Source organism: Streptomyces sp. NPDC002643, assembly GCF_053592555.1.
Genome location: NZ_JBSFVY010000001.1, coordinates 386,631 through 587,042, shown reverse-complemented (window position 1 = coordinate 587,042; position 200,412 = coordinate 386,631). Strand labels below are relative to the sequence as shown.

Sequence of the window (200,412 nt, the reverse complement as noted above, 5' to 3'; positions counted from 1 at the left end):
ATCGTTCGACTTGCATGTGTTAAGCACGCCGCCAGCGTTCGTCCTGAGCCAGGATCAAACTCTCCGTGAATGCTTTTCACGGGAGCGGAACCACCGGAGGAATAATCCGGCAGTTCACAGCGTCCTCGCTGTGTTTATTTCAAAGGAACCTCATCCCCAACCGGAACAAGTCCGATCATGGGACGGGGTATCAACATTTTCTGGCGTTGATTTTTGGCACGCTGTTGAGTTCTCAAGGAACGGACGCTTCCTTCGTACTCACCCAGACTCTCGTCTCGGCTTTCCTCCGGGCGCTTCCCTTCGGTGTTTCCGACTCTATCAGTGATTTTCCGTCTCTCTGACCACCACTTCCGCAGGCATACGGAAGTAGACCCCGAGATAGGATCTGACAAGTTGGTTGCCGCTCAGGCGGGACACTCAGTTGCGTCGCTCCGTCCCGAGCAGGAGTACGACTGTACAGCGGGCTCGGGAGGGCGTGCAAATCGATTCGGCCTGGCTCGGCGTCCGCCAACCCGTACGTCTCATGCGGAACCGGCAGTTCATATGACATACGCTGCTGCACAGTGCGCCGCCTGGGACAGACAGTGACGGCCCGTATCAACCCCCACCTGAATCCCCACCGCCGGGAGGCTCCCATGACCACCGTGACGTCCCCTCTCGCAGGACGCGCCATCGGACTGGCCGCCGTGCCGGACCCCGTCTTCTCGGGAGCGATGGTGGGCCCGGGTACTGCGATCGATCCCGTGCGTGAGGCCTCGGAGGCCGTTGCTCCGGTGGACGGAGTCATCGTCTCCCTGCACGCGCACGCGTTCGTCGTGGTCGACGCGGAGGGTCACGGGGTACTGACGCATCTCGGTATCGACACCGTGCAGCTGAACGGCGAGGGGTTCGAGTTGCTCGTCAACAAGGGCGACACCGTGCAGCGCGGTCAGGCCGTGGTCCGCTGGAACCCCGTCGCCGTCGAGGCCGCGGGCAAGTCGCCGGTCTGCCCCGTCGTCGCTCTCGAAGCCACTGCGGACTCCCTCTCCGAACTCCGCCAGGATGGCGATGTAAAGGCGGGCGACGCGCTCTTCGGCTGGCAGTGACGTCACGGCTGTACCGCACGGCATTTTCCACAACCACCGCGGCGGTGGGACCCGCCGCACTATCGGAGACGGGTGAGATGGAGACAACGCTGCGAGGCGTCGGTGTGAGCCACGGTGTGGCGATCGGCGAGGTTCGGCACATGGGGACGGCGGTACTGGAGCCGCCGGCCAAGCAGATACCGGCGGAGGACGCGGAACGCGAGCAGGGACGGGCCCGCAAGGCCGTGGATGCCGTCGCGGCCGACCTGATGGCGCGCGGCAACCTGGCGGGGGGCGAGGCCCAGGCGGTGCTGGAGGCCCAAGCCCTGATGGCCCAGGACCCCGAGTTGATGGCGGATGTGGAGCGTCGTATCGCCGTGGGGAGCACGGCGGAGCGCGCGGTCTACGACGCCTTCGCCGCGTATCGCGCCCTGCTCGCGGGAGCCGGCGAGTACCTCGCGGGTCGTGTGGCGGACCTGGACGACGTGCGGAATCGTATCGTCGCCCGGCTGCTCGGGGTTCCGATGCCGGGTGTGCCGGACAGTGACGAGCCGTACGTCCTGATTGCTCGCGATCTCGCGCCGGCGGACACGGCGTTGCTCGACCCCACGCTGGTCCTCGGATTTGTGACCGAGGAGGGCGGGCCGACGAGTCACAGCGCGATCCTGGCTCGGGCGCTCGGAGTACCGGCCGTGGTGGCGCTGCCGGGGGCCGGGGAGCTGACCGAGGGCACGGTGATCGCCGTGGACGGCAGCACCGGTGAGATCTTCGTGAACCCCAGTGCGGAGAAGAAGGCGGAGTTGGAGGCGGCCGCGGCCGAGCGGAAGGCGGCGCTGGCCGCTTTGAGCGGGCCGGGGGCCACTTCCGACGGACACAAGGTGCCGCTGCTGGCCAATGTGGGCGGTCCTTCGGATGTGCCGGCGGCTGTGGAGGCCGGGGCCGAGGGTGTCGGTCTGTTCCGTACCGAGTTCCTCTTCCTGGACGACAGCAAGCAGGCGCCGTCCGAGGAGAAGCAGGTCGAGGCGTACCGCCAGGTGCTGGAGGCGTTCCCCGAGGGGCGGGTCGTCGTACGGGTGCTCGACGCCGGTGCCGACAAGCCGCTGGACTTCCTGACGCCGGCCGATGAGCCGAACCCGGCGCTCGGTGTGCGTGGGCTGCGGACGCTGCTAGATCACCCCGCGGTGCTGCGTACGCAGCTGACCGCCCTCGCGAAGGCGGCGGAGGGGTTGCCGGTCTATCTCGAGGTCATGGCGCCGATGGTCGCGGACCGTACGGATGCGAAGGCGTTCGCCGACGCGTGTCGTGAGGCGGGGCTGCAGGCCAAGTTCGGGGCCATGGTGGAGATCCCGTCGGCGGCGCTGCGGGCGCGGTCGATTCTGCAGGAGGTCGAGTTCCTGTCCTTGGGGACCAATGACCTCGCGCAGTACACGTTCGCGGCCGACCGGCAGGTGGGTGCGGTGTCGCGGCTGCAGGACCCGTGGCAGCCCGCGCTGCTCGACCTCGTGGCGCTGTCCGCCGAGGCGGCCAAGGCCGAGGGCAAGAGCTGTGGTGTGTGTGGTGAGGCGGCGTCGGACCCGCTGCTCGCCTGTGTGTTGACCGGGCTGGGGGTCACCTCCCTGTCCATGGGTGCGGCGTCTATTCCGTATGTGCGGGCGGCACTGGCCAAGTACACGTTGGCGCAGTGCGAGCGGGCGGCGGCTGCCGCTCGGGCGGCGGACACCGCCGAAGAGGCGCGGAGCGCGGCGCAGGCGGTGCTGTCGGGCGAGTAGTCGACGACGGTCGCTCGGCGGTGAGGGGCGCTCCACCTGAGGGTGGGGCGCCCCTCGCCCGTTCAGTGGGTGTGGCCGTCGGTGGTGTCTCCGTGGGGCTGGTCGTCGCCGAGGTCGGGTGGGGTGCAGTAGTCGACGCCGGATTCCGGGGAGACGAGGTCGCCTGATTCGACGTCGGTGCAGTAGGCGTCGAAGACTTCTCCGGCGGTCAGGGGTTCGAGTCCGTCGCCGCGCAGGCGCCAGCCGTAGACGCGGTCGGTCGTGTCGGGGGCGCTGGTGCGCATGACGAGTCCGCCGGGGCTTCGGGTGGCGATGCCGAGGGCCAGGACGGTGGTGAACTCCAGCGCCTCGGTCTCATCGAGGCGGGTTGTCCCGTCGGAGTCGCAGTCGGCGTGGAGGACGGCGACGAGTGACTGGGGTTTGGACGAGACGCTGCAGACCATGTGGCGTTCGCCGGGGGCCGCGGTGTCGAGGATGCGGGTGAGCAGTTCTGTGGCGCGGGTGAAGGACGTGCGGCCGATGTCCTCGCCGCAGCAGGCGCAGTCGCCGATCTGGGCTAGGAGTGTGGTGGCGTACTCCCAGGTGGCCTGGCGGACGGCTTCGTCGATCAGTTCGGGGACGAGGTCGGTGAAGGGCTGTCCTTCGTAGGGGACGACGGCGCCCGTGGCCGCCAGTTCGGCCGTGAAGCGGGTGCGGCTGGACTGGGCGTCCGGTTCCAGGCCTGTGTCGGCGCAGAACTCGGCGTATTCCTCGGGGTCGAAGAGGGCGACCGTGGTGTGGTTGCCCTGGGCGGCGAGTGTCCTGAGCAGGGCCTCCACCTGTTGGAGATAGGCCGTGTGGTCATCGAAGGTGAAGCTGCGGTAGCGCCGCATGGCGGTGAAGTCGTGTTCGTCGGCCAACAGGCCGATGGTGCCCGCGATTTCGCGGCGCAGCGCCTTGCGCATGTTCTGGTGGCTGGTGCGTGCCATGTTTCCCCCTGTGCGAGCAGTCGATCAATGCTCACTCACAGTAATGGGCAGCACTGACAACGCGGTCCGGCCGAGGGGCTCAGCCTCGTTTGCGGGCCAGTTCCTCGTAGAAGTGGAGGAGGTCGAGGTTGTCGATGGAGCCGGGGTTGACGGCCTTTTCCAGGGGGGTGCCTTGGAGGAGGCGTTTGACGGGGACCTCGATGCGTTTGCCGGTGAGGGTGTGGGGGACTCCGGGGACTTCGATGACCTCGTCGGGGACGTGGCGTGGGGAGAGTTGTTCGCGGATGGTCTGCTTGATGCGGGTCAGGAGGGTTTCGTCGAGGACCGCTCCGGGGGCGAGGTGGACGAAGAGGGGCATCCAGTAGCCGCCGTCGGGTTGTTCGATGCCGATGACCAGGGATTCCTTGATTTCCGGGAGGCGTTCGACGGCTTCGTAGATGTCGGCCGAACCCATGCGGACGCCTTGGCGGTTGAGGGTGGAGTCGGAGCGGCCGTGGATGACGACGGAGCCTCGGGAGGTGAGGGTGATCCAGTCGCCGTGGCGCCAGACGCCGGGGTAGGTGTCGAAGTAGCTGTCGTGGTAGCGGGTGCCGTCGGGGTCGTTCCAGAAGCGGATCGGCATGGAGGGCATGGGGTTGGTGACGACGAGTTCGCCGACCTCGTCGGTGAGGGGTTTGCCGCTGGGGTCCCAGGACTGGAGGTCGGTGCCGAGGCTCGGAGCCTGGAGTTCGCCGATGTGGACGGGGAGGGTGGGGACGGCTCCGGCGAAGCAGGAGCAGACGTCGGTGCCGCCACTGACGGAGGCGATCCAGAGGTCGGCTCCGGTTTCCGCGAACTCGTCGTGGAGCCAGCGGAAGCCGTCGGGCGGGAGGGGGGAGCCGGTGGTACCGACGCACTGGACGCGGGAGAGGTCGTAGTCGCGGGCGGGGTGGATACCGGCCTTGCGGCAGGCCATGACGTAGGCGGCGGAGGTGCCGTAGAGGGTGGCGCCGGTGCGTTCGGCGACGCGCCACTGGGCGCCGGTGTCGGGGTGGCCGGGGCTGCCGTCGTACAGGACGACGGTGGTGCCGGTGAGGAGGCCGGAGACGAGGAAGTTCCACATCATCCAGCCGGTGGAGGTGTACCAGAAGAAGCGGTCCTCGGGGCCAAGGTCGCAGTGCAGGCCGAGTTGTTTGAGGTGTTCGACGAGGATGCCGCCCTGGGACTGGACGATGGCCTTGGGCAGACCGGTGGTGCCGGAGGAGTAGAGCACCCACAGGGGGTGGTCGAACGGGACCTGTTCGAAAGTCGGTTGTACGTCGGCGGAGGTCAGGGCGGCCCAGTCCAGGGCACCTTCGGGAGCCTCGGTGCCGAGCAGGGGGATGTGGACGACGGCGCGCAGGGTGGGCAGTTCGCGGCGGAGTTCGGCGACGATGTCGCGGCGGTCGTGTTCCTTGCCGCCGTAGCGGTAGCCGTCGACGGTGAACAGGACGACGGGTTCGACCTGTTGGAAGCGGTCGAGGACGCTGCGGGCGCCGAAGTCGGGGGCGCAGGAGGTCCAGACGCCGCCGACGGCGGCGGTGGCGAGGAGGGCGACGACGGCTTCGGGGATGTTCGGGAGGTAACCGCTTACCCGGTCTCCTGGGCGTACGCCGAGGGTGCGCAGTTCGGCGGCGAGGGAGCCGACCTGGCGGCGTAGTTCGGTCCAGGTGACGGGGCGTGGTTCGTGGGTCTCGTCGACGTGGAGGAGGGCCGGTTCGTCGGGGCGGGCGTCGGCCGCGCGGAGGGCGTGTTCGGCGTAGTTGAGGGTGGCGCCGGGGAACCATTGGGCGCCGGGCATGGTGCGGTCGCCGAGCACGCGCGCGTAGGGGGTGGAAAAGCGTACGTCGAACCACTCGGTGACGGCCTGCCAGAAGGTTTCGAGTTCGTCGATGGACCAGCGGTGCAGGGCCGGGTATCCGCCCTCGGCGGGGGCGCCGTGGTGTTCCGCCGCCCAGGACTGGAACTGGGTGATCTTGGCCCGGGTGATGCGTTCGGGGTCGGGCTGCCAGAGCGGCGAGGGGTTCGCTGAGGTCATGGGGCGGCTCCCGGGCTGGACGCGTGGTGTGCGTCGGGCGCGCACGACCGAGGTGAGCGCGTGACGCGGGCTGACACGGACGATGCCATGTGATCGACTTCCGCACCAGGGTGCCGCCCGGTTGGTCGACCAGGTGAAGATGTGCTCTCACCTGGGGTGAACGGAAGTTGAACGGCTCACACGAATGGCCCGGTCGGTGGCAGGCTGAGCAGCATGAACGGTCGTGACCTGGTGCGTTCGGTGAAGGGGATCGGTTCTGCGGGGGCTGCTCTGGGGCTGCGCACCGTACGGGCCGCGTGGCGCAGGAGGCGTGCCGACGCCGCCGGGTTGCCGGTGCGGGGCGCGGAGCGCGCGCGGGTGCCCGGCACGGTGCTGGACGTGGAGGCGGGGCCGGGTGGTGGGACGGTCCGGTTCAGCCGGTCCGAGCTGCGGGTGACTGTCGATGTGAACGGGGCGGTCTTCTGGGGCTGGGACGGGGCCTCTCCGGAGCCGTCGTACGCGTTGGCGGGCCGGTGCCCGGAGCCCGATCCGCGGGCCGTTCTGGAGCCGGACAAGGACGGTGGCTGGCGGGTCGTGGCCGAGCGGGTGACGGTGGTCGTCTCGCGGCACGGGGCCATCGAGGTGCGTACGCCCGGTGGGGTGGCCCTGCGGCGTGATCTGCCGCCTCGGTGGTGGGAGCCGGTCGGCGGGGGCGAGGCGCGGTGGATGCAGCGTTCGGAGGTGGCGGCGGACGCGCGGTTCTTCGGACTCGGCGGGCGGGCGGCCGGGCCCCGGCTGCGTGAGGGAACGTATCGGCTGTGGAACACCGACCCCGGTCACGCGTTCGCACCGGGCGATGATCCGCTGTACGTCACGATGCCGGTGCAGATGGTGGTGGCCGACGCGGCGACGCATCTGGTGTTCCACGACACCACGTGGGACGGCTCGGTGACGTTGCGGGAGGGCGAGGAGGGCGCCGGGTCGGGGCACGACCGGCCCGGTACGTCCGAGTTGCGGGTGGACGGCGGTCCGTTGCGCTGCTGGGTGGTCGTGGGCACTCCCGCGCGCGTGCTGCACGCCTGGGCGGCGCTCACGGGGGCTCCGGCGCTGCCGCCGGCGTGGGCGCTGGGGCACCATCACGCGCGGTGGGGCTTCGGGAGCGAGGAGGAGGTGCGGCGGATCGTGGCGGGCTATCGGGAGCACGGGCTGCCGCTCGACGCGATCCATCTGGACATCGATCATTACGACGCCCATCAGGTGTTCACGGTCGACCCGGAGAACTTCCCGAAGCTGCCGGATCTCGCCGACGAGTTGCGGCGGGACGGGATCAGGTTGGTGTCGATCGTCGACGCGGCGGTGAAGGCGCGGCCGGGCAACGCGGTGTACGACAGCGGGACGGCCGAGGACGCGTTCGTGAGGGATGCCTCCGGGCGGGTTCTGGAGGGAGTCGTGTGGCCCGGGGAGTCCGTCTTTCCGGACTTCACGCGTGCGCGTACGCGTGCGTGGTGGGGTCGTTTGTACGAGGAGCGGCTGGCGCAGGGCTTCGCCGGGTTCTGGCACGACATGAACGAGCCGACGTCGTTCACGGCGTTCGGGGAGAACACGTTGCCCCGGTCGGCTCGGCACGACCTGGACGGCCGTGGTGGTGATCATCGCGAGGCGCACAATGTGTACGCGTTGTGCATGGCGAGGGCCGGGTACGAGGGGCTGCGTGAGTTGGCGCCCCATCAGCGGCCGTTCGTCTTCTCGCGCTCCGGGTGGGCCGGGATGCAGCGCTACGGGGGCACGTGGTCGGGGGATGTGGCGACCGGCTGGCCGGGGTTGCGGGCGTCGTTGTCCCTGGTGCTGGGGCTCGGGCTGTGCGGGGTGCCGTACTCGGGGCCCGATGTGGGCGGGTTCGACGGGAGTCCGTCGCCGGAGCTGTATCTGCGCTGGTTCCAGCTCGGGGCCTATCTGCCGCTGTTCCGGACGCACGCGAGTCTGCGGGCGGGGCGCAGGGAGCCATGGGAGTTCGGGGCGGAGGTCCTGGAGTACGCGCGCGTGGCGCTCGTCGAGCGGCGCCGGCTGTTGCCGTACTTCATGACGTTGGCCCATGTGGCGCGTCGTACGGGGGCTCCCTATGTGCGTCCGCTCTGGTGGGCGAGGCCTGAGGACAGGGCGTTGCGGGACTGCGAGGACGCGTTTCTGCTGGGTGACTGTCTGCTGGTGGCGCCCGTTCTTGACGCAAGTGCGGACCGGCGTGCGGTGCAGTTGCCCAGGGGGCTCTGGTACGACGTGGTGACGGGGAAGGCGTATGAGGGGCCTGGGCAGGTGCTGTTGGAGGCGCCCTTGTCGAGGATTCCCGTTCTCGCGCGCGCGGGTGCCGTAGTGCCGGTCCAGGGCGCCGACGACGGCCTGGAGTTGGAGGTGTGGGCACCCGCGCGCGGGCGGACGGGACGGGGGCTCGTGGTGGCGGACGCGGGCGACGGCTGGGACGAGCCGGAGATCGAGCGGTACACCGCGCGTTGGGAAGGGGCGCGTGTGGTGGTGAGGCGGGACGGGGACGAGGGTCCGGTCGAGCCCGCGTATCCCGTGCGGGTACGGGGGCTCGACCGGGGGTGAGTCGTGGTTCGGCTCAGACGTAGCGGCCGTCGAAGAACGCCTGGACGGCCAGGGTGTGCAGCGGGAAGGCGAGTTCGGTGGGCCTGCGCAGCAGGTGCCAGCCCTCCGTCTCGTCCGTCTCGGCGGGCGGCGGCAGGTTGGCGGCCGGGCGCTCGGGAAGCAGCCCGAACAGCAGCAGATGGCCGTCGGGCGAGCTCATGGCGTCGGCGAGGCGCACGTCGCGGTCGGCCGCGGTGATGCCTGTCTCCTCCTTGAGTTCACGGACGACGGCGTGCCGCCAGTCCTCCCGGTGGTCGATGAAGCCGCCGGGCAGGGCGGTGCCCCCGCGCGCGGGGGCGATGGTCCGTGTGATCACGACAAGGGCCGTGCCCTTGGTGTCGTACACGGGCTGGAGGGCCACCGCGACGGGGAGCGGATTGCGGTAGGCCACGGTGTGGCAGGCGTCGCAGGTGCGCGGCCAGCCGGAAACGCCCTCTCCGTAGGGCGCTCCGCAACTCGAACAGTGTGAGTCGAGTGCGGAGTTGGCGGTTCGGTGTTGATTTGCGGACACGCGGCGGACTGTATCCGATCATCTGCTGGTCGTCTCACGGGGGCGGCTCAATGCGCCATCGCTTCTGGCAGCGGATACGGGTGAGGGACGGCCGCAACCACCCCCGTGGGCCCCGGCCGTCCCTCCCGATACTCCGACGCCGGTGGAGGCCCGTTGGTTCTCCCGGGACCTGCCCAATTCGCGCTGCTCGTGCCAGACTCCTGACGCTCCATCAGATCCGCTCACCGGGGAGGGATTTTGTCGCGTAATCGCACACCCGTGGTCGCCGGTTGGTTCCGTGGGGAGGGCGCCGGCTTCCGGCTGCTGGGCACTCGCTGTTCGGCCTGCGCCTCGGTGTTCTTCCCGCGTGAGGACGTCCACTGCCGCAACCCCGGCTGTCCGGGCGGTGAACTGGTGGAGGTGCCCCTGTCACGACGAGGTCGGGTGTGGTCGTACACGGACAGCCGGTATCGGCCTCCGTCACCCTACGTGTCCGATCCGGAACTTTCGTGGGAGCCGTACGCGTTGATCGCTGTGGAACTGGCCGCGGAGCGCCTCGTGGTGCTGGGACAGGCCGTTCCCGGGGTCACCGTCGCCGATCTGACGGTGGGCATGGAGGTGGAGGTCGTCCCCGGTGTGCTGAGCGAGGACGCGGAGACGACCTGGACGACATGGCACTGGCGGCCGACGGGGGTGACGGCATGACGGGTGAGGTGGCGGTGCTCGGCGCGGGGATGCATCCGTGGGGCAAGTGGGGAAGGAGTTTCGTCGAGTACGGCACAGTGGCCGCGCGGAAGGCGCTGGAGGACGCGGGGGTCGACTGGCGGGAGGTCGACTCGGTCGTCGGGGCGGACACGGTGCGTGGCGGCTATCCCGGGTATGTGGCGGGGGCGACCTTCGCCAAGGCGCTCGGGTGGCAGGGGGCACGGGTGACGAGCGTGTACGCGGCCTGTGCGTCCGGGGCGCAGGCGATCGCGACCGCGCGGGCCCAGATCCTCGCCGGGCTCGCGGACGTCGTCCTCGTCGTGGGCGCGGACTCGGCGCCCAAGGGGTTCTTCCGGCCGGCGGGCGGTGATCGGCCGGACGATCCGGACTGGCTGCGGTTCCGGGTCCTCGGGGCGACCAATCCGACGTACTTCGGGCTGTACGCGCGTCGACGGATGGCGATGCACGGGGACACCCCGGAGGACTTCGCGCGGGTCAAGGTGAAGAACTCCGCGATGGGGGCGCTCAATCCGTACGCGCGCTACCGCAAGCGGGTCACCGCCGAGGAGGTCGCGGGTTCCGCCGTGGTCGCCGATCCACTGCGATTGTTGGACATCTGTGCGACGTCGGACGGCGGTGCGGCGCTCGTGCTGGCCGGCATGGAGTTCGCGCGACGGCACGGCGTGGCCGAGCCCGTGCGGATACGGGCGGTGTCCACGGTGACGCCCCGTTACCCCAACACGGTGCTGGATCTGCCGGACATCGCCACGGACTCGGCAGCCGCCGTGGAGCCGTTCGCCGAGTCGTTCCGGGCGTCGATCGCGAGGGCGGCCTACGAAGAGGCGGGCATCGGGCCCGAGGACCTCTCGCTGGCCGAGGTCTACGACCTGTCCACGGCACTGGAGTTGCAGTGGTACGAGGACCTGGGGCTGTGCGGCGAGGGTGAGGGCGCGAAGCTTCTCAGGGACGGCGCGACGGCGTTGGGCGGGCGCATACCCGTGAACGTCAGCGGGGGGCTGGCCTCCTTCGGGGAGGCGGTTCCGGCCCAGGCGATCGCCCAGGTGTGCGAGCTGGTTCGGCAGCTGCGGGGCGAGGCGGGTGACCGGCAGGTGGCGGGCGCGCGCGTGGGGATCACCGCGAACCAGGGGTTGTTCGGGCACGGGTCCGCGGTCATCGCGGTCCGATGAGGTGCGCTCGGGCGCCGGAGCGGCTCAACCATTGCTGTCGGTCTTATTGACGCCCCTCGGGTGCCGGTGAACACTTCCCGTGTCGGTCGGCATCGCCGTATTCGGGCGCCTTTGCGCAGTGCGCCGTTCGGGCCTCCCGTCCGTGTGACGGGCCATCCCCCATGGGCGAGTCGGCTGCGACGGCACGCTCGTCATGGACGCCGGGCGGGGCGCGGGACCTCCCTGCCTTCGGCTGAACCAGCCATGGGAACGCACCCTGCACGGAAGGGCCGGGGTCGATCGCCCCGGGTCGGGTCTAGGAGCCGCCATGAGCAACGGAGACATCTTCGTCGGTGAGGTCATCGGTACGGCCATCCTGATTCTCTTCGGCGCCGGTGTGTGCGCCGCCGTCACACTCCGGTTCTCGAAGTCGAGAGCGTCGGGCTGGATCGTCATCGCGTTCGGTTGGGGCTTCGCGGTCCTCGCGGGCGCCTACACGGCCGCTCCGCTGTCGGGCGGGCACCTCAACCCGGCGGTGACCGTCGGCATCGCGGTCGACACGGAGACGTGGGACAAGGTCTGGGTCTATCTGCTGGGCCAGTTGGTGGGCGCGATGCTCGGGGCGGTCCTCGCCTATCTGGTCTACCTCGCGCAGTTCCAGGCGAACGTCCGTCAGGAGGGCACCACCGAGGGCACGGTGGACAAGCCGACGCCGACCCTCGGGATCTTCTCCACGATCCCCGAGATCCGGAACCCGACGGCCAACCTGATCACCGAGATCATCGCGACGATCGCCCTGGTGCTGCCGATCCTCGCGTTCGGCCGGAACACCGGCATCGGCATCGGCCAGATCCCCGGCGAAGAAGCCGGAATCTATGGCTCCGGCATTTCGATCCTCCTGGTGTCGTTCCTGGTCGTCGGCATAGGCCTCTCCCTGGGCGGGCCCACCGGCTACGCGATCAACCCGGCACGCGACCTCGGCCCGCGCATCGCGCACACCTTCCTGCCGATCCCGAACAAGGGCACCTCCGACTGGGGTTACGCCTGGATTCCGGTGGTCGGCCCGCTGGTCGGCGGAGTTCTCGCGGGCCTCATCTACAACGCAGCCTTCTGACGCAACCGACGTCACACGTAAGGGGATGTCATGCCGGACAACGCCCAGAAGTACGTCGCCGCCATCGACCAGGGCACCACCTCCAGCCGCTGCATCGTCTTCGACCAGGGCGGTGCGATCGTCGCCGTCGACCAGCGCGAGCACCGTCAGATCTTCCCCAAGCCCGGCTGGGTGGAGCACGACGCCACCGAGATCTGGTCGAAGGTGCAGGCGGTGGTCGCCGGTGCGATCGCCAAAGCGGGCCTGCGCGCGGACCAGATCAGCGCGCTCGGCATCACCAACCAACGTGAAACGACGGTCCTGTGGGACCGCGCCACCGGCAAACCCGTGCACAACGCGATCGTCTGGCAGGACACCCGAACCTCCGCGCTCTGTACCGAACTCGGCGGCACGGACGGGCAGGATCGTTTCCGTGAGCAGACCGGGCTACCGCTGGCCAGCTACTTCTCCGGGCCGAAGGCCGCCTGGCTGCTCGACAACGTGCCGGGGCTCAGGGCCCGCGCCGAGCGCGGCGAGATCGCCTTCGGCACGATCGACTCCTGGCTGATCTGGAACCTCACCGGGGGCACGGACGGCGGACGGCATGTCACCGACGTCACCAATGCCGGGCGCACCATGCTGATGAACCTGGACACCCTCCAGTGGGACGCCTCGATCCTCTCCGCGATGGACGTCCCGGAGGCGGTCCTCCCGGAGATCAGGTCCTCCGCCGAGGTGTACGGCACCGCCGTGGGCCCTCTCGCGGGCGTCCCCGTCGCGTCGGCGCTCGGCGACCAGCAGGCGGCGGTGTTCGGGCAGGCCTGCTACGACGTGGGAGCCGCCAAGAACACCTACGGCACCGGCAGCTTCCTGCTGCTCAACACCGGGAACCGGCCCGTGCCGTCGAAGAGCGGGCTGCTGACGACCATGGGGTACAAGATCGGCGACGAGGCCCCGGTGTACTGCCTGGAGGGCTCGATCGCGATCACGGGCGCCCTGGTGCAGTGGTTCCGCGACCAGCTCGGGATCATCCGTACCGCCGACGAGATCGAGACCCTGGCCGCGAGTGTCGACGACAACGGCGGGGCGTACATCGTGCCCGCGTTCTCGGGTCTGTTCGCGCCCTACTGGCGCTCGGACGCGCGCGGTGTCATCACCGGGTTGACCCGGTACGTCACCAAGGCGCATCTCGCGCGGGCGGTGCTGGAGGCGACGAGTTGGCAGACGCGTGAGGTCGTGGACGCCATGTTCCAGGACTCCGGCGTGCACATCACAGCGCTCAAGGTCGACGGCGGTATGACCAGGAACGGCCTCCTGATGCAGCACCAGGCCGATGTCCTGGACGTTCCGGTGATCCGCCCCAAGGTGTCGGAGACGACCTGCCTGGGCGCCGCGTACGCCGCCGGACTCGCCACCGGGGTGTGGAACGACCTCGACGAACTGAAGTCGCACTGGCAGAAGGACGTCGAGTGGGCGCCGGCCATGGATGCCTCCGTCCGTGACCGCGAGTACCACAAGTGGCGCAAGGCCGTGGAGAAGAGCCTGGACTGGCACGAGGACGACCCGAGCTGAGATCGGGCTCCACGCGCGTGTGCGTCGTTCAGGCCGATCGGGCTCCACGCGCGCGTGTGGTCGTCCATATGAAGCGAGGCTCACGCGCGCGTGCTCTGAGGCTGCGGCTCGTACCCCGGTCGGCGGGGGTACGGGCCGCTTCTCAGGTGGTGACAGTCTGGCGGTTCTCCGTCGCGTAGGTCATCGCGTGGCGGACGACGGCGACGAGGACCTCCTTGACCGACTCCCGGCGGCGCGCGTCGCACAGGACGACGGGCACATCGGGATCGAGGTCGAGGGCCTGACGGACGGTCTCGGCCGGGTAGCGTGCGGCGCCCTCGAAGCAGTTGACCGCGATCACGAAGGGGATGGATCGGCGCTCGAAGTAGTCGACGGCGGCGAAGCAGTCCTCCAGACGCCGGGTGTCGGCGAGCACCACGGCGCCCAGGGCGCCGGTCGCCAACTCGTCCCAGAGGAACCAGAAACGGTCCTGGCCTGGCGTCCCGAAGAGGTACAGGACGAGGTCCTCGCGCAGGGTGATGCGCCCGAAGTCCATGGCGACGGTCGTGGTCGTCTTGGCCTCCACGCCGCTGGTGTCGTCGAACGGGCGGCCGGCCTCGGTGAGCACCTCCTCGGTGCGCAGCGGTTTGATCTCGCTGACCGCGCCGACGCAAGTCGTCTTGCCCACGCCGAAGCCGCCGGCCACGAGAATCTTGAGCGTGACGGGCTCGACCGGGGGTGTGCCGCGCTCAGTGCGCCCGAGGATCATCGGTCTCTTTCTCCTGCTGGATGGTTGTCGCGCGGTGGTGGCCCGTAGCCCCCGCCGCCCGGGGTTTCGATGACTAGTACGTCGCCGGGGCCGATGTCCACCGCATCGCTCCCGCCGAGTTCCACGACGGCGCCGTCCGCGCGCTCCACCCGGTTGACGCCCAGCGCTCCGGGTGCGCCGCCGGCCATCCCGTAGGGCGGGACCCTGCGGTGCTGCGACAGCGTGGAGACGGTCATCGGCTCGTGGAAGCGGATACGGCGTACGGCACCGTCGCCGCCGCGCCACCGTCCGTCGCCGCCGCTGCCCCTTCGGACGGCGAACTCCTCCAGTCGGACGGGCAGACGCCACTCCAGGACCTCGGGGTCGGTGAGCCGGGAGTTGGTCATGTGCGTCTGTACGACGGGTGCGCCCGGGAAGCCGTCACCGGCGCCCGAACCGGAGGCGATGGTCTCGTAGTACTGGTGGCGTTCGTTGCCGAAAGTGACGTTGTTCATGGTGCCGGAGCCCTCCGCCTGGACGCGCAGGGCGGCGTAGAGAGCGCCGGTGATGGCCTGTGAGGTCTCGACGTTGCCCGCGACGACGGCGGCCGGAGGTTCCGGGGACAGCATGGAGCCGGGCGGGACGACGATGTCGAGGGGGCGCAGACAGCCGTCGTTGAGCGGGATGTCGTCGGCGACGAGGGTGCGGAAGACGTACAGGACGGCCGCGTTGACCACGGCGTAGGGTGCGTTGAAGTTGCCGGCGAGCTGTGCGGAGGTGCCGGTGAAGTCGATGGTCGCGCAGCGGTTCTCACGGTCCACGCGCACCGCGACGCGGATGACGGCACCGGAGTCGGTCTCGTAGGTGTACTCGCCGTCGTCGAGGGCGTCGATCACGCGGCGCACGGCTTCCTCGGCGTTGTCCTGGACGTGGCTCATGTACGCCTGGACGACATCGAGCCCGAAGTCGTCGATCATACGGACGACTTCGTCGACGCCTTTGCGGTTGGCGGCGATCTGGGCGCGCAGGTCCGCGAGGTTGGTGCCGGGGTTGCGGGAGGGATGGGGTGCCTCGGTGAGGAGGCGGAGGGTCTCCTGTTCGCGGAAGCGGCCGTTCTCGGCGAGGAGCCAGTTGTCGAAGAGGATGCCCTCCTCGTCGATGGTGCGGCTGTTCGCCGGCATGGAGCCGGGCTGGATGCCGCCGATCTCGGCGTGATGGCCGCGCGAGGCTACGTGGAACAGGATGCGGTCACCCTGTGTGTCGAAGACCGGGGTGATGACCGTGATGTCGGGCAGGTGGGTGCCGCCGTGGTACGGGTCGTTGACGGCGTAGGTGTCGCCCGGCCGCATGGTGGTGCCGCGTCGGCGGATGACCTCCTTGACGCTGGTGCCCATGGAGCCCAGGTGCACGGGGATGTGCGGGGCGTTGGCGACCAGATTGCCGTCGGGGTCGAAGAGGGCGCAGGAGAAGTCGAGGCGTTCCTTGATGTTGACCGACTGGGCGGTGGACTCCAGTCGGGCGCCCATCTGTTCGGCGATGGACATGAAGAGGTTGTTGAAGACCTCCAGCAGAACCGGATCACTTTTCGTGCCGTGATCGGAACTCTCCGTGACGGCCGCGCGTTCCATGACCAGATGCCCGTCGTGGGTCGTCGCGGCCCGCCAGCCGTCGTCCACGACGGTCGTCGCGCCGGCCTCGGCGATGATCGCGGGGCCGGTGACGGATTCGCCGGGGGCCAGTTCCTCGCGGCGGTGCAGGGGGACGTCGTGCCAGGCACCGCCGGTGTGGAGGCTGACCGTCCGGGGGGTGGCGGTGCGGCCTTCGTACGGGGCGAGGGCGGAGAGATCGGGGGGTGTGGTGAGGCCGGTGGCTTCCACGGAGAGGGCTTCGACGACGATCGGTCGGTCGAGGGTGAAGGAGTACGTGGCGCGATGACGTTCTTCGAAGGAGCGCCGCATGGTGTCGGGCTCGGTCAGCTCGACGGTCAGGGCGGTGTCGGTGCCGTCGTAGCGCAGCTGGGCGCGGCGGGTGACGCGGATACGGTCCTGGGGGACGTCCTCGGCGAGGAGTTCGGCGCGGGCGGCGCTCTCCAGGTCGCCGGCGGTGTCCAGGACGCCGGGCATGGAGGTCGGCTCCAGTGGGGCCTCCACGGACTGCTCACGCATGGCGGTGGCGTCGGCGAGGCCGATGCCGAGCGCGGAGAGCAGCCCGGCCATGGGCGGGACGAGGACGGTACGGATGCCGAGCGAGTCGGCAACCATGCACGCGTGCTGACCGCCCGCTCCACCGAAGGTGGTGAGCGCGTAGCGGGTGACGTCGTGGCCCTTCTGGACGGAGATCCGTTTGACGGCGTTGGCGATGTTGGCCACCGCGATCTGGAGGTAGCCCTCGGCGACCTGCTCGGGGGTGCGGTCGTCGCCGGTGCGGTCGCGGATCTCGCGCGCCAGGTCGGCGAAGCGCTCGCGGACCAGGGCGTCGTCGAGCGGCCGGTCGCCGTCGGGCCCGAACACCTGGGGGAAGTGGGCGGGTTGGATACGGCCGAGCACGACGTTGGCGTCGGTGACGGTGAGCGGGCCGCCCGCCCGGTAGCAGGCGGGGCCCGGGTCCGCGCCCGCCGAGTCCGGCCCTACGCGGTAGCGGGAGCCGTCGAAGTGCAGCACGGAGCCACCACCTGCGGCGACGGTGTGGATGTCCAGCATGGGCGCCCGCAGGCGCACACCGGCGATCTGGGTGGTGAAGGCCCGTTCGTACTCGCCGGCGAAGTGCGAGACGTCGGTGGAGGTGCCGCCCATGTCGAAGCCGATGACCCGGTCGAAGCCGGCGAGTTGCGACATACGGGCCATGCCGACGATGCCACCGGCCGGCCCGGAGAGGATGGCGTCCTTGCCGCGGAACTGGCCGGCTTCGGTGAGCCCTCCGTTGGACTGCATGAACATCAGCCGTACGCCCCGCAGTTCGTCGGCGACATGCCGGACGTAGCGGCGGAGCACGGGCGACAGGTAGGCGTCGACGACGGCCGTGTCCCCGCGCGGGACGAGCTTCATGAGGGGGCTGACCTCGCTGGACAGCGAGATCTGGGGGAAGCCGATCCGGGCCGCCAGCTCACCGACGGCCTGTTCATGGGCGGGGTGGAGGTGGCTGTGCATACAGACGACGGCGACCGCGCGGATGCCGTCGTCGTACGCCGATCGGAGGTCGTCGGCGAGGGCGTCCAGGTCGGGGGCGCGCAGGACGGTGCCGTCGGCGCCGATGCGTTCGTCGACCTCGACGACCCGCTCGTGAAGCAGTTCGGGGAGCTGGATCTCGCGGGCGAAGATGTGCGGTCGGTTCTGGTAGGCGATCCGCAGGGCGTCGCGAAAGCCCCGGGTGATGACGAGGAGGGTGCGTTCGCCGGTGCGCTCCAGCAGGGCGTTGGTGGCGACGGTGGTGCCCATGCGGACGGCCTCGATGGGGGCGTCGGAGCCGTCGAGGAGCTCCCTGACTCCCGCGACGGCCGCGTCCGCGTACCGCGCGGGGTTGTCGGAGAGGAGTTTGTGGGTGAGCAGGCGGCCGTCCGGTCGGCGCGCGACGACATCGGTGAACGTACCGCCCCGGTCGACCCAGAACTGCCAGCCTGTCACGTATCCACTCCGCTTCCGCGCTGCTCAGAGCGCCCGGAGGCCGTTGATCACGTCGCGCAGAATACTCTCGTCCACCAGCTCGGCGGGCGGTACGGGACGTGTCACATGGACGAGTTCCTCGTCCACGAGGTCTCCGACGAGGACGCGGATCACGCCGACGGGCAGGTCCAGCTCGGCGCCCAGCTCGGCCACCGTCTGCGGGGTGTCACGGCAGAGCTCGACGATCCGGACGTGCTCCGGGGCGAGCGAGTGGTCCTCCTCCGGGTCGTCGACATGCGGTTCGGTGACGACGACGGCGATCAGATCCAGGCGGTGCTGGACCGCGTGGCTGGTGCGCCCCCGTGTCATCGCATACGGACGGACCACGGGTCCGGCGTCGTCGTCGAACCAGTGGCTGCTTCCCTGACCGTCTCGGCTCATGCCATCCCACTACCCGCCCTGGCGCGCATCGCTGCGCGGGGCGGAGCCCAGGTGGACGCCGACCCGCTTGACCAGCAGCGTCATCTCGTAGGCGACCTGCCCGATGTCGGCGCCCGAGTCGGCCAGGACGGCGAGGCAGCTGCCGTCACCGGCGGCCGTGACGAACAGGAAGGCCTCGTCGAGCTCAACGACGGTCTGGCGGACGTTGCCCGCCTCGAAGTGGTGGCCGACACCCTTGGCGAGGCTGTGGAATCCGGAGGAGACAGCGGCCAGGTGCTCGCTGTCCTCTCTGGTGAGGTCCTTGGAGACGCCCGTGGGCAGTCCGTCGCCGGAGAGCACGAGCGCCTTGCGGATGCTGGCGACGCGCTCCACCAGGTCGTCCAGGAGCCAGTTCAGCTCTCCGGACGTACCGTTCGCGGTGGGACCTGCGGCATTCGGTGCGGTCATCGACCGTCCCCCTTCGTTCCTCGTGGTGCTGAGACGTCCCGGGCATCGGTGCCCTCGGCGTTCTCCTCGCGGCCCCGCTGCCACCCCCGCTGGAGCGAGGCCATGCGGTTGCGTACCTCGTCGGCGTCGCGCTCGGCGGGGTCCGGTCCCTGTGCGGGGCGGGCCCTGTCTCGCTCGCCCCGCCGCTCGGGGCCGTTCTTCAACTGCGGTGCCAGGTTGGCCTGTCGGACTCGACGCGGCAGCGGGCTCTGTGCCGATTCTGCCTGGTCGGCCGTCGTGTCCGTACGCGGGGTGGTTGCCCCTGCGGCCAGTTGCGGGGTCGTCGGGGTCGTGTCGCTCGGCGCGGTCGTGCGACGGCGCTGCGGCAGTGCGGTGAGCGGCCGGGTGTCGGCGATCCCCGGCTCCCCGTGCTGCTCGGATTCGTCCTCCGGGCGCCTGGGCCTCGGGCCCGTCACCGGGCGGCCGTGCGAGCTGACCAGATGGGGTGTCCGGCGCTGCGGCAGCGGCACGGGACCGACCGTCGGGTCGGGGTCGGTGAGCTGGGCGGGCGCCGCCTCGCCACCGCGCGCCGGAGGCTGCTGCTGGTCGTCGGTGATTCCGGTAAGCGCGCGGCGGAACAGACCGCCCTCTTCGCCGTCCTCGTCCTCCAGGACGGCCGGGAAACCACCGAGCGGGTCCAGGTCGACGGGTGCTTCCAGCTCGACCGGGCCGTCGAGGATGCCGGCGGACAGCCCCGGAAGGCGTACCGGCACCTGGGAGAGGGCGGCCTTGCGCTCCTCCTCCAACTCGGCCTCGCGGCTGGGGTGGACGCGGTCGAGACGGAAGCCGATGCCGTTGGTGTCCGGGACGTCGTCGGTGAGCAGGGCGTCGGGGATGAAGACGACGGCCGTGGTGCCGCCGTACGGCGACGGTTGGAGGGAGACGCGGACCTTCTGCCGCTGGGCGAGACGGCTGACCACGAAGAGGCCGAGCCGGTCGGTGTCGGAGAGTTCGAAGTCGGGGGTCTCGGCGAGTTTGAGGTTGGCGTCGAGGAGCGCCTCGGCCGCCATACCGAGGCCGCGGTCGTGGATCTCCAGGGTGAAGCCGTTGGCGACGCGCTCGCCGAGGACCTGCACGGCGGTGTGCGGGGGCGAGAACACCGTGGCGTTCTCGAGGAGTTCGGCCACGAGGTGGGTGAGGTCGGCGACTGCGGGGCCGGTGACGGCGACGCGGGGCAGTCGGCGGACCTCGATGCGCTCGTAGTCCTCGACCTCGGCGACGGCGGCGCGGACCACGTCCATGAGCTGGATGGGTTTGCGCCACTGCCGGGACGGGGCGGCGCCGGAGAGGATGACCAGGCCCTCGGCGTGCCGGCGCATACGGGTGGTCAGGTGGTCCAGGCGGAACAGGTCGGCGAGTTCGTCGGTGTCGTCGGTCCGGCGCTCCATGGTGTCGAGGAGGGTGAGCTGCTTGTGGAGCAGGACCTGGCTGCGCCGGGCGAGGTTGACGAAGACCTCGGAGATGCCGCTGCGGAGTTCGGACTGTTTGACGGCGGCTTCGACGGCGGCCCGCTGCAGGGTGTTGAGGGCCTGGCTGACCTCGCCCATCTCGTTCTTGTCGTACTCCAGCCGCGGTACTTCGGTCTCGACGTCGACCTGTTCGCCGGCGGCGAGGCGGCGCATCACGCTGGGCAGCCGCACCCCGGCGGTGTCGTGGGCCTCCTGGCGGAGTCGGCGCAGGTCACGGATGAGGACCCGGCCGATGCGTACGGACATGAAGAGAGAGAGGAGGAGGGCGACGAGGCCGAGGACGCAGCCGATGACCGCCTTGAGGATGACATTGGTGGCCAGGGGCCGGACGCGGTCCTGGTAGCGGTCGCCGGCGTCGACGCTGAGTTCGCGGAGGTCGGAGAGCACGGGTTCCACGGCGGTGTCCCAGCTCTTGGCGCTGACACCGGCGGAGCGGCCGGGGGTGGAGGCGATGACGGCCTGTTCGACGGAGCGCAGGGGCGCGGTGTTGGCGTTCTTCCAGTAGCGGTCGAAGCGGTCGCGGTCGTCGGAGGGCAGCAGGGGCAGGCTGATCTCATACATCAGCGTGCGCTGGGCGACGAGGTCGGAGAAGTCGCGGATCTCGTCGCGGCTGATCCGGCCCTTGACGAGGACGGCGCTGAACAGGGCGTCCTCGCGGGAGAGGAGTTCACGGGCGCGGCCGAGGTTGATCAGCGCGCGGCCCTGCTTGTCCATCTCGACGTTGTCGAGGGCGGGGAGGTTGGCGAGGAGGGAGAAGCAGGGGTCGACCAGGCCGTTGTACTCGTTGAGGGCCCGGGGCACGTCGACGGTGCCCTGTTCGACGCTGGTGCGCAGGGCGGACAGTCCGTCGAGGGCCTCCTGGATCGCCGTGAGCCGCTGGGCGGTGGCTTCGCCCATCTCGTCCCGCAGTTCGGCGTCGTCGGCGTGGGCGCGGAACTCCTCGACGGCCTGGTCGGTGGCGTCGCGGCTGCGTCCGAGGGCGTCGAGCGCGTCGGGGGCGTCGCGGTCGGCCAGATAGACGAGGGTCTGACGGCGTTCCTGCTGGAGGACGCGGATGGTGTCCTCGGTGGGGAAGCCGACCTTCTCGACAATGTCCGCCACCCGGAACAGATCGCTCGCCTCACGGCCCGTCAGCACCGTGGCGAACGCCCAGACCGCGGTCAGGGACACCAGGGGCACAAGCAGCAGTGCCACGATCTTCCGGCGGATCGATTTCCCGCGAAAGCGCATGGCCTCCCCCAGCTTGACCCCCACCCGACCTGGGGGCACACATGTGCGTCAACAAACGGCGAGAGCCTACTACCGACACACAGGTATCTCGAAGGGCTGTCCGAACGCACATCCCGCCAGGGCTGAACCGGACATGGGGAGTTGTCCGCTCATTGGGGGAGATTGCCGCCCGCTGTCGGGAACTTGAACCGGTCGCGGCGCGTCTGGGAAGTCGGGGCGGTTGGCCGGATTTTTTCGTTCTTCGGGAATCTTCGGCGCACGTCGATCGTCTTTCTGTACGGGAATGGGGGGCGGAATGGGCCACAGACCCCGCATGACTCTCCCAGGTGGCGTAAATCGGAGGAAGTCGGGCACCAGTGGGGGGCCGGATCGCGTGATCCGGGTGCTCTTGGTCGACCGGCGGTGGGGAGTGACACGTTGATGGGCACGGCTGAGCGGCGCCTGGCGCCCGGGGAAGGTGCGGTGGCGCCGGAGTCGTCGGCGCCGGGCGCTCAGACACCGGAGGACGACCTCCCGGCGGGCGAGGGTGCCGCGGCGGAGGAGCGGCAGATCGCCATGAGGGACGGCGGGGCGGCCGAAGAGCGGGTGTATTACCGGCCGTTGTGGATCGAGGAGCCCGCGCGCAAGCGGCGACTGCCCGATCCGGTGCGGACGGCGGCGGTGCGCGCGGTCATCATCATCGCGGTGACGCTGGTCCAGGCCATGGTGGCGGTCCTGTGCACCCTGGCGGGTTCCTGGCTGGCGTTCCCCATGGTGCTGAGCAGTGTGGCAAGCACGGTCATGGCGACCTGGGGCGTGCTGGACGTCTGGGTCACCCGACAGGTGTGGAGCCAGCGCAATGGCGTGGTGTCGGTCCCCAGCAGCAGTGCGCGCGCCTTGCGGCGCGAGCGGCGCCGTGCCCGGCGTGAGGCTCGGGCGGCGGAGCGCGCCCAGGAGCGGATACGTCAGCGGGGTGGTGCCGGGCAGCTGTCGCACCCGTAGGGCCACCCCGCTGCCCTTCTGACCAGGCGTGTTGACCGTCACATTTGGCATGGAACGAGCCTCCCCGGTTAGGCGCTCAGCCGCCGGAGCGCCTCGCACGGCGCTGACCAGGAGGAACGAGAGACATGCCCGAACTTTTCATCGGCGGAGCGTGGCGGTCCGCACGCGGCGGGGGGACACGGGAGATCCGCTGCCCCGCCGACGGCAGCCTGGTCGCGATCGTCGACGAGGCGGACGGCGGGGACACGGAGGAGGCGATCGCGGCCGCCCGTCTGGCCTTCGACGAGGGCCCCTGGCCCACCACCCCTGCCGTCGACCGCGGTGAGCTGCTGCTCCGGGTCGCCGATCTCCTCGTACGCGACAAGGACGCGCTCGCCCGCGCCGAGTCCCTCGACACCGGTAAGCGGCTGGTGGAGAGCGAGTACGACATCGACGACATCGTGAACTGCTTCCGGTACTTCGGGCGTGCGGCCACCGAGGAGACGGGCCGGGTCGTCGACACCGGGTCGCGGACGGTCGACAGCCGGGTCGTGTACGAGCCGGTCGGGGTGTGCGCGCTGATCACCCCGTGGAACTATCCGCTGCTCCAGACGGCCTGGAAGGTCGCCCCGGCGCTGGCGGCGGGCAACACGTTCGTGCTGAAGCCGAGCGAGTTGACTCCGCACACCGCGGTCCATCTGATGCGGCTTCTGGAGGAGGCGGGGCTGCCGGCCGGTGTGGCCAACCTGGTGCTCGGCGCCGGGCCCGAGGCGGGCGCTCCACTCGCCGAGCACCCGGATGTGGACCTGCTCTCCTTCACCGGTGGCCTGCTGACGGGCCGTCGGCTGATGGCGGCCGCCGCGGGCACGGTGAAGAAGGTCGCGCTGGAACTCGGCGGCAAGAACCCGAACATCGTGTTCGCCGACGCCGACTTCGACACGGCCGTCGACATGGCGCTGACCGCGGTGTTCCTGCACTCGGGGCAGGTGTGTTCGGCGGGGGCACGGCTGCTGGTGGAGGACTCGCTGCACGACCGGTTCGTCGACGAGGTCGTACGGCGGGCGCGGGAGATCCGGCTCGGGGGGCCGTTCGACGAGCGGGCGCAGACGGGGCCGCTGATCTCGGCGGCCCATCGTACGAAGGTCGAGGAGTACGTCGCCAAGGGCATCGCGGAGGGCGCGGTACTGCGTTGCGGCGGCGAGCGGCCGTCCGGCGGGGTGTACGACAAGGGCTTCTACTATCTGCCGACCGTGCTGGACGAGTGCGCGAGCACGATGTCCGTGGTCCAGGACGAGTCGTTCGGGCCGGTGTTGACCGTGGAGCGGTTCCGCGGCGAGGACGAGGCCGTGCGACTGGCCAACGACACCGTCTACGGGCTCGCGGGCGCCGTATGGACGACGGACGAGGCCAGGGCGCAGCGGGTCGCGGCCCGGCTGCGGATCGGCACGGTGTGGATCAACGACTACCACCCGTATGTGCCGCAGGCCGAGTGGGGCGGCTTCAAGCAGTCCGGTTTCGGCCGCGAACTCGGTCCCGCGGGGCTCGCCGAGTACCGCGAGGCGAAGCACATCTGGCGCAACACCGCCCCGAAGCCTCAGGGTTGGTTCGCCTGACCCCCTCACCGCTTTCGGCACCCGCAGGAGCCACTCCCTCTCCCCCAAGGCCCCCAGGAGTCCGCTCATGACGACGATCGACCATCCGACCGGACCGCAGAACGCCAAGGACGGCACCGAGGACGACGCCGAACTCGCCGAGTTCGGCTACAAGCCCGAACTCAAGCGCACCCTCGGCAACTTCCACACCTTCGCGGCCGGGATCAGCTATATCTCCATCCTCACCGGCACCTTCCAGCTGTTCTACTTCGGCTACGGCAGCGGCGGCCCCGCGTACTGGTGGTCGTGGCCGATGGTGTTCGTCGGCCAGTTCATGGTGGCGCTCTGTTTCGCCGAACTGGCGGCCCGCTTCCCGGTGGCGGGCTCGGTCTACAACTGGTCGAAGAAGATAGGCAATCCGCATCTCGGCTGGCTCGCCGGCTGGATGATGCTGATCGCCTCCATCGTGTCGATCGCGGCGGTGGCGCTCGCCTACCAGTTGACGCTGCCGCAGATCTCCGATGTGTTCCAGGTGGTCGGTGACGGCACCGGCAAGTACGACGTGGCGACCAACGCGGTCATCCTGGCCGCGGTGTTGATCCTGTTCACCACGCTGGTGAATGCCTTCGGCGTGAAGCTGATGGCCACGATCAACACGGCGGGCGTGTTCATCGAGTTGATCGCCACGGTCGTCCTGATCGTGCTGTTCGCCGTGCACATCACCCGTGGCCCGCAGGTGGTCATGGAGACGAACGGCACCGGAGCGGGCTACGGCACCGGCTACCTGGGCGCGTTCCTCGTGGCCTCGCTGGCGTCCGCGTACGTCATGTACGGCTTCGACACGGCCGCGTCGCTCGGCGAGGAGTCGCTGGACCCGTCCCGCAACGCACCGCGCGCCATCATCCGCGCGATCGTCGCCTCCTTCGTCCTCGGTGGCCTGATCCTGCTGCTCGCGCTGATGAGCGTGTCCAGCCTGAAGGGCGAGCAACTGTCCACGGACGGTCTGCAGTACGTCGTCCTGGATGTGCTCGGGCCGACGGCCGGCAAGGCGATGCTGTGGTGTGTGCTGATCGCGGTCACGGTGTGCGCGCTGGCCGTGCACACGGCGGCGATCCGGCTGGCCTTCGCGATGGCCCGGGACAACAACCTGCCCGCGTCCTCGCTGCTGGCCAAGGTCAGCCCGCGCTTCCAGACGCCGGTCCTCCCCGCCGTGATCATCGGTGTTCTGGCCCTGGCGATCCTGGTCGTGAACATCCGTCAGCCGCAGATCTTCACCGTGGTCACCAGCATCGGCATCATCATGATCTACCTGGCCTATCTGGGCGTCACCGCGCCGATGCTGGTGGCGCGGCTGCGCGGCAGGTGGCAGCCCGCCGGGGACGGCAGGTTCTCCCTCGGCCGCTGGGGGCTCCTCGTCAACATCGTCGCCGTGGTGTGGGGGGCCGCCATGACCCTCAATCTGATCTGGCCGCGCGCCTCCGTCTACAACGCGAGCGCCCCTTTCCACTGGTACCTCAGGTGGGGCGCGGTCCTGTTCGTCGGGATCATCGCCGGCGGCGGCTTCGCCTACTACTGGTTCGTCCAGCGCCACCGCACGGGCGTCCTCGCCGAACACCGCCTGGAAACCGCCGACGCCCAGGCCGCACCGATGACACCGCCCGCACCACCCACACCGCCGACCCCGTCCACCACTCCTCCGACGGCCGGCTGAACACCCCGGCCTGAAGGGCCGCACCCCGCCCCCATCGGCTCCCACCCCCGACGCAGCGCGACAACACACGAAACACCCCGAGCAAGGAGATCGATTCGCCATGCCCGCAAACGACTTCGATGACGAGTTCGACTATGTCGTGGTCGGCGGCGGCACCGCCGGAAACGTGGTCGCGGCCCGTCTCTCCGAAGACCCGTCGATCACGGTGTGCGTACTGGAGGCCGGCCCCAGCGACGTCGGCGACGACGACGTGCTGAAGCTGGAACGCTGGATGGGCCTGCTGGAGTCCGGCTACGACTGGGACTACCCGGTCGAGCCCCAGACCAGCGGCAACAGCTTTATGCGGCACGCGAGGGCGAAGGTCCTCGGCGGCTGCTCCTCCCACAACTCCTGCATCGCCTTCTGGGCCCCGGCGGAGGACCTCGACGACTGGGCCGCCGCCGGCTGCACGGGCTGGTCGGCGGCCGACCTCTTCCCGCTCTACCGGCGCCTGGAGAACAACGACGCCCCCGGCGACCACCACGGCCGCACCGGCCCGGTCAAGCTGCGCACGCTGAAGGGCGAGGACCCGTGCGGCTCCGCCCTGCTGGAGGCCTGCGCCCAGGCGGGCATCCCCACGACCCCCTTCAACACCGGCAGCACCGTCGTCCGGGGCGCCAACTGGTTCCAGATCAACTCCGACGAGAACAACATCCGGCAGTCCTCCTCGGTCGCGTACCTCCACCCGATCATGGGCAAGCGACCCAACCTGCACATACGAACGGGCGTACGCGCCAAGAAGCTGGTCCTGGACGGGCGGCGCTGCGTCGGCGCCGAGTACCTCGACCCCGACCTCATCCACAGCCGAACGGTGCGCGCCCGGCGCGAGGTCATCGTGTCCTGCGGCGCCATCGACACCCCGAAGCTGCTGATGCTGTCCGGAATCGGCCCCGCCGAACACCTGCGCGAGATGGGTGTCGAGGTCGTCGTGGACGCGGCGGGCGTCGGCGAGAACCTCCAGGACCACCCCGAGGGCGTCATCATGTGGGAGGCCAAGCAACCGATGACGACCACATCCAGCCAGTGGTGGGAGGCCGGAATCTTCTACGACACCGAGCCCGGCCTCGACCGACCCGATCTGATGTTCCACTACGGGTCCGTCCCGTTCGACATGAACACGGCCCGGCACGGCTACCCCACCTCCGAGAACGCGTTCTGTCTGACGCCGAACGTCACACGGGCCAGGTCCCGGGGCACCGTACGACTCCGCACCCGGGACTATCGCGACAAGCCGAAGGTCGACCCGCGCTACTTCACCCACGAGCACGACGTACGCGTGATGACGTACGGGCTCCGGCTCGCCCGGCGCATCGCCTCGCAGCCGGCCCTCGCCGGGTGGGCCGGGGCCGAACTGGCGCCCGGGCCGGACGTCCGGTCGGACGACGAGTTGCTCGACTACGTCCAGAAGACGCACAACACCGTCTACCACCCGGCCTGCACGGTGAAGATGGGCGCCGACGACGATCCCTCGGCCCCGCTGGACGCGCGGCTGCGGGTCAAGGGGGTCAAGGGGCTGCGGGTAGCGGACGGGTCGGTGATGCCGGATCTGGTGACCGTGAATCCGTGTATTACGACGATGGTGATCGGGGAGAACTGTGCGGATCTCTTGAGGGGGGATGCCTAAGGGGGAGGGACTTCAGGAGGTGGGGCGACTGCGGGTTCATTGTGGCTGATCGCGCAGTTCCCCGCGCCCCTTAAGGGGCGAAGCCCGCTCAAGAGGCGCCCTTTGAAGTGCCGCCCGCCTACGAGGCACCGGAAGGCATCGGCCGCTTGAACATCCTCGTCGCCGTGATCTCGCTGTGGACCGCCTCGCCCGCCTGCGGTGGCTGTGGCAGGCCGGGGCGGAGGTGTTCCTCGACGCTGATGTACTTCAGGCCCGCCCTCAGGTCGGCGTCGTTGCGCAGACGGATGACCAGGGGGAACTCCGCCAGAGCTGTCGTGTCGAACAGGCCTGTCGTGTAGAGGAGCTGGACACCCAGGGCGTCCGAGACCGCCCTCTGCAACTCCAGCAGGTATGTCGCGTTGGCGCGGCCGATGGGGTTGTCGAGGAACAGGGTGCCGGCGTGGCGGTGTCTGTCGCGGCCCCGGTCGTTGCTGCGCAGCGCGGCCATCGTGCAGTACAGGGCGATGGCCGCGGTGAGGAGTTGGCCGCCGGAGAAGACGTCGCCCATCTGGCCGACGGGAACGCGCTCGGCGCGCAGTACGGCGTCGGGTTTGAGGATCTCGACGGCGACGCCCTTGGGCTGGAGGGCGGCGCTGACGCCGCGCAGCAGCAGGGACATACCGTCGCGGCGCAGATCGGAGTTCTTCTTGACGGCCGCGCGGGTCGCCTCGTCGACGACCTCGCCCAACCGTTCGGTGAGCGTGGCCTGATCGGGCTCCTCGAAGCGGATGCGCAGGAACTCCTGGCCTGACCACTCCCCCAGGCCCTCGGGCAGCCGGGACAGCCGCTGGGCGGATCGCAGCGTCGCGAGGGCGGACTCCACGAGGCCCCGCAGCCGGTCCACGATCGAGTCGCGATTGCGCTCCAGCTGCGCCAACTCATCGGTCAGGACCCGGAGTCGGGGCGCGAACGCCTCGGCCCACTTCTGGGCGTGCTCGGGCAGCGCGGACGCGGGCAGCTCCCGGATCTGCTGACGGGCGGGGGTGCGGACCTGCTCGTAGCGCGTGGAGTTGGCATGGCGTACGAGGACGTCGCTCGCCTCTCGTACGGCGCTCTCGGCGGTGGAGAGGTCGGCGGCGCAGCCGCGCAGCGAGCGGCGGGCCTCGGCGGCGGACTTGCGGGCCTCGTCCAGGCCGCCGGGGTAGGGCTCGGGCTCCTCCTGGTCGTCGTCCGGGGTGTGGTCGCGCAGGAGGTCGCGCAGCAGCGCGGCGGTCTCGTCGAAGCCGCCGGCCGCGTCCTCGGCGGCGCGGTGGGTGTCCAGCAACTCGGCGTGGGCCTCACGGGCCTGGGCCAACGCTTCCGTGCGGGAGGCGAGTTCGGCGGTGGCTGTGCGCAGCAGGGCCTGGGCGTGGTCGGCGTCGCGCGGCAGCAACTCCTCGGGCAGCCCGGTGTGCGCCTCGCCGTCCTCGGGGGCGTGTCGCTCGGCCTCGCCGCGCAACCGCCCGAGCTGCTCGCTCGCGGTGGACATCCGGGTCTCCAGCAGCTGAACCAGCTCCTCCGCCCGTGCGGCGGCGGCCTGCCGGGAGGGGCCGTCGGAGCCGTCCGGGGACTGCAACAGCTGCTCGGCGCGGTTGCGCACCTTGTTGCTGAGCCGGTCCAGTTCGGCGAGGGAGGCGCTCTCGTCGCTCTCGGCCCGCGCCTGCTCGGCCCTCAGATCGGCGCCGACACCGACCTTCTCGTACACCTGCGAGGCGGCTCGATAGGCCTCGCGCAGGGCGGCCAGCGGCTGCTTCGGGGTGTCGGAGTCGGCTTCCGGTACGTCGTCGGGGGCGCCCGCGATCTCCGCGCGCTCGGCGCGCAGCGCACGCGCCGTGCGGCGGGCGTCGTCGGCGGCGCGCTGGGTACCGCGACGGTCCTCGTCGGCGGCGCGCGCCCGCTCCAGGCAGGCCTGGGCGCGGACCTCGGACTCGGTGGCCTCGTCGGCGAGTTCGCGCAGCTTGACCTGCCAGCCGGCGCGTTCGCGGAGCCGGAAGGCGAGGCCGGCGAGGGCGTCGGCTGCGCGCCGGGCCTTCTGCGCGGCCTCCTGTCGCTCGTCCCGGACCTGCGCGGCCTCGGCCGCCGCCTCCTCGGTCTCGGCCCGTACGGTCCGTGCCTCGGCCAGCTCAGCCTCGGACTCCTCGGCGAAGGCCCGCGCTTCCTGGGCGGCCGCCGCCAGCTCGGTGAGCCGTCCGGCCGGGCACCCTGTGCGCCAGGAGGCGAGCCGTGCCGCGAGTTCCCGGTCCTTGCCGAGCCGGGCGGCGAGGGTCCGGATCTCCTCGTCCCGCTCGGTCGCCCGCGCACGCAAGGCCTGCCGCTCCTCGTCGGCGGCGTGCTCGTCGTGCATGGCCGGGTTCGGCGGTACGAGGAACACATCGGAGGAAGGGCCGTTCCCCGAGCCCACGGGTGGTGCCGGGGCCAGCAGAGCGGCGGCCGTACCGACGGCCACGGCGGACCGTGGCAGCAGCGCGGCGTCGCTCAGCGCCTCGCGGGCGCGGGCATGCGAGTCCGGGTCGGTGATGATCACACCGTCGACCAGCTCCGGTCGGGCAGCGAGCACGCGTGCGTGGTCGACGGGGTCCACGGCCTGGGCGAGGTACCGCCAGCCAGGGAGGGCGGGGATGCCGTGCTCGCCGAGGAACTCGACGGTCGCCAGCACATCCGGCCCCGGCGGCAGCAGCCCGCCGTCGCCGAGGGCGCCGAGGATGCGCGAGTCGTCGGCAGCGGCTGTACGCAGCTCGAAGAGGTGCCGCTCGGCCGACGACACCTTCTCGTCGAGCAGCTCCCGCAGTTCGTCCGCGAAGCGGTCCAACTCCTCGGCGGTGAGGGGGCCTTCGGGGACGTCCGAGGTGCTCGCACCACCGGTTGCCGGGGCGGTGCCGCCGGCCTCCTCATCGCCCCGGCGCGGCACTGGCACCCCGGCCCGCGGCCGACCGCCACCGGCCTTCGGCAGACTCAACAGCTCCGCCAGCCGCTCCTCCGCCGCCAGGGCCTCGGCCGTACGCCGCTCCCCGTCGTACAGGCGCTCGGCGGCGATCGCCGCGTCCGCCGCCCGCGCGGCCGTCAGCTCCGCACGGGACTCGGCGGTCGAGGCCTCCCGGGCGTGCTCGGAGGCACGACGAGAGGCATCCCGGGCGGTGTCCCAAGCGGCGACAGCGGTTTTCTCGGCGTCACTGGCGGCGAGCGCGGCGCGTGCGGGATCGGCGTCGGGCGCGCTGTCGTCGAGCCAACCGGCGCGTACGGCCTCGGCGGTCTCCTGCTCGACCTCGCTGAGCCGCTGCTTCAGATGCCCGATCTCGCTGCGGGCGCGCTGGGCCTCGGTGGCGGCGGCGGTGGAGTCACGGTAGGCGGCCTCGCCGACCTCCTGAAGGGCGGCCGACCGCTCCTCCCCCTCGTTCGCCAGCTCCTCGGCGCTCTCGGCGGCCGCGTGCAGGGCTCGTACGAGGTCGACGGCGGCCTTGGCGCGGGCGGCGAGGGCCGGGGCGGCGTCCCGCTCGGCCTCCTGGATCGCGGCGGCCACGCGGGCGACCCGGTCGGCGGCGGCACGGTGGCGGAGCACGGCCTCGGCGGCCTGCCAGGCGGAGTGCAGGGTGCGGGCGTCGGCCAGCTCGCGCTTCTGCGCGGCGGCCGACTTCTCGGCGGCGGCCAGCGCCAACGAGGCGTGGCGGTAGGCCAGTTCGGCCGCGATCAGGGCACTGCGCTCCCGGGCGCCCTCGGCGTGCGTGACGGCGTACGCGGCGGCGGTGACGCGCTGGGCGAGGTCGGTGCCCCGCATCCGCTCCCTCGTGGCTCGTGCGGACAGCCGCCGGGCCAGGGTGCGGGTCCGCCGCTCGGCACCGGCGTGGATGTCCCGCGCGCGCGACCGTCCCTCGGCGGCCTCGACGATCCGCCCGAGCAGATCCACGGACCCGGCGGTGAAGTCCCGCTCGGCGATCAACTCGGCCCGCCGGCCCAGCTTGTTGCCGAAGCCGCCGACCAGATCGGCGAGGCCGTCGGTGTCCCGTGTGTCCGTCACGGCCCGCAGCAGCAGATCGGTGAAGTCGGAGTCCTTCTTCACCGCGAAGAGACCGGCGGCCTCGCCCTCGTCGGCGTTCATCTCCCGCTGGTAGCGGAAGAGTTCGGGGTCGAGTCCGAGGTCGGTCAGATGTTCGTTCCAGCGGTCGTGGATCTCCTCCCAGTGCACTTCGAGATGCGGATACGCCTTCCCGGCCTCGGTGATGGCGTCCCGGAACCCCTTCATGGTCCGCCGCCGCCCGTGGGCTCCGGACGCGCCCTCGACCGGCGGGCGTACGGCGGTGGACTCGGCGACGGGGAGGTTGTCGAGGCTCAGCCCGGGGCCGGGCCGGAACGAGTACCAAGCCTCCGCGAACTTTCGTGGATCGTTGGAGACCTGCCGCCCCCGCCACTCGCTCGCCTTGCCGACGACGACGCACTCACCGGTGAGCGTGTGCTGCCACTCCAGGGCGACATGCCCGCAGTCGTCCGCGAGCAGGAACTTCCGCAGTACGCCCGAGCTGGCGCCGCCCAGGGTGTTGCGGTGGCCCGGCAGCATCACCGAGAAGATCAGCTTGAGCAGGACCGACTTGCCGCCGCCGTTCTCCAGGAAGAGCACACCGGCGGGCGCGGGGCGGCGCGGCGGGCCGACGGGCTCCTCCTCGAAGAACTCCGCCTGCTGCGGCGCGGGGTCGGGCACGGGCTCGCCGACACCGCGCAGGTCCAGCACGGTGTCGGCGTAACGCGCACCGGCAGGACCGATGGAGTAGAGGCGGACCCGGGACAGCTCGTACATGGCGGCGGACTTTCGCGGTTGTGACGGTGGTTCGTACGGGGCCGCCGTGAGGGCGGCCGGTGGGGCCGTTGTCGTCGGCACGGCCGGTGCGGCGGGTGACCCGGCCGGTCAGGACCGGAGTCGATCAAGACCGCACTCGATCGGGCCGGGGCCGGTCAGGAGTGGAAGGGCAGTCCGGCGTCGGCCACCAACTCCAGGTCGTCGTTGTCCTCGGCGGGCAGCAGCGTGGCGGTGCCGTCGGTGACCGGGACCACGCCCAGCTCCAGCAGCTCGGCCATCGCGGCGCTGCCCGCCATGTCCCGCACCTGGAGCTGATAGCGGGCGGTCGTCCGGTACGTACCGCCGTTGTCGTCTCCCGTGCGCTGCAGAAAGCCGGAATCGGTGAGGAACCCGACCGCCTTGCCCACGATGCCGGTGGTCGACCCGGCGAGCCGTCGCGCGTCCTTGGTGGCCCCGGTGGAACTGCGTCTCGCCCAGATCCGCCAGGCCGCCTCCAGCCCGGGCGCGTCGCTCTCCGGATCGGTGTTCTCCCCCTGCTCCTCGGCTCGCTCCTCAAGCCGTCGGCAGGCCTGCCGTACGAAGGCGTCGACCCCGTTCACCGAGACCCGGCCGATGTACCCGTCGTCGGCGAGGTCCTCGGGCCGGGGGAACGCCATGGCGGCCACGGCGAGATGGGCAAGCCCGTGCAGAAACCGGTCGACGGAGTCGGCGGAGGTCCGCCGCGCGTAGTCCCCCATGCGCACGGCGAATACCGAGTCCTCGGCGGCCGTCACCGCCATGCCCGCCCGAGGCGACACCTCCAGCACGACAAGCCCGAGCCCGGTGGCCACGGCATCGGCGAGCCGGGCGAACGGCGGGTCCTCCCGATACCGCCGCAGCAGATCGCCGTACTCCTGATCCCGGGCGGGCTGGAGCTTGGGCTGAAGCCCGAAGGCGACGAGCCGAGCGGCATCGGCGGCGTCGGCGGGGGTGACGGCGGCGTTCGCCGGTGCGGCGACAGCCTCCGGCTCACTCCACTCGACATGCTCACTCACGGCAGAAACTCCCCACCACATACGACCCGCAGGCCAACCACGACCAGCGGTTTCCCGGCTCTCCCAGCGGAGCGTTCACGCTGCCTCCGAACGATCCGCCGCCATCCCTACGGCGTCCAACAGAGCCGTCCCCACGATCAAGTCGGCCCCACCGAACTCGGGATCGTCCAGCTCCGTCCCGTCGTCCACGGCGAACAACAGCTTCTCCTCCCCTTGCCGGTAAGCCGTCCCCACCGCCGGACTGGCTGCGTGCACGGCCAAGAGCGCGACCAGATAAGGCAGTTCGGCATCGGCCAACCGAGCCTCCGCCAGCAGCCCCGACAGCCGCCGAGGCGCATCGGAAGGCAGGTCCAGCAACGCCATGGCGGCAGCCAGTTGCTCCTCACTGAACCGGCTGTCGTCCGGTGTGGCGATCAGATCCGGCTCAGGCATCTCGGCCCCCAGATGCTCCCGCTCCACCGGCGGCGTGAACAGCAGCTCCACGAGATCCCCGAGGCGCACGGAACCCGGCGTACGCATCCCGGCCCCACGGGCGAAGAACGCGTCGGTCACCTTCCGCGCCCGCTCGACCGGCAGCGGCAGCAGCGGCGCGATCAGATGCCCGTACAGGTCTATCCCCGACGTCGTCATCGGCGTGGCGAAGGCCTGCCGGTCCTGCTCGGCGCGGAACAGGGGCCCGGCCTCCAGCAGCCGGGACTGCAGCTGGGTGTGCCGGCGGATGCAGTCCTTGACGATGTCGACCAGCTCGGCGGCGCGCCGCTTCTGCTCGGGGTCCTCGGACTCGTCACGGGCCTTGCGGATGTTGGTGAGGATCGCGTTCTCGTGGCGATAGCGATCGGCGACGTGGTCGAGCGCCTCGGCGATCATGTCGGGCACACCGTGGAGCCAGTCGACCGCGCGGACGTTGCGCCGCGTCGCGTCCAGCGCCTTCCGTAGCGTCTCCGAGTACTGCACCGTGCGGTACCGGGCCTGCTCGGCGGCGAGCTGGGCGTCGGCGAGTCGCCCCCGGCTGATCAGCACCTCCAGCTTGACCTCGGCGGCGATCTGGGCGCTGGTGACATCGGTGTCGAGGGCACCCACCAGGACGTTGACGGCCTCGTCGGTCGTGCGGAGGTAGACGCCGCCCCCGTAACCGGGGACCTCCTCGATCAGCTTGAAGTCGTAGTCCCGGCGCACATACGTGCCGTCCGGCGCGAAGGTGCCGTACACCGCCCGGAAGCCGCGGTCGACGCTGCCGACGTTGATCAGGTTCTCCAGGACCCAGCGGGCGACGCGCTCGTGCTCCTCGACGGGCCGCTGCGGGGCCTGCGCGGCGATGCGGGGGATGAGCCGGGCGACGATCTGGTCGTGGTCGGCGCCCGTGTCGAAGTCCATGTTCAGTGTGACCAGGTCGATGGCGGCGAGGGCGACCTCGGCCATGCCGTACACCGAGTACTCACCGGCGAGGTTCGCCTTGCGCGCGTCCAGGTCGTGCAGCGGCGCGGTGCAGGCGAGCGCGCGCAGCCGCCGCGCCAGCCCCTCGTCGGCGGCCGGACCCAGCGCGGGGCGCGGCCCCGCGCTGAGCTGGGGCGGAACACTGTCCGTCGATGCAGGCGAAGTCACGGTGCACAGACTAGGTCCTGGGTCTGACAACGGCCCAAACGAACGGGCTGCGCCGGACCGCGGCCCTCGGCGGCCCCCCGTGGCCGACGTGCGTGAGCCGGGCAGGACCGCTTACGGGGCCACCGCTACGGCGCCTCGGCCACCCGGCGGCCGTACACCGCCACCAGCCCCTTCAGCGAGTCGTCGAGGTACTCCTCCAGCATCCGCTCGGCCTCGTCCCGCTGCCCGCTCTGCAGCGTCTGCAGAATCCGTAGATTTCGAGCCAGATACGGCTCGTACAGTTTGCGTGGATTGTCCACCACGTGGAAGGCCAGCCGGAGTTCGGCGAAGACGCTGCGCATCAGCTCGTCGGTGCGGGCGCTGCCCGCGAGGGCGACCAGTTCGCGATGGAAGTGGATGTTGGCGGTGGAGACGCCTTTCCAGTCGTTCTCACGGGCCAGCCGCTGCCCGTCCGCGACGGCTTCGTCGAGCCCGTCGAGGGCATACGGCGGGTCGCCGAGACCGCGTACGACGGCGCACTCGACGAGGCGGCGGGTGCGGTAGATGTCCTCGACGTCCTCGACGGTGAGCACCCGGACGAAGACGCCCCGGTTGAGTTCGTGGACGAGGAGCCGTTCATGGGTGAGCAGGCGGAACGCCTCGCGGAGGGTGTTGCGGGAGACACCGAGGGCGCCGCCGATGCTGTCCTCCGACAACCGTGTGCCGGGCGGGAAGAAACCCTCGGCGATCCGGCCACGGAGGATGTCCGAGACCCGCTCGGCGGTGCTGGTCCGGCCCAGCAGGGCCCGGTCGTCGGCGAGGTCGGTCAATTCGGCGGCCATGCCCGGAATTCAACCGCAGACACAAGAACGAAACAACATGGGTATTGAGGGATCGTTCAACAATCCTCTACCTTGCTCAGCAGGCGCCGACCGCTCGACCCGCCGGCGCCCGACGCTGCCCCACGGCACGGCTCAACTCCCGTACGGCACGGCTCAGTCCTCAAGCACCCTCCATCCCTCATTGCGAGGTGCCCATGAGCACGACCCCTCCCCCAGCGGCCCGGACCGCCACGGAAACCCACCCCACCACCGAACAGGCGCCCGACAGCGGCGCGTTCGGCTGGCTGCGCGCCCTCGGCCCGCGTGGCCGCCGCGCCTTCGCCGGCGCGTTCGGCGGCTATGCCCTCGACTCGTACGACTACTTCACATTGCCGCTGAGCATGGTCGCGCTGGCGGCCTACTTCGGCCTGGACAACGGCCAGACGGGGCTGTTCACCACGGTCACACTGGTCGTCTCGGCGATCGGCGGTGCCGTCGCGGGCGTCCTCGCGGACCGGATCGGCCGGGTCAAGGCACTGATGATCACCGTGGCGACGTACGCGGTCTTCACGGTGGCCTGCGGCTTCGCACCCAACTACGAGACCCTGCTGGTCTTCCGGGCGCTCCAGGGGCTCGGCTTCGGCGGTGAGTGGGCGGTCGGCGCGATCCTGGTCGCCGAGTACGCGAGCGCCAAACACCGAGGGCGTACGCTCGGCGCGATCCAGAGCTCCTGGGCGGTCGGCTGGGCGCTGGCCGCGATCGTCTACACGGTGGTGTTCTCCCTGGTGGACGATGATCTGGCCTGGCGGATCATGTTCTGGACCGGTGCCCTGCCCGCACTGCTCGTCGTCTGGGTGCGCCGCTCGGTACAGGACGCTCCGGAGGCGGCCGCCGCGCGCGAGGAGAGCGCCGAGAAGGGCTCCTTCGCGGTGATCTTCCGGCGCGGGACCGCCTCCGCTCCCGGCCTGCTGCGCACCACCTTCTTCGCGGTACTGCTCTCCACCGGTGTCCAGGGCGGCTACTACACGCTGGCGACCTGGGTGCCGACGTATCTGAAGACCGAGCGCGGCCTGTCCGTCGTCAACACGGGCGGCTACCTCACCTTCCTGATCTCCGGCGCCTTCATCGGCTATCTCACCGGCGGCTATCTCACCGACCGGCTGGGCCGCAGGCGGAACATCTGGCTCTTCGCCGTCCTGTCGGCGCTGTGCATCCTGGCGTACGCGAACATCCCGAGCGGCGCCAACACCCTTCTCCTGGTGCTGGGTTTCCCGCTCGGGTTCTGTATGTCGGCGATCTTCAGCGGCTTCGGCTCGTTCCTGAGCGAGCTGTACCCGGCGGCCGTGCGCGGCACCGGACAGGGCTTCACGTACAACACCGGGCGCGCGGTGGGCGCCGTCTTCCCGACGACGGTCGGCTTCCTGGCGGACAGCTGGGGCGTCGGCGGCGCGCTGGTCTTCGGCGCCCTCGGCTACGGCCTGGCGGCACTCGCCCTCCTCGGTCTGCCCGAGACCCGCGGAAAGGAGCTCCTGTGAACGGCCCGGCCCAGCACCGCACCGAGTTCACAAGGCGTCACTTCCATCGCTGCGCCTTCACCCCGATGGGCGAATGCGCACGGCACTCTGCGTCGCGAGGACACAGCTCCTTGCTACGGTCACCGTGTCTGGCGGCACCTCGCCTGACCTACCGCCGGACGGGCGGGAAGTGACGCCTGTGGAGGCCCGTGTAAGACCAGCTCCCGCAAGGGAGAGGGCAAGGGCCGACGAAGCAGGAACCCACGGTGGCACTGCCCAGCGGTGCGGACCAGAATCTCCAGCCCCAGGCTGGAGAGGGCGTCAACGGGTGTGGGAGCACGCCGAGCTGGTGGCCGAACCCACGAGTGTGGGTCGGCCCCTGGTTCGACGACCTGATGTCCACCCTCATCGGGTGCAGCTTCACCTCCGAGTGGGCGCTCACCCAGGTCGCCGTCCCCATGCGTCACACACGGCAGGGCCGAAACGTTTCCATGTACATCACCGAACGTCAGTGCCGGCCCGCCGGGCGGTTGCGCGGCCCCATGGTGGTGTCGATGCGCCCGGTGCCGCCCGAGCATCTGGAGACCGCGATCCGGGAGAGCGGGCTGCTCCCGGCGGTGCACGGCGGCCCGGTGCACTGCGGGGAGCCGGCGGGCCTCGGCATCGCGGATCTGTCCCGCCCCGACTTCGGCGACCCGGTGACCGCCGAGCCGGGCGACATCCCGGTGTTCTGGGCCTGCGGGGTCACACCGCAGGCCGCGGTGACGGCCTCGCGGCCGCCGTTCGCGATCACCCACGCACCGGGCCAGATGTTCCTGACGGACGCCCGCGACGAGCAGTACCGCGTGCCCTGAGCGAGCACCGACCCCGGCGAACCAGAACGGACAAGCGGACCAGGACAATGGACGACATGACCTCCATCGATCTCAACGCCGACCTCGGCGAGGGCTTCGGCCGCTGGCGGCTGACCGACGACGAACAACTGCTGTCCGTCGTCACCAGCGCCAATGTGGCCTGTGGCTTCCACGCCGGCGACGCGGCGACCATGCGACGCGTGTGCGAGCTGGCCGCCGAGCGCGGTGTACGGATCGGCGCCCAGGTCTCGTACCGCGATCTGGCGGGCTTCGGGCGACGCGCGATGGACATGCCGCCCGCCGAACTGGCGGCCGAGGTGGCCTACCAGATCGGCGCCCTGGAGGTCTTCGCGCGCGCGGCGGGCACGCGCGTGTCGTACGTGAAGCCGCACGGCGCGCTCTACAACCGTGTGGTGCACGACGAGGAGCAGGCGGGGGCCGTGGTCGACGGTGTGGTCCTCGCCGACGCCACCCTGCCGGTCCTCGGCCTGCCCGGCTCGCGCTTCCTGAAGGTGGCCGAGCAGGCGGGGCTCCTCGGGGTCACCGAGGCGTTCGCGGACCGCGCCTACACCGACGAGGGCACCCTCCTCCCGCGCGGCCGGGACGGTGCCGTGATCACGGACCCCGACACCGTGGTGGAACGGTCCGTGGAGCTGGCCCGCACCGGCACGGTCACCGCCCGCTCCGGCGAGCGCATCGCCATGCGCGCCCGCTCGCTGTGCCTGCACGGCGACACCCCGGGCGCGGTGGAGCTGGCCCGGCGGGTACGGGCGGAGCTGACGGCGTCGGGCGTACCCGTGGCGGCGTTCGCATGAGGGCACTGCCGGTCGGGGACCGCGCCCTGCTGATCGAGGTGGACTGCGCCGAGGAGGCCGAGGCCCTGCACGCCGAGCTGCTGCGCCGCCGTGCCACGGGTGAGCTGGCGGCCACCGAGATCGTCCCGGCGGCCCGCACGGTCCTCCTGGACGGCCTCGACGCCCCCTCCCGCCTCGCCGCCCGCCTGGCCACCTGGGAGGTGCCGCCTCTCTCCACGCGCGCGGAGGACGTCGTCGAGATCCCCGTACGGTACGACGGGCCCGATCTGTCGGACGTCGCCGCGCACTGGGGTGTCGACGAGGCCGAGGTGGCCCGTATCCACATGGCCGCCGAGTTCCGGGTGGCGTTCTGCGGCTTCGCGCCCGGCTTCGGCTATCTCACCGGGCTGCCCCGCGAGGTGCCGCGCCGGGCGACCCCGCGTACGGCCGTCCCGGCGGGCTCGGTGGCCCTGGCCGGCCCGTACACCGGTGTCTATCCGCGCTCCTCCCCCGGCGGCTGGCAGCTGATCGGTACGACGGACACGGTGCTGTGGGACCACGCGCGCGTGCCGGCCGCCCTGCTGGCACCGGGCACCCGTGTCCGCTTCACCTCGCCGGCGGCGCTGTGACGGACCGTGCCCTGGTGGTCGTACGCGCCGGCGCCCTGACCACCGTCCAGGACCTCGGCCGCCCCGGCCACGCCCATCTGGGCGTACCGCGCTCGGGTGCCCTGGACGCACCCGCCGCGGCCCTGGTGAACCGTCTGGTGGGCAACTCCGTCGAGGCCGCCGTCCTGGAGACCACCCTCAACGGCTGTTCCGTGCGCCCCCGTTCGGCGGTCACCGCGGCGGTCGGCGGCGCCCCCTGCGCGGTGACCGTGGACGGCCGCCCGGCGCCCTGGGGCGCTCCCGTACGGGTCCCCGGCGGAGCCCTCCTCGACATCGGGGCCGCGCGCGCGGGTGTACGGAGCTATCTCGCCGTCTCCGGCGGTGTGGCCGTCGAGCCTGTGCTGGGCAGCCGCTCCACCGATCTGCTGTCGGGCCTGGGTCCGCCACCGCTGACGGACGAGACCGTGCTCCCTCTGGGCAGGCCGACGGATGTCCACGCGCGCGTGGACGTCGTTCCGCATCCGGCACCGCCCTCGGAACTCGTTCTGCGGGTCACCCTGGGCCCGCGCGACGACTGGTTCACGGACGCGGCCCTGCGCACCCTGGTCACGCGCCACTACAGCGTCGCGGCGGCGAGCAACCGCATCGGGCTGCGCACGGAGGGACCGGCCCTGGAGCGCGCCGAACGGGGTGAACTCCCCAGTGAGGGGATGGTGCTGGGGGCCGTCCAGGTACCCCCGGACGGCCGTCCCGTCGTCTTTCTCGCCGACCACCCGACCACGGGGGGCTACCCGGTGATCGCGGTCGTCCACCCGGCGGACCTGGCCGGCGCGGCCCAGGCGACACCGGGAACACCGGTGCGATTCGTGGCCGTGAGCCGCCGCTGAGGCCGCCGGAAGCCTTCGTCGAACTGCGGAACGTCATGTGCGCGACGGGTGAAATCCCGTCCCCCGGTCCGGCTCAAGCCGTCTCGTGCCTCAAGCCGCCTCCGGTCGGTGTTCCGGTACGGACACGGACAGCGACGCGAGCGCCTGGGCCACCGCGTTGGAGGCGGACAGGTCCAGTCGGGCGCTCGTGCCACGGGCCTTGTGGCGTACCTCGGAGGCCGCGAGGGTGAGCAGTTGGGGCAGCAGGTCGGTGCAGCGCCGGGCGACCCAGGCCGTGCCCGCCGTGGCCAGCCACAGCAGGTCGGCGCCACGGGTGGGCGCGGCGAACTCGGGCTCGGGGGACGGGGCGGGCCCCGTCGCGATGCCCGCCTCGTCAAGGAGGGCGTGGAAGCGGACGGCGAGTTGCCGGTGGCCGCGCTCGCCGGGGTGCAGCCGGTCCGCGCTCCACATGGCGCGGTCCCTGAGCCAGGCGCCCTCGGCGGCGTGCAGATGGACCGCCCCGTGGCGCTCCGACAGGGCGTGGACCACGGTGTTGACGGCCCGCTGCCGCCGGGCGAGGGGCCTGGCGAGCGCCCCCGGCAGCCGGAGCATCGACCCGGGGTCGGGCAGACACGCGGTGAGCACCACCGTGTTCCGCTCGCGGAAGGACCGGTACACCTCGTCCAGGCGGGCGGCGACCGCGTGGATGTCGAAGGTGCAGCGCAGGGTGTCGTTGACGCCGATGACGACGGAGGCGACATCAGGCCGGAGGTCCAGCGCGGCGGGCAGTTGCCGTTCCAGCACCTCGCGCGTCTGGGAGCCGCTGACGGCGAGGTTGGTGAAGTCCACGGAGGGGGCGAGCCCATCGGCGAGGAGGGCCGCCCAGCCCCGCCAGACGTCCCCCACCGGGTCCCCCATGCCCTCGGTGAGCGAGTCGCCGAGGGCCACGAAACGCAGGGGTCTCATCCGACGCCCTCCCGGATCGAGCGCGCCGGGTGCTCCGGGCGTCCGACGGGCGCGTCGTGCGCGGCGAGGAAGGCGTTCACTGCGGTCCGCCAGCTGAAGCACTCGGCACGCGCGCGTGCCGCTTCCCTGCGCTCCAGCTCGGGGCGGTCCAGCAGCAGTTCGACGGCGTCCGCGAATGCCTCCCCGTTGTCCGCGGCCGTGGCCCCGGCCGAGCCGATGACCTCCGGCAGAGCGGACGAGGAACTGGCGACGACGGGCGTACCGCAGGCCATGGCCTCCAGCGCGGCGAGCCCGAACGTCTCGGCGGGCCCCGGTGCCAGGCACACATCGGCGGAGGCTTGCAGGGAGCCCAGCATGTCGCGGTCGGCCACATGCCCGAGGAAGGTCACCGGCAGCCCCTTGGCTCGCTGTTCGAGCCGGCCCTTCAGCGGCCCGTCCCCGGCGACGACCAGCACGGCCCGCCTGCCACGCCGCAACAGCGCCTCCAGGGCCTCGATCGCCGTACCGGGCCGCTTCTCCACGGACAGCCGGGAGCACATCACCAGCAACACGTCGTCCACGCGCGCGTGGACATCGCGCAGGGCCGGGTCCCGCAGCGCGGGATGCCGTCCCGCCAGGTCCACCCCGAGGGGAGCGCGTACGACGTTGCGGGCACCGATCCGGACGAACTCGCGCTCCGCGAACTCCGTGGTGCACACCACGCGCGCGTAGGTGTGGGCGGTGCGGACGTTGAGGGCGTCGGCGGTGCGGCGGGCCATGTTCTCGGACAGGCCCCAGGTGCGCAGCACGCCGTCGGCGGTCTCGTGGGAGACCATCACGGCGGGCACCCGGTGCCGCCGGGCCCAGGCGCCGGTCCAGCGCAGGGTGGTCCGGTCGGAGACCTCCAGCCGGTCCGGGCCCAGCGACTCCAGCAGGGCGGCGACCCGGCGCTTGTCGGTGAGGACGCGGTAGCCGCCGGTGCCGGGCAGCAGCGGGCCGGGCAGGGTGATGACCCGGCCCTGTTCGGTCTCACGGTCGGTGTGCCGCTCGCCGGGCACGATCAGCACGGGCTGGTGCCCGGCCTCCTTGAACCCCTTGCCCAGCTCGCGCAGTGCGGTGCGCAGCCCACCCGAGGCGGGCGCGACGAAGTTGGCGAGCCGTACGATCCGCAGGCCCGCCCGAGCACCCTCCACGGCACCCAGACCGGCACGAACACCGTCCACGGCACCCAGACCCGCCCGAGCACCGTCCACGGCACCCAGACCCGCCCGAGCACCGTCCACAGCGCCCAGACCCGCCCGGGCGCCATCCGCAGCGCCCACCGGTGTCCCGCAGATGTCGTCTCCGTGCGCGCTCACGCGGCCACCACCGTCCGCGCCGCCAGCACATCGGCGTAGTGCCCGATCAGCTGGTCACCCACGGCCGCCCAGGTGCGCCCCTCGACCATGACGCGCGCGGCTGCCCCGTAGGAGGCTCGCAGCGCCGGGTCGGCGACGAGCGACGACACGGCGTCGCGTACGGCCGCGGCGTCGCTCGGCGGCACCAGCAGGCCCGTACGGCCGTGGGCCACGAGGTCCAGCGGTCCTCCGGCGGCGGGCGCGACGACGGGCACACCGCTCGCCATGGCCTCCTGCACGGTCTGGCAGAAGGTCTCGAAGGGACCGGTGTGGGCGAAGACGTCGAACGAGGCGAAGATCCGGGCGAGGTCGTCGCCGGTGCGGCGGCCGAGGAAGACGGCGCCGGGCAGGCTCTCGCGCAGCCCGGGCTCGCTGGGCCCGTCGCCCACGACGACGACGCATACGCCGTCCAGGCCGCACACCCCGGACAGCAGTTCGACGTGCTTCTCGGGGGCGAGCCGGCCGACGTAGCCGACGATGACCTCGCCGTTCGGCGCCAGCTCGCGGCGGAGCGCCTCGTCGCGGAGGTCGGGCCGGAAGCGCCCGGTGTCGACGCCACGGGGCCAGAGGCTGACCCGGGGCACGCCGTGGGCCTCCAGATCGCGCAGGGCCGCGCTGGACGGGGCGAGGGTGCGGTCGGCGGCGGCGTGCACGGAGCGGATGCGCCGCCAGGCCGCCGCCTCACCGGCGTGCACATAGGTGCGGGCGTAGCCGGCGAGGTCGGTCTGGTAGATGGCGACGGCGGGTTTGCCGAGGCGCGCGGCGGCTGCCATGCCGCGCACCCCGAGGACGAACGGGCTGGCCAGATGGACGATGTCGGCCTGGTGTTCGACGATCGCCGCGGCGACTCTGCGACTGGGCAGGGCGACACGGACCTGGGGGTAGCCCGGGAGCGGAAGGGACGGGACGCGGACAACGGGGCACGGCGCCTGAAGATCGGCGCCGGCTCCGCTGCCGGCGGCGGTGGCCGGGGCCACGACGAGCGGGGAGTGGCCGCGCGCGACAAGGTGCCGCGCGGTCTGCAGCGCGCAGTGGGCCACGCCGTTCACATCGGGGGGAAAGGACTCGGTCACGATGACGACACGCATACCCGTGTTGTCCTCGCGCTGGACGTGGCCGCGTCAACGTCGATCTTTCCGCCCGGGAAACGTCCCATGAGCGTTGCGCTGCGCGCTTCTCCAGGTCAGGCCGCGTCCATACGCTCCTGACTTCCGAGTAACCCCACGTTCACATCGCGGGCATGTCAGGGCCGATCCTGCTGCGTACGGCGGTCTGGACCTCGGCCTCCTCGGCCGGGTCGGCGGCCAGTCGGCGGAGTTGGTCGACGACCCTGGCGTCGCCGGTCTCGGCGTGCCGGGCGGCGATCTCGCGGGTGGTCTCCTCACAGTCCCAGAGGCATTCGACGGCGAATCCGGCCGGGAAGGAAGGGTCGGTGGCGGCCAGCGCGCGGGCGGCGCGACCGCGTAGATGGGACGAGGCGGTCTCGCGGTAGATGTGGCGCAGTACGGGCGCCGCACAGGCGATGCCGAGCCGCCCGGTGCCGTCCACGAGGGTCCACAGGGTCTGTGCGTCGGGCCCGTCGCCGCGCACGGCCTCACGCAGCGCGCCCAGCACCAGGTCGCTGTCCTGTGCGCCGCCGCGACAGGCGAGCATACGCCCGGCGGCCACGCCCAGCGCGTCCGGCCGGTGCACCCAGCCGCGCGCCCGGTCGACGGCGGCCACACTGCGCATCCGTTCGAACGAGTCCACGGCGGCCTCCACGACCATGGCCGTGCCGTCGCTCATCGCGCCCTCGATCAGGTCGAGGGCGTCGGGATCGTTGCCGTCGGCGAGATAGCGCAACGCGGTGCAGCGGGCACCGTCGTCGCCGGACCGGGCGGCCTCGATGATCTCCGGCCGGTCCTCGGGGGCCGCGACGGCGGCGAGGCAGCGGGCGGCCGGCACATGGAGGACGGCTCCGCGCTCGACGCCCTGCTGAGCCCACTCGAACACGGCGCTGACGCTCCACCCCGGACGGGGCCCGCTCGGCCGCATCTGGCGTTGCCAGCGGTCGAAGGAGCCGGCCTCCTGTGCGGCGCGCACGCGTGTGGAGATCTCTTCGCGGGGGTCGTCGGCCCACAGCCGCCAGGGCCGGGGCTCGAAGGCGTCCCGGACGGTGGCGGCGAGTTCGGCCTCGCCCTCGGGATCGGTGGTGAAGCGGGCCAGGACGGGCTCGGCGAGGGCCCGTAGCCCCTCGTCGTCGTCCCTGAGGGCCAGCTCGTCCAGGGCCCAGGCCCAGCTGGTGCCCACGGCGGCGTACCCGCGCAGCAGTTCGAGCGCGTCCCGCCTGCCGTACGAGGCGAGGTGCCCGAGGACCGCGAGCGCGAGTCCGGTGCGGGACTCGCAGGTGTCGAGCACGTCCTCGGCGTCGAAGAGGTGCCGCTCGATCTCGTCGAGTTCGCCGTTCAGATCGAGGTAGAGCCGGGCGTAGTAGAGGGAGCGGTTCTCCACCTGCCAGTCGTGGCGGGGGTCGCTCAGCACACAGTGGTTGAGTGCCGCGAGCGCTTCGGCCCGCGGGGCGGTGAGCGCGTGCAACGTACCGTCGCCACGGCCCCGCTGGAGCAGGCCGAGCAGCGTACCGCTGGGCGCTATGACCGGTTCGAACATGGGAAACAGCCTCACATCAAGCGTCGACGCAACCGGGGTTCTTGCTTCACCTGGCCGCGTGACAACACGTCGGGGCGCCCGCCGTTTCCTGCTTGCTGTAGACCATCTTCCTCTGCCTCTCGTCGGTGGCCCATGCGGACCGCATCACGGCCCGCGCGGTGCGGCAACACCTGCCCAGCCATCGCGTCCGTGAATCACGACGTCATGATGACCCGGCGGTTCTTCCTGCCGCGACCGAAATTTCCGGCGGCCTTGTACCGCCTCCCCCGTTTTCGTTGTTCTGCCTGGTCAGGATGGGTTGATCAGTGTGCGCCGAACAGCTTCAGCAGTTCGGTCCTGCCGAACATCCGAGCCGTGTCGACCGCGCTCGGAGTGCCCTCGTAGGGGTCGGCGCCGCCCTCCAGAAGGACCTGGATGACACCCTCCTCCCCCTTGAAAACCGCCCCCGCGAGGGGAGTCTGGCCTCGGTCGTTGACGCGGCCGGCCTCCCCGCCCCGGGCAAGCAGCTCCCGTACCGCGTCGGCGTGACCGTGGTACGCGGCGAGCATCACGAGCGAGTCGCCGCGGTCATTGGTGAGGTTGGCCGGAACTCCCGCGTCCACATAGGACACGAGCGCCTCGGTCTCGCCCCGTCTGGCCAGATCGAAGATCTTGGTCGCCAGCTCCACGACCTCGGGGTCGGGGGCTTCGGTCATCACCGGGACCACCTCTCATACACCTACGGGTGACGGACTTCGCAGCATGCGCGTCTCACGAGCGTACGACGGCGAACGGTGCCGCCGTACGAGTGAATCGCCAGGGTACTGGCTCCTCGCGCACATGAGCGGTCACAGCCGAGGCAAAGATCACACCGACCACGCCGGGGCGCAACAGCCCAGCTCGGATGGCCCAGCAACTCCTCACCCACCCAGGTGAAATCAACAGAATTTCACCCATTCGCACCTTTTATCGTATGGATACATGCGGTGACCCTGGAAGAACTCATGGTGACTGTCCCCACCTACCAGGAGAGCCCAAATGATCCTGAACATCTCAGGCGTGGTCCTGCTCGGCGTGATCGTCTTCCTGTTCTTCCGCAAGGACGGCCTGAAGGCCTCGCACTGCGTCGTCGTCACGCTGTTCGGCTTCTACCTCGCCAGCACGGGCATCGCCCCGAGCATCACGGCGGGCGGCGAAAGCCTCGCGAGCCTCCTGGGCGGGATCAAGTTCTGATCCCGCCCGAGGCATTCCCATCCGTACGCACCTCCAGGAGACAGCCGTGGCCCGGGTCCCCCTCCCGCGCATTCTGAGCAGCGGCGGCGCGCGCATCATCAGCACCGGCAGCGCGCACCTCACCAGGGGCCGGGAGCTGGCCCGGACAGCGGCCGACGGCGCCACCGACGTCCTGCACCCGCTGATCACGATCACCCGCGGGCTGCGCAGGCTCGCGGCGGCGGGCCGCACCAGATGGGCCGAGACCCCCAAGGACCGACGGGGATCACTGCTCTTCCTGGCGGCCTCGGTGCTCCTGGTGGTCACCCTGGTGCCGTACGGACCGCTGCTCGCCGTCATCGCCCTGATGGCGGCGGCAGCCTGGGCGGGCCGGGACGGCGCCGCCACGGAGCCCGCAGGCCCGGACGAGTCCCAGAGCCGGCGCCTGCGGTCCCTCTACGAGGCGCTGGTCCCCTCCTTCTCGACCGCCGAGGACCCCGAGCCGCTCTACTCCCACGGCGGCGCCTGGGACAAGGCCTTCCCCACCTACGCCTTCGACGCCACCGGTCGCATCTCGCATCTGCTGATCCGCTACCCCGCCTACTTCACCGACGGCGAGCCCGAGTCCCGCGCGCGCGTCGAGCAACTGCTGCACGCCAAGGCGGGCCGCGGCCGGGAGTACCGCTTCAGCTGGGACGAGGAGGCCAACGAACTCACCGTCGCCGTCCTCCCCCCGCTCGCCACCGACATCGCAGCCCAGCGCTTCGTCACGGCACCGGGCGAGACGGTCCTCGGCTTCACCGACCCGACCCACGTCCAGCGCACCCTCCCCCTGTCATGCGGAGCGTCGGCATCCGCCGGTGCCCCGGGCGCCACGGGTTCCGGGGCGTCAGGAGCCTCGGGCACCTCACAGACCTCCGGAGAGGAGCGACGCGACGTCCCTCCCGTCATCTGGCGCACCGGCGTCCGCTCCACCGAACCCCACCTCCTGGCCGTGGGCGAACCGGGCAGCGGTACGACCACCCTGCTGCGCTCGATCGCCCTCCAGGCCCTCCAGCACGGCGACGTGGTCGTCGTCGAGGGCGGCGGCAGCGGTGAGTACGCGTGTCTGACCGGTCGCGACGGTGTCCTGGCCATCGAGTGCGGGCCGGCCGGGGCCCTGGCGGCACTGGAATGGGCCTCCCAGGAGACGGAACGCCGTCTGATCGCCACGAACGGCGCCCGTCAGGCGGGCCATCCCCCACCGGACGACGCCCAACGCCCCCTCTGGCTGCTGTTGGACCGCCCGAGCGCCCTGAGCCATCTGGCCTCGGCGGACAACCGCCCGGACCCGCAGTCCCTCCTCCAGATCCCCCTGCGCCACGGCCGAGCGGCCAACGTCACGGTGGTGGTGACCGAACACCTCGACCAGTTGGACACCCTCACGGACGCGGTACGGCAGCACACACGCGCGCGCGTGCTGCTCGGACCGGCCACCCCCGAGCAGCTGACGACCGTGCTGGGTGCCTCCCCGCCCACGACCCCCACCCCGGACGTCCCCCCGGGCCGCGGTTACGCCCGCCTCGGCACCGGCCCGATCCTCCGCCTCCAGATCCCGGCCACCCCGGACCCGTACGCCCCCGACACCGACGACCTCCACCGCGAGGCGGTCCTGTCACTGCTCCCACCGCACACGACCGCGACGGCCTCAACCTTGACCAAGACTGCGGTGACGGAACAACAGGGCGCCCAATAGCTCGGGGCTACCCGTCGCATCGGCGACCGCGGCCCGTCACTCGACTGATCGCGCAGTTCCCCGCGCCCCTTGAAGGGGGCGCAGCCCAGCCGTCGCAGCTGCGAGCGATCGCGCAGCTGCGACGGATGCCCACCCCGTCGTCAGAGCCGCGGGCAATCGTGCCGCTGGGGCGGCACCCATCCCAAAGAGAGCGGCACCCGGCACGCGCCGGTGAGCGAGACCCCGGCCCGGCCGACGGCGCCCCTGGGCGCCCGAAACCGACCACCCGCACCCCCTCACGCCACAAAGGTCCGCGGCTCCCCGCTCCCTGCGGCACCCCCGCTCCGCACCAACCGCGCAGCCGCCGCCAACCGCAACGCCGCCTCCTCGGCCACCGCGCCCCCCACCGTGAACGGCAACCGCACATACCCCTCGAACGCCCCGTCCACCCCGAACCGAGGCCCGGACGGCACCCTCACCCCCACCCGCTCCCCCATCTCCGCCAGCCGCGACCCGGACAGCCCGCCCGCCTTCACCCACAGCGTCAGCCCACCCCGAGGCTCCGAGAACTCCCAGTCCGGCAGCTCCCTGCGCACCGCCGCGACCAGCGCGCCCCGGTTCTCCCGCCCCTGCTCACGCCGGAGCTCCACGGCCTGCTCCCACCCCCCGGTGCTCATCAGCCAGTTCACGGCGAGCTGCTCCAGCACCGGCGTCCCCAGATCGGCGTACGCCCGCGCGGCGACCAGGCTCCGGATCACCTCGGGCGCGGCCCGTACCCACCCGATCCGCATCCCCGCCCAGAACGCCTTGCTGGCCGACCCGACGGTGATCACCGTGGACCCCGCCGGATCGAAGGCGCAGACGGGGCGGGGCATCTCCAGATCGGCGTCGAGACACAGCTCGGACATGGTCTCGTCCGCGATGAGCACGGTCCCGGCGGCGCGGGCCGCGTCGACGAGCCCCCGCCGCCGGTCCTCGTCGGCGAGCGCCCCGGTCGGGTTGTGGAAGTCGGCGACGACATACGCGAGCCTCGGCGCGGTGTCCCGCAGCACCTGCCGCCAGCGGTCCATGTCCCACCCGGCGAGCCCCTCCTCCATGGCGACCGGCACCAACCGCGCCCCCGCCTCCCGCATCAGCTGAAGGATGTTGGCGTACGAGGGCGACTCCACGGCGATCCGCTCGCCGCGTCCGGCGAAGAGATGACAGATGGCGTCCATGGCCCCCATCGCCCCGGTGGTGACCATGATCTGCTCGGGCATGGTCGGGATGCCGCGCGCGGTGTAGCGGTCGGCGAGCATGGAGCGCAGCGCGGGCAGCCCGGCCGGATAGTCACCGTGGGTGTGGGCGTAGGGCGGCAGTTCCTCAAGGGCACCCTGCACGGCCCGGGTGAGCCAGGGCTCGGGCGCGGGAAGCGCCGCACAGCCCAGGTCGATCATGGAGCCGAGCGCCTCCGGGGGAAGGGGCTCCAGGCCGCGCGCGGGAAGTGGATTGCCGGCCGGAACGGCCGTCCAACTGCCCGCTCCGCGCCGGGATTCGAGGAACCCCTCGGTGCGCAGTGCCTCGTAGGCCGCCGCGACGGTCGTACGGCTGACGGACAGGGCCAGGGCGAGTTCGCGCTCGGCGGGCAGTCGGGCGGCCACCGGAACCCGGCCTTCGAGGACGAGCACCCGGACGCCGTCGGCGAGCGCGCGATAGGCGGGCGGACGCTTGCTGCCGGGGCCGCTGGGGCGGTCCTGTTGGGAGTTGAGCATGCGGGCGAGCTGCGCGGCCCCCACCGCCGAAGTCCACTGAGACATTTTTCCAGTCCACCTTCCCCGAATTGGCCATGGATGGCGACGGTCCTCAAGCCACAGGGTGTCATGCGTCAGGCCACTACCACCACAGGGACCACCATCACAGGGGGCACATCTTGTCCGGACAACGGCATCTCGTACGGCGGCTGTCACAGCTCTACATCGGTCTGGTGCTGTACGGCGTGAGCATGGCGCTGCTCGTGCGCGCGGACCTCGGCCTGGAGCCCTGGAACGTTCTGCATCAGGGCATCGCCGAGCGGACGGGCCTGTCGATGGGCGTCGTGGTGACCCTTCTCGGTGCCGTGATCCTTCTCTCCTGGATTCCGCTGCGACAGCGGCCCGGCCTCGGCACGATCTCCAACGTCCTGGTGATCGGCGTCGCGATGGACGCGTCCCTGGCGGTCGTCCCCGAGGCCCACGGCCTCGCGGTCCGCGCCCCGCTGATGGTCCTGGGGATCGTTCTGAACGGGGCGGCCACCGGTCTCTACATCGCGGCCCGCTTCGGCCCCGGACCGCGCGACGGGCTGATGACCGCGCTGAACCGGGTCACCGGGCTGTCGGTCCGTCTCGTGCGCACGGCCATCGAGCTGACGGTGGTGGCGACGGGCTTCGCCCTCGGCGGCACGGTGGGCGTCGGCACCCTTCTCTACGCGCTCTCCATCGGCCCGCTCGCCCAGCTGTTCCTGCGGCTGTTCGCCGTCCCCTCGGCATCCGGCGGCAGCACGGTCGTTGCCACCGGGCAACCGAAGGGGGCCATACTGCACCGGTGACCGCGCCCAAACGCCACCCGTACCTCGACCACCCGGGCCCGATCGCCTTCGCCCACCGGGGCGGGGCGGCGGACGGCCTGGAGAACACCATGGCCCAGTTCCGGCGCGCGGTGGAGGCGGGCTACCAGTACATCGAGACCGACGTGCACGCCACGCTCGACGGCAAGCTCGTCGCCTTCCACGACGCGACCCTGGACCGGATGACCGACGGGGCGGGCCGCATAGCGGATTTGCCGTGGAAGGACATACGGCACGCGCGCGTGGCGGGCGTCGAACCCGTCCCCCTCTTCGAGGAGTTGCTGGAAACCTTCCCCGACGTCCGCTGGAACGTCGACATCAAGGCCGAGCCCGCGCTCCACCCCCTCCTCAACCTGATCGCCCGCACCAACTCCTGGGACCGCGTCTGCGTCGGCTCGTTCTCCGAGTCCCGGGTCGCCCGCGCCCAGCGTCTGGCCGGTCCGCGCCTGGCCACCTCGTACGGCACGAGCGGTGTGCTGGGGCTGCGGCTGCGCTCCTGGGGGCTCCCGGCGTCGGTACGCCGCTCGGCGATCGCGGCACAGGTGCCCGAGTCGCAGTCGGGGGTGCCGGTGGTGGACCACAGGTTCGTGCGCGCCGCCCACGCGCGCGGGCTTCACGTCCATGTGTGGACCGTGAACGAACCGCAACGTATGCACCGCCTCCTGGACTTGGGAGTCGATGGCATCATGACCGATCACATCGACACGCTGCGCAAGGTGTTGGAGGACCGGGGCACCTGGGTCTGACGTCTTCGCGCGGCCCGTTCACGGGGAAGCGAGGGCACGGGTGGGCACCGACACCGTGCGGACGGACGCGGACGACGAGGCCGCCGACCGGGGGCGCGAACAGCGCGGATGGTACTTCTACGACTGGGCGTGCTCCGTCTACTCGACCAGCGTGCTGACCGTGTTCCTCGGCCCCTATCTGACCGAGGTCGCCAAGTCGGCCGCCGACGCGGACGGTTATGTCCACCCCCTGGGCATCCCCGTCAGGGCCGGCTCGTTCTTCGCGTACTCGGTCTCCCTGTCGGTGATCATCGCCGTGATCGCCATGCCCCTGGTGGGCGCCGCCGCCGACCGCACCGGCCGCAAGAAGCCCCTCCTGGGCGCCGCCGCGTACATCGGGGCCGCCGCGACCGCCGGAATGTTCTTCCTGGACGGCGACCGCTATCTGCTCGGCGGTGTGCTCCTTGTCATAGCGAACGCCTCGCAGTCCGTCGCGACGATGCTCTACAACTCCTATCTGCCGCAGATCGCTCCCCCCGAGGAACGCGACGCGGTCTCGTCCCGGGGCTGGGCCTTCGGCTACGCGGCGGGTGCCCTGGTCCTCGTCGCCAATCTGATCCTCTTCACCGCGCACGACAGCTTCGGTGTCTCCGAGGGCATGGCGGTCCGTATCTGTCTGGCCTCGGCCGGACTGTGGTGGGGTGCGTTCACCCTCATCCCGCTACGAAGGCTCCGCGACCGCCGAAGCCCGGCAGGCGGGACGAAGGAAGCGACCGCCCCCGGTCTGCGCCAGCTCGCCGCGACCGTACGCGACATGCGCCGTCATCCCCTCACCCTCGCCTTCCTCCTCGCGTACCTCGTCTACAACGACGGCATCCAGACCGTGATCTCCCAGGCGTCGATCTACGGCTCCGAGGAGCTGGGCCTCGGCCAGTCCACCCTGATCGTGGCCGTACTGCTCGTGCAGATCCTGGCGGTCGGCGGCGCCCTGGCCATGGGCCGCCTCGCCCGGACGTACGGCGCGAAGCGCACGATCCTCGGCTCGCTGATCGCCTGGACGGTGATCCTGGCCGCGGGCTTCTTCCTGCCCGCCAACGCACCGGTGTGGTTCTTCGTCCTGGCCTCCGGGATCGGCCTGGTCCTCGGCGGCAGCCAGGCCCTGTCCCGCTCCCTCTTCTCGCATCTCGTCCCGGCCGGCAAGGAGGCCGAATACTTCTCGGCGTACGAGATGAGCGACCGCGGCATGAGCTGGCTGGGCCCGCTACTGTTCGGTCTCACCTACCAGGTAACCGGAAGTTATCGGGACGCGATCATCTCCCTGGTCGCCTTCTTCGTCATCGGATTCGCCCTGCTCGCGAGGGTTCCGGTGCGCCGGGCGATCAGCGACGCGGGCAACCCGGTGCCCGACAGGATTTAGCGTCGGGAGCGAAAGGGCTGTAGTGTACGCGTTTGGCCTGCCAGGCGTACCGTTACTGCGCGTCAAAGATGCCGAAACGCTGGGTGACATCTGCTGTCAGATGTGACAAACCGGGCGCGGGTGGGTACTGAATTGGTTGACAAGGCTGCGGCTACGACGGCGACGCATGACCCGGAACGGGACACGGAACGGGAATCTTTACCGCCGACCGGACGTTGACCGGATGACGACGACAGCGACACCTGTCCTGTGGGCGACAAGCCCGGGAGGCACGATTCATGAGTGAGCGAGCTCTTCGCGGCACGCGCCTCGTGGTGACCAGCTACGAGACGGACCGCGGCATCGACTTGGCTCCGCGCCAGGCCGTGGAGTACGCATGCGAGAAGGGGCACCGCTTCGAGATGCCCTTCTCGGTCGAGGCGGAGATCCCGCCGGAGTGGGAGTGCAAGGTCTGTGGGGCCCAGGCACTCCTCGTGGACGGCGACGGCCCTGAGGAAAAGAAGGCCAAGCCCGCGCGTACCCATTGGGACATGCTGATGGAGCGGCGCACCCGCGAGGAACTCGAAGAGGTCCTTGAGGAGCGCCTGGCCGTTCTCCGCTCGGGCGCGATGAATATCGCGGTACACCCGCGAGACAGCCGCAAGTCCGCGTAGCGGAACACCGAAGTTCAGGGGGCGCCGTACGTATTGCGTACGGCGCCCCCTGGTGTGCCCAGATCCAGGCGCTTCAGGCCGCCGCGCAGCGCTCGGGAGAATGGGCTTCGTTGGCGAGTGCGGGTGATTCGTGGTTGCTCGCGCACTTCCCCGCGCCCCTAAAAGCAAAAAGCATGGAGTGCCCCCGGGTTCTTAGGGGCGCGGGGAACTGCGCGACCAGCCACACACGACCCGCACATGTCCACCGACCGGGGGGCGAAGAGGCGCAGCCCCTGATGATGGTGGGGGAGGGTAGGGGCGGCGGGGGCGAGAGAAACCCCGTCAGCGCGTGAGCGGCGGCCGAGGTTCCTGAGAGGCATTCCCTGCCCCGCCAGCGGGATCGTCGCGGATCACCTCGCCCTGGACGACCTTGCCGTCGGGCCGATGCATCCGTGCCTGCTGGAACGCGTCGCCGAGTGTGCCGGGACCGGCCTGCCGGAGCTTTCGCTCGAAGGTCCGCTCCGTGTAGCGCGAGAGCCACTTCTGAACCGGCGGGATCAGCAGCACCAGCCCCACCGCGTCCGAGATCAGGCCCGGCAGCATGAGCAGCAGACCGCCGAGCATGAGGAAGCCGTTGCCCTCGCTCTTCCCGGCCCCGGTCTCCGACGTACCCGTCCCCATCCCGCCCTGCTGCTGTTGCAAGGTCTCGCTCAGCGCCCGGAACGCCCGGCGCCCGGCCTTCTTGACCACCGCGGAGCCGAGCACGAAACCGGCGACCAGCAGCAGGAAGACGGTGAAGCCGCCGGCCGCGCCCGCGACCACCGTGAGCAGCCAGATCTCCAGCACCAGCCACGCGGCGATCCCCAACAGCAGGAACGTACGCAGCCGGGAGCGCCGGGGCCGAACAGGGTACGCGGGGGTCGAAGCGCCACTCATCATGCCTCCAGTGTGCCTGCCCCCGGCTCAGCACGGCATAAGGGGATGATCAGCCGCGGCTGTGCGCCGGAACGGGCCATCGGGGTCCCGGCCTCGCCGCTCGCCCTCCGCCTCGCTCGGTCCGTCCCGCCGTCCGCTCAGTCCTTCTTGTCGTCCCGGCCCAGAACCTTGCCGACGCGCTCGCCGACACCCCACGCGGTCACCCGCCACAGCGCCTCGACGAGGATGTCGCGGCTCATCTTGGAGTCGCCCAGCTCACGCTCGACGAAGGTGATGGGCACCTCGACGACGTGGTAACCGGCCTTGATGGCGCGGCGGGCTAGGTCGACCTGGAAGCAGTAGCCCTGGGAGGCCACCTCGTCGAGGCCGAGCCCTTCGAGGGTCTCGCGGCGGAAGGCGCGGTAGCCGCCGGTGACGTCACGGACCGGGACGTCCAGCAGGACCCGGGAGTACAGACTGCCGCCGCGAGAGATGAACTCACGGGACTTCGGCCAGTTCACCACGCGCCCGCCCGGCACCCAGCGGGAGCCGAGGACGAGGTCGGCGCCCTTGAGGGCGGTCAGCAGCCGGGGCAGTTCCTCGGGCTGGTGGGAGCCGTCGGCGTCCATCTCGATCAGTACGCCGTAGCCGTGCTCCATGCCCCAGCGGAAGCCCGCGAGATAGGCGGCGCCCAGCCCTTCCTTGCCCTTGCGGTGCAGTACCTGGACATGGTCGTCCTCGGCGGCCAGCTCGTCGGCGAGCTTGCCGGTGCCGTCGGGGCTGTTGTCGTCGGCCACCAGGACATGGGCCTCCGGGACAGCCTTGCGCACCCGGCCGACGATCGCCTTGATGTTCTCCGCCTCGTTGTAGGTGGGAATGATCACCAAGGCCGTGCCGAGCGGGCCGAACCGTCTCTCCTCGCCTGCTGCCGCGAGGGTCCCGTCGCCGTCGTTCACTACTTACTGCCCCTTCGAGTCCGTACGCAGGGGTCCACCATAGTGGCCCGGGCCTGCGAGGGAGTGTCGGCTCATTGTCCAGAGGGGGGTCGAATCAACAAAGGGTGTGGGGGAGCTCAATTCAAACAACAGATGAATAGGAGCGCGCTCTGTACCCCCTGTGCGCCTCCCCAGAACGCGGCGGATAGGGGCCCGACGCCCTTCGGGCCGACCTGGGACCCGCTGGCTGCGGGTCGACCGAGAGCCGTTGTCTACTGAGCGTCCGGGCCCCACCCGGGTCACACCTACCCGACCGAGCCGGAACGTTCCCTCGTCGTGGCGCGAGCCCTGGGCCTGGCTCCCAGTGGAGGTGCGCCGGTGCGGCACACCACCCCTGACCCAGCGGCGCCTCGACGACCGCGCGGAAGTTCCCCGGTCGGACGTCCGGTGGTGGACCCGGCAGAACCTACCCGTCCCCTGCCGTCCACTGTCAACCGTCGTTTGACCTGCGGAGATTCGGCCTCGTGCCGGGTGGAGGCGAAGGATGCGCAGGTCGCGCGGGTCTTGCGGCGGACCATGATCGCTTCGCGGTCGCCGTTGGATCACTCGCCCGGCCGTACGAAGACGGTGTGCCCGCCCACCACCGTCCGCAGGCAGACGGGCAGGCCGGTGCCGGGGCTCAGATCGGGCAGGCCGGGGGTGCCGGAGCGGGGGTCGGTGGACCAGCGGGCGACGCGGTCGTCGGGGGCCTGGACGACCAGCTCGCCGGTGCGCCAGACCGCGTAGTCGGCGGGTGCGCCCGGTACCAGGACGCCCGCGTCGTCCCGTCCGATCGCCCGCCAGCCGCCCCGCGTGTGCGCCGTGAACGCCGCGCGCACGGACACCCGGTGCTCCGGCGTGCGATGGAAGGCGGCGGCGCGGACCGTACCCCAGGGGTCGAGGGGGGTGACCGGGCTGTCGGAGCCGAAGGCCAGGGGTACGCCGACGCGCAGCAGGGCCGCGAACGGGTTGAGGGTACGGGCCCGTTCGACGCCCAGGCGCTGGGCGTACATGCCCTCGTCGCCGCCCCACAGCGCGTCGAAGGCGGGCTGCACGGAGGCGGTGAGGCCGAGTTCGGCGAAGGCGGCGACGGTGTCGGGGGTGAGCATCTCGGCGTGCTCGACGCGGTGCCGGGCGGCGCGCACCCGGGCCAGGCCGACCTTCTCGGCCGCCGCGCGCACTCCCTCGACGACGGAGGTCACGGCGGCGTCCCCGATGGCGTGGAAGCCCGCCTGGAGACCCGCCTCGGTGCACGCCACCACGTGGGCGGCGACGGCGGCGGCGTCGAGGTAGGCCGTGCCGGTGTGCTCGGCGTCGGCGTACGGCTCGTGCAGACAGGCGGTGTGCGAGCCCAGGGCGCCGTCGACGAAGAGGTCGCCCGCGGCGCCGACCGCGCCGAGCGAGCGTGCCTTGACCACGCCTTCTTCGGCTCGCTCGGCCCAGTAGCCGACGACGCGGGGGCCGGGCTCCTCAGCGGCGAGCCTCAGCAGTCCCGTGAAGTCGTCCTCGGAGGAGATCTCGGGGCCCGCGCACTCGTGGAGGGAGCCGATGCCGAGCGAGGCGGCGTGGGCGAGGGCGGCGCGCTGGGCGTCGGTGCGCTGGGCGGGGGTGATGGCGCCGAGGGCGGTGGCGCGTACGGCGTGGTGGGCGTCACGGGTGAGCGGGCCGTCGTCGAAGGTGTCGGCGCCCGGGACGAGGTCGAGCAACGCCGTGGTGACGACCGCCGAGTGGACGTCGACGCGGCTCAGGTAGAGCGGGCGTCCGCCGGTGGCCTCGTCGAGTTCGGCGCGGGTCGGGGGGCGGCCACCGGGCCAGCGGGAGGCGTCCCAGCCATGGCCGAGGAGGACGCGGTCCGCCGGGCGGGCCGCGGCGAATTCCCGTACGGCGGCGAGGGCGGCCTCCAGGGTGGGGGCCGTGGAGAGATCGAGGCCGGTGAGGGCGAGGCCGGTGGCGGTGGTGTGGACGTGGGCGTCGGTGAACGCCGGGGTGACCAGGGCGCCTTCGAGGTCGATCACCTCGTCGACGCCCTCCGCGAAGGCGTCGGCGGCACCCTCGGAGCCGACCCAGGCGATCTGTCCGCGCTCCACGACCATCGCGGTGGCGAAGGGGTCGGCGGGACTGTGGACTTCTCCGCCGCGCAGCAGAACGGTCGCCGGGGAAGGGCTGATCTCACTCATGGGGACCAGTCTCCCGTGTGGCGGGAGCCCCGCCGCACACGGGCCGGGTTCGGGGCGGGCGGAACACGGCTGTGGTCCGTCGGTACCGCGGGTCCGGGACCGGCGGGGGCCGCGCCGCCGCGCGGAGGCCCGGGCTCAGATCCTCGGCGGTCTCGCCTCGTACGGGGTCGACAGGACCACCGTCGTGCGGGTCGAGACGCCCGCGAGGGTACGGAGGCGGGCCAGGAGTTCTTCCAGCTCGTGGGGGGTGGCGACGCGGACTTTGAGGATGTAGTTCTCGTCGCCGGCGACGCTGTGGCAGGCCTCGATCTCGGGGACTCCGGCGAGGCGCTCGGCGATGTCGTCGGGGGCGCTGGGGTCGAAGGGCTTGACCGAGATGAACGCCGTCATCGGCAGCCCGACCGCCTCCGGGTCGACGACCGCGGCATAGCCCCGGATGACACCGCGCTGCTCAAGTCGGCGCACCCGCTGATGCACGGCCGACGTGGACAGGCCCGTGGCCTTGCCCAGGTCGGTGTAGCTCATCCGCCCGTCCGCGACGAGCAGCTGCACGATCTGTCGGTCCAGCTCCTCCATGACGCAAGAACCTACAGGGCGCTTGATCCCCTCGGATACCTGAGCGGCGCAGGTCATGGCCGGTTCGTGATGTGCCGGGGAGTCCGCCGTGCGCCGTCCGGGCGACAACCCGGCCCCGTACCCCGTCGTGCTGGGCATCTGCGAGCGGCATGTGACGAAGACCACAGCACCCGAACAGGCTTCGTGATGCGCTCACGGTTACCGCCGAGACGGGGCGGGAAGTGCTTGCTGTGGTCGAGGCCGCAGCGCCTTCACGGCCCAGCCCGAGGGGGAGAATCCCATGCAGAGTCTTAAGCGCCCTGGTCGTACCGCACCCAAGCGCCTCCAGCCGGTCGTCGAGCCCGAGCCGGAGGGCGTCGAACCGGAGGACGAGTTCGACGCGTACGACACCTTCGAGATGCTCCGGGTGATCTGCCCGGACTGCTCCCAGCCCATCGCCCTGCTGCCCGACGAGGACGCGCTCCCGGAGCACGCCCTGGTCGTGTCGCCGTGGAACCCGTTCGGGCTCACGGTCTGCGCCGGCACGGGCCGCCCGGCCGGTGACGCCCGCTCCGCGGACGAGTCGGCCGAACCGCAGGAGCAGGACACCGCCCTTCTGTTGACGCTCCCTCAGGGACTCGACTGGCGGACCCAGCCCTTCTCGCACGTCGGCGGCCCGGGCTCGCGCCCGATGCGCGTGCCGGTGATGCGCCGTCAGGCCGCCTGATTCCAGCGCCCGCACGACCGCCCGGCAGGTCGGCACGACCGCCCGGCAGGGCCGCGAAGCACGACGTCGGTACGGCCTTCGTCCCCGCACGCGGTCATGAACGCCGGTACGGCCTTCACCGCCTTCGCGCTTCACCGCCGGCCCACATCCCACGGCTCCGCGCGTTCCCGTCGACGCGGCCGTTCCCGGTGACCCGTTGCCCCGTTCGGACCTGTCGCGAACTCAGGCACGATTCCCGGGAGCGGTGACCGCGCCCCGCGTCACGCGTTTGTCGGGTATGACCGCTTCGCACACGATCGCCGGGCGTCGGCAGCCTGCCTTCACGCCCACGTCGGCACCAGCAGAATCGGTTTCCCGGGCGATGGCTCCCCAGCCGTCGGTTCCGGCCGCGTCGCAGGACCCGCCCATCTACCGTGCTCTGCTGCGGACTTGGGCCGATCGCGGGCGCACCCTCCCCGGGCGTCATGACCCGGAGTGGGTGCGGCTGGCGGCGCCTCCGCGCGAGCTGGGTCAATTCGGCGCCGCAGGGGACCCGTTCACGGTGAACGACCCCTATGGCGTCGGTGTGACCTTGACCGCGAGCGGGTCCTTCGGGGGTCTCGTCCACCCACTGAGTGGCCCGTTCCGCAATTCGTTCAGCGTGACTCGGGGCCCGCGAGGTGACGGGCGATGACCATGCGCTGGATCTGATTGGTGCCCTCGACGATCTGCAGCACCTTGGCCTCCCGCATGTACCGCTCGGCGGGGAAGTCCGCGGTGTAGCCGTAACCGCCGAGGATCTGGACGGCGTCCGTGGTGACCTTCATCGCGGCGTCGGTGCACAGCAGCTTCGCCATGGCCGCCTGCTTGGAGAACGGCCGGCCCGCGTCGCGCAGTCGGGCGGCGGAGAGGTAGAGCGCCCGGCCGGCCTCCGTCTGGGTGGCCATGTCGGCGAGCATGAAGCGCAGTCCCTGGAAGTCCGAGATGGGCCGCCCGAACTGCTCCCGTCCGGTCGCGTAGGCGACCGCCTCGTCCAGTGCCGCCTGGGCCACGCCGATCGCGCAGGCCGCGATGCCGAGGCGCCCGGAGTCGAGTGCGGAGAGGGCGATGGCGAAGCCCTGGCCCTCGTCGCCGATGCGCCGGTCGTCGGCGACGCGCACCCCGTCGAAGTGGAGCTGGGCGGTGGGCGAGCCCTTCATGCCCATCTTCTTCTCGGGCGCGGCGGCGCTCAGCCCCTCGGCGTCGCCGGGCACCAGGAAAGCGGTGATGCCCCGTGACCCCTCCCCGCCCGTACGGGCCATGACGGTGTAGAAGTCGGCGATTCCGCCGTGGGTGATCCAGGCCTTGGTGCCCGTGATAACCCAGTGGTCGCCGTCGCGTACCGCCTTCGTCCGCAGGGAGGCCGCGTCCGAGCCGGAGGACGGCTCGGAGAGGCAGTAGGCGCCGAGCAGTCCACCGCCGAGCATCGCGGGCAGATGTTCGACCTGCTGCTCCTTGGTGCCGTAGTTGGCGAGCGCATGGCAGGCGAGGGTGTGGACACTGACGCCGAGGCCGACGGTGAGCCGGGCCGCGGCCAGCTCCTCCAGGGCCTGGAGGTAGACCTCGTACGGCTGGTCGCCGCCACCGTACTCCGCGTCGTACGGCAGGCCGAGCAGTCCCGACTCCGAGAGCAGGCCGAAGAGTTCGCGGGGGAAGCGGCCGGCGTCCTCCTCCTCGGCCGCGCGGGGGGCGATCTCGCGCTGGGTGATCTCGCGGACGAGCGAGATCAGGTCCCGGGCCTCGTCCGTGGGCAGTTGACGGTCCACCGGCTGCGGGGCGTGGTCGGGCATGGCGACGTTCTCCTCCCTTTCGGGAACGTCGGCGGTCGCGCGCCTTGGGTGGGGCGGCTCCGCCGGGTCTCTCAGGTGCGGGCCGATGCTCCGCTCCCGGGTCGCGGAAGCTGCTGACCAGCGACTCTGCGGTGAGTATGCCCGATCGGGACCTTCGAGTCACCAGTTAACGATCGCTTACTCCAAGAAACTTTCCCTGGGCCGTATTGGTCCGAACCATTGACCGATTGGTCTAGTCCTCTTACTGTTTCGGCCAACGCTTTCCCGCGTTCATGCCAATCGGCGTGGTTCATGCCCTGCGGCGTGCGATCACCTCTGTCCCCTGCGAGGAGACACCCGATGCACACCCCGCTCCACCCCCGCGGCCGGGCCCTGCTGGCCGCCGCGTGTTCCGCGGCCCTCGGCGCCACCCTGCTCGCCGGCGCCGGCACGGCGAGCGCCGACCAGAAGGGCCACGCCAAGACCCAGGCCCCCAAGGCCGGCGGCGACAAGGTCATCGGCTACTTCACCGACTGGGGCATCTACGGCCGCCAGTACTTCGTCAAGAACATCGAGACCTCCGGTTCGGCGAAGAAGCTCACGCACATCAACTACGCGTTCGGCAACGTCGTCGACGGCAAGTGCGCCATCGGCGACTCCTGGGCGGACACCGACAAGCCGTTCACGGCCGAGGAGTCCGTGGACGGGGTCGCGGACAGCGCCGACCAGTCCCTGAGCGGCAACTTCAACCAGCTGCGCAAGCTGAAGAAGCTCCACCCGAACCTCAAGGTCATCTGGTCGTTCGGCGGCTGGAGCTGGTCCGGCGGCTTCGGCGAGGCGGCGAAGGACCCGGCGGCCTTCGCCCGGTCCTGCTACGACGTGGTCGAGAACTCCCGGTGGGCCGATGTCTTCGACGGCATCGACATCGACTGGGAGTACCCGAACGCCTGCGGTCTGACCTGCGACACCAGCGGCCGCGAGGCCTTCCCCGAGCTGATGAAGGCGCTGCGCGCCAAGTTCGGCAAGCGGAACCTGGTCACCGCGGCGATCACGGCCGACGCGAGCGAGGGCGGCCGTATCGACGCGGCCGACTACGCGGGCGCGGCCCGCTACGTCGACTGGTACAACCCGATGACGTACGACTACTTCGGCGCCTGGGCCGCCACGGGCCCCACGGCTCCGCATTCCGCGCTGCACTCCTACCCGGGCGCCCCCGAGGAGGGCTACAACACGGCCGCCACCGTCGCCAAGCTGAAGAGCCTCGGTATCCCGTCGAGGAAGCTGCTGCTCGGCATCGGCTTCTACGGGCGCGGCTGGACCGGTGTCACCCAGGCGGCCCCGGGCGGCACGGCCACCGGCCCGGCGAAGGGCACGTACGAGGACGGCTTCGAGGACTACAAGGTGCTCAAGGAGACCTGCCCGGCGACCGGCACGGTGGGCGGCACCGCGTACGCCAAGTGCGGGGACGACTGGTGGAGTTACGACACCCCGGCGACCATCGAGGGAAAGATGAGGTACAAGGACCGGCAGGGCCTCGGCGGAACGTTCTTCTGGGAGTTGAGCGGGGACACCGCGAACGGTGAGCTGATCAAGGCGATCAAGTAGCCGTAGCCGCAAGGCAGTTGGGGCGGAGGGCCGACGGGCCTCCGCCCCTTCCTCGTCTGCGGTGTCATGGCCGGCCGGGGGTCAGTCGTCGCGGCGGGCGGGGGCGGGGGCGACGTAGGCCGGTTCGATCTCCTCGATGGCGCGCATGGCTCCGCCGAGCATCTTGACCAGCAGTTCGCGCATGGTGTCGCGGGACAGGCCGGGGCGGTTGATCCAGTCGAGGGTGGCGCCCTCCACGGCGCAGACCCAGCCGAACAGGCCCATGCGGGCCACCGGCGCTATGTCGCTGCGGCCGTAGGCGCCCTCGGCGATGGTGGCGACGATCGCCTCGCGCACCCCGTCCCGGATGGCGTGCACCTGCGCGTCGAAGCCGACTCCCCCGCTGACGATCGTGCGATAGGCGGCCTGGTTGTCCTCGGCATAGCGCAGATAGCAGTCCATCGTGCGCTGCACCCGCTCCACCGGCGGGAGTCGGAGGCCGCCGGCCGCGTAGGTGATCAGATCGGCCACCGAGTCCTCGACGATGGCCAGGTAGTAGCCGCGCTTGGACTTGAAGTAGTAGTAGATCAGCCCCTTGGCCACATGGGCCTGGCGTGCGATGTCGTCCATGGACAGCGCGTCGTAGGACGTGTCGGCGAACAACTTCCGGCCTATGGAGATGAGTTCGGCGCGGCGCGCTAAGGAACGGTCGGTGCCGCGGGCCCTCGGCGGCTCGGCCCCCCGCTGTTGACTACTATTCAATTTCGGTCCTGGTCTCCAACTGCCGACGGGACATCCGCAGTATGGCAGACCTTGACCATCCGCTTGTTCGACTCGGATTCGACAGAATCGGCGGGCGGAACGGTGGGTGGAACGGTAGGTGGATCAGGTCCTGGGATCGGCCGGGGGTTCGATCACAGCAGCCCCATCTGTGTCACCAGCATCGCGAGGACCACGACGAGGGTCCAGCCCATGAGGTGCTCGACGATCTTCGGTCCGTCGTCCCGGGGACCGCCGGTGCGGGTACGGGCTCGGGTGGCGGTGGCGGAGGTCGCGGTCATGGCAGCTCGCTGGTGTGGTGGGTGTGCGGCGGACTCCCCCCTGCCGTTCCGTCCACCTTGCCACCGGACGGGGCGCCCGGAACCGAGAGCTTGGTCACACGAGGGCGGCCCCCGGGAGCGCCGGGGGCCGCCGTCGTGTCAGCGCACGCCGGCTCTCGTGTCAGCGCACCCCGACCGCCATGAGCGCCGCGCGCTGGCGGGCCGTGGGGCGGGCCGGGAAGTACAGATAGCAGACACCGCCGGTGCCGGAGGAGACATTGCCGGAGGCGTTGTACCGCTTGGTCCTCAGCCAGATGTTCTCCCACTCGCGCCGCCGGTAGACCCGGCGCACCGCCTCGTTGGAGGGGGAGTTCGGGTCGTTGGCGATGACATCGCCGTCGGCGGTGAAGCCGATCACCGTCATCAGATGCCCGGACGTGCCGTAGCCGGCCCCGGTCAGCTCCTCCTCCAGGAACGACTGGGAGGTGATCACCGGGATGCCGCCCGCGATCAGCATCTCCAGATCGGTGAGCGAGCCCAGCCGGGTCACCACGCCCTGGAGGTCGTCGTAGGTGGCGGCGTACGCGGCGTTGAAGGGCCAGTTGCCGCAGCCCTCGTACTGGTAGTCGTAGGTGAACCGGGCGGCGTGGCACACCTGCGGGTCGGCGTAGTCGGGGTTGACCCAGGCCAGGTCCTCGGCGCTGGGCCTGCGGCCCCAGAACTCTATGACCATCTGCGAGGAGGTCGGGCTGCACCAGGCCTCGCCGCCGTTGTCGTACTCGGGGTACTGGCCCTTGTGGGTCTCCTGGGAGTAGCGCGGGACGTTCAGCTCCCGGGCGAGGGCGGGGGTGGAGGCCGGGACGGTGAAGCGGTCGGGGATGTCGGAGCCCATCGCGCCGAGCCGCCAGACCTTCGGGGTGACTCCGGTGCCGGGGGTGCGGTGGAGGGTCAGCCGCAGCCGGTAGGAGACGAGGCGCAGGCCCGTGGCCGGGTCGTCGATGGCGAAGGTGTCGGTCCAGACGCTGCTCCTGCCGTCCTTCTGCCCGTCGACCGACGTCCGCCGGATGTCCTGGTCACCGGCCGCCCATCGGCCGAGTACGTACCAGGGGGTGCCCGTGCCGTCGGAGTAGGTGCCCTCCATCTCGATCTGAATCCAGGTGCCGTCGGGCGCGTCCGCGTTCCAGGAGGCGATGACCTCGGTGGCGGGGACGGCCAGCTCGTGGACCGGGGAGGTCCAGGTGGCGTACTCCCAGGTGGCGGTGCGGCCGGTGTGCGGGTCGGTGTAGTCGGTGGTGCCGACGGGGGTGTCGATCACCAGCCCCGGCCGCACCCCCGCCGTCGCCCGGGTGCCCTCGGCGTCACCGCCGCGCCAGTCGGTGTACGAGGTCCAGGCGCGGTTGTCCACGAGGCGTTCCGGCGCGTGTGCCGGTCGGTCCGGGGCTTCGGGGCCCCGGTCGCCGGCCGGGTCTGCGGCGGCCTGGCTCGCGGCTCCGCCGACCGCCGCGGTGGCGGTGGCGACGGCCGCGGCGATGACGGTCCTGCGGGACGGCTCGGAAAGTCTCGACATCTGTGGGTGACCCCCAGTGGTCCGGAAGAACGGTTCAGACGCACGACTGTTCGTCAACGGTCCGTCAACTATGGACGGTCCGGGCGGACTTCTGCCAGCATCTCGCGCCGCGCCACGCCCACCGATATGGGGCGACACCACTGGCGTGCGCGGACAGCGCGCGCCACGGTGTTCAATCCCCCCATGCACGCCTCGCCCGCCTCCGGATCGCCGACACCCGGACCCCCGACACCCGAAGACCCTGTTCTCCGTGATCTCGCCGACCGGCTGCGGCGGCTGCCGCCCTCCTGCGGCCCGGTCCGGCTGATCGGCGTCGACGGGCACGCGGGCTCCGGGAAGAGCACGTTCGCCGGACGGCTCGCCGAGGCACTCGGCGGTGCGACGCCGGTGCTGCACCTCGACGACATGGCGACGCACGAGGAACTGTTCGCGTGGACGGGACGGCTGCTGAGCCAGGTGATCGAACCGCTGCGCCGGGCCGAGACGGCGCACTACGCCCCCTACGACTGGCGCGAGCGCGGTTTCGGGCCCGCGCGCGCTCTGCCGCTCGCGCCTGTGATCGTCATCGAGGGGGTCGGCGCGGGCCGGCGTGCGCTGCGGCCGTATCTGGCGGAGCTGCTGTGGATGGAGATGCCGAAGGAGGAGGCGTGGGCGCGGGGCAGGTCGCGGGACGGGGCGGAGCAGAGTGAGTTCTGGGACGGCTGGGTCCCGGCGGAACGGCGGCACTTCGCCGACGATCCCTCCCGCCCCTTCTCCGATCTACTGATTCGGCAGGGGCGGACGGGCTACGAGGTGCTCGCGGGACCTGCGATGACTCCTGGATCGGGGCCTGGCTTCACTCAGGGTGACGGGCCATCCGCAATGTGCTGAACCTGTGAAGGCCGTCACCTGATAAGTTCATCAAGTGCCCCAACTCGGCTTGACCCGGGGGCCTTACAGGACTTACGTTCTCAATGTGCGGTCATGCGAAGCCGCCCTCATACGCGAAGCCCCCGGTTGTTCCCCCGTGATCGGGGGCTTCGTTCTGCCCACGGCCGCTTCTGCGGCGGCTGTGGGGCACGATTCCTTCACCCTCGGTCACCGAGCGCGATGCGCCCCGTCTGCTCCCACCTCGTCAGACGAGCGCTGCGGCACCCTTCGAAGGGCGACCGACCCGCAGGTACGATGCCCTCGGTGCGACTCATCGGACGGTTGCGGAAACGCACCGACGCAACTCCCGTCCGCGGCACAGCGGTTCGACGAATGCTGCCGACGGGCACCGGCCCGTTCGGTTTCCAGCGGGGGCACGGTTTGTGGGGGACGTGATGGACTTCGGCTCGCGGGGCCCCGAGGCCCCGGCCGACCTCGCCTGGCTGCGAGGCGTGGACGCGTACACGATGGGCGCGTATCCACAGGCGGAGGAGGAGTTCCGCGCGGCGGTGCGGATGGACCCCGGCATGGCCGACGGCTGGCTGGGACTGCACGCGCTGCGCGTGGACACGACGACCGCGCTGCTCAGGATGTTCCGGCACCGGGAGCGCTTCGGGGAGCAGCGCACCCGGCATCGGCGCACCCTCAACTCCTGGTACTGGCTCGGCTGGTGGGTGCAGCCGGTGCTCGAAAGCCCGCGTGATCTGCTCCTCGCACACGCCTCGCACTGGCTGGACGGCCGCCATGTCCCCGAGCTGGACCGGGCGCTCGCCGGACTGCCGCCGGTCGACGCCGACCACCACGTCCGCTTTCTGCACGCCTGCCGCGCCTACCTCGTCAAGGACTGGGAGCAACTGGTCCGGCACACCGATCCCCTCCTCGACGATCCGCTGCTCGGCATCGAGGCGGGCCTGTTCGGGGGGATGGCCAGAGTCCGGCTGGAGACGTACGGGCAGGCCGAGCCGCTGCTGTCCGCCGCGCTGATGCGCTGCCGGAGCGAGCAGCCGCAGCGCAAGGAGCTGCGGTACTGGCTGGCGCGCGCCCATGAGGGCACCGGGCGCAGTGCCGCCGCGCTGCCGCTCTACCGTGCCGTGCACCGGGTCGACCCCGCCTTCATGGACACCTCCGCGCGGCTCGCCGCGATCGCCGAGGGCGACGGGTACGACGACTCGGCCGACTTCGCGGCGATCGCGCTCGGCGGGATGGGACAGGACGCCCTCGACGGGGCCGACGGGCTGGACCCGCTCTTCGACTCCGACGGGCGGGACGTGAAGCTGTCCGATCCCGGACTGCCTCCGCCGGGCGGGCTGCCGCCGGAGGCCGGTGACACGTTCGTACGGGCCAAATCCGTGCTGCCGGTGGACCCGCTGCCGCCCGGGCCCACCGATCCCGAGCTGCTGGAGGAGGCGATCGCCGAGCTGGAGCGGATGGTCGGGCTCGAACCGGTGAAACGGCAGGTCAAGGCACTGTCCGCACAGCTCAACATGGCTCGGTTGCGGGCCGGGCAGGGGTTACCTGTTCAGCCGCCGAAACGGCACTTCGTCTTCTCCGGGCCGTCCGGGACCGGCAAGACCACCGTCGCCCGAATACTGGGGCGGGTCTTCTACGCGCTCGGCCTGCTCGGTGGGGATCACCTCGTCGAGGCCCAGCGGGCGGATCTCGTGGGCGAATATCTCGGACAGACGGCTGTGAAGGCGAACGAGCTGATCGATTCCGCGATCGGGGGTGTTCTCTTCGTCGACGAGGCGTACTCGTTGTCCAACTCGGGATACGGGAAGGGCGATGCGTACGGGGACGAGGCGCTTCAGGTGCTGCTGAAGCGGGCCGAGGACAACCGGGATCATCTTGTGGTGATCCTCGCGGGGTATCCGGAGGGGATGGATCGGCTGCTGGCCGCGAATCCGGGGTTGTCCTCGCGCTTCACGACGCGCGTCGACTTTCCGTCGTATCGGCCGCTGGAGCTCACCGCCATCGGGGAAGTGCTCGCCGCCGAGAACGGGGATGTGTGGGACGAGGAGGCGCTGGAGGAGTTGCGGTCCATCGCCGGGCATGTCGTCGATCAGGGGTGGATCGACGAGTTGGGGAACGGGCGCTTCTTGCGGACGCTGTACGAGAAGAGCTGTGCGTATCGGGATCTGCGGCTTTCGGGGTATCCGACGGTTCCCACGCGGGATGATCTTTCGACGCTTCGGTTGCCTGATCTGATGCAGGCGTATGGGGAGGTGCTGTCGGGGAGGGGGCCTACGGGGCCTTCGGGGTTGTGAGATTGGGTGGCGGCGCGGTTTTCGCCCCCGCCGCCCCTACCCGTCCCGTCCCCAGGGGCTGCGCCCCTTCGACCCCCAGCGCCTTATAGCTCGGGTGATGTGGGTTGGTATGGCGGGTGCGGGTGGTGTGTGGTTGCTCGCGCCCACGCGGCGGAGCCGCAAATCGACATAGCCCCGCGCCCCTGAAAAGCAGGGGCTGCGCCCCCTTGCTTTTCGGCCCGCAGGGGCCGTGTCTTCAAGGGGCGCGGGGAACTGCGCGATCAGCCCCCACCCACCCGCAGACAAACGGCGGGGTCGAAGGGGCGCAGCCCCTGGTGGACGGGACGGGTAGGGGCGGCGGGGGCGGGATCAGCTGGCCAAGGCCTCCTCGGGGGTGTCGCTGGCCCGTGGCTCCGGCGCCCGGAGGGGGGATGGCTGCCGGTGGGCCGGGTCCCGGACCTCGCCCACCAGGAGTTCCAGGACGTCCTCCAGAGCGACCAGGCCGAGCACCTTGCCGGAGGCGTCCGCGACCTGGGCGAGATGGGTGGCCGCCCGCCGCATGACGCTCAGCGCGTCGTCCAGGGGGAGTTCCGCGCGGAGGGTGGTCATGGGGCGCCAGACCTGCTGGGGGACGGCCCGGTCGGAGTCCTCCACGTCCAGGACGTCCTTGACGTGGAGGTAGCGCCCCATGAAGGCGCCGGTCTCGGCGACGACCGGGAAGCGGGAGTATCCCGTACGGGCGGTCAGGGCGACGACCTGGGCGGGGGTGACCGTCGGGTCGACCGTCACCAGGGCGTCGCGCTTGAGCAGGACGTCCGTGACCGGGCGCGAGCCCAGCTCCAGGGCGTCCTCCAGCCGTTCCTGCTCCTCGGGGTCGAGAAGACCGGCCTGGCCGGAGTCCTCCACCAGACGGCCCAGTTGGACGCTGGTGAAAACCGCCTCGACCTCGTCCTTCGGCTCCACCCGGAAGAGCTTCAGGACCACACGGGCGCACGCACCCAGACCGATCGTCACCGGCTTGCACAGACGGGCGAAGGCGACGAGGGCGGGGCTGAGCCAGAGGGCCGTCTTCTCCGGGGCCGCCATCGCCAGGTTCTTCGGCAGCATCTCGCCGATCACGAGGTGGAGGAAGACCACGACGGCGAGGGCGATGACATAGCCCAGGGGGTGGATCATGCCGTGCGGGAGGTGGATGGCCTCGAAGACGGGTTCGAGGAGCTTGGCCACCGTCGGTTCGGCCACCGCGCCCAGGGTCAGTGAGCAGACCGTGATGCCGAACTGGGCGGCCGCCATCATCTGCGGCAGATTCTCCAGGCCGTAGAGGACCTGTCTCGACCGTGCCGTGCCCAGCGGTTCGATCTGGCTGCGGCGGACCGAGACCAGGGCGAACTCGGCGCCCACGAAGAAGCCGTTGGCGAGCACGAGGAGCAGGGCGAAGAGGAGTTGGAGCATGCTCATCGGGCGGCCTCCGCCACGGTGAGGGATTCCACGGCGGTGGCCGTCCTTACGAGGCGTACGCGCTCGGCCCGGTAGTGGCCGACCTGGCGGACCGCGAGGCGCCAGCCGGGGAGTTCGGCGCGGTCGCCGGGGGCGGGGATACGGCCGAGCAGGTCGGCGACGAGGCCCGCCACCGTCTCGTACGGGCCCTCGGGGACGTCGAGGCCTATGCGCTGGAGTACGTCGACCCGGCAGCTGCCGTCGACGTCCCAGGCGGGGCGGCCGTCCTCGGGCGGGGCGGCGGCCAGTTCGGGCAGGTCGTGCCCGTCGTGCTCGTCGCGGACCTCGCCGACCAGTTCCTCGACGATGTCCTCCAGGGTGACGACGCCGGCCGTGCCGCCGTACTCGTCGACGACGACCGCGATGGGCTGTTCGCTGCGCAGTCGGGCGAGGAGGGGCTGCACGGGCAGGGTCTCCGGGACGAGCAGCGGGGCCATCGAGATCCGGCCGACGGGGGTGTGCAGCCGGTCCTGGGCGGGGATCGCCAGGGCGTCCTTGAGGTGGACCATGCCAACGATCTCGTCGATCCGCTCCCGGTAGACGGGGAAGCGGGACAGTCCGGTGGCGCGGGTGAGGTTGACGACGTCCTCGGCGGTGGCGGAGGACTGCAGGGCGCTGACCTTGACGCGGGGCGTCATCACGTTCTCCGCGGTCAGGTCGCCGAGCGAGAGGGTGCGGACGAAGAGGTCGGCGGTGTCCTGTTCCAGGGCGCCGGCCTGGGCGGAGTGGCGGGCCAGGGAGACCAGCTCGCCCGGGGTGCGGGCGGAGGCCAGCTCGTCCTTGGGCTCCACTCCGAAGGCGCGGACCAGCCGGTTGGCGACCGCGTTGAGCGCGGCGATGACCGGGCGGAAGAGTCGGGAGAAGACATGCTGGGGGCCGGCGACGAAGCGCGCGACCTGCATCGGCTTGGACACCGCCCAGTTCTTGGGGACCAGTTCGCCGATCACCATCTGCACGGCGGAGGCCAGCAGCATGCCGACGACCACGGACACTCCGGAAACGGCACCTTCGGGTATGCCGATGGCGGTGAAGGGGCCGTGGAGTATCTCCGCGAGCGCCGGTTCGGCGAGCATGCCGACGACCAGGGAGGTGATGGTGATGCCGAGTTGGGTGCCGGAGAGCTGGAACGACAGCTCCTTGAGCGCGCCCACGACCTTGTGGGCCCGGCGGTCGCCCTCGGCCGCGGCCTTCTCGGCCTCCGGGCGCTCGACGGTCACGAGGCCGAACTCGGCCGCCACGAAGAAGCCGTTGGCGAGGATCAGGAGGAACGCCGCCGCGAGGAGCAGCAGGGGGATGGTCATGCCGCCGCCTCGGTATGTCCGGAGGGGGCGGCGCAGGTACTACAGGACGATCCGTCCATCGCTGGAGGGAGTCACTCCTCGAATAGCAGGGGGCCACGGAAGCGCCGTGTGCGGCACAACAGTGGCGGAGGCGCAACGAAACGCCTCCGCCAACAGATTAATCAAGACATGGGCCGGTGCGGCAGGGGCGACGGCCCTGAGTCGTCCCCGATCTTGCCCGGGGTCATCCCCGATGCTGTTCGGGTTCGGCCGCCGAGTGGGCCTCGACCAGGGCGCGCAGGGTCTGGGCGTCGGCGATGGCGCGCTGCTTGGCGATGCCCGGCTGGATGCCGAGGGCGGGCAGGCTGGTGCCGTCGGTGAGGTCGAGGAAGACCCAGGGGTCCCCGACGCGCAGGTTCACCTGGACGATCTCGGCCCACGCCAACCTCCGCCGCCCCGCGATGTTCACCACGGTGACCCCACAGTCCTCGGCGACCACCTTGGGCCGGGCGAGCAGGCACAGCACCCCGGCGAGCAGGGCGCCGGTGAACACGAAGCTGAGCCGCTCCCCCGGGCCGAGCGTCGGCAGCAGCATCGCGATCACCGTGATGACCACGAAGATCACGACGGCGGCCGTGAGCAGCACGGCCCGGGTGCGGCCCGGCCGAAAAGTGACGGGCAGCGCGGGGAGGGAGGAGGGCTGGTCCGGCATGGCGTACGGCTCCCCCACCTCAGAGGCGGCAGGCGTGGATGGCCGTGGTGAGGATGGCGCGGGCGCCGATGTCGTAGAGGTCGTCCATGATCCGCTGGGCCTCCTTGGCCGGGACCATGGCGCGTACGGCGACCCAGCCCTCGTTGTGCAGCGGTGAGACGGTCGGGGACTCCAGGCCCGGGGTGAGGGCGACGGCCTTCTCCAACTGCTCGACGCGGCAGTCGTAGTCCATCATCACGTAGGTGCGGGCCACGAGGACGCCCTGGAGGCGGCGCAGGAACTGCTGCACCTTGGGCTCGTTCTCGCTGGAGGTGTCCGCGCCGACGCGGCGGATGACGATGGCCTCGGACTTCATGATGGGCTCGCCGATGACCTCCAGGCCCGCGTTGCGCAGGGAGGTGCCGGTCTCGACGACGTCGGCGATGACCTCGGCGACGCCCAGTTCGATGGCGGTCTCCACGGCGCCGTCGAGGTGGACGACGGAGGCGTCGATGCCGTTGTCGGCGAGGTGCTTGGCGACGATGCCCTCGTAGGATGTGGCGACCGTCATGCCGTTGAGGTCCTCCACGCCGTTCGCCGTGCCGGGCTTGGTGGCGTAGCGGAAGGTGGAGCCGGCGAAGCCGAGCGGCAGGATCTCCTCGGCGGAGGCGCCGGAGTCGATCAGCAGGTCGCGGCCGGTGATACCGATGTCGAGGCGGCCGGAGGAGACGTAGATCGCGATGTCGCGGGGGCGGAGGTAGAAGAACTCGACCTCGTTCGCCGGGTCGACGATCCGCAGTTCCTTGGACTCCCGGCGCTGCTGGTAGCCGGCCTCATGCAGCATCTCCCCCGCAGGGCCGGACAGGGAACCCTTGTTGGGGATGGCGATCCGCAGCATGAGGCGAGCTTCCTTCGTTTCGTGAGTACGGACGTACCGTGAGTACGGATGTACGGAGTTGGGTGCGGGTGACGGCTCGGCAGGCGACCGCTCGGCGGCGGGCGGCTCAGAGGTGGGCGTAGACGTCGTCCAGGGAGATGCCACGGGCGACCATCATCACCTGGACGTGATACAGCAGCTGCGAGATCTCCTCGGCGGCGGCTTCCTTGCCCTCGTACTCGGCGGCCATCCAGACCTCGGCGGCCTCCTCGACGACCTTCTTGCCGATGGCATGGACGCCCTTCTCGACCAGTTCGGCGGTGCGGGACGTGGCGGGGTCGCCGTGGGCGGCCTTCTGCTGGAGCTCGGTGAACAGCTCCTCGAACGTCTTATTCGACATGGTGTGCTCAGGCTAGCCCACATACCGGTTTCGTCACCGCCAGGGTTCGGATACTGAGCGGAGGGTGGCCGCGGTCGCCACGGCCGCCGTCACCGCCTCGTGGCCCTTGTCCTCGGTGGAGCCCTCGATGCCCGCGCGGTCCAGGGCCTGTTCCTCGGTGTCGCAGGTCAGCACGCCGAAGCCGACGGGGACGCCGGTGTCGACGGAGACCTGGGTGAGGCCCTGGGTGACTCCCTGGCACACGAAGTCGAAGTGGGGGGTGCCGCCCCGGATGACGACGCCGAGGGCGACGATGGCGTCGTAGCCGCGGCCCGCGAGGACCTTGGCGACGACCGGGAGCTCCCAGCTGCCGGGGACCCTGAGGAGGGTCGGCTCGTCGATGCCCAGATCGCGCAGCGCGCGCAGGGCGCCCTCGACGAGGCCGTCCATCACCTTCTCGTGCCACTGGGCCGCGATGACCGCGACGCGCAGATCGCCGACGTTGCTCACGGTCAGTTCGGGTGCGCCCTTGCCGCTCACGTTGCTCCTTGGTTCATGGGAGTCGTACGAGGGGGTCGCCGACTCGTCTGTGCTGATCTTGCCGTTGGTGCTGTGGGTTGCCGCTGGTGTTACTGGTTGCCGCAGGTGGACGTGGTGGTCGTGTCCAGCCAGGGCAGGTCATGGCCCATCCGGTCGCGCTTGGTGCGCAGATAGCGGAGGTTGTGCTCGCCCGCGCCGATCGGCATCGGCAGCCGGGCGGTGACCGTGAGGCCGTGGTGGACGAGGGCGTCGGTCTTCTCGGGGTTGTTGGTCAGCAGCCGCACACTGTGGACGCCGAGGTCCTTGAGGATCTGGGCGCCGGCGCCGTAGTCGCGGGCGTCGGCGGGCAGGCCCAGCTCCAGGTTGGCGTCGAGGGTGTCCCGGCCGCGCTCCTGGAGTTCGTAGGCGCGCAGCTTGGACAGCAGGCCGATGCCGCGTCCCTCGTGGCCGCGGAGGTAGACGACGACACCTCGGCCCTCGGTGGCGATGCGCTCCATGGCGGCTTCCAGCTGGGGGCCGCAGTCGCAGCGCAGGGAGTGGAAGACATCGCCGGTGAGGCATTCGGAGTGGACGCGGACGACTACGTCCTCGCCGTCGCCGATCTCGCCGTGGACGAGGGCGACGTGCTCGACGCCGTCGACCGTGGAGCGGTAGCCGTAGGCGGTGAAGTCACCGAAGGCGGTGGGGAGTTGGGTGCGGGCCTCGCGCTTGACGGTGGGCTCGGAGCTGCGGCGGTAGGCGATCAGGTCCTCGATGGAGATGATCGTCAGGCCGTGCTTGCGGGCGAACGGGATCAGTTCGGGCAGGCGCAGCATCCGGCCGTCCTCGCCGGCGATCTCGACGATGGCGCCGGCCGGGCGCAGGCCCGCGAGGCGGGCGAGGTCGACGGCGGCCTCGGTGTGGCCGTCGCGCACGAGGACGCCGCCGGTGCGGGCGCGCAGCGGGAAGATGTGGCCGGGGCGCACGAAGTCGGTGGGCCGGGCCGTGCCGCTCGCCAGAAGCTGGAGGGTGGTGGCGCGGTCGGAGGCGGAGATGCCGGTGGTGACGCCGTGCTCGGGGCCCGCGTCGACGGTGATGGTGAACGCGGTGCGCATGGACTCGGTGTTCTGCTGCACCATCTGCGGCAGTTCGAGCCGGTCGAGTTCGTCGCCCTCCATGGGGGCGCAGATCATGCCCCGGCACTCGCTCATCATGAACGCGACGATCTCGGGGGTGGCCTTCTCGGCGGCGATGACGAGGTCGCCCTCGTTCTCGCGGTTCTCGTCGTCGACGACCACGACGGGGCGCCCGGCGGCGATGTCGGCGATGGCCTGTTCGACCGGGTCGAGGGTGAAGTCCTCGATGGCGTCGAGGGCGTGGAGGGCGGGCGCCGTGGTCATGCCGGGGCTCCTTCCAGGGCGGGCTTGCGGGAGCGCAGCCACCAGTCGCGCATGCCCCACAGGACGAGCGCGCCGTAGATGATGTAGACGAAACCGGAGAAGGCGTAGCCGCCTGCGAAGTTGAGCGGGACGCCCACGAGGTCGACCAGCAGCCAGGCGAACCAGAACTCGACCATGCCGCGCGCCTGGGCGTACATGGCGACGATGGTGCCGGTGAAGATGTACGCGTCCGGCCAGGGGTCCCAGGACAGGGACGGGACGGCGGTGAAGAGGCCGCCGACCGCGAGGGTGCCGAGGGCGGCGCCGGCGATCAGGTAGCCGCGCTCGCGCCAGGTGGCGAAGCGCGGGGCGATGGCGCCGTCGGCCGACTGCCCCTTGCCGCGGTTCCACTGCCACCAGCCGTATGCGGCGACGGCCATGACGATGACCTGCTTGCCGGCGCTGCCCGTCAGATGGCCGACGAAGGCGCCGAAGAGGATGAGCCCGGAGAGGAACTGGACGGGCCAGTTCCACAGGGAGCGGATCGCGCCGAGCGCGAGGGCGATCAGGCCGAGGATGTTGCCGATCATGTCCGACCAGAGGATCTGCTGGCCGAAGGCGGTGAAGGCGACGGAGTTGAGGGAGTTCACTTCCCCGCCCCCTGGTTGCCCAGCAGTCGCTCGACGTACTTGGCGATGACGTCGACCTCCAGGTTGACCGGGTCGCCGGGCTGCTTGCGGCCGAGGGTGGTCAGGTCGAGGGTGGTGGGGATGAGGCTGACGGTGAAGTGGTCGGGGCCGGCGTCGACGACGGTGAGGCTGATGCCGTCGACGGTGATGGAGCCCTTCTCGACGACGTAACGGGTGAGGTCGGCCGGGAGCGAGATCTTGACGATCTCCCAGTTCTCGGACGGCTTGCGCTCGATGACCTCGCCGGTGCCGTCGACATGGCCCTGCACGATGTGTCCGCCGAGGCGCTCGCCGACGGCCATGGGGCGCTCCAGGTTGACGCGGGAGCCGACCGTGAGGGCGCCGAGGCTGGAGCGTTCGAGGGTCTCCGCCATGACGTCGGCGGTGAACCAGTCGTCCTCGTGCTCCACGACGGTGAGACAGACGCCGTTGACGGCGATGGAGTCGCCGTGGCGCGCGCCCTCGGTGACGACGGGGCCACGCAGACGGAAGCGGGAGGAGTCGCCGAGACTCTCGACGGCGGTGACCTCACCCAGCTCTTCGACGATTCCGGTGAACACTTCCCGGGTCCTCCTGCCTCGTATGGGCACGGACTCCGGGGCTGTCGAAGACGACAGACTTCAGCGGACTGCGGCACCGGGAACGTCGCCGCGTAGCGGACCCACCTCGTGCGAGGTGGACCGAGAACTGACGGCGGCGCGCACGCATGCCCGCCCGCCGCGCACTGCCTCCCATCCGGACTTTAACCGTCGGTCCAGGAATTTCACCTGGTCAACCGGCCGCTGGAAGCGACCGGGTCGCGGACTGTAACCGCCGGTTCGGACTTTCACCGACCCCGGAGTGCGCTGCTTCTGGTACAGGGCCAGTGTGCCACGCCCGAAAGGCACCCATGCGGGTGAATGCTGTGGGGTGGCTCACAGGGAGCGGCGCGGGCCCTCCGGTGCGGGCGGTTCCTCCACGAGCGGTTCTTCCCGTCGCCATGGCTGACCATGAGTCAACTCCCGCTCCGGCGGCCCCTCTCGACACACCTCCGCCCTCTCACCCGATACATGCGTAACCCATTGACCGGCCTGGTCTAGTCCTTTTAGGGTCTGCGAGCGCGGTTCCGCAGCACGGCACCCGCCCGAAGCGACCCGGTGGCGGTGACGACGGCCCTTGCCCCGCCGCCGGGTCCTCCCGGGGCGACGGAGATGCGGCCGCCGATGAACCCGGACACGCTGGAACGGGTGGGGCGACGAACGGCCGACGGGTGACCCTTCGCCCGCTGCCGCTCCCCCACCGTTCGTCATACAACCGTGGGACACCGCATGTCACATATCCGCCGGAGCGCCCCGTCGTACCTGTGCGGGCGTTCCAGCGGGGAGCGTCCGGCGCGCGAAGGAGATGGACAGCATGACCACGATCCTGGTGACCGGCGGCACCGGTGTTCTCGGCCGGCTCGTCACCGAGCGGTTGCGGGCGGCGGGGCACGAGGTGCGGGTGCTCAGCCGGCACTCCCAGCCGTACGCCGTCGATCTGATCGCGGGCGGGAGCGGGCTGGAGGCGGCCGTGGCGGGGGTGGACACGATCGTGCACTGCGCGACCACGCCGCGTGGGGGCGACGAGGTGGCCGCCGGCAATCTGATCGCGGCGGCGCGGCGGGCCGGGGTGCGGCATCTGGTCTATATCTCGATCGTCGGTGTGGACCGCGTGCCGTACTTCTACTACCGGTCCAAGCTGGCCACCGAACGGCTGATCGAGAAGTCGGGGCTGGGCTGGACGATTCTGCGGGCGACCCAGTTCCACGATCTGCTGGTGATGCTCTTCCAGATCCTGTCCAAGCCGCCGGTCATGATGGTCCCGGCCGGCGTTCGGGACCAGCCGATCGCCGCCGCCGAGGTCGCCGACCGGCTGGCCGAACTGGCGGTGGGCGCCCCCGCCGGGCGCGTGGACGACATGGGCGGACCCGAGGTGCTGACCTTCGCCGAGCTGGCGCGGGAGTATCTGGCGGCCACCGGTCGCCGCCGCCGAGTGCTGGACGTTCCGCTGTTCGGCAAGGCGTATCGGGGGTTCACGGCCGGCGGGCATCTGGCGCCGGGGCGGGCCGTGGGGAAGGTGACGTTCGAGGAGCACTTGGCGGAGCGGTTCGGGGCGTCGCGGGTGGGGTGAGCGGGTTGAGGTGGGGGCAGGCGGGGTGAGCGGGTTGGGGTGATGTGGGGTGTGCGCTGGGACCGTCAGCGCGCGCTACCCCTCCCGGGGCGCACTCCGACCGCCGCGCTACCGCCCCGGCGGCGCGAACAGCTCGTCCTGCGCCGTGTTTCTCGCCATGAGCAGCGCGCCGCGCAGTACGGCCGCGCCGCCGAGCGTGCTCGACCGGACCTCGGTCGGCAGCGGTGACAGGGCGGCAAGGCGTGTCTCGACGCGGGCGGCGAGGACATCACCGCCTGCCTGCCCCAGCTCGCCGCCGAGCACCACGCACCCGGGGTCGAGGATGGCGACGACGGAGGCCACGCCCACGGCGATCCGGTCGGCGAGGGCGTCCAGGAAGCCGGAGTCGCGCCCCACCGAGGAGCCGGGCTCCGCCAAGGAGCCGCGCTCCGCCGAAGAGCCGCGCTCCGCCAAGGAGCCGCGCTCGCCGACACCGCCGCCGCCCTGTTCGCCCGTCGAAGCGATCAGCCCGTCCCCGGAGTGGGGCGCCCCGCACACCGGGCGCCCCTTTCCCGCCGAAACGCCCTCGACCGCCGCCCGCACCAAGCTCGCCGCAGTCGGCGCGTACCCCTCTCCCCCGGCCCCGATCACTCCGTGCCGCTCGGCCAGCGCCACCACGGCCGCTCCACCCGCGAGGGAGTGGAAGCCGCCCTCGCAACCGGCGGCCGAGGGGAGGCCGGCCGTGCCGGGGACGGGAAGGAAGCCGATCTCGCCGGTGCCTCCGGAGGCGCCCCGGCGCAGATGGCCGTCGAGGACGACGGCGGCGCCGGTGCCGAGGCCGAGCCAGAGGAGGACGAAGGTGTCGCGGTCGTGGGCGGCGCCGTCGCGCTGTTCGGCGAGGGCGGCGAGGTTGGTCTCGTTCTCGACGAGGACCCGGGCGGGGAGGCGTTCGCCCAGGGCGGCGACCAGACGGCGGTGCCATTCGGGCAGACCGCTGGAGTCGCGGAGTTCGCCGCTGACCGGGTCGATCAGTCCGGGGGCGCCGATGCCGATGGTGTGCAGCCGGTCGGCGCCCGCCTCCTTCGCGGCGCGCTCCACCAGGCCGACCGCCAGCTCCACCGCGGGTCCCGTTCCGGTGCCGTCGGCGATCGGGACGGACGCCCGCGCCAGCTCCGTACCGAGCAGATCGGCGACGACGACGGTGACCCCTTCGGTGCGTACGTCGAGTGCGGCCAGATGGGCGCGGTCGGCGACGATGCCGTAGAGACGGGCGTTCGGGCCCCGCCGCTGCTCCCCCGACTCCCCCACGACCGCGATCAGCCCGGCCCCGGTCAGGCGCTCCACGAGGTCGGCGACCGTGGGCCGGGACAGTCCGGTGAGCTGCTTCAACTGCCCCGCCGTGAGCGGCCCTTCCTCCTGCAGCAGCCGCAGGGCGAGCCGGTCGTTGATGGCCCGGGCGGTGCTGGGTGATGCGGGCATGCCGAAATCCTCCCAGATCGGCGACGGTGGACGGACAGTGGCTCCAGGGGTTCGGAGTCGGTCTGTACCCACCCGCCCATCTATCTATCAGGCAGGGTCCCTGATAGTTTACGGGACGGCGATGGCCAGGGCGGATACCCGGACCTCGGGAACCGTACGCCGGGCAGGAACCGGACATCGGGCGGGAACCGGACATCGGGAAGGGGTCAGAATGAGTTCAGTGGGCGTCGACGAGCTGAGTGAGGTGCGGCGGGCACGGTACGCCGTGGCCGCCGTGTTCGCCGTGCACGGCGCGGTCACCGGCTCCTTCGCGACCCGGGTGCCCTGGATTCAGGACCATGCCGAGGTCAGCGCGGGCCAACTGGGGCTGGCGCTCGCCTTCCCGGCGATCGGCGCCTCCGTGGCCATGCCGCTCGCGGGCTGGATCAGTCATCGCTACGGCGCCCGTACGGCGATGCGCGGACTGCTCTCGATGTGGACGCTCGCGCTGATCCTGCCGTCCCTCGCGCCGAACCTGTGGACGCTCTGCCTCGCGCTCTTCGTGTACGGCGCGTCCGCGGGCATGGCGGACGTCGCGATGAACGCGCTCGGCGTCGAGGTCGAGAACCGTCTCCACCGTTCGATCATGTCGGGGCTGCACGGTATGTGGAGCGCGGGTGCCCTCGTCGGCTCGGCGGCCGGCACGCTCGCCGCGCACCTCGGTTCGGACGCCCGGCTGCACCACGCGCTGGCGGCGGCCTCGCTCACCGCGCTCGGGCTGGTCGCCTGTCAGTGGGTGCTGGACCTGAGGCCCACCGAGGACGAGGAGCCGCCGCCCCGGTTCGCGCTGCCGCCGAGGTCGGCGCTGCTGATCGGCGCGGTCGGGTTCTGCGCGGTGTTCGCGGAGGGGGCGGCGCTGGACTGGTCGGCGGTCTATCTGCGGGACGAGCTGGCGACCTCCGCGGGGCTCGCGGCGGCCTGCACCACCGGCTTCATGCTGACCATGGCGGTGGCCCGGCTCACCGGCGACTGGGTGGTCAACCGTTACGGCGCGGTCCGTACGGTACGGACCAGCGGTGCTTTCGCGGCGCTCGGCGGTGTCCTCATCGTCGTCGCGAACCACCCGGCGGTCGCGATGGCCGGCTTCGCCCTGATGGGCCTCGGTATCGCAGTGGTCGTACCGCTCTGCTTCGCCGCCGCCGGACACAGTGGGCCGAACCCCAGCCAGGCCATCGCGGGCGTCGCCACCATCACCTACACCTCGGGCCTCATCGCGCCAAGCGCGATCGGCGGTCTGGCGCAGCTGACCAGCCTGGTGGTGTCGTTCGGCCTGGTGACGCTGCTGGCGTGCGGGCTCGTCGTCTTCGCTGGTGTGCTGCGCGCCGGTGAGCGGAACCGGCCGAAGATCAGTCGGCCGGACGCAGCAGTTCCCGACCCAAGGCCCTGAACCGCTCGCTCCAGGCGGTCGGCCGCAGGGTGGTGGCGTCCATCCGTACGAGTACGCGGGTGCCCTGCGCGTAGGTCACCGTGCCGTCGGTCGAGCAGAAGCGGAAGCCGTACGTCAGACCGGTGGTGCCGAGCCGCTCCAGCCACACGTGGACGGCGTAGGCGCCCGGCTTGACGACGGGTGCCTCGTAGCCGATCCGCAGTTCCTTGACGACGTTGCAGAAGTCGCCGGCCGCCACCCAGTCGCCGTCGAAGCCGTAGCCCTGCTCCCGCCAGTACTCGGTCCAGGCCCGCTCGACCATCACCGGGTAGCGGGCGTTGTGCAGCATGCCGAGCGCGTCCAGGTCGTCGAAGTGCACGGTGACGGGGACGAGCCGGCCGTACGGGACGGAGACGGTGGGAACCGTGGGGACTGCGGGGACGACGGGGGCTGCGGGAGCTTCGGCGGTCACGGGTGGTGCTCCTGGGAACGGTCGAGCGCGGACCCGACCATGGTAAGCAGCCGCTCAGTGGCATATGCACGGACCACCGGGCCGCGCTCCTTGGCCCCTCACCGAGCCCCGCGCCCCCTGGCCCCTCACCGAGCCCGCGCCCCCGGCGTCTCACCGAGTCCAGCCTCTCCCGATGAACCCCCTCACCCCTTCGCCAGCTCATACGCGTACCCCGGTGAGAAGGCCCCCGCCTTCCCCCGGCAGCCGTCCGACTCGCCCGGCAGCTTCACCCACAGATAGCCGTCGATGCGGGGCTCGCCCGTCGTGAGGGTCGGGGCCTCGCCGATGCCCCGGCCGGTGGGGTCGCACCAGGCGCCGTCGGACGGGGCGCCGTTGCCGTTGCGGCTGGTGTCGACGACGGCGCCGAGGCTCTCCGGGGCGTTCATGGCCTCCAGGACCTCGCGGGTGTAGGCGACCTCGGCCTCCGTGGGGTTGAAGTTGGAGACGTTGCTGAAGATGCCGTCGGAGGTCTCGGGCGAGGCGGCGCCGGCCAGGCGGAGCAGGGTGGCCTGCTTCTGTGGGGTGTTCCACTCCGAGTGCCCGGCGTCGTAGTAGACACGTGCCTCGGGGTTGGCCTTCTTCATGACGCGGCCGGCACGGACGAGTGAGGTGAGGCGGTCGGCGCGGGCATCGGCGGAGAGACAGTCGGACTGGGCGATCGCGTCCGGCTCCAGGATGACGATGACCTCGTCGGAGCCGAGCCCGGCGGCGAAGGCGTCGATCCAGGCGTCGTACGCGTCCAGGTCGGCCGCCCCGCCCTGCGAGGCCCCGCCGCAGTCGCGGTCCGGGATCGCGTAGGCCACGAGGACCGGCACCCGGCCCTGCTCGGCACCGCCGGAGACGACCTTCGCGACCTGGGAAGTGACGGTCGACGGCGTCGGGTCGGTGAACCAGACGGCGGCCGGACGGTCGCCGATCCGGGACTCGATGACGGCGCTGCGCGGGTCGTCGGGGTTGTCGCGGACCCAGTCGAGGACCTGGGACTCGGGGTGGCGGTAGAGCCGGGCGGAGTCGTCGGACCCGGACTGGCTGCCCTCCTCGGTCTGCTCCGACTCATCCGACTCCTCCGACTCCTCCGGCTTCTCGGGCGAAGGCTTCGCGCCGGCCTTCCGCGAGGGATCGGGGGCTTGGGACGGCGAGGCCGGCTCCCCTGTCGGCGAGGGCTCCGGTGTCGGCACGGCCGGATGCGACGGGAGGCCGGTCGAGCTGCTGACCGGCGGTTTCGCCGTGCCGCCGCCCTCCTCGCTGCCGAAGGCGGCCACCATCCCGCTGACGGTGGCGACGACACCCGCGGTCGCCGCGGCCACCAGCAGGGCCTTGCGCCTCATCCCCCGCCTGCGCTCGGCTCGGCGTGCGGCCAGCCTCTGGGCGCGTAAGCCTGACACGTGGTGCTCCCCCCTGCTCCCGGACCGAGGCCTTCTCGTCCGCCGGTGCTTCTGCCCGTACCCGTGCCGTACTCGTGACGTGTTCGTGCCCCACCTATGCCGTGCTCGTGCCGCTGCTCATACGGCGCTTCCCGTCACGCGCGCGTTACCCCGATCCGGGGAAGCGCCGGGCACGGCGGCGCCGGTGTCAGCCTAGGACTGGGACCCTGCCCCCTATGGCGCAGTTGGAACATTTCACCAATTCCATGGAATCGGTAGACACTTCCCCCGACTCGGTGGACACCGTGATCCTCCGTATGCGTGCCCTCGATACGGCCCTGCCCGCGCGGGACGGGGTCGCGGTCTTCAACCGCGTCTACCTCGCCGTCACGGAGGCCGTCGACCGATGTCTGGACGCCGGTCGCTTCCCGGACGCCGAGGCCGCGACCACTTTGGACGTGCTGTTCGCCGAGCGCTATCTGAGGGTGGCCGAGCAAGGGCGCGGGCCCGCGTGCTGGCGACCCCTGCTCCAGTTCCGGCACCATCCCGGCGTACGTCCGCTGCAGTTCGCGCTCGCGGGCATCAATGCGCATATCGGGCACGATCTCGCGCTGGCGGTCGTGGACACCTGTCGTACGCTCGGCTGCGAACCCGCCGATCTGGAGGACGAGTTCGAGCTTGTCGGCGACCTCCTCGTCTCGCTGGAGGAGGGCATCCGCGAGGAGCTGATGCCGGGCCCCGATCTCCTCCAGATCGCCGATCCGCTCACCCATCTGCTGGGCTCGTGGAGCCTGGAGCGGGCCCGCGAAGCCGCCTGGTCGGCGGCCCGTGCCCTCTGGGCGCTGCGCGAACTGCCGGATCTCGCCGAGGAGTTCGCCGACCGTCTGGACGCCGCCGTGGGCCTGGCGAGCCGCATGCTGCTGACGCCGCTGGAGTGACCGTGGCCACGGTCACGTGCGCACCTCTCTCGAACTCCCTTGTGAACGTTATACGTTCAACTTGAAAAGATCCCTCGCAGAGGAGTGCACGGCAATGGCGTTACGGCTCGGGCTCGCCCTTCCCCAGATGCGGCAGTACGACATCGGAAAGGACGTGCCCGACGTGGCGCGCACGGCCGAGTCCATCGGCTACGACAGTCTCTGGGTCTTCGAACGGGCCCTCGTCCCGGACCGCCCCTCCCAGGGTCTGTACGGTCTCGAAGGCCTGCCCTGGCCCGACCGGTACCGCCATGTCGCCGAGCCCCTGGTCACCCTCACCCTGGCCGCCGCGGCCACCGAACGGGCCCGGCTCGGCGCCAGTCTGATCGCGCCCCTGCACATCCCGTTCCAACTGGCCAAGTCCCTGGCCTCGTTGGACTCGGCGAGCGGCGGCCGGGTGGTCGCGGGCCTCGGCACCGGCTGGTCGCCCGACGAGCACGCGGCGGCGGCCGTCCGACCGTTCGAGGAGCGGGGCCTGATGCTGGAGGAGATCATCGGGGTCTGCCGGGCCGTGTGGGGCCCCGACCCGGTGTCGTACGAGGGCCGGCTCACGAAGATCGCCTCGGCGGCGGTCGGCCCCAAGCCCGCCCGGCCGATCCCCATCCTGCTGCCCGCGGGCACCACAAGAGCCCAGCACAGACTCGTGGACCACGCCGACGGCTGGCTGCCGGTGGGCCTGGGCCTGGAGGAACTGGCCGTCCAGTGGCGCCAGTTGCGGGAGCTCGCCGCCCGGCGCCGCCGTATCCGCCCGCTGCGCTCGGTGCTGCGCGTCAACGCGGAGTACCAGCCCAAGGCGTACGACGGCGCCGACCGCCACCCCTTCCAGGGCAACGCCACCCAGGTCGCCGAGGACCTGGCCGCCCACGCCGAACTGGGCCTCGACGAGATCTTCCTCGACCTCCAGGGCGGCCTGCGCGACGCCGAGGAACTCAAGGACGTGGCCGCGGAGGTGTACGAGTCGGCCCGGGCGGTCGGGGTCTGAGCCACGCGGCAGCCCGGGCCGAGGAAACTCCCCCGTCCTCTAGTCCTCCGGCAGATCCACCGGCGCGATCGCGTCGTACACGTCGCCCGGACCGGGGTTGGTCGCGTCGGTGGTGCCGCCGAAGTGGCGCATCACTCCCCAGACCGCTTGAGGGCGGTCTGGACGGCGCCCTCGGCCCAGCCGGCCGTCCAGGAGATGTCGTCGCCGGCGAGGAAGACGCCCCGCTTGGCCTCGGGTAGCCGGTCCTGCGTGAAGTGGGTGGACAGGCGCCGCTGGTAGCGGTAGTGACCGGGCAGGTTGGCCTTGAAGGCGCCCATGAAGTAGGGCTCGTTCTCCCAGGAGATCTTCACCGGGTTGCCGATGATGTGCTTCCTGATGTCGACCTTGGGATAGATCTCGCCGAGCGACTTCAGCATGACCTCCATCCGCTCGTTCGCGGACAGCGGCAGCCATTTCAGACTGTCGTCGCACCAGGCCGAACAGTTTGCTGGACTCCATGTAGTGGGTCCGTTCGATGGCCGTCCAGTGGTCGATGGGGAAGAGCGACTCGTCGCAGTCGATCTTCGACAGCAGCATCCAGGACTGGGCGGTGAAGACGGCCGCCCTGTACGTACGGATGTCGCCGTCGGCGTCCGTCACGGTGATCCGGTTCCCGGCGGTGCGGCGCAGCCGGGTCACGGCCGGGCGGGGCTCGCCGTTCCCGTGCAGGGAGGCCAGCGAGGTGCCGTACGACCAGTGGGTGATCTTCTCCGGCTCGCGCTCCCGGAGACGCAAGGGGAGCTGCTGGCTGCCGCCGATGCCGCGGTGGTGGTTGTCGGCCTCGGTGTGGACGACCCGCAGGATTTCGAGGATGGAGTGGGGGAAGTCGGTGTCCCAGCCTCCCGTCCCGAACCCGACCTGGCGGAAGATCTCGCGGTGGCGGAAGGACTTGAACGCCTCGGAGGCGCAGAGGAAGCCGTAGAAGGTCTGGTTGTCGAGTTGTTCGACGAGCCGCGCCCAGATCTCCCGGATGCGCGGGACGTCGCGCTCGCGCATGGCCCGGTTCATGTCGGAGAAGTCGGCGCCGTCTTCGAGGCACTTGTTCCAGGCGGCGGCGACATCGCGGTAGACCTGCGGCAGGTCGTCGATCGTCTCGGCGTAGTGCGACTCGCCCTTGAGGTCGACGACGGTTGACGACGGTCGACGGGGTCGTCTCGGCGAGGGGGTTGGGGAAGGGCCGGGTCCGAAGTCCCACCAGGTCGATGGGGTGCTGGAGCGCGGTCGACGACGGCGGGAAGCGCATGGCGCCCAGCTCGGCCGTCAGCCCCTCGGTGTCGGGCCCGTCGAAGCCCACGGTCCGCAGCCGCCCGCCGATCCGGTCGGCTCGTACACGACCGGCTTGAGCCCCATCGCGGCTGCCGCCGCTCGTCCGAGTGCTCGATGGCAATTGGGCACGGTGGACGTCATGGGGTGGGGACTCCTCGCACGAAAACTGTTGGGGGCGTGGCGCTTTGACGACGCTTCAGGTCTTTGACGACGCTTCGGACGAGCGACCCGTAGACGCCGGGCCGCCGGTCTCGTAGATAAGGGTTCGCCTCCTGGGACGCGGCGAGAAGGGCCGCGTCGACATCGGCGAGAACGAGTTCCTCGTCCCGCCCGGCACGGGTGCGGGCGATTCCGTCGGGCCCGGCGAGCGTGGACAGCCCGACGAAGTCGAACTCCCCTTCCCTGCCGGCGCGGTTGACGTAGGCGGCGTAGAGCTGGTTCAGATCAGGATGCCGATGCGGAGCCCGCCCAACTCGGCCTGGACGACCTGCTGTTCCCCCGGTGTGAAGTGGTCGCGTTCGAAGCAGCCGAAGAGATGGGTCTTGCGGTGGTTGGCGAGCCGGAAGCCCTCGGCGGAGATCAGCTGGGCGGAGTTGAAGACCGCCTCACCGGCCCGTTCCGGATACCCGTAGGCGATCACGAGCCCGTGCCGCCCCGCGACATCGGCCACGGCATCCGCCGAGTCCCCGTCGACGGCCTCGGCGAGCCGCCCGTTGTCGTCGCCGATCGCGTACCCGGTCAGGAACATCTCCGGCGATACCAGCAGCCCCGCCCCGGCCCCGGCGGCCCGGCCCGCGGCCTCGTCGAGCACCTTGAGGTTCTCGACGACCGATCCGGGCCGACCGGAGCTCTGGAGCAGGGCGATACGCATGCGTGATCCTCACCGAAGTCAGGGGGTTGGTGGCCGGGAAGCGGGCCACCTAGACGGTACGAGCGGCTGACCTGCGCGGACAAGCGGAAGCCGGTGCGCGCCGAGGAGCGATTCCTTGCGTACGACGGTGCGTGGACGGCGATTCATTGCGCCGTTGCCGGGCGGCGCCGTTTCCACATCAGCGCCGACGCCGTCACCAGATACGGCACCGCGAACACGGCGAACGCGATGCCGTGCGCATGAGCCCCGGCGACCATCGCATACGCCCCGAAGGCCGCGACCGTGGCCGTCTCGGTCCCCATGCCGGCGACCGAGGTCAGCGTGGCCCGGTGCGCGCCCTCGATACGGTCCTGCAGCCGGGCGTCGGCGAGCACATTGACGAACTGGAACCCGCCGAAGGCGACCCCGACGAGCACGACCCCGAGGGGGCTCCCCGTCAACGCCCCCACGGCCATGACCGACGCCGCCCCGGCGAGCACGATCCCGAGCCCGGTCGTACCGAGCCGCTCCCCGGCCCCGGTCAGCAGGCTTCCGATCGTGGGCCCCGCGTAGATCACCAGCAGCAGAAGGGGAATGGTGGGGGCGGCGACCCCGGTCTCGCGGACCAGCAGCGGCGCGTACTCGTCGAGGGCACCCCACACCGCCCCCACGGCCGGCACGAGCAGCAGGGCACCGCGTATGGAGCGGTCACGCCGGGCCTCGACGAGCCCGGTCCGCAGGGTGGCGAGGACGGTGACCCGCTCGCCTCCCTCGGGCGCCTTCTCCCGATGCTCGGGAAACCGCGTGGCGACGGCGGCGGTGAACACACAGACCAGCACACTCGCCGCCCCGACAGCCGTGTACCCGCCGAGGTCGAGTACGGGCCCGGCCAGCCCCATCGCGGCCATCACGGCGACCATGCCGACCGCCTGGGCCCGCCCGATCACCCGGGCGTACCGGTCAGCGGCACCGAGCCGCTCCAACTCGTCGTACACCAGCGCCTCAAGCGCCCCGGAGCCTAGCGCTCCGCGAATGCCCCACAGCACGAAGCCGAGGGCGAAGGCCCCGTACGAGGGCGCGAGCACCCAGAGGGCGAAGCCGAGGGCGGTGAGCAGCGGCCCCAGCCACAGCAGCGACCGCCGGGACACGGCATCGGCCCAGGCACCGGAGGGCACCTCCAGCACGATCCCGGTGAGGGACCACAGGGCGAAGAGCGACGAGACCTGCCAGATCGACAGCCCGGTGTCGCTGAACAGCAGCGCGTACACGGGGTAGAGCAGCACGAAGTCGTCGAGGAACGCGTAACCGTACAGCGTGCCGGTGAGTCGCCGGACACGACGAGTGTCACCGATCCCGGCACCGGACAAACGCGCAGGTGAAAGAGTCATGGGGCCTTCCCGAGGAAGCGATGCGGGCGTCGGACGAACGACGCCCGAGGCGGCCCTCGGGAGGCACGGCTGGTGAATCAATGTCGCCAGGTCATGAGCCCGATGTTAGGGCCACCTCTTCGACTGCCGCCAGCCATATAGGGGCGCGGGAAACTGCGCGAGAACCACCCACGAACCCGCACCGCCAAAACACACAGCCCCGAGCTATCAGGCGAGCGTCCCCGAAGAAAACCTCCGCAACCAGTGACGGTCGACGCGGCGACAACCTCCTGATACCGCTCCAGCCCCCGCTGAATGGTCTCCGGAGAGGTGTTCCGCCGACAGTAGATCTCGACGAACCCCTCGGTCTCCCAGCCGAGCGCCGCCGGGTCCACCCGCACGGTGAACCCGTTGATCGCTCCGGTGGCCCGCAACCGGTCCACGCGCCGCTTCACGGCCGGCGCCGACAGGCCGACCAGTTGCCCGATGTCCGCGTAGGAGCGGCGGGCGCCCGAAGGCCCGGCGTCGCGGGCGTCAGCTCCAGCTGGCGTGCAGCGGCTTGCCCTCCGCGTAGCCGGCCGCGCTCTGGATGCCGACGACCGCCTTCTCCGCGAACTCCTCCAGGGAGCCCGCACCGGCGTAGGTGCAGGAGGAGCGGACGCCCGCGATGATCGAGTCGATCAGGTCCTCGACACCCGGGCGGTCCGGGTCGAGGAACATCCGGGAGGTGGAGATGCCCTCCTCGAACAGGGCCTTGCGGGCGCGGTCGTAGGCCGACTCCTCGGACGTACGGTTGCGCACCGCGCGCGCGGAGGCCATGCCGAAGGACTCCTTGTACGCGCGCCCCTGGGCGTCGTGCTGGAGGTCGCCCGGCGACTCGTACGTGCCCGCGAACCAGGACCCGACCATCACGTTGGACGCGCCGGCAGCCAGCGCCATCGCCACATCGCGCGGGTGCCGCACACCGCCGTCGGCCCACACGTGCTTGCCGTACTTCTTCGCCTCGGCCGCGCACTCCAGGACCGCCGAGAACTGCGGCCGGCCCACGCCGGTCATCATGCGGGTGGTGCACATCGCGCCGGGTCCGACTCCGACCTTGACGATGTCGGCGCCCGCCTCGATCAGGTCCCGTACGCCCTCGGCGGCGACGATGTTGCCCGCCGCGATGGGCACCCGGGGGTCCAGGTCGCGGACCAGCTTGATCGCGCTGATCATCGACTCCTGGTGGCCGTGCGCGGTGTCGATGACGAGTGTGTCGACGCCCGCCTGGAGCAACTGCTCGGCCTTGCCCGCGACATCGCCGTTGATGCCGACGGCGGCGGCGATGCGCAGCTTGCCGTCGGCGTCGACGGCCGGGGTGTAGAGCGTGGCCCGCAGGGCGCCCTTGCGGGTGAGGATGCCGGCGAGACGGCCTTCCCTGTCGACGGCGGGCGCGTAGCGGCGGTTGGCCGTGTCGAGGCGGTTGAAGGCCTCGCGGGGGTCGATGTCCGCGTCGAGGAGCAACAGGTCCTTGGACATGACGACTTCGAGCTGGGTGAAGCGGTCGACGCCGCTGAGGTCCCGGTCGGTGACGACACCGACCGGCCTGCGGTCCTCGTCGACGACGACGCCCGCGTTGTGCGCCCGCTTCGGCAGCAGGGCGAGGGCGTCGGCGACCGTCTGGTGCGGGGTCAGCACGATCGGGGTGTCGAGCACGAGATGGCGGCTCTTCACCCAGGAGACGACGTCGGTGACGACCTCGATCGGGATGTCCTGCGGGATGACCACGAGGCCTCCGCGCCGGGCGACCGTCTCGGCCATACGGCGACCGGCGATGGCGGTCATGTTGGCGACGACGAGCGGGATGGTGGTGCCCGTGCCGTCCGGGGAGGCCAGGTCGACGCCCTGCCGCGATCCGACCGCACTGCGGCTCGGGACCATGAAGACGTCGTCGTACGTCAGGTCGTACGCGGGCTGGATGTCATTGAGGAAACGCACGTGCCGCACATCCCAGTCGTTCAGAGGTGACCCCCTGACCGGACCGCCAGGGGGAAGAGCACGTACTTCATTGTCCCATGTCGGGGGGCGTGGGCGTCCTCGACAGATCATCCAGAGGGGCGCGCGGTGGCCTAGGAGGATCATCCGAGAGCCGGAAGCGCGGCGGCCGGCCGCATACCACCCCTCGGGCTCAGGAGCGGCTGATTCGCCGCCCGCCGTCCCTCGGTCTCAGGAACCTCCGCCCAGTGCCAGCACCACGCGCAGCTGGTTCTCGGTGCCCCTCCAGTGGTCCACCGCCTCGGTGAACACCTCCTGGGCGATGGTCCAGTCGTTCGGGACGGCCAGGGCGAACTCCCGCCAGCCGGTGACCACGATCAGCCGTCCCCGCGCGGGCGGCGCCCATGACAGATCGGTGAGGCAGTCGGCGAGGGCGTCCCAGTTGCGGCCGAAGTAGTCGGGCAGATCGAGGGTGCGGGCACAGCGATCCATGAAGGCGGGCTTGTCGACGACCCCGTCCAGATCCAGCTCGATGTGCACCCAGCCGCCGGTGGCCAGCGCTTCCGCGAGCGTGGCGTCACTCATGTCCGTACCGCCCCATGTCCGTACCGTCCCGATCGAGTCGCAGTGATCACCGATGTAGTACACCTCGCCGGCCCGGCCGGTGCGCGCCCCGACCCGGCGGACGATCGCCCTCCCCGCCCGCACATCTCGATCGCCGGCCCTGCGGACGAGCGCCACCGCCCGCGCGTCCCGACCGCCGGCCCTGCGGACCAGTGGCCGGCCGCGCGCGGGGCGCCCCGCCCGTCAGACCCCGTCCGGGTCCGCCCGGTTGAGCGCGGGGCGCGGAGTCTGACCGGCGGTCAGGAGGGAGTCCGCCGCCGAGGTGTCGGTGACGAGGCTGGTGACCAGGCCCGACCGCAGCACGGCGTCGATCGCGGCGGCCTTGCGCTGGCCGCCCGCGATGGCGACGACCTCGGGCACCCGGCGGAGCTGGTCGGCCTTGACCGTGATGCACCGCTCCCCGAGGTCCCGCCCCACTCGTCGGCCCTCGGCGTCGAAGAGGTGCGCGGACATCTCGGCGGCGACCCCGAGGCTGGAGTAGTGCCCGCGCTCCTCCTCGGTGAGCATGTCGTGGACCGTGGAGATGCCCGGCTCCCAGGAACCGATGGAGACACAGGCGACCGTGACCTTGTCGAAGTACTCGAAGGCCCGGGCGATCCCGGTCTGGTGGCGCAGCGCCGCCGCGGTGGCCGCGTCCGGCAGCAGCATCGGCGCGTAGATGGGGTGGGCGTCGCCGCCCGACACCTGCGCGGCCCGCCGTACCGCCTCGACCGAGCCGCGCTCGGCGGTGCCCGCGTCGTAGACGCCCGTCAGCTGCACCACCGTGCACGGCGGCAGCCGGTCCAGGGCCGCCGCCATGTGGATGGTGGAGCGCCCCCAGGCCAGGCCCAGGACGTCCCCCTCGTTCACCAGCTCGCCGAGCAGGTCGGCGGCCACCTCGCCCAGGTTCTCGGGGTCGGGCGACTCCTCGGCGTCGGCGGGCGACTCCACGACCACGGCGTGCCTGAGGCCGTAGCGGGCGCGCAGGGCGTCGGAGCGCTCGGCGTCCAGCTCGGCGGGGACACGGATCTCGATGCGTACGAGATCCCTTTCGAGGGCGGTCTCCAGAACCCGGGCCACTTTGAAGCGGCTCACGCCGAACTCCTCGGCGATCTGGATCTTGGACTTGCCCTCAAGGTAGAAGCGACGAGCCATGGCCGCCGCCTGAACCAGCTCAGCGGGTCCCATCCGCATGGCTGACCGGCCCGCCGACATACCCGACACGGCCTTCTCCTCACTGCTCTTCACACATGGATACGCCGTTCATCCTTGCAGATCCGGCGTTTTCGATCAGCCCGAAGGAACTCCGTTCACGTTCCCTTGGCCCTGTGGTCGCACGACCTGCCCCGATCGTCCCGGCGATCGCACGGTCGTACCCCCTGACTACGTACCCTCGGCCCCGCCGACTCAAGTCCGACGGACCGAGGTCCTGGCCTGCTCAGTGGCGGCAGGCCCAAGCCCGCGGCCTGCTCAGTGACGGCAGGCCCAAGCCGGCAGCCTGCTCAGTGGCGGCAGGCCCAGGCCGCGTTCGCCGTGACGGCGTCGGCCTTGGCACGCAGGGCGCGCACCGCGGCCGCCGGGTCCTCGGCCCCGTACACCGCGGAACCGGCGACGAAGACGTCCGCGCCCGCCTCGGCGCAGCGCTCGATGGTGGAGTCGGCGACCCCGCCGTCGACCTGGAGCCACAGGTCCAGGCCGTGCTTGCTGATCAACTCGCGGGTGCGGCGGATCTTGGGGAGCATGATGTCGAGAAAGGCCTGGCCTCCGAAGCCCGGCTCGACCGTCATGATCAGCACCATGTCGAGTTCGGGAAGCAGGTCCTCGAACGGCTCGATCGGCGTCGCCGGCTTGAGCGCCATGGAGGCGCGGGCTCCCTTGGCCCGGATCTCACGGGCGAGCCGCACCGGTGCGGCGGCCGCCTCGGCATGGAAGGTGACGGAACCGGCACCCGCTTCGACGTACTGGGGCGCCCACCGATCGGGGGCCTCGATCATCAGATGGCAGTCCAGCGGCGTGTCCGTCGCACGGGCCAGGGACTCCACGACCGGCACACCGAGCGTGAGGTTCGGGACGAAATGGTTGTCCATCACGTCTACATGGAGCCAGTCGGCCCCTTCTACCGCCTTCGCCTCGTCGGCGAGACGGGCGAAGTCGGCGGACAGGATGCTTGGGTTGATCTTCGCGGCCATGCGTCAAGCCTCCCATGCCCACGCACCCTTGTTCGCCCCGGTCCGTACCAAAGACGATCCACCGCCGCGGAACCGGCGGACCGGCCGCACGTACAGCCGAGCGACCGGCTTGACGTACCGCTGCGCGACCGGCTCCACGTACAGCCTCAGGGGTGCCGATGACGGACACCGAACAGGAGACGACGACGGGCGGCGGCAGAGGCATCGGGCACTTCGTCTGCGGACGCCGTGCCAAGTGGGTCGTACTCGTCCTCTGGCTGGTGGTGCTGTTCCTGACCGCGCCCTTCGCCACGAAGCTCACCGACGCCCAGGACAACGACGCGGCGTCCTGGCTCCCCGGTTCGGCGGAGTCGACCCAGGTCCTGGAACTCTCGGAGGGCTTCCGGCCCGAGCAGATCCCGGCGGTGGTCGTCTACGCCCGCGAGGCCGGCCTCACCGCCGAGGACCGCGCCGAGATCGTCGAGGACGTACGCGAGCTCAAGCAGCTGCGCGACCACGGCATCATCGGCGACCAGACGCGCGGCCCGGTCTACGACCGCGAGGCCGATCCCAGGGCAGCCCAGGTCCAGGTGCCGATCACGATGGACGAGAAGGGCTGGGAACGGATCGCGCCCGCCGTCGACTCGATCCGGGACATCGTGGGCGAGGGCGGCGCCGGTCTCGCCGTGCACATCACGGGTCCCGGCGGTACGAGCGCCGACTTCTCGGAGGTTTTCGAGGGCATCGACTCCACGCTGCTGCTCTCGGCGATGGCCGTCGTCATCGTCATGCTCCTGCTCACCTACCGCAGCCCGACCCTCCTCCTGGTGCCCCTGCTGTCGGTGATCTGCGCCCTGTTCACGGCCCAGGCCCTGATCTATCTGCTGGCCGAGCATGCGGGCCTGACGGTGAACGGTCAGAGCGCGGGCATCCTCACCGTCCTCGTCTTCGGCGCGGGCACCGACTACGCCCTCCTCCTGGTCGCCCGCTACCGCGAGGAGCTGCGCCGCCACGAGGACCGCCACGAGGCGATGGCCCTCGCCCTGCACCGCGCGGGCCCGGCGGTCCTGGCCTCCGGCGCGACCGTCGTGCTCAGCATGCTGGTGCTGCTGGCGGCCGAGATGAACTCGACGAGCGGACTGGGCCCGGTGGCCGCCATCGGCGTCGCGGTCGCCCTTCTGGCGATGATGACGCTCTTCCCGGCCCTGCTGGTGATCTTCGGCCGCTGGATCTTCTGGCCGGTCATCCCGCACTACGGCACCACCGACCCGACCGATCGCGGCATCTGGGCCCGGATGGGCCGGGGCATCGCCCGCCGCCCGCGCACGATCTGGGCCGCCACGGCCGCTGCCCTGGTCCTCTGCTCCCTGGGCCTGATCCAGCTGCGCGCCGAGGGCATCAGCAACGCGGACGCCTTCACCGGCAAACCGGACTCGATCGTCGGCCAGGAGGTTTCCGAGCGCTACTTCCCGGCGGGCAGCGGCAACCCGCTCGTGATCATCAGCAATCAGGCGCAGGCCCGTGAGGTGGGCCGGGCGGTCGCCGACACCCCCGGAGTCGTCCCGGACTCCCTCGGTCTGCCACCGGGAACGAAACCCTTCGACGACGGCAAGGTCCTCTTCGAGGCGACCATGTCCGACCCGGCCGACAGCCAGGCCGCGAAGGACACCGTCGAGCGGGTCCGGGACGCCGTCCACGCGGTACCGGACGCGGACGCCCAGGTCGGCGGCGGCACGGCGGGCCTGCTGGACATGGACGAGGCGACGACGCACGACAACATCCTGATCATCCCGTTGGTGCTGGTCGTGGTCCTGCTGATCCTCTGTGTCCTGCTCCGCGCCCTGATCGCCCCGCTGCTGCTGATCGGCACGGTGATCCTTTCCTTCGCCGCCGCACTCGGCATCAGCGCGCTCGCTTTCAGATACGCGTTCGACTACGCGGGCGAGTCGACCGACTTCCCCCTGTTCGTCTTCGTCTTCCTGGTGGCCCTGGGCATCGACTACAACATCTTCCTGACCACCCGTATCCGCGAGGAGGCCACCCACCAGGGCACCCGCAAGGGCGTGGTGACGGGCCTCGCGGCGACCGGCGCCGTGATCACCTCGGCGGGCCTGGTCCTGGCCGGCACCTTCGCGGCCCTCGGCACCCTGCCCATGGTCGCCTTCGCCGAGATCGGCTTCGCGGTCGCCCTGGGCGTCCTGATCGACACCTTCGTCGTACGGTCCGTCCTGGTCACGTCCCTGTTCCTGGACGTCGGCCCGAAGGTGTGGTGGCCGCACAGGTTGGCCCGCGAGGGGGACAACCCCAGGACGGGCCCATCGGTCTGAACCCTCGTCAGACAGTGGGGCAAGCCATGAGCCTCACCTCGGCGAGGCGTCCTGAGCGCCCTGAAGGGGCGCGGTCTGTGACATTGTGCGGCTCCGCCACGGGAGCGCGAACAACCACGACGGCGCGGCAGACGTGCGACTCCCCCGCGACAGCGGCGCTCGGCGCCGGGCGAAGCCTCTCTCAGTCCACCCGCCGGATCAACGCCAAGTACATCGCATCCGTCCCATGCAGATGCGGCCACAACTGCACATCGGGCCCCTCGCCCAACTCCGGCACGCCGGGCAACAGCGGCCGGGCGTCGATGAGATCCACCGCGTCGCCGTACTGCTTGAGCATGTCCTGAACGACCGCCCGGGTCTCGGCGAGATGCGGCGAACAGGTCGCGTACCCGACGACGCCCCCGACCCGTACGGACTCCAACGCGGTCCGCAGCAGCGTCCGTTGAAGCGGAGCGAAGCCCTCAAGGTCCTCGGGCCGTCGCCGCCACCGGGCCTCCGGCCGCCGTCGCAGCGCCCCCAGCCCCGTACAGGGCACATCCACCAGCACCCGGTCGAAGACCCCCGGCCGCCACGGCGGACGGGTGCCGTCGGCGGTGATCACCTGATACGGCCCGGGGTTGCCGTCGAGTGCCTTGGCGACCAGCCCGGCCCGATGCGGCTGCTTCTCCGAGGCGAGCAGAACGGCCCCGCGCTCGGCGGCGAGCGCGGCGAGCAGCGCGGCCTTGCCCCCGGGCCCGGCGCATCCGTCGAGCCAGGCCTTGTCGGGCCCGTCGAGCGGAGCGTTCGCGAGGGCGAGCGCCACGAGTTGGCTCCCCTCGTCCTGCACACCCGCACGGCCTTCCCGTACGGCGTCGACGGCGCCCGGCTCCCCGCCCTCGGCGAGCCGCACGGCGTACGGCGACCAGCGCCCCGCCACCGCGGACTCCTCCCGGAGCAGTTCCTCGGTGGTGGCCCGCCCGGGCCGGGCGACCAGCGTGACCTCGGGCCGCTCGTTGTCGGCTTCGAGCAGTGCCTCGATCCCGGCCCGGCCACCGCCGAGCGAGTCCCAGAGCGCGGAGACGATCCAGCGCGGATGCGCGTGCACGACGGCGAGATGGTCTTCAGGGTCATCGTCGTAGGGCGGCGCGACCCGCTGCACCCACCCGCTCAAGTCATCCTGGGCGATCTTGCGGAGGACCGCGTTCACGAACTTGGCCCGTCCGTCGCCGAGCACGACCCGGGCGAGATCGACGGTGGCCGACACGGCGGCATGCGTGGGAATCCGCGTGCCCAGCAACTGATGGGCGCCGAGGCTCAGCACATCCAGCACCGGCGGATCGACCTCACGCAACGGCCGGTCCACACACTCCGCGATCACCGCGTCGTACGTCCCCTGCCGCCGCAGCGTCCCGTACACCAACTCGGTGGCCAGCGCCGCGTCCCGCCCGTCGAACGTGTCGGGTCCCGCCTTCTCCCGCGCCCGGCGCAGCAGGGGAGGCAGCACGAGATTCGCGTACGCGTCCCGCTCGTCCACGGCCCGCAGCGCCTCGAAGGCGAGCATACGGACGGGGTCCTTCTGGGGGCGACGATAGGGCTTCCCCTGCTGACGGGGACGCCGGGACTGCTCACTCACGAAAAAGGTGCTCCGGATATGGGATGAGATGCCATCACCAGCGTACGCCGCCGCTCTTTGCCCACGGCTACGGCCTGCGCCTAGCCCCCCACCGCCTCCCCGGAGGCGATCCGCACCCCGCGCGCCCAGTCGGCGGCCCGCATCGGCTTCTTGCCCTGCGCCTGCACCCAGAGCAGTTCGACGGCGTACGAGCCGGTCCCGACGTACACGTTGTTCTTGCCGACCTCCAACGCGCCGGGCGCGAGCTCGGTCCGCTCGGGCACCGGCGCGACCTGGATGAGCTTCAGCCGCTCGCCCCGGAACGTGGTCCAGGCCCCCGGCGCGGGGGTGCACCCGCGCACGACCCGGTCGACGCGGAGCGCGGGCGCGGCCCAGTCGATCTGCGCGTCCTCGACGGTGATCTTCGGTGCCAGGGTGATGCCGTCGGCGGGCTGCGGCACGGCCTTGAGCGTCCCGTCCTCGATCCCGTCCATGGTGGCGGCGAGCAGTCCGGCCCCCGCGAAGGCGAGCCGGGTCAGCAGATCGCCGCTCGTATCGGTGTGCCGGATCTCCTCGGTGACCGTCCCGTAGACGGGCCCGGAGTCGAGACCCTCCTCGATCAGGAAGGTGGAGGCCCCGGTGATCTCGTCCCCCGCCATGATCGAGTGCTGCACGGGAGCGGCTCCGCGCCAGGCGGGCAGCAGCGAGAAGTGCAGATTCACCCACCCATGAACGGGCACATCGAGCGCGACGCGCGGCAGCAGGGCCCCGTACGCCACCACCGGACAGCAGTCGGGCCCGATCTCCCGAAGCCGCGCGAGAAACTCCTCGTCCCTCGGCCGACTCGGCTTGAGCACCTCGATACCGGCCTCCTCGGCCCGCTGCGCCACAGGACTCGCGACCAGCCGCCGCCCCCGCCCCGCCGGCGCGTCCGGCCGCGTCACCACGGCCACCACCTCATGCCGCCCCGACGCCATCAGGGCATCCAGAGCAGGAACAGCGACCTCAGGAGTACCAGCGAAAACAAGCCTCATGAATAACTGTCGGCCTCTCGAACGGATTTCCGTAAGCCCCGCACCCAACGACGGAACAACACACCAGTTTATGACCCCCGCCCACCCCACCACGCTGCACCCCGAGGGGCCACGGACCCCCGCACCCCGAAGAAACGTGAGGAGCAGCGCCCTGAAGGGGCGCAGGGAACCACACCCCGAAGGGGCGCGGGGAGCTGCCCCCCGAAGGGACGCGGGGAGCTGCCCCCTGAAGGGGCGCGGGGAACTGCGCCCTGAAGGGGCGCGGGGAACTGCGCGCTCAGCCACAAACAACCGGCACCCGCCGCCCCGGAGGCACCCCCACCCCATTAGGCACCCACCCACAACCCGACAGCCGCGTATGGCGCCCAACCCCCACAGGAAACCCGCACTCCCCAGCCGAGTCGCACGGGCGGGCGGGTGGGCAAGAAACCCGCCCAAGCCCAGCCGCAGGCGGGAGCGCATCACCCCCCACGCGCCCCACGCATATGCCCATACGCCCCCACACCGTGACCAGCGGAGCGAATTCGCGTTGGTCAAGAAAGAGTTGACCACCACGCACCACGCACGACCACCACGCACGACCACTACGCATCACGGGCCGCATTCGCGGCACATCCTTTTCAACGCCGGTTCGAGAGGCTTGTTCATGGCCGACCACGCAACCCACGACGCCCAGGCTCGGGCCAGCCTGCACTTGCTGGTGCGGGACATCGAGCGGGTCCGCCGGCAGGTGGACGCACTGCGCACCCTCACCGCCCAATTGGGCAACGTCTACCGCCCGCGCCGCTCCGGCCCCGCCACGGGCTTCGTCGTCTACGGACGCGCCCCCGCCCCGACCGTCCGCCTCGCCCAGGAGCTGCGCGACAGTGTCGAGACCCTGGTCACGGCGGCCGTGGACTTCGACCGTTCCCTCGGCTTCTCCTGGGACGCGGTGGGTTCGGCCCTGGGGGTGACCAAGCAGGCGGTGCACCGCCGCTACGGCGCCCGACGGGCCGCCGCCCAGGCCGCGGCGGAGGCGGAACGCACGGGGGAACCCCAGGGCACCCGCACGGTCAACGTCGCCCCCGGAATCCCCACGGTGCCGGCCGCCCGCTCCATGCCGAGCCAGATGCCCGCGCAAATGCCGACCCAGCCGACAGCGGGCAGCCCCACGCTACGAGACGAGGCGAGACCCACCCCCTTCCCCGGCCCCCGCAACGGCTGACCACACCCACTGCCTCCCGGCACCCCACCGGGAGGCAGTCCCGCACCACCGCCGAGTGTCAGTCCCGTACCGCCTCCGGGAGTTGCCGTCGCGAGCCCCCAACCGACCTCCCCCCCCCACCGAATTCAGGCCACCCCGCACCTGGCGCAACTCGCTCCCGGCGGATGTCTCCCCAACCACCAGAACCCGCCACCCACCGACGAAGCCCACTCCCCCTTTGACGGCACCCACCGACGAAGCCCCTCTCACCCACTGACGGCACCCACCACCAACCAAGTGCACCCCCCATCCCACACCGCCCACCACCATCCACCTCACCCGATATCCAGCGGATCGACCCGAATCCGCACCCCGTCGCTCCCCCCACGCGCCATCCGCATCGCCTGAGCGCTCTTGAGCGCCACCGCCAGAGCCGCCCCACTCCCGGGCGGCACCCGAACCAGCGCCCGCTCCCACCGCTCCCCCGGCGGCGGTCCCCCCACCCTCCGCTGCCGCCCGACCTCGGTCACCGGCAACGGCACCGGCCCCAACACCTCGGCATCCACCGGAAGTTCGACCCCGTCGAGGAAGTCGACGACGACCCCGACCGGCCCAGAGACCGCAGCCATCCGGGACACCGGCGGAAACCCCAGCTCGGCCCGCTCCGAGAGTTCCCGCACCGCATGCCCGACCGGGTCCCACCGTACGAGCGCCTGCACGGGCCGCAGCGTGGGTTCGGCAACCACGACGACCGTGCCGCCCGCCCCCTGGTCCCGTACGAGCGCGGCGACACCGATCCATCGCCGCAGCGCTTCCTCACCGGCCCGTAGATCGGGTCGTCCGAGCATGGCCCAGCCGTCGAGCAGCAGCGCGGCGGCGTACCCGCCCTCGGCGACCGGCTCGGCCCCCGGTGTGCTCACGACCAGCGCGGGCGCCCCCGGCACGGTGTCCAGCACATGCTCGCGCCCGGAGGTCCGCACCGGCACCGCGGGAAAGGCCCGCCCCAGTTCCTCGGCGGTGCGCCGCGCCCCCACGACCTGAGCCCTCAGCCGCCGGCCCCCGCACTCGGTGCAGAACCAGCCGCCCTCCTCACGCCCGCACCACCCGCACACCAGCGCCCCGGCACCGTCGCGCGCCTCCAGCGGCCCCGCGCAGTGCCGACACCGCGCGGGCTCCCGGCAGCGGGCACAGGCCAGCCGCGGCACATACCCGCGCCGAGGCACCTGCACCAGCACGGGCCCGCTCCGCAACCCCTCCCGGGCCACCTGCCATGCGAGGCTCGGCAACCGAGCCGCTCTCGCGGCCTCGTCCCGCGCCAGCTCCCCGTCCCCCACGGTCCGCACCAACGGCGCCGCGGCCCGCACCTGCTCCCGCTCGGCGACGATCGGCGCGGCCCACCCGCTCTCGACGAGCTGGGCGGCCTCGACCGTGCAGCTCCAACTCCCCAGCAGAAAGGCGCACTTGTCCCGAGCGGCCCGTAGTTCCAGCACCTCCCGCACATGCGGAAACGGCGCGTTGTCATCACTGTGGCTCGCGTCCCCGTCGTCCCAGACCACCACCAGCCCGAGGTTCCGCACCGGCGCGAACATGGCTGCCCGTGTCCCCACGACGGCCCGTACGGCCCCGCGCCGCACGGCCAGCCACTCCCGATACCGCCGCTGCTGCCCGGCGTCGGCGGTCAGCAGCGCATGCTGTCCCTCCCCCAGCAGGCCGCGCAGCGCCTCGTCGACCCGGGCGGCGGGCCGCCCGGCCGGGACGACGACGAGCGCCCCCCGCCCCGAGGCCAAGGTCGCCTGAACGGCCCGCCCGATCTCCTCGGCCCACTCCGGCCCGGGCAACGCCGTCCACACGGCCCTGGGCGCACCCCCGCCGGACAGCGCCCGCAGGAACTCGGGCCCGCGCCCGTACCGCTGCCAGGACCCCACCTCCGGCGGTGCCGGAACGGGCGGAGGTCCTCCCATCTCCACTGCCTCCGCCTTGGCGTGCCGAGGTGGAACCGCCAGTTGCAGCACGTCGGCAAGGCTCCCGGCATAGCGGTCCGCCACAGCCCGGGCGAGCCCCAGCAGCTCCGGGCCGAGCACGGGCTCGGGCGACACGACCTGCGCGAGCGCGGCCAGCGGCCCCGCGTAATCCGACTCCGCGACCCTCTCGACGAGAAACCCGTCGATCAGCGAGCCGCCCTCCCGCCGCCCCTCCCGAACATTGCGCCCCCCGGCCCCGAACCGCACCCGCACCCGCACCCCCGGCTGGGCTGCGGCGTCCAACTCCTCCGGCACGGCGTAGTCGAAGTACCGATCGAGATGCAGCACCCCCTTGTCGACGAGCACCCGTGCGACCGGCAGCTCCTTGGCCAACGCGGCCCCCCGCCACGTGCGCGGCTTGGCCCTGGGCGCCTTGGCCTTGCGCACGGCCTCACGAATGAACGCGAGCTGCTCCGGCCCCGCGCCGCCCCCGCCCTTCCCGTCCTCGCTGCTCACACCAGCATTCTTCCAAACCCCACTGACAACCGAGCCGCCCCGATCGACCCGCCGAGGACCGCCCGTCCCCGCGGCCGTCGGGCCCGGAACGCGCCGAGGTCCGGCACCCCCGAAGGGATGCCGGACCTCGTGACGAACCGTCGAGTCGTACCGCCTACAGCCCCACAGCCTCGCGCAGGGCGTCCACGCGGTCGGTGCGCTCCCAGGTGAAGTCGGGCAGCTCGCGGCCGAAGTGGCCGTACGCGGCGGTCTGGCCGTAGATCGGGCGCAGCAGGTCGAGGTCGCGGATGATGGCGGCCGGACGGAGGTCGAAGACCTCCTCGATCGCCTTCTCGATCTTGTCGGTGTCGACCTTGGCGGTGCCGAAGGTCTCGACGAACAGACCGACGGGCTCGGCCTTGCCGATGGCGTAGGCCACCTGGACCTCGCAGCGGGAGGCGAGGCCCGCCGCCACGACGTTCTTCGCGACCCAGCGCATCGCGTAGGCCGCCGAGCGGTCCACCTTGGACGGGTCCTTGCCGGAGAAGGCACCGCCACCGTGGCGGGCCATACCGCCGTAGGTGTCGATGATGATCTTGCGGCCGGTGAGGCCGGCGTCGCCCATCGGGCCGCCGATCTCGAAGCGGCCGGTCGGGTTGACCAGGAGGCGGTAGCCCTCGGTGTCCAGCTTGATGCCCTCGTCGAGCAGCGCCTTCAGCTCCGGCTCCACCACGAACTCGCGGATGTCGGGGGCGAGGAGGGACTCCAGGTCGATGTCGCTGGCGTGCTGCGAGGAGACGACGACCGTGTCGAGGCGGACCGCCTTGTCGCCGTCGTACTCGATGGTGACCTGCGTCTTGCCGTCGGGGCGCAGGTAGGGGATGGTGCCGTTCTTGCGGACCTCGGAGAGGCGCTTCGACAGACGGTGGGCCAGGAAGATCGGGAGCGGCATCAGCGTCGGCGTCTCGTCCGTCGCGTAGCCGAACATCAGGCCCTGGTCACCGGCGCCCTGCTTGTCGAGCTCGTCCTCATCGCCCTCGACCCGGTTCTCGTACGCCGTGTCGACGCCCTGCGCGATGTCGGGGGACTGGGAGCCGATGGACACCGACACACCACAGGAAGCTCCGTCGAAGCCCTTCTTCGAGGAGTCGTAGCCGATCGCCAGGATCGTGTCGCGGACCAGCTGGGCGATCGGTGCGTAGGCCTTGGTCGTGACCTCGCCGGCCACATGCACCAGGCCGGTCGTGATGAGCGTCTCCACCGCGACGCGGGACCGGGGGTCCTCGCGCAGCAGCGCATCGAGAATGGCATCGCTGATCTGGTCAGCGATCTTGTCGGGGTGACCCTCGGTCACGGACTCCGAGGTGAACAGGCGACGGGACACAACGCTCCCTGGGGTTGCAGCGGCTGCTGGCTGATCATTGGCGGACGGGCAGGGGGCTGCGCCCGGCGCCGTCCGAGAACAGTTTATCGGTCGGGCTCGGCCACGGGCCCATCTGTCTCGCCTCTCGGGAGCTCTGTGACCTGCGGCACGTGCATTCTGCCCATAGGCCACCGGTGTCCGCCAGGGTCGCCACGCCTCAATGTGTCAGGTTCCAGGGGGGCGTGGCGGGAATCGAACAGTCAGTCAAGCCGGTTCGCGACCAGGTCCCATACGGTTTCGGCCAGGGCTTCCTTGGGTCCGTACGGCACCGGAGTCTCACTTCCGTCGGCTCCCAGCACCACCGCCTCGTTCTCCTCGGAGCCGAAGGTTTTGCGCTCTCCCACCTCGTTCACCACGAGAAAGTCGCATCCCTTGCGTTCGAGTTTGGCGCGGCCGTTGGCGAGGACGTCGTCGGTCTCGGCGGCGAAGCCGACGACGAGCTGTCCTGGCCGGGGGCGGTCGGCCGATATCTCCGCGAGGATGTCCGGATTCCGTACCAGGACGATCGGCTCGGGGTCCTGTCCGTCCTTCTTCTTGATCTTGCCGGTGGCGTAGGTCTCCGGTCGGAAGTCGGCGACCGCGGCGGCCATCACCACGACATCGGCGTCCGGTGCGGCCTTGAGCACCGCCTCGCGCATCTGGACGGCCGTGCCGACCCGTACGACGTCCACGCCCGCGGGGTCGGGCAGCCCGGTGTTCGCCTCGATCAGGGTGACCCGGGCGCCCCGGGCGGCGGCCGTACGCGCCAGGGCGTATCCCTGTTTGCCGGAGGAGCGGTTGCCGAGGAAGCGGACCGGGTCGAGGGGCTCGCGGGTGCCGCCGGCGCTGACGACGACATGGCGGCCGGTGAGGTCCGGCCGGGTGACGCCCCGGGCCAGCACCCGGCGGCAGATCTCGAAGATCTCCCCGGGGTCGGGCAGTCGGCCCTTGCCCGTGTCGACGCCGGTGAGTCGGCCCACGGCGGGCTCGATGACGAGGGCGCCGCGGCGGCGGAGCGTCGCCACGTTCTCCTGGGTGGCCGGGTGTTCCCACATCTCGGTGTGCATCGCGGGTGCGAAGACGACCGGGCAGCGGGCGGTGAGGAGGGTGTTGGTGAGGAGGTCGTCGGCGAGGCCGTGGGCGGCCTTGGCGAGGATGTCGGCCGTCGCGGGGGCCACGACCACGAGATCGGCCTCCTGGCCGATCCGGACGTGGGGCACCTCGTGGACGCCGTCCCACACCTCGGTCGAGACGGGGTGGCCGGAGAGAGCGGACCAGGTGGCGGCGCCGACGAAGTGCAGCGCGGAGTCGGTGGGGACGACACGGACGTCATGCCCGGACTCGGTCAGCCGGCGCAGCAGCTCACACGCCTTGTACGCGGCGATGCCGCCACTGACTCCCAGAACGACCTTCGGCTTGGTCACGGTCTCTCCCCGCACTCGACAACGTACGACTCCATGACACACCACAGGCCCGGCAACGCGTTGCCGGGCCTGTGGATAAACCTACCGCGATCTGCCCATACGACTTATGCGGGGCCCTCGATGGCCTCGGACGTCAGCAGACCCGCGTTGATCTCGCGCAGGGCGATCGAGAGCGGCTTCTCGTGGACGTGGGTGTCGACGAGGGGACCGACGTACTCAAGGAGGCCCTCGCCGAGCTGCGAGTAGTACGCGTTGATCTGGCGGGCACGCTTGGCCGCGTAGATCACGAGGCTGTACTTCGAGTCGGTGGCCTCAAGCAACTCGTCGATCGGCGGGTTGATGATGCCCTCGGGCGCGGAGATGGAAGAGGACACGCTCTACCTTCCGATGGGTGGGAAAGGATCTTTCATGATCACACAGTCACGATCACACGACCGTGATCACACAACGTCCATCAAGGCTAGCAGCTCGCGCGCCACATCCTCGACGGAGGTGTTGACCAAGGTCTCGTCGAACTCCGGCTCGGCCGCCAGTTCGACCTTCGCCGCGTCCAGACGGCGTTCGATCACCTCGGGCGGCTCGGTGCCCCGCCCGGTGAGTCGGCGCACCAGCTCCTCCCAGGAGGGCGGGGCCAGGAACACCAGTTGGGCGTCGGGCATGGTCTCGCGGACCTGTCGGGCGCCCTGGAGGTCGATCTCCAGCAGAACGGGCTCACCCCGCTCCAGGCGCTCGATCACGGCGGCCCGCGGGGTGCCGTAGCGGTTGCCGGCGAACTCGGCCCATTCCAGCAGCTCGCTGTTGGCGATCAGCTTGTCCATCTCGTCGTCGGAGACGAAGAAGTAGTGGACTCCGTGCTGCTCGCCGGGGCGCGGCTTGCGGGTCGTCGCCGACACCGAGAGCCAGACCTCGGGGTGCGCCTTGCGCATATGGGCGACGACCGTGCTCTTACCGACCCCTGAGGGGCCGGAGAGCACGGTCAGCCGCGGACGTACGTCCGGGGGCTCGGGGGTCGTCCCCCGGAATGTTGCAGCCATGCAGCGATTATTCCAGCAATCCCGGAGTGTCCGGGACTCCCTTCCCGCCAGGGGGCGGGATCAGGAACCGGTGCTGCCGAATTCACGCTCCAGGGAAGCGATCTGGTTGGAGCCGAGGCCGCGAACCCGGCGGCTCTCGGAGATGCCGAGTCGTTCCATGATCTGCTTGGCGCGGACCTTGCCCACGCCCGGCAGGGACTCAAGGAGGGCGGAGACCTTCATCTTGCCGATGACGTCGTTCTCCTGGCCCTGCTTGATGACCTCGTGCAGGGAGGCGCCGGAGTGCTTGAGTCGATTCTTGACCTCGGCCCGCTCCCGGCGAGCCGCGGCGGCCTTTTCGAGCGCGGCTGCGCGCTGTTCAGGGGTAAGGGGCGGAAGAGCCACGCCTACGTCACCTCGGATGTCGAACTGTCGGATACGGACCGGTGAGGAACCTAGTCGCCCCACACCTGGGGAGCCACGAGCAACACGCTTGCCCGTTTCTCCCCCACTACCTGCGGGAGCGGGAGGTGCCCCCACTGCTCGGAGACTAGCGGCCAACTCCGCCAGAGTCAGCGAGAACAGCGGAAAAGTCCTGGTCAGCCTCCCTGGAGTCGGACATAACCGGCATATCGCCCCGGATTTGAGGATGTATTCAGACTCAAGGCGTCCGGTAACCGACCCCCGGCCCACTCATCGGAGGTTTCAGACCGCCGTCGACGCGGCTCTGATCTCCTCCGCGAAGCGATTCGCCGCGTCACGCAGCGCGACGACGTCGGGACCGTGACGGAGAACACCTCGGCTGACGTTCGGAACCACATTGCGCACAGCGGCCCCGAAGACCCCGGGGAGATCGGCCGGCGTGGCCCCCTGGGCACCGATCCCGGGCGCGAGAAGAGGTCCGTTGATGTTCAGGTCGTACGACGACAGGTCACCCAGCGTGGCGCCGACGACGGCACCGAAGGACCCCATGGGCGTCTCCCGGGCGTTCTCGGCCGCGAGGTGCGCGAGCATCGTCGCCCCCACGTTCCGCCCGTCCTCCCGCAGAGCGTGCTGGACCTCGCCGCCCTCCGGGTTGGAGGTCAGCGCCAGCACGAACAGCCCGGCGCCGCTCTCGCGCGCGAGGTCCACGGCGGGCTTCAGGGAGCCGTAGCCCAGGTACGGCGAGACCGTCAGGGCGTCCGAGAACAGGGGGGCGTCCTTGCGCAGGAAGGTCTCGGCGTACGCGGCCATGGTGGAGCCGATGTCGCCGCGCTTGGCATCCATGACGACGAGGGCACCGGCGGACCGCGCCTCCTGGACCGACTTCTCCAGGACGGCGATGCCGCGCGAGCCGAAGCGCTCGAAGAACGCGCTCTGCGGCTTGAAGACGGCCACGCTGTCCGCCAGCGCCTCGACGACCGTGCGGCTGAAGCGCTCCAGACCGGCCACGTCGTCGTCCAGGCCCCAGGACGTCAGCAGGGAGGCGTGCGGGTCGATGCCGACGCACAGGGGGCCGCGCTCGTCCATGGCTCGGCGCAGCCGGGCGCCGAAGGTCTCGGTCATGCCGTCTTCTTCCTGACGTCGGCGCCGATCGCGTCGGCGAGCGTGGCGTAGGGGCTGGTGCGCAACCGGGCGGCGAGGCCCTTGTGGATGGCGCGCGCCCAGAAGGGGCCCTCGTAGATGAAGGCGCTGTAGCCCTGGACCAGGGTGGCGCCGGCGAGGATGCGCTGCCAGACGTCCTCGGCGTTCTCGACGCCGCCGACGCCGACCAGGGTGATCCGGTCGCCCACGCGCGCGTAGAGACGGCGCAGGACCGCGAGGGAGCGGGCCTTCAGGGGGGCGCCGGAGAGGCCGCCCGTCTCTTTGACCAGGGAGGGTTCGGATTTCAAACCGAGGCCCTCGCGCGCGATGGTGGTGTTCGTGGCGATGATCCCGTCCAGGCCCAGTTCCACGGCGAGGTCGGCGACGGCGTCGATGTCCTCGTCGGCGAGGTCCGGCGCGATCTTCACGAGCAGCGGCACCCGGCGGGTGCGCACCGTACGGTCGGCGGCCTCGCGGACGGCGGTCAGCAGGGGCCGCAGGGCTTCCGTCGCCTGGAGGTTGCGCAGGCCGGGGGTGTTGGGCGAGGAGACGTTGACGACCAGGTAGTCGGCGTAGGGCGCAAGCCGCTCGGTGGACTTCACATAGTCGGCGGCGGCTTCCTCCTCGGGGACGACCTTGGTCTTGCCGATGTTGACGCCCACGACGGTCTTGAAGACGGCCGTACGGGAGGCCAGACGGGCAGCGACGGCGAGCGAGCCCTCGTTGTTGAAGCCCATGCGGTTGATCAGGGCGCGGTCGGCGACCAGCCGGAACAGCCGCTTCTTGGGATTGCCGGGCTGCGCCTCACCCGTGACCGTGCCGATCTCGACGTGGTCGAAACCGAGCATCGACATGCCGTCGACGGCGATCGCGTTCTTGTCGAAACCGGCGGCGAGGCCGAAGGGGCCGTGCATCCGCAGCCCGAAGGCCTCCGTGCGCAGTTCCTCGTAGCGGGGCGCGAGCGCGGCGGCCGTGAAGGTGCGCAGGACGGGGACGCGGGCGGCGAGACGAATCCAGCGGAAGGCCAGGTGGTGGGCCTCCTCAGGGTCCATGCGTTTGAAAACCAGACGGAAGAAAAGCTTGTACATCAGTCACTGTCCTCTTGAGGCCTGAAGAGCCTCACGAAGAGGGGGACACCGTTTCCGGTGTCCCCCTCGGGCTGCTAGTCGCGGGCCGCGGTCAGGTGTTCGGCGTGTTCCTGGAGTGAGCGGACGCCGACGTCACCGTGGTTGAGGGCGTCGATGCCCTGGACGGCCGCGGCGAGCGCCTGGACCGTGGTCAGGCAGGGCACCGAGCGCGCCACGGCGGCCGTACGGATGTCGTAGCCGTCGAGGCGGCCACCGGTGCCGTACGGGGTGTTGACGATGAGGTCGACCTCGCCGTCGTGGATGAGCTGGACGATGGTCCGCTCGCCGTTCGGGCCGGTGCCCTCGGACTGCTTGCGGACGACGGTGGCGTTGATGCCGTTGCGCCTGAGGACCTCGGCCGTGCCGGAGGTGGCGAGCAACTCGAAGCCGTGGGCGACCAGTTCGCGCGCCGGGAAGATCATCGAGCGCTTGTCGCGGTTGGCGACCGAGATGAACGCGCGGCCCTTGGTGGGCAGCGGCCCGTACGCCCCGGCCTGCGACTTGGCGTACGCCGTGCCGAAGACCGAGTCGATGCCCATGACCTCGCCGGTGGAGCGCATCTCCGGGCCGAGGACGGTGTCGACGCCGCGTCCCTGGATGTCGCGGAAGCGCGACCACGGCATCACGGCCTCCTTGACGGAGATCGGCGCGTCGAGCGGGAGTTCCCCGCCGTCGCCGGTCGCCGGAAGCAGCCCTTCCGCCCGCAGTTCGGCGATGGTCGCGCCCAGCGAGATCCGGGCAGCGGCCTTGGCGAGCGGTACGGCGGTCGCCTTGGAGGTGAAGGGGACCGTGCGGGAGGCGCGCGGGTTGGCCTCCAGCACGTAGAGGATGTCGCCCGCCATCGCGAACTGGATGTTGATCAGGCCCCGGACGCCGACGCCCTTGGCGATGGCCTCGGTGGAGGCGCGCAGGCGCTTGATGTCGAAGCCGCCGAGGGTGATCGGGGGCAGGGCGCACGCCGAGTCGCCCGAGTGGATACCGGCCTCCTCGATGTGCTCCATCACGCCGCCGAGGTACAGCTCCTCGCCGTCGTACAGGGCGTCGACGTCGATCTCGATGGCGTCGTCGAGGAAGCGGTCGACGAGGACCGGCCGGGAGGGGCTGATCTCGGTGGACTCGGCGATGTAGGAGGACAGCCGGGTCTCGTCGTAGACGATCTCCATGCCGCGTCCGCCGAGGACGTACGAGGGCCGGACGAGGACCGGGTAGCCGATCTCGTCGGCGATGGCCTTGGCCTCGGCGAAGGTGGTGGCCGTGCCGTGCTTGGGAGCCGGGAGTCCGGCCTCGGCGAGGACGCGGCCGAAGGCGCCCCGGTCCTCGGCCGCGTGGATGGCCTCCGGGGAGGTGCCGACGATCGGTACGCCGTTGTCCTTGAGCGCCTGCGACAGGCCCAGCGGGGTCTGGCCGCCGAGCTGGACGACGACGCCCGCGATCGGGCCCGCCAGCGACTCGGCGTGGACGATCTCCAGCACGTCTTCGAGGGTCAGCGGCTCGAAGTACAGCCGGTCGGAGGTGTCGTAGTCCGTGGAGACGGTCTCCGGGTTGCAGTTGACCATCACGGTCTCGAACCCGGCGTCGCTCAGCGCGAAGGAGGCGTGCACGCAGGAGTAGTCGAACTCGATGCCCTGGCCGATGCGGTTCGGGCCGGAGCCGAGGATGATCACGGCGGGCCTGGTCCGGGACGCGACCTCGGTCTCCTCGTCGTAGGAGGAGTAGAAGTACGGCGTCTTCGCCGCGAACTCGGCGGCGCACGTGTCGACCGTCTTGTACACCGGGCGTACGCCCAGCGCGTGCCGGACCTCGCGCACGACGTCCTCGCGCAGCCCCCGGATCTCACCGATCTGCTGGTCGGAGAAGCCATGCCGCTTGGCCTCGGCCAGCAGCTCGACGTCCAGGCGCTCGACGGCGGCCAGCTCGTCGGCGATCTCCTTGATCAGGAAGAGCTGGTCGACGAACCAGGGGTCGATCTTCGTGGCCTCGAAGACCTCTTCCTGCGTGGCGCCCGCGCGGATGGCCTGCATGACCGTGTTGATCCGGCCGTCGGTGGGCCGCACCGCCTCGCGCAGCAGCTCCGCCTTGTCGCCGGGCTCGCCTACGAAGGTGAACTGGCTGCCCTTCGTCTCCAGCGAGCGCAGCGCCTTCTGCAGGGCCTCGGTGAAGTTGCGGCCGATCGCCATGGCCTCGCCGACCGACTTCATGGTCGTGGTCAGCGAGGAGTCGGCGGACGGGAACTTCTCGAACGCGAAGCGCGGCGCCTTGACGACCACGTAGTCGAGCGTCGGCTCGAAGGACGCCGGGGTCTGCTCGGTGATGTCGTTCGGGATCTCGTCGAGCGTGTAGCCGACGGCCAGCTTGGCAGCGATCTTCGCGATCGGGAAGCCGGTGGCCTTGGAGGCGAGGGCCGAGGAACGCGACACGCGCGGGTTCATCTCGATGACGATGACGCGGCCGTCGACCGGGTTCACGGCGAACTGGATGTTGCAGCCGCCGGTGTCGACGCCGACCTCGCGGATGACGGCGATGCCGATGTCCCGCAGGATCTGGTACTCGCGGTCGGTGAGCGTCATCGCGGGCGCGACGGTGATCGAGTCACCGGTGTGGACGCCCATCGGGTCGAAGTTCTCGATGGAGCAGACGACCACCACGTTGTCGTGCTTGTCGCGCATCAGCTCCAGCTCGTACTCCTTCCAGCCGAGGATGGACTCCTCCAGGAGCACCTCGGTGGTCGGGGAGAGCGTGAGGCCCTGGCCGGCGATACGGCGCAGTTCCTCCTCGTCGTGCGCGAAACCGGAACCGGCGCCACCCATGGTGAAGGAGGGTCGGACGACGACCGGGTAGCCGCCGAGCGTCTCGACACCGGCGAGCACGTCCTCCATCGAGTGACAGATGACGGACCGCGCGGACTCACCGTGGCCGATCTTGGCGTTGACCGCGTCGACGACCAGCTTGAACTGGTCGCGGTCCTCGCCCTTGTGGATCGCCTCCACGTTGGCGCCGATCAGCTCGACGCCGTACTTCTCCAGGACCCCGTTCTCGTGCAGCGAGATCGCGGTGTTGAGCGCGGTCTGGCCGCCGAGGGTCGGGAGCAGGGCGTCCGGGCGCTCCTTGGCGATGATCTTCTCGACGAACTCCGGGGTGATCGGCTCGACGTAGGTGGCGTCGGCGATCTCCGGGTCGGTCATGATCGTCGCCGGGTTGGAGTTGACCAGGACGACGCGCAGGCCCTCGGAGCGCAGGACGCGGCAGGCCTGGGTGCCGGAGTAGTCGAACTCGGCGGCCTGGCCGATGACGATCGGGCCGGAGCCGATGACCAGGACGGACTGGATATCGGTGCGCTTAGGCACGCTGGCCCTCCATGAGCTTCACAAAGCGGTCGAACAGGTAGGCGGCGTCGTGCGGTCCCGCTGCCGCTTCGGGGTGGTACTGGACGCTGAAGGCCGGCCGGTCGAGGAGCTGCAGCCCCTCCACCACGTTGTCGTTGAGGCAGACGTGGGAGACCTCGGCGCGGCCGTAGGGGGTCTCGGAGACCTTGTCGAGCGGGGCGTCGACGGCGAATCCGTGGTTGTGCGCGGTGACCTCGACCTTTCCGGTCGTACGGTCCTGCACCGGCTGGTTGATGCCCCGGTGGCCGTACTTCAGCTTGTAGGTGCCGAAGCCGAGGGCGCGGCCGAGGATCTGGTTGCCGAAGCAGATCCCGAAGAGCGGGGTGCCGCGCTCCAGGACCGCCCGCATCACGGAGACCGCGTGGTCGGCGGTGGCCGGGTCGCCGGGGCCGTTGGAGAAGAACACCCCGTCCGGGTTGACCGCGTAGACGTCCTCGGCGGTCGCCGTGGCGGGCAGCACATGCACCTCGATGCCGCGTTCGGCCATGCGGTGCGGGGTCATGCCCTTGATTCCGAGGTCGACGGCGGCGACGGTGAACCGCTTCTCGCCGATCGCGGGGACCACGTACGGCTCCGCGGTGGCGACCTCGGCGGAGAGGTTCGCACCCTTCATCTCGGGGGCCTGGCGGACCTCGGTGAGCATGGTGCCCTCGTCGGGCAGGGCGTTGCCGGAGAAGATGCCGACGCGCATGGCGCCGCGCTCACGCAGATGGCGGGTCAACGCGCGCGTGTCGATGCCGGAGATCCCGACGACGCCCTGGGCGCGCAGTTCGTCGTCCAGCGAGCGCAGGGAGCGCCAGTTGGACGGCACGCGCGCGGGGTCGCGTACGACATAGCCGGAGACCCAGATGCGCTTGCTCTCCGGGTCCTCGTCGTTGACGCCGGTGTTGCCGACGTGCGGGGCGGTCATCACGACGACCTGGCGGTGGTACGACGGGTCGGTGAGGGTCTCCTGGTAGCCGGTCATGCCGGTGGAGAACACGGCCTCACCGAAGGTCACCCCCACGGCCCCGTAGGCACGGCCGCGGAACATCCGGCCGTCCTCCAGGACGAGTACTGCGGGAACCTTGCCGGCTCCCCTGGTGGAGGTCGTCATCGTGCGCCTTCCGTTTCGGTCTTCTTGTTGATCATGGAGTTAATGACGTCGACCCACTCGTTGTGCTCGGCCGCGCGGTCGGAGCGGAACCCGGAGTCCAGCAGCCTGCCGCCGTGCTCCCAGGTGACGACCAGCAGCCCGCCCTCGGTGAGGACCTTGCCGGCGATGCCCTTGTCGAGCCGGGCCTCGCGCAGCGCCTCGGCGGGGACGAAGAAGTCCGTCGCCCCGGGTCGTACGACGTCCAGGCCCGCGTCCGTGAGCGTCAGCTCGACGCGGCTGCGGGTGCCCAGGCCGTGCGCCACGATCCGGTCGAGCCACTGCCCGGCCGTGGTGGAGCCGTGGTAGCGGCCGCTCATGCTCAGTCTCACGGGACCGGGCTCGTCCGGCGCGTCGAGGAGGGCGGGCAGATCGCTCTGGAGCGTGCCGCGCCACTTCCAGCCCTCGCGCATCAGCCAGTAGACGAGCACGACGAACAGGGCGAGTCCGACGAGCCAGCCGATACGGCCGGCCCAGTTGGTGACCTCGGCCGATTCCTTCTCGGCGGCCAGCAGCAGTACAGGTGTCACGTGAGTTTCCCGTCGACGAGCGTGGCCCTGCCCCGCAGCCACGTGTGCGTGACACGGCCCGGCAGCTCACGGCCCTCGTACGGGGTGTTGCGGCTGCGCGAGGCGAAGCCCGCGGGGTCCACCGCCCCACGGTATGCCGTGTCGACGAGCGTGAGGTTGGCGGGCTCACCTGCCGAGACGGGGCGTCCATGACCGGCGGCCCGGCCGATCTTCGCGGGCTTGAAGGACATGCGCTCCGCGACGCCCGCCCAGTCGAGCAGCCCGGTGTCGACCATGGTCTCCTGGACCACCGACAACGCGGTCTCCAGGCCCACCATCCCCATGGCCGCCGCGCCCCACTCGCAGTCCTTGTCCTCGTGCGGGTGCGGGGCGTGGTCGGTGGCGACGATGTCGATCGTGCCGTCGGCGAGCGCCTCACGCAGCGCCAGCACGTCGCGCTCGGTGCGCAGCGGCGGGTTCACCTTGTAGACGGGGTTGTACGTGCGGACCAGCTCGTCCGTGAGGAGGAGGTGGTGGGGGGTGACCTCGGCGGTGACGTCGATGCCGCGCGACTTGGCCCAGCGGACGATCTCGACGGACCCGGCGGTCGACAGATGGCAGATGTGGACGCGGGAGCCCACGTGGTCGGCGAGCAGGACATCCCGGGCGATGATCGATTCTTCGGCCACCGCGGGCCAGCCGCCGAGCCCCAGCTCGGCGGAGACGACGCCCTCGTTCATCTCGGCGCCCTCGGTCAGCCTCGGCTCCTGCGCGTGCTGGGCGACGACACCGCCGAACGCCTTCACATATTCCAGGGCCCGGCGCATGATCACGGCGTCGTGGACGCACTTGCCGTCGTCGGAGAAGACGGTGACCCCGGCCGCCGACTCGTGCATGGCGCCCAGCTCGGCGAGCTTCCTGCCCTCCAGGCCGACGGTGACGGCGCCGATGGGCTGGACATCGCAGTAGCCGTGCTCCTGGCCGAGCCGGTACACCTGCTCGACCACGCCGGCGGTGTCGGCGACGGGGAAGGTGTTGGCCATGGCGAACACGGCCGTATAGCCGCCGGAGGCCGCCGCGCGCGTACCGGTCAGCACGGTCTCGGAGTCCTCACGACCGGGCTCCCGCAGATGGGTGTGCAGGTCGACGAGGCCGGGCAGCAGCACCTTGCCATCCGCCTCGACGACTTCCGCGCCCTCGTCGGAGAGCCCGGCGCCCACGGCCTCGATGACGGAACCGCCGATCAGCACGTCCTGCGGCTCGCCACCGAGCACCTTCGCACCACGGATAAGGATCTTGCTCATCGTTCTTACTTCTCCTCGGTGGTACGGGTGTGGGTCACGGCGGGCTCGTTGCCGCCAAGCAGCAGATACAGCACAGCCATACGGGTCGACACACCGTTCGCGACCTGCTCGACGACCGTGCAGCGATCGGAATCGGCCACCTCGGCGGTGATCTCCATGCCCCGGACCATCGGCCCGGGGTGCATCACGATGGCGTGCTCCGGCATCCGCGCCATACGGTCGCCGTCGAGGCCGTAGCGCCGTGAGTACTCGCGCTCGGTCGGGAAGAACGCGGCGTTCATCCGCTCGCGCTGCACCCGCAGCATCATCACCGCGTCGGACTTGGGCAGCGTGGAGTCGAGGTCGTACGACACCTCGCAGGGCCAGGTCTCGATGCCGACCGGCAGCAGGGTGGGCGGGGCGACGAGGGTGACCTCGGCGCCGAGGGTGTGCAGCAGGTCGACGTTGGAGCGGGCGACCCTGCTGTGCAGGATGTCGCCGACGATCGTGATGCGCCGGCCGCCGAGGTCCTGACCGATCCCGGCGTCCCGGCCGACGAGCCGGCGCCGCATGGTGAAGGCGTCCAGCAGCGCCTGGGTGGGGTGCTGGTGGGTGCCGTCGCCGGCGTTGATGACGGCGGCGTCGATCCAGCCGGAGTTGGCGAGCCGGTACGGGGCACCGGAGGCGCCGTGCCGGATGACCACGGCGTCGACACCGATGGCTTCGAGGGTCTGCGCGGTGTCCTTCAGGGACTCGCCCTTCGACACCGACGAGCCCTTGGCCGTGAAGTTGATGACGTCCGCCGACAGTCGCTTCTCGGCGGCCTCGAAGGAGATCCGGGTGCGGGTGGAGTCCTCGAAGAAGAGGTTGACGACGGTACGACCGCGCAGGGTGGGCAGTTTCTTGATCGGCCGGTCGGCGACCCGGGCCATCTCCTCGGCGGTGTCGAGGATCAGGACGGCGTCGTCACGGGTGAGGTCGGCGGCCGAGATGAGATGGCGCTGCATCTTTCAGGCTCCGTAAGGCGGTTCAAGCGGTTCGGTGGGAGGCGAGCCCCGACCGGTCGGGCACACGGGTGCGACTGACCGGCGGGCAGGCGCGCGGAGGGGCGATCACGCGGGCGCGGGGCGCATGGGCAGCGCCGTACGCCGTCGCGGTCGCTAGTGCTGCGCGCCCCGGGTGGTCCGCTTCGCACCGAGCAGCACGGTGTCCCGACCGTCCTCCTCGGCGAGCTGGACCTTGACCGTCTCCCGCAGCGACGTGGGGAGGTTCTTGCCGACGTAGTCGGCGCGGATCGGCAGTTCGCGGTGACCCCGGTCGACGAGGACCGCGAGTTGCACCGCGCGGGGGCGCCCGATGTCGTTCAGGGCGTCGAGGGCGGCGCGGATGGTGCGGCCGGAGAAGAGCACGTCGTCGACGAGGACGACGAGCCGGCCGTCGATGCCGTCACCGGGGATGTCCGTGCGGGCCAGCGCACGCGGCGGGTGCATACGCAGGTCGTCGCGGTACATGGTGATGTCGAGGGAGCCGACCGGGATCTTGCGGTCGGTGATCTCGGCCAGCTTCGCGGCGAGCCGCTGGGCGAGGAAGACGCCTCGGGTCGGGATGCCGAGGAGCACCACGTCGTCGGCGCCCTTGGCGCGTTCGACGATCTCGTGGGCGATTCGGGTCAGTACGCGCGCGATGTCGGGCCCTTCGAGCACGGGCCTGGCGTCGGACGACGGCTGATCCGGTTGCGGATTCTGCTGGGTGTCCATACGAAACGGACCTCCTTCTCCGCCTCACGGGACGGACCTTAAAGGACGTCGGATTTGCGCCGTCAACATTAGCAGGCTCCCGCAACGCCCCTGATCACCCCCTTGGCCCAAGGGAGAGCGGTTACCACGGAAGAGTCGGTCCGGACCATTCGGCTTGACGGGGCAGAGTCACGCTGCGTAACCTCACAGTGAGTCACCAGCCGCGCGGCCCAGCCGCACGATGACCCAGTGTCCGGGGAGCCATATGTCCAGCGAATACGCCAAACAGCTCGGGGCCAAGCTCCGGGCCATCCGCACCCAGCAGGGCCTTTCCCTCCACGGTGTCGAGGAGAAGTCCCAGGGACGCTGGAAGGCGGTCGTGGTCGGTTCGTACGAGCGCGGAGACCGCGCCGTCACCGTGCAGCGCCTCGCGGAGCTGGCGGACTTCTACGGGGTTCCGGTGCAGGAGCTGCTCCCCGGTACGACCCCCGGTGGCGCCGCCGAGCCGCCACCGAAGCTCGTCCTCGACCTGGAGCGCCTGGCCAACGTCCCCGTCGAGAAGGCCGGCCCGCTCCAGCGTTACGCGGCGACGATCCAGTCCCAGCGCGGTGACTACAACGGCAAGGTGCTGTCGATCCGCCAGGACGACCTGCGCACCCTCGCCGTCATCTACGACCAGTCCCCCTCGGTCCTCACCGAGCAGCTGATCAGCTGGGGTGTCCTCGACGCGGACGCGCGCCGCGCGGTGACCCACGAGGACAGCTGAGCTTCACGGCCTTGGCCTGAGCAGCCAAGCCAGGCTTGAGCAGAAACGTGCCGCCGGGGTGGCCTGAACCTTACGGTTCGGACCACCCCGGCGGTTTTCTGTCTCTTGCTCCGCTTATTCGGTCTCCCGGCGAAGCGAAGGCTTCAGGTCCTTCAACCGGCCGAGCAGACCGTTCACGAACGACGGTGAGTCATCCGTGGAGAACTCCTTCGCCAGCTGCACCATCTCGTCCAGCACGACGGCGTCCGGGGTCTCGTCGACCCAGATCAGCTCATAGGCGCCGAGCCGCAGGATGTTGCGGTCCACGACCGGCATCCGGTCCAGCGTCCAGCCCACGGAGTACTGCGCGATCAGCTCGTCGATCCGCTTGGCGTGCCCCGAGTAGCCCTCGACCAGCTGCATCGTGTACTCGCTGACCGGCGGCTGCCGCGTGTCGCTCCGGGAGAGCCGAATCCAGTCCGCGAGGACGGTCAGAACGTCGGCCCCGCGCTGGTCGCCCTCGAAGAGGATCTGGAAGGCGCGCTTGCGGGCCGTGTTACGGGCAGCCACGGTTAGCTGTTCACCCGGCCGAGGTAGTCGCTGGTGCGGGTGTCGACCTTGATCTTCTCGCCGGTGGTGATGAAGAGCGGGACCTGGATCTGGTGGCCGGTCTCCAGGGTCGCGGGCTTGGTACCACCGGTGGAGCGGTCGCCCTGGACGCCCGGCTCGGTCTCCTGGATGACGAGTTCGACGGCGGCCGGCAGCTCGACGAAGAGCACCTCGCCCTCGTGCTGCGCGACGGTGGCGGTGAAGCCCTCGATCAGGAAGTTGGCGGCGTCGCCCACGGCCTTGCGGTCGACCATGAGCTGGTCGTAGGTCTCCATGTCCATGAAGACGAAGTACTCGCCGTCCATGTAGGAGAACTGCATGTCGCGCTTGTCGACAGTGGCCGTCTCGACCTTGACGCCGGCGTTGAACGTCTTGTCGACGACCTTGCCGGAGAGCACGTTCTTGAGCTTGGTGCGCACGAAGGCCGGGCCCTTGCCGGGCTTGACGTGCTGGAACTCGACGACGGACCAGAGCTGGCCGCCGTCGAGCTTGAGCACCATGCCGTTCTTGAGGTCGTTCGTGGAAGCCACGGTTGCTTCAATCTCCTGGACGTACGTGGACGACCCCGGGGCAGGCGCACAGCTCAAGGGCTAGAGCGCGAGCAGCTCCTTGGTCGTGATGGTGAGTAGCTCGGGTCCGCCGTCCGCCTCGGGGCGTACGACGAGCGTGTCATCGATCCGGACACCGCCCCGGCCCGGGAGGTGGACCCCCGGTTCGACGGTGACCGGCACGCAAGCGTCCAGTTTACCCATGGCCGAAGGGGCCAACTGCGGGTCCTCGTCGATTTCGAGTCCGACCCCGTGCCCCATCAGCGCCGGAAGGCCCTCGCCGTGCCCCGCGGAGTCCAGCACCTGGCGGGCGGCGCGGTCGACGGCGCGGTACGCGGTGCCGGGTGCCAGGGCCTCGCGTCCGGCGCGCTGGGCTGCGAAGACCAGGTCGTACAACTCGATCTGCCAGTCGGCGGGCGAGGTCCCGATCACGAACGTACGGCCGATCTCGCAGCGGTAGCCGCGGTACATGGCCCCGAGGCAGACGGAGAGGAAGTCGCCCTCCTCGACGCGGCGGTCGGTGGGCAGGTGGCCTCGGCGGCCGGAGTTGGGGCCGGTGGCGACGGAGGTGGTGAAGGCCGGGCCGTCGGCGCCGTGGTCGACGAGGCGGCGTTCGAGTTCGAGGGCGAGGTGCCGTTCGGTGCGCCCGACGAGGATCGATTCGAGGAGTTCACCGAGTGCCTGGTCGGCGATCTCCGCGCCGATCCGCAGATAGGAGATCTCCTCCTCGTCCTTGACGATCCGCTGCTGCTCGACCGCGCCGCCGAGGTCGGTCAGGCGCAGCCGGGGCGCGACCGAGCGGATCGCCCGGTGCCGGGCGACGGTGAGGTGGTGTTCCTCGACGGCGAGGGAGTCGGCGTGCGCGGCCGTGGCGAGGTCGGCGGCGGCGACGGCCGGGTCGCCGCCGGGGCCCGGGAGCACGTGGACGCGCAGCGATGCGTCGGGGCGTGAGCCGGCGGGCCCACTGTTCGGTGGGCCCACGCAGACGAGCTGGTCGTCGCTCCTGCCCAGCAGCAGGACGGCGCCCTGGAGGGCCGTGCCCGTGAGGTAGCGGACGTTGGCCGGGCGGGTGACGAGTGCGGTGGCGCTGCCGGCGGCGTGGCAGCGGTCTCTCAGGCGGTTTCGGCGGGCTGCGTGCACCTCTGACATGTGGCGAGCCTATGAGCTTTGCTGGTTGGTCGCCGGTTCAGTGAGGCCAAGTGGGGGCGCCGCGCGGGGTCCGGGGGTGCCAGTGCGGGCTGGGTGCCGCCTGCGGGCCGGTGGGGGCTTGTCGCGCCCACGCGGCGGAGCCGCAAGTGTCACAGCCCCGCGCCCCTTTTGGGTGGGCCCAGCGCCCCGGCGTTTATCGGTTAGCCATTTCGGTCGATCAGCTCCTGTGCATTGCCGCTGGTCCTCCCCCACGAGGGCACCACTTCATGAGGGCACTACTTCACGGGGTCACCACTTCGGCGGGCTCGCGATGGACCTCGCCAGGACCTCGTCCAGGACCCTCGCCGTGCCCGGGACGTCCAGCTGGGAGTTGTCGATGATGGGGAGGCCGGAGCCGTACCAGCCCGCCATGCGGCCGTGGATGCGGGCGACTTCCTCGTCGGTGAGGCGGCGGTTGCCGCTGCGCTCGGCGTTGCGCTCCAGGACGATGTCCAGGCCGGGGAGGATGACCACCGGCAGGAGGCCCGGGCCGACGTGGCGCTTCCAGCCGCCGAGGCCGACGACGGGACGGTCGGGGAAGACCGCGTCGTCGAGGATGCAGGAGATCCCGTTCGCCAGGAAGTTGCGTGCGGCGAAGCCGCAGGTCCGGCGGGCGAGACGATACTGCGCCTCCGAGTTGTCGTTCCACCCGGACTGCGGGTCGGCGAAACCGGAGCGCACCCATTCCCGTACGTCGTCCAGGCTGATGTGGGCCGTGGACACCCGGCGGTGATCCGCCCAGTACTTGGCCACGCTCGTCTTGCCCGCCCCCGCGGGGCCGATGAGCAGTACGGCGAGGGTGGTGGTCGTGACGTCCGGGGCGCCCGTGGCGGGAGGCGGGCTCGGCATGGTGACGGGGCCGCCGGGCGGCAGTTGCACGTGTCCGGTGGTGTCCCGGGGCACTCCGGTCCGCGGCGCGGCAGAGGTGTGCTGCGGGTGCCCGGGGGCTCCGGTGAAGCCCGGGGCGGGCGGCGGCACCGAGCCGGGAGGGGCCGTCGGTGCGTGCGGGGGTGCCGAGGCGGGCGGCGCGACCGGTGCTCCGGGGGGCGGGCCGACCGGGTGTCCCTGTTGGTGCGCGGCCGGTGACCATGGGGTCGTCTGGCCCTGCCCCGGCCGGTGGGGCGGCGGCAGCGGTGCTCCCACTGCGTGCTGCATCCGGTGCCACTCCGTCTCGTACAGTCACATCGACACTGGCAGGCGGGGTCTTTCGAACCCCGGTCCTACCGAACGGTACCGTCCCCGGCCGTCGTTTGGTGAACGGCCGGGAACGGTCCCCCGTGCCCAAGTGGCCATGAACACAAGGCGAATCGGGCATGCGGCGCCTGAACGGGCGTTACTGGCCCACTTCGCCGTAGGCGGCGAGGAGTACGGCGGGGTCGGGGCCCTCCAGGACGGTGGGCTTGGCCAGTCCGTCGAGGACGATGAAGCGCAGCAGGTCGCCCCGGGACTTCTTGTCGACCTTCATGGTCTCCAGCAGCTTGGGCCACTGGTCATGGCGGTAGTGCAGGGGAAGGCCGACGGATTCCAGGACCGTACGGTGTCTGTCCGCCGTCGCGTCGTCCAACCGGCCCGCCAGACGCCCCAGTTCGGCCGCGAAGTGCATGCCCACCGACACCGCCGCGCCGTGCCGCCACTTGTAGCGCTCGTTCTTCTCGATGGCGTGGGCGAGGGTGTGCCCGTAGTTGAGGATCTCGCGGCGGCCGGATTCCTTCAGGTCTCCGGAGACGACCTCGGCCTTGACCCTGATCGAGCGTTCGATCAGTTCCGCCGTGTGCGGGCCCGCGGGGGTGCGGGCGGCCTGCGGGTCGGCCTCGATCAGGTCCAGGATCACCGGGTCGGCGATGAAACCGGCCTTGATGATCTCCGCCAGTCCGGACACGTAGTCGTTGACCGGGAGCGAGTCGAGGGCGGCCAGGTCGCACAGCACCCCGGCCGGCGGGTGGAAGGAGCCCACCAGGTTCTTGCCCTCGGCGGTGTTGATGCCGGTCTTGCCGCCGACGGCCGCGTCGACCATGGCCAGCACGGTGGTGGGGATGGCGATCCAGCGCACCCCGCGCAGCCAGGTCGCCGCCACGAACCCGGCGAGGTCCGTCGTGGCGCCGCCGCCCACTCCGACGATGACATCGGTGCGGGTGAACCCGGACTGGCCCAGCGCCTTCCAGCAGTAGGCGGCGACCTCGGCGGTCTTGGCCTCCTCCGCGTTCGGCACCTGGATCGCCACGGCGTCGTAGCCCTGCTCGGCGAGGTCGGCGCGGATCGCCTCGCCGGTGCCGTCCAGCGCCTCGGGGTGGATCACCGCGACCCGCTTGGCCCTGTCGCCGATCAACCCGCGGAGTTCCCCGAGGAGTTGACGTCCGACCAGGACCTCGTACGGCTCGGTGCCCGCCGAGCCGCCGACCTGGATTCGGGTCACTGTCTCGCTCATGCTTCCTTCAACTCCAGGGCGTCCAGGGCGTTTTGGGTGACTTCCTCGGGCGTGCGGCCGTCCGTGGGCACGACGGCCGTGGCGACCTCCTCGTAGAGGTGACGCCGGGCCTCCATCAGCTCCCGCCACTGCTTGCGGGGGTTGACGGCGAGCAGCGGGCGCGCGGTGTTCAGGCCGGTGCGCTTGACCGCTTCCTCGACGTCCATGGAGAGGTAGACGACACGCTGCCCGGCGAGCAGGCCGCGTGTGTCCGCGTCGAGGATCGCGCCGCCGCCGAGGGCGAGGACGCCGTCGTGTTCGGTCAGCGCCGTGCGCACCGCCCGCTTCTCGATGGCGCGGAACGCGGGCTCGCCCTCGTCGACGAAGATCTCCGCGATCGCGCGGCCCTGCTCGGCCACGATGTCGTCGTCGGTGTCGCGGTACTCGACGCCGAGCCGCTCGGCGAGCATCCGGCCGACGGTGGACTTGCCGACGCCCATGGGGCCGACCAGTACGACCACAGGCATCGGGGTCACCGGATCAGGCATCGGGGTCACCGGATCGCGAGGTTGTCGAGGTACGACCGCACGTTGCGGCGGGTCTCGGTGACGCTGTCGCCCCCGAACTTCTCCGCCACCGCGTCCGCCAGCACGAGGGCCACCATGGCCTCGGCCACGATCCCGGCCGCCGGTACGGCGCACACGTCGGAGCGCTGGTGGTGGGCCTGGGTCGCCTCGCCCGTGACCACGTCCACGGTCTGCAGCGCACGCGGCACGGTCGCGATGGGCTTCATGGCGGCGCGGACCCGCAGCAGCTCACCCGTGGTCAGACCGCCCTCCGTGCCACCGGAGCGCCCCGAGGCCCGCCTGATGCCCTCGTCGGTGGCCAGGATCTCGTCGTGCGCCTTCGAACCGGGCACTCGCGCCAGCTCGAAACCGTCGCCCACCTCGACACCCTTGATCGCCTGGATGCCCATCAGGGCGGCGGCGAGACGGGCGTCCAGCCGACGGTCCCAGTGGACGTGCGAGCCCAGGCCGACCGGCACGCCGTACGCCAGCACCTCGACGACACCGCCGAGGGTGTCGCCGTCCTTGTGGGCCTGGTCGATCTCCGCGACCATCGCCTTCGAGGCGTCCGCGTCCAGGCAGCGCACCGGGTCGGCGTCCAGCTGCTCGACGTCGGCCGGGGTCGGGTACACCCCGTACGGGGCCTTCGCGGCGGCCAGCTCCACGACATGGCTGACGATCTCGATGCCGGCCGTCTCCTTCAGATACGACCGGGCCACCGCGCCGAGGGCCACGCGGGCGGCGGTCTCACGGGCGGAGGCCCGCTCCAGGACCGGACGGGCCTCGTCGAAGCCGTACTTCTGCATGCCCGCCAGGTCGGCGTGGCCGGGGCGCGGACGGGTCAGCGGGGCGTTGCGGGCGAGACCGGCCAGCACCTCCGGGTCGACCGGGTCGGCGGCCATGACCTGCTCCCACTTCGGCCACTCGGTGTTGCCGACCATCACCGCCACGGGCGAGCCCATGGTCAGACCGTGCCGCACACCGCCGATGAAGGTGACCTCGTCACGCTCGAACTTCATGCGCGCACCGCGTCCATAACCGAGGCGCCGACGGGCCAGGTGGTCCGCCACCATCTCCGTGGTGATCGGCACACCGGCGGGAAGACCCTCCAGCGTCGCCACCAGTGCGGGACCATGGGACTCCCCCGCGGTCAGCCAGCGCAACCTGCTCAACGGTGCTCCTCAGTGCTCGCGCCCTCGTACTGCCTGCTGCCTTGGTGTACGCGCGTCCTCGCGTACGGCGACGGCGACCGGGTGCGCGGCCCCGGCACGCCACCTCCGATCCTCCCACGTCCGGGGCGGGAGCCGGTCACAGGTCCAGCAGACGGGACGGGCCGGATGCGCGGGGACGGCGTGGAGCCGCGCGGACGGACGGCCCGTGCGCGCGACACCGCGTCCGGTCACGCCATCTTCGCCGCCGCGCTCTTGATCGCCTCGCGGATGCGGAAGTACGTGCCGCAGCGGCAGACGTTCGCTATCTCGTCGATGTCGGCGTCGGTCGGGTTCTTCGTGCGCTTGAGAAGGGCGACGACGGCCATGATCTGGCCGGGCTGGCAGTAGCCGCACTGGGCGACGTCCTGTTCCAGCCACGCCTCCTGCACCGGGTGCAGTGTGTCGCCGTCGGCGAGCCCCTCGATGGTGGTGACCTCCCGGCCGGCCGCCTCGGCGACCGGAGTCACACAGGGCCGTATCGCCTCGCCGTCGAGGTGGCTGGTGCAGGCCTTGCAGACGTCGATGCCGCAGCCGTACTTGGGGCCTCGGACGCCGAGCAGATCGCGCAGCGCCCACAGCAGGGGCAGGTCGTCGGGTGCGTCGACGGTGACGGTCTCGCCGTTGACGGTGAAGGTGTGGGACGGCATGGATGTGCTCCTGGTACCGGGCGGGACTCAGCGGGGGAACGGGGTGAAGTCCACGTCGAAGTTGATCGGGAAGCTGCGGGGCCGGGTGCCGGTGGCGCGCGCGTAGGCGTTGGCAATGGCGCCGACGGCCGCCGGGACGCCGAGTTCGCCCGCGCCGCCCGGCTCGTCGGCGCCCTCGATGACGTAGATCCTGACGTCCTTCGGGGAGTCCTTCTGGCGGGCGTAGTGGAACTGCGAGTAGCTGCCCTCCAGTGGTAGCCCCTCGTCGATGTGGAGCCCGGCGCGCAGGGTGGTGGAGATGGCGTCGGTGAGCCCGCCGAGCAGTTGGGCCTCCAGGCCGCGCGGGTTGATGACACGGCCCACGTCGGCCGCGATGACCGCCTTGGTGACCCGGGGTTTCTTCGGGTCGGTGGCGTCGATCTCGACCAGACAGGCCGTGCGGGCCTTGTACTCGTCGTGGAAGGCGACACCCTGGGCCCACCCGTCGGGCAGGCCGCGCCCCCACTCCCCTTCCTCGGCGACCTTGTCGAGCACGGCCCGCTGCCGAGCCGTCTTGAGGAACTCGCGCCGGAAAGCCACCGGGTCCTTGCCGAGCTTCGCCGCCAGTTCGTCGACGACGATCTCCTCGGCCCCGCGCGTGTTGGCCGAGTACACCGAGCGCCATGACCCGGTGTGCATCTTCAGCGTCACCTCGGTGAGCGCCTGCACGGTCACGCCGAAGTTGTACGGGGACTTCACCGTGGTCAGGAACAGGGTCTGGGCGAAGGTGGCGTTGCCGATGCCGCTGGGCAGGCTCGCCGCGGCGGCGGTGATCGCGTCGCCGAGCCCGTGGCGGAAGTCGGTCTCCACGGCGGCCACCTGGTGGGTGAAGGTGAGCACCTGCCCGGCCGCGTAGGTGGCGCGTATCCGGTGGTGGGTGGCGGGCCGCATCCGCCCGTGCCGCATGTCGTCGATCCGCGACCACATCAGCCGGATCGGCCGCCCGCTCTTCTTGGACACGACGGCCGCCTCCAGTGCGGCGTCGTGGAACAGGCGCCGCCCGAAGGACCCGCCCGACTGCACGACGTGCACCTTCACCTTGGACACGGGCAGTCCGACGGCCTTGGCGATGGCCGCCTGCGCGACGATCGGCGACTTCAGGCCCGACCACACCTCGGCGTCGTCACCGCGCACATCGGCCACCGCCGAGTTGGTCTCCAGGGGCGCATGACTGGCGAACGCGAAGTCGAACTCGCCCTCCACCTTCTTGACCAGCAGCCCGAGCACATCCAGCGACGGCGTGGCCGCCTTCAGCTTCGCCTTGATGTCGTCGTCCGACAGCGCGTCCACGGTTCCCGGGCCCCAGGTGACCTCCAGGGCCTCCTTGCCGTCGAGCGCCTGCCCGAACGTTTCCGCGACGACGGCGACACCCGTGTCGATGACGACGACGTCGAGCACACCGGGCATGGCCCGTACGGCGGCCTCGTTGTCGACCGACTTCACGGTGCCGTTGATCGTCGGCGGCCGACGCACCATGCAGGGCTTCGCGCCGGGCACATCGAGGTCGAGGGTGTACGCCTGCTTGCCGGTGACCAGGGCTCGGGCGTCGATCCGTGAGGTGGGGGTGCCGACGAGGGTGTGCTCGGACTCCTTCTTGGGGGTGACGGCGAGCGAACCGAGGTCGAGGGCGGCGGCCGCAGAGGACAGCGATCCATAGGAGGCGGTACGGCCGTCGGGTGCGACCACGACGCCTTGGCGGACCGTCAAGTCGCCTGCCTTCAGCCCCCATCGCTCGGCGGCGGCGCCCACCATCCGGGCCCGCGCGGCGGCGGCCGTGTGCCGTACCGGGTCGTACAGCGAACGGACGGAGTTGGAGGAGCCGGTGAGCTGATTGAAGAGCAACTCGGGCCGGGCGTCCTCCAGTTGGACGCGGACCCGGTCGAGCGGGGTGTCCAGCTCCTCGGCGACCAGCATCGCCACCGCCGTGGTGAGCCCCTGCCCGACCTCTTCCCTGGGCAGCCGGAAGTGGACGATCCCCTCGTCGTCGACGCTCAGCACCAGCATGTCGGCGGTGGGCTTCCCGGCGAGGATCAGCAGATCACCGAGATCGACGAGATCGGCCGGCGCGGGAAGCGTGGGTATCGCCCCCTCGGCGCTGCCGGGCGCATACGCGTCCAGCCCCACTTTGGTCGCGATGGCGAGCGAGGGCGCGGCCACCAGATAGGTGAGAAACCGGCGCCGGGAGTGACGTGACATAGGAACTCCGTTCGACGGCCCGCCTGCGTCGCCGGGCCGCCCCTGGATGATCGCCCCCGGTTACCAGGCGGTACAGCGCTTTCACGCAATCACCACAGCGAAACCCTGCCGCCCCGCCGCATCACGGGGCGGGCCCCCGGTCGTGCCCGGCCGCCTCAGCCCCGCTCCGCCAACGCCCGCTCCCCCGCCTGCCGCATGGCCCCCACCGGCGCGGTCGCGCACCCGGTCATCTGCTCGACCTGCGCAGCCGCCTGGTGCACCAGCAGATCCAGCCCGCTCACCACGGCCCCGCCGTACGCGGACCACCGGGCCGCGAGTTCGGTGGGCCAGGGCTCGTACAGCACGTCGAAGAGTGTCGCGGGCTTCTCCGGAACGGCACCGGACAGCGCGTCCGTGGCCCCGGCGGGTGTCGTCGCGATCACCAGCGGGGCGTTCAGCGCCCGCTCGGCGTTCCCCCAGTCCTCGGTGCGCACCTCGATGCCGAGCCGCTGCCCCCACTGGCGCATCTCGGCGGCCCGGGCCTCGCCCCGTACATACGCCACGACCTCCCCGGTACAGATCCGGGACAGCGCGGCCAGAGCGGACGAGGCCGTGGCGCCGGCCCCGAGGATCGCGGCGGACTCGACCTCCTCGATCCCCCGCTCGCGCAGCGCGGCGACCATCCCGGGGATGTCGGTGTTGTCCCCGACCCGCCGCCCGTCCTCGGTGAACAACAGCGTGTTGACCGCCTCGACGGAGGTCGCCGTCTCGCTGATCTCGTCCAGCAGCGGGATGACGGCACGTTTCAACGGCATGGTCAGCGACAGTCCGGCCCACTCCGGCCCGAGCTTCTCGACAAACCCGGGCAGCGCCTCCTCGTCGACCTCGAAGCGGTCGTACGACCAGTCGACGAGCCCCAGTTCGTCGTACGCGGCCCGATGCAGCACGGGTGAGAGCGAGTGGCCGATCGGGGAACCGAGCACGGCGGCCCGGTGCTTGCTGGTGGTGCGGCTCATCTACTGGTTCTGCGCTTTCTGGTACTTCTCGCGGTTCCTGTTGTGCTCTTCATTGGTCACGGCGAAGAGCGTCTCGTCCTCACTGACCGACACAAAGTAGTACCAGTCTCCCTTGGCCGGGTTGAGGGCCGCCTCTATCGCGACCTCACCGGGATTGTCGATCGGCCCGGGCGGCAGACCCTTGATCTTGTACGTGTTGTACGGGTCGTCGATCTGCCGCAGCGAGTCGACCGACCCCGTCGCCAGCTTGGACTCGCCGCGCAGGTAATTCACCGTCGAGTCGAAGTCGAGGAGACCGTATGTCTCGGTGTTGTTCGGGTCGAGCCGGTTGTAGACGACCCTCGCGACCTTTTCGAAGTCGTCCTTGGACTTGCCCTCCGCCTGGACGAGGGATGCCACGGTGAGTACCTGAAGCGGATTGTCGAGCTTCAGTTTCTCGGCCCTGTCCTCCAGGTCGAGTTCCTCGTATTTCGCCTTGGCGAGGTCCACCATTTCCTTCAGGACGTCCTTGGGCTTCATTCCCTTGGCGACCGGATAAGTGGACGGATAGAGGAATCCTTCCAGCGGGTCCTTGATGTCGTCGCTCTCGTTCGCCCAGTCGGGAAGGCCGAGGCTGTCCCACTCCTTCTCGGCGACCTCCTCGGTCGTGCCCTTCTCGACCCCGAGTTCCTTGTCGATCTTGGCGTAGACCGCGTTGTTCCGCTCGCCCTCGATGACGGTGAAGTTGTTCTGGCTCTTCGGGTCGAGCATCAGCGCGAGAGCGCTTTCGGCGGACATCTCCTTCTTGAGCAGATAGACACCCGCCTGAAGTGATTTCGCCTCCGGGTTCTGCGCCTGGGCGGCGGTGAACGCGTCAACGCTCTTGACGACCCCGGCCGCTTTCAGTTTCTGACCGATCGTCGACCCGAAATCACCCTTGGAAATGGTGACCGTCACGGTCTCGTTCGTGCCGCTCCCCGAATAGTCGGGAGCCTCGCCGAAACGGCTCTGATAAAACTGGTAGCCGAAATAGCTGACGCCGCCGATACCGCCGCCGAAGACCAGGACGACCACCAGGCAGGCGACACCATTGCGGCCCTTCTTACCGCCCTTGGCCGGTTTACCGGCCTTGCCTCCCCGGCTTTTTCGGTCGCCGCGTCCGCCGCGCTCCGCGGCCTCGTCGTCATCGACCTCGTCGGTTCCACCGGAGAAGAACGGATGGTCGTCCTGCTCCGCTCCGGCGTCCTGCTCGGCGGCCCGCCGCACCGGCTCGGGCTCCGCCAGGGGCACGGGATCGGGCTCCATGCCCCGGCTCGGGGGCGGCTCCGGCCGCTGATAGGGGTCGGGCGTGCCGTAGAAGTCCTGCTGCCCACCGCCATAGGCCATCGCCTGCTGCTGCCCCCCGTAGGGGTCGGCGGCATAGGGGCCCTGGGCAGTGTGCTGGTGCGTTCCTGCGGCCCAGCCGCCGTTGATCTGGTCGTACTGCTGGTCGTGACCGCCGTACTGCTGTGGGCCGGGGTACTGCTGCCCGGGGTCGCCGTACTCCTGCTGGTACTGCTGATGCGCGTAGACGTCCTGGTGACCGCCGCCCCAGCCGCCGTGTGCCTGGTGATCGTACGACTGCTGGTGCTGCTGCTCCGGGTAGTGCTGCTGAGGCTGGCCGCCGTAGGGGGACTGCCCGCCCGCCTGGGCCTGCTGTCCTCCCCATCCGCCATCCCCGTACAACGGGTCTTCCGGATGCCATGGTTCGGAGCCTGGGCCCCGGCCATATTCAGTCATCGATCCCCCTAGGGCCTGTCGTTCGGATCATGCCGGGGTCGCGGGGTGTGGCACGCACTCCCCCACTGCCTTAAGGGCGTGGGGCCCCCAGCCGCGTTGTCGTCAGTCGCCAACGCTCCGCGTTGGCTCCCTCCTCCGCCTTGCAGCTGCACGCACCACACCCCGCTCACCGGCAGTATCAAAGCGCCGTCGCCCGGAGTCGGCATGATCCGAACGACAGGCCCTGCGCCGCGAGGCGGCGGTCACGCGGGGAATGTGGCTCGGCTTTCGTCCCCGCCTCTTTTTGTGCGGTGGCTGTTCGAAGGCCACCGCATCGCGCGGAACGTTACCGTATCGCGATCAGATGACCACTTCGACGCCTTCTCCCGGAGCTTTACCTGACGCCCGCTCCGATTCCAGCGCCTGTTGGAGGATGATCACCGCGGCGGCCTGGTCGATCACCGACCTGCCCTTTTTCGACTTCACTCCAGAAGCGCGCAGCCCCTGTCCTGCCGTCACTGTGGTCATCCTCTCGTCGAGGAGTCTCACCGGAACGGGGGCGATCATGCGGGCCAGTTGCTGGGCGAAGCCCCGTACCTTGACGGCCGCCGGGCCCTCGCCCCCCTTGAGGGAGCGAGGCAGGCCGACGACGACCTCGATCGGCTCGTACTCCTCGACGAGTTGCCCCAACCGGCGTTGGGCCGCCGGGACATCACGTCCGGGAACCGTTTCGACGGGGGTGGCGAGGATGCCGTCGGGGTCGCAGGAGGCGACCCCGATCCGGGCGTCCCCGACGTCGATCGCGAGCCGACGGCCCCGGCGCATCACCGGGCCGTCGTCTTCGCTCGTGTGATCGGTCGCGTTCACCGGCTCACCCGGTCCATCGCTCCGACCGCGCTCACTTGGCCGTCTCGGTGACCAGGCGCTCGACCGCGGCCACGGCCTCGCCGATGGCGGCCGGGTTCTGGCCGCCGCCCTGGGCGACGTCGGGCTTTCCGCCGCCACCGCCGCCGAGGGTCTTGGCGGCCGTACGGACCAGGTCGCCGGCCTTGAGTCCGCGCTCACGGGCGGCCTCGTTGGTGGCGATGACCGTCAGCGGCTTGCCGTTCACCGTGGTGAACAGCGCGACCACGGCGGCCCGACCGCCCTGGATACGTCCGCGTACGTCGAGGACCAGCTTGCGGAGGTCGTCGGCGGTGGTGCCGTCCGGGACCTGACCGGTCACGAGGGCGATACCGCGCACGTCCTGGGCGGACTCGGCGAGACCGGCGGCGGCCTGCAGCACCTTCTCCGCGCGGAACTTCTCGATCTCCTTCTCGGCGTCCTTCAACTTGCCGAGCATGGCGGAGATCTTCTCCGGAAGCTCCTCCGGACGGCCCTTGATCAGCTCCTGGAGCTGGGCGACGACCGTGTGCTCACGGGCGAGGAAGTTGTAGGCGTCGACACCGACCAGGGCTTCGATACGGCGCACACCGGAGCCGATCGACGACTCGCCGAGCAGCTTGACCAGGCCGAGCTGGGCGGTGTTGTGGACGTGCGTGCCGCCGCACAGCTCCTTGGAGAAGTCGCCGATGGTGACGACGCGGACGCGCTCGCCGTACTTCTCGCCGAACTCTGCGATGGCGCCCTGCTTCTTGGCCTCGTCGATGCCCATGATGTCGGCGCGGACGTCGAGGTCACGGGCCAGCACTTCGTTGATCTTCTGCTCGACGTCGGTCATCACGGCCGTGGGCACGGCGGACGGGGAGCCGAAGTCGAAGCGGAAGCGGCCGGGCTGGTTCTCGGAACCGGCCTGGGCGGCCGTCGGGCCGAGGGCGTCGCGCAGGGCCTGGTGGGTGAGGTGGGTGGCCGAGTGGGCGCGGGCGATGGCCTTGCGGCGGAGGTTGTCGATCGAGGCGTGGGCCTTGGCGCCGACGGTGACCTCGCCGACCTGGACGACGCCCTTGTGGACGTAGACGCCCGGGACCGGCTTCTGGCAGTCGCGGATCTCGATGACGGCACCGGAGTCGACCTTGATCCGGCCGGTGTCGCCGATCTGGCCGCCGCCCTCGGCGTAGAACGGGGTGCGGTCGAGGACGATCTCGACCTCGTCGCCCTCGGTGGCGGCGGGCGAGGAGAGCCCGTCGACGAGGATGCCGACGACCGTGGACTCGCCATCGGTGCTGTCATAGCCGATGAAGTCGGTCTCGCCGGAGGTGTCGGCGATCTCGCGGTAGGCGCCGAGGTCGGCGTGGCCGGTCTTCTTGGCGCGGGCGTCGGCCTTGGCGCGGTCCCGCTGGTCCTTCATCAGCCGGCGGAAGCCGTCCTCGTCCACGGAGAGGCCCTGCTCGGCGGCCATCTCCAGGGTGAGGTCGATCGGGAATCCCCAGGTGTCGTGGAGCAGGAACGCCTTGTCGCCGGCGAGGACCTTGCCTCCGGAGGCCTTGGTCTCCGTGACGGCGGTGTCAAGGATGTTGGTGCCGGCCTTCAGCGTCTTGAGGAAGGCGTTCTCCTCGGCGAGGGCGACCTTCTCGATGCGCTCGCGGTCGGTGATCAGCTCGGGGTACTGCCGGCCCATCATGCCGATGACGACGTCGATGAGGTCCTGGACGACCGGGCCGGTGGCGCCGAGCAGGCGCATATTGCGGATGGCGCGGCGCATGATGCGGCGCAGGACATAGCCGCGGCCCTCGTTGCCAGGGGTGACGCCGTCGCCGATGAGCATCACGGCGGTGCGGATGTGGTCGGTGACCACGCGCAGGGAGACGTCGGAGTCCTTGGCGTCGCCGTAGCGGACACCGGTCAGTTCGGTGGCCTTGTTGATGACGGCCATGGAGGTGTCGATCTCGTACATGTTCTGCACGCCCTGCAGAATCATGGCGAGGCGCTCCAGGCCGAGGCCCGTGTCGATGTTCTTGCTGGGCAGCTCGCCGAGGATCTCGAAGTCCTCCTTGGAGGTGCCCTCGCCGCGCTCGTACTGCATGAAGACCAGGTTCCAGATCTCCACGTACCGCTCGTCGTTGACGGCCGGGCCGCCCTCGACGCCGAACTCGGGGCCGCGGTCGTAGTTGATCTCGGAGCAGGGGCCGCACGGGCCGGGGACGCCCATGGACCAGTAGTTGTCCTTCATGCCGAGGCGCTGGATGCGCTCCTTGGGCACGCCGATCTGCTCGTGCCAGATGCGCTCGGCCTCGTCGTCGTCCTTGTAGACGGTGATCCAGAGCTTCTCCGGCTCAAGGCCGTAACCGCCCTTGTCCTGGGGGCTGGTGAGCAGCTCCCAGGCGTGCTTGATGGCGCCTTCCTTGAAGTAGTCGCCGAAGGAGAAGTTGCCGCACATCTGGAAGAACGTGCCGTGCCGGGTGGTCTTGCCGACCTCCTCGATGTCCGGCGTGCGGACGCACTTCTGCACGCTGGTGGCGCGGGCGAAGGAGGGCTTGACCTCACCGAGGAAGTACGGCTTGAACGGGACCATGCCCGCGTTGACCAGGAGCAGAGTCGGGTCGTCCGCGATGAGCGACGCCGAAGGGACGACGGTGTGACCGCGCTCCTCGAAGAAGCTCAACCAGCGGCGGCGGATTTCAGCCGACTCCATCAGTGGTCCTCATTCCGGTTGTACGGGTACGACGAACTCTCGACGTACCTCGGATTCCTGCTGTACTTCGGGGTGTCGCTGTTCTCGATGGCGGCCACGCGCCGGGGGCCCGGAAGCTCCGGGAGCCGGTCGGGGTCGGCCTCGATGCCGAGTACCTCGCCCAACTCGGCTTCCCGCTGGGCCATGTTGTCGCGGACGTCGAGGGCGAAGCCGACGGCGCGGTCCTTGAGCCTGTGGCCCGCCTCGATCGCCTTGTTCGCCGCCTGGCCCGCGAGGTGCTCGGGGGTGAGCTGCTTCAGCTTGCGGTTGACCTTGGTGGTCGCCCACACTCCGGCGGCGACCCCTGTGGTGAACCAGAACGTACGGCGGAACATCGCTCGCTCAGCCCTTCTTCCGCTTGTCCCGTCGCGCTGCCGAAACCGTGCGGCCCACGATCACCGTACGCCGGGGCTCCTTGGCGGGCGCGGCGTCCTTGCGGCCGCCGATGGCCCGGCGGACGCCGTAGCCGAACGCGGCGACCTTGACGAGGGGGCCGCCGAAGGTGGAGGCGACGGTCGTGGAGAGCGCCGAGGCGTTCGACGTGACCTCCTGGACGTCGGACGCGATGGCGTCGACCCGGTCGAGCTGGGTCTGCGCGGAGCGGACGGCGGTGGAGGCCTCGGCGAGGAGGGGCACGGCCTGGTCGGTCACATCCGCGACGAGTTTGGTGGTCGCCTTGAGCGTCTGGGCCAGCCTCGCCAGCGCGACGGCGAGGAAGGAGACCAGGATCGCCCAGAAGACGGCCACCAGAATCCCGGCCACCTCTCCACCGGACACCGTGTGCCACCCGCTCCCTGGAACATGCCTGAACATCGAAAAGTCTGTTGCCGAGCCTATCGCGCCGGGGCTACCACTCCGTACCGCATTAATGCGTAAGCCGCGCGGGAAGAAGCGGCGCATCGGGCGGCCCGGACGACCGGGCCCGGACCCATCGGGACATCGGCGCCGGAAAGGCGAGAGCCCGCCGCCCCGCTCGCCTCGGAAGGCTGGGGGCGACGGGCCGACGCTCGGTGCTTACTACGTCCGTCGAACGAGGATCAACGGGCGTAGTACTCGACGACGAGCTGCTCGTCGCAGATGACCGGGACTTCCTTGCGGTTGGGCTCGCGGTCCAGGCGGAACGCCAGGGCCTTGAGGTTCACCTGGAGGTAGCGCGGGGTCTCGCCGTCCGCCGCGAAGCCACCCTCGCGGGCGATCTCGAACAGCGGCTTCTGACGGCTGCGCTCACGGACCATGACGACGTCGTCCGGCTTGACGCGGAAGGACGGCTTGTCGACCTTGTGGCCGTTGACCTCGATGTGGCCGTGGACGACCATCTGACGGGCCTGGTAGATCGTGCGGGCGATGCCCGAACGCAGGACCAGGGCGTCGAGACGGCGCTCCAGCTCGACGATCAGGGCCTCACCGGTCTTGCCCTGAACCTTGGAGGCGCGCTCGTAGGCGCGGACGAGCTGACGCTCGGAGATGTCGTACTGGGCGCGCAGACGCTGCTTCTCCAGCAGACGGACCTTGTAGTCCGAGTTCTGCTTGCGGCCACGGCCGTGCTCGCCCGGCGGGTAGGGGCGGGCCTCGAAGTACTTGACGGCCTTCGGGGTCAGCGCGATGCCGAGGGCACGCGACTTCTTGACCTTGGGGCGGGACTGGTTCGCCACTTTTTCCTTCTTTTCCTTGATTCGGCTGCCTCAGGGTTACGGGAGGTCGCATCCGCAGCCGGGGAATCCCGTCAGGTCCACGAGGGACTTGTCGGGTAGCCGCTCCCCTGGTCTGGGCACATACGTGCAGCACACGAACGGCCCACCGACCGCTTCCCGAGGCTTCGGGTGGTGGTGGGCTGCCCGCGACACCTACGACGGTGCGCGACGCTCCTGGATCACAGATCCGGCTGGTCGTCCCGCCTGAGGCGCCGACCGGAGCCGGACACGGGACGCAGCACTGTGGGGAAGTCTACAGGGGCTTCAGGACCGCTTTCGACCGAGGTGCTTCCTGGTCCACTCCACGGCGTCCGCGTACCGCGCCTCGGCGCCGTGTCTGGTCGGGCTGTAGTACTCCCGGTCCTTCAAGGCGTCCGGTGCGTACTGCTGCTCGGCGATGCCCTCGGCCAGGTCGTGCGGGTAGACGTACCCCTGGGCGTGCCCCAGTTTGGCGGCGCCCTTGTAGTGCCCGTCCCGCAGATGCATGGGCACCGGACCCGCGAGCCCCTTTCGTACGTCTTCCATGGCGGCGCCGATCGCGGTCGTCGCGGAGTTCGACTTGGGGGCGAGCGCGAGGGCGATGGTGGCGTGGCTGAGGGTGAGGGCGGCCTCCGGGAAGCCGATCATGGCGACGGCCTGGGCGGCGGCCACGGCTGTCGGCAGCGCGTTCGGGTCGGCGAGGCCGATGTCCTCGCTGGCGGAGATCATCAGTCGGCGGGCGATGAAGCGGGGGTCCTCGCCGGCCTCGATCATCCGGGCCAGATAGTGCAGGGCCGCGTCCACGTCGGAGCCGCGGATGGACTTGATGAGGGCGCTGGCCACGTCGTAGTGCTGGTCGCCGTCGCGGTCGTACTTCACGGCGGCCCGGTCGACGGTCTCCTCCAGCGTCTGGAGGCCGATCTCCTGTTCCCCCTTGTCGAGGGCGGCTCCGGCGGCGGCCTCCAGCGCGGTGAGGGCCCGGCGGGCGTCGCCGCCGGCGATCCTCAGCAGATGTGCCTCGGTGTCCTCGGGGAGGGTGACGGCGCTCTTGAGGCCGCGCTCGTCGGTGAGGGCGCGGCGGAGGAGGCCGCGCAGGTCGTCGTCCGTGAGCGGTTCGAGGGTGAGGAGGAGGGAGCGGGACAGGAGAGGGGAGATCACCGAGAAGTACGGGTTCTCGGTGGTTGCCGCGATGAGCGTGACCCAGCGGTTCTCGACGGCGGGGAGCAGGGAGTCCTGCTGGGCCTTGCTGAAGCGGTGGATCTCGTCGAGGAAGAGGACGGTCTCCTTGCCGAAGCCGCCGGTGGCGCGGCGGGCGCCGTCGATGACCGCGCGGACCTCCTTGACGCCGGCGGTGATCGCGGAGAGTTCGACAAAACGCTTGTTCGTCGCCTTCGACACGACGTACGCCAACGTCGTCTTGCCCGTGCCAGGCGGGCCCCAGAGGATCACGGAGGAGGGGCCGGCCGGGCCGCCGCCGGACTCGCCGACCAGCCTGCGCAGGGGTGAACCCGGCTTCAGCAGATGCTGCTGGCCGACGACCTCGTCGAGTGTGCGCGGACGCATACGAACGGCGAGGGGACTGCCGGCCGGGTCCTTCTCCTGGCGTTCCTCGGCGGCGGCGGTGAACAGATCGGGCTCCACGCTGAAACCCTAAAGGACGGCACTGACAATCCCCGCCGGGCGGTCAGCCGGTCCAGAAGTCCCACCAGCGGGTCAGGATCAGCATGCCGATGATCCCGATGTGCAGTACGGGCATGACCCAGGTGAACTCGCCGAAGAAGTTCTTCAGCAAGTTCGGCGCGGGCAGGAAGCCGTTGCGGATGTTGAACGAGGTCACGTACCAGAACATGATGATCGTCGCGACCCAGGCGAGGCTGCACCACAGGCACAGGGCGTTGATCCGGTACAGCGACTGGAACATCAGCCAGGCGCAGAAGCTCACGCCGAACAGACAGCCCGCGTTGAAGGTGAGCCAGTACCAGCGCGGGAAGGTCACCCGTGCGAGCAGGCTCATGCCGACGCAGATGACGATGCCGTAGGCGACGAGGCCGAGCATCGGGTTGGGGAACCCGAACACCGCCGCCTGGTCGCTCTTCATGATGTTGCCGCAGGACACGACCGGGTTGAGGCTGCACCCGGGGGTGAAGTTCGGGTCCTCCAGCAGCTTGAACTTGTCGATCGTGATGACCCATGCGGCGAGCAGTCCGGCGGCCCCGGTGATCAGCAGCAGTATCGCGAAGGCGCGACTGCCGCCCAGCGCGCGCGGGGCGCTGCCCATCTCTCGCTCCCGCTGAGCCGGAACATCCCTGACTGTCGTCTTGCTCATCACGCCGCATCCGTCACTTCGAAGAGGCCTCTGGGGCACGGTCATTGTGCCGTACACCCTCGCGCGTGCGCCGTTGGTTGGACATAAGTGTCGCCCCCGCCGCCCTTACCCGTTCCCCTCCCCAGGGGCTGCGCCCCTTCGACCCCGCCATTCCTGGGGGCTGCCGCCCCCAGACCCCTGCTTGGGGAGGGGCGGTTGCGGTGTGTGGGGATCTGCCCGACCGTCGTGGCTTGTCGCGCCCACGCGGCGGAGCCGCATATCGATGCAGCCCCGCGCCCCTTGCGGGCCTGCGGCCCGCATCTTCAGCCCGTCCGGCGTTTGAGGACGAGGCCGTTCGGCCGAAGCGGGGGTCTGGGGGCGGCAGCCCCCAGGGATGGGAACGGGTAAGGGCGGCGGGGGCGAGAAAGGCCGGCTCAGCCCAGCCGGGACTCCAGCTCCGCGACGATCTCGTTGACGCCGATGGCGACCTGGTCGCCGGACTCCATGTCCTTCAACTGAACGACGCCCTCGGCCAGGTCCCGCTCGCCCGCCACGATGGCGTAGCGCGCCCCGCTGCGGTTGGCGTTCTTCATGGCGCCCTTGAGCCCCTTGCCGCCGTACGCGAAGTCCGCCGCGATGCCCACCTTGCGCAGTTCGGTGACCTTGGCGAAGAGCACCCGACGGGCCTCTTCGCCGAGGGGCACGGCGAACACACTGGTGGACGCGGGGATTTCGAGCTCCACGCCCTCCGCCTCCAGCGCCAGGACCGTACGGTCGACGCCGAGGGCCCAGCCGACCGACGGCAGCGCGGGGCCGCCGATCATCTCGGAGAGGCCGTCGTAGCGTCCGCCGCCGCCCACCGCGGACTGGGAACCCAGACCGTCGTGGACGAACTCGAAGGTCGTACGCGTGTAGTAGTCCAGGCCGCGCACCAGCTTGAGGTCGTCCTCGAAGGCGACTCCGGCCGCCGTGATCAGCTCGCGCACCTCCTCGTGGTACGTCTTGCAGGCGTCGCAGAGGTAGTCGCGCAGGAGCGGAACGCCCGTCAACTGCTTCTGGACCGACTCCCGTTTGTCGTCGAGCACGCGCAGCGGGTTGATCTCGGCGCGGCGGAGGGTGTCCTCGTCCAGGTCGAGACCGCGCAGGAACTCCTGCAGGGCGGCCCGGTAGACGGGACGGCACTCCTTGTCGCCGAGGCTGTTGAGCAGGATGCGGAAGTTCCTGAGGCCGAGCGCGCGGTACGCCTGGTCGGCCAGGATGATCAACTCGGCGTCCAGCGCCGGGTCCTCGGCGCCGATGGCCTCGGCGCCGACCTGGGAGAAGTGCCGGTAACGGCCGGCCTGCGGCGCCTCGTAGCGGTAGTACGAGCCCGAGTACCAGAGCTTGACGGGGAGGTTGCCCTGCCGGTGCAGGCTAGCCTCCAGCGTGGCGCGCAGCACGGACGCGGTGCCCTCGGGGCGCAGGGCGAGCCTGTCACCGCCCTTGGTCTCGAAGGCGTACATCTCCTTGGTCACGATGTCGGTGGACTCACCGACACCGCGGGCGAAGAGCTCGACGTTCTCGAAGCCGGGTGTCTCGATGTAGCCGTAGCCGGAGTTCCTCAGCGGCTCGGCGATCGCCTCACGCACCGCGAGGAACCTCGCCGAGCGGGGCGGCAGCAGGTCGTACGTGCCCTTGGGGGCCTGAAAAGTGCTCACGGAAGGTCTCTCGTCACAATCCTCGTCGGGAAGCCTCGGGGGCTCCCTGGCCGCCGGCCGCCACCTGCCGCAGATACGGGTTGGTGGCGCGCTCCTGGCCGATGGTCGTCTGGGGGCCGTGGCCGGACAGGACCACGGTCGAGTCGTCGAGCGGCAGGCACACGCGGGCCAGCGAGTCGAGCATCTCGGCCATGTCACCGCCGGGCAGGTCGGTGCGTCCGATGGAGCCGGCGAAGAGCAGATCCCCGGAGAAGAACACGGAGGGGATCTCCGTGGTCTCGGGCATCCGGAAGGTCACCGACCCCTTGGTATGGCCGGGCGCGTGCGCGACGGACAGCTCCAGACCGGCCAGCTCCAGCCGGGCGCCGTCGGTCAGCTCCCTGACGTCGTCGGGCTCCCCGATGGTCAGCTCGCCCAGCAGCGGCATACCGATGGAACGGCCGAGCGCCTTCTCGGGGTCGCTCATCATGTACCGGTCCTGGGGGTGGACCCACGCAGGTACGTCGTGCGCGCCGCACACGGGGACGACCGAGGCCACATGGTCGAGGTGGCCATGGGTGAGGACGACGGCGACGGGCTTGAGCCGATGCTTCCTCAGCGTCTCCTCGACTCCCTGGGTGGCCTCGTGGCCCGGGTCGATGATCACGCACTCCTCACCGGCGGCGGGGGCGACCAGGTAACAGTTGGTCCCCCAGGCCCCGGCGGGGAACCCGGCAATGAGCACGATCGTCCTTCGATTCGTCGTACGAGGGCGGCTTGCGTCCGTCGCACGGAGTGGCTTGCTTCCGTCGTACGGGGATGACTCCTCCGTCGTACGGGACGGCTTGCTGTGGATCAGAGCCTACCGGCGCTGCCGTTTCCTCAGCGAACCCATATACGGTACGGGTCACACACAAACAGTCGACTCACGAGACGTGCGACGCACCTGTCGACGTACGAGACGTATGAGGAGAGAACCCGGTGGTCAGCCAGGAGCAGCGGCGGCGTCAGCTCGCCCGGGAGAAGTTCTTGCGGCAGCAGCAGCGGCGTACCGAGGCGCGGCGCAAGGCCCATGTCCGCAACGCCGTGGTCGCCTCGGTTCTGGGCGTCACCGTGGTGGGCAGTCTCGCGCTGTACACGACCGGGGTCCTCAAGGACGACGGCAAGAAGGACAACGCGAGCGCGGAGGTGACGCCGAGCGCGTCGCCGAGCAAGGCGCCGGACCCGTGCGAGAAGGCCGCCGCGGGCAAGGTCAAGGAGCTCACCTTCAAGAAGGAGCCCGAGATCACCATCGACAAGACCGCGAAGTACACGATGGATCTCCAGACGACCTGCGGTGACATCGACATAACGATGGACGCGGCGAAGGCCCCGCACACCGTGAACTCCTTCGACTTCCTCGTCAACCAGGGCTACCTGGATCACACGAAGTGCCACCGGCTCACCACGCAGGGCATCTACGTGCTGCAGTGCGGTGACCCGCAGGGCACGGGGATGGGCGGTCCCGGGTACACGATCCCGGACGAGAACCTGAAGGACTCGCGGCTGAAGGGCGATGTGTACCCGGCGGGCACGGTCGCCATGGCGAACCAGTACAACGGGCAGACCGGTGAGGGCAAGAACAGCGGCGGCAGCCAGTTCTTCCTGGTCTTCCAGGACAGTCCGCTTCCGGCCAACTACACGCCGTTCGGGACGGTCTCCGAGGCCGGTATGAAGGTCCTGAAGAAGATCGCCGACGCGGGTGAGAACACGGGCATGGGTGATGGGACGCCCAACGCGACCGTGGTGATCAACAAGGCGACTGTCAAGAAGTCCTGACAGTCTGCGGTGAAATTTCGGTCGCGCGGGATGCGGACAGGCAACCCGCCGGTCGCCTATGTTGGCCGTGACGAAACTGTGGACGATGCCCGGGGGAGCTTCAGGCCCCCCGCAGGCATCATGTGGAGGAGGCGCTGTGAGCAGCGACCCGTGGGGCCGCGTCGACGAGACGGGGACCGTGTACGTGCGTACGGCCGACGGTGAGCAGGTCGTCGGTTCCTGGCAGGCCGGCTCCCCCGAGGAGGCGCTGGCCTATTTCGAGCGCAAGTACGAGGGCCTGGTTGTCGAGATCGGCCTCCTCGAGAAGCGAGTGAAGACCACCGACCTGTCCGCGAAGGACGCGCAGACCGCGATCGACCACATCCGTGAGCAGGTCGACGCGCACCACGCGGTCGGTGACCTGGATGCGCTGAAGGTGCGGCTGGACAAGCTCGTCGAGACCGTCGAGTCGCGCCGTGAGGAGCGCAAGCAGCAGCGGGCGAAGCAGACGGACGAGGCCCGGCACGCCAAGGAGGCGCTGGTCGTCGAGGCGGAGGAGCTGGCCCAGTCCGAGCAGTGGCGGGCGGCCGGTGAGCGGCTGCGGGCCCTGGTGGACACCTGGAAGGGTCTGCCCCGGCTGGACCGCAAGTCGGACGACGAGTTGTGGCACCGCTTCTCGCATGCCCGCTCGGCGTTCTCCAAGCGCCGGAAGGCCCACTTCGCGCAGTTGGACGCGCAGCGTGAGGAGGCCCGCAAGACCAAGGAGAAGCTGGTCGCGGAGGCCGAGGCGCTGTCGGGTTCGACGGACTGGGGCCCGACGGCCGCGCGCTACCGCGAGCTGATGGCCGACTGGAAGGCCGCGGGTCGTGCGCAGCGTGAGCACGAGGACGACCTGTGGAACCGCTTCCGTGGCGCCCAGGACGTCTTCTTCGCCGCCCGTAGCTCCGTGTTCGCCGAGCGTGACGCGGAGCAGGCCGAGAACCTCAAGCTCAAGGAGGAGCTGGCCGAGGAGGCGGAGAAGATCCTTCCGGTGACGGATCTGAAGGCGGCCCGTGCGGCCTTCCGTTCGGTCAACGAGCGGTGGGAGGCCATCGGTCATGTCCCGCGTGACGCCCGTCCGAAGATCGAGGGCCGGATGCACGCCGTCGAGCGGGCCATCCAGGAGGCCGAGGAAGCGGAGTGGCGCCGTACCAACCCGGAGGCGCGCGCCCGCGCCGAGGGCCTGACGGGCCAGCTCCAGGCGGCGGTGGACAAGCTGAAGAACCAGATCGAGCAGGCTCGCGCCCAGGGCAACAACGCCAAGGCCGACAAGCTGGAGAAGGAGCTGGAAGGCCGCCAGGCGCTGTTGGACCAGGCTCTGCGGGGTCTGCAGGAGTTCAGCGGCTGAGCAGCTGGGTCAGCCTGTGGCCGACGGGCCGATGAACGGCGGAAGAGGGCCACCCGAGAAATCGGGTGGCCCTCTTCTTTGTCTGTCATCGGCCTGTCGGCCCTGGCCCGCCCCGTCTGCCGGCCGGTCTCTCGGCCCGCCCTAGCCCGGCCTGCGGGCCGACGTCACGCGGTAGACGTCGTAGACGCCCTCCACGCCACGTACGGCCTTCAGGACGTGGCCCAGGTGCTTGGGGTCGCCCATTTCGAAGGTGAAGCGGGAGGTGGCGACGCGGTCGCGGGAGGTCTGGACGGCGGCCGAGAGGATGTTGACGTGCTGGTCGGAGAGGACCCGGGTGACGTCCGACAGCAGCCGTGAACGGTCCAGGGCCTCGACCTGTATGGCGACGAGGAAGACCGAGGACTGGGTGGGGGCCCACTCGACGTCGAGGATGCGCTCGGGTTCACGGGAGAGCGACTCGACGTTGACGCAGTCGCTGCGGTGAACCGATACGCCACTGCCCCGGGTGACGAAGCCGATGATGGGGTCGCCGGGGACGGGCGTACAGCAGCGGGCGAGCTTGACCCAGACGTCCTCGACGCCCTTGACGACCACACCGGGGTCGTTGCTGCCGCGCCGCTTGCGGCTACGGCCGCGGGTGGGCGGTACGGCCTCGTCGATCTCCTCGGTGGCCGCCTCCTCGCCGCCGAGGGCCTGGACGAGCTTCTGCACCACGCTCTGCGCGGAGACATGGCCCTCGCCTATGGCCGCGTAGAGGGCGGAGATGTCGGGGTAGCGCATCTCGTGCGCGAGGGTGACCAGGGAGTCGCCGGTGAGGATGCGCTGGATCGGCAGGTTCTGCTTGCGCATGGCGCGGACGATGGCGTCCTTGCCCTGCTCTATGGCCTCGTCACGGCGCTCCTTGGAGAACCAGGCGCGGATCTTGTTGCGGGCACGCGGTGACTTGACGAAGCCGAGCCAGTCGCGGGACGGGCCGGCGCCGGGCGCCTTGGAGGTGAAGACCTCCACCAGGTCGCCGTTGTCCAGGGTGGATTCGAGGGGGACGAGGCGGCCGTTGACGCGGGCGCCGATCGTGCGGTGGCCGACCTCGGTGTGAACGGCGTACGCGAAGTCGACGGGGGTGGCGCTGGCCGGCAGCGCTATGACGTCGCCCTTCGGAGTGAAGACGAAGACCTCGTTGCGGGACAGGTCGAAGCGCAGGGACTCCAGGAACTCGCCCGGGTCCTCGGTCTCCTTCTGCCAGTCCAGCAGTTGGCGCAGCCACGCCATGTCGTTGAGGTGATCGTCCTTGCCGGTGCTCTTCGGGGCGTCCGTACGCACCTTGGAGGCACCGGCGACGGCCTCCTGCTTGTACTTCCAGTGCGCGGCGATGCCGTACTCGGCGCGGCGGTGCATGTCGAACGTTCGGATCTGGAGTTCGACGGGCTTGCCGTTGGGCCCGATGACCGTTGTGTGCAGCGACTGGTACATGTTGAACTTGGGCATCGCGATGTAGTCCTTGAACCGGCCGGGGACCGGGTTCCATCGCGCGTGCACGGTGCCGAGGGCGGCGTAGCAGTCGCGGACGGTGTCCACGAGGACGCGGATGCCGACGAGGTCGTAGATCTCCGCGAAGTCACGACCGCGCACGATCATCTTCTGGTAGACGCTGTAGTAGTGCTTCGGGCGGCCGGTGACGGTGGCCTTGATGCGGGCGGCCCGCAGGTCCTGCTGGACCTCGTCGGTCACTATGGCCAGGTACTCGTCACGCTTCGGTGCCCTCTCGGCCACCAGCCGGACGATCTCGTCGTACATCTTGGGGTAGAGGATCGCGAAGGCGAGGTCCTCCAGCTCCCACTTGATGGTGTTCATGCCCAGGCGATGGGCGAGCGGCGCGTAGATCTCCAGGGTCTCGCGCGCCTTCTTCTCCTGCTTCTCGCGCTTGAGGTAGCGCATGGTGCGCATGTTGTGGAGGCGGTCGGCGAGCTTGATGACCAGGACGCGGGGGTCCTTGGCCATGGCGACGACCATCTTGCGCACGGTCTCGGCCTGGGCGGCCTCGCCGAACTTGACCTTGTCCAGCTTGGTAACGCCGTCGACGAGGAGGGCAACGGAGTCGCCGAAGTCGCGGCGGAGCTGGTCGAGGCCGTACTCGGTGTCCTCGACCGTGTCGTGCAGCAGGCCCGCCATCAGGGTGGCCGGGTCCATGCCCAGCTCGGCGAGGATCGTGGTCACGGCAAGGGGATGGGTGATGTACGGGTCGCCGCTCTTGCGCTTCTGGCCGCGGTGCCAGCGCTCGGCGACCTGGTACGCCTTCTCGATCTGGCGCAGCGTCGACGTCTCGATCTTCGCGTCGTTGCTGCGGACGATACGCAGCAACGGCTCCAGGACCGGGTTGTACGGGTTGGAGCGCTGGACGCCGAGGCGGGCGAGGCGGGCGCGTACGCGGTTGGAGGAGCCGGAGCGGGCGGGCTGGCCGGTGGCCGAGGGGCGGGTCGGCGGCGCGGGGGCGGGAGCGGGGGCCGGCGCGGGGCGCTCGGGAGGGGCGGCCGGGGTGGGGCGCGGCTGCTCGGCGGCCTTGTCGGCGGGCCCGGGGTGGGCGTGCCGGACCGGGCCCTTCGCGGAGGTCGTGGACGCCGCGGGGTTGGTCGCCTGCGCCGGCTTCGTCGCGTTCGGCGCGGGCTTGGCCGCTGGGCCCGAGGCGGAATCGGGCTTGGCGGCGGTCAGGTGCTGGGCCTCGTCTGCCAAGAGGGCTCCTCGTACGCGATCCGGGTCCCCCGGTCAGGCTCCGGAGACCCCATGGTAGCGATCCATCGCGCCAGGATCGCCTTCAGGCCACTGTGAGGGCGGTACACCCGAGAAACACCAGAGGCGAACCCTGGATTCCTGGGGGTCCGCCTCGGGGTGGGATGGGGGGTTGGTGGGTGCGGTTCAGGGGCGGGTCGGGGTTACTTCCACTTGAGCATGGCGAAGCCCTTGATCTGGATCTCCTTGTAACCCGCGGCGTTGCCCCAGGGCACATCCCGGAAGGCCCCGGACTTGCCGCAGAGCGGCTTGGTCCACTTCACCCTCTGCCGCTTGTCGTTGTACTTGACCTTCACACAGGGCGTGCCCTTCTCGGCGATCCAGTCGTACTTGACCTGGGCGCCCACATAACCCCAGGTGGGGCAGCTGTATGTGGACTTCGTCCACTTGCCGGGAACGCCGACGGCGTTGTGCCAGCCGCATTTCTTGGCCTTGGCCGCCGCTGCCGCGGTGGATGCGGGGAAGGCGCTCGTCGGAGCTGCGGCTCCGGTCAGAGTCGCGACCGAGACGACGGCGAGAGCCACGCTTGCGAACCTGGTGGTGATCGACATTTCCTACCCGTTCAGTCCCCTTGCGGGGCGCTTGAGAATGATCAAGCTGTGAACGGCGCGGATGTCCTTGCGGTCACTCAGTCGGCCCACAACGGGTGACGGGCGCCCCGGGGAATCCCGGAGCGCCCGCCGTGTGGTCATACCGGCCTGCTCAGACGGTGATCAGTGCCTCCAGCGGCGCCCCGTCCAGCGTCGCCTCCAGCCGCTGCCGTCCCGGCAGGAACGACAACTCCATGAGGACCGAGATACCGGCGACGTCCCCGCCCGCGCGGCGGATCAGCTGCACGGCCGCCTCCGCCGTGCCGCCGGTGGCCAGGACGTCGTCGATGACCATGACGCGGTCACCGGCGGTGATGTCCTCGGCGTGCACCTCGATCTCGGCCGAGCCGTACTCCAGGTCGTACGCCTGGCTGAGGGTGGCTCCGGGGAGCTTGCCCGCCTTGCGTACGGGGATGAAGCCGACCCCGGCCCGGATGGCGGCCGGAGCGCCGAGGATGAAGCCCCGGGCCTCCAGGCCGACGATCTTCGTGGCGCCGTGCCGCACGGTCAGCTCCGCCAGCGCGTCCGTCAGCGCGGTGAACGCCGCCGGGTCCGCCAGCAGTGGGGTGATGTCCTTGAACATCACTCCCGGCTCGGGGTAGTCCGCGACATCACGGATACGGCTGAGCAGCAGTGTGGAGATTTCTGCGAGCTCGGTCATCGCCGCTTACCGCCCCGGCCGCGGCTGCGGGTCCCGGACTGGGCGCGCGGACCGACCACCGCGGGGGTGGCGTCCTCGTGCTCGTCGTCGCGGGGTCCGTCGGCGGCCAGCTCCGCGTCGTGCTCGGCCTGGGCACGCTTGGCGAGGACGCGCTTCTTCAGGGCCTTCAGCTGCGGATCGCGCTCCTTGAGGTCGGCGACGAGCGGCGTGGCGATGAAGATCGAGGAGTACGCACCGGCCGCGAGACCGACGAACAGCGACAGCGAGATGTCGTTGAGCATGCCCGCGCCGAGGACACCACCACCGATGAAGAGCAGACCGGCGACGGGCAGCAGCGCGACCACCGTGGTGTTGATGGACCGCACCAGGGTGCTGTTGATCGAGCGGTTGGCGACGTCGCTGTAGGTCCAGCGGGTCTGCTTGGTGATGTCCTTCGTCTGCTCCTTGAGGCTGTCGAAGACGACGACTGTGTCGTAGAGCGAGTAACCGAGGATCGTCAGCAGACCGATCACCGTGCCCGGTGTCACCTCGAAGCCCACGAGGGCGTAGATGCCGACGGTGATGGTGATGTCGTGGATCAGGGCGACGAACGCGGCGACGGCCATGCGCCACTCGAACGCGATCGCCAGATAGATCACCACGAGGACCAGGAAGATCCCGAGGCCCTGCCAGGCCTTGTTGGCGATCTGGTCACCCCAACTGGGCCCGACCAGATCGGCGTTGATCTTCTCCGCGTCGATCTTGAGGTCCTCGGCGAGCGTCTGCTTGATCTCGTCGGCCTTGCCGGTGTCGACGCCGGAGATCTGGATGCGCAGGGTGTCGTTGCCGAGCTTCTGCACGATCGCCTGGTGGCCGGAGGCCTCCGTGGCGTACTCCTCCGCCTGGGACACCGAGACGCTCGTCTTCGGTGTGGTGAAGACGGCGCCGCCCTGGAACTCGATGCCCATGTTGAGGCCGCGCACCGCCAGGCCGACGATGGCCGTGATGGTGATCAGGATCGAGATGCCGTACCAGATCTTGCGGTTACCGACGAAGTCGTAACCGACCTCGCCGCGGTGGAGTCGGGCTCCGAGGTCGCCGAGCTTCGACATCTCAGGCCTCCTTCGGGTCGGCGGGGGCGGCGGGACGGCGGGTGCGGCGCAGCGGCGGCCGGGCACCCAGGCGCTGCGGGTCGAGGCCGGACCACTTGTGGCCGCCCGCGAAGAACTTCCTGCGGGCGAGGATCGTCAGCAGCGGCTTGGTGAAGAGGAAGACCACGACCACGTCGAGCAGGGTGGTCAGACCCAGCGTGAACGCGAAGCCCTGCACCTTGCCGACGGTCACGATGAAGAGCACGGCGGCGGCGAGGAACGACACGAAGTCGGAGACCAGGATGGTGCGGCGGGCACGCGGCCAGGCCCGCTCGACAGCGGGACGCAGGGTGCGGCCCTCGCGGATCTCGTCCCGGACTCGTTCGAAGTACACGATGAACGAGTCCGCCGTGATACCGATGGCGACGATCGCACCACAGACGGCCGGCAGGTTCAGCGCGAAGCCGATGGTCGGACCGAGCAGCGCCATGATCACATAGGTCAGCGCCGCGGACATCAGCAGCGAGGCGATCGCGATCAGCGACAGACCTCGGTAGTACACGAGCAGGTAGATCACGACCAGGGCGAGACCGATCGCACCGGCGATCAGACCGGCGTGCAACTGCTCACCGCCGAGCGCGGGGCTCACGGTGGTGACGCTGGATTCCTTGAAGGTCAGCGGGAGAGCACCGTACGACAGCATGTTGGCGAGGTTCTGGGCCTCTTGCTGGGTGAAGCTGCCGGAGATCTCGGCCTTGCCGCCGGTGATCGCGCTGCTGACCTGGGGGTGGGAGACGACCTCGTCGTCCAGGACGATCGCGAACTGGTTCATCGGCGACGTCTGTCCGGCGATCTGGCCGGTGACGGACGCGAACTTCTTGCCACCGGCGGAGTCGAAGTCCATGGTGACCATCCACCCGTTGCCCTGGGTGGTGTCGAAGATGGCCTGCGCCTTGTCGACCTCAGTGCCGTCGACACCCACCGGGCCGAGGATGAACTTGCTCCACGACTTGTCGCTCTCCTGGCCGCAGGCGACGACCGAGTCGGCGGGCTTGCCCTTGCCGGCCTCGGCCCGCTGCTCCGGGTCGGTGCAGTCGAGCTTGGCGTACGCCTCCTGGAGGGCCTGGGTGCCGGCGTCGGGGGTGGCGCTCGCGGACGGGGAGGCGCTGTCGGTGGCCTTGGGGGATGCCGAGCCGCTGCTGGAGGGCGTCGGGTCGGCCTTGAGCGCGTCGGTCACCGCGCGGCCCTGCGAGGTCGCCGTCGGGCTGGGGGACTCGGAGGACGTCGCCTCGTCGTCGGTGCCGGTCGCCTTGTCCTTGCCGTCGTCGGAGCTCGTCGGGCTCGGCGAGGCGCTGCCGTCGGCGTCGCTCGGGCTGGTGCTCGGCGTGGGCGTCGTGGCGCCGCTCGTCTCGACGGTCAGAACGGGGCGGAAGTACAGCTTCGCGGTGGTGCCGACCTGTTCCCGGGCCTCTTCGGAATCCGTGCCCTTGGGGATGTTGACGATGATGTTCTCGTCACCCTGGGTCTGGACCTCCGCCTCGGACACGCCCAGACCGTTGACACGGCGGTTCATGATCTCGACCGCGGTGTCCATATTGGTCTTGTTGATCGCGTTGGGCTGGCCGGGCTCGTTGATCGCCGTCAGCGTGATGCTCGTACCACCGGCGAGGTCGATGCCGAGACGCGGAGTGGTGTGTCCGGAGGCGAACATTCCCCCGGTGAGCGCCACCAGGGCGATCATGATGAAGGCCAGCGCGCGCCCGGGCTTGCTCTGGGCGTTCGCGCTCCGACCCTTCTTCGGTGCTGCCACCTTCTCGTACTCCCTCTCGGGCCGCCGTACGCGAGGTCGGCGCGGGGCGGCCATGACTGGTGTCGGGAATCCGTGCGAAAAGGCACGTGCCCGGGGCGCGGGCGGTTCTCGCCCGTGCTCCCGGGGACGTGACTACTTCGCTTCGGACTCGCCGTCTGTCTTCTTCGGCTCTGCTTCGTCGGTCTTCGCCTCGGCGGCCTCGTCAGTCGCGTCGTCGGACGCGTCCTTCTTGCCGAGGTCGATGGGCTTGTCGTCGGAAGCGGCCAAAGCGTCGTCGGAGGGCTCGTCGGTCTCGGTGAGGGAGGAGGCGTCGTCCGGGACGACGTCGGACTTCAGGTCGTGCTCGATGCCGTGGACGATGCGGTTGTACTCGTCGTCGGAGAGGACGGCACCGATGGCGTTCTTGGCGAAGAGCAGCTCGACGCCCGGCCCGGCGTCGAGGAGGACCGTGTCCTCGCTGACTTCCTTGACCGTCGCGTACATGCCCCCGATGGTGCGGACTCCGGAACCGGGCTGCATCTGGTTCCGCATGTCGACGGCCTGCTGCTGCTTCTTCTTGGCCGATCGGGTCATCAGGATCATGGCCCCGATGAGCACGATGAACGGGAGGAGGGTCACGAGACTCACGGGTCGGAACTTCCTTCACACGACCGCGATGGCGAGCGGCCTGATGGATGGGGGGATGTCTGGTGCCGACTAGGGCGGCATCGGCGGAGTCTAAGCGAGTCCACCGTGATGGAACAACGCACAGCATGTCACCGTGGTTCCATGCCGGGCGAGTACCGCACCGTCACGAGAAGGTCACGCCCCGAACAGGTCCTGTTGTCCGTTTCCGCCGGTCGTGCCGCGTGGCGGGGTGAGGCCGAGGTGGGTCCACGCGGCCGGGGTCGCCACCCTGCCGCGGGGGGTGCGGGCGAGCAGTCCCTCGCGGACCAGGAACGGTTCGGCGACCTCTTCTACGGTCTCGCGCTCCTCCCCCACCGCGACGGCGAGCGTGGAGAGGCCGACGGGGCCGCCGCCGAAGAGCTTGAGCAGGGCTTCGAGGACACCGCGGTCGAGACGGTCGAGGCCGCGGGCGTCGACCTCGTAGACGGCGAGGGCCGCCGAAGCGATGTCGCGCGTGATGATCCCGTCGGCCTTGACCTGGGCGTAGTCCCGTACGCGGCGCAGCAGACGGTTGGCGATGCGCGGAGTGCCCCGGGAGCGGCCGGCGATCTCGGCGGCGCCATCGGCCTCGATCTCGACGTCGAGCAGATTCGCCGAGCGGTGGATGACGCGCTGCAGTTCGGCGGGCTCGTAGAACTCCATGTGCGCGGTGAAGCCGAAGCGGTCGCGCAGCGGGGGTGGCAGGAGTCCCGCGCGCGTGGTGGCGCCGACCAGGGTGAACGGGGGCAGTTCGAGCGGGATCGCGGTGGCGCCCGGGCCCTTGCCGACGATGACGTCGACCCGGAAGTCCTCCATCGCCATGTACAGCATCTCCTCGGCGGGCCGGGACATGCGGTGGATCTCGTCGAGGAAGAGGACTTCGCCCTCCTGGAGGGAGGAGAGGATCGAGGCCAGGTCACCGGCGTGCTGGATGGCCGGGCCCGAGGTGATGCGGATCGGGGCGCCCATCTCGGCGGCGATGATCATCGACAGGGTGGTCTTGCCGAGGCCCGGGGCGCCGGAGAGCAGGACGTGGTCGGCCGTCGCCCCACGCGCGCGTGCGGCACGCAGCACGAGGTCGAGTTGTTCGCGGACCTTCTCCTGGCCGATGAACTCGTCCAGGTCCTTGGGCCGCAGGGCCGCCTCGACGGCCTGGTCCTCACGGTCGGCGACAGAGCCCACCAGCCGCTCGGGGGCGGTCGCGTCGGTCGTGTCGTCCCAGTTCACTGAAATCTCCTTGCCTGGGCCTGCCGGGTGCGTCCAATTCGGCCGGGGGTCCGGCCCGCGGCGAAGCCGCTGTCGGGTGCAGCGTCCCCCGGATAGACACAGCATTGCGTTGCCTCGGGGGTCGCGGTCGGATGGAGCAGATGAGTCGTACGAGTCGTACGGGGCGGAAGCGAGGGCCCGCCGGGCCTCAACAGGGCGGTCAGCGCGCTCTGTTGAGGGTCTGGAGGGCGGCCTTCAGCAACTGGCCCACCTGGGGGGTGCCTTCGGCGGCCTCCGCCTGGGGCGTCACTGCGGCCACGGCCTCGTCGGCCTCGCGCGTGGCGTAGCCCAGGCCGATCAGGGCGGCGTGCAGTTGGTCGCGCCAGCCCTGGGTGATCGGGGCGCCGATCGCGGGGGCGCCGATCGGCTCGCCGAGGCGGTCCTTCAGCTCCAACAGCAGCTTCTGGGCGCCCTTCTTGCCGATGCCGGGGACGGCGATCAGGGCCTTCTCGTCGCCGGTGGAGACGGCTCTGCGCAACGCGTCCGGGGTGTGCACGGCCAGCATCGCCTGGGCCAGGCGCGGGCCGACCCCGCTCGCGGTCTGCAGCAGCTCGAAGACCTGGCGCTCGTCGTCGTCCACGAAGCCGTACAGGGTGAGCGAGTCCTCCCGTACGACGAGGGAGGTGGCGAGCTTGGCGGGCTGGCCGAGGCGGAGGGTGGAGAGGGTGTTCGGCGTGCACTGCACGGCCATGCCGACACCGCCGACCTCGACGACCGCCGTGTCGGGAGCGAGTGCGGCGACGGTGCCGCTGACGAAGGCGATCATGCGGGGCGGCCTTTCGGGGGGATCGATGCGGTGCCGGGGGCGGCCGTTCCGCCCGCGACCGGGCCCCTGCGTGTGGCAGGTGCTCTGTTCGCCTGCAGGGCGACGGCCTGCTGGAGGCGGTTCTGCGCCGGTGCGCGCCAGATGTGGCAGATGGCGAGGGCGAGGGCGTCGGCGGCGTCCGCCGGCTTCGGCGGGGCGTCCAGCCGGAGGAGGCGGGTGACCATGGCTCCGACCTGGGGTTTGTCCGCGCGGCCGCTGCCGGTGACGGCGGCCTTGACCTCGCTGGGGGTGTGCAGGGCGACGGGGATGCCTCGGCGGGCCGCGCAGAGCATGGCGACGGCGCTGGCCTGGGCGGTGCCCATGACCGTCCGTACGTTGTGCTGGCTGAACACCCGCTCCACGGCGACGCATTCGGGCCGGTGCTCGTCGAGCCACTGCTCGATGCCCTGCTCGATCGCGACGAGACGGTGCCCCAACTCGGCGTCCGCGGGCGTACGGACGACGCCGACGCCGAGCATGGTGAGCGGCCGGCCGGCGACGCCTTCGACCACACCGACACCGCAACGGGTCAGTCCTGGGTCCACCCCCAGTACGCGCACCGCGCCCCCTCCCCTTTTTGCGGCTAAACCGCCGCCGCTCTCGCGGACCTGGCTGAGCACCGTCGGGGTTCCTCAATTGATGGTTGCGGTCCGTGGACGGTGATCACTGGCTGCCGCCAGGCTATCCGCTGCCACTGACAACAGCGGCGGGCCGGTAGGACGCGTGTCCCACCGGCCCGCCGGACCCGCCGTGCTCGCGGCAGCGCTACGCGTCGACCTTGGCCATGACGTCGTCGCTCACATCGAAGTTGGCGAAGACGTTCTGGACGTCGTCGCTGTCCTCAAGGGCGTCGATCAGCTTGAAGATCTTCTTGGCGCCCTCCTCGTCCAGCTCGATCTGCATGGTCGGGACGAAGTTGGCCTCGGCGGAGTCGTAGTCGATGCCGGCCTCCTGGAGGGAGGTGCGGACCGCGACCAGGTCGGTGGCCTCGCTGAGCACCTCGAAGGACTCGCCGAGGTCGTTGACCTCCTCGGCGCCCGCGTCGAGGACCACCTCAAGGACGTCGTCCTCGGACAGCTCGCCCTTGGGGACGATGACGACGCCCTTGCGGTTGAAGAGGTACGACACCGAGCCCGGGTCGGCCATGGAGCCGCCGTTGCGGGTCATGGCGACGCGGACGTCGGAGGCGGCGCGGTTGCGGTTGTCGGTGAGGCACTCGATGAGCACCGCGACACCGTTGGGGCCGTAGCCCTCGTACATGATCGTCTCGTAGTCGGCGCCACCGGCTTCGAGACCGCCGCCACGCTTGATCGCGGAGTCGATGTTCTTGTTCGGGACCGACTGCTTCTTCGCCTTCTGGACGGCGTCGTACAGCGTCGGGTTGCCGTCGATGTCGACGCCGCCCGTGCGCGCGGCGACCTCGATGTTCTTGATCAGCTTCGCGAAGAGCTTGCCGCGCTTGGCGTCGATCACGGCCTTCTTGTGCTTCGTCGTGGCCCATTTAGAGTGGCCGGACATCTGCCTGTCTCCTTCGCGTAACCCATCTCTGCAACGAACGCAGAGATCCTACAAGGACTCCGCGGCCCGGCTCGCGTGCGCCATCTCGACGAACAGCGCGTGCAGCCGGTGGTCGCCGGTCAGCTCCGGGTGGAACGACGTGGCCAGGGCGTTGCCCTGGCGTACGGCGACGATGTGGCCGTCGTACTCGGCGAGCACCTCCGTCTCGGCGCCCACGGACTCGACCCAGGGGGCGCGGATGAAGACGCCCTCCACAGGATCGCCCGCCACGCCCTTGACGTCCACCGATGCCTCGAAGGACTCGTTCTGGCGGCCGAAGGCGTTGCGGCGCACGATCATGTCGATGCCACCGATGGTCTCCTGGCCCGAACGCGGGTCGAGGATCTTGTCGGCGAGCATGATCAGGCCGGCGCAGGTGCCGTACACGGGCATGCCGTCACGCACGCGCGCGCGTAGCGGGTCCATGACGCCGAAGAGGACGGCCAGCTTGGAGATGGTGGTGGACTCGCCGCCGGGGATGACCAGGCCGTCCACCTCGGCGATTTCCTCGGGTCGCCTGACCGGCCTGGCCACGGCGTCGGCCGCGGCCAGGGCGACGAGGTGCTCCCGTACGTCGCCCTGGAGGGCCAGGACGCCGATGACGGGAGGGTCGCTCAGGGGGCTCATGGGTGCTTACCAGCCCCGGTTCGCGTAGCGCTCGGTCTCGGGGAGGGTGTCGCAGTTGATGCCGACCATGGCCTCGCCCAGGTTGCGGGAGGCGTCCGCGATGATCTTCGGGTCGTCGTAGAAGGTGGTGGCCTTCACGATGGCGGCGGCGCGCTTGGCCGGGTCGCCGGACTTGAAGATGCCGGAGCCGACGAAGACGCCCTCGGCGCCGAGCTGGCGCATCAGCGCGGCGTCGGCCGGGGTCGCGACACCGCCGGCGGAGAAGAGGACCACGGGCAGCTTGCCCAGCTCGGAGACCTCCTTGACCAGCTCGTACGGGGCGCGCAGCTCCTTGGCGGCGGCGTACAGCTCGTTGTTGTCGAAGCCGCGGAGCTTGGCGATCTCGTTCTTGATCTGGCGGAGGTGGCGGACGGCCTCGACGACGTTGCCGGTGCCGGCCTCGCCCTTGGAGCGGATCATGGCGGCGCCCTCCGCTATGCGGCGCAGGGCCTCGCCGAGGTTGGTGGCGCCGCAGACGAAGGGGGTGGTGAAGGCCCACTTGTCGGAGTGGTTGACCTCGTCGGCCGGGGTGAGGACCTCGGACTCGTCGATGTAGTCGACGCCGAGGGACTGCAGGACCTGGGCCTCGACGAAGTGGCCGATGCGGGACTTGGCCATGACCGGGATGGAGACGGCGTTGATGATGCCCTCGATCATGTCCGGGTCGGACATGCGGGCCACGCCGCCGTCCTTGCGGATGTCGGCCGGGACCCGCTCCAGGGCCATGACCGCGACCGCACCCGCGTCCTCGGCGATCTTCGCCTGCTCCGGGGTGACGACGTCCATGATCACGCCGCCCTTGAGCTGCTCGGCCATGCCGCGCTTCACGCGGGCGGTGCCGGTCTCGGGGGTCGGGGTGGTGGAGTTCGAGAGCGTGCTGGACACGGGGTTGACCTCGCTCGGGGGAAGGGGGTTGCTGCGAACATCGAGGAAACGTGAGGGGTGGGGGCCACTGCAAGGGCCAATGGGGAGGCGGTGGATCGTTTTTCTTCGCCCCCGCCGCCCCTACCCGTCCCATCCCCAGGGGCTGCGCGCCCCTTCGACCCCCGGCGGGGGTTTCGGGGGCGGCTTTTCGGCTGCGGGTGGGTGGGGGCTGGTCGCGCCCACGCGGCGGAGCCGCAAATCGAAACAGCCCCGCGCCCCTGAAAAAGCGGGCTGCGCCCGGCTTTTTCATCGGCCCGCAGGGCCGTCCTGCACGGCCGTAGGCCCGTGCTTTAGGGGCGCGGGGAACTGCGCGACCAGCCCCCACCCACCCGCGCACGCCCGACAACCCCATCCACCCGAGCTACTGGGCGCCCGGCGTCACACCCCCCGCTCGGTCGGCCAGCGCGACCGGCGGTTCGTCGTCCATCTCGAAGGCCATCGGGAAGGGGGCGTGGCCGGCGAGGCGGAACCAGCGGACCTTGCGGTGGCGACGCAGGGCACGGGCCGCCCGTACCGCGTCGTTGTGGAAGCGGCGTGCCATCGGCACCCGGCGCACCGCCTCCGCCAGCTCGTTGGCCGCGTCCTCGCCTCCCGGCGCCTCCCGCACGGCCTCCACCTGCTGCGCCTCCGCGAACACGGCCCGCAGCGCCTGGCTCAGCTCGCTCTCTGCGACCTCGCGCTGCTCCTCCTCGGCCTGCCGGGCCGCGTGCGCCGCCTCGTAGAGCACGATCGACGCGGCCGGGTCCAGCACGCCGGAGGTGGCCAGTTCCTGGGCGACCGAGGCGCGGCGCAGCAGTTGGGCGTCCAGCGCGGCGCGGGCGGCGTCGATGCGCGCGTGCAGTCGGTCGAGGCGCCCCGCGGTCCAGCTCAGGTAGAGGCCGATCGCGAAGAGGACGACCGCGATCCAGATGAGTGTCGAAGTCACGGGCGGCAAGGCTACCGGTGCCCGCCATCACGCCCGACGCGCCGGAACCGCTCAGCTCGACGGAGCCCCGGGCCTCCCCGGCCCGCGCCCTCAACCCCCGGGAGCCGTCGGCTCCACCTGGCCCACGCCACGGACCCCGGGAGCCATCAGCTCTACCCGACCCACGCCATCCGACCCCCGGGGGCTTGAGCCTCTCCCGCCCGCGCCCACAAACCTCGGGAGCCATCAGCCTTTCCCAGCCCGCGCCCTCGGCCCCAGAGCCCTGGGCCTCCCCCGGCCCGCACCCTCGGCCCCCGGAACCATCAACGTCTCCCCGCCCACATGCCCTCAGTCCCCTGCCCCTCGGACCCTTAGCCCCTCAACCCCTCACAACCCCAACCTCGCCCGTAGCCCGGCCCGTTCGTCCGTTGCCACTGAGGCGGCGCCCTCCGTCACCGTCTCGTAGACGCCCAGGATGTCGGCGCCGACCGTGGACCAGTCGAAGCGGCGTACGTGGGCGCTGCCCCGTTCGCGGAGTTCGGCTCGGCGGGTGGGGTCGGCGAGGAGGCGTACGGCGGCTGCCGCGAGCGCGTCGGCGTCCTCGTTGGCGAACAACTCGCCCGCGCCGCCCTGGTCGAGGACCTGGGCGAAGGCGTCGAGGTCGGAGGCGAGGACGGGGGCGCCGGCGGACATGGCCTCGACGAGGATGATGCCGAAGCTCTCGCCGCCGGTGTTGGGGGCGACGTAGACGTCGACGCTGCGCAGGAAGCGGGCCTTTTCCTCGTCGCTGACCATGCCGAGGAACTGCACGCGGGAGCGGAGCTCCTCCGGCAGGCTCTCCACCGCCTGCTCCTCGTCGCCCCGGCCCGCCACCAGCAGTCTGGTCTGCGGCCGCTCGGCGAGGATCTTCGGCAGGGCCTTCATCAGCACCGGCAGTCCCTTGCGGGGCTCGTCGATACGGCCGATGAAGCCCAGGGTGTCCCCCTGCCAGTCGGGGTTGGGCTTGGCGCGGGCGAAGAAGTCGACGTCGACGCCGTTCGGGATGACGACCGCGTCGCCGCCCAGGTGTTCGACGAGGGTGCGGCGCGCGTACTCGCTCACCGCGATGCGGGCGCTGATCTTCTCCAGGGCGGGCTGGAGGATCGGGTACGCGGCGATCATCGCGCGGGAGCGCGGGTTCGAGGTGTGGAACGTCGCGACGATGGGCCCCGACGCCGCCCAGCAGGCGAGCAGGCCGAGTGACGGGGAGGCCGGCTCATGGATGTGGATCACGTCGAACGTGCCTTCGTGGAGCCAGCGGCGTACGCGCGCGGCGGACAGGAAGCCGAAGTTGAGGCGGGCCACCGAGCCGTTGTAGGGCACCGGGACGGCGCGGCCGGCGGAGACCACGTACGGCGGGAGCGGGGTGTCGTCGTCGGCGGGGGCGAGGACGGACACCTCGTGGCCGAGGCGGATGAGGTGGTCGGCGAGATCGCGGATGTGGAACTGGACTCCCCCGGGCACGTCCCAGGAGTACGGGCAGACGATGCCGATCTTCACGGGCGGTCCTTCGCCGACGCGTTCGCGGATTCGTTCGCGATTTCGTTCACAGATTCGGGCGTGCATTCACTCGCGGACGCGTTCGTCGACTCGTTCGCTGACGTGTTTCCCGACGTGGCCGCTTCGCCCCCGGCCGTCGCGGCCGGGTCCTTCGTGGGGTCGAGGTCCGCGAGCCACAGCCTCTGCAGCATGTGCCAATCCTCCGGATGGTCGGCGATCCCGGTGGCGAAGGCATCGGCCAGCGCCTGTGTCATGACAGACGTCTTCTCGGCCTTCGTACCTGCCTCGGGTACCTCGATCGGGGGATGAACGCGTCCTTGCATGACGGGCGAGTCGTCGTACCAGAGGGTCACCGGCAGCAGCAGCGCGCCGGTCTGCTGGGCGAGGAGGGCGGGGCCTGCGGGCATCCGGGTCTTCTCGCCGAAGAAGTCGACCTCGACGCCGGAGGCGGACAGATCGCGATCGGCGACCAGGCAGACCAGGCCGCCGTCGCGCAGTCGGCGGGCGAGGGTGCCGAAGGCGGTGCCGCCGTTGTGGGGCAGGACCTCCATGCCGAGGCCCTCGCGGTAGGCGACGAAGCGGTCGTAGAGCGACTCGGGCTTGAGGCGTTCGGCGACGGTCGTGAACGGGGTCGCCAGCTTGGTCGTGACCCAGGCGCCGGCGAGGTCCCAGTTGGCGAGGTGCGGCAGCGCGAGGATGACGCCCTGGCCTGCGGCGAGTCCGCCGGTGAGGTAGTGCACGTCCTCGGGATCGAAGCCGTGCTTGACGCGGTCCTCGCTCCAGGCGGGCAGGCGGAACGATTCCATCCAGTAGCGCAGATACGAACGCATGCCCGCGCGGGAGAGCTGGGCGAGGCGTTCGGGGCTCGCGTCCGGCACCACGCGCGCGTAGTTGGCCTCCAGGCGGCGTACGAGGGGGCCTCGACGCTTCCAGGTGGCGTCGGCGATGGTCCGGCCCAGACGCACGGCGACGGGCTCCGGGAGCTTCTTGACCACGCCCCAGCCGAGTCCGTAGAGGCCGTCGGTCAGCCGCTCCTGGAGCGGGCTCACGAGGTCGCCTCACGGCGTTGTGTGGAGTCCTTGCTCCCCTGGGCCGTGCCCTCGGCGGCTTCGGCGGCCGCCGCCTCCGCCTCGGCGGACTCCCGGCGGACGGTGACGACCCGCTGGATCAGCGTGACCAGGCTGCCGGCGGCGACGACCCACAGGGCGATCGGCAGGAGTACGTCGATGCCGGGCACCCCGAACTTGTGCATGCCCGCGAACCCGGCCGCGACCAGGGAGATCACCAGGCGCTCGGCGCGCTCCACCAGCCCGTTGACGGCGACCGGCAGACCGATCGACTCGCCTCGCGCCTTGGTGTACGACACCACCTGGCCGCTCGCCAGACAGAAGATCGAGACCGCGCACAGCACGTTGTCGTCGCCGTTGCCCGCGTACCAGAGGGCGAAGCCGCCGAAGATCGCGCCGTCGGCGACCCGGTCGAGCGTGGAGTCCAGGAAGGCGCCCCAGCGGCTGGAGCGGCCCATCTGGCGGGCCATGTTGCCGTCGACGAGGTCCGAGAACACGAACAGCGTGATGACGACCGTGCCCCAGAAGAACTCGCCCCGGGGGAAGAAGACCAGCGCGCCGACGACGACTCCGGCGGTGCCGAGGAGCGTGACCGTGTCCGGGCTGACGCCCCTGCGGATCAGAAACGCGGCGAACGGTGTGAGGACACGCGTGAAGAATGCACGCGCGTACTTGTTCAGCATGGCCTTCCCGACGGTCGGTGTGGCCGGGTGGCCCTGCTGACCACCGGCTGGCCCATCGTAGCCACGCGCGCGTGTGTACGACCGTCGGGCACCAGGACGCCGTGTCCACCCCCGGAGAGCGGCGGGATCGCGTGCTTCGTATGGACGCACCGTGACGGGAGTGGAAAGCTCGAAGGACCGCGGGCGTCGCCGGAGCCGCCACAGCACGCGGGTTCCGCGTGTCCGCGCCCACAGTGACCTCACCGTGCACGGGAGGCAGGACCATGGGCGACAAGGCGAACGCACACCCCGGAGCCGCCGGCAGGGCTACGGCGGCCGACCACCCCGCGTCCGTACGGAATGTGGTGCTGGTCGGCCACTCCGGATCGGGCAAGACGACTCTGGTGGAGGCTCTCGCGCTGACGGCGGGAGCGGTGAACCGGGCGGGCCGTGTGGAGGACGGCGGCACCGTCTCGGACTACGACGAGATCGAACACCGGCAGCAACGCTCGGTGCAGCTCTCCCTGGTACCCGTCGAATGGGACGGATACAAGATCAATCTTCTGGACACTCCCGGATACGCCGACTTCGTCGGGGAACTCAGGGCCGGTCTGCGAGCCGCGGACGCGGCCCTCTTCGTCGTCTCGGCGTCGGACGGCGTCGACGGCTCGACCCGCATGGTGTGGGAGGAGTGCGCGGCGGTCGGTATGCCGCGCGCGATCGTCATCACGCATCTGGAGGCCGCACGGGCCGACTTCGAGGAGATGACCCGCACCTGCGCGCAGACGTTCGGCGGGGACGACCCCGACGCCGTACTGCCGCTGTACCTGCCGTTGCGCGGCCCTGCGGGACCCGACGGGCACGCGCCCGTGACGGGACTGACCGGGCTGCTGTCGCGGAAGCTGTTCGACTACTCGTCCGGTGAGCGCGGGGAGTCCGAGCCGGGCCCGGAGCAGCTGCCGGCGATCGAGGAGGCCCGTAACCGGCTCATCGAGGGGATCATCGCCGAGAGCGAGGACGAGACCCTCATGGACCGCTATCTCGGCGGCGAGACCGTCGACGTCAAGACGCTCATCGACGACCTGGAGCGGGCCGTCGCGCGCGGTGTCTTCCACCCGGTGCTGGCCGCAGCCCCGGCGGCCGACGGCGCCCGTCAGGGCCTCGGCACGGTGGAACTCCTCGAACTGATCACCCGTGGCTTCCCCACCCCCCTGGAGCGTGAGGCGCCGTCCGTCACCACACCGGAGGGCAGGCCCCGCGAGATCGAGTCGGGCTGCGACCCGGACGGACCGCTGGTCGCCGAGGTCGTCAAGACCGCCAGCGACCCCTATGTGGGCCGGATCTCGCTGGTCAGGGTCTTCTCCGGCACCCTGCGCCCCGACGCGACGGTGCATGTCTCCGGGCACGGCCTCACCGATCGCGGGCACGAGGACCACGACGTCGAGGAGCGCGTCGGGGCCCTGTCCGCGCCCTTCGGCAAACAGCAGCGGACGCTCACGCACTGCATCGCGGGCGACCTCGCGTGCGTGGCCAAACTGAACCGCGCGGAGACCGGGGACACCCTCTCGTCCAAGGACGACCCGCTGCTGATGGAACCGTGGGACATGCCCGATCCGCTGCTGCCGCTCGCCATCCAGGCGCACAGCAAGGCCGACGAGGACAAGCTGTCCCAGGGTCTCGCCCGGCTGGTCGCCGAGGACCCGACCATGCGGCTGGAGCAGAACCAGGACACCCACCAGGTCGTCCTGTGGTGCCTCGGCGAGGCCCACGCCGACGTGGCCCTCGAACGGCTGCGCAACCGGTACGGCGTCCAGGTCGACGTCGTACCGCACAAGGTCTCCCTACGGGAGACGTTCGCGGGGCCGTCGGCCGGGCGGGGCCGGCATGTGAAGCAGTCCGGTGGGCACGGGCAGTACGCGATCTGCGAGATCGAGGTGGAGCCGCTGCCGGGTGGCTCGGGCATCGAGTTCGTGGACAAGGTCGTCGGCGGAGCCGTGCCCCGGCAGTTCATCCCGTCCGTCGAGAAGGGCGTCCGCGCCCAGGCGGCCAAGGGAGTCGCGGCCGGCTATCCGCTGATCGATGTCCGGATCACGCTCAAGGACGGCAAGGCGCACTCCGTGGACTCCTCCGACGCCGCGTTCCAGACGGCGGGCGCGCTGGCGCTGCGGGAGGCGGCCTCCGACGCGCGTATCCACCTCCTGGAGCCGGTGGCCGAGGTGTCGGTCCTGGTCGGCGACGAATACGTGGGCCCCGTGATGAGCGATCTGTCCGGGCGGCGCGGCCGGGTCGTCGGCACCGAGCAGGCGGCCGGCGGACGCACCCTCGTACGGGCCGAGGTCCCCGAGATCGAGATCGACCGTTACTCCGTCGATCTGCGCTCCCTCTCCCACGGCACCGCGCGCTTCGGCCGCCGCTACACCCGGCACGAGCCGATGCCGACACAGGTGGCCGACAAGCTCCGCGAACAGTCGAAGGAGAACTGAAGGGTCGGCCGACAACGCCGACACCGTCGACAACTCGGTGTGACGGGTCTGCGAACGGTTTCGGCCGTTCGCCGACCCGTTCACGGTGACGCGACGCGGCCGATGGTGTCCGTGGGCCGCGGTCCGCGGACCGACTCCCGCGGTCGGGGCCCGGTGGGTTCGGTGAATGTCCGTCGCTCACGGCGCCGGATGTCGGTGGCTGCGGATACGCTGATCACCTGATCCACAAGTGTGGCTTGATCAGGGCCGGATCGGGTTATGACCTGATCAACAGGTGTGCGGAGCACGGAAGTCGGGAAGAGCCGCAGGAGCGGGTGTGCGGCGATGGGGGCGGCGGTGGCGGACGAATTCGATTTCACTCCCGGTGCGCAGGTGCCACTGACGGGCACGGCGGGCCAGACCGCGGCGACGTATGCCCTGGCGTCGGCGGTCTACCGGGACAACGAGGTCGACGAGATCCTCAAGGCCAACAACGACTGGCACAAGTCCACGGTGAAGCCCGGCCGCAAGTGGGCGACGATCTTCCGGCCCAACCTGGGCGAGGCGTTCTCCCTCGCCGTGCGGGACCGTATGGTCGGCGCGGGCCGGGGTGCGCTCATCCAGTCCTTCGGGATGGAGCCGCAGGTCGTCGTGGAGCACGCCCTGGCGTCGATCAACATCCGCAGGGAGCGCGACAACTGGCTCTCGGCGATCATGGTCGTCTGCGGACTGCTCTTCCTGCCGGGCCTGCTGCTGTGGCTGCTGGTCTTCCAGCTCCGCTCCCAGATCGCCAAGCGGGAGGACAAGCGCGCTGGCGCCCTGGCCACGACGCTGCTGGTCGCCGCGGGCGCCTTCGCCGTGATCTTTCTGCTGAGGATGCCGTTCGACGGCTTCTGGGCCTGGTACGCGCGCGCGTGCGTCGTGATGCCGGTCGTCGGCTGGTTCTGGGCCAAGCATGTCTGCGAGCGCACCGCCAAGGACCTGCGTGAGCGCTGGGAGGGCCTGCTCTCCGGCGGCGGTGTCGGCGCCAAGATCCCCGAGGCCGTGCCGGGCAACCCCGGTGACAAGGCGGAGCAGTTGCGCAAGGAGCTGGCCCGCCTCAGCGCGGAGCAGCGGTCCAACCTCGTCTTCTACGCGGGCCCCAAGGGCATCCTCGGTATGGGCACCCGCTGGGGCAGCTGGCAGCTGGCCGAGGACCTGGTGCCGGCCGACCCCTCCAAGGAGATCCATCCGTTCCGCAGTTGGGACGTGATACGCGCCATCCACGACCAACTCCGCATGCTGGAGCGCAACACGATCAACACCGGTGGCTTCCCGCCCCCGTCGATCAAGCACTGGATCGTCAGCCCCATCGCCGAGGGCGCCGGCAGCGTGTCCCGCCCCGACGGAGCGGACGTCGAGGCCTTCCAGTTCAAGAACCACGCCATACAGGACATCTGCAACAAGCAGCAGTTCGGCAGCGGCAACCGCCACTACCTCGGCGTGCAGTGGACCCTCTGGGACGGCCAGTTGATCATCACGATGATGATCACTGTGACCGTGCTCCACCAGACGCTCCGCATCGAGGTCACGGGGCACGCCCTGGGCCCGGTGCACGGCCTGTTCAACAACAAGCCCGCGGCGAAGACCAAGGAGGTCCAGAAGTCGATCCGCTTCTGGGAGACCCGCAAGATCAAGCTCCCGCTGGTCGACACCGACGAGGTCGTACGACTCGCCGCGCGCGCCCCGCTCACCTGGTACCCGCCGCTGCTGAACTGGCTCGGCGGCTCCATGGGCCTCCCCGAGCCCTTCGGCCTCCGCCACGCCTGGGCCGACCAGCCCTGGCGCCACCGCTTCATGGCCGACGACGCGCTGCGCGCCGCGACGCCGGTCCTCCGCGTGGTCCACTCGGCCGCGATCAAGGTCCTGGCCGACCACGGGGTGGACACGGAGAAGTTCACCGCCCGCGCCGGAAACCTCAGCGGCGCGGTGCAGGACCTTACGCCCAAGAAGGCGGACCTCTACGACGCGTGACCGCTGCGCTGGGCTTTGGCCAGGGGGGTGCGTGGGGACCGTTTTCGAGTGCGGGTTGTCTGTGGCTGGTCGCGCAGTTCCCCGCGCCCCTAAAAGCACGGCCCTGCGGGCCGTGAAGGGTCACTGTGGCGCGCATGAAAAGGCTGGGCGCAGCCCGTCTTTTCAGGGGCGCGGGGAACTGCGCGACCAGCCCCCACCGGGCCCGCACCCGACAAACGATCCACCCTCCCCCGACGGGGGTCGAAGGGGCACCGCCCCTGGATGGGGGTCCCCCGCTCGAACGAAGCCGAGAGTGGGGGGAGGGACGGGTAGGGGCGGCGGGGGCGAACCCCCTGTTCAGACGGCCGGCCAGGCCTCCGCCAGCATCTTCCTCGTATCGGCCAACAACTGCGGCAGCACCTTCGTATGCCCCACCACCGGCATGAAGTTCGTATCCCCACCCCACCGAGGAACGATGTGCTGGTGCAGATGCGCGGCGATACCGGCCCCCGCCACACTCCCCTGATTCATCCCGATGTTGAACCCGTGCGCCCCGGAAGCGGCCCGCAGCGCCGTCATCGACTGCTTCGTCAGCTCGGCCAGCTCGGCGGTCTCCGCTCCGGTGAGGTCGGTGTAGTCGGCGACATGACGGTAGGGCACGACCATCAGATGACCGCCGTTGTACGGGTACAGGTTGAGCACCGCGTAGACGTGCTCCCCCCGTTTGATGACCAACCCGTCCTCGTCCGACTTGGCCGGGATGGAGCAGAAGGGGCAGCCGTCGTCGGCCCCGGGGCCGGTCGGCTTGTTCTCGCCCTGGATGTACGCCATCCGGTGGGGCGTCCACAGGCGCTGGAACGCGTCCTGCGTCCCCACTCCGATCTGCTGCTCCGGCTCACTCGTCATGCAAAGCAGCATATGGCTTCGCCCGTTCGCGGCGTGTCGCCGGGTACCGGCGCGGGATCACCGAGGCCAAGCTGTGGCGATGGACCACGACAGCCGCAGGCCCCGTGACGGCCTCGGGCCCAGCGACAGCCGCAGGCCCGGCGGCAGCCGACGGCCACCCCGCTGGGAACGCCACTCGGGCCGCGTCCTCACTACCGCGTCGGCCCTCTTCCTCGCCTCGTACGCCGTACGGGTCCTGGCCCATGACCTGCCCCAGGGCTGGCTGGACCTCTGTCTCGCGCTGATCCTGCTGTGCTGGGCGGTCTTCGTGCTGGACTACGCGGTGCGCTGGCGCCTGAGCGGCCTCGGCCTCCGTTTCGTCCGGGTCCACTGGCTGGACACCGTGGTCCTCGTACTGCCCCTGCTGCGCCCCCTGCGCATCGTCCAGCTCCACGACGCCGTACGACGCCGCCACGACCACCCCAGGCTGGCCCTGCACGCGCGCGTGGCCGTCTACGCGGGCCTGTCGGCGACCCTGCTGGGCTTCAGCGGTGCCCTCGCCGTCTACCAGCAGGAACGGTCGGCACCGGACGCCACCATCCGCACCTTCGGCGACGCCGTGTGGTGGGTCTGCTCGACCTTCTCGACGGTCGGCTACGGGGATGTGACACCGGTGACGCCGATGGGCCGGGTGATCGCCGTGGTGCTCATGGCCTGCGGCCTGGCCCTGCTCGGCGCCGTCACCGGCTCCTTCTCGTCGTGGCTGTTGCAGGTCTTCGCACGGGAGGACGAACAGAAGCCCCCGGGGAACACCCCGGGGGCCTGAAACGCCGCGTCGGCGGGGAATTACACCTGGACCCGTCGCTCCACCACATCAACGAGCTTCGCCAGCGCTTCCTCACGCGGGATGCCGTTTTCCTGAGAACCGTCGCGGTAGCGGAACGAAACCGTGTCGGCGTTCATGTCGTCGTCGCCGACGATGATCATGAACGGGACCTTCTGCTTCTGGGCCGTCCTGATCTTCTTCTGCATACGGTCCGACGAGGCGTCGACCTCGACTCGCAGGCCCCGCTTCTTCGCCTCACCGGCGAACTTCTGCAGGTACTCCACGTGCGCGTCCCCCACCGGGATGCCCACCGCCTGCACCGGCGCCAACCACGCCGGGAACGCCCCCGCATAGTGCTCCAGCAACACGGCGAAGAACCGCTCGATGCTGCCGAACAAAGCGCGATGGATCATCACCGGCCGCTGCTTCGAACCGTCCGGCCCCGTGTATTCCAGGCCGAAGCGCTCCGGCAGGTTGAAGTCGAGCTGGACCGTCGACATCTGCCACGTGCGGCCGATCGCGTCGCGCGCCTGGACGGAGATCTTCGGACCGTAGAAGGCGGCACCACCCGGGTCCGGGACCAGCGGCAGCCCCTGCTTCTCGGCGACCTGGCGAAGCGTCTCCGTGGCCTCTTCCCACGCCTCGTCGGAGCCGACGAACTTCTCCGGGTCCTTGGTGGAGAGTTCCAGGTAGAAATCGGTGAGGCCGTAGTCGCGCAGCAGGTTCAGGACGAAGGTGAGCGTCTTGTCGAGCTCTTCCGCCATCTGCTCGCGGGTGCAGTAGATGTGCGCGTCGTCCTGGGTGAAGCCACGGGCCCGGGTGAGGCCGTGCACGACGCCGGACTTCTCGTACCGGTACACGGTCCCGAACTCGAAGAGACGCAGCGGCAGTTCGCGGTACGACCGTCCGCGCGCGTCGAAGATCAGGTTGTGCATCGGGCAGTTCATGGGCTTGAGGTAGTAGTCCACGCCCTCGTCGAGCTGCATGGGCGGGTACATGCCGTCGGCGTACCAGTCCAAGTGGCCCGAGACCTCGAAGAGCTTCCCCTTCGTGGCGTGCGGGGTGTAGACGAACTCGTAGCCCTCTTCCTCGTGGCGGCGGCGCGAGTAGTCCTCCATGACCCGGCGGATGATGCCGCCCTTGGGGTGGAAGACGGCGAGGCCGGAGCCGATCTCGTCCGGGATGGAGAACAGGTCGAGTTCGTTGCCCAGCTTGCGGTGGTCGCGCTTCTCGGCCTCGACGAGGAAGTCGAGGTAGGCCTTCAGCTCGTCCTTGGACGGCCAGGCGGTGCCGTAGATGCGCTGGAGCATCGGGTTCTTCTCGCTGCCGCGCCAGTAGGCGGCCGCGTTGCGCATCAGCTTGAACGCCGGGATGAGTCGGGTCGAGGGCAGGTGAGGACCGCGGCAGAGGTCCTTCCAGCACAGCTCGCCGGTCTTGGCGTCCAGGTTGTCGTAGATGGTCAGCTCGCCCGCGCCGACCTCGACATCCGCGCCGTCGTCGCTGGACGCGGAGCCCTTGAGTCCGATCAGCTCCAGCTTGTAGGGCTCGTTCGCGAGTTCCTCGCGGGCGGCCTCGTCGGTGACGACTCGGCGGGAGAACTTCTGCCCCCGCTTCTGGATCTCCTGCATCTTCTTCTCGATGGCCTTGAGATCCTCGGGGGTGAACGGCCTCTCGACATCGAAGTCGTAGTAGAACCCGTCCTTCACCGGCGGCCCGATGCCCAGCTTGGCCTCCGGGAAGAGCTCCTGGACGGCCTGGGCCATGACGTGGGCGGTGGAGTGGCGGAGGATGCCCAGGCCGTCCTCGGAGGAGATCTCGACGCCTTCGACGGTCTCGCCGTCCTTGACCTCGTACGCGAGGTCCTTCAGCTCACCGGCCACACGGGCCGCGACGATGCTGCGCTCACCGGCGAACAGGTCGGCGGCCGTAGTGCCCGTCGTCACCACTCGCTCTTCCCGCTCGGAATCGCGTTGGATGATCACACGGACGTCGGACACCGGTCTCTCCTGCCTGAAGGTGGACGCGTACGCCACCGCGTACGCAGACAGGAATCGTACCGAGCCCCGGGCGCGCTCCGCGAAACGGTTATGTCTTAGGCGGGCGAGCGGGCACGCGGGCGCCCGGGACGTCACTCCCCTCCGCAGGCCTCCTCGAAGAAGGCCATCGTCTCGGCGGTCTCCTGGATCGACTTCATCAGCCGGTCCCGCTCGGCCTCGTCGACCTGCACCGGCGCGACCCCGTGGGCGTCGGTGAGCCGGCGGAAGCCTCCCCTGCTCTCCAGCCGCCCGTGCACCCGCACCGGCAGCCCGACGAGATGGGCCTGGCCCGCTATGCGGTACGACTCCTCGTCCAGGGTCATCCGGACGTTCGGGACCTCGGCCCCGGCGATGACCCGCAGCCGTACGGTCCCCTCGCCGCGCGCGGCGGACCGGCGCATCCGCACCACCGCGCCGGTGATCCGTACCGGCGTCGACGGCTCCTCCCGCAGATAGCGGTCCCCGGCCTCGCGCAGTACGGGAAGGTCGCCCGGTGAGAACTCGACGGGGTCCGCCGGTGCCGCCCCGCCCTCCGGGACCCCTGCGGCGGGTGCCCAGTCGACGGCGATCCGGGCGCCTTCGGTGCCCCGGACCAGGGCGATGAGGGCCTCGGTCAGTTCATGGCTCACCCCGGCCTCGACGGCACCGTCGAAGGCGTCCATGCCGCCGGTGGCGCGCTGGTAGTCGACGGCCTCGCGGGCGGCGTAGAGGGCCTGGTGGAGGCGTACGGCGAGGGGGCGGCCGGTGTCGACGGGCACGAAGGCGGTGAGGCGACGGCCGCCGGGGGCCGCTCCGACGAGGACGGAGTCGAGGGAGGCCGCGGCGGCGTGCCGGTGGCGGGCGCCGTAGTAGCCGGCACGCGCGCGCGTGGCGAGTGCCGCCGCGAGGAGCATCTGGCGGGCGGCGGAGCGCAACTGGTCCTCGACCGCCCAGGAGGCGGTGCCCACGGGCCCGGTCGGTACGTCCCGCCACCAGCGGATCTCGTCGCTTGGCACGGTGAGTCCGACCAGGACGTCACGGGCGGCCGGCGACCCGCTGCGGGACAGGGCGGTCAGGGCTTCGCCGAGCAGGTCGTCACTGTCGGGGAAGGCCCGGTTCTCCGGTACGAGCAGGCTCATGCCCCGCCCGGTCGGCCCCGGCGGCGTCCAGCGCCCGTACCGCCCGGCGGCGCCGCCCCGCCGCTGCCAGCCGTGCCGGCGCAGCAGGGCACCGAGCACGGCCGGGTCGACCTGGGCGGGGTCGGGCGGCTGGGTCCAGGTGGGCTCGACGGAGTGGGGGCGCACCCGTCGTAGGGGCCGGCCGATGGGCCGCCGTTCGTAGTCGTCGGTGTGGACGGGACGGCGTATGCGGTCCTCCGCGTCGGCGGAATGCCGTGCGTACCTGTCCTGACCGGCGGAACCACCTCGGAAGTCGCCGTCGTCGTAAGGGCCGTGGGTGTCGTCGTAGGGGCCGTGGGTCACGGTCTGCCTCCCGTTCCGACGCGCGTCATGATCTCGCAGAGCGCTCGGTCGTCGAAGATGCGCGAGGTCGGGACGCGCACGGTGGTGCGGCGCCGACCGGTGATCGGGTGTCCGGCGAGGTTGATCCAGTAGCAGCAGTGCCGCAGGTCGAGGCGGTCGTGGCCGGCGCGTATCCACTGGTCCCGCGATCTCGGGACGATCATCACCACGAGGATCTTGTGCACCGTGACGGGTGTGCGGGCGAGCTTCGCCAGGTGGTCGTTGTCGAGCGTGAAGGAGAAGGAGCGGCCCGGGGGGTTCGGTGCGATCTGGTAGGTGGCCTTGAGCTGCACCTTGATCGTGACCTCGTCGTCGACGGTGTGTCCGGGCGCGCTGTGGCTGACATGCCAGTCGATGCCGTTGTCGGGGAAGGGCTGGGACAGGGAGCACCCGGCCGCGGCGGCGACCGCGTGCAGATAGCCCACCTGCAGGGTCTCCATGCAGGCGGTGGTGGCGAGGGAGCCGCGCTGGGGCACCGCGTGCTCGGACAGCAGCCCGCCCCGCTCGGGCTGCGCTATGGCCATGACCGACAGCCTTTCAGTGCAAACGTTTTTCCGCGTCGCGTTTCTGTGTCGAGCCCCTGAACTGCGCAGACCCGTACTTCTGTTGTCTCCTTCCGGCGTACGGCGCAAACGGCCCGGGTATCACCAAACGGGCAGAAGACGGGACGTCAGCTGCCCTGGGTGAACGAGGAGTTGGGGACACATGACGTGTTGGTACGAGGGGCCCTTGGCGGCGTTCGACACGGAGACCACGGGCGTGGATGTCGAGTCCGACCGGATCGTGTCGGCCGCCGTCGTCGTCCAGGACGCGCCCGGAACCCGTCCCCGGGTGACCCGGTGGCTGGTGAACCCGGGTGTGCCGGTGCCGGAGGCGGCGACGGCGGTGCACGGGCTGACGGACGATCATCTGCAGCGTGAGGGCCGTTGGCCCGCGCCGGTGATGGAGGAGATAGCCAGGGCGCTGTCCGAGCAGGCGGCGCGCGCCCGTCCGCTGGTGGTGATGAACGCGCCGTTCGATCTGACCATGCTGGACCGCGAGTTGCGCCGCCATCGCGCGTCGTCGCTCGATCGCTGGTTCGAGGCGACACCGTTGCAGGTGCTCGACCCGCGGGTCCTCGACAAGCATTTGGACCGCTACCGCAAGGGCCGCCGTACGCTGACGGACCTGTGCGCGCACTACGAGGTCACGCTGGACGGCGCGCACGACGCGGCGGCGGACGCGCAGGCCGCGCTGGATGTCGTACGGGCGGTGGGCCGCCGCTTCTCGACCCGGCTGGCCCGTCTCTCCCCCGCCGAACTGCACACCTTGCAGGCCGTGTGGCACGCGGCACAGGCGCGCGGTCTGCAGGCGTGGTTCGCACGCAGCGGCTCGGACGAGTCGGTGGACCCGGCGTGGCCACTGCGCCCGGAACTGCCGGCGGCGGCCTAGCTTCTCGACGAAGGGCGACCCCGGGAAAGGGGGTGCGGGTGGCGGAGCCCCCGCCACGCGCGGCGAAGCCGCGCACAACACGACGATGGCGACCCGGCCTGCGCTTTTCGCAGGCACGAGCCGCCATCGACATCGTGGGCGATACTGGGTTCGAACCAGTGACCTCTTCGGTGTGAACGAAGCGCTCTCCCACTGAGCTAATCGCCCGGGAACGCACTGAACCATACAGGTCCCGGCGGGTCGGGTTCAAACCGCTTGCCCACCGGCCGCGAGGTGGGCGAGAAGACCCCGGCGTCCGGCCCGCATCATCAGCGTGTGGTTGGCGCGGAACACGAGCCGCCCGGGCACCGCGAGGCGGCGCAGCAGCGGCTTGGTGACGTCGACCTCCTGGTCGTAGCGGGCGAGCGTGCCCTCCCCGTCGGGGGTGATCGTCCAGCGGGCCCAGCCGTCGACGTCACCGGTCATCTCGATCTCCAGCACCCCGGCGGCCGGGTCGTTGCGCACCTGGCGCGCGGTGAAGCGGAGGTCGTACGGCAGCGCGGACCGGATACGGATGGTGCCGCTGGTGTCGTCGATGCGGGTCACCTCGCGTACCTGGGGCCACCAGCGGGGGTAGTCCTCGGCCTGTCGCAGCACCTCGTAGGCGGCGGTGGGCGGCAGGGGCAGCGCCCAGAGGCTGCGGAAGCGGTAGTGGCACCAGTCCATGGTCGGATTGTGCCCGTACGCAGGGCGTCCGCACGGAATCTGAGTACGGCCTGAGTATGTGCGCTCATGTCGTCGACCGTGACGCGGACCACACTCCCGGACATGACGCATTTTCCGTCCCCGGCGGAGGAGTTGCGACTCCTCGACACCGAACTGCGGCACCTGGACGCCCGTCGCACCTTCCTGCTGGCGCGACGGGCCTGGCTGGTCAACGCCCTGCACACCCGCACGCCCGCGCACACTCCGGCGCCCGGAGGCCCGCCCGCGCGCCGCCCGGAGGCATCGGCGCCCGGTGTCCAGAACGTTCTCCTCGCCCTCGGCGGGCTCCTGCTGACGGTCGCGGCGATCGCGTTCACGCTGGTCAGCTGGGGGCACATGGGGATCGCGGGCCGCGCCATGGTCCTCGGGGCGGTGACCCTGACCGCCCTCGCCGCCCCCGTGGCCCTGCTGCGCCACCGCCTGCGCTCGACCGCGGAGGCCGTGGCCGCCCTGGGCCTGGCCCTGACGGCCCTCGACGCCTACGCCCTGCACGAGGTCGCGTTCACCGACACACAGGGCACGGCCTACTCGGCCACCGCCTCAGCCGTACTGGCGGTGACCTGGGCGGCGTACGGCCTGGCCCTGGGCGCGTGGGCACCGAGGACCCCGACGGACGAGAACGGCCGCACGACCACAGCGAAGGCCGAGTCCCACCAGCCCTCCGGAAGGGCGAAGCACTGGCCGGCAGCCGTCCGCACCCCCCTCCTCCTGCCCCTCCCCCTCGCCCTGACCGCCGCTCAACTCCCCCTCCTGCTCTGGTCCTTCGCGGCGAACGCGAGCCTGGACACCTTCACGGCCGTGCTGCTCGTCACGGCGGCGGCCGACACCGCGATCGCCCTGCGCGTGCGGCTGGAACCCGTACGGATCGTCGCGATGGTCGGCGCGTTCGGCGCGGGTGCCTGGGGTGTTCTGGCGGCCGGGTGGCTCTCCTGGGCCGCGACCGGTCCGAGCGACGCGGTCCGCGCGTCGGCGCTGCTCGCCCTCGCCGCCGCCATCGCCCTGACGACCGCCTGGCAGGCCCCCGGGCAACTGCTGTCGCGCGGCACCTCCCTGTCCCTCGGTACGGCTTTGACCGCCGGCCTCCTCTCTGTGGCGGCACTCGGCGGAACGGCACGCTCGGTACTGCCCACCGAGTGGACGATCCCGGCCCATCTGCTCGGCGGAGTGGCCCTGTTGACGGTCGTACGCGTCCGGGTGCCCGATCCCGTACGGCGGGGTCTCCTGCACGCCTCGGTCGCCGTCCAGGCCATCGCCCTCGCCACCACTGTGCCCACCGTCCTGTTCACCCTCCTGGGCCCGGTCGGGCAGGTCACCCGCGCCTGGTCCGGCGCACCGGCGGACGCCCGCGCGGCGGCGACACCGGACCTCCCCTGGCCGCCGGACGCGCAGACGGTCCCCCTCGTCCTGGCCGTGGTCGCCGTGGTTATGGCGCTCACCGCACGCTCCGAGCCCTGGCGCACCCAGGCCCGGATCGGCGCCCTGATCTGCGCCTGGGCGAGCCTCCTCACCCTCGCGCCGGTCTTCGAACTCCCCTACGCGGCGGGCCTGGCAGCCCAGGGAGCCCTGATCGTGGCCGCACTGGTACTGGCCGACCGCACCCGCCCGACACCTCCCCAGCAGCTCAAGCAGGCACCCCTCCCCCTCACCGCCACCCTCCTGGCCCTCGCCACCTCCGTCAGCCTCGCCTTCCTCTCCCTGGCGAGTGAACCGGCAACCCTGACGGTGCTCGCCACGACCACCGCCCTGTTCGGCCTCGCCGCCTGGCGCACCCACCCGGGCCCCCTCACCGCACCGGCGTCCCTGGCGCACGCGACCGCCCTGACCTGCGCGATCGGCGCGTCAGCGGGCTGGGCACCCCATCACACGGCCCTGCTGGTCCTCACCATCCCGACCATCGCGGCCCTCCTGGCGGCCCGGCTCCCCCACTCCCCCGTGACCATCCCTATCGAGGCCACCGGAGCGGCGGCCGGCCTGCTGGCCATCGCCCTGGCGGCCACCGACCCACCCCTGCTGTCCCTGACCCTCGCCCTCTGCGGAGTCATCACAGCGGGCACAGCGGTACGCCCGAACCGCCGGGACCTCGGTTACGCGGCAGCCGCGCTCTTCGTCCTGGCCAGCTGGGTACGCCTGACCTCCTGGAACGTCACGGACCCGGAGGCGTACACCCTGCCGATCACGATCCCGGCGCTGGCCGTCGGTTACCTCAGGCGCCGCCGGGACCCGGCGGCCTCCTCCTGGACGGCCTACGGCCCGGGCCTGGCAGCCACCTTCGGCCCCAGCCTGCTGGCGGCCTGGGGCGACGAACACTGGCTCCGTCCCCTGCTCCTGGGCCTGGCCGCCCTGGCGGTAACCCTCCTGGGCGCCCACCATCGCCTCCAGTCCCCCCTGCTGCTCGGTGCCGCCACCTCGGCCACGGTCACCCTGCACGAGTTGGCCCCGTACATCGCCCAGGCAGTGGACACCCTCCCCCGCTGGGTGCCCCCGGCACTGGCGGGCCTGGCCCTACTGGCACTGGGCGCCACGTACGAACAACGCATGAGGGACGCCCGCAGGCTGAAGGAGTCTCTGGGGAGGCTGAAGTAAGGCAGCTCGATCTTCCCCAGGGGCCTTCCTTACAGCTCCTCATGACCGCCGCCCACACCCGCGCCCCAAAGGGGCGCGGGGAACTGCGCGCCCAGCCCCAACGGACCCGCAGCGCACCACGGGGGCGCCCCCCGTTTTCCCCGCGCACCCCAGCGGAGCGTCACGGCATCTTGGAGCCCACCAACGCCAAGTTCTGAATGGCCGCCAGCCCATACAGCGCGGTCGCGTTGGTGGAGACCCACGCCGCCTCGCTCCCCGGCACCAGCCCGGTCGGCCCCTCGATCGGCTTCGTGGACCAGTCCGTGGACTCCTTGTAGTCCCAGGTGTCGGCGCTGTTGTAGAACTGCCGCCACGCCCGCGCCGCCAGCTTGTCGTCGCCCAACTGCACGGCGGCGTAGGCGTCCTGGCGCGAGTGGCCCTGGAAGAGCAGCAGGGTGCCGAAGTTGGACCCGTACCGGGCGGCCTGCTCGGCCTTGGTGGCGTTGAAGTAGCGGCAGTAGTCCAGCCACGCCTCCTTGAACTCGGGCATCTCGATCTGGTCGAGAAGCTCGGCGTTCAACTCGACGAGCCCGAACATGGCCGACAGATGCGACACGCTGACCTTGGCTTCGTCGGCGACGGCGAACTTGCCGGTGTCGAGGTCGTACAGCGCGCTGCCCTGGACGAAGCCGTTGGGCTGGGCGGCGATGGTCTCCATCGTCGACAGCACCCGCGCCTTGGCCTTCTCCCACTTCGGGCCGCGCCGCTCCCACTCGGTGAGCCAGGCCGAGACGAGGCCCGACCAGTCGGTGCCGAAGCCGATGGACAGGGCGTTGCGGTCCGGTTCGTACGGCTCGGTGCGGATCTTGCGGATGGGGTCGAGGACGAGGAAGGTCTCGTCGGAGTCGACGTTGGCGTGCATGAGGTCGCCGACGCGTTCGTCGGCGGTGAGGAAGTAGTAGTAGCGGCGGTAGGTGGTGTTGGCGATGCGCTGCTGCTTGGCGCTGTCGGCGTAGTGCTGGACGCCGTGGCGGGTGCCGAGGCCGGCCCATTCGCCCAGGTGGTACACGTCGACCTCGCCGGTGTGGCGGGTCATGGCCTCGGCGAAGCGGAAGATGTCGGCGCGGCCGGAGCGCATGTACGCGAACCACAGCCACAGGTCGGGCGAGAGTTCGGAGTTGTCCCAGGCGTAGCCGCCGACGTCGTAGCACCACTGGTGGCGGGCGGGGTCGTAGCTGTGCATGATGTCGCCGTAGTCCCAGAAGCCGTACCAACGGCGCATCTCCACCTGGTCCTTGTAGTAGGTGAAGAGGAAGTCGAGGTGGTCCTCGATCTTCGCCTTGGCGGCGGTCGAGCGGTCGGGCTCGGAGAACAGCCTGCCGAATACGCCCGCCTCGATGAGCTGCTTGGGCGGCGCGGCGAGCTGCGCCGGGGTGCGTACGGCCTCGACCTGCTCGGCCATGTCCTCGGCGCTCGGGGTGGACTCATGGGCCCAGAAGAGGAGTTCGCTGGTGCGGGCGATGCCGTAGGGGGTGCCGAAGCCGGGTTCGTAGTCCTCGTAGGTGATGTTGAGGCCTTCGAGCTGCTCGGGGTAGGTGTCCTGGCCCATGCCGTCGTGGTAGAAGCGCAGGTCCATGGGCTGTGCCTCGGGCGACCAGAGCCAGAGGGTGACCTCGGCGTCGTCGGTGTGGGCGTCACGGATGTCCAACTGCGCCGGGAACTTCTCCCAGAAGTCCCTGAGGCCGAAGGCGAAGCCACCGCTCGCGCCGCCCACGTACCCGAAGCCGCTGGCCCGCCGGCCGCCACCGGCCGGAATCCACCCGTACCCCTTCTTCGTCCGCTTCTTCACCGCGAAACCGTCGGCGGAGAGCTGTGAGAGCGTGTAGTCGCCCCACTCGGGGATGTACTGGAGGCGAGTCGTCACCCGCTGGTCCCAGGTGGACGGGTCGGGCAGCTTCTCGCCCTCGAACTGGGCGGTGCGTACGGCCGCGCCCGGGTCGCGGCGCAGGCCTGTGATCCCCTTGACCGCCTCGCGCAGCAGCCCGGTGCCCTCGCCGCCGATCCGGATGTGCCGGTCGTAGGCGGCGTCCCGCATCGGGACCTTGAAGCGGACGCCGATGCCCCGGATGAAGTCACCACTCGCCTTGCCCGGCTCCTGGGTGCCGTCGAAGGTGATGGTGTGCACCATGCGGAACGATTCGGCGCCCGCGTAGAAGTACAGCCGGATCGAGAAGGGCAGCCAACTCCGGCTGCCCTTGCGGTGCTTGCCGTCGATACGGACCACGGCACGCACCGGGCCCTCCTGCTCGACCTCGACCTCGTCGATGGCGCTCTCGAACCGCTCGTACTTGACCGTGCCCTGGTCGCCGTCCTCGATCTCCGGCTGGCGCAGCAGCACGAGCCGACCGGTGTGGGCGACCTCGGTGGAGCCGCGCAGCACCGACTTGACGAGGGTGGAGCCGGACTTGCCGATCTTCGCGGTCATCACCCCGGTCGACACATCGATGGTGCCGCCGCTCTTGTCGACGGTGACCTTCTTCTCGGGCGCGGCGGGGGTGCCCGGGGTGAGCGTGAGCTTGCCGGAGCCGGCGCCCGCGCCGACCGCGTGCGCCGTCCACTTCACCGAGCCGTCCGGCCAGTAACCGATGGGCCAGGACTGGACGGGGATGCTCTTCCCCTCCGCGTCCGTCAAAGAGAACGACTGTTCCTTCTCGTAAGCGCCCTTCGGCCACGGCACACCCACCGTCGACCCCGGCGCGGCACCGAGTCCTCCCTCCTCCAGCCAGTCCAGGGTCACCGGATCGGCCTCCGCGGCCTCGGCTCTGGGCGCGGCCTGCGCGTGCGAGCCGAGCGCCCAGCTCAACTGGGTCGCGGCTCCGGCGACGGCGGCGGCCTTGAGGAGGGATCTGCGGTCGATGGGGGACATGACCTTTCCTTTCCGTACGGGAAGCGTTGCCTGGGGAAGCAAGACGTGTGCGGGTGGTCAGGGGCATGACAGAGGGCGGTGAGCACCGCTCTCCTGAAGCGGGTGTCACATGGTCAGGCCAGGCGGCGCCGTTGCCGTTCCTCCACGGCGACGGCCGCCGCGGCGACGGCTCCGAGGACCGGGACGGCCAGCGGCGCGGCGAACCAGCCGGAGCAGACCACCACGGCCAGTCCACCGACGAGGAGGAACGATCCGGCGGGGTCGAGCACGGTCCGCCGCCCGGCCGCGCCGAGCAGGGTGCGCCAGCCGGCGCCGGGTTCCCAGACGGCCGCCGCGCGCAGCCCGGCCACGGCGGCCCCGATCAGCGCGAGCACACCGACGGCGCCGACCAGCGGCCCCCCGGGAATTCCGGCGCGTACGGCCTGGACGTCCACCCACACCGCCGCGAGCGCCGCCCACCCGGCGACCCCGACGAGCCACCCGCCGCGCACCGCCGTACGGAAGTCGGCGACGAACTCCCGCCAGCCACCGTCCACATGGGCCGTACGACGACTCAGATGCCGGGAGCCGGCGGCGAACGCGGCGGGGTAGGTCACCAACGGCAGCGAGGCCGCCGCGATCCACACCCCGGTGAGCAGACACTCGGCGAACAGCGCGAACCCTTCGGCGAGCCGGGATTCACCACGGGATTCGGCGGCCTTCGCCGGGGCCTTGGCCATGATCAGCTCACCTCAGCCCTTCAGCCCGGACGTGGCCATGCCGTCGATGAGATAGCGCTGGAAGGCGAGGAAGAAGGCGAGCACCGGCAGCAGCGCCACCAGCGACATCGCGATCATGCCGCCGTAGTTGGCCAGGCCCTCCTGGTCCACGAACATCTTCAGGCCGAGCGAGACCGTGTATTTGTCGGGCGTATTCACATAGATCAGCGGGCCCATGAAGTCGTTCCAGGCGTTGATGAAGGTGAAGATCGCACTGGTGATGAGCGCGGGCCGGCACAGCGGCAGCACGATCGACCAGTAGATCCGGAAGTGCCCGCACCCGTCGAGCCGGGCCGCCTCGTCCAGTTCCCTGGGCAGGTTCCGCATGAACTGCACCATCAGAAAGACGAAGAACGCCTCCGTGGCCAGGTACTTCGGCAGCAGCAGCGGGGTGTACGTGTCGATCATGTCCATGTTGCGGAACAGCACGTACTGCGGGATCAGCAGCACGTGGTACGGCAACAGAAGCGTGCCGATCATCAAGGTGAAGAGCAGATTCCGGCCCGCGAACCTGATCTTCGCGAAGGCGTACGCGGTCAGCGAGCAGGACACCAGGATGCCGACGACCGAACCGACCGCGAGGGTGAGCGAGTTGAGGAAGAACGTGGAGATCGGGATGTCGGCGATGCCGTCGGAGAGGCTCGTGTAGTTCGAGACGATCGGGTCGACCGGGAAGAGGTCCAGGCTGCCGATGATCTCGTCGCTGTTCTTGAACGAGCCGCCGATGACCCAGAGCACCGGGTAGAGGATCACCGCGAGGATCAGCAACGAGCCGATGTGCCAGGCGAACGAACCGGGCAGCCGGCGCCTCAGGGCACCGGTCCTCGCGGACGGGGCCGGGGGCGGCGTGATCTCGGTGGCCGGTGCGCTCATCGGGCGCCCTCCTCGTAGTGCACCCAGCGCTTCTGGGACCAGAACAGCACCGCCGTCACCAGGGCGACCGCGACCAGCAGCAGCCAGGCCATCGCGGAGGCCAGACCCATCCGGCTGTTCTCGAAGCCCTGGACGTAGAGATAACAGGTGTAGACCATCGTTCCGTCGGCGGGACCGCAGGCGTTGCCTCCGGCGCCACCGCCGACGATGTACGCCGAGCTGAAGATCTGGAACGAGTGGATGGTCTCCAGGAGGACGTTGAAGAAGAGGACCGGGGAGATCATCGGCAGGGTGATGCTCCAGAACCGCCGCCAGGTGCCCGCCCCGTCGACCTCGGCCGCCTCGTACAGCTCGCGCGGGACCTGTTTGAGCCCGGCCAGGAAGATGACCATGGGGGCGCCGAACTGCCAGACGGTGAGCGCCACCAGGCTGTAGATGATCAGGTCCGGGTCCCCGGTCCAGCCGCCGACGTCGATCCCGAAGAGCTTCTGCGTACGGTCCACGATGGCGTCGTCGGAGAAGATCGCCTTCCATACGATCGCGATGGAGACGCTCGCCCCGATCAGCGACGGCGCGTAGAAGGCGGCCCGGTAGAAGGCCTGCCCGCGCCGCTTCTGCGCCAGCAGCAGCGCCACACCGAGAGCGGCGAGCAGCTTGAGCGGCGTCCCGATCACGACGTACCACAGCGTCACCCGCACCGAGTGCCGCCAACGCTCGTCGGCGAACATCTCGGAGAAGTTGCCGAGGCCGATCCACCGGGGGGCGTCGAAGAGGTCGTAGTCGGTGAAGGCGTAGTAGAGCGAGGCGACCATCGGGCCCGCTGTCAGAAGCAGAAACCCGGCGATCCAGGGGGACATGAAGAGATAGCCGGTCAGGGTCTCCCGACGGCCCCGCCGCTTGGCGGCGGCGGGGCGTGAGGACTTCACCGGACCGTGCCGCGACTCGGAGTCCCCGTCCTTCGACAGGGACTCCACTGTGGGGGCGTGTGTCACGGTGGTTCCCATCAGGTGCCGAGAGCCGTCTTCGACTCGGTGAAGAACTGCTTGACGGCGTCGTCCACCGACCTCTTGCCCAGCCCCAGTTCCTCACCGATGCGCAGGAACGCGGCCTCGCAGATGTCCGCGCCGTTCGGGTGCGGGGTGATGGGCTCCAGGACACCGGCCGCGACGAGGGACTCCTCGTACTCGGCGATCGCCTTGTTCACCGGGTCGGTCGGCTTGAACGCGTCGAACTGGGCCTGCGTGGCGGGTACGCCCCGGTCATAGCCCATGATCTTGGCGACCTCGGGGTCGTGGACCATGAAATTGATGAACTGGGCGACTTCCTTGGGGTGCTGGGTGCGCTTGGAGGCGCTGAGCATCAGCGAGCCGAGGTACTGGCCGGTCTTCTTGCCGTCGGTGGTCGGGATCGGCGCCAGGCCGTACTCGCTCTTGCCCTCGGAGGTGTAGCGGATGGTGAAGTTGTCCCAGGTGAACTCACCACCGGCCAGCTCACCGGCGACCGCCGACTTGGGCTTGATCTGCGCGACCTTCTTCTGGTCGGCGTAGAGCTCCTCCTCGACCGCCTTCTCCGCCTTCGTCCACCAGCTCTTCAGATCCGCCTCGGTGAACCCGAGCCCGTCCTCGGTGAAGAACGCCTTGCCGTTCTGGCGCAGATAGAGGTCGTAGAGGTACATGACGTTGTACGGGCCGGTGTCGCCGGCTCGGCCCGTCTTGTCGCGGATCTTCTTCATCGCCGCGTCGTAGTCGTCCCATGTCCAGCCCTGCTCCGGCTTGACGCCCGCCTTGGTGTAGACGGGCTGGTCGATCACGAGGGCCATGGAGTTGGAGCCGACCGGAACGCCGAGGAGTCTGCCGTCGATCTCGCCGAACTTCTCAAGACCGGCTCTGAAACCGTCCATCGAGAGATTGCCGGCCTCGACCTGCTCGCTGAGATCGAGCAGCACATTCTTCGCGTCGTATTTCCGCAGGAATCCAATGGCATTCTGAAAGACGTCCGGGGGATTTCCGCCGGAGGCCTGGGTGTTGAACTTCTTCCAGAAGTCGGTGTAGACCTGGAAGTCGGTCTTCACCTTGATCTTCGGGTACTTCTTCTCGAAAAGCGCGATGGTCTCCTTGATGCGCTTCGCCCGGTCCTCGGCGCCCCACCAGGCGTAACGGATCGTCACCGTCCCGTCCCCCGCGCCACTGCCACCGCCGCACGCCGTGGCCGTCGCCCCCAGCCCCGCGACGGCCAGTGAGGCTCCCGCCGCCTTGAGGATCGTGCGCCTCTCAACGTTCCTGTCCTGGTGCATGGTTGAGCCTCCCCGCGACGCTGCGTGCGCGCCATGAATCGTTTCAAGTAAGCGCTTGCTGGCACAAGTTACGGAGCCCCTCAGGAGACGTCAATGATTCGGACAGAATTCGCAGCAGAGCGGAGGCGCCGACGCGCGAAGCCCCGAGGTGGACGCCGCGCCCGAACATCAACTGAAAGCCCAGGTCGGGGAGTTACGGTCGACGGATCGAACGCGCCGGGGGTCATGAGGGAGGCTCGGGGCGACATTGAATGGAGTCAGATGAGTGGTCGGGGCGCGGTGCGGGAAGGATGCTGGACGCGGATCGTCGAAACGTCGTCGAAGTGGACCTGGGGTGGGGTCACTTGAGGGGGCGTGAGGCGCCGACGAGCCTGGGCGGCGGGACCGACGTGGGTGTGTGCATCGAGGGCGGAGCGGTTCCGACGGTTTGGTGACGGAGAGACAGAACCGCGGTGGTCCACGAAGGTTGGCCGCACAGTCGACCTCACGGCGTCACCCTCGCCGCCGGTTCACGACAGACTCGGCCGCGATGAGCCGGAGTGGGCGCAGGCCGGCCGGGCCCGGAACGCCGCGTGATAGCCGGGCACGACTTCGAGCGCGTGACGACGACGTGAGACGGCGACCGGAGACAGCGGTCGGAGACCAGGGGCCGACCTGCACGGGGAACGACAGCGCCGGCCAATCCCATGCCGAAAGGTCGGCCGATACGAAAACGGTCCGGCCCACATATTCCGTGGGCCGGACCGTCATCGGATGGTGGGCGATACTGGGTTCGAACCAGTGACCTCTTCGGTGTGAACGAAGCGCTCTCCCACTGAGCTAATCGCCCGGACGCAGGAAGAACATTACCCCATGTCAGGGGGTGCCTCCGACCAGCTCCGGCGGGGGCGATCAGCCAGGTGATCAGCCACGGGGCTCCACGGTTCGCCGCCCCGGGATCACTGGTCCTTTATGTTCCAGGGCATCTCGAAGCCGAACTTCCAGACGTAGATCCCGACGATCACGGCCACGATCACCAGGCCGATCGTCGTGAGGATGATGTTGCGCCGCCGGACCTTGGGGTCGAGGGCGCGCTGGGTGGCCTCGGTGACCTTCCGCTTGGTCCAGCGGAGAACGAGTTGGGCCCAGACGAATTCGGTCGCCCAGATCGCCATTCCACCGAAGATCACGACCCAGCCGGGGCCGGGCAGCGGAAGCATGATGACGCCGGCGACCACCACCGCGAGGCCGATGATGAAGACGGCCACCTGCCAGCTCACATGCAGGACCTTGCGCGCCTTGATGAATTCCGGCGCCCGGGACCCGAGAGGCGCTTGGTCCTTCGCCACATCGGCCTCACTGTTCGCTACGTTCGTCTCGCTCTTCGTTCCGTCGGCCGCCACGGCGACCTCCCCCGTTCCGTTACTCCCCGTATCCATACGGCCAAACCCTACCGGAGAGAAACAGATCACCGGAATGGCCGTACCCGACCAAGACGGTCTCGGCCGGATGAGCTACCAAAAGCGACGCAAAACCCTCAGAGGGGTTTACAACGGCACCGTAGGTGGCATGTCGATTTCGCCGACGTGCGAATCCCCGAGCGCACACTGAGCGAAAGGCCTTGGCGCTTATGAACACCACGGTCAGCTGCGAGCTGCACCTGCGCCTCGTTGTGTCGAGCGAGTCCTCACTGCCTGTTCCCGCGGGACTGCGGTATGACACGGCCGATCCCTACGCCGTGCACGCCACCTTCCACACCGGAGCGGAGGAAACGGTCGAGTGGGTGTTCGCCCGCGACCTCCTCGCCGAGGGCCTGCACCGGCCCACCGGCACCGGCGACGTCCGCGTCTGGCCGTCGCGCAGTCACGGTCAGGGCGTCGTGTGCATCGCCCTGAGCTCCCCGGAGGGCGAGGCCCTGCTCGAAGCCCCGGCGCGGGCCCTGGAGTCCTTCCTGAAGCGCACAGACGCCGCCGTGCCGCCCGGCACGGAGCATCGGCACTTCGACCTCGATCAGGAGCTCTCGCACATCCTGGCGGAGAGCTAGGCCGAGACCCCACAAGCAGCCCGGCGCCGTCCACTCGGGGAGACGGCTCGGGCCAGGACAACCGCATACGGCTCACGCCGAGCACCGACGCCGTCACCGCGCCTTCGCGGGGCGGCGTCGCCGTTTGGGCCACCGGTCGGTTCCGGCCGTCGGGCCCGGTCCCGGGAACGTGGGCGGCGAGGCCGCCGTTGGTCGCTGTGACAGCCGGAACCGGTGCCCCCTCAGTGGAAGCCATTACCATCGGCCAGCATCGGCGGGCGTCCGCCCGACCAGCGCAGGCCAGGGAGCGAAACGTGTTGATCACCCACGACACCCGGTGTGCCCTCGACACCGTGGTCGATCTGGTGAACACCGCACCGGAGAACGACACGGCGACGGACGGGCTCACGGATGTCGCATCCCTCGACGACTTCGTACGAACGCGCGAGATCAGCGATGTCGGCGCCCTCTCGGAGCTCGACCTCGCCGCCGTGCGCAAGGTCCGCGGCAGATTCGCCGAGGTCTTCGCCGCACCCGACGCCGCTTCGGCCGCCTCGGTCCTCAACGACCTGATCGCCGCCGCCGGCACCACACCGCGCCTCACCGACCACGACGGCTTCGACTGGCACGTCCACTACTTCGCGCCCGGCGCCTCCGTCGCCGACCATCTCGCGGCCGACTGCGGCATGGCGCTCGCCTTCTTCGTCGTCGGCGGGGAGCAGGAGCGGCTGCGTCGCTGCGAGGCTCCCGACTGCCGTCGCGCCTTCGTCGACCTCTCCCGCAACCGCTCCCGCCGCTACTGCGACAGCCGCACCTGCGGCAACCGACTGCATGTGGCCGCCTACCGGGCCCGCCGCAAGGAAGCGGCGGGCTGATCGCTCGGACCGGCCAACCGAGTCGGAGCGAGGAAGCGGATCGGGCCGGGGCTGACGGAGCCCTCGACGGGTTCCGTCAGGGGCTCCGTTTACGGCTCAGAGCATCAGCAGGTCGTGCAGTGACGCCATGAGCAGCAGGCAGCCGATCACCGCAAGGAAGATCATCAGCGGTGGCTGGGAAAGCGCGAAGAGACAACCTCGCCGCTCCTCTGGCGGGGTGGCGGTGTCGCTCTGTGTTGTGTCCAGCATCTCGCGGCGATGATGACGCAGCGGAGACCCTCCGCGCGATCAACCCACCCGGATTGACGGGTAGTTCGCCAATATCCACAACGTCCGAGCGAACGTGATCACTTCGGCGTCACCGCCCGACCTACTGTGTCGTTTCAGTCGGTCACGGGTCGGAGGGGGCTCGTCTGCCGCCTCATATGCCGTGCTTCTTCAGAATGGCCTCGATGTCGCTGAAGTCGTCCGCGGCGGACGTACCGGAGCCCGTCGCCCTGGGTGTGGTGGTGGGGCGGGTCGCCGGGAGGGCGGACCGGCCGAGGGAGGGCGCCGATGCCCTGGGGGCCACCGCTTCGCGATGCGCGGCCTTGGCCGCCTTGCGGTCCTTGCGGGTGTCCCCGCGGCGCCGCTCCACCGCGCGCGTCGTCATGAAGAGCAGCCACGCGACACCGAGCACACCGAAGCCGGCCCACGCCGTCACGCTGAAGGCGGTCTCGGCCAGCCATTCCACGACTCCGGTCATCACCAGGCCGAGCGGCACGAGCGAATAGGCGAAGATCCGCGCCGCCCTGAGGAAGCGCTTCCGATACGCCGTGATCGCCGCGATGCCCAGGCCGGCGGCGGAGACGGCGGAGCAGACTGTCTCGGCAACCATCATCCGGTCCTCCAGGCGTGCTCGGTCGAGTGGGCGGTCTGTCCGCCCCTTCCATCCTGCACCGCCGCACGTCCGGTATGCCACGGTCGGGGCAGACCTCAGGGACATCTCCGGGTCGGCCCCTGCGGGACCCCTCCTCCGTTCCCCTCGGAGTCGCCCCCGGTTCCCCCTCGGCCGACCGATTGGGCCGCTGCCACCCCTGGCTGAAAGACTGGCCCCATGAGCGAGCCCTCCCCCGTACCGTCCGCCGTCGTCCTGGACGTCTGGTGCGAACTCCAGTGCCCCGACTGCCGCACTGCCCTGGACGACGTCCGCGCCCTGCGCGCCCGCTACGGCGACCGGCTCGACGTACGGCTGCGGCACTTCCCGCTGGAGAAGCACAAGCACGCCTTCGCCGCCGCGCAGGCCGCCGAGGAAGCCGTGGAGCAGGGGCAGGGGTGGCCGTACATCGAGGCCGTGCTCGGGCGGGTCGAGGAGCTGGACCGCGCGGGCGAGCCGTTCCTGGTCGAGGTGGCGCGTGAACTCGGCCTCGACGCCGAGGAGTTCGACACCGCGCTGATCGACGGCCGGCACATCCTGATCGTCGACGCCGACCAGGCCGAGGGCAAGGCGATCGGTGTGACCGGCACCCCCACGTACGTCATCGGCGGTGAGCGTCTCGACGGGGGCAAGAGCCAGGCGGGGCTGCGCGAGCGCGTCGAGGAGATCGCCGACCGGCTGCTGGCCGAGGGGGTCTGATCGCCGAGCGGGGGTCGACCGGCCTTCAGATCAGGTCCTTGAAGAGGTGGTACTTGGTCGTCTCGTAGCCGAGCGAGTCGTAGAGGCATTCGGCCCGGACGTTCCCCGCGAAGACATTGAGGGTGAGGGTGGAGCGCCGGGCCTGGGCCGTCTGTCGCTCGGCGAGGAGCATGAGGGTGCGGCCGTGGCCCCGGCCCCGGTGGGCGGCGTCGGCCTCCACGTCGTACACATAGGCGCCGGTGTCGGTGAGTCCCAGCCACAGGACACCGACGCGGGTTCCCTCGTGTTCCAGGACGCTGAACCGCATGTTCGCGGTGGCCATGCCCTCGGGGAGCAGTCCGTCGTGGTCGCGCTCGACCTTGGCGTGTGCCTCCGCCTCGGGTACTCCGCGTTCGATCCAGTCCTGGGCGTAGCCCTGTCGGCTCGCCGCCTCCCAAGGGCCGAACTCGGCCTCCGTCATGGGCCGTCCCCGGCTGCCCGCGGGCAGTTCGGGCGGAGTCGGGGCGAGAGTCTTGCGCATGTGGCGGTTGCGCAGGACGTAGCCGAGGGCCTGGGTCAGCCGCAGGGCGGCCCGGGCTTCCGCCGGGACGGTGGTCTCGATGCGGCGGCAGCCCCAGCCGCGTGCCACCTCCTCGGCGGCGAGCGCGGCCACGGTGGCCCGGCCGCGCCGCCGGTCCGGTTCGTCGATGCGCAGGTCGAGGAGGCGGGCCACCGCGTTCCCGAAGTCGGGATGCGTGCCCAGGTGGACGGCGCCGACGGGGCGTCCGTTCACGCACACCTGGAAGCGGCGCGAACGGGTCCCGTCGGCGGCGTGCTGTAGCGGCTCACTGGGCCGCAGGGTGGTGGTCATCAGGGGTGTTCTACCCGCTGTGGCACCCGAAGTCCGCCGAATATCCTCGGCGGCTACGGGTCCAGGTCGTCCCCGGCCCGCTCGTCGAAGACCCGCATCGCCTTCGCCGTCACCGGGCCCGGTGCGGGGGCGAGTTCGCGGCTGTCGACGCGGTGGACGGCCTGGACGTCGCGCAGGGTCGAGGTCAGGAAGATCTCGTCGGCGCTCTCCAGGACGTCCAGCGGCAGATCGGTCTCGTGGGCGCCCGTCCACTCGACGACGAGGGCGCGGGTGATGCCGGCGAGGCAGCCGGAGGCGACGGGCGGGGTGTGGATCTCGCCGTCGAGGACGACGAAGACGTTCGAGCCGGTGCCCTCGCAGAGCCGGCCGACCGTGTTGGCGAACAGGGCCTCGGTGGCGCCCTGTTCATGGGCGTGGGAGAGGGCGAGGACGTTCTCGGCGTACGAGGTGGTCTTCAGGCCGGTGAGGGCGCCTCGCTCGTTGCGGGTCCAGGGGACGGTGATCGCGGCGGTGGAGTCGGCCCGGCGCTGGGTCTCGCCGAGGGCGACGACGAGGGTGGGGCCGTGGTCGCCCCGGTCGGAGCCGAGCGGGGAGACACCGCCGGTGTAGGTGATGCGCAGTCGGCCGAGGGGCATCGGGTTGGCGGCGACGACGGCGTCGCAGGCGCGGCGCACCTCGTCGAGGTCGGGCTCGGGCAGGCCGAGGCCGTGTGCCGAGCGGGCCAGCCGGTCGAGGTGGCGGGTGAGCGCGAACGTCCGCCCGCCCGTGGCCTTGACGGTCTCGAAGACGCCGTCACCCACGGTCAGTCCGTGATCGAGGACGGAGACACGGGCGGAGTCGATGTCCTGCAGTCCGCCGTCGAGCCAGATCATCACTGGTCCTTACCTCACAAGAATGTGCCGGGTATGTCAGTATCTCGGCCGGGGGTCCGGCCCGCGGCGAAGCCGCTGTCGGATGCGGCGCCCCCGGGTGGACACAGCACCTAAGGGGTCTTTCCCCTAAGGGGTCCTCAACTCGCCTCGTACATGCCCGACGCTACCGCGAGCAGTCGGGCGGCCTTCAGCTCGGTCTCCAGCCACTCCGCCTCGGGGTCGGAGCCCCAGGTGATGCCCGCCCCGGTGCCGAATCTCAGCTGGCCGGCCGCCCGGTCGATCCAGAAGGTACGGATGCCCACGGCCAGCACCCCCGTACCGCGATCGGCGTCGACCCAGCCGATGCCCCCGCAGTACGGGCCGCGCGGTGCCGTCTCCAGGGCGTCGATGATCCGCAGGGCGCTGGACTTGGGAGCGCCGGTGACGGAACCGGGCGGGAAGGAGGCGTCGAGCAGCTCCGGCCAGCCGGCGCCGTCGCGCAGTTCGCCGCGCACGGTGGAGACGAGGTGGACGAGGCCCGGGTGCTTCTCGACGGCGCACAGGTCGGGGACGGTCACGGAGCCGGTGTCGCAGACCCGTCCGAGGTCGTTGCGGACCAGGTCGACGATCATCACGTTCTCGGCGTAGTCCTTCTCCAGGAGGTCCGCCTCGGTGCGTCCGGTGCCCTTGATCGGGCCGGACTCGATGACACGGCCGTCGCGCCGCAGGAAGAGCTCGGGGGACGCGGTGGCGATCTCCACACCGTGAGCGGGCAGGCGAATCGTTCCTGCAAAGGGTGCGGGGTTACCTCGCGCGAGCAGCGCCGTCAGCGCGTCCACATCGGCGTCCGGCGCGACCGGCGCCGACAGCACACGACAGAGGTTCGCCTGGTAGACCTCGCCGGCGGCGATGTGCTCGCGGATACGACGGACGCCCGCCGTGTACGCGGCGCGATCGAGGGACGACGTCCAGTCACCGACGGCCGGGCCCCGCCACTCCCCCGGAACCGGAAGGGGCGCGAGTGCGTGATGTACGTCTCGGAAGCGGGCACACAGCAGGCCGCCCTCGAAGTCCGCGCTCACCGCCCAGAAGCCGGACGAGTCCAGGGCCGCGGGATCGCTGGTCACATCGGTGAGACCGGTGGCGACGAGGTTGCCGAAACGGGCGAGAGGAGGGAGGTCGGGCACGCAGTCGAGTCTAGGGCGGGTGCCTGGCGGGTGACCCGGCCGTGTCCCCTCGGGGGCCTTTCCCGGGTCCCTGAGCAGGCGCAGCGCAGCACGCTGCACAAACGCGTTTTTGTGCTGGCCCCGGAATCCGCTAGAGTTCAACACGTCGCCGGGACGCGCAAGCCGACCGAAACGACAAGCGGACGTAGCTCAGTTGGTAGAGCGCAACCTTGCCAAGGTTGAGGTCGCGAGTTCGAGCCTCGTCGTCCGCTCGAAGGAACAAGGGGATCTTCCCGAACCCCTGCACTCCTGGTGGAGTGGCCGAGAGGCGAGGCAACGGCCTGCAAAGCCGTCTACACGGGTTCAAATCCCGTCTCCACCTCCAAGGACGATTAGCTCAGCGGGAGAGCGCTTCCCTGACACGGAAGAGGTCACTGGTTCAATCCCAGTATCGTCCACTGGATCTTCCGGCGAGTACGGCGATGTTCTTGGTTCGTACGGTCATGATCCGAACCCGCGCGATTAGCTCAGCGGGAGAGCGCTTCCCTGACACGGAAGAGGTCACTGGTTCAATCCCAGTATCGCGCACGCAAGATCCACGACTCTCGGGTCGTGATCCCGAGGACGATTAGCTCAGCGGGAGAGCGCTTCCCTGACACGGAAGAGGTCACTGGTTCAATCCCAGTATCGTCCACACACCGGAGCCCCCGGCCGTATCGAACGGCCGGGGGCTTCCTCGTGGTCCCGATCAGCTGTCAGCTGGAGAACAGCATGTGGCCGAAGCCTCGGTTGTGATGACCGTGGTGACCGCCGTGATGACCCCCGTGGTGGCCGCCGTGCGGGGCACCCCAGGCCGGGGCGCCGTGACCGCCCGCCGGGTACTGCGGGGCCGCCGGCGGCGGGGGAACGGCCGGGCCGCCGCCCCACTGGGACTCCAGACGGGTCAGCGCCTCCAACTCGCCATAGTCGAGGAAGATCCCGCGGCAGCCGCTGCACTGCTCGATCTGGACGCCATTGCGGTTGTAGGTGTGCATCGGCGCATGGCACTTCGGACACTGCATGTGCATGGTTCGGCTCAACTCCTCGCCGTTCGGTGCTGCTTCGCGTTACGCCAGGACAGACACTGTCCGGCGGTGGTCGGTTGCACCCTACTTCGGGAAAGCGTTCGCCAACTCCGGCGGGATGGCGCTCATTCGGGCACATGCGTCGATAACGGCCTGCTGGGCTTCGTCCAGGGGGCTGTTGGCCGCCGTCGACTTCGCGATCGCGAGGGCCGCCGTCTGTACGGTGAGTGCGCGGGCCGGTACGTCCAGTGCGGGCCAGGGGTCGCCCTGGGCGGGGACGGCGGGGCCGGCCGCCTGTCGGTAGGCGGTGAGGAAGCGTGCCCAGTCGTCGGGGGCCAGGAGGCCGCAGGCGTACCAGGCGGCCGGGCGGGCGAGGTCCCACGCCGGTACCCCGGTGCCCAGGTCGTCGACGTCTATCAGTCGCCAGGGGCCGGTCGTCGCCGGGTGGCGTACGAGTTGGCCGAGGTGGAGGTCGCCGTGGCAGAGGGTCGTGGTGTCCGGCATGGGGGTCTCGGCCCTGGCCCAGGTGGGGAGGGTGTGCCAGGCGCGGAGGACGGAGGTCGTCGCCGGGTGGGCCGGGGCTGCGGATCGTAGGCGGGCGATGGCCTCGGCCGCCTTCACGGGGCCTCGCATCGGGGGCAGGGACGGGGGTGCGGGGGTGTTGTGCAGGTGGGCGAGGAGGGTGGCGGCCTCTTCCCATGGGGCGTGCTCGGGGGCCGCCGGGTCCACGGGGGTGCCGTAGGGCCAGAAGGTGATCAGGCGGCCGTGGAGGGGGGTGGGGGTGGGGTGGAGGGGGGCGAGGAGGGTGGTCGGGTTTGCGATGGCTACGGAGAGGCGGTGGGTCAGGGCGGTGGGGTCGGTGTTCGGGGCGTGGGCCTTGGCGACCGTGTCCGCGTGGCGGACGACCGTGCCGTCTTCGCGTTCCGCGAGGACTGTGTCGGGGTGGGTGCAGGGGGTGGAGGCCGGGTGGGCTGTGCTGCGTACCTTGGCCTTGAGGGCGGGCAGTACGTCGCTGGCGGTCATGGGTCCCCCTGGAGGTGTACGGCCGGTGTACGGCGCTGGGGGAGCCTACGCAGGTGGGTGGCCCGGGGGCGGGGCCGGCCGGGGGTGGGTTCCGCAGCTCGGCGGTGACGAGGTGCCGCTGCGCCCACCCTCCCCCACGCTCGGCTTCTCTCCCAGTGCCTTAAGGCCCTGGGAGGTACCCCCAGCGCGGGAGGTACCCCCATCGCCCCAGCGGCACGGTTGCCCGCAGTTGGGGCGGGCGGGGTGGGATGGCGCTCGACATTGGGGCTGCTCGCAGCTTCGTGTGGCGCCGGCCGTTGGTTGTTCGCCCACGAATGCCGCAACCATCAATTGAGGAACCACGACGGCGGACCACCACCTCCGCGAGAGCGGCGCCGGTTCAGGCGCAAAAAGGTGCAACGCCCGCGCAGCTCCCCAGCTGCGCGGGCGTTTATTTGCCGTCCGCCGCACCCCCGTCCCCACGGGGTTTCATGGGTGGATGTCCCCGCCCGGACCGCTCTTCCGGGCCTGGGGTCGCCGCTCAGCGCCCCAGCATCACACCCACGGACGACGCCTGTGTGACCACTGCCTCCCAGCCGCCGAAGGCGTACACCAGCAGGGCCGCCAGGGGGAGGACCATCGCGGTCGCCACCAGGGGGTGGCGACGGCCCGCTCGGCGCTCCGCGGTGAACACCCTGCGCTCTCGCGCGCGGATCGCCGTCCGCGGTGCCGTGTGGGCCATGGTCCCTCCTCCTGACCTGTCTCGTATGTCGTTTGTCGTTGGCAGCGGCGGGTGTCTGACCTCGGGGGACGAGTGCTGCACCCGCCGCTTGACCTCAAATCTAGGCGCGCGGCCGGTGTGGGTCGTCATGCCCTCGTACCGATTGGCGGGCCTCCCCGAGGATGAGCGATGACCTGCGACGTACTCCCCAGGTTGGAGATGAGGTCCTAGGTCTCCGGGTCTTCCCGGAGGGGACGCCCCAGAGATGCGTGGAGTGTCCCTTCTGTCATGGGTTTCGCTCCGCCTCGCTGCCGAGCGGGGCCGGGCGCGGGAATGGGTGACTTCGCTCACTTCCACGACACCTCGCCTTACCGCTGTCGCCACCCGGCGGCCCCCTCGGCGCGCGATCGCCCCGTACGCGCGTGTCGCGTCGCCGGTGTCCACGGGCGTCTCCGCGCCGTCACCCTCCACGAGTTCAATCCCCGTTCTGTGACGGGTGGTTGGGATCGCGGGAGGTCCAGCGCGGTCCCGAACTCCTGTTCCCTGGCCGCCCTTCGAATTCCCCATCCGGCACTGACAATCGATCGGGTCGTGAGGGCGCGGCCTCTGCGCACGCCCGGCCGTGGAAACGTAAGCTGTGGCTCGTCAGACGGAACGGGCAGCGGGGATGAACATGGCGATGATGCGCCTGAGGCGCGAGGACCCGCGCGTCGTCGGCTCGTTCAGGATTCACAGACGGCTCGGCGCGGGTGGGATGGGCGTCGTCTACCTGGGCTCCGACAAGCGCGGACAGCGAGTCGCGTTGAAGGTGATCCGGCCGGATCTGGCGGAGGATCAGGAATTCCGGTCGCGGTTCGCACGCGAGGTGTCGGCGGCGCGCAGGATCAGGGGCGGTTGCACGGCACGGCTCGTCGCGGCCGATCTGGAGGCGGACCGGCCGTGGTTCGCCACCCAGTACGTGCCGGGGCCCTCGCTGCACGACAAGGTCGCCGAGGAGGGCCCTCTATCGGCGGCCGAGGTGGCCGCGGTGGGTGCCGCCCTCTCCGAGGGGCTCGTGGCGGTGCACGAGGCCGGGGTCGTCCACCGTGATCTGAAGCCGTCCAACATCCTGTTGTCGCCCAAGGGCCCCCGGATCATCGACTTCGGCATCGCCTGGGCGACGGGTGCCTCGACGCTGACGCATGTCGGTACGGCCGTGGGGTCGCCGGGGTTCCTCGCGCCCGAGCAGGTGCGCGGGGCCGCGGTCACTCCGGCCACGGACGTCTTCTCCCTCGGGGCCACGCTCGCCTACGCGGCGACCTCCGACTCGCCTTTCGGGCACGGCAGTTCGGAGGTCATGCTCTACCGGGTGGTGCACGAGGAGCCGCAGCTGCGCGGGGTGCCCGACGCGCTCGCGCCGCTCGTCCGCGCCTGTCTCGCCAAGGACCCCGAGGAACGGCCCAGCACCCTGCAACTGTCGCTGCGGCTCAAGGAGATCGCGGCCCGCGAGGCGCAGGGGCTGTCGGATGTTCGCCCGCCCGCGCCCCGTACGGACTCCGACCGGCCCTCGGGGCGGCTCGCGGAGCAGTACGTGGAGCAGCGGACGCTGCGGCAGCCGCCCGCGACCCGAGAGCTACGGGATGGACGGGACGGGCGGGAGGCGCGCGACACGCGTGGGTCGCAGCCGGGCCGGAGCGGTGCGGCCGGTACGCCGTTGCCCCGGAGCGGGGGTGCGCCGTCCCGTACGGGTGGGGGCGGTTCACGGACCGGTGGCGGGTCGCGGCCGGGGGGTCGGGCCGTGCCGTCGCGGAACACCAACGGCTCGGGGCGGCGGCCCGTGCCTCGGGGTGCGGCCGGGCGGCCGGGGCCCCGGACCAACGGGAGCGGGCGGCGGCCCGCCAACCCTCGGTTGCTGCGGCAGCGGATCTTCGTGTTCGTCGTGGTGACGCTGCTGGCCGCGATCGGTATCGCCACGGCGCAGGGGTGCCAGGGGCCGTCTCGGGGGCTGGGCGACGAGGGCGGCGTACGCAAAGGTGCGGGGCAGGCTCGGGAGCAGCAGGGGTTCACGCCGTTGCCCACGGATGAGTTGACGCGGCAGCGGTACTCCTCGACCGTCGAGGTCGCGGAGCACGGCTGACGGCTGTCCGCGTCGGCCGGGTGCCGCTCGCTTCGGAACAGGCGCCGCCCCAGCGGCACGACCGCCCGTGGCTATGGGGAGTGCGGGCGGCCCGTGGCCACCGCGTAGAAGGCGACTGCCGCCGCCGCGCCCACGTTGAGGGAGTCGACTCCGTGGGCCATGGGGATGCGGACCCATTCGTCGGCCGCCATCAGGGCCTTGGTGGAGAGGCCGTCGCCCTCCGCGCCCAGCATCAGGGCGACCCGGTCCATCTTGTGCGGGGCGGCCTCGTCCAGGGACTTGGCCTTCTCGTCCGGGGTGAGGGCGAGGAGGGTGAAGCCCGCGTCCCGGACGGCGTCGAGGCCCTTGGGCCAGGTGGTGAGCCGGGCGTACGGGACCGAGAAGACCGCGCCCATGGAGACCTTGACGCTACGGCGGTAGAGCGGGTCGGCGCAGTCGGGTGAGAGCAGGACGGCATCCATGCCGAGGGCGGCGGCCGAGCGGAAGATCGCGCCGATATTGGTGTGGTCGTTGACCGACTCCATGATCACGACGCGGCGGGCCGTGCGGAGGAGTTCCGCTTCCGTCGGCAGGGGCTTGCGCTGCATGGAGGCGAGGGCGCCGCGGTGGACGTGGTAGCCGGTGACCTGTTCGGCGAGTTCGGGGCTGACCGCGTAGACGGGCGCCGGGAGTTCGTCGATGACGTCGCGCATGACGTCGACCCACTTGGCGGAGAGCAGCATCGAGCGCATCTCGTAGCCGGCCGCCTTGGCCCGCCGGATGACCTTCTCGCCCTCGGCGATGAACAGGCCCTCGGCGGGTTCGCGGCGGCGGCGCAGCTCGACGTCGGTCAGGCCCGTGTAGTCGCGCAGACGGGGGTCGTCGGGGTTCTCAACGGTGATGAGATCGGCCACAGGGGTGATACTGCCTTGTCCTGGGTGTGGTGCCAACGGCTGGGAACGGGTTGGGTTACCCGCGGTTACGCTTACGCCGTGGCGGAGGCTTTCGGTCCGGTGTCGAGGAGCGCGGTCCTAGTCGGTCGAAGGGTTCGGGCCCACGTTCACGACCTCGCCGATGACGATGACCGCCGGGGGCTTCACCTCGTGGGTGAGTACCGCTTCGCCGGCCGTGGTGAGGGTCGCGTCGACTCGGCGTTGGCCGGCCGTGGTGCCCTCCTGGATCAGGGCGACCGGGGTGTCCGGGGACTTGCCGTGGGCGATGAGGGTCTCGGCGACCTTGGCGATCGTGCCGACGCCCATCAGGATCACCAGCGTGCCGGTCAGCTTGGCGAGGGACGGCCAGTCGACCAGGGAGCGCTCGTCGTCGGGGGCGATATGGCCGCTGACCACCGTGAACTCATGGGCCACACCCCGGTGGGTGACCGGGATGCCCGCGGCGCCCGGAACCGAGATCGAGCTGGAGATACCGGGCACGACCGTGCAGGGGATGCCCGCTTCGGCCAGCGCCTGGACCTCCTCCATGCCGCGCCCGTAGACGAAGGGGTCGCCGCCCTTGAGGCGTACGACCGACTTGCCCTGCTTGGCGTGTTCGATCAGGGCGTTGTTGATGGCCTCCTGAGCCATGAAGCGGCCGTACGGCAGTTTCGCCGCGTCGATCACCTCGACGTTCGGGGGGAGTTCGGCGAGCAGGTCGCGGGGGCCTAGGTGGTCGGTGATGACGACGTCGGCCTCGGCGAGGAGGCGACGGCCCCGGACGGTGATGAGGTCGGGGTCGCCGGGGCCGCCGCCGACCAGGGCGACTCCGGAGGCGCGGGTGCGGTGGTGCGGGGCGACGAGGGTGCCGTCGCGCAGGCCCTCGACGACCGCGTCACGGATGGCGGCGGTGTGGCGCGGGTCGCGGCCCTTGGCGTCGGTGGTGAGAACGGCGATGGTGACGCCCTCGCTATGGCCCGTCGCCGGGGTCCAGGCGGTGGCCTCCTCGGCGTTGTCGGAGCGCACGCACCAGACGCGGTGCCGTTCGGCCTCGGCCGAGGCGAGGGTGTTGGCCGCCGTGTCGCCGGTGGCGATGAGGGCGTACCAGGCGTCGGCGAGGTCGCCCTCCGCGTAGGGGCGCTTCGCCCAGGTCAGCTCACCGGCGTCGGCCATCGCCTCGACCGAGGGGGTCACGGACGGGGAGACGAGGAGGATGTCGGCGCCCGCTGCGATGAGGGCCGGGAGACGGCGTTGGGCCACATGGCCGCCGCCGAGGACGACGACCTTGCGGCCGGTGAGGCGGAGGCCCACGGGGTAGGCGGGGTGTTCGGCCATGAGGGTGCGGCTCCTCTTGTGGCGGCGGTGCGAGCTGGGCGACTGCGGCGTTGGAGTGGCCCTGACGTGCGATTTTACGGGGCGGTGGGGTGGGGGTGGCCGGTGGGGTGAGTGGCCTCGGGCCGGGTGCGGGTGGGGGCGGGGTGGGTGGGGTTTTCTCTCCCCGTACCCGCCCCTTCCCGAAACGGGGGGGCTCTGCCCCCCGCCCCCGAGAGTGTGCGGCCCGGTGGGCGGGCTGTGCCCACCCTCCCCCACGCTCGGCTTCGCTCGCGCGGGAGGTACCCCCATCGCCCCAGCGGAACGACTGCCCACAGCCCTGACGGGGTTTTCGAGGCGCCCCGAGTTGTAGCCCTACTTTTCCGTTACCCCCGCCGAGTCGAAGGTCGCCACCTCGTGCATTGCTCTTGCCGCGCTCTGGACCACCGGGAGGGCCAGGAGGGCGCCGGTGCCCTCGCCGAGGCGGAGGTCCAGGTCGACCAGGGGGCGGAGGCCGAGTTTCTTCAGGGCGGCGACGTGGCCCGGTTCGGCGCTGCGGTGGCCGGCGATGCAGGCGGCCAGGACCTCGGGGGCGATGGCGCGGGCCACCAGGGCGGCGGCGCCGGCGCTCACGCCGTCGAGGATGACCGGGGTGCGCAGGGAGGCGCCGCCGAGGAGGAGGCCGACGATGGCGGCGTGTTCGAAGCCACCGATCGCGGCGAGGACGCCGATGGGGTCGGCCGGGTCCGGCTGGTGGAGTTCGATGGCGCGGCGGACGACGTCGGTCTTGCGGGCGAGGGTCTCGTCGTTGATGCCGGTGCCCCGGCCGGTGACCTCGGAGGGGTCGGCGCCGGTGAAGACGGAGATCAGGGCGGCGGACGCCGTGGTGTTGGCGATGCCCATCTCACCGGTGAGGAGGGCCTTGTTGCCGGCCGCGACCAGATCGCGGGCCGTCTCGATGCCGACCTCGATGGCCTGCTTGGCCTCCTCGCGGGTCATCGCGGGCCCGGTGGTCATGTCGGACGTACCGGCGCGGACCTTGCGCGGCAGCAGCCCCGGTGTCGCGGGCAGATCGGTGGCGACGCCCACGTCGACGACGCAGACCTCGGCGCCCACCTGGTTGGCGAAGGCGTTGCAGACCGCTCCCCCACCCAGGAAGTTGGCCACCATCTGGGCCGTGACCTCCTGCGGCCACGGGGTGACGCCCTGGGCGTGGACGCCGTGGTCGCCCGCGAAGATGGCGACGGCCGCGGGCTCGGGGATCGGCGGCGGGCACTGGCGGGACAGACCGGACAGCTGGGCCGAGATGATCTCCAGCATGCCGAGCGCACCCGCCGGCTTCGTCATCCGCTTCTGCCGCTCCCACGCCTCGCCGAGCGCCTTGGCGTCCAGCGGGCGGATACCGGCGACGGTCTCGGCGAGCAGGTCGTGCGGGTCCTCCCCGGGCAGCGCGCGGCGGCCGTACGTCTCCTCGTGGACGACCCACGACAGCGGGCGGCGCTTGGCCCAGCCCGCCTGCATCAGCTCGGGCTCCTCCGGGAACTCGTCGACGTAGCCGACGCACAGGTAGGCGACCACTTCCAGGTGCTCGGGCAGGCCGAGGGCGCGGACCATCTCGCGCTCGTCGAAGAAGCTGACCCAGCCGACCCCGAGACCCTCGGCGCGGGCCGCGAGCCACAGGTTCTCGACGGCGAGCGCGGAGGAGTACGGGGCCATCTGCGGCTGGGTGTGGCGGCCCAGGGTGTGGCGGCCGCCCCGGGTCGGGTCGGCGGTGACGACGATGTTCACCGGGGTGTCGAGGATGGCCTCGATCTTCAGTTCCTTGAACTGCTTCGCCCGGCCCTTGGGCAGCGACTTGGCGTAGGCCTCACGCTGGCGCTGGGCGAGTTCGTGCATCGTGCGGCGTGTGTCGGCGGAGCGGATGACCACGAAGTCCCAGGGCTGGGAGTGGCCCACGGAGGGTGCCGTGTGGGCGGCCTCCAGGACGCGGAGCAGCACATCGTGCGGGATCGGGTCGCTACGGAAGCCGTTGCGGATGTCGCGGCGCTCCCGCATCACCTTCAGGACGGCCTCGCGTTCGGCCTCGTCGTAGGGGGGTGCGGCCGGGCCCGAGGGCTGCCGTACTTCTTCCGGCGCTTCGTTCACTGCGGCCGTGCTCTCTTCGACTGCTGCTTCGTTCGCTTCCACGGCCAACGCCTCCGCCTCGCGGTCTTCCTGGTCGGCGGCCCTGGTCTCCAGGTCCTCCGCGTGCTGGACGGCATCGGCATCGCCGTCCGCCGCCGCGAGCGGCTGCGGTACGACGATCGTCTCGGCCTCGGAGTCGCGCGGGGCGGGGACCGTGGGGACGGACTCCGCCGGCTGGGCTTCCTGGGAGTCGTCGGCCGTGTGCGCGGGTGCCTCGACGGCGGGCGGCTTCGGCTGCTCGTCCGCTGCCGTGTCGGTGGGCGTCGGCGGTGCCGTCGTGCCCTGGGACGGGGTCGGGGCCAGATGCGGAGTGGTCGGCACCGAACCCTCGACCGGCACGAACCGGCCCAACGGCTGGTCGGTCTGCGGCCCTTGAGGCGCCCCCTGGAGCACGCCGGACCCGGTCGGCGTCCGGACGACGGCGCCCTGGGGTGCGTCGAGAGGCGAGACCGCGGCCATCGGCTGCGCCGCCACCGGGGACGTGGCCAGGGGTGGTTCGGCTGCGGCGGGGGCGACGGCCTCGGGGGCCGCCGGGGCTGCGGTTGTGACTGCGGCTGCGACTGCGACGGGCTGTGCCGCCTCGTCTGCGGCTGCGGCTGCGGGTACGGGTTCGGTCTCGGGGGCCGCTTCCGGTTGTTCGGCCTCGGGTTGTGCCGGGGCCTGCTGGGCGGCCTCTGGGTGCGTGGGCTCCGGTTGTACGGCTTCGGGTTGCGCGGCCTCGGGCTGCGCGGAATCCGGCTGTACGGCGTCGGTGGCGGCGGCTGCTGCTTCGGCGGGCTCTTGGGCCGGGTTCTCGGCGGCCTGGTCCGCGTTGGCTTCGGTGGCCTCCGGTTCGGGCTCCGGCTGGGGGGCGGCCTCCGGCTCGGGGGCCTCGGCGGTCTGCGCGGCCTGGTCGGCCTCGCCTTCCGCGCCGGGCGCGATGTCCTCGGCGGCCTGGGGTGCCTGGGCTGCGGGCTGGGGCTGGGCGGGGTCCGGCGTCTGCGCCTCTTCGGGAGCGGCCTGCGACTGGGCCGGTGCGTCCTCGGCCTCGGCCGCCGAGGGCTCTGCCGCCTGGGCCTCTGCCTGCTCGGCTCCCGCCTCGGCGTCCGTCGGCTGAGGCTCGGCGCCGCCCTCGGCCCCGACCTCGGCTGCGGCGGGCTCCGCCGTCTGCGCCTCCGGGGCGGCCGGGGCCTCCGTGGGCTGGTGCGGGTCCTGTGCGGCAGCGGCCTCCTGTGTGGCGTCCGGCGCCACGGGCCCGTCCTGCTCGCCTTCGGCTTCGGCGGCGTTCTGCTCGGCCGGGGTCTCGGTGACGTTCTGTTCGGACGCGTCGGGGACGGCCTGCTGATCGGCCCCGGCGGCCACGGGCGGCTGCTCGGTCACGGCCGCCCCCGGCTGGTGCTCGGCGACTGCGACGGGCTGTTCGGCGGTGTCCGGCACGGCAGACGGCTCGGGAGCGTCGGCCTGCGGGGAGGCCGGGCCCTCGGCCTGGGGTGCCCCGGAGTCATCCGCCTCCGGAGGCAGGGCGCCATCGGGCGACGGCTGTACGGAGGCAGCGACCGGCCCGGCGCCGCCCTCGGGCTCCTGGGGCACCTCCTGGGCCTCGGTGGCATCCTGCGCCCGGGAGGGGTCGGGGTCCTGGGCAGCCGGGGGGAACGGGACGGCCTCCGGTGCCTGCGCGGCCTCCGCGACCGGCTCGGCGGCTGCCTCCGCCGGGCTCTGCGCCTCGGGTGCCGTCTCCACGGCTTCGGGGAGCCGCGCGGCCTCGGGCTGCGGAACCCCGGCCTGCGCCTCCGCTACCTGCCGGCCCTCGGCGGCCTCCGCGACCGAGGGTTCCACGGCCGCATCCCGCGAGGGAACGGCAGCGGCGGCCTGGACATCGGCGACTTCCCCGGGCTGCCCCGCTACGACACCGGACGCGTCGACGGCCTCCGGAGCCTGCGGCTGGGGCTGCGGCTGAGCGGCGGCCGGGACATCGACGGCCTCCGGGACCTGAGCCTCCGGCTGAACGGCAACCGGACCTTCGGCGACCTCCGGAGCCCCCGCCTCGGGCTGGATACCGCCCGGAACCTCAGCGGACTGAGGAGCCCGCGCCTCGGGCTGGGCACCAGCCGGGCCCTCCACGACCTCCGGCGCTCCGACCTCGCCGCCAGCGACCACCGGCACCCCGGCCTCCGCCCCAGCGACCTCCGGTGCCTCGACACCAGAGACACCAACGGCACCAGAAACATCGGCAACATCAGGAACGTCAGCGACAGCCGCGGCCGCCCCCGCCTCCCCGACAGCCACCCGGCCCGTCACGATCTCCTGGGTCTGGGCGTACGCCGCCTCCTGGGCCAGGACGAAGGCCGCGTCCTGCTCCTGGTACAGGGCCTCGGCGTCCTCGACCGGCTGGTGGGCCTGGTGAAGGACGTCGGCGCTGCCGGGCGCCACCATCGGCGTCGCCCCCTCCGCAGCCAACGGTGTCTGCGCCACCGCGACCGAAACCTGGTCCTCCCGCGGAGCGACCGTTTCTGCAGCCGCTCCCCCTGCGGGCACCGTCTCCGGCGGCACGGGCGTACCCCATGGCGTCACGCCCTGTGGGGGTACGTCGAGGTATTCGGGGCCGGTGGTGGGCGGGCCGGGGTGGCGTACGGCGCCGGGGTGGACGGGGGCGCCCGCGGGGCCGCGGTCGGCGAGGGAGCGTACGGGGCTGGCGGAGGCGTCGGAGGTGGGCGGGCCCATGTGCAGCGGGCGGCGGGCGACCGGCGGCTGCGGGACGGGGGTCGCGACGGGGTGGCGTACGGCGCCGAGGTCGATGGAGCCGCTGTCCCGGCCGGAGGTCTCGTGCGGGCCGGGCTGGAAGGCCTGCTCCTGGGCGGGCTCGGGAAGGACATGGGCGACGGGCTCGGGGGCGGGGGGCGGGACTTCGTTGCCCCATGCGCCCTGGGCGCTCGGCAGCAGCAGTTCGTCGTCCTCGGGGACGGTGGTCTCGGAGAGGTAGGTGTACGCACCCGGCGCGGCGACGCCCGGCTGCTCCACCATGCCCGCGCTCTCCGGCTGTCCCTCGCCCGGGACCTGGCCGGTGTCCGTCATGCGTACCCCTCGCCCATCCGTTTGTGCCTCAATGCCAGCTGGCCCTGGAGCGGCGCACCGACCGCTCCACAGTGGAGAACGAGCGTGCGTGCCCAGCGGCACGAGACGACCTGCCTGCAAGTCGACAAAGCCACTACGTGGTCATTGTCGCGGTCGTCCCCCCGTCACGACAGCATGATCCGCGACGGTCCGCTGTGGACTGCGCCACGTTGCGCGTCCTCCCGTTACCGCCGTACCACACACGCCCTCAAAACGGGCACGCTTTCCGGACATTGGCCGACGAACCGCCGGGGCCGGAGTGCGGTACAACGGCTGGCCAGCCTACCGCGCCGGTACGACAACCGGATCACAGGGAACGTTCGGGCAGGGCTCCGGGCACCGTCTCGGGGGCCTTTCGGGCAGGGCTCCGGGGCGGTCAGGCGCAACGCGCGGACAGGATTTCGGGCACGGTCACAGGGAACGTTCGGGCAGGCTTCCACTGATGAGGAAGGCGACGGTCCGTTCCCTCTCCGTCCAGACCCTTGTATCGAGTTCGACGGACTGTACGAAGTCGCACTGGACGTCATATCCGTGCTCGGTGAGGTCGCGGCCGATGCGTTCGGCGGTGGGGCGGGTGAGGGCGTGGGTGACGATGCGTTGGGGGCGGCGGTCGGCGACGGCGGAGACCACGGCCGCTCCCCCGCCGCCGACGCGGACGACATCGGGTTCGGGGAGGTTCTCCAGCGCGTGCGGGGCGGCGCCGTGGACGACTTGGAGCTGCACGCCGAAGCGGCGGGCGGTGAGGGTCGTACGGCTGCAGGCCTCGGGGTCGCGGTCGACGGCGATGACGGCGGCGCCGTGGCGGGCGGCCTCGGCGGCGAAGGCGCCGCTGCCGGAGCCGATGTCCCACACGAGGTCGCCGACGCGCGGTCCGAGGCGGGCGAGTTGGGAGGAGCGCAGCAGTTCGGCCTCGCCCTCGCCGAGGCCGCCGCCGTAGGCGCGGGCGGGCAGGGCCCAGCCTCGTGGTCCGGCGGCGGGGTCGCGGCCGGCGATCCAGCCGTCGGCGGCGGCTGTCTGGCCGCCGATGACGATGACGATGTTGGGGTCGCGCCAGGCGTGGTCGACGGCCTTGTCGGAGGTGACGACGGTGACGCGTTCGCGCGCGGTGCCGAGTTCCTCGCAGATGACGAAGGTGCGGTGAACTCCGTCGAGGAGCAGGCCGAGTTCGGCGGGGCCGGCGCCGGGTGAGGTGAGGACGGCGACCTTGGTGTGGGCGCGGCAGACGTTGACGGCGCGGCGCAGTGTACGGCGGTGGGCGACGACGACCTGGGCGTCGTCCCAGGGCATACCGGCGCGGGCGAAGGCGGCGGCCACGGAGGAGACGGCCGGTACGACCTCGACCTCGACTCCGAACTCGGGGGCCCTGAGGGTGCGGACGACGCCGAAGAAGCCGGGGTCGCCGTCGGCGAGCACCACGGCGGTGCCCCGGTGGGCGGCGATACGGCGGGCGGCGAGGGCGACGCTGCCGAGCCGGACGCGTTCGGCGGTCGGGGGTACTTCGGGCAGTGCCAGATGGTGG

162 protein-coding genes, 7 tRNA genes, 1 rRNA gene, 4 pseudogenes and 1 riboswitch (1 of these 175 cut by a window edge) are annotated in these 200,412 nt (G+C 70.7%); of the genes and pseudogenes, 49 read left to right on the top strand and 125 right to left on the bottom strand.

What is annotated here, in order from left to right; all coding sequences use genetic code 11:
* A 16S ribosomal RNA gene (locus ACWD4G_RS02570) occupies positions 1 to 70 on the bottom strand; the annotation flags it as partial.
* 565 nt (positions 71 to 635) lie between these two features.
* On the opposite strand from ACWD4G_RS02570, the gene ACWD4G_RS02565 reads away from it, so the two are divergent.
* Positions 636 to 1,085, top strand: a complete 450-nt coding sequence (locus ACWD4G_RS02565) for a PTS sugar transporter subunit IIA (RefSeq protein ID WP_451290261.1) — start codon at positions 636 to 638, stop codon at positions 1,083 to 1,085.
* A 77-nt stretch (positions 1,086 to 1,162) separates the two neighbouring features.
* Entirely contained in the window at positions 1,163 to 2,833 is a 1,671-nt protein-coding gene (ptsP, locus tag ACWD4G_RS02560; protein ID WP_451290259.1) for a phosphoenolpyruvate--protein phosphotransferase, read from the top strand.
* Positions 2,834 to 2,895: 62 nt separating this feature from the next.
* On the opposite strand, the gene ACWD4G_RS02555 is transcribed toward ptsP, so the two are convergent.
* Together ACWD4G_RS02555 and ACWD4G_RS02550 are read right to left on the bottom strand one after the other, a co-directional pair.
* Positions 2,896 to 3,801, bottom strand: a complete 906-nt coding sequence (locus tag ACWD4G_RS02555) for a hypothetical protein (protein WP_451290258.1) — start codon at positions 3,799 to 3,801, stop codon at positions 2,896 to 2,898.
* 79 nt (positions 3,802 to 3,880) lie between these two features.
* A complete protein-coding gene (locus ACWD4G_RS02550) occupies positions 3,881 to 5,857 on the bottom strand; it encodes an acetoacetate--CoA ligase (RefSeq protein ID WP_451290257.1) in 1,977 nt (658 codons plus the stop codon).
* 213 nt (positions 5,858 to 6,070) lie between these two features.
* Between ACWD4G_RS02550 and ACWD4G_RS02545 the strand changes: the two genes are divergently transcribed.
* Positions 6,071 to 8,437, top strand: a complete 2,367-nt coding sequence (locus ACWD4G_RS02545) for a glycoside hydrolase family 31 protein (protein WP_451290256.1) — start codon at positions 6,071 to 6,073, stop codon at positions 8,435 to 8,437.
* Between the two features lie 13 nt (positions 8,438 to 8,450).
* On the opposite strand, the gene ACWD4G_RS02540 is transcribed toward ACWD4G_RS02545, so the two are convergent.
* Positions 8,451 to 8,987 (bottom strand): NUDIX domain-containing protein, encoded by a 537-nt coding sequence (locus tag ACWD4G_RS02540; protein WP_451290255.1) that lies wholly within the window; start codon positions 8,985 to 8,987, stop codon positions 8,451 to 8,453.
* Between the two features lie 258 nt (positions 8,988 to 9,245).
* On the opposite strand from ACWD4G_RS02540, the gene ACWD4G_RS02535 reads away from it, so the two are divergent.
* The 4 genes from ACWD4G_RS02535 (at position 9,246) to glpK (ending at position 13,502) form a co-directional block, all read left to right on the top strand.
* The gene (locus tag ACWD4G_RS02535) at positions 9,246 to 9,671 is read left to right on the top strand and encodes a Zn-ribbon domain-containing OB-fold protein (RefSeq protein ID WP_451290290.1); all 426 of its coding nucleotides are present in this window, start codon (positions 9,246 to 9,248) and stop codon (positions 9,669 to 9,671) included.
* Positions 9,668 to 10,858 carry a lipid-transfer protein gene (locus ACWD4G_RS02530; protein WP_451290289.1) on the top strand — a complete coding sequence of 397 codons (1,191 nt, stop codon included), beginning with the start codon at positions 9,668 to 9,670 and terminating at the stop codon, positions 10,856 to 10,858. Before ACWD4G_RS02535 ends, ACWD4G_RS02530 begins: the two co-directional genes overlap by 4 nt.
* A 307-nt stretch (positions 10,859 to 11,165) precedes the next feature.
* Complete coding sequence (locus ACWD4G_RS02525) at positions 11,166 to 11,951, top strand: MIP/aquaporin family protein (RefSeq protein ID WP_451290254.1); 786 nt, start codon at positions 11,166 to 11,168, stop codon at positions 11,949 to 11,951.
* Between the two features lie 30 nt (positions 11,952 to 11,981).
* Entirely contained in the window at positions 11,982 to 13,502 is a 1,521-nt protein-coding gene (gene glpK, locus ACWD4G_RS02520) for a glycerol kinase GlpK (protein WP_451290253.1), read from the top strand.
* Between the two features lie 142 nt (positions 13,503 to 13,644).
* Here the strand turns inward: glpK and ACWD4G_RS02515 are convergent, their stop codons facing one another.
* The 5 genes and pseudogenes from ACWD4G_RS02515 to ACWD4G_RS02495 all read right to left on the bottom strand — a co-directional run bounded on the left by ACWD4G_RS02515 (position 13,645) and on the right by ACWD4G_RS02495 (position 21,454).
* On the bottom strand, positions 13,645 to 14,250 hold the full coding sequence (locus ACWD4G_RS02515) for a GTP-binding protein (protein ID WP_451290251.1): 606 nt from the start codon (positions 14,248 to 14,250) through the stop codon (positions 13,645 to 13,647).
* Positions 14,231 to 17,849 (bottom strand): annotated as a pseudogene (locus ACWD4G_RS02510) (hydantoinase B/oxoprolinase family protein). The gene ACWD4G_RS02515 and the pseudogene ACWD4G_RS02510 overlap by 20 nt, the downstream one beginning before the upstream one ends.
* 24 nt (positions 17,850 to 17,873) lie before the next feature.
* A complete protein-coding gene (locus tag ACWD4G_RS02505; protein WP_451290250.1) occupies positions 17,874 to 18,269 on the bottom strand; it encodes a DUF742 domain-containing protein in 396 nt (131 codons plus the stop codon).
* A gap of 9 nt (positions 18,270 to 18,278) precedes the next feature.
* Positions 18,279 to 18,716: a roadblock/LC7 domain-containing protein gene (locus ACWD4G_RS02500; RefSeq protein ID WP_451290249.1), complete on the bottom strand. Its 438-nt coding sequence runs from the start codon at positions 18,714 to 18,716 to the stop codon at positions 18,279 to 18,281.
* Entirely contained in the window at positions 18,713 to 21,454 is a 2,742-nt protein-coding gene (locus ACWD4G_RS02495; RefSeq protein WP_451290248.1) for a nitrate- and nitrite sensing domain-containing protein, read from the bottom strand. The genes ACWD4G_RS02500 and ACWD4G_RS02495 overlap by 4 nt, the downstream gene beginning before the upstream one ends.
* A 420-nt stretch (positions 21,455 to 21,874) precedes the next feature.
* Here ACWD4G_RS02495 and ACWD4G_RS02490 point away from each other — a divergent pair, with 420 nt between their 5' ends.
* The 4 genes from ACWD4G_RS02490 to ACWD4G_RS02475 all read left to right on the top strand — a co-directional run bounded on the left by ACWD4G_RS02490 (position 21,875) and on the right by ACWD4G_RS02475 (position 27,380).
* On the top strand, positions 21,875 to 22,435 hold the full coding sequence (locus ACWD4G_RS02490) for a hypothetical protein (protein ID WP_451290247.1): 561 nt from the start codon (positions 21,875 to 21,877) through the stop codon (positions 22,433 to 22,435).
* A gap of 125 nt (positions 22,436 to 22,560) precedes the next feature.
* The gene (locus ACWD4G_RS02485; RefSeq protein ID WP_451290246.1) at positions 22,561 to 24,027 is read left to right on the top strand and encodes an aldehyde dehydrogenase family protein; all 1,467 of its coding nucleotides are present in this window, start codon (positions 22,561 to 22,563) and stop codon (positions 24,025 to 24,027) included.
* Positions 24,028 to 24,094: 67 nt separating this feature from the next.
* Positions 24,095 to 25,717 carry an APC family permease gene (locus ACWD4G_RS02480; protein ID WP_451290245.1) on the top strand — a complete coding sequence of 541 codons (1,623 nt, stop codon included), beginning with the start codon at positions 24,095 to 24,097 and terminating at the stop codon, positions 25,715 to 25,717.
* Between the two features lie 100 nt (positions 25,718 to 25,817).
* Positions 25,818 to 27,380 carry a GMC family oxidoreductase gene (locus ACWD4G_RS02475; protein WP_451290243.1) on the top strand — a complete coding sequence of 521 codons (1,563 nt, stop codon included), beginning with the start codon at positions 25,818 to 25,820 and terminating at the stop codon, positions 27,378 to 27,380.
* A 118-nt stretch (positions 27,381 to 27,498) separates the two neighbouring features.
* Here the strand turns inward: ACWD4G_RS02475 and ACWD4G_RS02470 are convergent, their stop codons facing one another.
* The 4 genes from ACWD4G_RS02470 to ACWD4G_RS02455 form a co-directional block, all read right to left on the bottom strand.
* Complete coding sequence (locus ACWD4G_RS02470) at positions 27,499 to 32,184, bottom strand: hypothetical protein (RefSeq protein ID WP_451290242.1); 4,686 nt, start codon at positions 32,182 to 32,184, stop codon at positions 27,499 to 27,501.
* A 155-nt stretch (positions 32,185 to 32,339) separates the two neighbouring features.
* Positions 32,340 to 33,218, bottom strand: coding sequence for a hypothetical protein (locus ACWD4G_RS02465; RefSeq protein WP_451290241.1), 879 nt, complete (start codon positions 33,216 to 33,218; stop codon positions 32,340 to 32,342).
* 75 nt (positions 33,219 to 33,293) lie between these two features.
* Positions 33,294 to 34,820, bottom strand: a complete 1,527-nt coding sequence (locus ACWD4G_RS02460; RefSeq protein WP_451290240.1) for a hypothetical protein — start codon at positions 34,818 to 34,820, stop codon at positions 33,294 to 33,296.
* A 125-nt stretch (positions 34,821 to 34,945) separates the two neighbouring features.
* The gene (locus tag ACWD4G_RS02455) at positions 34,946 to 35,641 is read right to left on the bottom strand and encodes a GntR family transcriptional regulator (protein ID WP_451290239.1); all 696 of its coding nucleotides are present in this window, start codon (positions 35,639 to 35,641) and stop codon (positions 34,946 to 34,948) included.
* 194 nt (positions 35,642 to 35,835) lie between these two features.
* Here ACWD4G_RS02455 and ACWD4G_RS02450 point away from each other — a divergent pair, with 194 nt between their 5' ends.
* From ACWD4G_RS02450 to ACWD4G_RS02430, 5 genes and pseudogenes are all read left to right on the top strand, one after another.
* On the top strand, positions 35,836 to 37,155 hold the full coding sequence (locus tag ACWD4G_RS02450) for an MFS transporter (RefSeq protein WP_451290238.1): 1,320 nt from the start codon (positions 35,836 to 35,838) through the stop codon (positions 37,153 to 37,155).
* Between the two features lie 298 nt (positions 37,156 to 37,453).
* Positions 37,454 to 37,988, top strand: a pseudogene (locus ACWD4G_RS02445) (D-glutamate cyclase family protein); the annotation flags it as partial.
* 56 nt (positions 37,989 to 38,044) lie between these two features.
* A complete protein-coding gene (locus tag ACWD4G_RS02440) occupies positions 38,045 to 38,803 on the top strand; it encodes a LamB/YcsF family protein (RefSeq protein ID WP_451290237.1) in 759 nt (252 codons plus the stop codon).
* Positions 38,800 to 39,411 (top strand): 5-oxoprolinase subunit B family protein, encoded by a 612-nt coding sequence (locus ACWD4G_RS02435; RefSeq protein WP_451290235.1) that lies wholly within the window; start codon positions 38,800 to 38,802, stop codon positions 39,409 to 39,411. The genes ACWD4G_RS02440 and ACWD4G_RS02435 overlap by 4 nt, the downstream gene beginning before the upstream one ends.
* On the top strand, positions 39,408 to 40,277 hold the full coding sequence (locus ACWD4G_RS02430) for a 5-oxoprolinase subunit C family protein (protein ID WP_451290234.1): 870 nt from the start codon (positions 39,408 to 39,410) through the stop codon (positions 40,275 to 40,277). Before ACWD4G_RS02435 ends, ACWD4G_RS02430 begins: the two co-directional genes overlap by 4 nt.
* A gap of 90 nt (positions 40,278 to 40,367) precedes the next feature.
* Here the strand turns inward: ACWD4G_RS02430 and ACWD4G_RS02425 are convergent, their stop codons facing one another.
* The 5 genes from ACWD4G_RS02425 to ACWD4G_RS02405 form a co-directional block, all read right to left on the bottom strand.
* Entirely contained in the window at positions 40,368 to 41,222 is an 855-nt protein-coding gene (locus ACWD4G_RS02425) for an SGNH/GDSL hydrolase family protein (RefSeq protein ID WP_451290233.1), read from the bottom strand.
* On the bottom strand, positions 41,219 to 42,394 hold the full coding sequence (locus tag ACWD4G_RS02420) for a glycosyltransferase (protein WP_451290288.1): 1,176 nt from the start codon (positions 42,392 to 42,394) through the stop codon (positions 41,219 to 41,221). The genes ACWD4G_RS02425 and ACWD4G_RS02420 overlap by 4 nt, the downstream gene beginning before the upstream one ends.
* A gap of 161 nt (positions 42,395 to 42,555) precedes the next feature.
* Complete coding sequence (locus ACWD4G_RS02415) at positions 42,556 to 43,686, bottom strand: glycosyltransferase family 4 protein (RefSeq protein ID WP_451290232.1); 1,131 nt, start codon at positions 43,684 to 43,686, stop codon at positions 42,556 to 42,558.
* A gap of 139 nt (positions 43,687 to 43,825) precedes the next feature.
* The gene (locus tag ACWD4G_RS02410; protein ID WP_451290231.1) at positions 43,826 to 45,244 is read right to left on the bottom strand and encodes a HEAT repeat domain-containing protein; all 1,419 of its coding nucleotides are present in this window, start codon (positions 45,242 to 45,244) and stop codon (positions 43,826 to 43,828) included.
* Between the two features lie 302 nt (positions 45,245 to 45,546).
* Entirely contained in the window at positions 45,547 to 45,939 is a 393-nt protein-coding gene (locus ACWD4G_RS02405) for an ankyrin repeat domain-containing protein (protein ID WP_451290230.1), read from the bottom strand.
* 322 nt (positions 45,940 to 46,261) lie between these two features.
* On the opposite strand from ACWD4G_RS02405, the gene ACWD4G_RS02400 reads away from it, so the two are divergent.
* Together ACWD4G_RS02400 and ACWD4G_RS02395 are read left to right on the top strand one after the other, a co-directional pair.
* Positions 46,262 to 46,456: a hypothetical protein gene (locus ACWD4G_RS02400; RefSeq protein WP_451290229.1), complete on the top strand. Its 195-nt coding sequence runs from the start codon at positions 46,262 to 46,264 to the stop codon at positions 46,454 to 46,456.
* 46 nt (positions 46,457 to 46,502) lie between these two features.
* Positions 46,503 to 48,170: a hypothetical protein gene (locus ACWD4G_RS02395; protein WP_451290228.1), complete on the top strand. Its 1,668-nt coding sequence runs from the start codon at positions 46,503 to 46,505 to the stop codon at positions 48,168 to 48,170.
* A gap of 275 nt (positions 48,171 to 48,445) precedes the next feature.
* Here the strand turns inward: ACWD4G_RS02395 and ACWD4G_RS02390 are convergent, their stop codons facing one another.
* On the bottom strand, positions 48,446 to 49,945 hold the full coding sequence (locus ACWD4G_RS02390; RefSeq protein WP_451290227.1) for an SCO1417 family MocR-like transcription factor: 1,500 nt from the start codon (positions 49,943 to 49,945) through the stop codon (positions 48,446 to 48,448).
* Positions 49,946 to 50,058: 113 nt separating this feature from the next.
* Here ACWD4G_RS02390 and yczE point away from each other — a divergent pair, with 113 nt between their 5' ends.
* From yczE to ACWD4G_RS02370, 4 genes are all read left to right on the top strand, one after another.
* Positions 50,059 to 50,712, top strand: a complete 654-nt coding sequence (gene yczE, locus ACWD4G_RS02385) for a membrane protein YczE (RefSeq protein ID WP_451290226.1) — start codon at positions 50,059 to 50,061, stop codon at positions 50,710 to 50,712.
* The gene (locus ACWD4G_RS02380) at positions 50,709 to 51,476 is read left to right on the top strand and encodes a glycerophosphodiester phosphodiesterase (protein ID WP_451290224.1); all 768 of its coding nucleotides are present in this window, start codon (positions 50,709 to 50,711) and stop codon (positions 51,474 to 51,476) included. Before yczE ends, ACWD4G_RS02380 begins: the two co-directional genes overlap by 4 nt.
* Positions 51,477 to 51,516: 40 nt before the next feature.
* Entirely contained in the window at positions 51,517 to 52,872 is a 1,356-nt protein-coding gene (locus ACWD4G_RS02375) for an MFS transporter (protein WP_451290223.1), read from the top strand.
* A 278-nt stretch (positions 52,873 to 53,150) separates the two neighbouring features.
* Positions 53,151 to 53,525 carry an RNA polymerase-binding protein RbpA gene (locus tag ACWD4G_RS02370; RefSeq protein ID WP_003977404.1) on the top strand — a complete coding sequence of 125 codons (375 nt, stop codon included), beginning with the start codon at positions 53,151 to 53,153 and terminating at the stop codon, positions 53,523 to 53,525.
* Positions 53,526 to 53,846: 321 nt separating this feature from the next.
* On the opposite strand, the gene fxsA is transcribed toward ACWD4G_RS02370, so the two are convergent.
* The 4 genes from fxsA to ACWD4G_RS02350 all read right to left on the bottom strand — a co-directional run bounded on the left by fxsA (position 53,847) and on the right by ACWD4G_RS02350 (position 58,146).
* Positions 53,847 to 54,443: an FxsA family membrane protein gene (fxsA, locus tag ACWD4G_RS02365; protein ID WP_451290222.1), complete on the bottom strand. Its 597-nt coding sequence runs from the start codon at positions 54,441 to 54,443 to the stop codon at positions 53,847 to 53,849.
* 134 nt (positions 54,444 to 54,577) lie between these two features.
* Entirely contained in the window at positions 54,578 to 55,375 is a 798-nt protein-coding gene (locus tag ACWD4G_RS02360; RefSeq protein WP_451290221.1) for a polyprenol monophosphomannose synthase, read from the bottom strand.
* A gap of 581 nt (positions 55,376 to 55,956) precedes the next feature.
* Positions 55,957 to 57,570 (bottom strand): amidohydrolase, encoded by a 1,614-nt coding sequence (locus tag ACWD4G_RS02355; RefSeq protein ID WP_451290220.1) that lies wholly within the window; start codon positions 57,568 to 57,570, stop codon positions 55,957 to 55,959.
* A 135-nt stretch (positions 57,571 to 57,705) separates the two neighbouring features.
* Positions 57,706 to 58,146 carry an Lrp/AsnC family transcriptional regulator gene (locus tag ACWD4G_RS02350; protein WP_451290219.1) on the bottom strand — a complete coding sequence of 147 codons (441 nt, stop codon included), beginning with the start codon at positions 58,144 to 58,146 and terminating at the stop codon, positions 57,706 to 57,708.
* Between the two features lie 280 nt (positions 58,147 to 58,426).
* Between ACWD4G_RS02350 and ACWD4G_RS02345 the strand changes: the two genes are divergently transcribed.
* On the top strand, positions 58,427 to 58,852 hold the full coding sequence (locus ACWD4G_RS02345) for a hypothetical protein (RefSeq protein WP_451290218.1): 426 nt from the start codon (positions 58,427 to 58,429) through the stop codon (positions 58,850 to 58,852).
* A 635-nt stretch (positions 58,853 to 59,487) separates the two neighbouring features.
* On the opposite strand, the gene ACWD4G_RS02340 is transcribed toward ACWD4G_RS02345, so the two are convergent.
* Entirely contained in the window at positions 59,488 to 60,660 is a 1,173-nt protein-coding gene (locus ACWD4G_RS02340; RefSeq protein WP_451290217.1) for an acyl-CoA dehydrogenase family protein, read from the bottom strand.
* Between the two features lie 339 nt (positions 60,661 to 60,999).
* Between ACWD4G_RS02340 and ACWD4G_RS02335 the strand changes: the two genes are divergently transcribed.
* Positions 61,000 to 62,244, top strand: a complete 1,245-nt coding sequence (locus tag ACWD4G_RS02335) for a glycoside hydrolase family 18 protein (protein ID WP_451290216.1) — start codon at positions 61,000 to 61,002, stop codon at positions 62,242 to 62,244.
* A gap of 81 nt (positions 62,245 to 62,325) precedes the next feature.
* Here the strand turns inward: ACWD4G_RS02335 and ACWD4G_RS02330 are convergent, their stop codons facing one another.
* The 3 genes from ACWD4G_RS02330 to ACWD4G_RS02320 form a co-directional block, all read right to left on the bottom strand.
* Complete coding sequence (locus ACWD4G_RS02330; RefSeq protein ID WP_451290215.1) at positions 62,326 to 62,985, bottom strand: TetR/AcrR family transcriptional regulator; 660 nt, start codon at positions 62,983 to 62,985, stop codon at positions 62,326 to 62,328.
* Between the two features lie 152 nt (positions 62,986 to 63,137).
* On the bottom strand, positions 63,138 to 63,284 hold the full coding sequence (locus ACWD4G_RS02325) for an SCO1431 family membrane protein (protein WP_451290214.1): 147 nt from the start codon (positions 63,282 to 63,284) through the stop codon (positions 63,138 to 63,140).
* A 160-nt stretch (positions 63,285 to 63,444) separates the two neighbouring features.
* A complete protein-coding gene (locus tag ACWD4G_RS02320) occupies positions 63,445 to 64,830 on the bottom strand; it encodes a peptidase C39 family protein (RefSeq protein WP_451290213.1) in 1,386 nt (461 codons plus the stop codon).
* A 183-nt stretch (positions 64,831 to 65,013) separates the two neighbouring features.
* Between ACWD4G_RS02320 and ACWD4G_RS02315 the strand changes: the two genes are divergently transcribed.
* A complete protein-coding gene (locus ACWD4G_RS02315; RefSeq protein ID WP_451290212.1) occupies positions 65,014 to 65,700 on the top strand; it encodes a uridine kinase family protein in 687 nt (228 codons plus the stop codon).
* A gap of 434 nt (positions 65,701 to 66,134) precedes the next feature.
* Complete coding sequence (locus ACWD4G_RS02310; RefSeq protein ID WP_451290211.1) at positions 66,135 to 68,003, top strand: AAA family ATPase; 1,869 nt, start codon at positions 66,135 to 66,137, stop codon at positions 68,001 to 68,003.
* Between the two features lie 348 nt (positions 68,004 to 68,351).
* Here ACWD4G_RS02310 and ACWD4G_RS02305 read toward each other — a convergent pair whose 3' ends face one another.
* From ACWD4G_RS02305 to ACWD4G_RS02265, 9 genes are all read right to left on the bottom strand, one after another.
* Complete coding sequence (locus tag ACWD4G_RS02305; protein ID WP_451290210.1) at positions 68,352 to 69,440, bottom strand: hemolysin family protein; 1,089 nt, start codon at positions 69,438 to 69,440, stop codon at positions 68,352 to 68,354.
* Positions 69,437 to 70,780, bottom strand: a complete 1,344-nt coding sequence (locus ACWD4G_RS02300) for a hemolysin family protein (RefSeq protein ID WP_451290209.1) — start codon at positions 70,778 to 70,780, stop codon at positions 69,437 to 69,439. The genes ACWD4G_RS02305 and ACWD4G_RS02300 overlap by 4 nt, the downstream gene beginning before the upstream one ends.
* A gap of 223 nt (positions 70,781 to 71,003) precedes the next feature.
* Entirely contained in the window at positions 71,004 to 71,471 is a 468-nt protein-coding gene (locus ACWD4G_RS02295; RefSeq protein ID WP_451290207.1) for a PH domain-containing protein, read from the bottom strand.
* Positions 71,472 to 71,490: 19 nt separating this feature from the next.
* Entirely contained in the window at positions 71,491 to 72,348 is an 858-nt protein-coding gene (hisG, locus tag ACWD4G_RS02290; RefSeq protein WP_451290206.1) for an ATP phosphoribosyltransferase, read from the bottom strand.
* A 106-nt stretch (positions 72,349 to 72,454) separates the two neighbouring features.
* Positions 72,455 to 72,727, bottom strand: a complete 273-nt coding sequence (locus ACWD4G_RS02285; protein WP_451290205.1) for a phosphoribosyl-ATP diphosphatase — start codon at positions 72,725 to 72,727, stop codon at positions 72,455 to 72,457.
* 33 nt (positions 72,728 to 72,760) lie between these two features.
* Complete coding sequence (gene ribH / locus ACWD4G_RS02280; RefSeq protein ID WP_451290203.1) at positions 72,761 to 73,246, bottom strand: 6,7-dimethyl-8-ribityllumazine synthase; 486 nt, start codon at positions 73,244 to 73,246, stop codon at positions 72,761 to 72,763.
* Between the two features lie 89 nt (positions 73,247 to 73,335).
* On the bottom strand, positions 73,336 to 74,625 hold the full coding sequence (locus ACWD4G_RS02275; protein ID WP_451290202.1) for a bifunctional 3,4-dihydroxy-2-butanone-4-phosphate synthase/GTP cyclohydrolase II: 1,290 nt from the start codon (positions 74,623 to 74,625) through the stop codon (positions 73,336 to 73,338).
* Positions 74,622 to 75,254 carry a nicotinamide mononucleotide transporter family protein gene (locus ACWD4G_RS02270; RefSeq protein ID WP_451290201.1) on the bottom strand — a complete coding sequence of 211 codons (633 nt, stop codon included), beginning with the start codon at positions 75,252 to 75,254 and terminating at the stop codon, positions 74,622 to 74,624. Before ACWD4G_RS02270 ends, ACWD4G_RS02275 begins: the two co-directional genes overlap by 4 nt.
* Positions 75,251 to 75,853: a riboflavin synthase gene (locus ACWD4G_RS02265; RefSeq protein ID WP_451290200.1), complete on the bottom strand. Its 603-nt coding sequence runs from the start codon at positions 75,851 to 75,853 to the stop codon at positions 75,251 to 75,253. Before ACWD4G_RS02265 ends, ACWD4G_RS02270 begins: the two co-directional genes overlap by 4 nt.
* Positions 75,854 to 76,010: 157 nt before the next feature.
* A riboswitch (FMN riboswitch) is annotated at positions 76,011 to 76,141 on the bottom strand.
* Positions 76,142 to 76,685: 544 nt separating this feature from the next.
* Here ACWD4G_RS02265 and ACWD4G_RS02260 point away from each other — a divergent pair.
* The gene (locus tag ACWD4G_RS02260) at positions 76,686 to 77,441 is read left to right on the top strand and encodes an SDR family oxidoreductase (protein ID WP_451290199.1); all 756 of its coding nucleotides are present in this window, start codon (positions 76,686 to 76,688) and stop codon (positions 77,439 to 77,441) included.
* Positions 77,442 to 77,549: 108 nt separating this feature from the next.
* Here the strand turns inward: ACWD4G_RS02260 and ACWD4G_RS02255 are convergent, their stop codons facing one another.
* Positions 77,550 to 78,899 carry an ROK family transcriptional regulator gene (locus ACWD4G_RS02255; protein WP_451290197.1) on the bottom strand — a complete coding sequence of 450 codons (1,350 nt, stop codon included), beginning with the start codon at positions 78,897 to 78,899 and terminating at the stop codon, positions 77,550 to 77,552.
* A gap of 211 nt (positions 78,900 to 79,110) precedes the next feature.
* Between ACWD4G_RS02255 and ACWD4G_RS02250 the strand changes: the two genes are divergently transcribed.
* On the top strand, positions 79,111 to 80,325 hold the full coding sequence (locus tag ACWD4G_RS02250; protein ID WP_451290196.1) for an MFS transporter: 1,215 nt from the start codon (positions 79,111 to 79,113) through the stop codon (positions 80,323 to 80,325).
* Here ACWD4G_RS02250 and ACWD4G_RS02245 read toward each other — a convergent pair.
* Positions 80,285 to 80,776 (bottom strand): acyl-CoA thioesterase, encoded by a 492-nt coding sequence (locus tag ACWD4G_RS02245; protein WP_451290195.1) that lies wholly within the window; start codon positions 80,774 to 80,776, stop codon positions 80,285 to 80,287. The two genes, ACWD4G_RS02250 and ACWD4G_RS02245, sit on opposite strands and share 41 nt — an antisense overlap.
* A 182-nt stretch (positions 80,777 to 80,958) precedes the next feature.
* On the bottom strand, positions 80,959 to 82,128 hold the full coding sequence (locus ACWD4G_RS02240; RefSeq protein ID WP_451290287.1) for a glycoside hydrolase family 6 protein: 1,170 nt from the start codon (positions 82,126 to 82,128) through the stop codon (positions 80,959 to 80,961).
* A gap of 287 nt (positions 82,129 to 82,415) precedes the next feature.
* On the opposite strand from ACWD4G_RS02240, the gene ACWD4G_RS02235 reads away from it, so the two are divergent.
* Together ACWD4G_RS02235 and ACWD4G_RS02230 are read left to right on the top strand one after the other, a co-directional pair.
* On the top strand, positions 82,416 to 83,117 hold the full coding sequence (locus tag ACWD4G_RS02235) for a DUF5995 family protein (RefSeq protein WP_451290194.1): 702 nt from the start codon (positions 82,416 to 82,418) through the stop codon (positions 83,115 to 83,117).
* A 94-nt stretch (positions 83,118 to 83,211) separates the two neighbouring features.
* Entirely contained in the window at positions 83,212 to 84,138 is a 927-nt protein-coding gene (locus tag ACWD4G_RS02230; RefSeq protein WP_451290193.1) for a TIGR03619 family F420-dependent LLM class oxidoreductase, read from the top strand.
* Between the two features lie 131 nt (positions 84,139 to 84,269).
* On the opposite strand, the gene ACWD4G_RS02225 is transcribed toward ACWD4G_RS02230, so the two are convergent.
* From ACWD4G_RS02225 to rpe, 9 genes and pseudogenes are all read right to left on the bottom strand, one after another.
* The gene (locus tag ACWD4G_RS02225; protein ID WP_451290192.1) at positions 84,270 to 84,563 is read right to left on the bottom strand and encodes an FAD-dependent oxidoreductase; all 294 of its coding nucleotides are present in this window, start codon (positions 84,561 to 84,563) and stop codon (positions 84,270 to 84,272) included.
* Positions 84,564 to 84,592: 29 nt separating this feature from the next.
* Positions 84,593 to 85,471 carry a hypothetical protein gene (locus ACWD4G_RS02220; protein WP_451290286.1) on the bottom strand — a complete coding sequence of 293 codons (879 nt, stop codon included), beginning with the start codon at positions 85,469 to 85,471 and terminating at the stop codon, positions 84,593 to 84,595.
* Positions 85,472 to 85,580: 109 nt separating this feature from the next.
* Positions 85,581 to 86,314: pseudogene (locus ACWD4G_RS02215) on the bottom strand (nitrilase-related carbon-nitrogen hydrolase).
* Positions 86,315 to 86,457: 143 nt separating this feature from the next.
* On the bottom strand, positions 86,458 to 87,681 hold the full coding sequence (locus ACWD4G_RS02210; RefSeq protein ID WP_451290191.1) for an MFS transporter: 1,224 nt from the start codon (positions 87,679 to 87,681) through the stop codon (positions 86,458 to 86,460).
* A 239-nt stretch (positions 87,682 to 87,920) separates the two neighbouring features.
* Positions 87,921 to 88,169: pseudogene (locus tag ACWD4G_RS02205) on the bottom strand (Lrp/AsnC family transcriptional regulator); the annotation flags it as partial.
* A 25-nt stretch (positions 88,170 to 88,194) separates the two neighbouring features.
* Positions 88,195 to 89,637: a GuaB1 family IMP dehydrogenase-related protein gene (locus ACWD4G_RS02200; protein WP_451290190.1), complete on the bottom strand. Its 1,443-nt coding sequence runs from the start codon at positions 89,635 to 89,637 to the stop codon at positions 88,195 to 88,197.
* 228 nt (positions 89,638 to 89,865) lie between these two features.
* Positions 89,866 to 90,375, bottom strand: a complete 510-nt coding sequence (locus ACWD4G_RS02195) for a barstar family protein (protein WP_451290189.1) — start codon at positions 90,373 to 90,375, stop codon at positions 89,866 to 89,868.
* A 66-nt stretch (positions 90,376 to 90,441) separates the two neighbouring features.
* Entirely contained in the window at positions 90,442 to 91,485 is a 1,044-nt protein-coding gene (locus ACWD4G_RS02190; RefSeq protein WP_451290188.1) for a sugar-binding transcriptional regulator, read from the bottom strand.
* A gap of 254 nt (positions 91,486 to 91,739) precedes the next feature.
* Positions 91,740 to 92,426, bottom strand: a complete 687-nt coding sequence (rpe, locus tag ACWD4G_RS02185) for a ribulose-phosphate 3-epimerase (protein WP_451290186.1) — start codon at positions 92,424 to 92,426, stop codon at positions 91,740 to 91,742.
* Positions 92,427 to 92,584: 158 nt separating this feature from the next.
* Here rpe and ACWD4G_RS02180 point away from each other — a divergent pair, with 158 nt between their 5' ends.
* Positions 92,585 to 94,732, top strand: coding sequence for an MMPL family transporter (locus ACWD4G_RS02180; RefSeq protein ID WP_451290184.1), 2,148 nt, complete (start codon positions 92,585 to 92,587; stop codon positions 94,730 to 94,732).
* A 181-nt stretch (positions 94,733 to 94,913) separates the two neighbouring features.
* On the opposite strand, the gene ACWD4G_RS02175 is transcribed toward ACWD4G_RS02180, so the two are convergent.
* Together ACWD4G_RS02175 and fmt are read right to left on the bottom strand one after the other, a co-directional pair.
* Entirely contained in the window at positions 94,914 to 96,344 is a 1,431-nt protein-coding gene (locus ACWD4G_RS02175) for an RsmB/NOP family class I SAM-dependent RNA methyltransferase (protein WP_451290183.1), read from the bottom strand.
* 80 nt (positions 96,345 to 96,424) lie between these two features.
* Positions 96,425 to 97,357, bottom strand: coding sequence for a methionyl-tRNA formyltransferase (fmt, locus tag ACWD4G_RS02170; protein ID WP_451290182.1), 933 nt, complete (start codon positions 97,355 to 97,357; stop codon positions 96,425 to 96,427).
* Positions 97,358 to 98,003: 646 nt separating this feature from the next.
* Here fmt and ACWD4G_RS02165 point away from each other — a divergent pair.
* Positions 98,004 to 98,561, top strand: a complete 558-nt coding sequence (locus ACWD4G_RS02165) for a hypothetical protein (RefSeq protein ID WP_451290181.1) — start codon at positions 98,004 to 98,006, stop codon at positions 98,559 to 98,561.
* A 314-nt stretch (positions 98,562 to 98,875) separates the two neighbouring features.
* On the opposite strand, the gene ACWD4G_RS02160 is transcribed toward ACWD4G_RS02165, so the two are convergent.
* From ACWD4G_RS02160 to pyrR, 14 genes are all read right to left on the bottom strand, one after another.
* The gene (locus tag ACWD4G_RS02160; protein ID WP_451290180.1) at positions 98,876 to 101,017 is read right to left on the bottom strand and encodes a primosomal protein N'; all 2,142 of its coding nucleotides are present in this window, start codon (positions 101,015 to 101,017) and stop codon (positions 98,876 to 98,878) included.
* 154 nt (positions 101,018 to 101,171) lie between these two features.
* Entirely contained in the window at positions 101,172 to 102,380 is a 1,209-nt protein-coding gene (gene metK / locus ACWD4G_RS02155; RefSeq protein WP_451290179.1) for a methionine adenosyltransferase, read from the bottom strand.
* Positions 102,381 to 102,619: 239 nt separating this feature from the next.
* Positions 102,620 to 103,822, bottom strand: coding sequence for a bifunctional phosphopantothenoylcysteine decarboxylase/phosphopantothenate--cysteine ligase CoaBC (gene coaBC, locus ACWD4G_RS02150; protein WP_451290178.1), 1,203 nt, complete (start codon positions 103,820 to 103,822; stop codon positions 102,620 to 102,622).
* Between the two features lie 104 nt (positions 103,823 to 103,926).
* Entirely contained in the window at positions 103,927 to 104,196 is a 270-nt protein-coding gene (gene rpoZ / locus ACWD4G_RS02145) for a DNA-directed RNA polymerase subunit omega (protein WP_257547626.1), read from the bottom strand.
* Between the two features lie 66 nt (positions 104,197 to 104,262).
* Entirely contained in the window at positions 104,263 to 104,856 is a 594-nt protein-coding gene (gene gmk, locus ACWD4G_RS02140) for a guanylate kinase (RefSeq protein ID WP_451290176.1), read from the bottom strand.
* A gap of 60 nt (positions 104,857 to 104,916) precedes the next feature.
* Positions 104,917 to 105,240, bottom strand: a complete 324-nt coding sequence (locus tag ACWD4G_RS02135; protein ID WP_003977346.1) for an integration host factor — start codon at positions 105,238 to 105,240, stop codon at positions 104,917 to 104,919.
* A gap of 300 nt (positions 105,241 to 105,540) precedes the next feature.
* Positions 105,541 to 106,380, bottom strand: a complete 840-nt coding sequence (gene pyrF / locus ACWD4G_RS02130; protein ID WP_451290174.1) for an orotidine-5'-phosphate decarboxylase — start codon at positions 106,378 to 106,380, stop codon at positions 105,541 to 105,543.
* Positions 106,377 to 107,486 (bottom strand): quinone-dependent dihydroorotate dehydrogenase, encoded by a 1,110-nt coding sequence (locus ACWD4G_RS02125; RefSeq protein ID WP_451290173.1) that lies wholly within the window; start codon positions 107,484 to 107,486, stop codon positions 106,377 to 106,379. Before ACWD4G_RS02125 ends, pyrF begins: the two co-directional genes overlap by 4 nt.
* Before the next feature lie 74 nt (positions 107,487 to 107,560).
* The gene (gene carB / locus ACWD4G_RS02120; RefSeq protein WP_451290171.1) at positions 107,561 to 110,869 is read right to left on the bottom strand and encodes a carbamoyl-phosphate synthase large subunit; all 3,309 of its coding nucleotides are present in this window, start codon (positions 110,867 to 110,869) and stop codon (positions 107,561 to 107,563) included.
* Complete coding sequence (carA, locus tag ACWD4G_RS02115; protein ID WP_451290170.1) at positions 110,862 to 112,004, bottom strand: glutamine-hydrolyzing carbamoyl-phosphate synthase small subunit; 1,143 nt, start codon at positions 112,002 to 112,004, stop codon at positions 110,862 to 110,864. The genes carB and carA overlap by 8 nt, the downstream gene beginning before the upstream one ends.
* Entirely contained in the window at positions 112,001 to 112,570 is a 570-nt protein-coding gene (locus ACWD4G_RS02110) for a PH-like domain-containing protein (RefSeq protein WP_451290168.1), read from the bottom strand. The genes carA and ACWD4G_RS02110 overlap by 4 nt, the downstream gene beginning before the upstream one ends.
* On the bottom strand, positions 112,567 to 113,853 hold the full coding sequence (locus ACWD4G_RS02105; protein ID WP_451290167.1) for a dihydroorotase: 1,287 nt from the start codon (positions 113,851 to 113,853) through the stop codon (positions 112,567 to 112,569). The genes ACWD4G_RS02110 and ACWD4G_RS02105 overlap by 4 nt, the downstream gene beginning before the upstream one ends.
* 5 nt (positions 113,854 to 113,858) lie before the next feature.
* Positions 113,859 to 114,839 (bottom strand): aspartate carbamoyltransferase catalytic subunit, encoded by a 981-nt coding sequence (locus tag ACWD4G_RS02100; RefSeq protein ID WP_451290166.1) that lies wholly within the window; start codon positions 114,837 to 114,839, stop codon positions 113,859 to 113,861.
* A 153-nt stretch (positions 114,840 to 114,992) separates the two neighbouring features.
* Positions 114,993 to 115,589: a bifunctional pyr operon transcriptional regulator/uracil phosphoribosyltransferase PyrR gene (gene pyrR, locus ACWD4G_RS02095; RefSeq protein WP_451290165.1), complete on the bottom strand. Its 597-nt coding sequence runs from the start codon at positions 115,587 to 115,589 to the stop codon at positions 114,993 to 114,995.
* 244 nt (positions 115,590 to 115,833) lie between these two features.
* On the opposite strand from pyrR, the gene bldD reads away from it, so the two are divergent.
* Entirely contained in the window at positions 115,834 to 116,334 is a 501-nt protein-coding gene (gene bldD / locus ACWD4G_RS02090; protein WP_451290164.1) for a transcriptional regulator BldD, read from the top strand.
* 114 nt (positions 116,335 to 116,448) lie between these two features.
* On the opposite strand, the gene nusB is transcribed toward bldD, so the two are convergent.
* From nusB to ACWD4G_RS01990, 20 genes are all read right to left on the bottom strand, one after another.
* Entirely contained in the window at positions 116,449 to 116,883 is a 435-nt protein-coding gene (nusB, locus tag ACWD4G_RS02085) for a transcription antitermination factor NusB (protein ID WP_451290163.1), read from the bottom strand.
* 2 nt (positions 116,884 to 116,885) lie between these two features.
* A complete protein-coding gene (gene efp, locus ACWD4G_RS02080; protein WP_055522452.1) occupies positions 116,886 to 117,452 on the bottom strand; it encodes an elongation factor P in 567 nt (188 codons plus the stop codon).
* A gap of 60 nt (positions 117,453 to 117,512) precedes the next feature.
* Positions 117,513 to 118,619 (bottom strand): aminopeptidase P family protein, encoded by a 1,107-nt coding sequence (locus ACWD4G_RS02075; protein ID WP_451290162.1) that lies wholly within the window; start codon positions 118,617 to 118,619, stop codon positions 117,513 to 117,515.
* Positions 118,620 to 118,907: 288 nt separating this feature from the next.
* Positions 118,908 to 119,813: a Pro-rich N-terminal domain-containing protein gene (locus ACWD4G_RS02070; RefSeq protein WP_451290161.1), complete on the bottom strand. Its 906-nt coding sequence runs from the start codon at positions 119,811 to 119,813 to the stop codon at positions 118,908 to 118,910.
* A gap of 178 nt (positions 119,814 to 119,991) precedes the next feature.
* Complete coding sequence (gene aroB / locus ACWD4G_RS02065) at positions 119,992 to 121,083, bottom strand: 3-dehydroquinate synthase (protein WP_451290160.1); 1,092 nt, start codon at positions 121,081 to 121,083, stop codon at positions 119,992 to 119,994.
* Positions 121,080 to 121,589, bottom strand: coding sequence for a shikimate kinase (locus ACWD4G_RS02060; RefSeq protein WP_451290285.1), 510 nt, complete (start codon positions 121,587 to 121,589; stop codon positions 121,080 to 121,082). The genes aroB and ACWD4G_RS02060 overlap by 4 nt, the downstream gene beginning before the upstream one ends.
* Before the next feature lie 26 nt (positions 121,590 to 121,615).
* Positions 121,616 to 122,800, bottom strand: coding sequence for a chorismate synthase (gene aroC / locus ACWD4G_RS02055; RefSeq protein WP_451290159.1), 1,185 nt, complete (start codon positions 122,798 to 122,800; stop codon positions 121,616 to 121,618).
* A 227-nt stretch (positions 122,801 to 123,027) separates the two neighbouring features.
* Positions 123,028 to 123,486 carry a (2Fe-2S)-binding protein gene (locus ACWD4G_RS02050; RefSeq protein ID WP_451290158.1) on the bottom strand — a complete coding sequence of 153 codons (459 nt, stop codon included), beginning with the start codon at positions 123,484 to 123,486 and terminating at the stop codon, positions 123,028 to 123,030.
* A 27-nt stretch (positions 123,487 to 123,513) separates the two neighbouring features.
* Complete coding sequence (locus tag ACWD4G_RS02045) at positions 123,514 to 125,721, bottom strand: molybdopterin cofactor-binding domain-containing protein (RefSeq protein WP_451290156.1); 2,208 nt, start codon at positions 125,719 to 125,721, stop codon at positions 123,514 to 123,516.
* A 155-nt stretch (positions 125,722 to 125,876) separates the two neighbouring features.
* The gene (locus tag ACWD4G_RS02040) at positions 125,877 to 126,716 is read right to left on the bottom strand and encodes a shikimate dehydrogenase (RefSeq protein ID WP_451290154.1); all 840 of its coding nucleotides are present in this window, start codon (positions 126,714 to 126,716) and stop codon (positions 125,877 to 125,879) included.
* Positions 126,717 to 128,474 carry an endolytic transglycosylase MltG gene (gene mltG / locus ACWD4G_RS02035; protein ID WP_451290152.1) on the bottom strand — a complete coding sequence of 586 codons (1,758 nt, stop codon included), beginning with the start codon at positions 128,472 to 128,474 and terminating at the stop codon, positions 126,717 to 126,719.
* A 339-nt stretch (positions 128,475 to 128,813) separates the two neighbouring features.
* Positions 128,814 to 129,278: a Holliday junction resolvase RuvX gene (gene ruvX / locus ACWD4G_RS02030; RefSeq protein ID WP_451290284.1), complete on the bottom strand. Its 465-nt coding sequence runs from the start codon at positions 129,276 to 129,278 to the stop codon at positions 128,814 to 128,816.
* 73 nt (positions 129,279 to 129,351) lie between these two features.
* Entirely contained in the window at positions 129,352 to 132,024 is a 2,673-nt protein-coding gene (alaS, locus tag ACWD4G_RS02025) for an alanine--tRNA ligase (RefSeq protein WP_451290151.1), read from the bottom strand.
* Positions 132,024 to 132,398, bottom strand: coding sequence for a hypothetical protein (locus tag ACWD4G_RS02020; RefSeq protein ID WP_451290150.1), 375 nt, complete (start codon positions 132,396 to 132,398; stop codon positions 132,024 to 132,026). The genes alaS and ACWD4G_RS02020 overlap by 1 nt, the downstream gene beginning before the upstream one ends.
* Positions 132,399 to 132,405: 7 nt before the next feature.
* A complete protein-coding gene (locus tag ACWD4G_RS02015) occupies positions 132,406 to 132,876 on the bottom strand; it encodes a DUF948 domain-containing protein (protein ID WP_451290149.1) in 471 nt (156 codons plus the stop codon).
* 224 nt (positions 132,877 to 133,100) lie between these two features.
* Positions 133,101 to 133,715, bottom strand: a complete 615-nt coding sequence (gene rpsD, locus ACWD4G_RS02010) for a 30S ribosomal protein S4 (protein ID WP_009311313.1) — start codon at positions 133,713 to 133,715, stop codon at positions 133,101 to 133,103.
* A gap of 303 nt (positions 133,716 to 134,018) precedes the next feature.
* Entirely contained in the window at positions 134,019 to 135,374 is a 1,356-nt protein-coding gene (locus tag ACWD4G_RS02005; protein WP_451290148.1) for a replication-associated recombination protein A, read from the bottom strand.
* 43 nt (positions 135,375 to 135,417) lie between these two features.
* Positions 135,418 to 136,059: a vitamin K epoxide reductase family protein gene (locus ACWD4G_RS02000; protein WP_451290146.1), complete on the bottom strand. Its 642-nt coding sequence runs from the start codon at positions 136,057 to 136,059 to the stop codon at positions 135,418 to 135,420.
* 413 nt (positions 136,060 to 136,472) lie between these two features.
* On the bottom strand, positions 136,473 to 137,735 hold the full coding sequence (gene hisS / locus ACWD4G_RS01995; protein ID WP_451290145.1) for a histidine--tRNA ligase: 1,263 nt from the start codon (positions 137,733 to 137,735) through the stop codon (positions 136,473 to 136,475).
* Between the two features lie 13 nt (positions 137,736 to 137,748).
* Positions 137,749 to 138,459, bottom strand: a complete 711-nt coding sequence (locus ACWD4G_RS01990; RefSeq protein WP_451290144.1) for an MBL fold metallo-hydrolase — start codon at positions 138,457 to 138,459, stop codon at positions 137,749 to 137,751.
* A 236-nt stretch (positions 138,460 to 138,695) separates the two neighbouring features.
* On the opposite strand from ACWD4G_RS01990, the gene ACWD4G_RS01985 reads away from it, so the two are divergent.
* The gene (locus ACWD4G_RS01985) at positions 138,696 to 139,532 is read left to right on the top strand and encodes a peptidylprolyl isomerase (protein WP_451290143.1); all 837 of its coding nucleotides are present in this window, start codon (positions 138,696 to 138,698) and stop codon (positions 139,530 to 139,532) included.
* 136 nt (positions 139,533 to 139,668) lie between these two features.
* Positions 139,669 to 140,898: a DUF349 domain-containing protein gene (locus ACWD4G_RS01980; protein WP_451290142.1), complete on the top strand. Its 1,230-nt coding sequence runs from the start codon at positions 139,669 to 139,671 to the stop codon at positions 140,896 to 140,898.
* 141 nt (positions 140,899 to 141,039) lie between these two features.
* Here ACWD4G_RS01980 and ACWD4G_RS01975 read toward each other — a convergent pair whose 3' ends face one another.
* The 16 genes from ACWD4G_RS01975 to pgsA all read right to left on the bottom strand — a co-directional run bounded on the left by ACWD4G_RS01975 (position 141,040) and on the right by pgsA (position 157,869).
* Positions 141,040 to 143,625, bottom strand: coding sequence for a RelA/SpoT family protein (locus ACWD4G_RS01975; RefSeq protein WP_451290140.1), 2,586 nt, complete (start codon positions 143,623 to 143,625; stop codon positions 141,040 to 141,042).
* A 200-nt stretch (positions 143,626 to 143,825) separates the two neighbouring features.
* Entirely contained in the window at positions 143,826 to 144,206 is a 381-nt protein-coding gene (locus ACWD4G_RS01970; RefSeq protein ID WP_451290139.1) for a hypothetical protein, read from the bottom strand.
* 178 nt (positions 144,207 to 144,384) lie between these two features.
* On the bottom strand, positions 144,385 to 144,933 hold the full coding sequence (locus tag ACWD4G_RS01965; protein ID WP_451290137.1) for an adenine phosphoribosyltransferase: 549 nt from the start codon (positions 144,931 to 144,933) through the stop codon (positions 144,385 to 144,387).
* On the bottom strand, positions 144,930 to 146,024 hold the full coding sequence (gene secF, locus ACWD4G_RS01960; RefSeq protein WP_451290136.1) for a protein translocase subunit SecF: 1,095 nt from the start codon (positions 146,022 to 146,024) through the stop codon (positions 144,930 to 144,932). The genes ACWD4G_RS01965 and secF overlap by 4 nt, the downstream gene beginning before the upstream one ends.
* 1 nt (position 146,025) lies before the next feature.
* The gene (gene secD, locus ACWD4G_RS01955) at positions 146,026 to 147,813 is read right to left on the bottom strand and encodes a protein translocase subunit SecD (protein ID WP_451290135.1); all 1,788 of its coding nucleotides are present in this window, start codon (positions 147,811 to 147,813) and stop codon (positions 146,026 to 146,028) included.
* Between the two features lie 132 nt (positions 147,814 to 147,945).
* Positions 147,946 to 148,440, bottom strand: coding sequence for a preprotein translocase subunit YajC (gene yajC / locus ACWD4G_RS01950; RefSeq protein WP_451290134.1), 495 nt, complete (start codon positions 148,438 to 148,440; stop codon positions 147,946 to 147,948).
* Between the two features lie 174 nt (positions 148,441 to 148,614).
* Positions 148,615 to 149,685 carry a Holliday junction branch migration DNA helicase RuvB gene (gene ruvB / locus ACWD4G_RS01945; RefSeq protein ID WP_451290133.1) on the bottom strand — a complete coding sequence of 357 codons (1,071 nt, stop codon included), beginning with the start codon at positions 149,683 to 149,685 and terminating at the stop codon, positions 148,615 to 148,617.
* Between the two features lie 199 nt (positions 149,686 to 149,884).
* On the bottom strand, positions 149,885 to 150,490 hold the full coding sequence (gene ruvA / locus ACWD4G_RS01940) for a Holliday junction branch migration protein RuvA (protein ID WP_451290132.1): 606 nt from the start codon (positions 150,488 to 150,490) through the stop codon (positions 149,885 to 149,887).
* Entirely contained in the window at positions 150,487 to 151,089 is a 603-nt protein-coding gene (gene ruvC, locus ACWD4G_RS01935; protein WP_451290131.1) for a crossover junction endodeoxyribonuclease RuvC, read from the bottom strand. The genes ruvA and ruvC overlap by 4 nt, the downstream gene beginning before the upstream one ends.
* A 205-nt stretch (positions 151,090 to 151,294) precedes the next feature.
* Positions 151,295 to 152,047, bottom strand: coding sequence for a YebC/PmpR family DNA-binding transcriptional regulator (locus ACWD4G_RS01930; protein ID WP_451290129.1), 753 nt, complete (start codon positions 152,045 to 152,047; stop codon positions 151,295 to 151,297).
* Between the two features lie 48 nt (positions 152,048 to 152,095).
* Positions 152,096 to 152,704 (bottom strand): pyridoxal 5'-phosphate synthase glutaminase subunit PdxT, encoded by a 609-nt coding sequence (pdxT, locus tag ACWD4G_RS01925; RefSeq protein WP_451290283.1) that lies wholly within the window; start codon positions 152,702 to 152,704, stop codon positions 152,096 to 152,098.
* A 15-nt stretch (positions 152,705 to 152,719) separates the two neighbouring features.
* Entirely contained in the window at positions 152,720 to 153,637 is a 918-nt protein-coding gene (gene pdxS / locus ACWD4G_RS01920) for a pyridoxal 5'-phosphate synthase lyase subunit PdxS (RefSeq protein ID WP_451290128.1), read from the bottom strand.
* A 400-nt stretch (positions 153,638 to 154,037) separates the two neighbouring features.
* Entirely contained in the window at positions 154,038 to 154,601 is a 564-nt protein-coding gene (locus ACWD4G_RS01915; RefSeq protein WP_451290127.1) for a hypothetical protein, read from the bottom strand.
* A 366-nt stretch (positions 154,602 to 154,967) separates the two neighbouring features.
* A complete protein-coding gene (locus ACWD4G_RS01910) occupies positions 154,968 to 156,119 on the bottom strand; it encodes a glycosyltransferase family 4 protein (protein ID WP_451290126.1) in 1,152 nt (383 codons plus the stop codon).
* Positions 156,116 to 157,168: a phosphatidylinositol mannoside acyltransferase gene (locus tag ACWD4G_RS01905; RefSeq protein ID WP_451290125.1), complete on the bottom strand. Its 1,053-nt coding sequence runs from the start codon at positions 157,166 to 157,168 to the stop codon at positions 156,116 to 156,118. The genes ACWD4G_RS01910 and ACWD4G_RS01905 overlap by 4 nt, the downstream gene beginning before the upstream one ends.
* A complete protein-coding gene (pgsA, locus tag ACWD4G_RS01900) occupies positions 157,165 to 157,869 on the bottom strand; it encodes a phosphatidylinositol phosphate synthase (RefSeq protein ID WP_451290124.1) in 705 nt (234 codons plus the stop codon). The genes ACWD4G_RS01905 and pgsA overlap by 4 nt, the downstream gene beginning before the upstream one ends.
* Before the next feature lie 263 nt (positions 157,870 to 158,132).
* Between pgsA and ACWD4G_RS01895 the strand changes: the two genes are divergently transcribed.
* Both ACWD4G_RS01895 and ACWD4G_RS01890 read left to right on the top strand, forming a co-directional pair.
* Positions 158,133 to 160,331, top strand: coding sequence for an elongation factor G-like protein EF-G2 (locus ACWD4G_RS01895; protein ID WP_451290123.1), 2,199 nt, complete (start codon positions 158,133 to 158,135; stop codon positions 160,329 to 160,331).
* Positions 160,332 to 160,655: 324 nt separating this feature from the next.
* Entirely contained in the window at positions 160,656 to 162,323 is a 1,668-nt protein-coding gene (locus tag ACWD4G_RS01890) for a hypothetical protein (protein ID WP_451290122.1), read from the top strand.
* A gap of 336 nt (positions 162,324 to 162,659) precedes the next feature.
* On the opposite strand, the gene ACWD4G_RS01885 is transcribed toward ACWD4G_RS01890, so the two are convergent.
* Positions 162,660 to 163,220 (bottom strand): HIT family protein, encoded by a 561-nt coding sequence (locus ACWD4G_RS01885; protein WP_451290121.1) that lies wholly within the window; start codon positions 163,218 to 163,220, stop codon positions 162,660 to 162,662.
* A 67-nt stretch (positions 163,221 to 163,287) separates the two neighbouring features.
* Between ACWD4G_RS01885 and ACWD4G_RS01880 the strand changes: the two genes are divergently transcribed.
* The gene (locus ACWD4G_RS01880) at positions 163,288 to 164,013 is read left to right on the top strand and encodes a potassium channel family protein (protein WP_451290120.1); all 726 of its coding nucleotides are present in this window, start codon (positions 163,288 to 163,290) and stop codon (positions 164,011 to 164,013) included.
* A gap of 20 nt (positions 164,014 to 164,033) precedes the next feature.
* Here the strand turns inward: ACWD4G_RS01880 and thrS are convergent, their stop codons facing one another.
* From thrS to ACWD4G_RS01865, 3 genes are all read right to left on the bottom strand, one after another.
* Entirely contained in the window at positions 164,034 to 166,010 is a 1,977-nt protein-coding gene (gene thrS / locus ACWD4G_RS01875) for a threonine--tRNA ligase (RefSeq protein ID WP_451290119.1), read from the bottom strand.
* A 131-nt stretch (positions 166,011 to 166,141) separates the two neighbouring features.
* Complete coding sequence (locus ACWD4G_RS01870; RefSeq protein WP_451290282.1) at positions 166,142 to 167,395, bottom strand: hypothetical protein; 1,254 nt, start codon at positions 167,393 to 167,395, stop codon at positions 166,142 to 166,144.
* A 110-nt stretch (positions 167,396 to 167,505) separates the two neighbouring features.
* Positions 167,506 to 168,072 (bottom strand): DUF4365 domain-containing protein, encoded by a 567-nt coding sequence (locus ACWD4G_RS01865; protein ID WP_451290118.1) that lies wholly within the window; start codon positions 168,070 to 168,072, stop codon positions 167,506 to 167,508.
* Between the two features lie 181 nt (positions 168,073 to 168,253).
* Between ACWD4G_RS01865 and ACWD4G_RS01860 the strand changes: the two genes are divergently transcribed.
* Complete coding sequence (locus tag ACWD4G_RS01860; protein WP_451290117.1) at positions 168,254 to 168,979, top strand: exonuclease domain-containing protein; 726 nt, start codon at positions 168,254 to 168,256, stop codon at positions 168,977 to 168,979.
* 135 nt (positions 168,980 to 169,114) lie between these two features.
* Here the strand turns inward: ACWD4G_RS01860 and ACWD4G_RS01855 are convergent.
* Positions 169,115 to 169,186, bottom strand: a tRNA-Val gene (locus ACWD4G_RS01855).
* A gap of 39 nt (positions 169,187 to 169,225) precedes the next feature.
* The gene (locus tag ACWD4G_RS01850) at positions 169,226 to 169,684 is read right to left on the bottom strand and encodes an SRPBCC family protein (RefSeq protein ID WP_451290115.1); all 459 of its coding nucleotides are present in this window, start codon (positions 169,682 to 169,684) and stop codon (positions 169,226 to 169,228) included.
* A 102-nt stretch (positions 169,685 to 169,786) separates the two neighbouring features.
* Between ACWD4G_RS01850 and ACWD4G_RS01845 the strand changes: the two genes are divergently transcribed.
* On the top strand, positions 169,787 to 172,306 hold the full coding sequence (locus ACWD4G_RS01845) for an SCO7613 C-terminal domain-containing membrane protein (RefSeq protein ID WP_451290114.1): 2,520 nt from the start codon (positions 169,787 to 169,789) through the stop codon (positions 172,304 to 172,306).
* A gap of 160 nt (positions 172,307 to 172,466) precedes the next feature.
* Here the strand turns inward: ACWD4G_RS01845 and ACWD4G_RS01840 are convergent, their stop codons facing one another.
* From ACWD4G_RS01840 to ACWD4G_RS01810, 7 genes are all read right to left on the bottom strand, one after another.
* Complete coding sequence (locus tag ACWD4G_RS01840) at positions 172,467 to 175,211, bottom strand: exo-rhamnogalacturonan lyase family protein (protein ID WP_451290113.1); 2,745 nt, start codon at positions 175,209 to 175,211, stop codon at positions 172,467 to 172,469.
* Between the two features lie 113 nt (positions 175,212 to 175,324).
* Complete coding sequence (locus ACWD4G_RS01835) at positions 175,325 to 175,930, bottom strand: hypothetical protein (protein WP_451290112.1); 606 nt, start codon at positions 175,928 to 175,930, stop codon at positions 175,325 to 175,327.
* Positions 175,931 to 175,942: 12 nt separating this feature from the next.
* Entirely contained in the window at positions 175,943 to 176,842 is a 900-nt protein-coding gene (locus tag ACWD4G_RS01830) for a carbohydrate ABC transporter permease (protein WP_451290111.1), read from the bottom strand.
* Positions 176,839 to 177,846 (bottom strand): carbohydrate ABC transporter permease, encoded by a 1,008-nt coding sequence (locus ACWD4G_RS01825; RefSeq protein ID WP_451290110.1) that lies wholly within the window; start codon positions 177,844 to 177,846, stop codon positions 176,839 to 176,841. The genes ACWD4G_RS01830 and ACWD4G_RS01825 overlap by 4 nt, the downstream gene beginning before the upstream one ends.
* Positions 177,846 to 179,135, bottom strand: coding sequence for an ABC transporter substrate-binding protein (locus ACWD4G_RS01820; RefSeq protein WP_451290109.1), 1,290 nt, complete (start codon positions 179,133 to 179,135; stop codon positions 177,846 to 177,848). The genes ACWD4G_RS01825 and ACWD4G_RS01820 overlap by 1 nt, the downstream gene beginning before the upstream one ends.
* Before the next feature lie 754 nt (positions 179,136 to 179,889).
* Positions 179,890 to 179,964: transfer RNA gene (locus ACWD4G_RS01815), tRNA-Val, on the bottom strand.
* A gap of 109 nt (positions 179,965 to 180,073) precedes the next feature.
* The gene (locus ACWD4G_RS01810) at positions 180,074 to 180,553 is read right to left on the bottom strand and encodes a TIGR02611 family protein (RefSeq protein ID WP_451290108.1); all 480 of its coding nucleotides are present in this window, start codon (positions 180,551 to 180,553) and stop codon (positions 180,074 to 180,076) included.
* Positions 180,554 to 180,744: 191 nt separating this feature from the next.
* Here ACWD4G_RS01810 and ACWD4G_RS01805 point away from each other — a divergent pair, with 191 nt between their 5' ends.
* Together ACWD4G_RS01805 and ACWD4G_RS01800 are read left to right on the top strand one after the other, a co-directional pair.
* A complete protein-coding gene (locus ACWD4G_RS01805) occupies positions 180,745 to 181,158 on the top strand; it encodes an SsgA family sporulation/cell division regulator (protein WP_004002642.1) in 414 nt (137 codons plus the stop codon).
* 293 nt (positions 181,159 to 181,451) lie between these two features.
* Entirely contained in the window at positions 181,452 to 182,012 is a 561-nt protein-coding gene (locus ACWD4G_RS01800; protein ID WP_451290107.1) for a CGNR zinc finger domain-containing protein, read from the top strand.
* 96 nt (positions 182,013 to 182,108) lie between these two features.
* On the opposite strand, the gene ACWD4G_RS01795 is transcribed toward ACWD4G_RS01800, so the two are convergent.
* Entirely contained in the window at positions 182,109 to 182,261 is a 153-nt protein-coding gene (locus tag ACWD4G_RS01795) for a hypothetical protein (RefSeq protein WP_451290106.1), read from the bottom strand.
* A 172-nt stretch (positions 182,262 to 182,433) separates the two neighbouring features.
* The gene (locus ACWD4G_RS01790; protein ID WP_451290104.1) at positions 182,434 to 182,889 is read right to left on the bottom strand and encodes a hypothetical protein; all 456 of its coding nucleotides are present in this window, start codon (positions 182,887 to 182,889) and stop codon (positions 182,434 to 182,436) included.
* Between the two features lie 219 nt (positions 182,890 to 183,108).
* On the opposite strand from ACWD4G_RS01790, the gene ACWD4G_RS01785 reads away from it, so the two are divergent.
* Positions 183,109 to 183,627 (top strand): DsbA family protein, encoded by a 519-nt coding sequence (locus ACWD4G_RS01785; RefSeq protein WP_451290103.1) that lies wholly within the window; start codon positions 183,109 to 183,111, stop codon positions 183,625 to 183,627.
* A 25-nt stretch (positions 183,628 to 183,652) separates the two neighbouring features.
* Here ACWD4G_RS01785 and ACWD4G_RS01780 read toward each other — a convergent pair whose 3' ends face one another.
* From ACWD4G_RS01780 to ACWD4G_RS01770, 3 genes are all read right to left on the bottom strand, one after another.
* Positions 183,653 to 184,477, bottom strand: coding sequence for a GNAT family N-acetyltransferase (locus tag ACWD4G_RS01780; RefSeq protein WP_451290102.1), 825 nt, complete (start codon positions 184,475 to 184,477; stop codon positions 183,653 to 183,655).
* Positions 184,478 to 184,530: 53 nt separating this feature from the next.
* Entirely contained in the window at positions 184,531 to 185,352 is an 822-nt protein-coding gene (locus ACWD4G_RS01775; protein ID WP_451290100.1) for an aminotransferase class IV, read from the bottom strand.
* A gap of 134 nt (positions 185,353 to 185,486) precedes the next feature.
* Entirely contained in the window at positions 185,487 to 186,515 is a 1,029-nt protein-coding gene (locus tag ACWD4G_RS01770) for a chorismate-binding protein (RefSeq protein WP_451290099.1), read from the bottom strand.
* A 178-nt stretch (positions 186,516 to 186,693) separates the two neighbouring features.
* On the opposite strand from ACWD4G_RS01770, the gene ACWD4G_RS01765 reads away from it, so the two are divergent.
* The 5 genes from ACWD4G_RS01765 (at position 186,694) to ACWD4G_RS01745 (ending at position 187,188) form a co-directional block, all read left to right on the top strand.
* Positions 186,694 to 186,766: transfer RNA gene (locus ACWD4G_RS01765), tRNA-Gly, on the top strand.
* Positions 186,767 to 186,805: 39 nt separating this feature from the next.
* Positions 186,806 to 186,879: transfer RNA gene (locus tag ACWD4G_RS01760), tRNA-Cys, on the top strand.
* 1 nt (position 186,880) lies between these two features.
* Positions 186,881 to 186,952, top strand: a tRNA-Val gene (locus tag ACWD4G_RS01755).
* A 58-nt stretch (positions 186,953 to 187,010) separates the two neighbouring features.
* Positions 187,011 to 187,082: transfer RNA gene (locus ACWD4G_RS01750), tRNA-Val, on the top strand.
* Between the two features lie 34 nt (positions 187,083 to 187,116).
* Positions 187,117 to 187,188: transfer RNA gene (locus ACWD4G_RS01745), tRNA-Val, on the top strand.
* Positions 187,189 to 187,249: 61 nt separating this feature from the next.
* On the opposite strand, the gene ACWD4G_RS01740 is transcribed toward ACWD4G_RS01745, so the two are convergent.
* The 3 genes from ACWD4G_RS01740 to ACWD4G_RS01730 form a co-directional block, all read right to left on the bottom strand.
* Positions 187,250 to 187,555, bottom strand: a complete 306-nt coding sequence (locus ACWD4G_RS01740) for a TFIIB-type zinc ribbon-containing protein (RefSeq protein ID WP_451290281.1) — start codon at positions 187,553 to 187,555, stop codon at positions 187,250 to 187,252.
* Positions 187,556 to 187,642: 87 nt separating this feature from the next.
* The gene (locus tag ACWD4G_RS01735) at positions 187,643 to 188,581 is read right to left on the bottom strand and encodes a phosphotransferase family protein (protein ID WP_451290098.1); all 939 of its coding nucleotides are present in this window, start codon (positions 188,579 to 188,581) and stop codon (positions 187,643 to 187,645) included.
* A gap of 520 nt (positions 188,582 to 189,101) precedes the next feature.
* Entirely contained in the window at positions 189,102 to 189,302 is a 201-nt protein-coding gene (locus tag ACWD4G_RS01730; RefSeq protein WP_451290097.1) for a hypothetical protein, read from the bottom strand.
* Between the two features lie 646 nt (positions 189,303 to 189,948).
* Between ACWD4G_RS01730 and ACWD4G_RS01725 the strand changes: the two genes are divergently transcribed.
* Positions 189,949 to 191,397 carry a serine/threonine-protein kinase gene (locus ACWD4G_RS01725; protein WP_451290280.1) on the top strand — a complete coding sequence of 483 codons (1,449 nt, stop codon included), beginning with the start codon at positions 189,949 to 189,951 and terminating at the stop codon, positions 191,395 to 191,397.
* A gap of 71 nt (positions 191,398 to 191,468) precedes the next feature.
* On the opposite strand, the gene ACWD4G_RS01720 is transcribed toward ACWD4G_RS01725, so the two are convergent.
* The 4 genes from ACWD4G_RS01720 to cbiE all read right to left on the bottom strand — a co-directional run.
* Entirely contained in the window at positions 191,469 to 192,290 is an 822-nt protein-coding gene (locus ACWD4G_RS01720; protein ID WP_451290096.1) for a TrmH family RNA methyltransferase, read from the bottom strand.
* A 117-nt stretch (positions 192,291 to 192,407) separates the two neighbouring features.
* Complete coding sequence (gene cobA, locus ACWD4G_RS01715) at positions 192,408 to 193,643, bottom strand: uroporphyrinogen-III C-methyltransferase (RefSeq protein WP_451290095.1); 1,236 nt, start codon at positions 193,641 to 193,643, stop codon at positions 192,408 to 192,410.
* A gap of 351 nt (positions 193,644 to 193,994) precedes the next feature.
* Positions 193,995 to 198,854, bottom strand: coding sequence for a nicotinate-nucleotide--dimethylbenzimidazole phosphoribosyltransferase (cobT, locus tag ACWD4G_RS01710; RefSeq protein WP_451290094.1), 4,860 nt, complete (start codon positions 198,852 to 198,854; stop codon positions 193,995 to 193,997).
* A 450-nt stretch (positions 198,855 to 199,304) separates the two neighbouring features.
* Positions 199,305 to 200,412, bottom strand: partial view of a precorrin-6y C5,15-methyltransferase (decarboxylating) subunit CbiE gene (gene cbiE / locus ACWD4G_RS01705; protein WP_451290093.1) — the 3' portion only. Its footprint extends 98 nt past the window's final position; only the last 1,108 of its 1,206 coding nucleotides appear in the window; its start codon lies off the right edge, out of view; it ends in the stop codon at positions 199,305 to 199,307.

Excerpts from the sequence above, each read along its gene's own strand:
- gmk (WP_451290176.1), bottom strand. The coding sequence starts at position 104,856 with ATGGCTGCAACATTCCGGGGGACGACCCCCGAGCCCCCGGACGTACGT.
- rpe (WP_451290186.1), bottom strand. The coding sequence starts at position 92,426 with ATGGCCGCGAAGATCAACCCAAGCATCCTGTCCGCCGACTTCGCCCGT.
- ACWD4G_RS01865 (WP_451290118.1), bottom strand. The coding sequence starts at position 168,072 with ATGGCCATAGCGCAGCCCGAGCGGGGCGGGCTGCTGTCCGAGCACGCG.
- ACWD4G_RS02370 (WP_003977404.1), top strand. The coding sequence starts at position 53,151 with ATGAGTGAGCGAGCTCTTCGCGGCACGCGCCTCGTGGTGACCAGCTAC.
- ACWD4G_RS01805 (WP_004002642.1), top strand. The coding sequence starts at position 180,745 with ATGAACACCACGGTCAGCTGCGAGCTGCACCTGCGCCTCGTTGTGTCG.
- ACWD4G_RS01830 (WP_451290111.1), bottom strand. The coding sequence starts at position 176,842 with ATGAGCGCACCGGCCACCGAGATCACGCCGCCCCCGGCCCCGTCCGCG.
- ACWD4G_RS02485 (WP_451290246.1), top strand. The coding sequence starts at position 22,561 with ATGCCCGAACTTTTCATCGGCGGAGCGTGGCGGTCCGCACGCGGCGGG.
- ACWD4G_RS02045 (WP_451290156.1), bottom strand. The coding sequence starts at position 125,721 with ATGTCACGTCACTCCCGGCGCCGGTTTCTCACCTATCTGGTGGCCGCG.
- ACWD4G_RS02105 (WP_451290167.1), bottom strand. The coding sequence starts at position 113,853 with ATGAGCAAGATCCTTATCCGTGGTGCGAAGGTGCTCGGTGGCGAGCCG.
- cobA (WP_451290095.1), bottom strand. The coding sequence starts at position 193,643 with ATGGCCGAACACCCCGCCTACCCCGTGGGCCTCCGCCTCACCGGCCGC.
- ACWD4G_RS02425 (WP_451290233.1), bottom strand. The coding sequence starts at position 41,222 with ATGAGACCCCTGCGTTTCGTGGCCCTCGGCGACTCGCTCACCGAGGGC.
- ACWD4G_RS02070 (WP_451290161.1), bottom strand. The coding sequence starts at position 119,813 with ATGCAGCACGCAGTGGGAGCACCGCTGCCGCCGCCCCACCGGCCGGGG.
- glpK (WP_451290253.1), top strand. The coding sequence starts at position 11,982 with ATGCCGGACAACGCCCAGAAGTACGTCGCCGCCATCGACCAGGGCACC.
- alaS (WP_451290151.1), bottom strand. The coding sequence starts at position 132,024 with ATGGAGTCGGCTGAAATCCGCCGCCGCTGGTTGAGCTTCTTCGAGGAG.
- ACWD4G_RS01850 (WP_451290115.1), bottom strand. The coding sequence starts at position 169,684 with ATGGACTGGTGCCACTACCGCTTCCGCAGCCTCTGGGCGCTGCCCCTG.
- ACWD4G_RS02525 (WP_451290254.1), top strand. The coding sequence starts at position 11,166 with ATGAGCAACGGAGACATCTTCGTCGGTGAGGTCATCGGTACGGCCATC.
- ACWD4G_RS01885 (WP_451290121.1), bottom strand. The coding sequence starts at position 163,220 with ATGCTGCTTTGCATGACGAGTGAGCCGGAGCAGCAGATCGGAGTGGGG.
- ACWD4G_RS02350 (WP_451290219.1), bottom strand. The coding sequence starts at position 58,146 with ATGGAGGAGCTGGACCGACAGATCGTGCAGCTGCTCGTCGCGGACGGG.
- ACWD4G_RS02390 (WP_451290227.1), bottom strand. The coding sequence starts at position 49,945 with ATGTCTCAGTGGACTTCGGCGGTGGGGGCCGCGCAGCTCGCCCGCATG.
- cobT (WP_451290094.1), bottom strand. The coding sequence starts at position 198,854 with ATGACGGACACCGGCCAGGTCCCGGGCGAGGGACAGCCGGAGAGCGCG.
- ACWD4G_RS02305 (WP_451290210.1), bottom strand. The coding sequence starts at position 69,440 with ATGAGCATGCTCCAACTCCTCTTCGCCCTGCTCCTCGTGCTCGCCAAC.
- ACWD4G_RS02455 (WP_451290239.1), bottom strand. The coding sequence starts at position 35,641 with ATGGCCGCCGAATTGACCGACCTCGCCGACGACCGGGCCCTGCTGGGC.
- ACWD4G_RS01725 (WP_451290280.1), top strand. The coding sequence starts at position 189,949 with ATGAACATGGCGATGATGCGCCTGAGGCGCGAGGACCCGCGCGTCGTC.
- ACWD4G_RS01795 (WP_451290106.1), bottom strand. The coding sequence starts at position 182,261 with ATGCTGGACACAACACAGAGCGACACCGCCACCCCGCCAGAGGAGCGG.
- ACWD4G_RS02415 (WP_451290232.1), bottom strand. The coding sequence starts at position 43,686 with ATGCGTGTCGTCATCGTGACCGAGTCCTTTCCCCCCGATGTGAACGGC.
- ACWD4G_RS01735 (WP_451290098.1), bottom strand. The coding sequence starts at position 188,581 with ATGACCGCCAGCGACGTACTGCCCGCCCTCAAGGCCAAGGTACGCAGC.
- ACWD4G_RS02550 (WP_451290257.1), bottom strand. The coding sequence starts at position 5,857 with ATGACCTCAGCGAACCCCTCGCCGCTCTGGCAGCCCGACCCCGAACGC.
- ACWD4G_RS01930 (WP_451290129.1), bottom strand. The coding sequence starts at position 152,047 with ATGTCCGGCCACTCTAAATGGGCCACGACGAAGCACAAGAAGGCCGTG.
- ACWD4G_RS02410 (WP_451290231.1), bottom strand. The coding sequence starts at position 45,244 with ATGTTCGAACCGGTCATAGCGCCCAGCGGTACGCTGCTCGGCCTGCTC.
- ACWD4G_RS02015 (WP_451290149.1), bottom strand. The coding sequence starts at position 132,876 with ATGTTCAGGCATGTTCCAGGGAGCGGGTGGCACACGGTGTCCGGTGGA.
- ACWD4G_RS01820 (WP_451290109.1), bottom strand. The coding sequence starts at position 179,135 with ATGCACCAGGACAGGAACGTTGAGAGGCGCACGATCCTCAAGGCGGCG.
- ACWD4G_RS01965 (WP_451290137.1), bottom strand. The coding sequence starts at position 144,933 with ATGACCGAGCTCGCAGAAATCTCCACACTGCTGCTCAGCCGTATCCGT.
- ACWD4G_RS02545 (WP_451290256.1), top strand. The coding sequence starts at position 6,071 with ATGAACGGTCGTGACCTGGTGCGTTCGGTGAAGGGGATCGGTTCTGCG.
- ACWD4G_RS02300 (WP_451290209.1), bottom strand. The coding sequence starts at position 70,780 with ATGACCATCCCCCTGCTGCTCCTCGCGGCGGCGTTCCTCCTGATCCTC.
- ACWD4G_RS02345 (WP_451290218.1), top strand. The coding sequence starts at position 58,427 with ATGCAGAGTCTTAAGCGCCCTGGTCGTACCGCACCCAAGCGCCTCCAG.
- ACWD4G_RS02440 (WP_451290237.1), top strand. The coding sequence starts at position 38,045 with ATGACCTCCATCGATCTCAACGCCGACCTCGGCGAGGGCTTCGGCCGC.
- ruvA (WP_451290132.1), bottom strand. The coding sequence starts at position 150,490 with ATGATCGCCTTCGTCAGCGGCACCGTCGCCGCACTCGCTCCCGACACG.
- ACWD4G_RS02480 (WP_451290245.1), top strand. The coding sequence starts at position 24,095 with ATGACGACGATCGACCATCCGACCGGACCGCAGAACGCCAAGGACGGC.
- ACWD4G_RS02530 (WP_451290289.1), top strand. The coding sequence starts at position 9,668 with ATGACGGGTGAGGTGGCGGTGCTCGGCGCGGGGATGCATCCGTGGGGC.
- ACWD4G_RS02210 (WP_451290191.1), bottom strand. The coding sequence starts at position 87,681 with ATGACTCTTTCACCTGCGCGTTTGTCCGGTGCCGGGATCGGTGACACT.
- ACWD4G_RS02490 (WP_451290247.1), top strand. The coding sequence starts at position 21,875 with ATGGGCACGGCTGAGCGGCGCCTGGCGCCCGGGGAAGGTGCGGTGGCG.
- fxsA (WP_451290222.1), bottom strand. The coding sequence starts at position 54,443 with ATGATGAGTGGCGCTTCGACCCCCGCGTACCCTGTTCGGCCCCGGCGC.
- ACWD4G_RS02260 (WP_451290199.1), top strand. The coding sequence starts at position 76,686 with ATGACCACGATCCTGGTGACCGGCGGCACCGGTGTTCTCGGCCGGCTC.
- ACWD4G_RS01785 (WP_451290103.1), top strand. The coding sequence starts at position 183,109 with ATGAGCGAGCCCTCCCCCGTACCGTCCGCCGTCGTCCTGGACGTCTGG.
- pyrR (WP_451290165.1), bottom strand. The coding sequence starts at position 115,589 with ATGGACACCCAGCAGAATCCGCAACCGGATCAGCCGTCGTCCGACGCC.
- carA (WP_451290170.1), bottom strand. The coding sequence starts at position 112,004 with ATGACGACCTCCACCAGGGGAGCCGGCAAGGTTCCCGCAGTACTCGTC.
- ACWD4G_RS02505 (WP_451290250.1), bottom strand. The coding sequence starts at position 18,269 with ATGAGCCGAGACGGTCAGGGAAGCAGCCACTGGTTCGACGACGACGCC.
- ACWD4G_RS02475 (WP_451290243.1), top strand. The coding sequence starts at position 25,818 with ATGCCCGCAAACGACTTCGATGACGAGTTCGACTATGTCGTGGTCGGC.
- ACWD4G_RS02355 (WP_451290220.1), bottom strand. The coding sequence starts at position 57,570 with ATGAGTGAGATCAGCCCTTCCCCGGCGACCGTTCTGCTGCGCGGCGGA.
- ACWD4G_RS02565 (WP_451290261.1), top strand. The coding sequence starts at position 636 with ATGACCACCGTGACGTCCCCTCTCGCAGGACGCGCCATCGGACTGGCC.
- ACWD4G_RS01890 (WP_451290122.1), top strand. The coding sequence starts at position 160,656 with ATGGGGGCGGCGGTGGCGGACGAATTCGATTTCACTCCCGGTGCGCAG.
- ACWD4G_RS02325 (WP_451290214.1), bottom strand. The coding sequence starts at position 63,284 with ATGACCGCGACCTCCGCCACCGCCACCCGAGCCCGTACCCGCACCGGC.
- ACWD4G_RS02435 (WP_451290235.1), top strand. The coding sequence starts at position 38,800 with ATGAGGGCACTGCCGGTCGGGGACCGCGCCCTGCTGATCGAGGTGGAC.
- secF (WP_451290136.1), bottom strand. The coding sequence starts at position 146,024 with ATGTCGAAGCTCGGCGACCTCGGAGCCCGACTCCACCGCGGCGAGGTC.
- ACWD4G_RS02075 (WP_451290162.1), bottom strand. The coding sequence starts at position 118,619 with ATGTCAGAGGTGCACGCAGCCCGCCGAAACCGCCTGAGAGACCGCTGC.
- hisG (WP_451290206.1), bottom strand. The coding sequence starts at position 72,348 with ATGCTGCGGATCGCCATCCCCAACAAGGGTTCCCTGTCCGGCCCTGCG.
- ACWD4G_RS02235 (WP_451290194.1), top strand. The coding sequence starts at position 82,416 with ATGGCGCAGTTGGAACATTTCACCAATTCCATGGAATCGGTAGACACT.
- ACWD4G_RS02255 (WP_451290197.1), bottom strand. The coding sequence starts at position 78,899 with ATGCCCGCATCACCCAGCACCGCCCGGGCCATCAACGACCGGCTCGCC.
- ptsP (WP_451290259.1), top strand. The coding sequence starts at position 1,163 with ATGGAGACAACGCTGCGAGGCGTCGGTGTGAGCCACGGTGTGGCGATC.
- ACWD4G_RS02310 (WP_451290211.1), top strand. The coding sequence starts at position 66,135 with ATGGACTTCGGCTCGCGGGGCCCCGAGGCCCCGGCCGACCTCGCCTGG.
- fmt (WP_451290182.1), bottom strand. The coding sequence starts at position 97,357 with ATGAGGCTTGTTTTCGCTGGTACTCCTGAGGTCGCTGTTCCTGCTCTG.
- ruvX (WP_451290284.1), bottom strand. The coding sequence starts at position 129,278 with ATGCGCCGGGGCCGTCGGCTCGCGATCGACGTCGGGGACGCCCGGATC.
- mltG (WP_451290152.1), bottom strand. The coding sequence starts at position 128,474 with ATGACTGAATATGGCCGGGGCCCAGGCTCCGAACCATGGCATCCGGAA.
- ACWD4G_RS02335 (WP_451290216.1), top strand. The coding sequence starts at position 61,000 with ATGCACACCCCGCTCCACCCCCGCGGCCGGGCCCTGCTGGCCGCCGCG.
- ACWD4G_RS02405 (WP_451290230.1), bottom strand. The coding sequence starts at position 45,939 with ATGACCGAAGCCCCCGACCCCGAGGTCGTGGAGCTGGCGACCAAGATC.
- ACWD4G_RS01845 (WP_451290114.1), top strand. The coding sequence starts at position 169,787 with ATGACGCATTTTCCGTCCCCGGCGGAGGAGTTGCGACTCCTCGACACC.
- ACWD4G_RS01825 (WP_451290110.1), bottom strand. The coding sequence starts at position 177,846 with ATGGGAACCACCGTGACACACGCCCCCACAGTGGAGTCCCTGTCGAAG.
- ACWD4G_RS02295 (WP_451290207.1), bottom strand. The coding sequence starts at position 71,471 with ATGCCGGACCAGCCCTCCTCCCTCCCCGCGCTGCCCGTCACTTTTCGG.
- ACWD4G_RS01840 (WP_451290113.1), bottom strand. The coding sequence starts at position 175,211 with ATGTCCCCCATCGACCGCAGATCCCTCCTCAAGGCCGCCGCCGTCGCC.
- ACWD4G_RS01740 (WP_451290281.1), bottom strand. The coding sequence starts at position 187,555 with ATGCAGTGTCCGAAGTGCCATGCGCCGATGCACACCTACAACCGCAAT.
- ACWD4G_RS01780 (WP_451290102.1), bottom strand. The coding sequence starts at position 184,477 with ATGACCACCACCCTGCGGCCCAGTGAGCCGCTACAGCACGCCGCCGAC.
- ACWD4G_RS02125 (WP_451290173.1), bottom strand. The coding sequence starts at position 107,486 with ATGTACAAGCTTTTCTTCCGTCTGGTTTTCAAACGCATGGACCCTGAG.
- ACWD4G_RS02250 (WP_451290196.1), top strand. The coding sequence starts at position 79,111 with ATGAGTTCAGTGGGCGTCGACGAGCTGAGTGAGGTGCGGCGGGCACGG.
- ACWD4G_RS02275 (WP_451290202.1), bottom strand. The coding sequence starts at position 74,625 with ATGACCACGGCGCCCGCCCTCCACGCCCTCGACGCCATCGAGGACTTC.
- ACWD4G_RS02020 (WP_451290150.1), bottom strand. The coding sequence starts at position 132,398 with ATGTTCCGCCGTACGTTCTGGTTCACCACAGGGGTCGCCGCCGGAGTG.
- ACWD4G_RS02400 (WP_451290229.1), top strand. The coding sequence starts at position 46,262 with ATGATCCTGAACATCTCAGGCGTGGTCCTGCTCGGCGTGATCGTCTTC.
- ACWD4G_RS02515 (WP_451290251.1), bottom strand. The coding sequence starts at position 14,250 with ATGATCCTCGGGCGCACTGAGCGCGGCACACCCCCGGTCGAGCCCGTC.
- ACWD4G_RS02340 (WP_451290217.1), bottom strand. The coding sequence starts at position 60,660 with ATGCCCGACCACGCCCCGCAGCCGGTGGACCGTCAACTGCCCACGGAC.
- ACWD4G_RS02060 (WP_451290285.1), bottom strand. The coding sequence starts at position 121,589 with ATGCCTGTGGTCGTACTGGTCGGCCCCATGGGCGTCGGCAAGTCCACC.
- ACWD4G_RS02040 (WP_451290154.1), bottom strand. The coding sequence starts at position 126,716 with ATGAGCCGCACCACCAGCAAGCACCGGGCCGCCGTGCTCGGTTCCCCG.
- ACWD4G_RS02315 (WP_451290212.1), top strand. The coding sequence starts at position 65,014 with ATGCACGCCTCGCCCGCCTCCGGATCGCCGACACCCGGACCCCCGACA.
- ACWD4G_RS02225 (WP_451290192.1), bottom strand. The coding sequence starts at position 84,563 with ATGGAGGTCATGCTGAAGTCGCTCGGCGAGATCTATCCCAAGGTCGAC.
- ACWD4G_RS01895 (WP_451290123.1), top strand. The coding sequence starts at position 158,133 with ATGGGCGACAAGGCGAACGCACACCCCGGAGCCGCCGGCAGGGCTACG.
- ACWD4G_RS02555 (WP_451290258.1), bottom strand. The coding sequence starts at position 3,801 with ATGGCACGCACCAGCCACCAGAACATGCGCAAGGCGCTGCGCCGCGAA.
- ACWD4G_RS02450 (WP_451290238.1), top strand. The coding sequence starts at position 35,836 with ATGAGCACGACCCCTCCCCCAGCGGCCCGGACCGCCACGGAAACCCAC.
- ACWD4G_RS02230 (WP_451290193.1), top strand. The coding sequence starts at position 83,212 with ATGGCGTTACGGCTCGGGCTCGCCCTTCCCCAGATGCGGCAGTACGAC.
- pgsA (WP_451290124.1), bottom strand. The coding sequence starts at position 157,869 with ATGCTGAACAAGTACGCGCGTGCATTCTTCACGCGTGTCCTCACACCG.
- ACWD4G_RS02165 (WP_451290181.1), top strand. The coding sequence starts at position 98,004 with ATGGCCGACCACGCAACCCACGACGCCCAGGCTCGGGCCAGCCTGCAC.
- aroB (WP_451290160.1), bottom strand. The coding sequence starts at position 121,083 with ATGAGCGAGACAGTGACCCGAATCCAGGTCGGCGGCTCGGCGGGCACC.
- ACWD4G_RS01835 (WP_451290112.1), bottom strand. The coding sequence starts at position 175,930 with ATGGCCAAGGCCCCGGCGAAGGCCGCCGAATCCCGTGGTGAATCCCGG.
- ACWD4G_RS02100 (WP_451290166.1), bottom strand. The coding sequence starts at position 114,839 with ATGCAGCGCCATCTCATCTCGGCCGCCGACCTCACCCGTGACGACGCC.
- ACWD4G_RS02180 (WP_451290184.1), top strand. The coding sequence starts at position 92,585 with ATGACGGACACCGAACAGGAGACGACGACGGGCGGCGGCAGAGGCATC.
- ACWD4G_RS01730 (WP_451290097.1), bottom strand. The coding sequence starts at position 189,302 with ATGGCCCACACGGCACCGCGGACGGCGATCCGCGCGCGAGAGCGCAGG.
- ACWD4G_RS01880 (WP_451290120.1), top strand. The coding sequence starts at position 163,288 with ATGGACCACGACAGCCGCAGGCCCCGTGACGGCCTCGGGCCCAGCGAC.
- ACWD4G_RS01860 (WP_451290117.1), top strand. The coding sequence starts at position 168,254 with ATGACGTGTTGGTACGAGGGGCCCTTGGCGGCGTTCGACACGGAGACC.
- ACWD4G_RS01810 (WP_451290108.1), bottom strand. The coding sequence starts at position 180,553 with ATGGATACGGGGAGTAACGGAACGGGGGAGGTCGCCGTGGCGGCCGAC.
- ACWD4G_RS02470 (WP_451290242.1), bottom strand. The coding sequence starts at position 32,184 with ATGTACGAGCTGTCCCGGGTCCGCCTCTACTCCATCGGTCCTGCCGGT.
- ACWD4G_RS02495 (WP_451290248.1), bottom strand. The coding sequence starts at position 21,454 with ATGCGCTTTCGCGGGAAATCGATCCGCCGGAAGATCGTGGCACTGCTG.
- ACWD4G_RS02285 (WP_451290205.1), bottom strand. The coding sequence starts at position 72,727 with ATGTCGAATAAGACGTTCGAGGAGCTGTTCACCGAGCTCCAGCAGAAG.
- ACWD4G_RS02000 (WP_451290146.1), bottom strand. The coding sequence starts at position 136,059 with ATGAGCAAGACGACAGTCAGGGATGTTCCGGCTCAGCGGGAGCGAGAG.
- ACWD4G_RS01790 (WP_451290104.1), bottom strand. The coding sequence starts at position 182,889 with ATGGTTGCCGAGACAGTCTGCTCCGCCGTCTCCGCCGCCGGCCTGGGC.
- ACWD4G_RS02500 (WP_451290249.1), bottom strand. The coding sequence starts at position 18,716 with ATGACCGCACCGAATGCCGCAGGTCCCACCGCGAACGGTACGTCCGGA.
- bldD (WP_451290164.1), top strand. The coding sequence starts at position 115,834 with ATGTCCAGCGAATACGCCAAACAGCTCGGGGCCAAGCTCCGGGCCATC.
- ACWD4G_RS02050 (WP_451290158.1), bottom strand. The coding sequence starts at position 123,486 with ATGCCGTCCCACACCTTCACCGTCAACGGCGAGACCGTCACCGTCGAC.
- pyrF (WP_451290174.1), bottom strand. The coding sequence starts at position 106,380 with ATGACCGAGACCTTCGGCGCCCGGCTGCGCCGAGCCATGGACGAGCGC.
- ACWD4G_RS02320 (WP_451290213.1), bottom strand. The coding sequence starts at position 64,830 with ATGTCGAGACTTTCCGAGCCGTCCCGCAGGACCGTCATCGCCGCGGCC.